The sequence below is a fragment of the Sphingobacterium multivorum genome (genome assembly GCF_900457465.1).
In the GTDB taxonomy this organism is placed as follows: domain Bacteria; phylum Bacteroidota; class Bacteroidia; order Sphingobacteriales; family Sphingobacteriaceae; genus Sphingobacterium; species Sphingobacterium multivorum.
The window spans coordinates 403,700-634,385 of record NZ_UAUU01000011.1; the positions used below are offsets into that span (position 1 = coordinate 403,700).

At 39.3% G+C, this 230,686-nt stretch carries 208 protein-coding genes, 5 tRNA genes, 3 rRNA genes and 12 pseudogenes (2 of these 228 cut by a window edge); 149 read left to right on the plus strand and 79 right to left on the minus strand.

Annotated features, from left to right (window positions below):
- Together DTA23_RS18720 and DTA23_RS18725 are read left to right on the plus strand one after the other, a co-directional pair.
- A protein-coding gene (locus DTA23_RS18720) for a hypothetical protein (protein WP_146753116.1) crosses the window boundary here: on the plus strand, positions 1-427 show its 3' portion. It extends 59 nt beyond the left edge of the window; the window shows 427 of its 486 coding nt (coding positions 60-486); the start codon falls outside the window, past its left edge; it ends in the stop codon at positions 425-427.
- 111 nt (positions 428-538) lie between these two features.
- Positions 539-1,042, plus strand: a complete 504-nt coding sequence (locus DTA23_RS18725) for a hypothetical protein (RefSeq protein ID WP_112375636.1) — start codon at positions 539-541, stop codon at positions 1,040-1,042.
- Positions 1,043-1,113: 71 nt separating this feature from the next.
- On the opposite strand, the gene DTA23_RS18730 is transcribed toward DTA23_RS18725, so the two are convergent.
- The 4 genes from DTA23_RS18730 to DTA23_RS18745 form a co-directional block, all read right to left on the minus strand.
- The gene (locus DTA23_RS18730; RefSeq protein WP_112375637.1) at positions 1,114-4,428 is read right to left on the minus strand and encodes a DEAD/DEAH box helicase; all 3,315 of its coding nucleotides are present in this window, start codon (positions 4,426-4,428) and stop codon (positions 1,114-1,116) included.
- Between the two features lie 9 nt (positions 4,429-4,437).
- Positions 4,438-6,507 (minus strand): TonB-dependent receptor, encoded by a 2,070-nt coding sequence (locus DTA23_RS18735; protein ID WP_112375638.1) that lies wholly within the window; start codon positions 6,505-6,507, stop codon positions 4,438-4,440.
- An 18-nt stretch (positions 6,508-6,525) separates the two neighbouring features.
- On the minus strand, positions 6,526-7,323 hold the full coding sequence (locus DTA23_RS18740; protein WP_112375639.1) for a hypothetical protein: 798 nt from the start codon (positions 7,321-7,323) through the stop codon (positions 6,526-6,528).
- A gap of 121 nt (positions 7,324-7,444) precedes the next feature.
- Positions 7,445-8,740 (minus strand): BamA/TamA family outer membrane protein, encoded by a 1,296-nt coding sequence (locus tag DTA23_RS18745; RefSeq protein WP_256604303.1) that lies wholly within the window; start codon positions 8,738-8,740, stop codon positions 7,445-7,447.
- A 196-nt stretch (positions 8,741-8,936) separates the two neighbouring features.
- Here DTA23_RS18745 and DTA23_RS18750 point away from each other — a divergent pair, with 196 nt between their 5' ends.
- Positions 8,937-10,817 carry a M1 family metallopeptidase gene (locus tag DTA23_RS18750; protein ID WP_172462457.1) on the plus strand — a complete coding sequence of 627 codons (1,881 nt, stop codon included), beginning with the start codon at positions 8,937-8,939 and terminating at the stop codon, positions 10,815-10,817.
- Between the two features lie 121 nt (positions 10,818-10,938).
- On the opposite strand, the gene DTA23_RS18755 is transcribed toward DTA23_RS18750, so the two are convergent.
- The 5 genes from DTA23_RS18755 to DTA23_RS18775 form a co-directional block, all read right to left on the minus strand.
- Complete coding sequence (locus DTA23_RS18755; RefSeq protein ID WP_112375640.1) at positions 10,939-11,550, minus strand: alpha-ketoglutarate-dependent dioxygenase AlkB family protein; 612 nt, start codon at positions 11,548-11,550, stop codon at positions 10,939-10,941.
- A 22-nt stretch (positions 11,551-11,572) separates the two neighbouring features.
- Entirely contained in the window at positions 11,573-12,409 is an 837-nt protein-coding gene (locus tag DTA23_RS18760; RefSeq protein ID WP_172462458.1) for a methylated-DNA--[protein]-cysteine S-methyltransferase, read from the minus strand.
- Positions 12,410-12,476: 67 nt separating this feature from the next.
- The gene (locus tag DTA23_RS18765) at positions 12,477-12,776 is read right to left on the minus strand and encodes an Rdx family protein (protein ID WP_112375641.1); all 300 of its coding nucleotides are present in this window, start codon (positions 12,774-12,776) and stop codon (positions 12,477-12,479) included.
- A 224-nt stretch (positions 12,777-13,000) separates the two neighbouring features.
- Positions 13,001-13,858: a 4,5-DOPA-extradiol-dioxygenase gene (ygiD, locus tag DTA23_RS18770; protein WP_204990827.1), complete on the minus strand. Its 858-nt coding sequence runs from the start codon at positions 13,856-13,858 to the stop codon at positions 13,001-13,003.
- A 115-nt stretch (positions 13,859-13,973) separates the two neighbouring features.
- Entirely contained in the window at positions 13,974-14,807 is an 834-nt protein-coding gene (locus tag DTA23_RS18775; RefSeq protein WP_112375643.1) for a helix-turn-helix transcriptional regulator, read from the minus strand.
- Between the two features lie 1,488 nt (positions 14,808-16,295).
- On the opposite strand from DTA23_RS18775, the gene DTA23_RS18785 reads away from it, so the two are divergent.
- The 7 genes from DTA23_RS18785 (at position 16,296) to DTA23_RS18815 (ending at position 27,386) form a co-directional block, all read left to right on the plus strand.
- Positions 16,296-17,825, plus strand: a 16S ribosomal RNA gene (locus tag DTA23_RS18785).
- Between the two features lie 123 nt (positions 17,826-17,948).
- A tRNA-Ile gene (locus DTA23_RS18790) sits at positions 17,949-18,022 on the plus strand.
- Positions 18,023-18,033: 11 nt separating this feature from the next.
- Positions 18,034-18,107 (plus strand) — tRNA-Ala (locus DTA23_RS18795).
- A 231-nt stretch (positions 18,108-18,338) separates the two neighbouring features.
- Positions 18,339-21,220, plus strand: a 23S ribosomal RNA gene (locus DTA23_RS18800).
- A 123-nt stretch (positions 21,221-21,343) separates the two neighbouring features.
- Positions 21,344-21,455, plus strand: a 5S ribosomal RNA gene (gene rrf / locus DTA23_RS18805).
- Together the 16S, 23S and 5S rRNA genes with 2 tRNA genes alongside form the textbook arrangement of a ribosomal RNA operon.
- 398 nt (positions 21,456-21,853) lie before the next feature.
- On the plus strand, positions 21,854-25,720 hold the full coding sequence (locus DTA23_RS18810) for a TIM-barrel domain-containing protein (protein WP_112375645.1): 3,867 nt from the start codon (positions 21,854-21,856) through the stop codon (positions 25,718-25,720).
- Positions 25,721-25,850: 130 nt separating this feature from the next.
- Positions 25,851-27,386, plus strand: a complete 1,536-nt coding sequence (locus DTA23_RS18815) for an IS1182 family transposase (RefSeq protein ID WP_112373764.1) — start codon at positions 25,851-25,853, stop codon at positions 27,384-27,386.
- Positions 27,387-27,545: 159 nt separating this feature from the next.
- Here the strand turns inward: DTA23_RS18815 and DTA23_RS18820 are convergent, their stop codons facing one another.
- From DTA23_RS18820 to DTA23_RS18830, 3 genes are all read right to left on the minus strand, one after another.
- Complete coding sequence (locus DTA23_RS18820) at positions 27,546-28,424, minus strand: pirin family protein (RefSeq protein ID WP_046672112.1); 879 nt, start codon at positions 28,422-28,424, stop codon at positions 27,546-27,548.
- Between the two features lie 130 nt (positions 28,425-28,554).
- Positions 28,555-28,869, minus strand: a complete 315-nt coding sequence (locus DTA23_RS18825; RefSeq protein WP_046672113.1) for a hypothetical protein — start codon at positions 28,867-28,869, stop codon at positions 28,555-28,557.
- A 118-nt stretch (positions 28,870-28,987) separates the two neighbouring features.
- Positions 28,988-29,410 (minus strand): OsmC family protein, encoded by a 423-nt coding sequence (locus DTA23_RS18830; protein WP_112375646.1) that lies wholly within the window; start codon positions 29,408-29,410, stop codon positions 28,988-28,990.
- A 260-nt stretch (positions 29,411-29,670) separates the two neighbouring features.
- Between DTA23_RS18830 and DTA23_RS18835 the strand changes: the two genes are divergently transcribed.
- Together DTA23_RS18835 and DTA23_RS18840 are read left to right on the plus strand one after the other, a co-directional pair.
- A complete protein-coding gene (locus DTA23_RS18835; protein ID WP_146753117.1) occupies positions 29,671-30,390 on the plus strand; it encodes an outer membrane beta-barrel protein in 720 nt (239 codons plus the stop codon).
- Entirely contained in the window at positions 30,383-30,961 is a 579-nt protein-coding gene (locus tag DTA23_RS18840) for a TMEM175 family protein (RefSeq protein ID WP_046672115.1), read from the plus strand. Before DTA23_RS18835 ends, DTA23_RS18840 begins: the two co-directional genes overlap by 8 nt.
- Here DTA23_RS18840 and DTA23_RS18845 read toward each other — a convergent pair.
- From DTA23_RS18845 to DTA23_RS18855, 4 genes and pseudogenes are all read right to left on the minus strand, one after another.
- The gene (locus DTA23_RS18845) at positions 30,955-31,515 is read right to left on the minus strand and encodes an AAA family ATPase (RefSeq protein ID WP_112375647.1); all 561 of its coding nucleotides are present in this window, start codon (positions 31,513-31,515) and stop codon (positions 30,955-30,957) included. The genes DTA23_RS18840 and DTA23_RS18845 overlap by 7 nt on opposite strands.
- A 97-nt stretch (positions 31,516-31,612) precedes the next feature.
- A complete protein-coding gene (locus DTA23_RS30910) occupies positions 31,613-31,990 on the minus strand; it encodes a DUF6688 family protein (protein WP_440591195.1) in 378 nt (125 codons plus the stop codon).
- Positions 31,991-32,692, minus strand: a pseudogene (locus tag DTA23_RS18850) (DUF6688 domain-containing protein); the annotation flags it as partial.
- A 223-nt stretch (positions 32,693-32,915) separates the two neighbouring features.
- Complete coding sequence (locus tag DTA23_RS18855; protein ID WP_112375649.1) at positions 32,916-33,734, minus strand: hypothetical protein; 819 nt, start codon at positions 33,732-33,734, stop codon at positions 32,916-32,918.
- Positions 33,735-33,934: 200 nt separating this feature from the next.
- On the opposite strand from DTA23_RS18855, the gene DTA23_RS18860 reads away from it, so the two are divergent.
- Positions 33,935-34,468, plus strand: coding sequence for a hypothetical protein (locus DTA23_RS18860; RefSeq protein WP_146753118.1), 534 nt, complete (start codon positions 33,935-33,937; stop codon positions 34,466-34,468).
- 4 nt (positions 34,469-34,472) lie between these two features.
- Positions 34,473-35,006: an STM3941 family protein gene (locus tag DTA23_RS18865; protein WP_112375651.1), complete on the plus strand. Its 534-nt coding sequence runs from the start codon at positions 34,473-34,475 to the stop codon at positions 35,004-35,006.
- Positions 35,007-35,014: 8 nt separating this feature from the next.
- Here the strand turns inward: DTA23_RS18865 and DTA23_RS18870 are convergent, their stop codons facing one another.
- From DTA23_RS18870 to DTA23_RS18880, 3 genes are read right to left on the minus strand one after another with little or no spacing between them, the layout of a single operon-like run.
- Positions 35,015-36,256 carry an RNA polymerase sigma factor gene (locus tag DTA23_RS18870; protein WP_112375652.1) on the minus strand — a complete coding sequence of 414 codons (1,242 nt, stop codon included), beginning with the start codon at positions 36,254-36,256 and terminating at the stop codon, positions 35,015-35,017.
- A gap of 51 nt (positions 36,257-36,307) precedes the next feature.
- Positions 36,308-36,646, minus strand: coding sequence for a YciI family protein (locus tag DTA23_RS18875; protein WP_046672122.1), 339 nt, complete (start codon positions 36,644-36,646; stop codon positions 36,308-36,310).
- A 40-nt stretch (positions 36,647-36,686) separates the two neighbouring features.
- Positions 36,687-37,163, minus strand: a complete 477-nt coding sequence (locus tag DTA23_RS18880) for a carboxymuconolactone decarboxylase family protein (protein WP_112375653.1) — start codon at positions 37,161-37,163, stop codon at positions 36,687-36,689.
- A 280-nt stretch (positions 37,164-37,443) separates the two neighbouring features.
- Here DTA23_RS18880 and DTA23_RS18885 point away from each other — a divergent pair, with 280 nt between their 5' ends.
- The 3 genes from DTA23_RS18885 to DTA23_RS18895 all read left to right on the plus strand — a co-directional run bounded on the left by DTA23_RS18885 (position 37,444) and on the right by DTA23_RS18895 (position 42,687).
- Entirely contained in the window at positions 37,444-38,091 is a 648-nt protein-coding gene (locus DTA23_RS18885) for an MgtC/SapB family protein (RefSeq protein ID WP_239468742.1), read from the plus strand.
- Between the two features lie 73 nt (positions 38,092-38,164).
- Positions 38,165-40,864 (plus strand): magnesium-translocating P-type ATPase, encoded by a 2,700-nt coding sequence (gene mgtA, locus DTA23_RS18890; protein WP_112376525.1) that lies wholly within the window; start codon positions 38,165-38,167, stop codon positions 40,862-40,864.
- 68 nt (positions 40,865-40,932) lie between these two features.
- Positions 40,933-42,687: a DUF885 domain-containing protein gene (locus DTA23_RS18895; protein WP_112376526.1), complete on the plus strand. Its 1,755-nt coding sequence runs from the start codon at positions 40,933-40,935 to the stop codon at positions 42,685-42,687.
- A gap of 62 nt (positions 42,688-42,749) precedes the next feature.
- On the opposite strand, the gene DTA23_RS18900 is transcribed toward DTA23_RS18895, so the two are convergent.
- A complete protein-coding gene (locus DTA23_RS18900) occupies positions 42,750-43,739 on the minus strand; it encodes a GlxA family transcriptional regulator (RefSeq protein WP_112375655.1) in 990 nt (329 codons plus the stop codon).
- Positions 43,740-43,874: 135 nt separating this feature from the next.
- Here DTA23_RS18900 and DTA23_RS18905 point away from each other — a divergent pair, with 135 nt between their 5' ends.
- The 13 genes from DTA23_RS18905 (at position 43,875) to DTA23_RS18965 (ending at position 58,501) form a co-directional block, all read left to right on the plus strand.
- The gene (locus DTA23_RS18905) at positions 43,875-44,297 is read left to right on the plus strand and encodes an SRPBCC domain-containing protein (RefSeq protein WP_112375656.1); all 423 of its coding nucleotides are present in this window, start codon (positions 43,875-43,877) and stop codon (positions 44,295-44,297) included.
- Positions 44,298-44,359: 62 nt separating this feature from the next.
- Positions 44,360-44,782 carry a DoxX family protein gene (locus DTA23_RS18910; RefSeq protein ID WP_112375657.1) on the plus strand — a complete coding sequence of 141 codons (423 nt, stop codon included), beginning with the start codon at positions 44,360-44,362 and terminating at the stop codon, positions 44,780-44,782.
- A gap of 94 nt (positions 44,783-44,876) precedes the next feature.
- Positions 44,877-45,326 carry an SRPBCC family protein gene (locus DTA23_RS18915; protein ID WP_046672128.1) on the plus strand — a complete coding sequence of 150 codons (450 nt, stop codon included), beginning with the start codon at positions 44,877-44,879 and terminating at the stop codon, positions 45,324-45,326.
- A gap of 12 nt (positions 45,327-45,338) precedes the next feature.
- Positions 45,339-45,737: a VOC family protein gene (locus tag DTA23_RS18920; RefSeq protein WP_112375658.1), complete on the plus strand. Its 399-nt coding sequence runs from the start codon at positions 45,339-45,341 to the stop codon at positions 45,735-45,737.
- 467 nt (positions 45,738-46,204) lie between these two features.
- The gene (locus tag DTA23_RS18925) at positions 46,205-47,089 is read left to right on the plus strand and encodes an ABC transporter ATP-binding protein (protein WP_046672130.1); all 885 of its coding nucleotides are present in this window, start codon (positions 46,205-46,207) and stop codon (positions 47,087-47,089) included.
- Complete coding sequence (locus DTA23_RS18930) at positions 47,082-50,726, plus strand: M1 family aminopeptidase (RefSeq protein ID WP_112375659.1); 3,645 nt, start codon at positions 47,082-47,084, stop codon at positions 50,724-50,726. Before DTA23_RS18925 ends, DTA23_RS18930 begins: the two co-directional genes overlap by 8 nt.
- A gap of 368 nt (positions 50,727-51,094) precedes the next feature.
- Positions 51,095-52,203, plus strand: a protein-coding gene (locus DTA23_RS18935) for an IS3 family transposase (RefSeq protein WP_204990826.1) whose coding sequence is annotated in 2 segments (ribosomal slippage) — positions 51,095-51,356 and positions 51,356-52,203 — 1,110 coding nt in all. Because the reading frame shifts where the segments join, the coding sequence is not laid out codon by codon here.
- A gap of 195 nt (positions 52,204-52,398) precedes the next feature.
- Positions 52,399-53,514: a TlpA disulfide reductase family protein gene (locus DTA23_RS18940; RefSeq protein ID WP_112375661.1), complete on the plus strand. Its 1,116-nt coding sequence runs from the start codon at positions 52,399-52,401 to the stop codon at positions 53,512-53,514.
- A 125-nt stretch (positions 53,515-53,639) separates the two neighbouring features.
- Positions 53,640-54,746, plus strand: coding sequence for a cysteine peptidase family C39 domain-containing protein (locus tag DTA23_RS29445; protein ID WP_256604315.1), 1,107 nt, complete (start codon positions 53,640-53,642; stop codon positions 54,744-54,746).
- A 49-nt stretch (positions 54,747-54,795) separates the two neighbouring features.
- Complete coding sequence (locus DTA23_RS29450; protein WP_256604317.1) at positions 54,796-55,791, plus strand: peptidase domain-containing ABC transporter; 996 nt, start codon at positions 54,796-54,798, stop codon at positions 55,789-55,791.
- An 8-nt stretch (positions 55,792-55,799) separates the two neighbouring features.
- Positions 55,800-56,756, plus strand: coding sequence for an HlyD family secretion protein (locus tag DTA23_RS18950; protein WP_112375662.1), 957 nt, complete (start codon positions 55,800-55,802; stop codon positions 56,754-56,756).
- Between the two features lie 415 nt (positions 56,757-57,171).
- A complete protein-coding gene (locus DTA23_RS18960; RefSeq protein ID WP_112375664.1) occupies positions 57,172-57,822 on the plus strand; it encodes a glycosyl transferase in 651 nt (216 codons plus the stop codon).
- 10 nt (positions 57,823-57,832) lie between these two features.
- Positions 57,833-58,501, plus strand: coding sequence for a glycosyltransferase family 25 protein (locus tag DTA23_RS18965; protein ID WP_112375665.1), 669 nt, complete (start codon positions 57,833-57,835; stop codon positions 58,499-58,501).
- A 764-nt stretch (positions 58,502-59,265) separates the two neighbouring features.
- Here the strand turns inward: DTA23_RS18965 and DTA23_RS18970 are convergent.
- The gene (locus tag DTA23_RS18970) at positions 59,266-60,654 is read right to left on the minus strand and encodes a hypothetical protein (RefSeq protein ID WP_112375666.1); all 1,389 of its coding nucleotides are present in this window, start codon (positions 60,652-60,654) and stop codon (positions 59,266-59,268) included.
- A complete protein-coding gene (locus tag DTA23_RS18975) occupies positions 60,617-61,327 on the minus strand; it encodes an acylneuraminate cytidylyltransferase family protein (protein ID WP_112375667.1) in 711 nt (236 codons plus the stop codon). The genes DTA23_RS18970 and DTA23_RS18975 overlap by 38 nt, the downstream gene beginning before the upstream one ends.
- Before the next feature lie 416 nt (positions 61,328-61,743).
- Here DTA23_RS18975 and DTA23_RS18980 point away from each other — a divergent pair, with 416 nt between their 5' ends.
- From DTA23_RS18980 to DTA23_RS19010, 9 genes are all read left to right on the plus strand, one after another.
- Entirely contained in the window at positions 61,744-63,393 is a 1,650-nt protein-coding gene (locus DTA23_RS18980) for a vitamin K epoxide reductase family protein (protein WP_112375668.1), read from the plus strand.
- 112 nt (positions 63,394-63,505) lie between these two features.
- Positions 63,506-63,760, plus strand: a complete 255-nt coding sequence (locus tag DTA23_RS18985; RefSeq protein ID WP_112375669.1) for a hypothetical protein — start codon at positions 63,506-63,508, stop codon at positions 63,758-63,760.
- 12 nt (positions 63,761-63,772) lie between these two features.
- On the plus strand, positions 63,773-64,012 hold the full coding sequence (locus DTA23_RS26950; protein WP_146753119.1) for a hypothetical protein: 240 nt from the start codon (positions 63,773-63,775) through the stop codon (positions 64,010-64,012).
- A 59-nt stretch (positions 64,013-64,071) separates the two neighbouring features.
- Positions 64,072-65,172, plus strand: coding sequence for a TlpA disulfide reductase family protein (locus tag DTA23_RS18990; RefSeq protein ID WP_112375670.1), 1,101 nt, complete (start codon positions 64,072-64,074; stop codon positions 65,170-65,172).
- Positions 65,173-65,271: 99 nt separating this feature from the next.
- Positions 65,272-65,940 (plus strand): glycosyltransferase family 25 protein, encoded by a 669-nt coding sequence (locus DTA23_RS18995; protein WP_112375671.1) that lies wholly within the window; start codon positions 65,272-65,274, stop codon positions 65,938-65,940.
- The gene (locus tag DTA23_RS19000; protein ID WP_112375672.1) at positions 65,930-66,595 is read left to right on the plus strand and encodes a glycosyltransferase family 25 protein; all 666 of its coding nucleotides are present in this window, start codon (positions 65,930-65,932) and stop codon (positions 66,593-66,595) included. The genes DTA23_RS18995 and DTA23_RS19000 overlap by 11 nt, the downstream gene beginning before the upstream one ends.
- Before the next feature lie 31 nt (positions 66,596-66,626).
- Positions 66,627-67,034, plus strand: a complete 408-nt coding sequence (locus tag DTA23_RS29455) for a cysteine peptidase family C39 domain-containing protein (protein WP_256604322.1) — start codon at positions 66,627-66,629, stop codon at positions 67,032-67,034.
- Between the two features lie 116 nt (positions 67,035-67,150).
- Positions 67,151-68,809 carry a peptidase domain-containing ABC transporter gene (locus DTA23_RS19005; protein WP_256604324.1) on the plus strand — a complete coding sequence of 553 codons (1,659 nt, stop codon included), beginning with the start codon at positions 67,151-67,153 and terminating at the stop codon, positions 68,807-68,809.
- Between the two features lie 3 nt (positions 68,810-68,812).
- Positions 68,813-70,090 carry an HlyD family secretion protein gene (locus DTA23_RS19010; RefSeq protein ID WP_112375673.1) on the plus strand — a complete coding sequence of 426 codons (1,278 nt, stop codon included), beginning with the start codon at positions 68,813-68,815 and terminating at the stop codon, positions 70,088-70,090.
- 735 nt (positions 70,091-70,825) lie between these two features.
- Here DTA23_RS19010 and DTA23_RS29460 read toward each other — a convergent pair.
- From DTA23_RS29460 to DTA23_RS19020, 3 genes are read right to left on the minus strand one after another with little or no spacing between them, the layout of a single operon-like run.
- Positions 70,826-71,602: a sulfatase-like hydrolase/transferase gene (locus DTA23_RS29460; RefSeq protein ID WP_256604326.1), complete on the minus strand. Its 777-nt coding sequence runs from the start codon at positions 71,600-71,602 to the stop codon at positions 70,826-70,828.
- Between the two features lie 34 nt (positions 71,603-71,636).
- Entirely contained in the window at positions 71,637-72,404 is a 768-nt protein-coding gene (locus DTA23_RS29465; RefSeq protein ID WP_256604328.1) for a sulfatase-like hydrolase/transferase, read from the minus strand.
- Positions 72,391-73,146: a hypothetical protein gene (locus DTA23_RS19020; protein WP_112375674.1), complete on the minus strand. Its 756-nt coding sequence runs from the start codon at positions 73,144-73,146 to the stop codon at positions 72,391-72,393. The genes DTA23_RS29465 and DTA23_RS19020 overlap by 14 nt, the downstream gene beginning before the upstream one ends.
- 709 nt (positions 73,147-73,855) lie before the next feature.
- Between DTA23_RS19020 and DTA23_RS19025 the strand changes: the two genes are divergently transcribed.
- Genes DTA23_RS19025 through DTA23_RS19035 form a run of 3 tightly spaced genes read left to right on the plus strand, consistent with a single transcriptional unit; the run spans position 73,856 to position 75,339 of the window.
- On the plus strand, positions 73,856-74,392 hold the full coding sequence (locus DTA23_RS19025) for an antirestriction protein ArdA (RefSeq protein WP_112375675.1): 537 nt from the start codon (positions 73,856-73,858) through the stop codon (positions 74,390-74,392).
- A 54-nt stretch (positions 74,393-74,446) separates the two neighbouring features.
- The gene (locus DTA23_RS19030; RefSeq protein WP_112375676.1) at positions 74,447-74,860 is read left to right on the plus strand and encodes a hypothetical protein; all 414 of its coding nucleotides are present in this window, start codon (positions 74,447-74,449) and stop codon (positions 74,858-74,860) included.
- 41 nt (positions 74,861-74,901) lie between these two features.
- Positions 74,902-75,339 (plus strand): hypothetical protein, encoded by a 438-nt coding sequence (locus DTA23_RS19035; RefSeq protein ID WP_112375677.1) that lies wholly within the window; start codon positions 74,902-74,904, stop codon positions 75,337-75,339.
- Between the two features lie 143 nt (positions 75,340-75,482).
- On the opposite strand, the gene DTA23_RS19040 is transcribed toward DTA23_RS19035, so the two are convergent.
- Complete coding sequence (locus tag DTA23_RS19040; protein ID WP_112375678.1) at positions 75,483-75,902, minus strand: helix-turn-helix domain-containing protein; 420 nt, start codon at positions 75,900-75,902, stop codon at positions 75,483-75,485.
- Between the two features lie 684 nt (positions 75,903-76,586).
- Between DTA23_RS19040 and DTA23_RS19045 the strand changes: the two genes are divergently transcribed.
- The 4 genes from DTA23_RS19045 to DTA23_RS19060 are packed head-to-tail and all read left to right on the plus strand — an operon-like array spanning position 76,587 to position 82,826.
- Complete coding sequence (locus DTA23_RS19045) at positions 76,587-76,955, plus strand: hypothetical protein (protein WP_146753120.1); 369 nt, start codon at positions 76,587-76,589, stop codon at positions 76,953-76,955.
- 4 nt (positions 76,956-76,959) lie between these two features.
- On the plus strand, positions 76,960-78,255 hold the full coding sequence (locus DTA23_RS19050; RefSeq protein WP_112375680.1) for a TlpA family protein disulfide reductase: 1,296 nt from the start codon (positions 76,960-76,962) through the stop codon (positions 78,253-78,255).
- Positions 78,252-81,404: a SusC/RagA family TonB-linked outer membrane protein gene (locus DTA23_RS19055; protein ID WP_112375681.1), complete on the plus strand. Its 3,153-nt coding sequence runs from the start codon at positions 78,252-78,254 to the stop codon at positions 81,402-81,404. The genes DTA23_RS19050 and DTA23_RS19055 overlap by 4 nt, the downstream gene beginning before the upstream one ends.
- Before the next feature lie 12 nt (positions 81,405-81,416).
- Positions 81,417-82,826, plus strand: a complete 1,410-nt coding sequence (locus DTA23_RS19060; RefSeq protein WP_112375682.1) for a RagB/SusD family nutrient uptake outer membrane protein — start codon at positions 81,417-81,419, stop codon at positions 82,824-82,826.
- Between the two features lie 59 nt (positions 82,827-82,885).
- Here DTA23_RS19060 and DTA23_RS19065 read toward each other — a convergent pair whose 3' ends face one another.
- The 3 genes from DTA23_RS19065 to DTA23_RS19075 form a co-directional block, all read right to left on the minus strand.
- Positions 82,886-83,191, minus strand: coding sequence for a hypothetical protein (locus tag DTA23_RS19065; protein WP_112375683.1), 306 nt, complete (start codon positions 83,189-83,191; stop codon positions 82,886-82,888).
- A 330-nt stretch (positions 83,192-83,521) separates the two neighbouring features.
- Positions 83,522-83,929: a MauE/DoxX family redox-associated membrane protein gene (locus DTA23_RS19070; RefSeq protein WP_112375684.1), complete on the minus strand. Its 408-nt coding sequence runs from the start codon at positions 83,927-83,929 to the stop codon at positions 83,522-83,524.
- Positions 83,930-84,041: 112 nt separating this feature from the next.
- A complete protein-coding gene (locus DTA23_RS19075) occupies positions 84,042-85,052 on the minus strand; it encodes a helix-turn-helix domain-containing protein (RefSeq protein WP_112375685.1) in 1,011 nt (336 codons plus the stop codon).
- Positions 85,053-85,143: 91 nt separating this feature from the next.
- Here DTA23_RS19075 and DTA23_RS19080 point away from each other — a divergent pair, with 91 nt between their 5' ends.
- The 5 genes from DTA23_RS19080 to DTA23_RS19100 all read left to right on the plus strand — a co-directional run bounded on the left by DTA23_RS19080 (position 85,144) and on the right by DTA23_RS19100 (position 89,765).
- A complete protein-coding gene (locus tag DTA23_RS19080) occupies positions 85,144-85,515 on the plus strand; it encodes a hypothetical protein (RefSeq protein WP_146753122.1) in 372 nt (123 codons plus the stop codon).
- Between the two features lie 54 nt (positions 85,516-85,569).
- Positions 85,570-86,544, plus strand: a complete 975-nt coding sequence (locus DTA23_RS19085) for a hypothetical protein (RefSeq protein ID WP_112375687.1) — start codon at positions 85,570-85,572, stop codon at positions 86,542-86,544.
- Positions 86,545-86,656: 112 nt separating this feature from the next.
- On the plus strand, positions 86,657-87,727 hold the full coding sequence (locus DTA23_RS19090) for a LytS family sensor histidine kinase (RefSeq protein ID WP_146753123.1): 1,071 nt from the start codon (positions 86,657-86,659) through the stop codon (positions 87,725-87,727).
- Complete coding sequence (locus DTA23_RS19095) at positions 87,690-88,535, plus strand: LytR/AlgR family response regulator transcription factor (protein WP_112375689.1); 846 nt, start codon at positions 87,690-87,692, stop codon at positions 88,533-88,535. Before DTA23_RS19090 ends, DTA23_RS19095 begins: the two co-directional genes overlap by 38 nt.
- Positions 88,536-88,619: 84 nt before the next feature.
- On the plus strand, positions 88,620-89,765 hold the full coding sequence (locus DTA23_RS19100) for a hypothetical protein (protein ID WP_146753124.1): 1,146 nt from the start codon (positions 88,620-88,622) through the stop codon (positions 89,763-89,765).
- On the opposite strand, the gene DTA23_RS19105 is transcribed toward DTA23_RS19100, so the two are convergent.
- The gene (locus DTA23_RS19105) at positions 89,760-89,978 is read right to left on the minus strand and encodes a hypothetical protein (RefSeq protein WP_112375691.1); all 219 of its coding nucleotides are present in this window, start codon (positions 89,976-89,978) and stop codon (positions 89,760-89,762) included. The genes DTA23_RS19100 and DTA23_RS19105 overlap by 6 nt on opposite strands.
- A 284-nt stretch (positions 89,979-90,262) precedes the next feature.
- Between DTA23_RS19105 and DTA23_RS19110 the strand changes: the two genes are divergently transcribed.
- From DTA23_RS19110 to DTA23_RS19275, 36 genes and pseudogenes are all read left to right on the plus strand, one after another.
- Positions 90,263-90,535: a hypothetical protein gene (locus tag DTA23_RS19110; protein WP_146753125.1), complete on the plus strand. Its 273-nt coding sequence runs from the start codon at positions 90,263-90,265 to the stop codon at positions 90,533-90,535.
- Between the two features lie 249 nt (positions 90,536-90,784).
- Positions 90,785-91,060 (plus strand): hypothetical protein, encoded by a 276-nt coding sequence (locus tag DTA23_RS19115; protein WP_112375693.1) that lies wholly within the window; start codon positions 90,785-90,787, stop codon positions 91,058-91,060.
- 14 nt (positions 91,061-91,074) lie between these two features.
- Positions 91,075-91,938: a DUF8464 domain-containing protein gene (locus tag DTA23_RS19120; protein ID WP_112375694.1), complete on the plus strand. Its 864-nt coding sequence runs from the start codon at positions 91,075-91,077 to the stop codon at positions 91,936-91,938.
- A gap of 13 nt (positions 91,939-91,951) precedes the next feature.
- A complete protein-coding gene (locus DTA23_RS19125) occupies positions 91,952-92,887 on the plus strand; it encodes a toprim domain-containing protein (protein ID WP_112375695.1) in 936 nt (311 codons plus the stop codon).
- Between the two features lie 740 nt (positions 92,888-93,627).
- Entirely contained in the window at positions 93,628-94,038 is a 411-nt protein-coding gene (locus DTA23_RS29470; RefSeq protein ID WP_112375697.1) for a plasmid mobilization protein, read from the plus strand.
- Positions 94,035-94,430: a relaxase/mobilization nuclease domain-containing protein gene (locus DTA23_RS19140; protein WP_112375698.1), complete on the plus strand. Its 396-nt coding sequence runs from the start codon at positions 94,035-94,037 to the stop codon at positions 94,428-94,430. Before DTA23_RS29470 ends, DTA23_RS19140 begins: the two co-directional genes overlap by 4 nt.
- A 68-nt stretch (positions 94,431-94,498) precedes the next feature.
- Positions 94,499-95,209, plus strand: coding sequence for a hypothetical protein (locus tag DTA23_RS19145; RefSeq protein WP_146753127.1), 711 nt, complete (start codon positions 94,499-94,501; stop codon positions 95,207-95,209).
- A gap of 30 nt (positions 95,210-95,239) precedes the next feature.
- Complete coding sequence (locus DTA23_RS19150; protein ID WP_112375700.1) at positions 95,240-95,866, plus strand: ParA family protein; 627 nt, start codon at positions 95,240-95,242, stop codon at positions 95,864-95,866.
- 5 nt (positions 95,867-95,871) lie between these two features.
- Positions 95,872-96,201 carry a hypothetical protein gene (locus tag DTA23_RS19155; RefSeq protein WP_146753128.1) on the plus strand — a complete coding sequence of 110 codons (330 nt, stop codon included), beginning with the start codon at positions 95,872-95,874 and terminating at the stop codon, positions 96,199-96,201.
- On the plus strand, positions 96,198-96,518 hold the full coding sequence (locus DTA23_RS19160) for a hypothetical protein (RefSeq protein ID WP_112375702.1): 321 nt from the start codon (positions 96,198-96,200) through the stop codon (positions 96,516-96,518). Before DTA23_RS19155 ends, DTA23_RS19160 begins: the two co-directional genes overlap by 4 nt.
- Positions 96,519-96,524: 6 nt before the next feature.
- On the plus strand, positions 96,525-96,833 hold the full coding sequence (locus tag DTA23_RS19165) for a DUF4134 family protein (protein ID WP_112375703.1): 309 nt from the start codon (positions 96,525-96,527) through the stop codon (positions 96,831-96,833).
- A gap of 44 nt (positions 96,834-96,877) precedes the next feature.
- Positions 96,878-97,183, plus strand: coding sequence for a DUF4134 domain-containing protein (locus tag DTA23_RS19170; RefSeq protein WP_112375704.1), 306 nt, complete (start codon positions 96,878-96,880; stop codon positions 97,181-97,183).
- A complete protein-coding gene (locus tag DTA23_RS19175; RefSeq protein ID WP_112375705.1) occupies positions 97,180-97,479 on the plus strand; it encodes a DUF4133 domain-containing protein in 300 nt (99 codons plus the stop codon). Before DTA23_RS19170 ends, DTA23_RS19175 begins: the two co-directional genes overlap by 4 nt.
- Positions 97,463-99,475, plus strand: a complete 2,013-nt coding sequence (locus DTA23_RS19180; protein ID WP_256604339.1) for a TraG family conjugative transposon ATPase — start codon at positions 97,463-97,465, stop codon at positions 99,473-99,475. The genes DTA23_RS19175 and DTA23_RS19180 overlap by 17 nt, the downstream gene beginning before the upstream one ends.
- 34 nt (positions 99,476-99,509) lie before the next feature.
- Positions 99,510-99,950: a TraG/VirB4 family ATPase gene (locus DTA23_RS29475; RefSeq protein ID WP_256604340.1), complete on the plus strand. Its 441-nt coding sequence runs from the start codon at positions 99,510-99,512 to the stop codon at positions 99,948-99,950.
- A complete protein-coding gene (locus DTA23_RS19185) occupies positions 99,943-100,605 on the plus strand; it encodes a hypothetical protein (protein ID WP_112375706.1) in 663 nt (220 codons plus the stop codon). The genes DTA23_RS29475 and DTA23_RS19185 overlap by 8 nt, the downstream gene beginning before the upstream one ends.
- Positions 100,606-100,609: 4 nt before the next feature.
- Positions 100,610-101,266: a hypothetical protein gene (locus DTA23_RS19190; RefSeq protein WP_146753129.1), complete on the plus strand. Its 657-nt coding sequence runs from the start codon at positions 100,610-100,612 to the stop codon at positions 101,264-101,266.
- Positions 101,263-101,934: a hypothetical protein gene (locus tag DTA23_RS19195; protein ID WP_112375708.1), complete on the plus strand. Its 672-nt coding sequence runs from the start codon at positions 101,263-101,265 to the stop codon at positions 101,932-101,934. Before DTA23_RS19190 ends, DTA23_RS19195 begins: the two co-directional genes overlap by 4 nt.
- Before the next feature lie 3 nt (positions 101,935-101,937).
- Positions 101,938-102,717, plus strand: a complete 780-nt coding sequence (locus DTA23_RS19200) for a hypothetical protein (RefSeq protein ID WP_112375709.1) — start codon at positions 101,938-101,940, stop codon at positions 102,715-102,717.
- 14 nt (positions 102,718-102,731) lie between these two features.
- Positions 102,732-103,850 (plus strand): TraJ family protein, encoded by a 1,119-nt coding sequence (locus DTA23_RS19205; protein WP_172462460.1) that lies wholly within the window; start codon positions 102,732-102,734, stop codon positions 103,848-103,850.
- A gap of 15 nt (positions 103,851-103,865) precedes the next feature.
- On the plus strand, positions 103,866-104,480 hold the full coding sequence (gene traK / locus DTA23_RS19210; protein WP_112375710.1) for a conjugative transposon protein TraK: 615 nt from the start codon (positions 103,866-103,868) through the stop codon (positions 104,478-104,480).
- Between the two features lie 184 nt (positions 104,481-104,664).
- Positions 104,665-104,889, plus strand: a complete 225-nt coding sequence (locus tag DTA23_RS26955; RefSeq protein WP_146753130.1) for a hypothetical protein — start codon at positions 104,665-104,667, stop codon at positions 104,887-104,889.
- Between the two features lie 58 nt (positions 104,890-104,947).
- On the plus strand, positions 104,948-106,111 hold the full coding sequence (locus DTA23_RS19220) for a conjugative transposon protein TraM (protein WP_112375712.1): 1,164 nt from the start codon (positions 104,948-104,950) through the stop codon (positions 106,109-106,111).
- Between the two features lie 19 nt (positions 106,112-106,130).
- A complete protein-coding gene (gene traN / locus DTA23_RS19225; RefSeq protein WP_112375713.1) occupies positions 106,131-106,976 on the plus strand; it encodes a conjugative transposon protein TraN in 846 nt (281 codons plus the stop codon).
- Between the two features lie 10 nt (positions 106,977-106,986).
- Positions 106,987-109,026 carry a type IV secretion system DNA-binding domain-containing protein gene (locus DTA23_RS19230; protein WP_112375714.1) on the plus strand — a complete coding sequence of 680 codons (2,040 nt, stop codon included), beginning with the start codon at positions 106,987-106,989 and terminating at the stop codon, positions 109,024-109,026.
- Between the two features lie 144 nt (positions 109,027-109,170).
- The gene (locus DTA23_RS19235; protein WP_172462461.1) at positions 109,171-109,575 is read left to right on the plus strand and encodes a M23 family metallopeptidase; all 405 of its coding nucleotides are present in this window, start codon (positions 109,171-109,173) and stop codon (positions 109,573-109,575) included.
- Entirely contained in the window at positions 109,568-109,732 is a 165-nt protein-coding gene (locus DTA23_RS27215; protein ID WP_172462462.1) for a hypothetical protein, read from the plus strand. The genes DTA23_RS19235 and DTA23_RS27215 overlap by 8 nt, the downstream gene beginning before the upstream one ends.
- A complete protein-coding gene (locus DTA23_RS19240) occupies positions 109,722-110,909 on the plus strand; it encodes an ArdC family protein (protein WP_239468739.1) in 1,188 nt (395 codons plus the stop codon). Before DTA23_RS27215 ends, DTA23_RS19240 begins: the two co-directional genes overlap by 11 nt.
- A gap of 20 nt (positions 110,910-110,929) precedes the next feature.
- Positions 110,930-111,736: a DUF4099 domain-containing protein gene (locus DTA23_RS19245; protein WP_112375717.1), complete on the plus strand. Its 807-nt coding sequence runs from the start codon at positions 110,930-110,932 to the stop codon at positions 111,734-111,736.
- Positions 111,736-112,350 carry a hypothetical protein gene (locus DTA23_RS19250; RefSeq protein WP_112375718.1) on the plus strand — a complete coding sequence of 205 codons (615 nt, stop codon included), beginning with the start codon at positions 111,736-111,738 and terminating at the stop codon, positions 112,348-112,350. Before DTA23_RS19245 ends, DTA23_RS19250 begins: the two co-directional genes overlap by 1 nt.
- Positions 112,351-112,426: 76 nt before the next feature.
- Positions 112,427-113,044 (plus strand): hypothetical protein, encoded by a 618-nt coding sequence (locus DTA23_RS19255; RefSeq protein ID WP_112375719.1) that lies wholly within the window; start codon positions 112,427-112,429, stop codon positions 113,042-113,044.
- A 152-nt stretch (positions 113,045-113,196) separates the two neighbouring features.
- Positions 113,197-114,258 carry a hypothetical protein gene (locus DTA23_RS19260; protein WP_112375720.1) on the plus strand — a complete coding sequence of 354 codons (1,062 nt, stop codon included), beginning with the start codon at positions 113,197-113,199 and terminating at the stop codon, positions 114,256-114,258.
- A 673-nt stretch (positions 114,259-114,931) separates the two neighbouring features.
- Positions 114,932-115,366 carry a conjugal transfer protein MobA gene (gene mobA / locus DTA23_RS19265; RefSeq protein WP_112375721.1) on the plus strand — a complete coding sequence of 145 codons (435 nt, stop codon included), beginning with the start codon at positions 114,932-114,934 and terminating at the stop codon, positions 115,364-115,366.
- A gap of 8 nt (positions 115,367-115,374) precedes the next feature.
- Complete coding sequence (locus DTA23_RS30915) at positions 115,375-115,845, plus strand: relaxase/mobilization nuclease domain-containing protein (protein ID WP_440591182.1); 471 nt, start codon at positions 115,375-115,377, stop codon at positions 115,843-115,845.
- 33 nt (positions 115,846-115,878) lie between these two features.
- A complete protein-coding gene (locus DTA23_RS30920; protein WP_440591183.1) occupies positions 115,879-116,433 on the plus strand; it encodes a hypothetical protein in 555 nt (184 codons plus the stop codon).
- 118 nt (positions 116,434-116,551) lie between these two features.
- Positions 116,552-117,522, plus strand: a pseudogene (locus tag DTA23_RS19275) (IS481 family transposase).
- 68 nt (positions 117,523-117,590) lie between these two features.
- Here DTA23_RS19275 and DTA23_RS19280 read toward each other — a convergent pair.
- The 5 genes from DTA23_RS19280 to DTA23_RS27865 all read right to left on the minus strand — a co-directional run bounded on the left by DTA23_RS19280 (position 117,591) and on the right by DTA23_RS27865 (position 123,369).
- Positions 117,591-118,283, minus strand: a complete 693-nt coding sequence (locus DTA23_RS19280) for a M48 family metallopeptidase (RefSeq protein ID WP_112375723.1) — start codon at positions 118,281-118,283, stop codon at positions 117,591-117,593.
- Complete coding sequence (locus tag DTA23_RS19285) at positions 118,283-121,444, minus strand: type I restriction endonuclease subunit R (protein ID WP_112375724.1); 3,162 nt, start codon at positions 121,442-121,444, stop codon at positions 118,283-118,285. The genes DTA23_RS19280 and DTA23_RS19285 overlap by 1 nt, the downstream gene beginning before the upstream one ends.
- A 23-nt stretch (positions 121,445-121,467) precedes the next feature.
- The gene (locus DTA23_RS19290; protein ID WP_112375725.1) at positions 121,468-122,352 is read right to left on the minus strand and encodes a restriction endonuclease; all 885 of its coding nucleotides are present in this window, start codon (positions 122,350-122,352) and stop codon (positions 121,468-121,470) included.
- A gap of 94 nt (positions 122,353-122,446) precedes the next feature.
- Complete coding sequence (locus DTA23_RS27860) at positions 122,447-123,016, minus strand: site-specific integrase (protein ID WP_218565409.1); 570 nt, start codon at positions 123,014-123,016, stop codon at positions 122,447-122,449.
- Positions 123,016-123,369 carry a tyrosine-type recombinase/integrase gene (locus DTA23_RS27865; RefSeq protein WP_218565410.1) on the minus strand — a complete coding sequence of 118 codons (354 nt, stop codon included), beginning with the start codon at positions 123,367-123,369 and terminating at the stop codon, positions 123,016-123,018. Before DTA23_RS27865 ends, DTA23_RS27860 begins: the two co-directional genes overlap by 1 nt.
- Before the next feature lie 85 nt (positions 123,370-123,454).
- Here DTA23_RS27865 and DTA23_RS19300 point away from each other — a divergent pair, with 85 nt between their 5' ends.
- Positions 123,455-124,567: a restriction endonuclease subunit S gene (locus tag DTA23_RS19300; RefSeq protein ID WP_112375726.1), complete on the plus strand. Its 1,113-nt coding sequence runs from the start codon at positions 123,455-123,457 to the stop codon at positions 124,565-124,567.
- Here the strand turns inward: DTA23_RS19300 and DTA23_RS19305 are convergent.
- A complete protein-coding gene (locus DTA23_RS19305; RefSeq protein ID WP_204990819.1) occupies positions 124,560-125,198 on the minus strand; it encodes a restriction endonuclease subunit S in 639 nt (212 codons plus the stop codon). The two genes, DTA23_RS19300 and DTA23_RS19305, sit on opposite strands and share 8 nt — an antisense overlap.
- 60 nt (positions 125,199-125,258) lie before the next feature.
- On the opposite strand from DTA23_RS19305, the gene DTA23_RS19310 reads away from it, so the two are divergent.
- The gene (locus tag DTA23_RS19310; protein ID WP_112373422.1) at positions 125,259-126,152 is read left to right on the plus strand and encodes a Fic family protein; all 894 of its coding nucleotides are present in this window, start codon (positions 125,259-125,261) and stop codon (positions 126,150-126,152) included.
- A gap of 72 nt (positions 126,153-126,224) precedes the next feature.
- Entirely contained in the window at positions 126,225-126,731 is a 507-nt protein-coding gene (locus tag DTA23_RS19315; RefSeq protein ID WP_256604692.1) for a restriction endonuclease subunit S, read from the plus strand.
- Here the strand turns inward: DTA23_RS19315 and DTA23_RS19320 are convergent.
- From DTA23_RS19320 to DTA23_RS19345, 6 genes are all read right to left on the minus strand, one after another.
- A complete protein-coding gene (locus tag DTA23_RS19320) occupies positions 126,724-127,962 on the minus strand; it encodes a restriction endonuclease subunit S (protein WP_112375728.1) in 1,239 nt (412 codons plus the stop codon). The genes DTA23_RS19315 and DTA23_RS19320 overlap by 8 nt on opposite strands.
- Before the next feature lie 401 nt (positions 127,963-128,363).
- Positions 128,364-129,539: a type I restriction-modification system subunit M gene (locus DTA23_RS19325; RefSeq protein WP_256604352.1), complete on the minus strand. Its 1,176-nt coding sequence runs from the start codon at positions 129,537-129,539 to the stop codon at positions 128,364-128,366.
- Positions 129,529-130,125, minus strand: coding sequence for a restriction endonuclease subunit S (locus DTA23_RS19330; RefSeq protein ID WP_112375729.1), 597 nt, complete (start codon positions 130,123-130,125; stop codon positions 129,529-129,531). The genes DTA23_RS19325 and DTA23_RS19330 overlap by 11 nt, the downstream gene beginning before the upstream one ends.
- Positions 130,126-130,186: 61 nt before the next feature.
- Positions 130,187-130,621 carry a type II CBASS E2 protein gene (locus DTA23_RS19335; RefSeq protein WP_146753132.1) on the minus strand — a complete coding sequence of 145 codons (435 nt, stop codon included), beginning with the start codon at positions 130,619-130,621 and terminating at the stop codon, positions 130,187-130,189.
- Positions 130,590-131,792: a nucleotidyltransferase domain-containing protein gene (locus DTA23_RS19340; protein ID WP_112375731.1), complete on the minus strand. Its 1,203-nt coding sequence runs from the start codon at positions 131,790-131,792 to the stop codon at positions 130,590-130,592. The genes DTA23_RS19335 and DTA23_RS19340 overlap by 32 nt, the downstream gene beginning before the upstream one ends.
- On the minus strand, positions 131,782-132,552 hold the full coding sequence (locus DTA23_RS19345; RefSeq protein WP_112375732.1) for an SMODS-associated NUDIX domain-containing protein: 771 nt from the start codon (positions 132,550-132,552) through the stop codon (positions 131,782-131,784). Before DTA23_RS19345 ends, DTA23_RS19340 begins: the two co-directional genes overlap by 11 nt.
- Before the next feature lie 682 nt (positions 132,553-133,234).
- Here DTA23_RS19345 and DTA23_RS19355 point away from each other — a divergent pair.
- Together DTA23_RS19355 and DTA23_RS19360 are read left to right on the plus strand one after the other, a co-directional pair.
- Positions 133,235-134,992, plus strand: a complete 1,758-nt coding sequence (locus tag DTA23_RS19355) for a hypothetical protein (RefSeq protein WP_112375734.1) — start codon at positions 133,235-133,237, stop codon at positions 134,990-134,992.
- 50 nt (positions 134,993-135,042) lie between these two features.
- Positions 135,043-135,870: a restriction endonuclease gene (locus DTA23_RS19360; protein WP_112375735.1), complete on the plus strand. Its 828-nt coding sequence runs from the start codon at positions 135,043-135,045 to the stop codon at positions 135,868-135,870.
- Between the two features lie 294 nt (positions 135,871-136,164).
- Here the strand turns inward: DTA23_RS19360 and DTA23_RS19365 are convergent.
- Positions 136,165-136,494: pseudogene (locus tag DTA23_RS19365) on the minus strand (transposase); the annotation flags it as partial.
- Between the two features lie 64 nt (positions 136,495-136,558).
- Between DTA23_RS19365 and tnpA the strand changes: the two are divergent.
- The 5 genes and pseudogenes from tnpA to tnpC all read left to right on the plus strand — a co-directional run.
- Positions 136,559-136,837 (plus strand): IS66 family insertion sequence element accessory protein TnpA, encoded by a 279-nt coding sequence (tnpA, locus tag DTA23_RS19370; RefSeq protein ID WP_440591196.1) that lies wholly within the window; start codon positions 136,559-136,561, stop codon positions 136,835-136,837.
- A complete protein-coding gene (tnpB, locus tag DTA23_RS19375; protein ID WP_112375736.1) occupies positions 136,837-137,175 on the plus strand; it encodes an IS66 family insertion sequence element accessory protein TnpB in 339 nt (112 codons plus the stop codon). Before tnpA ends, tnpB begins: the two co-directional genes overlap by 1 nt.
- A gap of 48 nt (positions 137,176-137,223) precedes the next feature.
- Positions 137,224-137,754, plus strand: a pseudogene (locus DTA23_RS19380) (transposase); the annotation flags it as partial.
- 541 nt (positions 137,755-138,295) lie between these two features.
- Positions 138,296-139,546, plus strand: a complete 1,251-nt coding sequence (gene ltrA, locus DTA23_RS19390) for a group II intron reverse transcriptase/maturase (RefSeq protein WP_112375738.1) — start codon at positions 138,296-138,298, stop codon at positions 139,544-139,546.
- An 89-nt stretch (positions 139,547-139,635) separates the two neighbouring features.
- Positions 139,636-140,577, plus strand: a pseudogene (gene tnpC / locus DTA23_RS19395) (IS66 family transposase); the annotation flags it as partial.
- Here the strand turns inward: tnpC and DTA23_RS19405 are convergent.
- From DTA23_RS19405 to DTA23_RS30525, 6 genes and pseudogenes are all read right to left on the minus strand, one after another.
- Positions 140,578-141,518, minus strand: a pseudogene (locus DTA23_RS19405) (IS256 family transposase).
- Positions 141,519-141,645: 127 nt separating this feature from the next.
- Positions 141,646-147,495, minus strand: a complete 5,850-nt coding sequence (locus DTA23_RS19410) for an ATP-binding protein (RefSeq protein WP_112375741.1) — start codon at positions 147,493-147,495, stop codon at positions 141,646-141,648.
- A 477-nt stretch (positions 147,496-147,972) separates the two neighbouring features.
- Positions 147,973-148,716, minus strand: a complete 744-nt coding sequence (locus tag DTA23_RS19420; protein WP_112375743.1) for a hypothetical protein — start codon at positions 148,714-148,716, stop codon at positions 147,973-147,975.
- 21 nt (positions 148,717-148,737) lie between these two features.
- The gene (locus DTA23_RS19425) at positions 148,738-149,208 is read right to left on the minus strand and encodes a Panacea domain-containing protein (RefSeq protein ID WP_112375744.1); all 471 of its coding nucleotides are present in this window, start codon (positions 149,206-149,208) and stop codon (positions 148,738-148,740) included.
- Positions 149,209-149,996: 788 nt separating this feature from the next.
- On the minus strand, positions 149,997-150,650 hold the full coding sequence (locus DTA23_RS19435) for a DUF559 domain-containing protein (RefSeq protein ID WP_172462465.1): 654 nt from the start codon (positions 150,648-150,650) through the stop codon (positions 149,997-149,999).
- A gap of 324 nt (positions 150,651-150,974) precedes the next feature.
- Positions 150,975-151,307: a protein NO VEIN domain-containing protein gene (locus DTA23_RS30525; RefSeq protein WP_112375747.1), complete on the minus strand. Its 333-nt coding sequence runs from the start codon at positions 151,305-151,307 to the stop codon at positions 150,975-150,977.
- A 557-nt stretch (positions 151,308-151,864) separates the two neighbouring features.
- Between DTA23_RS30525 and ltrA (DTA23_RS19450) the strand changes: the two genes are divergently transcribed.
- Positions 151,865-153,115 carry a group II intron reverse transcriptase/maturase gene (ltrA, locus tag DTA23_RS19450; RefSeq protein WP_112375738.1) on the plus strand — a complete coding sequence of 417 codons (1,251 nt, stop codon included), beginning with the start codon at positions 151,865-151,867 and terminating at the stop codon, positions 153,113-153,115.
- Between the two features lie 37 nt (positions 153,116-153,152).
- Here ltrA (DTA23_RS19450) and DTA23_RS19455 read toward each other — a convergent pair whose 3' ends face one another.
- The 4 genes from DTA23_RS19455 to DTA23_RS19470 all read right to left on the minus strand — a co-directional run bounded on the left by DTA23_RS19455 (position 153,153) and on the right by DTA23_RS19470 (position 158,889).
- Entirely contained in the window at positions 153,153-155,864 is a 2,712-nt protein-coding gene (locus tag DTA23_RS19455) for a hypothetical protein (RefSeq protein WP_112375748.1), read from the minus strand.
- Between the two features lie 104 nt (positions 155,865-155,968).
- The gene (locus tag DTA23_RS19460) at positions 155,969-156,685 is read right to left on the minus strand and encodes a sacsin N-terminal ATP-binding-like domain-containing protein (protein ID WP_112375749.1); all 717 of its coding nucleotides are present in this window, start codon (positions 156,683-156,685) and stop codon (positions 155,969-155,971) included.
- 632 nt (positions 156,686-157,317) lie between these two features.
- Positions 157,318-158,625, minus strand: coding sequence for a site-specific integrase (locus DTA23_RS19465; protein ID WP_112375750.1), 1,308 nt, complete (start codon positions 158,623-158,625; stop codon positions 157,318-157,320).
- Positions 158,626-158,815: 190 nt separating this feature from the next.
- Positions 158,816-158,889: transfer RNA gene (locus DTA23_RS19470), tRNA-Ile, on the minus strand.
- A gap of 90 nt (positions 158,890-158,979) precedes the next feature.
- Between DTA23_RS19470 and DTA23_RS19475 the strand changes: the two genes are divergently transcribed.
- From DTA23_RS19475 to DTA23_RS29485, 12 genes are all read left to right on the plus strand, one after another.
- A complete protein-coding gene (locus tag DTA23_RS19475) occupies positions 158,980-159,612 on the plus strand; it encodes an HAD family hydrolase (RefSeq protein WP_172462466.1) in 633 nt (210 codons plus the stop codon).
- A 91-nt stretch (positions 159,613-159,703) separates the two neighbouring features.
- Positions 159,704-159,898 (plus strand): 30S ribosomal protein S21, encoded by a 195-nt coding sequence (gene rpsU, locus DTA23_RS19480; protein ID WP_046672133.1) that lies wholly within the window; start codon positions 159,704-159,706, stop codon positions 159,896-159,898.
- 101 nt (positions 159,899-159,999) lie between these two features.
- Complete coding sequence (locus DTA23_RS30925; protein WP_440591184.1) at positions 160,000-160,500, plus strand: site-specific integrase; 501 nt, start codon at positions 160,000-160,002, stop codon at positions 160,498-160,500.
- A gap of 20 nt (positions 160,501-160,520) precedes the next feature.
- Positions 160,521-160,880: a tyrosine-type recombinase/integrase gene (locus tag DTA23_RS30930; RefSeq protein WP_440591185.1), complete on the plus strand. Its 360-nt coding sequence runs from the start codon at positions 160,521-160,523 to the stop codon at positions 160,878-160,880.
- A 14-nt stretch (positions 160,881-160,894) separates the two neighbouring features.
- Positions 160,895-161,254, plus strand: a complete 360-nt coding sequence (hpf, locus tag DTA23_RS19490) for a ribosome hibernation-promoting factor, HPF/YfiA family (protein WP_070563758.1) — start codon at positions 160,895-160,897, stop codon at positions 161,252-161,254.
- Positions 161,255-161,515: 261 nt separating this feature from the next.
- Positions 161,516-161,890, plus strand: coding sequence for a DUF6686 family protein (locus tag DTA23_RS19495; protein ID WP_070563755.1), 375 nt, complete (start codon positions 161,516-161,518; stop codon positions 161,888-161,890).
- A gap of 131 nt (positions 161,891-162,021) precedes the next feature.
- Entirely contained in the window at positions 162,022-163,557 is a 1,536-nt protein-coding gene (locus DTA23_RS19500) for an IS1182 family transposase (protein WP_112373761.1), read from the plus strand.
- Between the two features lie 447 nt (positions 163,558-164,004).
- On the plus strand, positions 164,005-164,532 hold the full coding sequence (locus DTA23_RS19505) for a ferritin (protein WP_070563752.1): 528 nt from the start codon (positions 164,005-164,007) through the stop codon (positions 164,530-164,532).
- A gap of 224 nt (positions 164,533-164,756) precedes the next feature.
- Entirely contained in the window at positions 164,757-165,308 is a 552-nt protein-coding gene (locus DTA23_RS29480; protein ID WP_256604367.1) for a carboxypeptidase-like regulatory domain-containing protein, read from the plus strand.
- Positions 165,305-167,437, plus strand: coding sequence for an outer membrane beta-barrel protein (locus DTA23_RS19510; protein ID WP_256604369.1), 2,133 nt, complete (start codon positions 165,305-165,307; stop codon positions 167,435-167,437). Before DTA23_RS29480 ends, DTA23_RS19510 begins: the two co-directional genes overlap by 4 nt.
- Positions 167,434-168,141, plus strand: coding sequence for an NAD(P)H-quinone oxidoreductase (locus DTA23_RS19515; protein ID WP_256604371.1), 708 nt, complete (start codon positions 167,434-167,436; stop codon positions 168,139-168,141). The genes DTA23_RS19510 and DTA23_RS19515 overlap by 4 nt, the downstream gene beginning before the upstream one ends.
- Positions 168,142-168,145: 4 nt before the next feature.
- Complete coding sequence (locus tag DTA23_RS29485; protein WP_256604372.1) at positions 168,146-168,406, plus strand: zinc-binding dehydrogenase; 261 nt, start codon at positions 168,146-168,148, stop codon at positions 168,404-168,406.
- On the opposite strand, the gene DTA23_RS19520 is transcribed toward DTA23_RS29485, so the two are convergent.
- Entirely contained in the window at positions 168,395-169,258 is an 864-nt protein-coding gene (locus DTA23_RS19520; RefSeq protein ID WP_070563746.1) for an AraC family transcriptional regulator, read from the minus strand. The genes DTA23_RS29485 and DTA23_RS19520 overlap by 12 nt on opposite strands.
- A 144-nt stretch (positions 169,259-169,402) precedes the next feature.
- Between DTA23_RS19520 and fucP the strand changes: the two are divergent.
- The 8 genes and pseudogenes from fucP (at position 169,403) to DTA23_RS19560 (ending at position 177,527) form a co-directional block, all read left to right on the plus strand.
- Positions 169,403-170,668: pseudogene (gene fucP, locus DTA23_RS19525) on the plus strand (L-fucose:H+ symporter permease).
- 10 nt (positions 170,669-170,678) lie between these two features.
- The gene (locus tag DTA23_RS19530) at positions 170,679-171,011 is read left to right on the plus strand and encodes an L-rhamnose mutarotase (protein ID WP_046672141.1); all 333 of its coding nucleotides are present in this window, start codon (positions 170,679-170,681) and stop codon (positions 171,009-171,011) included.
- Between the two features lie 2 nt (positions 171,012-171,013).
- A complete protein-coding gene (locus DTA23_RS19535; protein ID WP_112375752.1) occupies positions 171,014-172,672 on the plus strand; it encodes a UxaA family hydrolase in 1,659 nt (552 codons plus the stop codon).
- A gap of 49 nt (positions 172,673-172,721) precedes the next feature.
- Positions 172,722-174,035 carry an alpha-L-fucosidase gene (locus DTA23_RS19540; protein ID WP_112376529.1) on the plus strand — a complete coding sequence of 438 codons (1,314 nt, stop codon included), beginning with the start codon at positions 172,722-172,724 and terminating at the stop codon, positions 174,033-174,035.
- A gap of 2 nt (positions 174,036-174,037) precedes the next feature.
- Positions 174,038-174,804, plus strand: a pseudogene (locus DTA23_RS19545) (SDR family NAD(P)-dependent oxidoreductase).
- A gap of 41 nt (positions 174,805-174,845) precedes the next feature.
- Positions 174,846-175,704 (plus strand): annotated as a pseudogene (locus DTA23_RS19550) (fumarylacetoacetate hydrolase family protein).
- A 25-nt stretch (positions 175,705-175,729) separates the two neighbouring features.
- On the plus strand, positions 175,730-176,557 hold the full coding sequence (locus DTA23_RS19555; RefSeq protein ID WP_070563734.1) for an amidohydrolase family protein: 828 nt from the start codon (positions 175,730-175,732) through the stop codon (positions 176,555-176,557).
- Between the two features lie 179 nt (positions 176,558-176,736).
- Positions 176,737-177,527: pseudogene (locus DTA23_RS19560) on the plus strand (L-fucose dehydrogenase).
- A 248-nt stretch (positions 177,528-177,775) separates the two neighbouring features.
- Here DTA23_RS19560 and DTA23_RS19565 read toward each other — a convergent pair.
- Both DTA23_RS19565 and DTA23_RS19570 read right to left on the minus strand, forming a co-directional pair.
- A tRNA-Phe gene (locus DTA23_RS19565) sits at positions 177,776-177,848 on the minus strand.
- Positions 177,849-177,890: 42 nt separating this feature from the next.
- Positions 177,891-177,963: transfer RNA gene (locus DTA23_RS19570), tRNA-Phe, on the minus strand.
- 189 nt (positions 177,964-178,152) lie between these two features.
- Here DTA23_RS19570 and mnmA point away from each other — a divergent pair.
- From mnmA to DTA23_RS19585, 3 genes are all read left to right on the plus strand, one after another.
- Positions 178,153-179,244, plus strand: coding sequence for a tRNA 2-thiouridine(34) synthase MnmA (gene mnmA / locus DTA23_RS19575; RefSeq protein ID WP_046672147.1), 1,092 nt, complete (start codon positions 178,153-178,155; stop codon positions 179,242-179,244).
- Positions 179,245-179,431: 187 nt separating this feature from the next.
- Entirely contained in the window at positions 179,432-180,496 is a 1,065-nt protein-coding gene (locus tag DTA23_RS19580) for a PA0069 family radical SAM protein (protein ID WP_112375753.1), read from the plus strand.
- A gap of 52 nt (positions 180,497-180,548) precedes the next feature.
- Positions 180,549-181,091, plus strand: coding sequence for a GNAT family N-acetyltransferase (locus tag DTA23_RS19585; RefSeq protein ID WP_112375754.1), 543 nt, complete (start codon positions 180,549-180,551; stop codon positions 181,089-181,091).
- 70 nt (positions 181,092-181,161) lie between these two features.
- On the opposite strand, the gene DTA23_RS19590 is transcribed toward DTA23_RS19585, so the two are convergent.
- From DTA23_RS19590 to DTA23_RS19605, 4 genes are all read right to left on the minus strand, one after another.
- Positions 181,162-182,580 carry an amino acid permease gene (locus DTA23_RS19590; protein ID WP_046672150.1) on the minus strand — a complete coding sequence of 473 codons (1,419 nt, stop codon included), beginning with the start codon at positions 182,578-182,580 and terminating at the stop codon, positions 181,162-181,164.
- 387 nt (positions 182,581-182,967) lie between these two features.
- Positions 182,968-183,129 carry a FeoB-associated Cys-rich membrane protein gene (locus DTA23_RS19595; RefSeq protein ID WP_083295845.1) on the minus strand — a complete coding sequence of 54 codons (162 nt, stop codon included), beginning with the start codon at positions 183,127-183,129 and terminating at the stop codon, positions 182,968-182,970.
- Positions 183,130-183,135: 6 nt separating this feature from the next.
- Positions 183,136-185,238: a ferrous iron transport protein B gene (gene feoB / locus DTA23_RS19600; protein ID WP_112375755.1), complete on the minus strand. Its 2,103-nt coding sequence runs from the start codon at positions 185,236-185,238 to the stop codon at positions 183,136-183,138.
- Entirely contained in the window at positions 185,238-185,477 is a 240-nt protein-coding gene (locus DTA23_RS19605; protein WP_046672175.1) for a FeoA family protein, read from the minus strand. Before DTA23_RS19605 ends, feoB begins: the two co-directional genes overlap by 1 nt.
- Positions 185,478-185,605: 128 nt before the next feature.
- Here DTA23_RS19605 and DTA23_RS19610 point away from each other — a divergent pair, with 128 nt between their 5' ends.
- Positions 185,606-186,055, plus strand: coding sequence for a MarR family winged helix-turn-helix transcriptional regulator (locus DTA23_RS19610; protein ID WP_070563722.1), 450 nt, complete (start codon positions 185,606-185,608; stop codon positions 186,053-186,055).
- Between the two features lie 5 nt (positions 186,056-186,060).
- On the opposite strand, the gene DTA23_RS19615 is transcribed toward DTA23_RS19610, so the two are convergent.
- Together DTA23_RS19615 and DTA23_RS19620 are read right to left on the minus strand one after the other, a co-directional pair.
- Positions 186,061-186,870, minus strand: coding sequence for a ZIP family metal transporter (locus DTA23_RS19615; protein ID WP_070563719.1), 810 nt, complete (start codon positions 186,868-186,870; stop codon positions 186,061-186,063).
- The gene (locus DTA23_RS19620; RefSeq protein ID WP_070563716.1) at positions 186,870-187,451 is read right to left on the minus strand and encodes a phosphatase PAP2 family protein; all 582 of its coding nucleotides are present in this window, start codon (positions 187,449-187,451) and stop codon (positions 186,870-186,872) included. The genes DTA23_RS19615 and DTA23_RS19620 overlap by 1 nt, the downstream gene beginning before the upstream one ends.
- Before the next feature lie 200 nt (positions 187,452-187,651).
- Here DTA23_RS19620 and glmM point away from each other — a divergent pair, with 200 nt between their 5' ends.
- The 4 genes from glmM to DTA23_RS29500 all read left to right on the plus strand — a co-directional run bounded on the left by glmM (position 187,652) and on the right by DTA23_RS29500 (position 191,193).
- Positions 187,652-189,034 carry a phosphoglucosamine mutase gene (gene glmM, locus DTA23_RS19625; RefSeq protein WP_112375756.1) on the plus strand — a complete coding sequence of 461 codons (1,383 nt, stop codon included), beginning with the start codon at positions 187,652-187,654 and terminating at the stop codon, positions 189,032-189,034.
- Positions 189,035-189,122: 88 nt separating this feature from the next.
- A complete protein-coding gene (locus tag DTA23_RS19630; protein WP_256604384.1) occupies positions 189,123-189,746 on the plus strand; it encodes a nuclear transport factor 2 family protein in 624 nt (207 codons plus the stop codon).
- Between the two features lie 70 nt (positions 189,747-189,816).
- Entirely contained in the window at positions 189,817-190,251 is a 435-nt protein-coding gene (locus DTA23_RS29495; RefSeq protein WP_256604386.1) for a cation:proton antiporter domain-containing protein, read from the plus strand.
- 141 nt (positions 190,252-190,392) lie between these two features.
- Entirely contained in the window at positions 190,393-191,193 is an 801-nt protein-coding gene (locus tag DTA23_RS29500) for a cation:proton antiporter domain-containing protein (protein WP_256604388.1), read from the plus strand.
- A 100-nt stretch (positions 191,194-191,293) separates the two neighbouring features.
- On the opposite strand, the gene DTA23_RS19640 is transcribed toward DTA23_RS29500, so the two are convergent.
- The 4 genes from DTA23_RS19640 to DTA23_RS19655 form a co-directional block, all read right to left on the minus strand.
- Positions 191,294-192,316: a WD40/YVTN/BNR-like repeat-containing protein gene (locus tag DTA23_RS19640; protein ID WP_112375758.1), complete on the minus strand. Its 1,023-nt coding sequence runs from the start codon at positions 192,314-192,316 to the stop codon at positions 191,294-191,296.
- A gap of 13 nt (positions 192,317-192,329) precedes the next feature.
- A complete protein-coding gene (locus tag DTA23_RS19645; RefSeq protein ID WP_070563707.1) occupies positions 192,330-192,803 on the minus strand; it encodes a hypothetical protein in 474 nt (157 codons plus the stop codon).
- A gap of 1 nt (position 192,804) precedes the next feature.
- A complete protein-coding gene (locus tag DTA23_RS19650) occupies positions 192,805-193,293 on the minus strand; it encodes a hypothetical protein (RefSeq protein WP_239468737.1) in 489 nt (162 codons plus the stop codon).
- Positions 193,294-193,389: 96 nt separating this feature from the next.
- Entirely contained in the window at positions 193,390-194,412 is a 1,023-nt protein-coding gene (locus DTA23_RS19655; protein WP_070563701.1) for a LacI family DNA-binding transcriptional regulator, read from the minus strand.
- A 123-nt stretch (positions 194,413-194,535) separates the two neighbouring features.
- Here DTA23_RS19655 and DTA23_RS19660 point away from each other — a divergent pair, with 123 nt between their 5' ends.
- The 12 genes from DTA23_RS19660 (at position 194,536) to dctA (ending at position 206,556) form a co-directional block, all read left to right on the plus strand.
- Positions 194,536-196,020: a xylulokinase gene (locus DTA23_RS19660; protein ID WP_112375761.1), complete on the plus strand. Its 1,485-nt coding sequence runs from the start codon at positions 194,536-194,538 to the stop codon at positions 196,018-196,020.
- A gap of 1 nt (position 196,021) precedes the next feature.
- Positions 196,022-197,350 (plus strand): xylose isomerase, encoded by a 1,329-nt coding sequence (xylA, locus tag DTA23_RS19665; RefSeq protein ID WP_112375762.1) that lies wholly within the window; start codon positions 196,022-196,024, stop codon positions 197,348-197,350.
- A gap of 51 nt (positions 197,351-197,401) precedes the next feature.
- Positions 197,402-197,818, plus strand: a complete 417-nt coding sequence (locus DTA23_RS30530) for a sodium:solute symporter family transporter (RefSeq protein ID WP_370445117.1) — start codon at positions 197,402-197,404, stop codon at positions 197,816-197,818.
- 1 nt (position 197,819) lies between these two features.
- The gene (locus DTA23_RS30535) at positions 197,820-198,008 is read left to right on the plus strand and encodes a hypothetical protein (RefSeq protein WP_370445118.1); all 189 of its coding nucleotides are present in this window, start codon (positions 197,820-197,822) and stop codon (positions 198,006-198,008) included.
- Positions 198,009-198,010: 2 nt separating this feature from the next.
- The gene (locus DTA23_RS30540; RefSeq protein ID WP_370445119.1) at positions 198,011-198,145 is read left to right on the plus strand and encodes a hypothetical protein; all 135 of its coding nucleotides are present in this window, start codon (positions 198,011-198,013) and stop codon (positions 198,143-198,145) included.
- 18 nt (positions 198,146-198,163) lie between these two features.
- Positions 198,164-198,556 (plus strand): sodium:solute symporter family transporter, encoded by a 393-nt coding sequence (locus tag DTA23_RS30545; protein WP_370445120.1) that lies wholly within the window; start codon positions 198,164-198,166, stop codon positions 198,554-198,556.
- Between the two features lie 199 nt (positions 198,557-198,755).
- Entirely contained in the window at positions 198,756-198,992 is a 237-nt protein-coding gene (locus tag DTA23_RS30550) for a hypothetical protein (protein WP_370445121.1), read from the plus strand.
- A gap of 213 nt (positions 198,993-199,205) precedes the next feature.
- Positions 199,206-200,474, plus strand: a complete 1,269-nt coding sequence (locus DTA23_RS19675) for a gamma-glutamyltransferase (RefSeq protein ID WP_112375763.1) — start codon at positions 199,206-199,208, stop codon at positions 200,472-200,474.
- A gap of 145 nt (positions 200,475-200,619) precedes the next feature.
- A complete protein-coding gene (locus DTA23_RS19680) occupies positions 200,620-201,000 on the plus strand; it encodes a hypothetical protein (protein WP_112375764.1) in 381 nt (126 codons plus the stop codon).
- 247 nt (positions 201,001-201,247) lie between these two features.
- Complete coding sequence (locus DTA23_RS19685) at positions 201,248-203,125, plus strand: Nramp family divalent metal transporter (RefSeq protein WP_112375766.1); 1,878 nt, start codon at positions 201,248-201,250, stop codon at positions 203,123-203,125.
- A gap of 120 nt (positions 203,126-203,245) precedes the next feature.
- Positions 203,246-205,156, plus strand: a complete 1,911-nt coding sequence (locus DTA23_RS19690) for an amidophosphoribosyltransferase (RefSeq protein ID WP_112375767.1) — start codon at positions 203,246-203,248, stop codon at positions 205,154-205,156.
- A 134-nt stretch (positions 205,157-205,290) separates the two neighbouring features.
- Positions 205,291-206,556: a C4-dicarboxylate transporter DctA gene (dctA, locus tag DTA23_RS19695; protein WP_112375768.1), complete on the plus strand. Its 1,266-nt coding sequence runs from the start codon at positions 205,291-205,293 to the stop codon at positions 206,554-206,556.
- Between the two features lie 90 nt (positions 206,557-206,646).
- On the opposite strand, the gene lon is transcribed toward dctA, so the two are convergent.
- Positions 206,647-209,124, minus strand: coding sequence for an endopeptidase La (gene lon, locus DTA23_RS19700; protein WP_112375769.1), 2,478 nt, complete (start codon positions 209,122-209,124; stop codon positions 206,647-206,649).
- A gap of 342 nt (positions 209,125-209,466) precedes the next feature.
- Here lon and DTA23_RS19710 point away from each other — a divergent pair, with 342 nt between their 5' ends.
- Entirely contained in the window at positions 209,467-210,123 is a 657-nt protein-coding gene (locus tag DTA23_RS19710) for a tetratricopeptide repeat protein (protein ID WP_112375771.1), read from the plus strand.
- 280 nt (positions 210,124-210,403) lie between these two features.
- Positions 210,404-210,958 carry a ferritin gene (locus tag DTA23_RS19715; RefSeq protein WP_112376530.1) on the plus strand — a complete coding sequence of 185 codons (555 nt, stop codon included), beginning with the start codon at positions 210,404-210,406 and terminating at the stop codon, positions 210,956-210,958.
- Between the two features lie 135 nt (positions 210,959-211,093).
- Here DTA23_RS19715 and DTA23_RS19720 read toward each other — a convergent pair whose 3' ends face one another.
- From DTA23_RS19720 to gpmI, 4 genes are all read right to left on the minus strand, one after another.
- Positions 211,094-213,346, minus strand: a complete 2,253-nt coding sequence (locus DTA23_RS19720; RefSeq protein ID WP_370445122.1) for a TonB-dependent receptor — start codon at positions 213,344-213,346, stop codon at positions 211,094-211,096.
- A gap of 161 nt (positions 213,347-213,507) precedes the next feature.
- Entirely contained in the window at positions 213,508-213,807 is a 300-nt protein-coding gene (locus tag DTA23_RS26960) for a hypothetical protein (RefSeq protein WP_146753134.1), read from the minus strand.
- Between the two features lie 227 nt (positions 213,808-214,034).
- Complete coding sequence (locus DTA23_RS19725; RefSeq protein WP_112375773.1) at positions 214,035-214,622, minus strand: hypothetical protein; 588 nt, start codon at positions 214,620-214,622, stop codon at positions 214,035-214,037.
- A complete protein-coding gene (gene gpmI, locus DTA23_RS19730; protein WP_112375774.1) occupies positions 214,603-216,135 on the minus strand; it encodes a 2,3-bisphosphoglycerate-independent phosphoglycerate mutase in 1,533 nt (510 codons plus the stop codon). Before gpmI ends, DTA23_RS19725 begins: the two co-directional genes overlap by 20 nt.
- 173 nt (positions 216,136-216,308) lie before the next feature.
- Here gpmI and DTA23_RS19735 point away from each other — a divergent pair, with 173 nt between their 5' ends.
- From DTA23_RS19735 to DTA23_RS19750, 4 genes are all read left to right on the plus strand, one after another.
- Positions 216,309-216,767, plus strand: coding sequence for a DUF4783 domain-containing protein (locus DTA23_RS19735; RefSeq protein WP_172462467.1), 459 nt, complete (start codon positions 216,309-216,311; stop codon positions 216,765-216,767).
- Between the two features lie 77 nt (positions 216,768-216,844).
- The gene (gene nadC, locus DTA23_RS19740) at positions 216,845-217,702 is read left to right on the plus strand and encodes a carboxylating nicotinate-nucleotide diphosphorylase (RefSeq protein ID WP_112375776.1); all 858 of its coding nucleotides are present in this window, start codon (positions 216,845-216,847) and stop codon (positions 217,700-217,702) included.
- Positions 217,703-217,717: 15 nt separating this feature from the next.
- Complete coding sequence (gene plsY / locus DTA23_RS19745; protein WP_075993893.1) at positions 217,718-218,368, plus strand: glycerol-3-phosphate 1-O-acyltransferase PlsY; 651 nt, start codon at positions 217,718-217,720, stop codon at positions 218,366-218,368.
- A 125-nt stretch (positions 218,369-218,493) separates the two neighbouring features.
- Positions 218,494-219,306: a M48 family metallopeptidase gene (locus DTA23_RS19750; protein ID WP_112375777.1), complete on the plus strand. Its 813-nt coding sequence runs from the start codon at positions 218,494-218,496 to the stop codon at positions 219,304-219,306.
- Between the two features lie 74 nt (positions 219,307-219,380).
- Here the strand turns inward: DTA23_RS19750 and DTA23_RS19755 are convergent, their stop codons facing one another.
- Positions 219,381-219,857, minus strand: a complete 477-nt coding sequence (locus DTA23_RS19755; protein ID WP_070563649.1) for a hypothetical protein — start codon at positions 219,855-219,857, stop codon at positions 219,381-219,383.
- A gap of 465 nt (positions 219,858-220,322) precedes the next feature.
- Here DTA23_RS19755 and DTA23_RS19760 point away from each other — a divergent pair, with 465 nt between their 5' ends.
- Entirely contained in the window at positions 220,323-223,631 is a 3,309-nt protein-coding gene (locus DTA23_RS19760; protein WP_112375778.1) for a TonB-dependent receptor, read from the plus strand.
- A 211-nt stretch (positions 223,632-223,842) separates the two neighbouring features.
- Complete coding sequence (locus tag DTA23_RS19765) at positions 223,843-224,904, plus strand: ATP-binding protein (RefSeq protein ID WP_112375779.1); 1,062 nt, start codon at positions 223,843-223,845, stop codon at positions 224,902-224,904.
- 46 nt (positions 224,905-224,950) lie between these two features.
- Here DTA23_RS19765 and DTA23_RS29510 read toward each other — a convergent pair.
- From DTA23_RS29510 to DTA23_RS31110, 3 genes and pseudogenes are all read right to left on the minus strand, one after another.
- A pseudogene (locus DTA23_RS29510) lies at positions 224,951-225,070 on the minus strand (helix-turn-helix domain-containing protein); the annotation flags it as partial.
- A gap of 183 nt (positions 225,071-225,253) precedes the next feature.
- A pseudogene (locus DTA23_RS31105) lies at positions 225,254-225,421 on the minus strand (DUF8370 family protein); the annotation flags it as partial.
- Positions 225,422-225,531: 110 nt separating this feature from the next.
- Complete coding sequence (locus tag DTA23_RS31110) at positions 225,532-225,804, minus strand: DUF8370 family protein (protein ID WP_502263828.1); 273 nt, start codon at positions 225,802-225,804, stop codon at positions 225,532-225,534.
- A gap of 190 nt (positions 225,805-225,994) precedes the next feature.
- On the opposite strand from DTA23_RS31110, the gene istB reads away from it, so the two are divergent.
- Positions 225,995-227,212 carry an IS21-like element helper ATPase IstB gene (istB, locus tag DTA23_RS19775; RefSeq protein WP_112375781.1) on the plus strand — a complete coding sequence of 406 codons (1,218 nt, stop codon included), beginning with the start codon at positions 225,995-225,997 and terminating at the stop codon, positions 227,210-227,212.
- A 128-nt stretch (positions 227,213-227,340) separates the two neighbouring features.
- Here the strand turns inward: istB and DTA23_RS19780 are convergent, their stop codons facing one another.
- Positions 227,341-227,808: a helix-turn-helix domain-containing protein gene (locus DTA23_RS19780; protein ID WP_070569990.1), complete on the minus strand. Its 468-nt coding sequence runs from the start codon at positions 227,806-227,808 to the stop codon at positions 227,341-227,343.
- A 69-nt stretch (positions 227,809-227,877) separates the two neighbouring features.
- Between DTA23_RS19780 and DTA23_RS31115 the strand changes: the two genes are divergently transcribed.
- Positions 227,878-228,546: a transposase family protein gene (locus tag DTA23_RS31115; protein WP_112375782.1), complete on the plus strand. Its 669-nt coding sequence runs from the start codon at positions 227,878-227,880 to the stop codon at positions 228,544-228,546.
- A 34-nt stretch (positions 228,547-228,580) separates the two neighbouring features.
- Positions 228,581-229,498, plus strand: coding sequence for a transposase (locus DTA23_RS19790; RefSeq protein ID WP_112375783.1), 918 nt, complete (start codon positions 228,581-228,583; stop codon positions 229,496-229,498).
- A gap of 238 nt (positions 229,499-229,736) precedes the next feature.
- On the opposite strand, the gene DTA23_RS30560 is transcribed toward DTA23_RS19790, so the two are convergent.
- The 3 genes in view from DTA23_RS30560 to DTA23_RS19800 are tightly spaced (each overlapping or abutting the next) and all read right to left on the minus strand, a layout consistent with a single transcriptional unit that may run on beyond the window.
- On the minus strand, positions 229,737-229,967 hold the full coding sequence (locus DTA23_RS30560; protein ID WP_370445123.1) for an integrase core domain-containing protein: 231 nt from the start codon (positions 229,965-229,967) through the stop codon (positions 229,737-229,739).
- Positions 229,909-230,574, minus strand: a complete 666-nt coding sequence (locus DTA23_RS30565) for a DDE-type integrase/transposase/recombinase (RefSeq protein ID WP_370445124.1) — start codon at positions 230,572-230,574, stop codon at positions 229,909-229,911. The genes DTA23_RS30560 and DTA23_RS30565 overlap by 59 nt, the downstream gene beginning before the upstream one ends.
- Positions 230,571-230,686, minus strand: the 3' portion of a protein-coding gene (locus DTA23_RS19800; RefSeq protein ID WP_112375785.1) for a transposase. The gene runs 283 nt beyond the window's last position; 116 of the gene's 399 nt are visible here — the last part of the coding sequence; the start codon falls outside the window, past its right edge — the gene reads right to left on this strand; its stop codon occupies positions 230,571-230,573. Before DTA23_RS19800 ends, DTA23_RS30565 begins: the two co-directional genes overlap by 4 nt.

Consider the following 230,686-nt stretch of genomic DNA (forward strand, 5'->3'; position numbering starts at 1 on the left):
AGGTGGGATAAGTGTTGTAAGGGCACAGCAAATGCATGCTTTTAATAACTTAGAAACCGATTATCATTTTGTATATCGCTGGGTAGATCTATTCTTCCCTTTAAGCGCTCAGATAGATGTGATGAGCTTAGACGTTGCGCCGATCGATAAAGAGCCCGAGCAGCAGGAGAAAATAAAAACGTCAACGGGAAAACAGCGTTTTACGGGCAGGGTGAGTGAGCGCGTATATGAAGGTTCGGAAGTAATTGTGAGCCCTGGAGAATCGGTTGGCAATATAACCTATAGCTCCACTAGCTCCCCCACCCGGTATCGTGTTGCCATTGATCGACGCAGTAATGAGCACTACCATGGAAAGCCTGTATTTATAGATGCGAAGGGGGTAAAATATATAATTGATTCGAAATTTAGAAAACAAGTTGTCGAATAATCCCTTAGCTAAGTTAAAAGTATGTTAAAAATCTTTTGTTCAAGAAATTAGATCGAAATATGGCATTTGTATTGTACTTTTATTTACAATTATTTTAATAACAATTGCGTTATGAAAGCAATAGATCGTTTCAAAAAGATCACAGCTGCATTAGCTTTGATCGCTGCATTCGGATTGGGACAATCCCATGCACAAACGGCTCCTAAAAAAATGGAAAAAGACGCCAAAAAGTCTGAACAAAAAGCAAAAGATGTAAAGATTAAAGCCAACGAGGCCGAAACGAAAACAGCGCCTGTGAAAGCTACAGCAAAGAAGGAAGCCGCAGTCAAAGAGAAGAAGGAAGCTGCAGTGAAGGAAAAGTCAACGCAGGCGAAAAAGATGGCTGATACAAAGGCAGTGCCAGCAGCACCAGCGGAAGCGAAGGAAAAAGCCGTGAAAAAAGAAAGTGCTAAAGCTGAAAAACAAGCCGCTGCTGTTAAAAAGGATGCCGTAGCGACAGCTGATAAAGCAACAAGTGAAAAATACAACGGCCATACAGTTTATCTTGGTCCAAAAGGAGGAAGATACTATATCAACGGAAATGGTAATAAAACATACATTTCTGACAATAAGTAAAGCGCAGCTAAAAACGAATTATGGTAGAAAAGGGGATATCGATTGATGTCCCCTTTTTTAATTTCAATAGTTTACCGTAGCAAATTCATTAAATAGCTTTTGTCCAGATAAAAGGCATCTATACTTCCACCATCATCCAGGATACTGTTGCTAATCTCCTTTTTATGTTGCTGTAATATTTGAATTTTATCTTCGACTGTGTTAGGGCTGATTAATCGAACAGCGGTAACTGTCTTTTGTTGCCCCATGCGATAGATCCTGTCGATCGCCTGTTGTTCAACAGCAGGGTTCCACCAGGGGTCTACCAGGTACACAACATCCGCTGCGGTAAGATTAAGTCCGGTACCACCGGCTTTCAGACTGATCAGAAAAACGGGGATATTCTTGTCGGATTGAAAGTCACTCACCAATTTACCTCGATCTTTGGACTGGCCAGTGAGCATCAGCGAACAAATACCTTGTTTGTCCAAAGCCTCTTTAATCAGGTTGAGCATACTAACAAACTGGGAAAACACGATCATTTTGTGCTGGTCTTTTTTATGTTGAATCTGCTCAATAAGCATTTCGATTTTGGCAGAATCCGCAGCGCTAGTCAGATCTTCATTTTGGAGAAGTTTGCTTGAATTACATATCTGACGCAATTTTGTTAGCCCCTTTAGTACATGCATGGGGCTTTTCTTGATTTCATCACCATCTTTGGCAGAGATAAAATCCCGAAACTCTTTTTCATAAAGATCATAAATTCGCCGCTGGGCAGTTTTCATTTCACAGTAAAGGACCAGCTCATTTTTTGCAGGAAGATCACGCAACACATCCTGCTTTGTTCTCCGAAGAATAAAAGGTTTTATTTTCTCTTTCAGCACTTTTTTTCTCTTGCGGTCGTGGAAAGCATCTATAGGAGTCGTATAGACATCTTTGAAATATTTTTTGCTTCCAAGTAGACCTGGCACAATAAAGGAAAGCTGTGCATAAAGATCCATCGTATTATTCTCGATAGGAGTTCCCGTTAAGATGATGCGATTTCTTGATTTTAACAAATTTACTGTCTTGTAGCGCTGGGAATCCGGGTTTTTGATTTGCTGCGATTCATCCAATATGACATAATTGAAGGTTGTTTTTTTTAGGATATTGATATCCGTCAGCAGGTTGTGATAAGAAATTAAAACCAGGTCGTATTGTTCAAACTGCATCCCTTTTTCTATTCTATTTGGACCATCTAAGACGAGCGTTTGGAACGATGGAAGAAATTGTTGGATTTCATGCCGCCAATTAAAAATTAAGGTCGTGGGAAGTACCAGTAACGTTGGTGCAGATTGTCCCTTTGCTTTTTGAGTAGCCAGAAAGGCTAATATTTGGATTGTTTTGCCAAGTCCCATGTCATCGGCAAGACAGGCGCCAAAGTTAAGCCCCTCTAAAAAATGTAGCCATTGTAAGCCCTGCTGCTGATAAGGACGTAAGTTTCCGATAAAAATGGTCGGTACCTGGACCTCGGATAGCGAGGGGAAATTGGCGAGCTGCTTTCTCAAGGTGCTGAGCTCTGCCAACAAGACGGGGGCAAGCTCCGCCTGATCAAATAATTGATCGATCTCATTGAATTTGTATTTTGGAATTTCAATGAAATCATCAGCTATCGATTCGGCAGCATTAAAATAGGCCTCAAATTTATCGAGCCACTGTTCCGGTAAAATCCCATGGGTGCCATCATCCAATGTAATGAATTGCGAGCGGTTCCGTACAGCCTTTTCAAGTTTTTTTAGCGAGACACTTTTGGGGCCAAATGACACCTTTATATTGGCATTGAACCAATTTTGTCCACTGAGGACTTCCACATGTATTTTCCCTTTAAAGCGACTTAATTTATTTCCACGTAGCGCATTAAATCCGATGATCTGTATCCCTTGATGCTGCCACTCCTCAAAAGCATCCAGAAACCAGTTGCTGTCCAGAAAGTATTTGCGGTGCAGATAAAAATGCTGAAAGCTTCCCTCATCCATTTGCTCCTGAAAATACGGATGCTGTTTCAGTAACAGTGAAATAACTTTTGTTTCAGCCTCACGTTTCCGATCGACCAAAAATTGCGTACCCTTGCTGTCGGTGCCAAATATATTCCGCTTACTTAAAATAGGAATTTCCACCTCACCATAACGCATGACAGGGATAAGATTAACAAAATCTTCCGATTCCTCCAAAAACAAAAGGGACTGCATGTCCTGATAATACAGGTTTTCCTTCAACTGTGGCTTGCTTGCTTTTGGAATATCTTTAAAATTCAACTCCACAGAATGTGCGATCTGTTCCAAAAACAACCTGTTGAACTCTTCGAACTTACGTTGATGGACCAACAGTTGTTCCCCCTTGTTGCCAAACAAACGAATCAACTTAAGGTGATGTTTATTCTCAATCAGAAAAAGTTGATTTTTGATAAGAATAAAATGGTCCAGAAGAACATTTAAATCCTGTAAACTGTAGGTGATGGTATGGATATGAATTTCTCCCTGAATGGCATAAAATGCACCTTTTTTTGTAATAAAAAGCTTAATATCACCTTTGTTTAGGCTTAATTGTACCGGCGATAAAGTGGAGGCTGTAATATTTTCGGATTTCTCATAGTCATGCAGGTAAAAATCGAGATGTAAGGGGTTTTTTGCAATCGCCTTGAGGGTTGAGCTGATTTCGATATTCTGTTGCACAGCTTGAGAAAATTGGTAAACAGCGGTGTAAAATTGCATTTCCTCAATCGAGCTGCTTTGCCAGATATGAGACTGGCTCTCACTGGAAGAAACCGGGTTTTTTGGTACGCCGGATTTCGTCATGGGGGATTGACACAGGAGTATTTGTAGATTTTTGTAATACCGGTTGCGCGTTAACACCACAAAATGATGTTGCTGTTCGACTGTCGTCTTGGCCTTTGGGGCAAGAGATTCCTCTACGAGATCAAAGTCATCAATGGAGGTTAGCTGTTTGTCTTTTAATAGAAACTCCAGCTTCCCTGCTTTGATCTGGGCTGAAAAATAGTTTTCTAAAGACGATTCCTTTTCCAGTCCATATTGTGCCGCAACCTTCTTGAGTAGATGCTGATAGCGGTTGTGATCAAAAAATGCCAGCCAATTCTCCTGTGTAAATAATTTACTTAAAGCCGCCTTTTGATGACGACAGAATCCACTTTGTGGACAATTGCAAAAGACGGCTGTTGTGGGTGCCGTATAAATGATCATCACTTCAAAATCGGTGTAATTCTCCAGTACCTGAAAAGTTGCCTGATTGACCTCCATCTCCATCGCATTGATCTGTAAATGAGCCAGTGTCAGGTCCATCCAAGGAAAATAAGAATAGCGGCTCACCTTGGTGAAATCGATATCGGTCAATGTATACTGATGGAATTCCATGATCCTTGGTTAAAAATTAAAACTCATTCCGCCATAATAATTACGTAATGGGGCAGGATTAAAATACCGTCCTCCAAAAGCATTGATATCGTTTCCAAGACTATATTTTTGATTGAGTAGATTGTCGGCCCCTACAAAAAATCTGATTTTATATTGTGAACAGACAGCTTTGCTCCAGGATAATTTGCCTTGCAAAAGATGATACCGTTTGGCATAAACAGTGTTTGCATCGTCCAGTGGTATTGCGGCTGTTAAATTGGAAAGAAGATCCAATTGGCATTCATTCGGGAAGAGTATATTCAACGAATTTACCCATACCGTTTTAGGAACCGCAGGGAGTTTATTGTCCTTATAGTTTTTGTCACCTATCTGGTAGGTTTTGAAACTGTAGTCGTTGAGGGAAAAATTACTGGTCAGTTGTAGGCTACGGACCATACCGGTCGCTTGAGGCCTGATCAAATAGACGAATAGCGATGCTTCCAGTCCCTTTTGGTTTATTTTACCCGCATTTTGAAAATATTCAGCACCATTGTCCCGTACCTGCCGGATAATGGCATTGTTCATTTGATAGGTGTAGGCCGCTGCATCTAAAATAATCCGGCGATTCCACAAATGCCAACGCAGTCCCAGTTCGTGGTTTGTACCTGTTTCTGGCTTCAACATCGTATTAATTGTATTGTCTGACGAGCGGACCTCAGCAACAGTTGGTGCAGAGAAACCTTTAGAAATCGAAGCCCTAAGTGCGAACATTGGTGTGATCAAATACGATAGAGCAGCTCTTGGCATCCATGTACTTCCGAAATCAATGTTTTCTTTGTTCTCCTGTGGAACAGGGTAACGTTGCTGGTAGCCAATTTTATTCTCATTTAATCCGAGTGACAGCTCTACCTGAAGACGCTCCAGCCACTCCAGCTGGGTGCGTGCAAAAAATGATTGCTGACTGTTTTTCAATTTGTCCTTGGCCTGAGGATCGGTAGCGACACCTTGGGCGTTGTCATAATTGTCAATAGCATACCAACCCTTTTGTGCTTCCAGGCCCAGTTGGACTTCATATTTTAAATCTCTGCTCAACAGATCGGCATACGATAAATACAGGCGCGTTCCTATGTTCTTTTCATCTCTTTTCTCGTAATTGGTGATGAAGGGATTTTTGATCTGATTGGATGAACCAAATACACTCGCGAATAAGGTCATCTTAGAACTGAGATGCGTCTGGTTGCTCAGTCCACCAAAGAATGTCTTATCGTAGATTGCTGCTTTTTGTTCAGCAGCACCAGGGTTTGGTCCGCCCTTTGGCCGGGCTTGCCTGCGGTCGCTTTCCATTTGTGCTGCGGTGAGCCCTCCCGGAGTTTGGTAACCGAGATCCGAATAGAGCCCCGTGAATTTTAATTCGGATGTTTTTGCATATTGCCAATTGTAATTGAGCTGGATATTCTTTTTGTTTAAGGCTGAATTTTGGCGATAACCGTCACTTCTCGTCCAACTCTGATTGACGGCAAGTTGTTGCGTCTTGCTGACGGGTAATATTGCATTGAGCTGCTCCTGGAAAAGACCATAGGAGCCTCCCGTTAATTGGAGATTGACTTCAGGTTTTGCAGATTGATCAAATCCTTTACTATATAAGGAGAGTATACCGCCTGAATTGGCCCCGTAGATCGACCCGTCCGGACCTTTCAAGATATTGATTTGCTCGATTGCATAGGGATCGAGCAAGTTAAGATAGGTGTTCCCGCCGGCGTCAGTAAGCGGAAAGTCGTCCAGATAGATTTTAACATTGCGAACACCAAAAGGTGAACGGATCATACTCCCGCGGAGTGCAAGCCGGTAACTTCCAGGAGAACGTTCTTCCATCCGTAAACCCGGTACCCTGTTCATTGCCGAAACAAAAGAGGGCGACTGCTGGGATTGGATCATTTGGCTGCTTAACACAGCCGCAGAAGATGTCAATCGCAATAGCGGTTGTTTATTGAAGTAGGCTTTAACTTCGACTTGTTCTAGCCGATTAGTTGTAGTATCCACTTCTTGCGCATATAATTTGCTACATAAACCAAGGGTAGCAAGTAGGTAATATCTTTTCATTGTTCGGGTTAGTTCGGCTTAGTCTGCAAATTCCTGACTGAAATAAATTTCAAAAATCTGCTTTTTCTTATTGTATTTTAAGCATTGAAAATTCGCGTATACGGAGCTGGTCGGTACACAAAGACTGTTGGCCATGGCATCTTTTGCGATGTTTTTGTTCAGACAGCCCTGCTGCAAATCGAAGTTTTTGTTCGTAGAAATATCGGTCACCTCAAAGGAGTTGTCGTCAATCAGGTAATTTGAATTGTTTAGGCGAATATAATCCTCTTGGTAAATCAGTTCGGAAGCAACAAGATAATCGAGCGATCCAAAGCTGGATGAACAATCCGAATTTTGAAGGGTATTGACAACTTTTAATTCTTTATACAGTGTGTTGAATGTATTGTTCTTACGATCCAATAGGATGATTTCGATGCGATGATTATCTTTATTGTACACAATATACCCAAGGTCATCGGCACCATTTTCAAAGATATTCCCTTTGGTGATCGCTAAAACAGCTAAGGTAGGATGCCTAAGAAAATAATCCTTCTGGTCCGCCGGTAGTGTTGTCGTTAACTTCTGATGAAGTTTATCGAAGAGGCCGGCATCATTCATTTCCATTAACTGCTGCGCTTGTTCTTTTACCCTGCCTTCAAAACGCGGGCTATCGTAGCTCGACGTATCCGATGGGAGCGACGCGGAGGCAGGAAGGGCTACTTGTTCTTTCTTTTGGTCTTCACTTTTCGTTGATGTTGGTGTTGGCGTCTTTGCCTGATGACAGGAAACGAGACCTAAACATAATGGAATGTATAGAAAAAAGGTTTTTAAATTCATGATGAAGTATCGTCAATGCTTATGCAGTCACTCTTCATGCAGCGAAAGAGCAATAACATCGGCTAATTTAGTTATTTTATGGCAAAGAAAGCTGCCGCAGCCTGGAATTAGAAAGCTTCATTCAGCCCCAAAAGAAACCACGGGAACCATATTTTCCAAAGGCATAGTCCAGACATAGATTTGTGCGTGTTGATTTGTTAAAGAGAACTCGCAACCCGGCACCACCCCCAGGTTGCCACCTTTCAAAAAGTTTGGTGCCCAGTTCGTCGCTGGCAGTCTGTAGGTTAAAAAAAGCAGCTCCGCTCAAAAAGCGATTCTTTAAAATTGGGAAGCGGTATTCTGTTTCGGCATAACCGAAAGAAATTCCTTTGAAATAACCGATGGTATAACCGCGGCCGCTTCTGACGGCTACGTCCCTTCCTGTTCCTGGAAGATCAAAATAGGGCAGAGTACCACCAAGTTTATAGGAACCCCAATACCAGAAGGCGAGTACATGAGCTGGGTCGGACTGGGATAGACTAAAGTATTTGCGAAAGTCGGTGGTAAGCTGTACTGCACTTTTGCTGCTACCCAGCAGCGTTGTGTTCCATCGCACACCGATATCTGAATATATACCCTTGTAAGGCCTGTTGGGATTGTCTCTGGTCATATATTGCATATTGAGCAATAGGCCGTTGGAATTGTAACTGTCGGGCTCGAAGCCATGTTTTTCGGTGTAGATGGTGTTGGGCGTAACGTTGCCATTCGGGCCGCTGCTGGTTATTTTCCGTCGTAAGTCAAACGCCAGTCCGGCCCCAACAAATAGCCCGTCGGCGATGCGTTTATAGACTTTTTCATTAAATGTAAATGCATTATATTTTGCGCCGTATTTCTTATGGTCGGGGTTGGCAAGAATCTCTTCATCGGCATTGTTCCATTTTCCATGGGGAGTCATGCCCAGCCCTGCGTCTAAAGCCACCATTTTGACAAGTGCAAAAGCACCCTGAAAATTTAGTTTATTGTTCGGAGTAAATACATTGTGGCTGATATAGAAGACCATAATATTTTTCGTGGTGATCGAGGCGGATGTCGCTGCGATCGACATGGTGGTTGTTTTGGGATCACCTAGTACTTTCCCGGCGACAGCCTTGATTCCGATCTGACCACCTATGGTTGGGTTGTAGGCAATGTTGGGCATTAAGGTGATGGGAGAACGTTTACTTGCATGTTCCTTTTTTCGTTTGGGATGTATTATTCTTCCGATGAGATCCGATATATCGTATTGACTAGCCAAGGCAGAGTCACGCTGCTGTTTGTACTGTGCAACAGAGTCTGCTTTCACATCATTTTGAGCTGCAAGGAGTGTAGGGATTGAAATTAAAAGTATTCCTAAAAAAGCGTATCGGAAGAAATCGTTATAACGTAAAAGTTGATGCATACATTCGAGCTTATCTTAAAACTAAACGTAAAAGAAAATAAAATGTTTTCTCCGGCACTTGGAGCCTGTCTTTTTGATGGTTGAACAAATGCGAATAGGGTATTGTGTTGGAGAAGTTTATTTTTCTTGCGAAGCTGGAGAATTAAACTTGCAAATCACAGCAAATTTATCTTAGTTTGATTATTTAAACTAGGATATGATAGGAGGCACTATATTGAATTACGGATTGACGTTGCTTTTATTGACAGGGGCTGCTCATGCACAAGAACTGTATACCCCAAGGAATATTCAGCAAGCGATCGCAAAGGGGACCCGTACTACAACGGGCATACCGGGAAAAAACTATTGGCAGAATTTTGGAAAGTATGATGTGCGGGTGCAATTGGATCCGGCTACAAAGATGGTGAGTGGAACAGAGACTATTCTGTACACAAACCATAGTCCTGATACATTGAATCGCTTGGCTATCCGATTTGTAAACAATGTGCACAAACCCAATGCGGTACGTGCGGCATACGCTTCGGACGATTACCTGACTTCGGGTCTAAAGATAAAGTCGTTTAAACTAAATGGTCAAGTTTACGACGTAAACAGCAAGGACTGGGGGACGGTGAAGTTGGGCGATTTTGGACAGAAAATCCTTCCGGGAAGTACTGCAACGTTGGACATTAGCTGGGAATACCCTTTATCTGTCGAAAGCGACCGTGAAGGACTGCTGAATGCGTCTACCTTTTATTGTGCTTACGCCTATCCGCGTGTGTCTGTATACGACGATTACAATGGCTGGGATCTTTTGGAACATAATGGCCGGCAAGAATTCTACAATGGTTTCAACGATTATCAATTTGAGATATCCGTTCCGAAGAACTTTGTTGTCTGGGCGACAGGTGAATTGACCAATGCGGCTGAGGTACTGCAGAAACCTATTCTGGACCGTTTCGAAAAATCAAAAGTCAGCGATACCCCAATACATATCGCGACTGATGCCGAAATGAAATCGGGGAAGGTGACAGCGCAAGAAGCTTGGAATACGTGGAACTTCAAAGCAAGCTATGTACCTGATTTTTGTTTCAGTGTGAGTGACAATTATATCTGGGATGGCGGGAGTGTAGATTTGGGAAGCAAACGCGTCAGTGTGCAATCCAGCTATGTCGCCGGAACGCCAGATTTTGAACAATATATTGGCTGGCAACAATACTGCATTAACTGGTTTTCTAAAAATTGGCCTGGTGTCACCTATCCATACCCAACAATGACAGCCGTTCAGGGATTTGCAGATATGGAATATCCGATGATGATCAACGATTCGAGTGTTCCAGATAATCTTGTGGATGCACGGCAAACAGCAGACCATGAAATTGCACATACTTATTTTCCTTTTTACATGGGTATCAATGAGACGCGATACGGTTATATGGATGAAGGTTGGGCTACTGCATTGGAATTCTGGATCGGAAATGCGGAGATTGGTGTCGAAAAAAACAAAGAGCTTTTTAAGGATGCTCGCGTAAAGCGCTATATTTTTGACCCTTCTACAGAAGAAGATCAACCCCTGATTACGATGACCTCTCAGTTAAGTGGTTTAGGGTATGGTAATAATGCTTACATCAAGGCCGCGTTGTCTTATATTGCATTACGGGATTATTTGGGCGATGAGCTGTTTAAAAAAGCATTACATCATTATATGGAGTTATGGCATGGAAAGCATCCGACGCCTTGGGACTTTTTTTACAGCATCAACGCCGGAGCTGGGCAAAATTTAAATTGGTATTGGAAAAATTGGTATTTTACCAATAATTACATCGACCTTAAAGTGGATAGCTTTAAGCAACTCGGCGGTAAAAATACACTTACAATTACCAATGTAGGAGGATTTGCAATTCCGTTTGATGTGTTGATTACCTATGCAGATGGATCGGTGGAGACAAAACATCAAACTCCAGCAATTTGGCAACACAATGAAAAACAGGCAAGCATGACTTGGAGTTCGACCAAAAAGGTGAAAAATATTACCTTGGACGGTGGTATTTTTATGGATTACACAGCTAAAGACAACAGCTGGAACGTTATAAAGTAATCCGATTGATCGTGTCAGCCTTTATGTTCTGAAAAGGTTGACACGATTGTTTACTGAATCCTGTTTTAGTCTGCGGAAAAATAGCTGTTCGTTGGTGTCAGCCTTGCCCCGCTACGAACAACTACAGCTGATCGATGCTTCGAAATGTCAGATTAATTCGTGCGCTGAATGCCTTCTTTGTCGGTGGAAGCCGATGCAGCCAATACGTTTGTGTAAGACCTTTCATCACCAATAAGCTTCCATGCCCCAAGATAATGTCTATTTTTTCTTTGCTCGTTTTGTGTTTAAAAGCAAACTTTCGTTCAGCACCAAAGCTTAAAGAAGCAATTGCTCCATTTTTTTTGAGGTCTTTTTCACCGTCACTGTGCCAGGCCATTCCCTCGTCGCCATTGTGGTACAGATTCAACAGGCAGGAATTATAGGTTTCCTGTGTTTGCTCTTCGGCAATTTTTTTCAGCTCAAGAAGTTCCTGTGTCCAGGGAAGCGCCCTTTTAGTGGTGTTGGAATAACTATATTCGAAAGCCTGATCGCCATACCAAGCCACCTTTCGCTTGGTGACGATTTCATTTCCAAAAATAATGGCGCGATCATTTACCCATTCGATCGAGTCCATGAGTTTATCAAAATAGTGGTTTGCTTCCTGCGGAGACAGTATTTTGCCATAATAATTGACAGTCCCATCGTAAGGGAGTAGATTTCTATTGCCATCGAAGAGATTGTCGAAAAGTTCCATGTTATCGTATTGTGTGTGTTTACTAAATAGCGGTATGTAAAGTCTCCCATCCGATCATCGCTGTTTTCCGCATCGGATTCCATCGGTAGCCGCCAAATATTCCGCTGTTTTGTATCACTCGATGACAAGGGATAAGGTAAGCGATCGGATTGCTTCCGATAGCTGTACCGACAGCACGGGAGGCCTTGGGGTTTCCGATTTGAGAAGCGATGGCACCGTAGGTACTTAAGTTACCCATAGGGATTTTTAATAAAGCTTCCCAGACTTTCAATTGAAAATCAGTGCCTTTTAAATGCAATTTTACCTGACGGATGTCTTTGTCTTGTGGATTTAATGCTTTGAGTGCATTCTCGTGCATGCTATTTCCCTGTTGTCGATATGTTGCATTCGGAAAGCGTTGTTGAAGGGTGTCAAAAGCTATTAAGTTGTCATCGGCATAAGCAATATGACAAATACCTTTAGAAGTGGATGCAATGAGCATTGTGCCGAATAAGCTCTGATAATAGGCGTAGGAAATCAATAGATTGGAACCTTCATTTTTATATTCAGCGGGAGTCATCCCCTCAATATTGATGAATAGCTCATGAAGTCTACTGCTGCTGGAAAGGCCAAGCTGGAATGTTGTTTCAGCAATGTTATTTTCCTTGAGCAATGATTTTGCATGATTTATACTCACATATTGTAAGAATTTCTTGGGACTTGTACCTGCCCATGCGGTAAACATGCGTTGAAAATGAGCTTCACTCATGTAAACATGAGAAGCGATCTGACCCAATGTAGGCTGTGTCTTAAAGTTTTCCTGTAAGAAATGTATGGCCTTGGCGATACGTTGAAAATCTACTTCTTGTTGAATAGTCATGATTGTTCATTTAATTTATACAAAGTTGCTAATAAGAAGAAGTCTTTAAAATCCGATTTATGCTAAATTAAATGTTGGATGAAGGAGATTTGTCCGAATGACCTAAGGATTTATCTGGTGCAACTAGATCGCGGATCAGTTGTTTGAGTTCTTTTATTTCGGGGAATCGACCCGCTCTTTTTCGATCGAAAATCTCCTGATCCGCTACCCGTACGGTATAACGGCCTGCAATTTCGCTGGGGACCAGCATAACGCCATGGATTTCATCCGTGAACGAACTCAGCACCTCCTGCGCCATATAGGCGGCACGCAGCATCCAATTGCATTTTGGACAATATTCAATTTCAATAACAGGTTTTGTTGCCATGAGTTAAGTTAAAGTGCGTTGTTTTGTTTTAAACAAATTTATCGATCCTAGCGCTGCAATCAAAGCGCTTTTTGTCATGGAAATTTCGAGATTATTTCCAACTCGTTGGAGTATAGTGTAAAACCCGTCCATTTCATATAAAGGCCGCCTATTCCAAGGGTCTTTTACTCGGTCAATGGAATGGGCGGCTCGTTTTGGATACACCCGATAGGTGTGCTGGAGGCTTACCCGATTTTCAAAGAAGTCATGGTCAGCGATCCAGCCACTGAATTGTCGTTGAAGAGAAACAGCTCGTCATTTTTCTCCTGTAAACCCAAGGTATAGATTAAAGGGAGGTAATGTTCAGGCGTCGGAATTGCCAAGTCAAACTCTTTGCCCTGTTTTCTGAAATCGATGAGCGCCTGATGATTGCCGTTCTGGATGAATTGCTTCATTTTTTCGTTGGCTATCGTGGCCCACTCATACGCATAGCCTGCCGTATCGAGTTTGTCCCAGGCGACCATCCGTAAGTTGTGCACCATATTGCCACTCCCTATAATGAGCACCCCTTTTTTTCTTAGCGCGTTTAATTGCTGTGCAATCTCGTAATGGTATGCTGCAGGCTGTGTGTAATCGATGCTCATTTGAATAATTGGAACGTCTGCATCAGGATATAGATGTTTGACGACTGACCAGGAACCATGGTCCAATCCCCATTTGTCGTCGAGGTGAACATCCGCTTTGCTGACGACACGTTGCGTTTCCAAAGCGAGTGCTGGGCTTCCTGGAGCTGGATATTGGACATCAAAGAGTGCCTGAGGAAAGCCGCCAAAATCATGAATTGTGGCGGGGTGCTCCATCGCTGTGACAAATGTTCCACGTGTTTCCCAGTGTGCGGAAACAACAAGAATCGCCTTCGGTTTCTCGAAAGTTTGACCTATTTTTTTGAAGCCCTGCACAAATTCGTTGTCCTCTATGGCGTTCATGGGACTTCCATGTCCTAAAAATAAGACCGGAAATTTATCCGTTGCCTCTAGTTCCTCGGAAAATTTATAGAGCGAGTTTGCTTTATGTGCTACTCCAGCTAATGGTAATGTTGTCATAATTTTAATAAAATCCTTTCTACGCATTTGATATGATGTGACTGCGTTAATTTTTACTACAAATGTAGGGGATGGGCTTGGCTAGGCGGTATAACAATCTTGTCAATCTGTTGTACTATTCGGAAATAAGTTTTTGAATTTCATTTCTAAATTCCGAAGGCGTCATGCCGGCTTTCTTTTTGAAGACATTGGTAAAGTAAGCTTTGTCTTGGTAGCCGAGCTCAAAGCCGATTTCCGAGATCGTTTTAGTCGTTGTCAACAAGAGGTTTTTTGCTTCAATAAGTTTCCGTGTTTCGATGATCTCAGAAACGCTTTGTTGCAATATGCTCTGACAAATTAAATTTAGGTTTCTTGCGGACATAAAAAGCTTCTCCGCGTAAAAATTAACGCCTTCGGGACGGCGGTAGTTCTCTTCCAGTATAGATAGAAAGCTTGTGAACGTTGTACTCTGATTTCTTAATTGCTGTTGGCTGTCTGGAAATTGCCTTTTCCGTTCAGATTCAATCATGGTAAAGATAGTGCTCAATAGCTGCTTGATAACCGCATAGTCTACGCTATGTTGTAAGCATTCCTGTTGCATTAGCTCACACAAGACTATCAATCTCCCGAAGCAGTTGTGGCTGGCGAAGGTCAATGTCGCATGCTCATGAAAGTGGGCGTAGAGCTGGAAAGTCGTTTCGGGGATAAATTCACTTTTAAATTGAATGACCCAAAATTCAATGTTATTATTATGCAGAAGAGGTTTGACGCGGTGGGTTTTGCCCTGAGTGACAAAACTTATAAAAGGAGCGGTGTAGGTTGTTGTTTTAAAATCGATAAAATGCTCGAGCTTTCCTGCCACACCAATAATCAATTCCTCGAAATCATGTTGATGTATTTCGTTTTTGGATTGCTGTATGCGCAATGCCTCGTCGGTATCAACTTTATAAATTTTGAAAAGTCCGTTCAAAATAAGGAAGATTTTAATTTGCTATTTACGAATATACGGTTTCGTTTGCATATTGGCTATTCGCAGTGTTCTACCGGCAGTTTGCAGTTATTGACTTTTGAATCTATGTTATTTTCCAATGCTGTGCCCAAATGAGACTTTGATGTTTGGCGGTACATTTTTTATGTTGGCTAGTTTATAGTATAAATCCTTATATGTGTATCCGTTTCTAAGCTAGTTTGTCATCTGAGTTGGTATTCATTTGCCCGTGTCGGCAGCGGGGTGAGGGCTTAGACTCGGACTCAACACGGACTCAACACGGACTCAACACTGACTCAACACGGTTGCAGGGCAAATCTGCCCCGACCATGGTACGAAGCCGGGGGGAAGGAAGCTGGGAGGTTCCCGCAGAGCTTGGGCAGCAGCCGGAGTCCTATCCCCAACCGGAACCCTAGTTGCCCTAAATGAGCCATGCTTCCCCAGTAAATAAAGAAAAGTTGAGGGCTTCTTATTCCTTAGGTTAGCTTTTGTTTATATTTAGCTTAGCAATAAGTTAGGTTTTGTTTAGCTCTAACCTATACTATACCTAAACAAAACCTAACTAAAACCTAAACTAAACCTAAGTAAACAGGTAGGAAAGTATAGCTGCAAAAGAAGGTATTCCGGAGCGCTGAGTTCTGCGATCTTTTACGCTTGTTCCCGTCCATCTGCTGCGCCTGTGCGCACCGTCTTCAATTGGGCATTGAGGCGAGCGGGCTACCATAGTGATCCCGAGCTTAAGCAGATCGATCAATACACTGTCCATCCATGTTTCCGCTGCAGAGCCTGTATCAAGTCCCGGTTCCGCGGATGTCCGTGGTGCGATCCAATTTTCAGGATCATCCATGTTTCCCCCGCAATGTCCAGGTTAGATCCCGGTTCCCGTCCCTATCCTGTGCCGGATCCGGCGTTCCCAGCCTTCCGCCCACCTGTTTTACAAAAAGAATCTCGCACCGTTACAGGTAGTTAAGGGGAAAATGAAATAAATAAGAACAAAAGGCTTGGAAGTTTGTTTATAAACTCCCTATCTTTGCACCACTCCGCAAGGGAGGGACGGTTACTTCGAAAGAAGGAACCCTGAAAAAAAGAAGGGTTTAAGGGAGTTTGGCAGGATTTAAAATCCCGCTGATTTTATTTTAAACGCGGAAATCGGAAAAAGAGAAAAGAAAAAAAACGTCAGAAAGTTTTTGGAAGTTCAAAAAAGATTTCTACCTTTGCAGTCCCAACGGAAACGAAGGGAAAAACAAAAAAGATAAAGAGGGGCGCAATGCCCTCGGAATATAGCGGATACGGAAGTTGAAGCGAGAAAAGTTCTTTAAGAAAACACAATCATGTAAGCGTGACGAGTAGACAGACGAAAGTCGAAAGTCATGAACAAATTCAAGTAATTCGTTCAATTCGATCCAAGATCAGAGATATAAAAAAAGAATTCTGATTATTATAAATAGTTGGAATCAAAAACTTCATTTTACAATGGAGAGTTTGATCCTGGCTCAGGATGAACGCTAGCGGCAGGCCTAATACATGCAAGTCGGACGGGATCCATCGGAGAGCTTGCTCGAAGATGGTGAGAGTGGCGCACGGGTGCGTAACGCGTGAGCAACCTACCTCTATCAGGGGGATAGCCTCTCGAAAGAGAGATTAACACCGCATAATATCAACAGTTCGCATGTTCGGTTGATTAAATATTTATAGGATAGAGATGGGCTCGCGTGACATTAGCTAGTTGGTAGGGTAACGGCTTACCAAGGCGACGATGTCTAGGGGCTCTGAGAGGAGAATCCCCCACACTGGTACTGAGACACGGACCAGACTCCTACGGGAGGCAGCAGTAAGGAATATTGGTCAATGGGCGGAAGCCTGAACCAGCCATGCCGCGTGCAGGATGACTGCCCTATGGGTTGTAAACTGCTTTTGTCCAGGAATAAACCTAAATACGTGTATTTAGCTGAATGTACTGGAAGAATAAGGATCGGCTAACTCCGTGCCAGCAGCCGCGGTAATACGGAGGATCCGAGCGTTATCCGGATTTATTGGGTTTAAAGGGTGCGTAGGCGGCCTATTAAGTCAGGGGTGAAATACGGTGGCTCAACCATCGCAGTGCCTTTGATACTGATGGGCTTGAATCCATTTGAAGTGGGCGGAATAAGACAAGTAGCGGTGAAATGCATAGATATGTCTTAGAACTCCGATTGCGAAGGCAGCTCACTAAGCTGGTATTGACGCTGATGCACGAAAGCGTGGGGATCGAACAGGATTAGATACCCTGGTAGTCCACGCCCTAAACGATGATAACTCGATGTTGGCGATAGACAGCCAGCGTCCCAGCGAAAGCGTTAAGTTATCCACCTGGGGAGTACGCCCGCAAGGGTGAAACTCAAAGGAATTGACGGGGGCCCGCACAAGCGGAGGAGCATGTGGTTTAATTCGATGATACGCGAGGAACCTTACCCGGGCTTGAAAGTTAGTGAAGAGTGCAGAGACGCACTCGTCCTTCGGGACACGAAACTAGGTGCTGCATGGCTGTCGTCAGCTCGTGCCGTGAGGTGTTGGGTTAAGTCCCGCAACGAGCGCAACCCCTATGTTTAGTTGCCAGCATGTCATGGTGGGGACTCTAAACAGACTGCCTGTGCAAACAGAGAGGAAGGTGGGGACGACGTCAAGTCATCATGGCCCTTACGTCCGGGGCTACACACGTGCTACAATGGATGGTACAGCGGGCAGCTACATAGCAATATGATGCTAATCTCTAAAAGCCATTCACAGTTCGGATTGGGGTCTGCAACTCGACCCCATGAAGTTGGATTCGCTAGTAATCGCGTATCAGCAATGACGCGGTGAATACGTTCCCGGGCCTTGTACACACCGCCCGTCAAGCCATGAAAGTTGGGGGTACCTAAAGCATGTTACCGCAAGGAGCGTGTTAGGGTAAAACCGATAATTGGGGCTAAGTCGTAACAAGGTAGCCGTACCGGAAGGTGCGGCTGGAATACCTCCTTTCTAGAGTATCGAAGATCGGTGCTCGTCACGTTACATATGATTGCAAAAGAAGAAAAACATCAGAAGAAAGTGCCCGCCCCTAAGGGAGCAGGACCGAGAGAGACAGATGAACAGGAAATAGCTAGTCCCGTAGCTCAGTTGGTTAGAGCACTACACTGATAATGTAGGGGTCAGCAGTTCAAATCTGCTCGGGACTACGAAATAATAAGGGGAATTAGCTCAGCTGGCTAGAGCACCTGCCTTGCACGCAGGGGGTCAACGGTTCGAATCCGTTATTCTCCACATCTCCGGGAGGAACATCGACAGATGCTCCGAAGAAACAAACCGGAAAAAGAGTTCTTTGACATATTGAAAGAGAAAAAAAATTACAAGAGAAGACAACAGTATAGAGACAATACGTGTATGTGTTTGATGTAGAGAGGAGACCCTCGGTGAATGCCGAACGAATCTCTGCGTAGCATATGGGTATATATATCAAAAGCAGCCGCATAGTAGCAAAAGGCTATGCCGGTGAAGAAAGTAAATAAGGGCACACGGGGGATGCCTAGGCTCTCAGAGGCGAAGAAGGACGTGATAAGCTGCGATAAGCTACGGGGATTGGCAAATGCGAACTGATCCGTAGATTTCCGAATGGGGCAACCTGACTATTTGAAGAATAGTCGTATAAAACGCGAACGCGCTGAACTGAAACATCTAAGTAGGCGTAGGAGAAGAAAATAACAATGATTTCCCAAGTAGTGGCGAGCGAACGGGAAAGAGCCCAAACCGTTTATGTTACGGCATAGACGGGGTTGTAGGACCACGACATTGTACAGCGCTATGAACTGGAAGCAGGTGGGAAACTGCGCGACAAGGGTGAGAGCCCCGTACAGGTAAAGAATGTTGACATAGTGGTATCCTGAGTACCGCGGGACCGGAGAAATCCTGTGGGAATCCACCAGCACCATCTGGTAAGGCTAAATACTCCTGAGAGACCGATAGTGAACCAGTACCGTGAGGGAAAGGTGAAAAGAACCCCGAACAGGGGAGTGAAAAGAACCTGAAACCGTGTGCTTACAAGCGGTTGGAGCAGGCAGGTCCTGTGACAGCGTGCCTTTTGCATAATGAGCCTACGAGTTACTCTTGTCTGGCAAGGTTAAGTCCTTCAGGGACGCAGCCGAAGCGAAAGCGAGTCTTAATAGGGCGCATAGTCAGATGAGGTAGACGCGAAACCTTGTGATCTACCCTTGGGCAGGTTGAAGTTGCAGTAACATGTAATGGAGGACCGAACCGATAAACGTTGAAAAGTTTCCGGATGACCTGAGGGTAGGGGTGAAAGGCCAATCAAACTGGGAAATAGCTCGTACTCCCCGAAATGTTTTTAGGAACAGCGTCGGCGTAGAGTTTGATAGAGGTAGAGCTACCGATTGGGTGCGGGGGAGTCAAATCCTACCAAATCCAGACGAACTCCGAATGCTATCAAATATAGCCGGCAGTGAGGCTTTGGGTGCTAAGGTCCAAGGCCGAGAGGGAAAGAACCCAGACCATCAGCTAAGGTCCCCAAATTCGTTCTAAGTTGAACTAACGAGGTCCGGTTGCCCAGACAGCTAGGATGTTGGCTTGGAAGCAGCCATTCATTTAAAGAGTGCGTAACAGCTCACTAGTCGAGCGGCCGGGCGTGGATAATAAACGGGCATCAAGAACGGTACCGAAGCTATGGATTTGCATTGAAAGATATGCATCTGGTAGGGGAGCATTCCATCGCCGGGGAAGCACAGTGGTAATGCTGTGTGGAGGTTATGGAAAAGCAAATGTAGGCATAAGTAACGATAAGGCGGGTGAGAAACCCGCCCACCGAAAGACCAAGGTTTCCTGATCAACGTTAATCGGATCAGGGTCAGTCGGGACCTAAGGCGCACCCGAAGGGGGCAAGCCGATGGACAACTGGTTAATATTCCAGTACTCTTCATAACTGCGATGTGGTGACGGAGTAGTGACACTGCCGCGAACTGACGGAATAGTTCGTTGAAAGACGTAGGTATAGGGACGGTAGGCAAATCCGCCGACCCTGCTGAAACCCAATAGTACAGCAAAGCTCCGGTGGCGCTGATAGAGCAGGTAAACAGACTTCCAAGAAAACCCGCTAAGCTTCAGGTTATGAAGACCCGTACCGCAAACCGACACAGGTGGTCGAGGAGAGAATCCTAAGGTGCTCGAGTGAGTCATGGCTAAGGAACTCGGCAAAATGGCCCTGTAACTTCGGGAGAAGGGGCGCTGTCTCGAAAGAGCAGCCGCAGTGAAAAGGCCCAGGCGACTGTTTAACAAAAACATATGGCTTTGCAAAATCGCAAGATGAAGTATAAGGCCTGACACCTGCCCGGTGCTGGAAGGTTAAGAGGGGATGTCATCGCAAGAGAAGCATTGAATCGAAGCCCCAGTAAACGGCGGCCGTAACTATAACGGTCCTAAGGTAGCGAAATTCCTTGTCGGGTAAGTTCCGACCTGCACGAATGGTGTAACGATCTGGGCGCTGTCTCAGCCATGAGCTCGGTGAAATTGTGGTATCGGTGAAGACGCCGATTACCCGCAACGGGACGGAAAGACCCCATGCACCTTCACTATAGCTTAACATTGAGATTGGGTACAGGATGTGTAGGATAGGCGGGAGATGTTGAAGTGGCTTCGCCAGGAGTCATGGAATCAACCTTGAAATACCGCCCTTTCTGTATTCGGTTTCTAACTCGGCGATGTCGAGGACATTGTTTGGTGGGTAGTTTGACTGGGGTGGTCGCCTCCAAAAAGGTAACGGAGGCTTTCAAAGGTAAGCTCAGTACGCTTGGTAACCGTACGTGGAGTGCAATGGCATAAGCTTGCTTGACTGTGAGACCGACAAGTCGAACAGGGTCGAAAGACGGACATAGTGATCCGGTGGTTCTGTATGGAAGGGCCATCGCTCAAAGGATAAAAGGTACGCTGGGGATAACAGGCTGATCTCCCCCAAGAGCTCATATCGACGGGGAGGTTTGGCACCTCGATGTCGGCTCGTCACATCCTGGGGCTGGAGAAGGTCCCAAGGGTTGGGCTGTTCGCCCATTAAAGTGGCACGCGAGCTGGGTTCAGAACGTCGCGAGACAGTTCGGTCCCTATCTGTTGTGGGCGTTGGAAGTTTGAGTGGATCTGACCTTAGTACGAGAGGACCGGGTTGGACAGACCTCTGGTGAACCTGTTATGCCGCCAGGTGTACGGCAGGGTAGCTACGTCTGGAATAGATAAGCGCTGAAAGCATCTAAGTGCGAAACTAGCCACGAGATGAGACTTCCTTATAGGGTCGTAGAAGATGACTACGTTGATAGGCCATAGGTGTAAAGGTTGAGAGACCAAAGCCAAGTGGTACTAATAGCCCGAAGCTTTCTCAAGCAGATAACACTGTTGTCTTCCTCTTTAATTTTTAGAAAAGAATAACAAAAAGAAACAAAGCTCTTTCAATAGCTATGTCAGTTGGCCTGATGCTCCTAAAAGGAACCAGACCAATAAAGATTTTAGGTGCCTATATCGGCGGTGTCTACCTCTTCCCATTCCGAACAGAGCAGTCAAGCCCGCCAGAGCCGATGGTATTGCCGTAACAGGTGGGAGAGTAGGTCGGTGCCTTTTTTTACACGGAAGCCCTTGCTGGAAACAGTCAAGGGCTTCTTTCGTTTAGATACCTGCCTGTACTTCCCCGTACAATGCTATTGCATATCTTCCGTACTTCTCTGCACATGCTATCGCATTTCTTCAATATTTTTTGGTGATCGCAGTACGTTGCTTGAATTTACTTTCCTGCAGCGCCCCTGTAACAGTCCCTCCAGTTTTATGTGGCATTTATCATCATGGTCATTTCATAAGCCACATGGAAGTAAACATTCGATATTTGGTGAATAGCCTATAATAGCTCGGTTAGCCTGCAACATTATTATTGGACAATCGTTTGCATTCCTGAAACTCTTTTTTTACTTCAATTTACTATTGTATTATTGTTAAGTTAATTTAATGCATTATAAATCATACTCATGAAGGTATCTTTTTGGAGTACAAAAGCACAAGTCAGTTTACTGATGGGATTGGCTTCTCCTTTTATTTTTCAACCCACTCGAGTCGATGCTAAAGTAAGTACGATCAATTATTACAATACAATAGGTCGCGATCAAGCTAATCGTATTATCGCGATTCAAAAAATTAATCCGACTACAGTTGAGATTGTATACGATAATGGCCAACGTCTGACTTTAGATTTCTACGGTAATCATATTTTTAGAATGTTTCAGGATGTTCATGGTGGAATTATTCGTGACCCTGAAGCTAAACCCGACGCAAAAATATTGGTAGAGCAACCTCGGAAAACTGTCGCTGAGCTCGAAGTAAAGGATGAGGGTAATAAGGTCAGCATCTCCACCAACGATATTCTTTTTTCAATGGATAAACAGACTTCACAGTTTAGTATCCTTAATCGTAAAACCAATAAGATTGTAGTTGAAAGCTTAAAGCCGGTCGTTTTTGAGGACAAACAAGTAAGCCTTGAATTAAAGGAAAATGCGGATGAGTACTTTTTTGGTGGTGGCGTTCAAAATGGACGTTTTTCACATAAGGGAAAAGTAATTGCTATCGAAAATCAGAACAGCTGGACCGATGGCGGTGTTGCCTCTCCAACCCCTTATTACTGGTCAACCAAAGGGTATGGTTTTATGTGGCATACTTTTAAGAAGGGAAGTTACGCCTTTGGAGCCAAAACCGCTGGCACAGTCAAATTGGCCCACGATACGGATTATCTGGATGTCTTTTTTATGGTTGGTGACGGTATTGTGCCTTTGCTCAACGATTTCTACCAATTGACGGGTAACCCAATTCTTCTACCAAAATTTGGTTTGTACGAAGGACATCTTAATGCTTATAACCGCGATTTTTGGAAAGAAGATGAAAAGGGAATTCTTTTTGAAGATGGCAAACGCTATAAAAAAAGCCAAAAGGACAATGGCGGAATCAAAGAATCGCTGAATGGCGAGAAAAACAATTATCAATTTTCGGCTCGCGCAGTCATAGACCGTTATAAAGCCCATGACATGCCTTTGGGTTGGATTCTTCCCAATGATGGTTACGGTGCTGGATATGGTCAAACGGCATCTTTAGATGGAAATATCCAAAACCTGAAAGAGTTCGGCGATTATGCACGTAAGAATGGTGTGGAAATCGGTTTATGGACACAGTCTGATCTCCATCCCAAAGACAGCATCAGTGCATTACTGCAACGTGATATAGTAAAAGAGGTACGGGATGCAGGTGTGAGAGTCCTAAAGACGGATGTGGCCTGGGTTGGTCCAGGATACTCCTTTGGTCTCAACGGGGTAGCTGATGTAGGGCATACCATGCCTTACTATGGCAACGACGCTCGTCCATTTATTATTTCATTGGATGGTTGGGCAGGCACACAGCGCTATGCCGGTATCTGGTCGGGTGACCAAACTGGAGGTGTATGGGAGTATATTCGATTCCACATACCAACATATATAGGCTCGGGACTTTCGGGCCAGCCCAACATTACCTCTGACATGGACGGGATCTTTGGTGGTAAAAACTTCAAGGTCAATATCCGTGATTTTCAATGGAAGACTTGGACACCCATGGAACTCAATATGGATGGCTGGGGCTCGAACGAGAAATACCCTCATGCTTTGGGCGAGCCAGCTACTTCGATCAATCGTCTGTATCTGAAATTGAAATCTCAATTGGTTCCCTACAGCTATAGTGTGGCAAAACAAGCGGTAGATGGTCTGCCCATCATTCGCGCGATGTTTTTAGAGCAAGCAAATGCTTATACACTTGGAAAGGCAACGCAATACCAGTACCTCTATGGTCCAAATTTCCTGGTGGCACCGATTTATCAGGAAACACGTGTGGATGAGAAGGGAAATGATATACGCAATGGTATCTACCTGCCGGATGGTGAATGGATTGATTATTTTACGGGTGAAAAATACCAGGGTGGCCGTATCATCAATAACTTTAATGTGCCTATTTGGAAGCTGCCTGTTTTTGTGAAAAATGGAGCTATTATTCCGGTAACCAACCCGAATAATAATGTGCTGGAAATCAAAAAGGATCAACGTATTTATGAGGTGTATCCTTATGGGAATTCCAATTTCCTGGAATATGATGATGATGGAAAAACCGAGGCTTATCGGTATGGTAAGGGAGTAACTACATCCCTAACTTCGCAGTTAAACAATAATAAAGTTGTTTTTACGATTGCTCCAACACAGGGCGAATTTGACGGATTTGAAAAAATGAAGTCTACCGAAATTCGTTTCAACGTTACCAAAGCACCTAAGAAATTGACCGTAAAGGTCAATGGAAAAAATAATAAACTTAAAGAAGTGAACAGCTTAGATGCGTTCAATACTTCTGAAAATGTATATTTCTACGACGCACAACCAAACCTGAATCATTTTGCAACCAAGGGATCTGAATTTGAAAAAGTACCTTTGGTGAAAAATCCGATGTTGCTGGTACGACTAGCGAAACAGGATGTCTCATCGACTGCAATAGAAGTACAATTGGAGGGTTTCGAATATGCTCCTGTTGACAACTATCTGGCTCAGACCGGTGCTTTGACTTCGCCCAAAGCTGTTATCACAGATCAACATACACAAGCATATACCTTAACCCCAACCTGGGAAAAGGTTGCAAATGCTGATTATTATGAAATTGAATTCAATAATCTGATCTATTCGACCATCAAAGACAGTCAGTTGCTATTCGAAGGATTGGCCGCGGAAACTGATTACCAGTTTAAAATTAGAGCTGTCAATAAATCTGGTGTTTCAGATTGGAGTACATTTGCCGCAAAAACAAAGGCAAATCCATTGGAATTTGCCATCGAAGGAATCAAAGCAGAGACTTCTGTGGATAACCAAGGCGGAAATGGTATCAATAAATTGTTCAATTATGATGAGGGAGATATGTGGCATACAAAATGGGGACAGACAGCTGTTCCGTTTGATATGACTTTAGATCTAAAATCTGTTAATCAATTGGATAAGTTTGAATATCTTCCAAGAACCGATGGCGGAAATGGTATCCTTTTAAAAGGAAAGGTATTCTATAGCAATGATAAGGATACCTGGACGGAAGCTGGAAGTTTTGATTGGAAACGTGATGGCGAAATGAAACGTTTTGATTTTGGAACCCATCCAGTAGCCCGATTTATCAAAATTTCAGTTTCTGAAGCTGTGGGAGGTTTTGGCTCCGGAAGAGAATTATATGTGTTTAAAGTGCCCGGATCTTCGAGCTACCTACCAGGGGATATTAATAATGACCGATTGATCGATCATAATGATTTGACATCCTATATTAACTATACGGGATTGCGATTGGGTGATGGAGATTTTGAAGGTTATGTCAGCAATGGTGATGTCAATAAGAATAATTTGATTGACGCTTATGATATTTCCAATGTCGCTGTTGTTATCGAAGGTGGTGCAAAACCAGCAAAAGAAGAAAAAGTAGCTGGTAAACTAAAATTGGTTCCCTCAAAAACAAGCTTGAAGTCGGGAGAAACCGTAGAGATCAGTATTAGCGGAGAGAATCTCAAAGCTGTCAATGCACTTAGTTTCGCTCTTCCGTACAATCAGGGCGATTTTGAATATGTCGGTATTGAACCTGTACAGCTGAAAGAGATGAACAATTATAGTAACGATCGTCTTCACACCAGTGGAGGTAAAGCGCTGTATGCTACTTTTGTTAATCTTGGCAATAAGGAGACCTTGAATGGGTCTGAAGTTTTATTTAAGATTAAATTGAAAGCAAAACGCAATGTCAACTTCAATCTGAAAGCGATAGATGGTATTTTGGTTGATAAAAAGCTGAATTCCGTTACTTTCTAAAAATAATAAATAGCCTTAACAAAAAGAGGCTGTCTCAAAAAGGCAGTCTCTTTTTTTGCATTATCTAAGGTTTATTATTTGTTTTAACGGTTTGATTTTCATATATTTATAGTGTAAACAAAAAGGATATATGCCATCTCAAAGAGCTACTTTTAAGCCTTACTATCAGGACCAGATCATGGCCATTCCTCCAACTTTGGACGAACTGGTGTCCAAAGGTCATCCGGTACGTATCGTTAACGATGTAATCAACCGGATCAACATCCAGTCCCTATTGGACGCTTATAAGATAAAAGGCTGCTCCAGTTATCATCCGCAGATGTTGTTGAAAGTTTTGGTGTTTGGCTACGTAAGCAATGTCTACAGCAGTCGCAAATTGGAAACGGCGTGCCGGGAGAACATCAATTTCATGTGGCTGAGCGGCATGAGCTATCCCGACCACAATACCATCAACAGATTTCGAGGCGTTCGTTTGAAAGAAGCACTTCGTAGTGTATTTGAAGAAGTTGTCAAACTCCTATCCGAAGAAGGTCTGCTGAGTATAGAAGATGTTTACACCGATGGCACCAAGATTGAAGCCAATGCTAACAAATACACCTTTGTCTGGAAAAAAGCTATCCAGACCAATAAGGAGAAGATGAAAGCTGCCTTAAAAGATATTTGGGAATACGCCCAAAGTATCGCCAAAGCAGAGGACAACCTTCCGGAACCTCCCGATCTGACAACAATTGACCGCGAAAAAGTTCAGGCTACGGTCGATAACCTGAACCGGGTCTTGTCCGATAAACCTTCGGTAAGCAAGAAGATGAGGGCAAAGTTGCGCTATGCGACTAAAAACTACCCGGCCAAGATTGTTCAATATGAAGAGCAGGAAGTAACGCTTGGAGATAGAAATAGTTATAGCAAGACAGATCCCGATGCTACTTTTATGCGCATGAAAGAGGATCATATGAAAAATGGCCAGCTCAAACCAGGTTATAACATTCAGATATCTACTTCCAATCAATACATCGTCAATTACACCATACATCCCAACCCCACAGATACCACAACGCTACCCGGTCATCTGGCACAACATGAGGCGAGCTTTGGGGAAATACTGAAAACCATTACCGCAGATGCTGGCTATGGCAGCCAGGAGAACTATGCGTTACTAGAAGGGAAAAACATTGGGGCCTATGTGAAATATGGTATGTTTGACAAGGAGCAGAAAAAGAGTTATTCGGGCAAGAAGCCATTCTCCGTTGATAAACTACATTATAACCCTGCAAAAGATTGCTATATCTGTCCAATGGGACAGGAAATGAACTGCATAGGTCTATTTACACAAAAGACCTCCACAGGTTTCGAGCAAAAAATAAAAAGATATCAGGCAAAAAACTGCACAAACTGCCCATTGAACGGTGCTTGCCACAAATCACAGGGCAATAGAATCATCCAGATAAATGAACAGCTTGAGGCTTATAAAGATAGAGCATACGGATTGCTTAACAGCGATGTCGGTATAGCCAAAAGAAAACAGCGATGTCACGATGTCGAACCAGTCTTTGGAAACATAAAACAGAACCACGGGTTCCGAAGATTTATGCTCCGCGGTAAGGAAAAAGTGTCCATAGAATGGGGTTTATTGGCTATAGCGCAAAATCTAAGGAAAAAAGCAGCTTAAAAAGCTACTTTTTGTTCTTTTTCTTCCCAAATGAACAGTTCTGTGAAATAATCAACAAACAACTCACAAATCTATCGCATAGCCATATTTAATAAAAAAAGCTGCCTCAATAAATTTGAGACAGCTTCTTTTTGTTAATTGACGTCTAAGTGTACGAAATTAGTCCAATATCATACTGAGGTCCATCAGTAGGATTTCAGTATCTGCTGAGGTTACTTTCAGGTTAATTTCAGCGACATCCCAGATTCCAAAGCCATCTCTGCTCTCCAATTCTTGTCCTTCGACGGTAACACTGCCTTTTATTACAAAAACATATACACCGTTTCCGGCCTTTTTGATCTGGTATTTTGTCTGGACGTCCTTGTCAAAATGCCCCATAGAAAACCAGGCATCCTGATGGATCCATACACCTTCGTCTTCTGGATTGGGCGAAAGAATTTGTTGGAATTTATTCTGTCTTTGTGCGATATCTAATGTAATTTGATCGTAGCGCGGGCTGACATTCCGTTGATTAGGGTACACCCAAATCTGAAGAAACTTCACCACCTGATCGGTGTTTTTATTATATTCACTGTGTATGATGCCCGTTCCGGCACTCATGACCTGAATATCTCCTTTCCGGATAATGGCTTTGTTACCCATGCTGTCTTCGTGTTGCAAATCACCTTCCAAAGGAATACTGATGATTTCCATATTATCGTGCGGGTGTTTGCCAAAACCTCTTCCTTCAGCCACCATATCATCATTTAGTACCCGCAATACACCAAAGTGCATACGTTCGGGGTCGTGATAATTGGCGAAGCTAAACGTATGATTGCTTTCTAACCAGCCATGATTTGCATGACCGCGTGTAGCTGCTTTATGGAGGACGCTATGGTTTTCCAATTTGTCTGAATTATAATTTACATCTTCGGCATCCAGCGTTTCAAGCGGTTCTATCTCGTCAATATCATTCTTCAAGATATCAGCTGAAGATACTGTTGATGCAAATATTCCGGAACCCAAAAGGCCTTTTTTTATAAAGTTCTGTTTGTTCATGATCTTATTATTTAGTATCCAAAATTAGCCTATTAGCCATTGATTTCTATTGATCTAGTTCAATAAAGAAAGGATTTTAGCGGATTTTAGTTGTTTCTCTAAGAAGCTGTTGCTTGTGGTCTAGCCATTATTAAACGGAACGTAAGTCTGGAAAAAGACTGTAGACTTCATTTTTTAGAAGTCCACTTCCACCGCCATAATGTTTGATCAGGCCAATCGGATAGGTGAGCCGCGAAAGGTGATCTGTTATTTCATGCTCTTCCTGAGGAGAGAGTCCCGAACTCAATAATAAAACATCTACAGGATTGTCTATCAGATGTTTCTTACAAGTACCCAAATCCTGTTGTATCGTTGCATTCCAGCTGGGTGTGCTTTCAATGATTCTCTTGAGCGTGAGGAGAATTTCTTCATTTTTACCCAATAGGAGAAAGTTTATGGTTTTCATGATGAATGCTATTTTTAAGTGTATGATTAGTATAATGATACACAAATTCGTTACACGCTAATGTTGATGAGTTGAAGCGCAACTTTTGTTTATCATTCGCTATCGTGATGCTTCCTTCTTAAGGATTTGTACGAATTACTGTATTAACAATGGCATTACCCTTTAAAATTTTTGAAATGGGACATTCTTCGGCAATTTGTTGAAGTCGTTCTCGGGTATCTTCCATTAAGATTTGTCCAAAAGCGATCTCGCGATCAAAATACGTAACCACCTGTCCTTTTTCAATCTTGAGATACATATTTGAACTGACAGAAATTTCTGGAATATCAAGTCCTTTTTTATCGATGTACATGCGTAGCGTAGCTAATGTACAAGATACAAGCGATGAAATCAGAAGGGTGTAAGGGTCAGGCCCAAGATCTCTTCCGCCAAGTTTTTCAGGTTCATCCGTAATAAATTCACCATTCCTCCAGTGGATGCTGGTCTTATATTTCTGCTCGGCAATATGACCGATGACAGGGTTTTCCAATATATATTTCATACGGATAATTCTTTTGTTTGTAATACAACAAAAATAAGCCTGAATTGATTCATTTTCATTGATGTAGTTCAATAAATATAGTCATTCTGTCTTATGATGTTTTTTTTATAGCCGATCAAGCGGATGGATTTCCGCTGATGGATAAACATTACCGTTTCAGAAAAAATAAGGATTGGAGTAAGTTGAATCACATAAATTTTCTTACTTTTAACAATCGAACACGCTCATTTTTTTAAGGATTTTAATTTAATATTTCGGTTATGATGAAGAGATTTTTACTTGTCGGACTTTTTGCTGGTATAACCCATTTTATGGCTTTCTCGCAATCGCACGAACTACGAGTGGGTATTACTTCCGGTGTGTCCAACTTTACGGGATCGGGAGCCGAAGCGAAGAGTATGTTGAATGGATCTACGCAGCAGGACTATTATACCAATAATCCTTATGGAAAAAAATATGGAATCAATATCGGTGGTGCTTTAAACTACAGGTATGTTTTTGCCAACAACCTGATATTAGGATTGGAAGGCGCCTATGAACGATTGCAGACAAAGATTGATTTGGAAGGCAACGAGTTTATGAATGGAAGCCGTGGTCAAACCCGTCTCAATCAACAATTTATCAATTTTAATCCTTTTGTTGGCTATCGTGTCTTTTTTGAACCGATGACAATGGATATACAGCTGGGTATGGATATTGCCAAAACGTTAAGCATTAAAGAAAATGGTAGCATTGAAGATAAGCAGGGTAATAAAACAAGTTTTGATCGTGACCGCGGCAAGATTATAGATTTGGATCTACGCCCTCGATTGCAGTTTAATGTAAATTATGACCGTTATACGGTGTTTGCTGGATATTCATGGGGACTGAAGGATTACAACAGCGGGATGCTTGGCGCTGATCCCGGTACCGCACGATTAAATGTATTCCGATTGGGTTTACAATATCAGTTATTAACCCCACTATTTAAAAATGACTAAGGGTCGAATAGAAGCATTCAGTGATGGCGTTCTAGCCATCATTATAACGATTATGGTACTTGAATTAAAAGTACCTGAAGGGGTTACTTTTGCAAGCCTCAAGCCTTTATTGCCCAAAATCATCTCTTATATCGTAAGTTTTATGTATGTGGGACTCTATTGGAACAACCACCATCACCTCTTTCAAATCGTTCGCAAAGTAAACGGCAAAGTACTTTGGAGCAATCTCCATTTATTGTTTTGGCTATCCTTAATGCCGGTTACCACCAATTGGATAGGTGAATCCCATTTTGGTCGAGATCCGATTATCGCTTACGGTGTTGTGTTGATTATGTGTTCTATTGCCTACCATATCGTGGAGTATTTTGTGATCCAGATTGAGGGCGAAGATTCTGCATTGAAAAAAGCGGTCAAATCGAAAACAAAAGAAAATATTTCTACCGCACTGTATTTTCTGGGAATAGGTCTGTCTTTTATCAATCCGTATATCAGTTTAGTGCTATACGGAACGGTTGCTATTATGTGGATTATTCCCGACCGCCGTATTGAGAAAGAAATGCGGAATCAATAGTTTTGCTGATCCAGGACTTTCAGGATGAACTGCGCGCGATCAAATACGGTTGTTTTTGGAACCTCAATGGTTTCATAACCCAGTTTTGTATAGGTCTCTTTCATTATCTTGAAGGTATTTTCGGCCTCCTGCCAAGTTTGTTTCCGCTCGTTGTCATTCGCATAGATCTCTGCCCAAGGTGGTAAGATGAATACCTTTTTATGATAACGCTTCAATCTTGCTTCTCGCAGGCAATCTTCCCCGATTGCAAGACCTTCCATGGCAATATATGCTAATGTATCTGGAATCCCGCGGTCAAAAAACACATAGCGGGTTTGATCTTTGCGCAACTGTTCCGAATAACCGCTGCAAGACGCCGCTAGCATGAGCTCGGCATAATGACGCTTATTCTTCCAGGGGAGGCCGTCGCCATTCATTTCCATTTGTTCTCGGATAATCCGCCGGGCATCCTCCGGTACAACACTAAATCCCAGTTGTTGTAATTCCTTTAATAGCGTTGTTTTACCGACACCAGGTCCTCCTGTCAGGACAATAAATTGAGCTGTTTGATCCATAATGTTTAAAAGGTAATAAGTTAGCAGATCATAAGTCCCAAGTTAGTCCAAACTTGGTTTCTCTGCCGAAAAAGGGCATCGCTGTTTTCAGAAAAGATCAGCTGTATTGCTTGGCAATTTTTTTTTCGGGTTCCACGTAGCACATATACAGGGAAAAAAGAAAAAAATATTCAAGGGGTTTCATCAGGACATAGGTCATATTTGATGCCCTAACAGAATTTATTTTGATCGAGATATTAAACCCATATTTATCATAGCAATATCTAACATAGCAATATCTAACATAGCGGTGTAATACTGGCGATAGATCGCTTAATATTTCTTCGAATGCATTGGCAATTTGGAGTTGTCTATTGACGATAATGGTGTTACCATGTCTTTTGCCTAATCTCAATGGTTTTACAAGGACGGGATCTCCTTTAGCTGCAACTGTACAGAGGTAATGTCCCTGATGATCCAAGATGGGAGGGTGCATTTTTTGTGAAAAAGCCCAAGTGGTTGTTTCTGTGAAAACTTTTACCATTGAATCCCGATCCTGCCCCAAAAGGATGAGGATAATTGTTAGTAAGAGAAAGACCGGAACAAGTAAAATAAGCGCCCATGTGGGGTATTTTAGCTTTGCCGAAAGTAGGTTATTGATCTTGTTGAGCGTGGCGTTGGCATAGCTTCTCGTCGAGGCGTAACCCTGTTCTTCAACGATGATTTTACGGATTAATCCTATACCCATGATCAAGCAGCATAATGGTGTGAAAATAAAGTATAAGGTTCCCTCGTTGCCAACATACATGTCCAATGTGGACGTATCGTGGTGACTGACCTGAACGAGTACAAACACACTGATCATACTGCCTATCATTAACATAATCAGCATTAGAACAAGAGGAATAGAGGGGATTTTTCGTCCTTTGAGCCAAATCGCTATTGCTGAAATATTAAATGTTAGGAAATAAAACACAAGCGATAAAATGTGTTTTCCACCGAAGGGAATATAGCAATCACCATCTACAGGATCTACGGCTTGATTATATTGACTTGAGTGGAATAATAGCCCTACACCGGTTATCATTAACGAAATCAGGTAACCGATGATGATCGCATACTCAACAATTGTTATTTTTTCGCTGTTGTTTTTTGACAACAGAACGAAGCAGATATAAAATTCCGAAAAGCGTAAGAATAATAAGAAGAAAAATGAAGATCATAATGGGATGAGCAGTTATAATGCTAAGACGAATATCGTCAAATCATTTGTTTAATTCAGATGCAAAGCAGTCTTTTTTTTGCAGTCTATGTGTATAGTTGCTTGAAACCAATATTATTGAAGTGTTTAATAGGTTGGAATTCAAGATTTCTTCAACAGTATATCGTTATAGGGCCGAATGTCTAGCAATTATCAGTGTTTAATCTTTGCCGAATAACCGGCTCCAAAAGCTCTTTTTTTTACTGCTTTGCGAACTATCTGTTGTGTCAAAATGTTTAGGGTTGGCATGGATTGTTTCTGTTTTGACATTTGGTAAGATCTCATTTTCAGGAATTCCATGACGATGTTCTATTTCCTGGATCTGTTTTAATGCCGTTGTCTGATATAAAAGTGGGCCTTCTTTGTCGCAGTTAAAGAGGTTGGAGTAACTTTTTGATTCATTCAGATCAAAAGGTTGTGGTTCGACAACTTCTGTTGCTTCCAAAAGACCAAGGTTACGATCTTTGGCATATTGCAGAGCATTGAGGAAAACAGCAATACGGTTATCAGAAAATAGCGTATCTAGTTCAGCCTTGATCGTTGGATTATTATGGTAGTCTACCAACAATTGCGCAACTTTTTCTGCTGGGATAAAGACACCCGAACAATAGTTTTCTACAAGCCTATTTTCGATATTATTGGTCAGAAATTCATGTTGTACAAATTCATTCCACTGTTTGTAATAGCCGGATAAATGGTCATTTTTGGAGAAGGATAGGGCTCCACCGCGCACATAGAAGTATTTTTCGAAAAAACCCTGGACAACAGCAATGAAAAATCCATGGGTTTTGTCAAAATAATCATTTTTGTCGGTTTCCCGACCCGCATTTAAGGTGTCTTGGTACTTGGTTTTATAGAAGTCTTCTAGTTGGTGAACAGCAGAAACTTCCTCAATCTTTTCAGGATTTTTGAGCAAGTCAAAATACCAAGTTTCTATCTGCTGTTCTGAGATGGGGTGGTAACTAATATCATAGCCCATAATGACTGTTTTTAATCGCTTATGTTGTAATTGCTAATATATTAAAAATTAACATTTTGTGCAATATGAATCGCTCGGCTATCGTGCTTTTTTCACCTAAACAGACTGGTCGATGACAATTTTATACAGCGATATGATGGGACAACATGTTTGCCTATTTCATGATAATTAATTACTTTGGTCACAAACAGAATTTTTATATGAAGCACTTACTAGTTGTTATTTTTATGTCGGCGAGCTTATTTTTTACAGCCTGTCAATCCCCAAGTCCAGAGACTTTTTTCGGAAAAGTTGTTTTAAACACAAATCTTGTAGCAGATTTTGCCCCTGAACGCTACGGCAAACAGCTCGAGCAGGAGACCGTAGAATTTGCGGATATGCCCTCCAGTAAGAAAGTAGGCGACGAAGCTCAAAAATCTGTTGGAATCAAAATTCAGGTGGTCGAAAAGGCTTTAAAGGATATTAAAGAACTGAATGTTTCCGATGCCGATGCAAAAGCGTTGAAAGAGCAGTCTATTGCATTATTTGAAAAAGTGTTGCCTGTTTATAAAAACGAATATACCGCTTATGCAAAGTTATGTGATGGTAAAGGTTCAGCTGAAGAAAAGCAGGCTTTACTCCAGAAGATCGAAAAAAACGATATGCCTTCCATTAACAGTGTGTTTGACAACGTATATGCTTTAGGAAAAGCTTATGCCGAAAAACATAACTTGAACGTTAACTGGGGGAATTAAGCCGATGGAGGAAACAAGCTTATACAGAAATAAACGGAAAACAATTCAGCTATTGTCAATTTCGGGAGCTCTATGTTTGTTGCTTTTGGTCGTTTTATTGTTCAGTATCGGTTTATTTGATGGAGTATTTAAGGTAAAGCCGACAGTTTTCTCTGCCGGAGCACTGCTGGTACTCTTAATTTTATTGTTTTCCAGCCTACTGAGTCTTCGGGATAAAACGGCGCAAATTGTTTTGAACGATCGCTATTTTCTTGGAAAGACAACACCAGTATCAAAAGCTTTTGGCCGAGGCGACTGGCAGGATGTTAAAAGCATTGACTTACAAAAAGTCGGTGGTGATACCCTGGTCGTTGTAACACTGGGTCATCCTTCTAAATATAAAGAGCGGCTTTCGTCGCTGTTATGGAAAATGGCTTATCAAGAATCCACGCAAGAATTGTGTATTATGTATTCGTCCTCAACGATTGATTTGGAGCCCTCCGAGCTGTATCAGCTTTTTGTTTCTTATTGGAAAAGGGTAAAAGTAATCGATGTCTAGCAAACAAATTAGGTCATTGCAGACTTTATAGCATCAATCTTCTGTTGAATAATCTCTTTTTCCAATGTTATTTTGGCGAGGTTTTTTGCTTTATTGAAGTTTGCAATGGCTTTGTTTTTATCTAGATCCTGATAAAGTTCCCCGAGGAGGACAAAATAAAAGTGGTTGTCTTTTAGTTGTAAGGTTTTTACTTCGGCCAATGCAGCTTTAGCGCCTTTTACTTTATATAGGGCAAATATTCTATTTAATGCAGCTGCGGGGGAATAATTGACGACTAATAAACGGTCATACCACTGCAGGATTTCGGTCCATTTTTCTGGACTGTCTTCCTTTATACAATGGCATTGCGCAATTTTCGCCTCCAGATGATAAGATGTGAGTTCGTCGCCCGATGCGGCATTCTTCAGAAAATAAAGCCCCTGATGGATGAGTTCTTGATTCCAGCGTTCCTCATCCTGTTGCTCATACAAAATGAAATCACCTTCATTGGTCAGCCTTGCCTCGAAGCGGGAAGAATGGAAACAAATCAGCGCAATGAGCGCATTGGTCTTGGGTGTATTGGTTTTTTCATAAGATGAAAGCATGAGCGCAAGGCGTAACGCTTCAATACAGAGCTCCTTTCGTAAAATTTGATTTTGGGTTTTAGAATAATACCCTTCATTAAATAAGAGGTAAATAATATGGAGTACATTATCGAGGCGTTTCATAATTTCTGTTTCGGAAGGCAGCTCAAGTTCGATTTTTTCTGAACGTAGTTTTTCCTTTGCTCTGAATAGGCGCTTATTGATGGTTTCTTTGTTGGAAAGAAATGCTTCGGCAATTTCTTCTATCCCAAAACCACAGAGGATTCTAAGGGCAAGACCAATTTGTGCCTCACTGGCAATTGCTGGCGTGCAGATGGCAAACAGCATTTTTAATTGGCTGTCTTTAATATTTTCCTGCGAGAAACTAAACTCGTCAAAGCTCTCCGCTTCTGGCTCCCGCTGCCGTACTGCCGGGATGATTTTATCAGTAAATATTTTATTTCTTCTAAACTGGGCCAAGGTCTTTTGTTTTGCAACCGTGTACAGCCAAGCTGTAGGATTTGCAGGAACGCCTTTGGTCTGCCAGGATTCTGTGGCAACTAAGAACGTTTCGCTGACGATATCTTCCGCTATTTCGATGTACTGGAGGCCAAAACTCTTACTGATGACAGCGACTATTTTGGTAAATTCTTGCTGGAAAAGCTGTTTTAGAAAATCTGGATCCATAAGTTTAAAATAGGATCGGCTATGTCGGTGTACAGCCGATCCTGTATATGATTAGTTGAGTAGTGCACGTATCTCTACACTTCCGTTAAATTCGAGAATAGGACAGCCATGGGCCAAGGTTGTGGCTTCGTCAAGATCCTCTGCTGCGACGACAATAAAACCGCCCAGTCTCTCCCGAATTTCCACAAAAGGTCCATCCGTAACGATACCGCCAGGCTTTAATACCTTTCCGGCAGGCTCAAGACGGGAGCCATGATCCTTCAGTTTACCTTGCGTATCGATGTCATGGATCCAGTCGAACCACCTTTTGTTCACAGCTTTTGCTTCTTCTTCTGTCAGTTGACTTTGCTCATTGGCCCCCTGACGAAATAATAAGATGAAATCTTTCATTTTTATGGTTTAATTTATCGTATAAATATACGTTTCGTATTTATGAGGTTGGCTGTACTTTGTGCTGCCCAACTTTGTAGCTTCCTGCTTGTGTGCGGAAGGAAATATTGATCCTATTGTAGGAATTGATTGCTGTAATGGCCAAGGTCAGGTCAATAAGTTCTTCTTCCGAAAATATTGCAGTTGCTTTAGCATAAACCTCGTCCGATACATCGCCATGTGTAATTTTCGTCACGGCTTCGGCCCATTCCAGCCCAGCACGTTCACGTTCGCTATACAGCGGGGCTTCCCGCCAGGCATCCAATAAGAACAATCGTTGTGGTTGATCTCCGGTCGCCAGTAGATCTTTTGAATGCATGTCAAGACAATACGCACAGCCATTGATTTGTGATACACGGAAATAAATAAGATGCAAAAGCTCTTGTTCTATCGAACACTTGCTCAGATATGTACCTATTCCATACATTGATTTCATGGCGTTTTGCCCTTTTGCGAAAAAATTGATGCGTTGTTTCATTTTTTTATTGTTTTTAGTGTAACTGATTTACACCACAACAATGCTTGAAGTTAAAGAAATTGGACAGCTTGATCTGTAAATTTTAGACTTAAATTATAAGTAGCTGTATTACAGTTTTTTAATTTGATTATTTCTCTAATAAAATTCTAATAATTTTCTAAAAGATCTCTAACGGATCATGGAGGTAGGAATGCGCACCTTTGCAGGCAAAGGAGGACAAAGAGATGAGTGTTTTTGAATTTGCCATACGATTATTTGTAGCATTGCTTTTGGCGCTGCCGTGGGAGTAGAGCGCCAATGGCGCCAGAAAAATGCGGGGCTTCGGACAAATACTTTAGTTTCGTTGGGAGCAGCAGCTTTTGTGCTGCTTTCCATAGAAATTGGCGGTGATGCTACCGGACGGATTGCTTCTTATGTGGTCAGCGGAATTGGTTTTCTTGGCGCTGGTGTGATTATGAAGGACGGTTTGAATGTGCATGGTCTAAACACGGCGGCGACGATTTGGTGTTCGGCTGCAGTAGGTGCACTCTCCGGTTTAGGTTTGCATGCCCAAGCATTTGTCGTTGCGCTGGCTATTATTTTTACACACCTAATCTTTCGTCCAATCGGGCAGAAACTGACCTTCTTGACTTTTAATAAATCTGCAGCATCACAAACCGAATATCTACTGACCATAGGCTGTGGGATAGACATCGAAAATCATATTCGTGTTTTATTGATGCAGATGCTGAGCAGTAACGAAAAACTGTTGTTGTCTTCGCTTTCGAGTGACGATACCCTCGCTACAAACGGCGTTGTCATTAGGGCCATCGTTAGAGCCATCGGTCAGCAAGATAGTCTTATCGAACGGATGGCTAGTCGATTGACCATCGAGGAAAGAGTAACAAAAATAAGCTGGGAAATTATAGGTACCGAGTCGGACCTGTAATAAGAATCGGATCTATAATAAGAACGGGATTTACGGAAATTAACATGAAACGGGCTATAGGGTTATGATTAAAATGAACAATAAAACAACAAGGAATCCATTGCACAATATGATCAGTTCCAATGGAATGAATGTAGGGACTGTGACCAAATTGCAGGGGGTGGCCAGTCAGGATGAAAAACTTGCCTGCGCGATGTTAGAAACGAGCAGAGAAGGGATTACAGATGAAATGGCTGCGGAGCGTCAACAGAAATTTGGTTTAAATGAGGTGAAACATCAAAAGGCCCCAAAGTGGTATGTGCAGCTATTGAAATCTTTTGCTAACCCCTTTATATATATTCTGTTATTGATTGCCACTGTTTCCTTTATTATCGATGTTGGGCTTCCGGAGGTTGGCGAACGGGATTATAAAACAGTTGTTGTGGTGTCCATTATGATTTTGGTCAGTGCACTGCTTCGTTTTGTACAGGAGTATCGAAGTAATGCCGCCGCAGAAAAATTAAAAAGTATGGTGAAAACTACGGCGACAGTATTGCGGAAATTTAAAGGGAAAAGAGAGATTCCTATTGTTGAGCTGGTGCCGGGAGATGTTGTATACCTTTCCGCAGGGGATATGATTCCTGCAGATTGCCGTATTATTCAGAGTAAGGATCTTTTTGTGAGTGAAAGTATGCTGACCGGAGAGGCGCTTCCTGTAGAGAAGAATTATTTGCCGATCCGGGATGCAGCGAATAAATCACCTATTGAACTTTGTAATATTTGTTTTATGGGGACCAATGTCGTTAGCGGATCGGCGACAGCCCTGATTGTAACGACAGGAAGCTATACCTATTTTGGAAGTATCAGCAAATCGATTACTGGCGAACGTCCCGAAACAAGTTTTGATAAGGGGATAAATAAGGTGAGTTTTTTATTGATCCGTTTTATGCTGGTCATGGTTCCGCTGATCTTCTTGATCAATGGGTTGATGAAAGGGAACTGGACGGAAGCGCTACTGTTTGCCATTGCTGTTGCTGTAGGTTTAACCCCCGAAATGCTGCCCATGATTGTCACCGCTAACCTGGCAAAGGGTGCTGTCAATATGAGCAAACGTAAAGTCATCGTCAAGCGGCTAAATTCCATCCAAAATATAGGTGCCATGGATATTCTGTGCACGGATAAAACAGGAACATTGACATTGGACAAGATCGTCATGGAAAAACATCTGAACGTCTACGGTGTCGAAGATGACGAGGTACTCAAATGGGCCTATCTCAATAGTTTTCATCAGACTGGCCTGAAGAACCTGATGGATAAGGCTGTGCTGGAACATGTCGAATTGCACGATTACTTGAAAGTGGAGGATCGATATTTGAAAATTGACGAGATCCCATTTGATTTTCAGCGGCGACGGATGTCTGTGGTTCTCAAACAGCATAATGGCAAACACCTATTGATCTGTAAAGGGGCCGTAGAGGAAATGCTTGAGTTATGTACACATGCTTTTGATCCGGGAGATGACCGTAGCCTGCATGTCGAAAATGACCGTACAGTACCGATGGACGATACGATGCGTAAAATTGTATTGAAAACATCAAGAAAGATGAACGAGGAGGGATTACGTGTTTTATTGGTTGCTATCCGAGAATTTGAAGGTAGTCACCCGTTGACCTATGCTGTTGCGGATGAAGCGAAAATGACGTTGACCGGATTTATTGGCTTTTTGGATCCGGCCAAACCATCGTCACAGCCTGCGATTGAAGCCTTGCTGAAATTGGGGATTGCGATTAAAGTACTGACTGGAGACAATGAGATTATTACACGTAAAATCTGTCTGGATGTCGGCATTCCGGTGGATCGGATCGTCAATGGAAATGAATTAGATAGCATCACGGACAGCGAGCTAAATCAATGTGTTGATCGGGTGTCGGTATTTGCGAAATTAAGTCCGCTCCAAAAAGTTCGTGTTGTGAAGGCATTAAGGGAAAAAGGGCATACGGTTGGGTTTATGGGCGATGGCATCAATGACGCAGCAGCACTTAAGGAGGCTGATGTCGGTATCAGCGTGGATACGGCTGTCGATATCACTAAGGAAAGCGCAGATATCATTCTGTTGGAAAAGGACCTTATGGTGCTGCGAAAAGGGGTTATTTACGGGCGTCGAACTTTTGGCAATATCATTAAATATATCAAGATGACGGCGAGCAGCAATTTCGGCAATATGTTCAGTATGCTTGGTGCTAGCGCTTTTCTTCCATTTCTTCCAATGCTGCCCGTGCATCTGCTTATTCAGAATCTACTCTATGATATACCGCAGGTAGCTATTCCCTGGGACAGTATGGATGAGGAATTTATTGTCGAGCCAAAGAAATGGGACGCTGGCAGTGTCTCTAAGTTTATGTTATTTATTGGTCCCATAAGTTCACTATTTGATTTTGCCACTTTTGCAGTATTGTTTTTCGTGTTCAAGGCCAATACCGTATCGGATCAAACACTCTTTCAGACTGGTTGGTTTGTGGAGGGATTGCTTTCACAAACATTGATTATCCATATGATAAGAACCAAGAAAATACCCTTTATTCAAAGCTGGGCTGCAGCACCGGTTGTGGCGTTGACGAGTTTGATGATGATTATCGGTGTTGTTTTGCCGTTTACATCATTTGCTGCTGCTTTAAAAATGGAGGCACTGCCCCTAACTTATTTTCCATGGCTTATCGGCATTTTGATCTGCTATTGTTTATTGACGCAGTGGGTGAAAAATTGGTTTATTCGGAAATTTCATACCTGGTTATAGTTGTAAATTATTGGAGTAAAATGCTGAAATTCATCAACAATAATGTTAATTTTAGACAAAATACTCCAATGAAACTTATAACATATACCCTTGCTATCTTTGGATTGGGCCTAATGGCTTCCTGTGGATCGGGAACTCAGGACCGACAATCTACTGTTGATACTGTTGCGAATGAAAAGTTTAAATCGTATGAGGACCGCTTTATTCTACAGCTTTGGAAGGAAAATCCGGAATGGGCTACCCAGGTCGGATTCCATCAGTATGATTCCTTGTTGACCATACCTGATGCTGATGCGCAAAAACTACGACTGGAGTTTTCGAAAAGACATTTGGACAGCCTTAAAAATTTTGATCTGAGTACCTTGAATCTTTCTCAGCAAACAGATTATCATCTGATTCAAAACTATCTTGAATCCAATATTTGGGCGATTGAAAAAGAGCGCGCGTATGAGTGGAATCCTTCTTCGTACAATGTTGGCGGGACGATCGCTTTTATGCTTGCCGAGAATTATGCGCCTTTATCGACCAGACTTAAAGCGATATATCATCGGTTGACGAAGATTCCGGCCTACTATGAGGCGGCGAAAGGACAGCTTAAAAATCCGGCCACGGTCTTGACCGATTTGGCCATTCAGCAGAATTTGGGTGGTTTATCTGTGTTTGAAAACGATTTGCGGGATTCACTTAAAAAATCCGATCTGCCGACTTCAGAAAAGGATGCCATCCAGAAGGCTTCACAACAAGCTATTGCGGCGATCAACGGATATGTTCAATTTTTAAAAGTGACACCTAACCCTTCTCCACGAAGTTTTAGACTAGGAAAAGAGCTTTACGACAAGAAATTTGATTTTGATATCCAATCGGGTTCAACGGCAGAACAGATTTATCAGGCTGCTCTAGCAAGAAAAAGCTATTTACACGGAGAGATGTATAAAATTAGCAAAGAGCTGTGGCCTAAATATTTTGGGAAATCGTCCTTGCCGTCAGATAGTTTGATTGTCATCCGAAAAATGATCGACACCCTGTCTGTCAACCATGTTAAAGCAGAAGAGTTTCAATCAGCTATCGAAGCACAGATACCGAAGCTGGTTGCGTTTGTCAAACAAAAGGATTTATTGTACCTCGATGATAGCAAGCCGCTCGTGGTGCGTAAAGAGCCTGCTTATATGGCTGGTGTTGCGGGAGCTTCAATCAGTGCGCCAGGTCCATACGATAAAGGTGGGAATACCTATTACAATGTGGGCAGTCTGACCGGTTGGACGAAAGAGGCAACGGAAAGTTACCTTCGGGAGTATAACCATTACATTTTACAGATACTCAATATCCACGAGGCTATTCCAGGCCATTATACCCAATTGGTGTATGCCAACCAATCGCTGAGTCTCATCAAGAGTATTTTAGGAAATGGTGCAATGATTGAGGGCTGGGCTGTCTATACCGAACAAATGATGCTCGAAAATGGTTACGGAGACAATGCTCCAGAAATGTGGTTAATGTGGTACAAATGGCATCTGCGTACTGTTTGCAATGCGATACTCGATTATAGCGTCCATGTGAAAAATATGAGTGAAAAAGACGCCATGCATTTGTTGGTTGATGAAGCGTTTCAACAGCAGGCTGAAGCAGCCGGAAAATGGAAACGTGTGTCGGTGAGCAGCGTGCAGTTGACATCTTACTTTACGGGATATAAAGAAATTTATGATCTTAGGGAAGCTGTGAAGCAAAAAGAAGGAAAACAGTTTAATTTGAAGGCGTTCAATGAAAAATTCCTGAGCTTTGGCAATTCACCGGTGAAGTATATCCGGGAAATGATGTTAAAATAAAAGTAAGAAATCCGATCAATGATAAAGCCACTCCCCTGAGTGGCTTTATTGTTTATCAAAGCTTATTGCTCGATGGCAACATCGGCGGTCACCTTGGCAAATTTGTTTCGATAATCTATTGGTGTAAGGCCAGTAATTTTTCGGAAAATATCTCGAAAGGCTTTTGTATCTGTATAACCTACATCATACATGACCTCAGAGACGTTTTTTCGTGATGCTTCGAAGAACTTTTTTGCAGCTTCGATGCGTACGCGTTGCAGGTATTCAACAGGCGTGTTGTTGGTTGCTTCTTTGAATCTCCGTTCAAATGTTCGCCGCCCAATATTGACATGATTGGCCAGTTCTTCGACTGTAATTTTCTCCTCGTACTTCTTCTCGATATAGTCTTGAGCTTGTTGGATATCCAGATCAGCATGATTACGTTGGCCTCTGAATATGGCGAATTGCGATTGATTATCCCGGCTGATATCCAGTGCAAAATATTTGGCTATGAGTACGGCTGTTTCCCTATCGGCATACTTTTCCACTAAATAGAGGATCAGATTCCATAAACTGCTCGCGCCACCACTGCTGTAGATATTTTCATGTTCAGTGATCACGGCACCATCTTCAATTTCAATGTGGGGGTATTTTTCCTTGAACTCTTCGATATGTGCCCAGTGTGTCGAACATTTTTTCCCATCTAAAAGACCGGTCTCAGCGAGCAGGAAAGCACCCACACATAGACTGGCAAGACTAGCCCCTTTGTGGTACAGTTTTGTGATATAAGGGATCGCTTCGGCATTATCACGTATTCCTTTTTCTATGTTGCCAAAAATAGGCGGTATAATAAGCAGATCTGTTTTCTGAACGTCCTGTAGTAGTCGGTTTGTCTTGATGGTATACTCCCCGCTATTGGCCGGGACGTAAGTCGTTAAACCTACATATTCGACTTCAAAAATAGGCTGTTTTCCAAAGGCCGTTAGAAATTCATTGGCCGTATGAAAGGTTCTGAACGCAGGGGTAATACCTTCGATAGTACCGTATTCGGGAACAAAAACAGAGATTTGCATATCATTTTTGGTTTATGATATAAAGGTACAAATAGTTTTTGTCGTAATCTACCCCTAAAGTTGTCGTCTTTGCAACAGCCGCAATGTTGTGATCCTTTGCATCTTTGTTATATCAATATAAACAATAGAAAAACAATGGAAAGACAGACAAAAATTACAGTTGAAGCCGCGATTAACGCTCCTGTAGAAAAAGTATGGAAACTTTGGAACAATCCTGTGGATATCATGCAATGGAATACGGCAGATCCGAGCTGGCACTGCCCAAGTAGTGAAAATGACCTTCGTGTAGATGGAACTTTTAAAAATAGAATGGAGGCGAAAGACGGAAGCTTTGGGTTTGACTTCGAAGGAACCTACCATACGGTAAATCTATATCGGGAAATTGCTTATACCATGGCTGATGGAAGAACTGTAAACACGTTTTTCTCGGAAACGGAAGGGCAAACTAACGTAACTACAGTATTTGAAGCGGAACAGGAAAATGATCCTGAACTGCAAAAATCGGGTTGGGAGGCTATTCTGAATAACTTCGTAAACTACGTAGAATCTGCGAATTAATATTTCCTGACTTCAAGGTGAATCAGAACTGAAATTATACACTTACACAAACGACTTATACAATGAAAAAGAACAAAATTGCTTTTTGGATAGCAACGGTATTTATAGTTCTCTGGGAAGGACTAATGCCACTTGGAACACTATTATTTGCTCCTCAATATATCAATGCGGGCACAAAATCGTTGGGATACCCCGACTATTTTGCCTATGCATTAATCATCTGTAAGGTGTTGGGCGTTATTGCAATTGCTGTACCACAGGTTCCAGGTAAATTAAAAGAATGGGCTTATGCTGGATTGACATTTAACTTAATATTTGCTTTTATCAGTCATGCCTGTGTTGACAAAAATGCTGCATTTATGGCTATGCCTATTGTGATATTGGCGGTACTCGCTGTTTCTTACGTCTATCAGGGTAGAATAGCCCGCTTGAGCAGCAAAGATATGAGCAACACAGGAACGTATCATCAGACCTCAGTTGTTTAAGGCCTTATTAGATTGGATTGTCCTAAAATAATGCCTAATAGAAAAAGTAAAACAAAAAACCAGCAGTAGTAATTTATTTATAAACGATATAGCTATGAAAACGAATCATGTTTCTTTACATCGAATTATTCAGGCGAGCCCTGAAAAAGTGTTCCGTGCTTTTGCAGACCCGATAGCACATGCCAGCTGGCTTCCTCCTTACGGTTTTCTATGTACCGTACAACACATGGAATTTAAAGTCGGGGGAAGTTTCAAAATGACTTTCACCAATTTTAGTACAGGTCATAGTCATTCCTTCGGTGGTGAGTATCTAGAGATTGAACCAAATGGTTTTATCAAGTACGTGGACCGCTTTGATGACCCTAATTTACCAGGTGAAATGACTACGACTGTTTCTTTGCGTAAAGTGATCTGTGGCACTGAACTTCAGATTGAACAGACGGGAATTCCCGAGATTATTCCCGCGGAGATGTGTTATCTTGGGTGGCAAGAATCTTTGGAAAAAATGAAAAAGCTTGTGGAACCTGAAATACCGGACGCTTAATCAATTTAAATTATGCTAGTTGAGCAGATGGAACGCTTGCAAAGCGGAATATTCATTACATTCTCAGGAAACTGTAGGGCAGCACTTACCTTTTACCAGACTTGTTTCGGGGGCACTTTACATTTCGAGATGTTCGAAGAACCCCTTCAAGGCTATGTTGAAACTCCTGTGGTGAGTGCCGCTCTTATTTCCGAACGCATTGTCATCTATGGCTCCGATCTCGTACACAATGAAGGTCGGAAAGTGGGAAACTATGTAGCTGTATTTGTTCCCTGTCAGGACAATGCTGATCGCGAGGAATTAATCGGAAAACTTACATCCCAAAGGATCAAAAATAAATCTGGTGATACAGCACATAAATTTATTGAGGTAACTGATTTGTTCAATGTACGCTGGGTTTTGGGAATTTAGTTTCCTCTTTCAAATAGTTGCTTTTTCTATTAAAAAAAGCAAATTGTACTAAAATCAGTGTTATGATCTTTGTAGAAAATGAGTTTGTGCCATTAATCCGGAGGTCTATTTGACAGATCCTATTTTTGCCTACTTAGGGGACAAACTCTCAGCACTGGGGATGCAGGTTGAATACGTTGATTTTCAGGTCAGCCGTAGCTTTGGTGGGTCTTTTCGTTGTAGTACCCAGCCATTATTGCGGAGTTTCCAGTAGACTTCTTCATTCTTTCTGATCCCTATCCAGATTTTTTGGTCCTGCTGGAGACGCACTTTTTCCAATGGATAGTTAACTAGTAAAATGCTGTTGCTTTGTCCATAGTCCTGTCTACAACGAGTCTTTTATTTCGTTTTTTTTTAACTTTTACTATATTGATGTAACATATCATTGTTTCGGTATACTAACATATTATTAACAGTTAAAATAAATTATGAATTTATCAATAGAGACCCTTAGTAAGACCTATTCTAATGGGGTAAAAGCTTTAGATGGCGTAAACTTAGAAATCAAGCCTGGGATGTTTGGTCTACTGGGGCCAAATGGTGCAGGCAAATCTTCTTTAATGCGGACGATTGCGACGCTTCAGAAACCCGACAGTGGGCGTATTACTTTTGGTGATATTGATGTACTCAAAAATCAGCTTGATTTGCGGAAAGTTTTGGGTTATTTACCACAGGAATTTGGTGTTTATCCCAATCTGTCGGCATCAGACCTGCTGCAATATTTTGCAAAATTGAAAGGAATTAAATCTAAAGCGGATCGGGATGCCATTATCAATCGTGTTCTTGAGGTAACCAATCTTTGGGACGTGCGCAATAAAAGTGTAAGTGGTTATTCGGGCGGTATGAAGCAACGTTTTGGTATAGCGCAATTGTTGCTGAATGATCCTAAGTTAATCATTGTTGATGAACCGACCGCAGGGCTTGACCCAGCGGAAAGACATCGTTTTTTAAATGTGCTACGCGAGATAGGTACCGATCATACCGTTATTTTTTCCACGCATATCGTGGATGATGTGCGTGAACTCTGCCATGAGTTGGCCATTCTGAATGGAGGAAAGATCCTTTTGAGGGGCACTCCAAAAGAATCTATTGATCAATTGGAAGGTAAAATCTGGGTGCGTATCATCAGTCGGGATCAATTGGATGAGTATACACAAAAATATAACGTTATTTCAACCAATTACAATCAGGACAACACGCTCAATATTCGGGTGTACAGCGATGCGCGTCCTGATGAATCATTTGTGAACGCTCAAGGCCAATTGGAGGATGTCTATTTTGTAGCGCTAAAAAATGATCAACGCCATGTTTAGAGCCATTTTTAATTTTGAGTTTGCGCGTTGGTTTAAGAGTTCGGCCGTCTACATCTATATGGCACTCTTCTTTGCGCTTTCGTTGTTCATTATGCTGTCTTCACTCGGTATTTTTGACGGTATAACGGCAACGACTTCGTCCAATACCATGATGAATTCTCCTTGGGCAATTAACGGCATGGTCAACGGTATGTCGACTATTATCTATTTTTTGATACCGTCCATCGTTGGAGCCTGCGTCTACCGGGATTTTCAATATCAGGTGCATACGATACTTTTCAGTTACCCTTTCTCAAAAACGGATTATCTACTCGGTAAATTCTTTGGATCGGTGGCTGTTGTATTGGTTATTGTATTTGCTTCAACCCTGGGGATTATCGTTGCACAATTTGTACCAGGCATCAATCAATCCCTTTTGGGGCCAATTCAGGTTGGGGCTTATTTACAAACCTATCTTGTGCAGGTTATCCCTAATCTCATTATTTTTAGTGCAATTATCTTTGTGCTGGTAACATTGACACGAAACGTATACGTTGGTTTTGTTGCGGTGCTGATTCTTATTATTCTTCAGGTGCTGGTTCAGAATCTGGCAAACAACATGGACAACCGTTTCGTTGGGGCATTGATCGATCCTTTTGGGGATAGTGCCATCTCGTATTATACACAATACTGGTCTCCTGAAGAGAAGAATGTAAACAACCTGCCATTTACTGGAGCTGTTATTTATAACCGGTTAATATGGCTTGCGGTCGCAGCCCTATTCATTGGCGGGTTTTATGTGTTGTTTTCTTTTTCACAACATTCGATTTCCTTTAAATCGTCGAAAAAAGGAGCCCGTTTAACCAAAAATAACTTTGATAGTGTCTTCAAAATCAATCTACCTAAAGTAAATTATGATTTTTCGACATTTCATTATTTAAGAACAATGTGGATGATGGCACGGTATGACTACCGATATATTGTCAAAAATCCGGTGTTTTTAATATTGACTTTGGTAGGAGTATTGTTCATTATCTTAATGGCAAGTACCATTGGTTCGATATTCGGAACGTCGACCTATCCCGTGACCTGGAAAATGCTGATGATCCCGGGGACTACATTTAAATTTTTCCTGCTGATCCTCACTTTTCTTTTTACGGGACTTCTTGTGCATCGTGGAAGTATTACTCGGATGGGGGGACTACTGGATACCACAGCGGTACCCAACTGGGCTTTTATGGGATCGAAGGTTCTCGCAATTCTTTTGATGCAATTAACCTTGCTGGCCGTTGTGATTGTGACCTGCATGGGCTTCCAAATATACTATCGTTATTATAATTTTGAAATCGGACAATATGTGATGCACCTGATGGTATACGGTATGCTGTCAAACTTGGTGTGGCTCTTCATTTCACTTTTTGTACATACGCTTTTCAAGAATTACCTGGCTGGATTTTTTGTGTTACTGACCCTCTTTATTGGATTACCTTTTTTATCCATGGTCGGTGTAGAACAGGAAATCTATCAGTTTAACCAGGGACCGGATCTCGATTACTCGGATATGGATGGATTTGGTTACGTTCTACCGTTTTTAACCTATCGGGTTTATTGGCTACTTTTTGCGGTGTTCTTTGCTGTTATAGCCCTGTTGTTGTGGCGGAGAGGTAGTTTTTCAGGAATTAGCGAGCGTTGGCGTATTTTTAAGGCGAACTTGGGGCCGGTAACCACGGCGATACTCATTTTTGCCTTTGCGGGCTTTATCGGCATCGGTGCTGCAATCTATTACGAAAATCATGTTAAAAATCCCTATTATACCAGTTTAGATCATGAAAAACAGGCTGTGGAATGGGAGAAGAAATATAAAAAGTACCAATACAGGCCGCAGCCCCGTGTTGTGGATGTCAAGTTTAATTTAGATATTTTTCCCGATAAGCGTAGTTTTAAAGCGAATGCGGCCTATGTGCTAAAAAACAAGACGAATACGCCTATAGATTCCATTTTCGTCAATTATAATGATTACGATTATACCTTTTCTTTAAGTGTGCCGAATAAATTGATATCGGCCGACGATAAATATAATTTCAATATTTATAAACTCGCAAAGCCTATGGCTCCGGGCGATTCTATTGTATTGAAATTTAGCACGGCTAGTCCGGCCAACACCTGGATAAATGAAAAGTCTCCTGTGAAGGGCAATGGCACTTTTATCAACAATATGCTTTTTCCGAATATAGGCTATCTTGACCGTGGCGAGCTGGTAGATAATGATATTCGAAAGAAATACGGACTGCCACACCGGGATAGAATGGCTCCACAGACTGACAAAAGGGCCCTTCAGAATAACTATATATCTAATGATGCCGATTGGATCCGTTTTGAAGCTACGGTTAGCACAGCCAAAAATCAGTTGGCTATTGCTCCAGGCTATCTCACAAAAGAATGGGAAAAAGATGGTCGTAAGTACTATCAGTATAAGATGGATTCGGAAATCCTGAACTTTTTTGCTTTTAATTCTGCCGAATATGAAGTCAAAAAAGATAAGTGGAACGGGGTTAATTTAGAGATCTATTACCATAAGGGGCATACCTATAACCTGGATCGCATGATGGCTTCCAGTAAAGCTTCTTTGGCTTACTATACGAAAGAATATAGTGCTTACCCGCATCGACAATTACGTATTATTGAATTTCCGCGCACAGCAGGAACTTTCGCACAGTCCTTTGCCAATACTATTCCTTTTTCCGAAGCGATCGGCTTTATTGCTGATGTCAATGAGAAAAAGGAAGATGCAGTCGATTATCCCTACGCGGTAACAGCCCATGAAATTGCACATCAGTGGTGGGCACATCAAGTGGTAGGAGCCAATGTGCAGGGAGCGACATTGATGTCCGAAAGTATGTCGGAATATTCATCGCTAAAGGTTTTGGAAAGAAGATATGGGAAAGGGCAGATGCGTAAGTTTCTCAAAGATGCGCTCGATGGCTATTTACAAGGGCGAAGTGCCGAAAAACTCGGTGAAAAGCCGTTGATGTATAATGAAAATCAAATGTATATTCATTACCAAAAGGGATCCTTGGTACTGTATGCCTTGAGCGATTATCTGGGCGAGGATCTTTTTAACCGGACAGCTCAATCTTATTTACAACGTACAGCGTTTCAAAACCCACCGTATACAACGTCGTCGGAGTTTGTGGATAGTTTTAGACAGGCGACTCCAGATTCCTTACGTTACCTGATTAAAGATATGTTTGAAACGATCACCCTATATAACAACAAAATAGAAAAAGTAAGTTCTAAGAAACTTAAAAATGGTAAATATCAGGTTGATATCCAATTTGAAGTTTCTAAATACCGCGTAGATGGCAATGGGAAAAAGAGTTACAATGACGAAGGTGGACAGCCACTGTCCTTTAAGAAATCAGATCGTGTGACCCTGAAATCATTGCCATTGGCAGACTATATTGAGGTAGGTGTTTTCTCGGATAAGAAAAGCAAAGACGGTAATAAACGTCAGGAGCTTTATCTAAAAAAGCATAAAATCGATCGAATCAACAATACGATGACGCTAATTGTTGATCAAAAACCCGAACAGGTCGGCATAGACCCTTACAATAAATTGATCGATATTGAATCGGACGATAATCGAAAGGAAATATAAAAAGGGTAGTTATAAAAAAATCCTCATCGCATGATGAGGATTTTTTGTGCTCCCACCTGGGCTCGAACCAGGGACCAAAAGATTATGAGTCTAATAGTCGGTACCTCATTACCTGACGCAAAAACGTTGTTTCTAGCTTGCTAAGGCAATATATTGAATATTTTTTACTTATCAAAATTTGGTACTGTTACACTATCGTTACATAATTTGCAGTGAAAACGATAAATTAAATAAGTTTAGATACCCTTAAGATGTTGCTCGGAAACAAAACATTAATAAAATCCTCATAATTAACTAAGGTTCTGTAAGTGTCCCAAAAAATCCAACAGCTTAAAACTGGACATAAATGTTTAGATTTAAGTAATAAGATGAAAAAGACACGTTTTACAGAAACCCAGATTGTGCGAGCACTCAAAGAGGGAGAAGAAGGTCGAAAGACCGAAGATATCTGCCGAGAGCTTGAGATCAGCAAATCCACCTTTTATAATTGGAAAAGCCGTTACGGTGGCATGGAAGCATCAGATGTCAAGCGCCTGAAGGAACTTGAAGAAGAAAATGCACGCTTAAAAAAGATGTTTGCCGAACTGAGTATGAACCATGATATCCTAAAAGAAGTTATCACAAAAAAAGGTTGGGGCTCCGGCAACAAAAACAGTTGATCCAGGAGATTATCCTAGATCACGGTTTGAGTGTCACCGGAGCCTGTAAATTGACAGGTATGTGCCGTTCACAATATTACTATGTTAGTAAGAAAGATGATAGTGCTTTTATAGCAGCATTAGATCAACTGTCTTCCAAACATCCTGTATATGGATTTCGAACACTATATGCCTACCTGCGCAGAGAAGGTAAGCCATGGAACCATAAAAAAGTATACAGAGTATATAAGCTACTTAATATGAACAAGAAGCGGCGTGGGAAACGTCGGCTACCTACTCGGGAGAAACAACGTTTGGAACAACAGAGCAGTATTAATCAAAAATGGAGCATGGACTTTATGAGCGATAGCTTGGCCAGCGGAAACAGGTTTAGAACTTTTAATGTGATGGATGACTGTTCCCGTGAGATATTATGTATCGAAATAGTTACTTCAATTTCTTCTTTGCGGGTAACTCGGACACTTGAACAAATTATAGAATGGTGGGGCAAACCGCTCTGTCTACGCGTAGATAATGGTCCTGAATTCACCAGTCATCATTTTGAGCTCTGGTGTAAAGACCAGGGAATCGGTATTCAATTTATCCAGCCCGGTAAGCCTATGCAGAACGGTTACATCGAACGGTTCAACCGAAGTTATCGCAAAGAAATTTTGGATGCTTATTTATTTTTCAACTTGTCAGAAGTAAGAGAACATACCCAGCTATGGATGGATGAATACAATAACAACAGACCCCATGAAGGTCTTGGGAATCTTACACCAACGGAATTATCAAAAAATATTAGACACAAACAACAAATAAATCAATTAGTAACGTAAATTAGAAAAGTCCAATCCCAGCTGTCGGAAAAATGGGGTACTTATACAAGCTCAATCCCCAGATGTTATTGTGATGCTGGACTAGGAGAGGTCCATTTGACTTCCAATAGTGGTATTAGTAGATGCTATAAAGATTGGTAGTAATTAAATCAAGTGTTCATTCTTTATGAATGAACACTTCTAATTTTTATTTATATGAGGCTAATTTATTTAAATTTATTGCTTTTTATTGCGAGTTGTGGCCCTACAACTGCTCCAAAAGACTCGGTATATATCATGGGTAATATTAAAAATCTTTCTGCGGGTACCGTGTACTTATTAAATTCTGAAAGAAAAGCGATTGATTCAGTTTATGCCAAAGATGGGAAATTTTCCTTTTCATTACAGAGAGATCCAGAAAATGATTTTTACACCTTAAGCCATATAGATGATAATGGCATGAAATCCATTTTTCAGTTTCCGACGGATAGAACATTTAGAGGAGGTCCGCTACAGGTAGATTTTTTTATGGCCGATGACACGGTGAAATTGGGGGGAAGCTTAAAGGTTTTTCATTCAAGACAGATTAAAATGGCCGACAACATACAATTAGTATATCCGGATGAACCCCTGAGTGCTGGAAAACAGACCCGGGCTATGTATAGCGTCAACTGGGATCTAAATAAACGTATCACAGATTCCGAATTTGTTAATGTACAGCAACAGGTCAAAGAGTATCCCTATTCTATCTATTTGCTAAAACAAATTTCGGAAAATCGGGCAAATTTCAGTGTCCGACAATTGCAACTTCTTCTGTCACTTTTTAATGATGATATGAAGCAGAGGAAGGAGACTGTCGCAATAAAAGAGTCCATATCGAATCGGCAAGTTTCTTCAGGGAAAATTGTTTCGCTTGAACTGAAGTTTGTTGATGGTGGGGTAAAACGGATTATTGATCGAAATAGTAAAGTTAATATATTGGTGTTTTGGGCTAGTTGGTGTGGACCATGTTTGCAGGAAATCCCCGCTTTGAAGGAGCTATACAAAAAATACAAGAATGAAGATAACGTCCATTGGGTATCTGTGTCATTGGATCGAAATGAGCTTGCATGGAAGAAGAGTCTGGAAGAGAACAATATGCCTTGGGAGCAGTTTATCGTACCATCTGAAAAAATAAATTTCTTGTATGATATATTGGAGCTAGATGGAAGTATCCCGGCGGTTCTATTTGTCAATAATCAAGGTAAAATCATTAACAAACTCATAGGTTATGACAAGGAAAATATAAAAAACTATGACAAAATTATTACTGAAAATCTAGCTAAAAACTAATTAAGAGAATTGAAGTTTCACCGCCATATTTTGATGAATGATTTTAAAAAATATTTGTAGTTACATGAGCAAAATAATTCTATAAAAAAGTAACAAAGCGTTTTCCTTATTATAAACAGATGGACATGATGGATAGTGGGGCTACTTGCCTTCTCATGATCTTCAAGTACTATGGACAAACTATTTCTATTCATAAGATTCGTAGATTGTGCCAGACAACAGGTAGAGGTGTCAATTTACTAGGAATTATTGAGGCGGCAGAAAAGCTGGGTTTTCGTACATATGGTGTACGTCTTACTCTTGAACAGCTTGGGGAAGTTGACCTTCCATGTATCTTACACTGGAATCCGAACCATTTTGTGGTGGTCTATAAGGTGAAGAAGGAAACTTATTATGTGGCAGATCCTTCTGTAGAGTTAATAAAATATCATAGTAAAGAGTTTGCAAAGAACTGGTATTCGTCAAAGGAATTGCATTTGGGTCTTTCTCTCATACTAAGCCCTGGCCCAGAACTTTATAAGCTAGACGAGGAGAAGGATAATCTTTCACTAAAATGGATGAAGTTGTTACTTTATTTTTATAAATATAAAAGGTTGTTTATCCAATTGGCTTTAGGGTTTTTCCTGGGAACTATTTTACAGCTCATTGGTCCATTTCTTACTCAATCCGTAGTGGAAATTGGTATTAGTACAAAAAACATAAGCTTTATCAATCTTATCCTTATCGCCCAGCTTATGCTTTTTATTGGTGGTACAGCCGTTTCATTTATACGTTCTTGGATTCTCCTGCATATTAGTACGCGGGTGAATATCTCCATCCTAACTGATCTATTGATAAAGATCATGAAATTGCCTATGGAATTTTTCGATGTTAAGACGCATGGCGATCTTATGCAGCGTATGTCAGATCAACAACGTATAGAAGCGTTCGTTACTGGGGACACTCTGAACATTCTATTTTCTTTAATCAATATGTTGATTTTTGGGACGCTATTGATAATCTATAATAAAGTGATCTTTTTTGTGTTTTTTATCTCAACCTTGTTTTATACAGGTTGGATATTATTATTTATGAAATATAGAAGAGATCTGGATAACAGGAAATTTAAGATAGCTTCCGAAAATCAAACATATACCGTGGAGATGATTCAGAGCATTAAGGATATCAAGTTAAATAATGCTCAGAAGCAGAAACGATGGGATGGGAAGCGCTTCAGGCCCGTTTTTTTTTAAATTTAAGGTAAAAAGCCTTGCATTATCACAATTTCAGTCTTTGGGTTCTATGGCAATCAATCAGACGAAAGGTATTCTCATTACTTATTTGAGTGCAAAAGCTGTGATTGATGGTGATATGACTCTAGGTGGGATGATGGCAGTCCAATATATTGCGGGCATGGTGAGTAGCCCTGTAGAGTCATTACTGGGATTTATGCACGCATATCAGGATGCGAAAATTAGTATGGAACGTCTCAATGAAATTTACGAAGCGGATGGTGAGGAAGATATGCAGCGAGATTATCTGATCAATTTACCAGAACGAAAGGATATAGAAATTCGTAATTTGACTTTTCGATACTACGGGGCTGGAAATGAGCCTATATTTACGAAGTTAAACCTGCATTTTCCCGCCGGTAAAACAACAGCTATAGTTGGAACTAGTGGCAGTGGAAAAACAACAATACTCAAACTTCTCTTACGTTTTTATAATTCTGAGGAAGGTGAAATATTTGTTGGTGGAAAGCGGCTGGAGCAGATTGACTTTGCCCTATGGCGAGGGGCATGTGGGGCTGTTCTCCAGGATAATTATGTGTATGCTGATACTATCGAAAGAAATATAGCTGTTAATGATGAGTTTCCAGACATTCAGCGGTTGCAGAAAGCAATTGAAATAGCGAACCTAACGGAATTCATTAGTGAACAACCTTTCGGATTAGCAACCAAGATCGGAACTGCTGGAAAAGGGGTGAGCCAGGGCCAACGCCAGCGTTTTATGATAGCGAGGGCTGTATATAAGGAACCTGAGTTTATATTTTTGGATGAGGCGACCAATGCGTTGGATGCAAATAATGAGAAAGCGATCATTGAGAACTTAAACTCATTTTTTAAGAATAGAACAGTGATTGTGATCGCCCATCGACTGAGCACAGTCAAGAATGCAGACAATATTGTCGTTGTAGAGAAAGGAGAAATTGTTGAACAAGGTTCACATCATCATTTAGTGCAGATGAGAGGGAAGTATTTTGAACAGGTAAGAAATCAATTGGAACTGGGAAGTTAGAACACTTTATGGAAGAGCAAATAATCATCGAATCAGAATCCAATTCTGAAGATCTTCAAGAAATTATAACTAAGCCTCCATCGTGGCTGTTACGATGGGGAATAAGCTGTATTTTGTTTATGGTTGTGGCATTATTGGGTATATCTTGCTTTATTCGTTATCCGGAAATGATAAACGTACCAGTTAAATTTAATACTGAAGAGTCTCCGAAGTTCGTATCGGCCAAAGTATCAGGTAATTTGGTGAAATTGCTCCTTAAAGATGGAAACTGGGTGACACCGGGCACGCCATTAGCGTATTTGGAAAGTACGGCAGACCACGATCAAGTTTTAAGCCTATTGGGACATTTGTACGAATTACAAAAAAATTATGAAAGCCCCTATGATCTCAAAGAAAGAATTATGGCTAGAAATCTTAATCTAGGCGAGCTTCAAGAGAGCTATCATACCTTTTATCTTGCATATTTGAACTATCTCTCATCCCGAAATAATGGTATTTTTCAAAAACGAAGGATAGTGATCAATAAAGAGGTCGCGAATGTAAATAAGCAATATGAAAAAAGCAATCAATCATTTCAATTGCAAAAGCAACAATTGAAACTTGCTGAGCAAGATTATGAAAAATATAAACTTCTTGCCGAAAAGAAAGTTATCAGCCCTGCCGAACTGCAGGAAAAAGAAACTCTGTTACTCTCCAAAAGGCAGATAATCCCTCAGATGGAAAATAATTTGATTTCCTACGAAGGCAATATCATATCCAAACATAGGGAACTCGCAGATATTGAAAACCAGATTACGGAAGAGCAGAAGAAATTTATTCAATCACTGAACAGTTTTATTAGTGATGCAGAAAACTGGAAAAAACAATATGTGATTGTAAGTTTTTCCGAGGGGAAACTAATATATAGCGAATTCCTGCAAGTTAACCAATCTGTTTTCTGTGGGCCAAAAGCTTTTCTATATTAACCCAAAAAATGAACAATACTACGGTGAATTGACAATATCTCAGGACATTTCGGCGAAGGTAAAGCTTGGTCAACAGGCTCTTATAAAAGTTCGGAGCTACCCGTATGGGGAATATGGATATCTTCGTGGCAGAGTATCGTATATTTCAGAAATACCCATAGGGGACAGTACTTTTTTTGTTAAGCTCGATCTCCTACGTAGTGGTAAAGATTCCTTGATTCAGCTTAAGCCTGGAATTCTAGGCAATGCAGAGATTATAACAGAAGACAAATCTATATTCAAAAGAGTATGGTATAATCTCACCAAAAATCTTGAATATCAACGAACAGGTAAAGGTTAGATCGTATTTAATTGATATATAGAAAAATAATAATGTTTCATAGGTAGAATTTTACAAAAAAATAAAAATTGTAATATGAAAGTGAAAGAAAAAATTCCAGTTGTTTCAATTAATCTGGGTAGAAGAATTGATAGAAAGAATCACATTATCGGTCAATTCCGTGACAGAGCGGAATTTGAACTTCGTGTTGTTCGAGCCATTGAGCACACAATTGGCGCAATAGGGTTGTGGCAGACTTTGCATAAGATAGTTATGGACGCGGAGAGAGAGCAGCTAAACTACGTCATTATATGCGAGGATGCTCATTGTTTCACCTCTAATTACAATGAGGATAATCTGAGGAACCTTATAAAAAAAGCAGATCAAAAGCAAGCTGATATTTTACTCGGTGGAGTGAGTCACTTTGAAGATGCAGTACAGGTAGGCCAAGATCTCTTTTGGATCAATTATTTTTCAGGATTTCAATTTGCATTGATTTTTAACCGTTTTTTTAAACGAATTCTGAATCTCGACTTTAAGGAATATGATAATATTGATATGAAAATGAGTGAAATAAGTCAGAACATGTATTGTATGTATCCTTTTATTTCTATCCAAAAAGAGTTTGGCTATTCAGATGTGACTAAAAAAAATGAACAAAAGGGAAGGGTGGATGAATACTTCAAAAAAACAGAGCAACGTCTTGAGACGTTATTGTCTTTACGCGCTCAGTTAGAAAACCTTTAAATTAAAGATCATGGTAAGCGAAATTAGTATATCTACCTATGTTATAAATATCCCAAAAAGAAAGGATAGATTGAAGCACATTTTATCCCAGTATGAGGGGCGAAAAGAATTTGACGTAAAAGTAGTCGATGCTTCTGTCCACGTGAACGGAGCGATTGGGCTTTGGATGAGTATATGCCGTATTATAAAGATGGCTCTTGAAAATGATGAAGACGTTATCATAATTTGTGAGGATGATCATGAGTTTACCTCAGATTATAACACTGAAAACTTTCTGTCAGCTATTTACGAAGCAAACCGATTGGGAGCAAATTTCTTACTTGGTGGAATTCTTGGTGGATATACGAATATCCTGCCGCTTCCATCGGGATTGACATGGATTGATGCCTTTTGGGGAACTCAATTTGTTGTTGTTTATCGTTCGTTTTTTGAAGCAATTTTAGCAGAACCATTTTCAGAGAAGGACGTTGCCGATGGTAAGTTTTCGGAAATGACGAGCAACAAATTTGTTATGTATCCTATGATTTCCATTCAGAAAGAATTCGGTTATTCCGATATCACATCGATAAATGGTGTAGAAGGACATTTGGAAGCTATTATCCAGTATACAATGTTAAGGATGCATAAAATTCATGAGGTGTATTGGAGTAATGTTTTAACAATAGGAGAGAGAACCTAAATGATTATGATGTTATACGGATTTAAGCTCTGGCAAATATCTTGACAAAAAGCTTTTTCGTTGCATCTTGGGTTGTCGTTCTCAATTACTATGAGAAAACCTATTTTTGCTTGGATAATCGTTTGGAATATTGGCATCAAAGCCTTAGATTAGTTCTATAAAGCGCTTGCAGCTAAAACGTATTTCAAACCAGTGAGTAATTCGATGAGTAAGAAAAAATAAGGTTTGTAATTTACTGATAAATAGATTAATGCAATTAGGGTTCGATTCCCCTACGGACTTTTTGCAGATGTTATGAAGGATTCGGGAGGATAATTTTATGAGTCTAATAGTCGGTACCTCATTACCTGACACAAAAACGTTGTTTCTAGCTTGCTAAGGCAATATATTGAATATTTTTTACTTATCAAAATTTGGTACTGTTACACTATCGTTACATAATTTGCAGTGAAAACGATAAATTAAATAAGTTTAGATACCCTTAAGATGTTGCTCGGAAAAAAAACATTAATAAAATCCTCATAATTAATTAAGGTTCTAAAGATGCAAATCAATAGAAATGGTTAACCTGCGAGATAAAATTTCCGGCTATATATATTTTGGGGTTTTGGTGCATATTTACAACAGAACGTTCGATTGATCTTTCCCTGTTGAGATTAATTGTAATATTTTTCTGAGGTTACAGTTTGACCCATTTATGTATAGGTTGACTATCCTGTTTAAATATCACATTTAACCATTTAATGAGTTTCTAGACCAAGTTTTTAGTTGAATTTTTTAAAGAAATCCAGTCCATTGTTTATAGCAATGTCTCCTGTAGCGAAAAAATAATCCTGCTTTTCTTTACGAATTATATTAAAATTTTCTTTGTAAACAGATTGGTTGTCGATGATAGAACACATATCTACCTTTGCTTGTTCGATTGTTTTGGCTATATATCCTAGCTTCTTTCCTTTTATATCTTGCGGGTAATAAGGAACAGAAGATAGCTCCAAAACAATAGGGATGACGTTATGAACCAAACCTTCCATAAGTGTTGAAGAAAATGTGGAGACGCCGATTTTCGTTAGTGAAAATATACTACTTAGATCTCCACTGCTTTTTATTTCTATATTTGGAAATTGGCTGAATTTACTAACCCAGCTTTGTTCAATAGTAAACTCGGGATGCTCACGAACCCATACTTTATATTTTGGAAAGCTCTCTGCACACCATAATGCAAATTCTAAAATATTTTCGAAGTATTGCTCATTTAAAATAATAATCGGAGCTTGTAGAAAAAAGGTAATTATATTTTCTTTTGCCAATTTTGGAACTTTATAGCAATATCCTATTGATACAAATTCTGGGTCTGAGTTATATTTCTTCCAGAGCCCATTGAATATATTTCCCCAGGTAAGAAAGTAGTCGTATGTCATATTACGGAATCTAGAATGCATTACTGAAGGCCAACCTTGTTGTAGACATAGAGTCTGAATTTGAATCTGTTTTCCAATTATAGCCAGTGCTTCCATTTCTGAATGGCAGCCCTCCAAAAGAACTATACATTTTGGTTTTAATGCAGAGAGGTATCCCATAAAATTATTAGTAAACCAAAACAAATAGGGAAAGTTTCTCTGCAAAAATGATTGATAAAAACACTTGAAATCGCTTCTCAAACAAAATTCAATAAAAATAATATTTTGATTTTCAGTACTAAAATTTCCTAAATCAAAATTATAGAAAATAACTGTTTTTTCCTGAATCCTTTCTAGTATTGGAAGAAAATAGTAAAGCTGTCTTATGTTATAACAATAGAAACATACAGCTCCGTTATATTCCTCAAGATAATCCATATCTGTAATAGCTTTACAGGGGACTGTTTCTATATAACCTATTTCGTTTGAATTCGGAAGCAACGGTTTCAGATCATTGTTCCAGATAAGTCTTTTGAGATTTTTTTTTGTATTTCTCTTTAATCGTTCATTATTATATTCATCTCTATAAAAGAAAAAGATATGTGTCCATAATGTATTGATTATTGTCTTGGAAAAATCTAGCCTTTCTAAATTAATAGCTGCTTTATTAATATGCTGACATCTGTTGATAAATAGGAGTAACAGTTCCTCTACCGTTTCAATAAACTCGAGGTAATAATCTTTTTTTTTCTTCATTTTGCAAATATTTAACATATGTTTCTGCTATTTCCCAATCGATCGGTTCATCAATTTCGATAGCGAATGGGCTGGTTATTTCGACTGTACCGACTGTTCCAGAAATCAGTTGTTTACTTTGTAATATGGCCTGAATGGTGCTTCCATATATTGCACCAGATTCAATTAAATAGCCTTTATAATCCTGTCTCCTAGGTTTATTTTCCCAATTATAATCCAAAGAATCGCCATCTTCCGTCCACCTAAAATGTTTTAATCTAAGACATGATAAAACTGAATCGTATTGATTATCAATTATTTTGGCAATAACTGCCTGTATGTCATATACGGAAGTTTGGGGCGATGTTGCCTGTAACAATATGAGTTTATCATTTTGGAGGTAAGTGTGTTCATTTAAAAATTCAAGAACTACGTCTGTAGTTGGCGAATTATCATCAGCATTTTTATTGCTTCGGTGAAACAAAAGTACTTTATTCGGATATACTTCAACGAGAATTTTTTTTATAATATCATCGTTTGTAGCCACCCATATTTCATCGAATTTATGAGTTTTTAAGGCAGTGTCTAAAATCCATTGAAACAGTGGTTTACCGTTAAAATATTTATGGTTCTTTCCAATGATACCTTTACTACCTTTTCTGAGAGGTATAAATGCAATAAGCTTATTTGTCATACATAATCTTTTTTGTCGTTTTAATGGGTTATTCTTTGGAGAATATTCATTTAATATATGTGACTTATATTTATAATTATATTTTATATTGTTGATTTTTGATTGTGAAAATGCTGTAATTGAAATTTATGAAATTTATTTTTTTATTTAACTTATTTATGTATATTCGTTTTATGTAGAACATAATCCAAATAATTACCTAAAGTTAACAAAATATTATATGAATTCTATTTTGGTTTAAAATAAATATTGAGTAAATATTTTTCTTTTCTGAACTTATTTTAGTTTATAAATTTTTATGTGATTTACAGGAGAGTATTATGCAGTATTATTTTATTGTCAAGTGGTAATTGTAAAGGGGGGATCAATAAATTATGAAAAAGTTACAATAAATAACCTTAATATTTTAATTAAGAATGTTACGCAATTTTATTAATACAAATGTTTATGAAAATAATCTGACATTAGTTTGTCAGCATATCTTAAATCATTACGGAATTAAAAATACATTTTCTGGAGTTAGTACTCTGATAGATGAACACACTGAATATCCCTCATTATTGTCAATTATAGATACCTTGTCAGAATATGGCATTGAGAGTGCTGCCATCCGAAAAGGAGACTATAATTATAATGATTTTGAACTACCATTTATTTGTTCAATCCAACAGCCATATTGGCCTCAAGCTTGTTTCACAGTTGTGACTAAAATTGATGGCGATGAGATTAATTATTTAGATCCTGTTCAGAAAATCGAAGTATCTGCTTCGGTTAATGATTTTAGTAATATTGATAAGGATATCGTTTTGTTGGTTGATGCTTCCACTTCAAAGGATGAATTGTATTATCAGAAAAACAGACAGATTGAAAAACGCACTTTTTTTAAGAAGTTTGTGTTCCTTTTAATATTGGTGATAGCATGGTCTTTTAACATTGGATATGCTGTGTTAAGTGATGTTCTGTCAGTAAGTGTATTTTTTGTCCTATTTTTTCTACTAAATACGATAGGAAGCATAGTGGGTTTTTTGCTTATATGGCATGATATAGATGCTCATAATCCATTTTTGAAACAAGTCTGCGGCGGACAGGCCGGTAGTTTTAATTGTGATGCCGTTCTGAAATCAAAAGGCGCTTCTTTTATTGGATTAAGTTGGTCTGTAATTGGATTTAGTTATTTCACTACGATGATATTGTCGCAGTTACTTTTTGGTCTTACAAATATTCTTTATTTATCCTATTGGGCATTATTTTCCTTATTGGCCGTCCCTTATACACTCTATTCTGTCTACTATCAGTGGAAGACAGTTAAGCAATGGTGTCCCCTATGCTTGATGGTACAAGGAGTCTTATTTCTTTCTGCAATTAACTCTGCTGTTTTCATTTACTTCAATGGTTTAAATTCGTTAACGATTTTTCCCCTTATGACCTTATTAATCATTGGAGGGGGTATGCTGAGTTTAAGCTCTAGTTTGGTTCCAGTTTTCAAGGGGAGTAAAGAAAATCAAGAACACAAAAGAAAATGGCATCAGTTACGGTATAGTACAGATATTTTTCAAATATTGCTACAAAAGCAACCCAACATTACCTTGCCAGTGGAAGGTCTCGGAGTACAGATTGGTAATCTAAATGCGGATCATGAGATCATCAAAGTCTGTAACCCATACTGCGGACCTTGTGCTAAAGCCCACCCTGAACTCGAGGAGCTTATCAGATCGAATAATAATATTAAAGTTAGGATTATTTTTACGGCAACAGGGGAAGAGAATGATATTAAAACTGCACCCGTTCGCCATCTATTGGCAATACAGGAACGGGATGGTGACAATAAGGTCTCCGAGGCATTGGATGATTGGTACCATTCAGAAATTAAGGATTATACATCCTTCGCAGAGAGATATCCAATGAACGGTGAGCTGGAAAGGCAGAAACATAAAATTGAGGCTATGCGTGTATGGTGTGATAACATGAAAATAAGGGTAACACCTACTTTCTATATCAATGGCCACGAGCTTCCTGATTCTTACAGGATTAATGATTTAAAACATATACTCAAAAATACTACGTAGTTGATGTTCGGTATTGATTGCAACAATCCGAACAACAGAAGGCTCCCTGTAAAAGGCCCTCCATTTTGATGCCCAGGAGCTAATGGACATTATAAACTTAAATATTAAATGAATGAAGAAAATCAATTTAAAGTCAATTAAGGCAGATGAACTTCTTTCCAGAGATCAATTAAAACAGATAATGGGAGGATTTACTGGGAGCGGTGGAAGTGGTACTGGTGTTGTATGTTCAGCAACAGCATCATGTGGCGATGGCCGTACACTTTCATGCAACGGCTATGCAAATGGATGCGCTGGTGTTGATGGCCCGAATGGATACGTGGCTTGTGAAACCCAGGATGGTACAATGAAAACTACAAGATGTTAAAAAGTAAAAGTTATGAAAAAGATCAGTTTAAAAACTATTGATAATCAGGAAATTCTTTCAAGGGAAGAATTGAAAAACATTATGGGCGGTTTCACTGGAAGTGGTGATTCAGGGTTCTCATCCTGTACATTGACGTGTGATGATGCGAAGAAAACTAAACTCTCTAAAGATTGTGGTTATGGAGTTTCATGTTCTACAGATAAGAGCAATATATATTGCGGAGGAGAAAAAGCTGAAACTTGTCCCAGTTAGTTGTTGATTAACGAGGGGTCGTCGTAACAACTGACGATCCCTTATTTAAATATAAAATTATGAAAGGTTTTTCGATTTTAGGCCTTATTTTTCTTATTGCAGGAGAGCTTTTCGCACAGCAACCGGGGTATTCAATCAAAGGTACTTTAAAAGGCTTAGGAAATCAGATGGTCTATCTAAGCAATAAAGCAGGGGGATACAGCAATGCCACAAAACTTAATGTTGTAGATTCTTGCTACAGCAAAAATGATGCTTTCTTATTCGAGGGGATTATCGCTGAACCGGATTTTTATTCCATAGAAATTCCATTGTTAAATATTGGTTGGCAAACTTTTATTTTAGAGAATACGGAGTATACTATCATCGGCCAAATAGACTCTTTAAATCGAGCTGAAGTTAGGGGAGGTGCTCAACAATCAGCTTATCTTGATTATAAAATTAGGGTTGAAAAACCTTTTAATAAAAAATATTTTTTTTATCGGAAAAAGATTGAAGAAAATAAGAATGTCGAACTGTATAAAGATTCTTTAAATAATCTATTGAGAATATTTAACCATGATTTTTTAAGCTGGATAAAAACAAACTCAGATATGTTTATTGGTCTTGATGAACTTTATTCGTATGCGGGTATGAAAATGCTTACCGATTCAACCCAAAGAGCCGCTTTTAATTTATTGAGTCCCGAATTAAAAAGAAGAGGAATAGAAAAAGGGCTTGATGTTCGTATAAGGGGCGGTCTCAAGGTGGGAGATTATTTACCCGATTTTACAATGGAAGATATAAGCGGGCAAAAAGTTACATTATCGGCCAGTTATAGAAAATATGTGCTGGTTGATTTTTGGGCAAGCTGGTGCGCCCCATGTATTGAAGAACTGAATAAAATAGGGAAATGGTATAATAAAGAAAACTCTTTAGACTTTGAGATCATTGGTGTTTCTGTGGACGTGGATAGGTCCAACTGGATCTCGGCATTGGAAAAATATAAATATCCCTGGATTCAGGTATCGGATTTAATGGGATCGAGCAGTGATTTTTTTAATAGATGTGGTATTAGGTCTATCCCACATAATTTTTTAGTTGACCAAAATGGCCAAATCGTCCGTGTTAATATAAATTCTGAACAATTACACCAATTCCTGAAAGAGAAACATTGTTATTGATCGTTTCTATTCTGAAGCATAATATGATGGTGCTGTTGATACAGGTTTATTAGATGAAAGCATCATTAACACTTTGTTATAATTTTAAGGGATTTTAATATGAAAGAAAACATACCAGTTTTTGCGATTAACCTGGAGGATAGGATTGATCGGAGGGATCATATCCTTAAGCAATTCGCCGGAAAATCTGAATTTGAATTTACACTTTTTAAAGCTGTTAGACATAAAATAGGTGCAGTAGGTCTATGGAGGACAGTATATAATATTGTAAAAGAAGCAGGAGCTAAACAATTACCTTATATTATAGTGTGCGAAGACGACCATTGTTTTACACCCCATTACAACGTTGCTGAATTAAGAAATACAATAGCGAAAGCAGAGCATTTGTGCAGTGATATTTTATTGGGCGGGGTGAGCCATTTTGAAGATGCTGTACAGGTGGAACAGGAACTTTTTTGGCTCAATCATTTTACAGGTTTTCAATTTGCGATCATTTATAAAAGATTTTTTCAAAGAATTCTAGCACTGAGATTTAATGATGATGATGATATTGATCTGAAAATAAGTGAAATAAGTGGTGGAATACATTGTATATATCCCTTTATTTCTATTCAGGAAGAGTTCGGCTATTCAGACGTAACAATCAAAAACGCAGAACCTGGGATCGTGGAAGAGTATTTTGTTAAATCTCAAAAGAGACTGGAAACACTGTCATTTTTGCGGGGCCATTTCGATAATCTCCATAATAATAAGGAAAATGGAAAATAACATTACTATACCTACTTATATTATTAATATTCCCGAAAGAAAGGATAGGCTAAAGCATATTTTAGCCCAATTTGATGGTAGAAATGAATTTGATGTACAAGTAGTGGAGGCTTCCGTGCATACTAATGGCGCCATAGGTCTATGGATGAGTATCTGTAGGGTTATACAAATGGCGATTGAAAGTGATGAGGATGTCATTATTCTTTGTGAGGACGACCATCAGTTTACACCGTATTATGAAACTGAAAAATTTCTGTCCGCTATTTACGAAGCACATCGTTTAGGTGCTAATTTTTTGCTTGGTGGAATTATTGGAGGGTACAGTAATATGCTTCCTCTTCAGTCGGGAATAACATGGATTGACACTTTTTGGGGAACGCAGTTTGTCGTAGTTTTCAGGTCTTTTTTTGAAACTATTTTGGCCGAGCCTTTTTCGGAAGAGGATGTGGCGGACGGCAAGTTTTCAGAAATGACCAGCAATAAGTTTGTTATGTATCCAATGATTTCCATTCAAAAAGAATTCGGGTACTCGGACATCACGGCTTTATATAACGTAAATGGACACCTACAGCATGTTATCCAATCTGCTATCATTAGAATGGATAAAATTCATGAGGTATATCATAGCCATCCGTTTGATAGTGTAAAACAGTAAATTTATTGTATAAACCATATAAAACTCCTAAGTGATAAAACGTTTTCCATATTATAAACAGATGGACATGATGGATTGTGGGGCTACCTGTCTGCGTATGATATTTAAATATTATGGTCAGTCTGTCTCCATACACAAAATACGAAAGCTCTGTCAAACCACCAATACGGGAGTCAATCTGCTGGGGATCAGTGAAGCGGCTGAAAAGCTTGGGTTCCGTACCTATGGTGTAAGGTTTAGCCTTGAACAGCTTAAAGAAGTGGAACTCCCCTGTATTCTACATTGGAATCAGAATCATTTTGTGATTCTTCACAGGATCAGGAAGGAAGGTACTTTGTTGCTGATCCGGCAATTGGGCTCGTTGCCTACGGGGAAAGCGAATTTGCCAAAAGCTGGTATTCCACCAAGGAGCTACATTCCGGATTATCACTTCTGTTAAGTCCGGGGCCTAATTTTTATCAGCTAGATGATGAGACTGAACTGACGTTGGGGTGGGGGAAGATGTTTACCTATTTCTATAGGTATAAAAAGCTTTTCCTACAACTGTTTCTTGGGATGATTTTGGGCACAATTCTACAGTTGGTCACACCCTTCCTGACCCAATCGGTCGTTGACATTGGAATCAATAGTAAGAATATCAGTTTTATCAACTTGATCCTGACTGCTCAGCTCATGCTCTTTGTTGGGAGCACCTCGGTTTCTTTTATGCGTTCATGGATCATGCTGCATATCAGTACACGGGTAAATATTTCCATTTTGACGGACCTGCTTATCAAGATCATGAAACTTCCCATGTCTTTTTTTGATTTGAAAACTCATGGTGATCTGATGCAGCGGATGTCTGATCAACAGCGTATTGAGTCTTTTCTTACAGGAAATACATTAAATACCCTATTTTCCTTAGTCAATATGCTGATCTTTGGGGGCTTGCTGGCTATCTACAATACAACAATTTTTATTATATTTTTTGCTGCCACTGTATTATATACGCTATGGATTCTGTTTTTTATGAATTACAGACGCGAACTGGATCAAAAAAGATTCAAAATTTCATCGGAGAACCAAACCTATATGGTTGAAATGATCCAAAGTATCAAAGATATTAAATTAAATAATGCTCAGAAACAAAAACGCTGGGGCTGGGAGGCACTACAGGCCAAGCTATTCCAGTTCAGAGTAAAAAGTCTGGCACTGTCGCAATATCAATCACTCGGGTCAATGGCAATCAACCAGACGAAGGGAATCCTGATCACGTATATCAGTGCCAAAGCAGTCATTGATGGTAATATAACGTTAGGGGGAATGATGGCAATACAATATATTGTCGGTATGGTTAACAGTCCTGTCGAGTCCTTATTGAGTTTCATGCAATCCTATCAGGATGCCAAAATTAGTATGGAACGTCTGAATGAGATATACGAGACTGATGAAGAAGAAAATCTTCATAAAGATTATCTTTCAAAATTACCGGTGCGGAAAGATATTGAGATCCGTAACCTGACCTTCCGTTACTATGGAGCGGGTAATGAACCTATATTTCATAAACTCAACCTGTCCTTTCCTGCGGGTAAAACAACGGCAATAGTAGGAGCGAGCGGTAGTGGTAAAACAACCATATTAAAGCTGTTATTGAGATTTTATGATTATGAAAAAGGCGAGATTCTTGTAGGAGGTAGACGCCTCGAGCAGTTGGATTTTTCTTTATGGCGTGAGAGTTGTGGCGCCGTGTTACAGGACAACTATATTTATGCTGATACTATCGAGCGCAATATTGCAATCAATGACGAGTTTCCAAATGAACAACGTTTACAGCATGCGATCGAAACTGCCAATCTGAATGATTTTATAGCAGAGCAGCCTTTTGGGATATCAACTAGGATAGGTATCGGCGGTAAGGGTATAAGTCAGGGGCAAAGACAACGGCTCATGATAGCTCGCGCCGTATATAAGGAGCCGGAATTTATTTTCTTGGACGAGGCTACGAATTCACTTGATGCCAATAATGAGAAGCTCATCATTGAGAATCTGGATCGTTTTTTCCAGAGACGAACAGTAGTTGTTGTTGCTCACCGTCTAAGTACAGTAAAAAACGCAGACAATATTGTTGTGATCGAAAAGGGAACAATTGTCGAGCAGGGGACGCACATAGAGCTAACCCGATTAAAAGGACGATATTTTGAATTGGTAAAAAATCAGTTGGAACTAGGGAATTAAGGTATGAAAAAATCGATTATGATTAATGAGAATCTTCATTCGGAAGATTTACAGGAAATTATCGCCAAACCACCTTCCTGGCTGTTGAAACGGGGTATCTCTTTGATACTAGGGATAGTACTGTTGATGTTGGGATTATCCATATTTATACGTTTTCCAGAAATTGTTGCAAGTGCTGTGAAATTCAATAGTATCAATGCGCCGAAGGCTATCATGAGTCGAAATAATGGTACTCTTGTTAAAATATTGGTCGGGGACGGAGAATGGGTAAAGCCAGGTACTGAACTCGCTTATCTGGAAAGTACCGCAGATCACGGCCAGGTGACAACTCTGCTGGAACGCTTACAAAATCTGAAAAAAGTAAAAAACGAGAGTTATAATCTAGAAAGTCTAATTGACCCGGCTAAACTTAACTTAGGAGAATTGCAGGCAGGATATCAGAATTTTTATTTAGCTTATCTGAATTATAGAGCAGCAAGCGAGGATGGGATTTACCAAAAGAGAAAAGGAGCTTTAGTAAAGGAATTGACTAATCTGGCGAGACAGTATGAAAAAGGAACGCAATCATTTAAGCTACAGCAGCAGCAGCTGAAACTTGCAGAAGAAGAGTTCGAAAAGTACGAATTGCTCGCTCAAAAGAAAATTATTAGTCCTTCTGAACTACGTGAGAAGGAAGCATTGCTACTGGCAAAGAGGCAAACTATTCCTCAGATAGAAAATAATTTAATTGGTTATGAAGGAAATATGCTCGCTAAAAATAGAGAATTAACAGACCTTAGCAACCAGATCGATGAAGAGCGTAAAAAATTTGTACAGGCACTGAATAGCTTTATAAGTGAGGCCGAAACCTGGAAACGGCAGTTTATATTAACGAGCCCAGTAAACGGTAAACTTATCTATGGCTCCTTTTTGCAAGAAAACCAACAGGTTAAGATGGATCAGCCCCTTTTTTACGTCAATCCAAATAATGAACAGTATTACGGGGAACTCCTTCTACCACAAGTGGTATCTGCAAAAGTTAAAAAAGAACAAAAAGTATTGATAAAAGTTCGAAGTTATCCATATCAGGATTATGGCTACTTGAATGGAAAAATAGATTATATATCAGATATTCCAATGCAGGACAGTGTCTTTTTCGCCAAAGTTTCGCTTATTCGTTCTGTTACTGATTCATTGATTATTTTGAAGCCCGGAATATTTGGTGATGCAGAGATCATTACGGAAGATAAATCAATTTTTAATAGAATATGGGATAATCTAACAAAGAATCTGAAGTTTTAGCTTAGACATTACAAATATCAAAGAAATATGAATGGATTGAAAACCCGACTTCTTTTTATACGCATAGCCGTGTTCTACGTAAGCTATTTCAGGTGTCGAAATATTGGAGTCCTTATTCGTGTTCCTGGAATGGTTTTGTTAATTATATTATTACATATCGAGATCCAGGTTCAGCTACAGGAGGGGGTGTATTTACTGTACAAAGTGACCTCTCCCCAAATTTAGGAGTGTTCTAAAGTAGAAAATTCTGCTGTTTTGACCTGTGTTTCGATAAACATTTCAGGAGCCATATACCCTAAACAGCTGTGGAGTCTGAAGGTGAGTACTCTTCCACCTATCGACATCTTTGGAAATAAACTCGATCCGTTATCCTGATGGATTTTCCTGAGTATTGGCTGCCGGCATAACATGAGTTCTTCTGAACCAAACTTTCCATAAGTGTTGACGATAATGTGGAGAGGCTGGTTTTTGTTAGCAAAAATTTTTTACTTAAATCTTCACTGCTTTTATTTTGATATTAATAAATCGTTGAATTCATTAATCCAGCTTTGGTCGATAGCCGACTTGAGATACCCACTAATCCAGACGTTATATTCTGGAAGGCGCTCTAAATACTATATTGCAAATTTTAGAGTTTTTTCGAAGTATTGAAATTTAGAAAGAAGGAAGAGGAGAAAACTTCCTTCTTTTCTAAATTTCAATACTTTTAAAATAAGATTTTTACATCTAGGTTTCTTAATCTATTTGATCTGGAAAGGGAATTTGCTGTCCTGTAGCCTTATAAGTAGGCAACTGTGCTTTCCAGGTCCGGAGCTGATCTGAAAGCAATTTGCTGAGTTCCTTGGTTTTTCCTTTCATTTTTGGGGCTAGGTTATTCAGCTCTCCAATATCGTTCCGGAGATTGTAGAGTTCCAATTTCCCATTTTTCATATCGTAAAGCAGCTTATAGTCTCCCTGTCGTACAGCGGAAAAGAAATTGATCCCCGGGCCATCAGGTACAGTCCATTTATTGGGAATATTCCATACCAAAGGGCGGCTATTCCAATTGTCGGATTTATTTCCTTCTAGAAGCGGCAATAGGTTTTTTCCGTCGGATTTATCTTGGACCAGCTGATAGTTGTCTATTTTGGCCAAGCTGAGTATTGTCGGAAAGAGATCTTCGACCATCACAGGGGTAGCATCCGTATTGGCAGGATGCTGTTTGGCCTGTTTGATTAATAAGGGGATTCGGATACCGCCTTCGTAAACGGAGCCTTTGCCAGCTTTTAAGGGTAGATTTTGGGTATGGCTCGGTCCAGACCGCATCGGGCTGAGGCTAAGTCCGCCATTGTCGCTCAGGAAAATAATAACAGTATTATCGTACAGGTTCTTGTCTTTGAGAAATTGTACGATATCGCCCATGCTCTTGTCATAGCCTTCGACTAAGGAAGCATAAGCCGCTTCAGTGGAATCTAAGCCACGGTCGAGGTATTTTTGTACAAAGCGTGGATCGGGTTGGATCGGGACATGCACCGCATAGTTGGAAAAATTAAGGAAAAAAGGTTCCTTACGGCGTATAGGTTCCTCCAGTGCCTTTTAGGGCCTCCCGGGTTAACGCTTCCGTTAGAAATGTGGGTGTACTGTGATATTCCATGAGATCGGGAACTGCCTGGTAACCTGCTTTTCCAGGAAGGTTACCATAATTTTGCTCGCCATAATAGTTTTGTGGATGTCCGGCGGAGTGCCCTGCAATATTGACCATAAAGCCCAAATTCAAAGGACTTGCACCTGGTGTTCCGGCAGACCCCCAGTGTGCTTTGCCCACATGAATGGTATAGTAACCATTGGCCTTGAGGATGCTTGGAAATGGAGTGGCATATATCGTATGTGGAACATTGGGCACAGGACTCAATCCGTTGATATTCCAATCCGGTGGATTCAACAATTCATCTTTGCTATCTGTCGGCGTGTCAGCCTTGGGATGGGTCCAATTGGTGACACGATGATGAGCAGCATTTAAACCGGTCAGAAAGCTCACCCGGGAAGGTGTGCACACCGGTGTTGCATACGCATTGGTAAATTTAATGGATTCTTTGGCCAATGTTTCGAGATAGGGGGTATGAAACTTTTCGTTGATTGGCGTTTTGACCTTGTAAAATGGTTCGGACATGTCCTGCCAACCTAGGTCGTCCACAAAAAACACGACAATATTGGGGCGTTCTGTTGTGGGACCAAGTTGTGCCTTGCGTTGGCTCTGCGCCTGCAGCAATAACCCCATATTTGTAAATAGGGTCACTAATAGGATAAATTTGCTATTTTTCTTAAAAAGTATCATAAGCATTAAAAGTATGAATAATAGGTTGGCCAATGGCCTTATCTATTGTTAGTTTAATTTGTGTACAGCGAATGGGGCCTTTCAATTGAATGATACATTTATTACCAATGGACGAACCCGTAAATAGTGTTTGCCATCCCCGCTTCGTTTTCGCAGTAATGTGGAAAGCACGTACGCGTTGTCCTTGATCAATGCTTTCTTCAATCATTAACTGGGTAACAGCTTCCGCTTTTTTAAAACGAATAAGCTCTTCTTTTGCATCTAGATCCTTTATTGGGGTACTATATTGGCGTTTGATCTCATTTCCAAGTTCTTCTAATCTTCGTTGATCTATTTGCGGTACAAGCCCTAGTGTATCGGGTGTAACTCCCAAGATCAAAGTCGCATTTCTGCCAACAGATTTTTGATACATATCCATCAGGTGGTTAAGAGAAAATACTGAATTTTCATCATTCGGTTCCCAAAACCATTCGTGGCGACCGTTTGCTCCGCGGAGCGGGGCATCAGCCATTGCAGGCATAAAATAGTTCCCATCGGGATCACCGGTTTTTAATAATAAGAAGTCGTTTGTGGAAATTGCCTTTGGACAACTCTCTCCTGCGCCGGTATAAGGAAAAGGAAACATAGACCAGCACGGATAATGTACTGTTCCAGACTCGGAACCACCCCATCTTGCCTCTGCCAGTTCGTCGTTATGATAGAAAAGGCAATTGGGCTGATATTTTTTTACAATTGGGAGCACATTTGGTGCACCTTTTTCGGGGCTACTGGCTTATAATCATAAATATCAAATTGTTTCCCCATCCAATGCGGAAACAAAACTATTAGCAATATGTGATCATTCGTAGTTGCCAAATAACTTGACTTTGTTTTCCGTAAGTGAAGATAGAGTTTCTTACCCTTTTAGGGCAGATCTTAGTTACTTAAATACATTTTAAAACACCTCCGATTGAATCGATTTTCTCAATTCTCAAGAGTCCCACTTCTTACATAAACTAAATAACTTTAAAGGGCATATCGCCCAGATCCTAATCACTTCAAATTGGGATAATAAGTATTAGTCTTTTTTTATTTCTGTTCCAACGCAATTCCCATTTACTTCCACTAACACCATCGAGGTCCGGTATGCTTTCTTTGATTCGTTTCAAGAACGAAGGTAAGACGTGTTACGGATCCTAAAGGTCAAAGCGAGTTTTGAAAAAATAATCTCCAGCCCTTTGGGTAGTATTTTTTTTTCAAAAACCTTTTATCCTCCTAGCCACTAACCTTCTTCTCTTCATGAAAACGAAGCAAAAGCATACTCCGGCTCTTTAGACGAATAAAAAAAATGTCAGCTATGGGAATTAAAAAGCATTGGAAACAGAATAAAAAGGAAAACGAAAACAAGCACCTCCTCTCATCGCCGAATAAATCAAAAAAATCTATTCATCAACCATTAAAGCATTAAAGACATGCTACATCAATTAGATATCACAGAAGCTCGGGTTTATGTTGGAACTTTTCATAAGTATAGTACAGGATCACTGTATGGCAAATGGCTTGAATTGTCAGATTATTATGATATAGAGGAGTTTTACGAGGCATGTAAGGAACTTCACGCAGATGAAGAATATCCAGAATTCATGTATCAGGATTATGAGAACATTCCCGAAGACCTTATTAATGAATACTGTATCAGTGCAAATATTTTTGAAGTTCTTGACGCAGTAGACCGAATGGATCAAGATCATAAAGAGCCGTTCTTGATTTGGTGCGATAACCTTAATAGGAACTTAGCCAAAGAAGAAATTTATGACCTAATATCTCGCTTTGAAGAAGACTATCAAGGTGAATATGATGATGAGGAGGATTTTGCAAGGGAGATAGTGGGAGAGCTGTATGACCTCCCCTCAATTGCCAAACAATATTTTGACTACGAGGCATTTGCAAGGGATCTTTTCATGACTGACTACTGGTTCGACGATGGCTTTGTCTTCCGTAAATCATAACTAAATTTTTCAACCAGGCGATCCGATCTTGGGTCGCCTAAATAATTCAAAAAGATGAAAACAACGAATAAAAATAATATAGGCGTACTAACATATAAAAAATTCGATGAGAATGTTCTGTCGAATTCCAGTTTCGATATTAAACAGCTATTCAAAATAATCCTTCATGATAAAGACTTTATTCGGTTCGAGATTTTCGACAAAAACAAAAACTTACTACTTACAACAAATCCATGTGATGACGCATCGAATGTAGTGATTATTCACTCAGCGAAGGTATACCGTGATGAAGAGATTAAGTGGACAAATTTCAATGCATATCGTACGCCCATGTATATCTATGGTAAAAAGATAAAATGGAAAGTGAACCATAGGGTATTTAAAACGAAGAAATCAGCCGTAGATTTTGCTGGATTTACGAATAGAAATATTGCGGCGATCATAGAAAAATTCATTGATCGAGACTAACTGCAAAAGATCCTAAAAACAAATTTATAAATAAGAAAATCATGAGTAGTCAAAATTTTTCAATAGAAAGTGTTCTATTTGGGATTGAAAATATCAAAGGCCCAATAGAGTTGGTTCAATTTTCAAATCGCTTAGCATCACATGAAGGTATTATGTCTTTTAACAGAATGGCTATAGTAAAATTCTCAAACCCCCAAATAAATAAAGCCCTTCCAAATGGCGTACCTACAGATGAGACTTTGTTAATAGCGAATGAAATAGGCCCGTATTTGGATATTTATCTGTGTATTAGAAGTGGGAAAAGTTGCTGCAGGATAGCAACAGCACATTTCCCTGGTGGTGAATTGTATATACATGACGAGTATCGACATACTATACTTCTAAATAAACTTAGCGATAAGCAAATCAAAGATCTATTCAACGTCGTTCGTGAAGATCTTTCCATTATTCAGCCAAAGGCAATTTTTACAGAATTCTAGGCATTTAAAAAAGTGAGAATTATAGTATTTTATAATTCTCCCTTTTCAATCAAAGAAAAGGCCCCTGCACTTTCGTACAGAGACCAGGTTCTCAAGTTTTTATTTATTTTTTTGATAAAAATCCTATATAAATCTGTAAAAATTTAGGCTTCTTTAATGCTTCTCACATTTGAATTTTCACTGTCTTCATTCGAAGATGATTTAAGATTTAAAAGTTCAGCGCGAAGCTTAGCAATTTCGTCGTCTTTTGACGAGAGAATACCCTTAAAAACATTGACAATTTCTTCAACGGGATGAATATTATAGTTATTAACTTGATCATTCAGTATATTGTTGTTAATAATTGCATTTTCATCAAAACCTTTAATGGCTTCAACACTGGCTTGCAATACTTCAGAAACTTTCTTTAATTGTTCCTCACTTATTTCTTTTTTATTCTCCATTTTAGATACATTTTGTTGGGCAATTCCTAATTCCTTAGCAAAAGTTTCCTGTTTCATTCCTCTCAATAAACGAATTTTTCGGATATTTTGACCTATATGTTTTTTAGCAATATTGTACATAACAAAGGAAAAATTGTATTACGAATATACTAAAAATTTAAGATAACATAATTCATTATTTTATCTTGTAAGGTGTATTTTACATCTTCGTTAACCCTACTAATTATTAACTCTTTAATTATCTTTGATCAATATTCCTAACGGAAAAAATGGAATATTATAGAAAAATAGACTAAATTTAAGCACTTAATTATAAAATAATAGGTGCTTATACGAGCCTCGCACAACAAATCTGACAAATTTCCCAGCGAGTGTGAGTAGTGTTACCTGACCCTATATTTCAATAGGGTCGGTACCTGCTTATGTTCTAATGGGGAGCCCTTCCTTGGAAGGGTTGGCTTTGTCAGAGCCAGTTGCATTAGACTTTGTAGGACCGGCCCTATTGTTTTTTGTAGCAAGAATAATTTTGTTTAAGAGGCTCACTAAACTAGTGAGCAAATGAAAAAACAATTATTTAAGAATATTATAAGATCTCCTGAATAATCTTTCCGAGTAGCCGGCAATGTTTGGCTTAATAGCTATTGGGTGCAAATTACCAATAATAAACACCTTATGAATTCCACTTCAACGCCCTCTAGCTTTCAAATCAATAAATTTTATTAAATGCAGGTTTGGCTTAAAAAATAACTGATGCATTCAGAATGGCATAGCTATGCCCCAAACATGCGGTTAATTATCTGAGAAATGATGCCTAAATATAACTATTTGATCCAATTTGATTTGGAACTCTATGATATTTACCGAAAAGGATATAATCCAATTGAGAACGTGAAAAGCTTTTGGGAGCAGTATTCCTTAAGTAAAGTTTACGAAAGTATTGCAGCATTACAATCTGACATTCGTAATGAGGCAAAGATGAAATATAATCCACTGTTGACTGAATTTTCTATCCATCTACTCCGGGTCTTGATAGCATATCTTATGATCCATATATCTGAAATGGATTTGAGTAAAGTCTCAATTTCAGTAGATACAAATAAGGAAGAGTTGGAGATATTTAAAAGGATCTATGATTTCTTCCAACGTGTAACCCCTTCTAATCCCAATTCCTAGAATTATGAAAAAAACTAATCTTAGCCTACTGCTACATATCCAAATGCTTAAGATCATGATGATTGTGGTTTTATATGCTTTATTAGGCACTGTAAAGGTATCCAGTCAATCTTTGTCGCTGTCAATTGATGTCAAGAAAGATACGAGCATTCATCCGTTAAATATAGGCGATCCTATTCCTGATAAACTTTGGAATACGGTATTGCCAGTTATGCATGATCCGCAGCAAAAGGAGCATATACAGCTCAAAGATTTTCAGTCAAAAAAACTCATGATCATTGACTTTTGGGCGACTTGGTGTGCACCTTGTATTGCGTCAATCAAAAAACTTCAAATTATTGAAAAGAAGTATGCCGACAGGTTTGCCCTTATACCGGTTACCTATGAGAAGCTTGATCTGCTACAGCGACAAATGGCAAAGCTCAGCTTTCATCCGTTTAGCGTGTATTCGGATCCGCAATTGCTCCAGTATTTTCCACATCGAAGTATTCCGCATCAGGTATGGATCATGGACAATAAGGTTGTCCATATCGGCGCAGCTGTAGATGCAAATGAAAAAAATATTGCACTTGCACTCGATGGGCATCTTCCTCAAATGGAAGTCAAAGCCGAATTTATGGACTTTAGCCTGACGAAACCATTGGATGAATTTGCCAAGCTTATTAATACTCCTATCTATAAGAAATCTGTGATGACGGGTTATATAAAGGGTATAGGCGGTAATAATGGGATAATGCAGGCCAATGGTCAGAAGCTGTTGTATTATAATAACGCATGGGTATTGAGTATGCTAGCATACTCGACTGGTATGCCGCTCAATAGAATATGGATAGACACGGTAAAACGGTCTAATACCAATTTCATAAGCCAGCAGGGCTGCTACCAGCTGATTGCTCCTGAAGCAACACCCGATGATCAGATGAAAGCTTGGTTTCTAGCGGATTTAAAAGCTTCCTTTAACTGTGATGTGGGTAAGCAATGGCGGAATATGATGGTGATGAAGATCCTGAAGAAAGAAAATTGCGCAGTACAGAAGCTTGAAAAATTAAAGCACCATACAGATCTGCGATCCTTACTCGCGTTGTTAAATACCAACTTCAAATGGAAAGTAGATCTGCCGATCTATACAACAGATCTGTCCTTAGAAACGGTCTTATATACCAATGAACCCATTCCTACGCTCGCCAAGGATGAAGCGCTATTGGCTGAATTCTTAAAGCTGAATGGCCTGATACTGAGTCATACCGTTGAATCTTTGGAAATAATTGTTGTTGATCCTAAAAATGAACCTGCACGATGAAAATATTAGTTTACATTATAATCGCAATGCTTGGTCTGGTTTCCCAGGTCTATGCGCAGAAAATCTTAAATGGACGTGTGACCAATATTAAGGGGCAAGCTCTGCTCCACACGACGGTCAGAAATCTAACTTCCAATAGCGCGACGTCTACAGATAGTGATGGAAAGTTTTCCATCGAAGCAAATCCGAAAGACTCTATTCGTATCATGATCTTGGGCTATGAACCTCAAACAATGGCTACAAAGGATTGGCCTGCGGACGGAATAATCCGCTTGGCGAGCAAGATCGTCATGCTCGAAGATGTGGAGGTGGTACATACGGGGTTTCAGCGCCTACGCAAGGATCAGATCACGGGATCAGTGGATGTGATCTCTGAAAAGATGCTCAATAGGACGACTGGAACAAATATTCTGTCGCGTATTGAGGGGCTTTCGCCAGGTATTCAATTCAATAAAGGAGATGCTGCCGAGACTGATGCATTTTTGATCCGGGGACGCAGTACGATTTCAGCAGAGGCTAAACCGCTCATTGTGGTAGATGATTTTCCCTACGAGGGGGATATCAGTCAGATCAATCCCAGTGACGTGGCCTCGGTGTCTATTTTGAAGGATGCAGCGTCGGCAAGTATCTGGGGCGCTCGGGCAGGAAATGGTGTGATCGTCATCAAAACCAAACAGGGACTGAGCTATAAATTGAAGATTGATTTCAAGTCTGACTTTGCCCTGCAGAATAGGCCTGATCTGAACAATTTAAACTGGATTAGGTCAGCGGATATGATCGAGTTTGAAAAGCTGCGGTTTGCGCAAAGTGCCTACGACAACTTATTGAATGGACCTTACTACCTCACGCCGATCACACCTGTGGTAGAGCTGTTATTTCAAAAAAGGAATAATCCCAATGACGCGACGATAGATGCCCAGATTGAACAAATGAAAAGTAATGATGTGCGGAAGGACATGGCGCAGTATCTATACCGACCACGCTTTCGGCAGCAATATCATGTGGCGATTTCAGGCAGGACGAAGCAGGTTTCTCATATGACTTCGGTGGGTTATTTTAAGGAACTTTCCAATTTTCGTGGTACAGCGGATGATAGGCTGACGATAAGGACCAACAATACATTTCGACTTTCACCCATAATCGAGCTTTCGCACAATCTGCAGTATACGCATGCAAGACAACAGGCTAATGCGAATCCGGGCTATCTGATCATGGACAATCGTGAAATCTATCCGTATGCCTCACTTGTCGGTGCGGATGGTAGCCCAAAAAATGTTTATCTGAACCACCCCAAAGCTTACTTGGATACAGTGGGAGCAGGGCATTTAAAGGATTGGTCTTTTAATCCGGTACGCGACCTCAATACTGTAGATAACAAGGTCGCTGGTTATAATCTGACAAATAATATTGCACTTGCCATCAAGCCAATCGCGAATCTATCGGTCAGCCTGCGGTATCAATATCAGATCGGCTCTGATGGTAACGACAATCACTACAAAAGCGATTCATACCTTGTCAGAAGACTTTCCAATCAGTATGCCTACAAAAAGAATGGAAACTGGACGAGTGCTATTCCCAAAGGCGGGATATTGGACTTCAATGAAAGTACGCTACAGTCGCATCAGGGACGTTTACAGCTTGATTACAACAAAAGAATCAATGCGGATATGCGCCTGGATGCTATTACCGGATACGAAATCCGGGCGAAAATCGAACAGGGCAAATATGGTCGCTACTATGGCTATGTCGATGACCGTATGTCTGTAGTGAGGGACGTGGATTATATAACGAATTTCACTTTGCTGAGCAATGGGGCATTAGCTAAAGTTCCCGCTGTATCGGGGGTAAATAAGCGGACAGATAACTTCTTGTCTTGGTTTGGAAATGCAGTAGTCTCTTATAAGGATCAGATTTTTATTTCGGGTAGTGTGCGCAAAGACGAGGCAAATCTATTTGGTGTGGAGACGAATGCCAAGGGGACACCTTTCTGGTCTGCAGGACTGCGCTATGAGACGGGACTGTTGGATCGGTTGGCGCTAAGGGCTTCTTATGGTGTCAATGGGAATATATCGCGAATGGCTACCGCAATGACGACCATACAATATATTTCCTATACGATTTCGGGACTACCTGCTGCCAGGCTCAACTCACCGCCAAACAAAAGCCTGCGCTGGGAAAAGATCAATACAGCTAATTTTGGTGCCGACTTCTCGGTTTTTAAAAACCGCTTATCGGGCTCATTGGATTACTACCTAAAAAATGGCCGTGACCTGCTCTCACAGTCTCCTATGGACCCTACATTGGGAATAACTTCTTTCTTCGGAAATGTCGCTTCAATGGATGGTCACGGATGGGATTTAACGCTTCAGTCGCGAAATATGGAATCTGCTGTGACATGGAATACATTCCTCAATCTGAGTTATACAAACAGTAAGGTGAAAAAGTATCTGATGCCCAAAAGTGCATCACCCTTACCATATCTAGGCAGCTCAGGAATCAGTCCACTGGAAGGGAAACCGCTATATGCTGTTTTCAGCTATCCTTGGAAAGGGCTCGATCCCAATAATGGCAATCCGCAGGGGATAATCAGTGGTGAAATTTCGGAAGATTATAAAACTATATTGAACAATACGCGCATAGAGGATATGGTCTATAATGGTCCGATGCAATCACCTTGGTACGGCTCTTTGCGTAATGAATGGACTTATAAAAATGTAGGTCTTTCGGTCAATCTCAGTTTCAAATTTGGCGGTTATTTTCGTACTTCTTCTTTTTTTAGTTCAGCTTTATTGGCTGGATTTAATGCACATGGAGATTATGCGAAAAGATGGCAAGTGGCAGGGGACGAACAAAATACGAATGTCCCATCGCTTGATTTAACAGGAAACTCAGATCGCGATCAGTTTTATAAATATTCTTCGGTATTGGTCCAAAAATCGGACAATATTCGGGTTGAAGATATATTACTCTATTATTCTTTGCTGCCTGAAACTACGCGCGGATGGGGTATTCAAAATGCTCGTTTTTTTGCGCAGGTGCAGAGTCCTAATTGGGCCTGGATAGGCAATAATATGGGTATTGATCCCTATTTCAATAATATGCCAAAGTCTCGGCCTACTTATGTTTTCGGTATAAGTTTTACATTTTAAGTTGCAGTGATTATGAAAAATTTAATACTTATTTTTTTATTGTTTATGGGGCTGTTTTATGGCTGTTCCAAAACAGAATTTTTGGATGCGAAGCCTGATCAGAGCTTGGTGGTGCCATCTTCACTGGAAGATTTTCAGGCTATACTGGATAATGATTTTGATATGAACGGTGTGCCGAATGGATTGGGTTTGGTGCCCGAACTCGGGGAGATTGGATCGGATGATTACTATCTGACAACCGACCTGTATCAAAATCGCCTGACAAGTCTCTATCGCGACTTTTATACCTGGTCAAAAGATGCGAATTCGGGCGATAACCTCAACGATTGGGATAGAGGCTACAATTGTGTTTTTATGGCCAATATTGTGTTGGACGGTCTATCACAGATGAAAGCTGGGAACTATGATTTGGCCCGGTGGAAGGAGATACGGGCTGCGGCATTATTCTACCGCGCGCATGCCTTTTTTCAGCTTGCGCAGGTTTTTGCTTATCCTTTTGGTTTGGCTGATATGGAGCCATACGGTATTCCGCTTCGGTTGAATGCCGATGTCTCCGAAAAGATAAAACGTAGCACAGTACCCGAAACTTATGCGCAGATTACCAAAGATCTGGAGGATGCTGTTGAGGCGCTGCCGCCAACTTCTTCTTACAAAGAAAGGCCGTCAAAGACTGCTTGCTATGCACTGTTGGCGAGAGTGTATCTTTCTATGCGCGATTATGATAAGGCTTTGGCTGCGGCAGATGCCAGCCTGAATATCGTGGATGGGCTATTGGATTACAATAAGCTCTCGGCCTCGGCCAACTATCCTTTTCAGGGATCAGCTATTATGGATACGGAAGTGCTGTTTAAAAGTACCTTCGTGACCCGATCTGGAATCACAAGTCCGCTGAGTATTTTCATTGCCAAAATTGATTCCAACTTATATCAAAGCTATGTGAAGGAAGATCTGCGGAAAGGGGTATTTTTTAGAACGGCAACGCCTAGTGGTTTTCGGTACAAAGGAAGTTTTTATGCCAGCACAGCTTTTTTTGTAGGACTGGCCACAGATGAGGTTTATCTGATAAAAGCCGAATGTCAGGCAAAACTCGGAAGGACGCAAGATGCTGTTGAGACGATTGAGAAACTAAGAAAAAATCGATTCGCGGCGAATTCAGATCTGTATAAAGTACCTGCGTCTATTGCCTTAGATCAGCAATCATTGCTGAAATTTGTGCGCGATGAACGCAGACGGGAGTTGATTTTTAGAGGTTTGAGGTGGACGGATCTCAGGAGATATAACATGGAAGGAGAGTCGTTGACCATCCATCGTGTTTTGGGAGATGAAAGGTACACACTCAATCCTAATGATAAAAGATATGCTTTTCTCATACCAAGTCTGATCATAGGCTATAATCCCGATATGGCTCAAAATCCAAGATAGATAAATGCAAAAGGCTCCAAAATAAAGATTGGAGCCTTCTGTTTTGTACCGCTTGTTAATTAATTGTTCAGCGGTTCGCGTTCAATAGTCTGAACTGCTGACGTACCATCATTAACAGTAGAAGCACTTGGATTGGTATTAAGTCCTTTCATACAGATTTCAGTGTCTGTAACTGGAGCTTGACAATCTGGGCTCGATGGCTGCGTCGGACTTTGACCGATAAAGCTGTAACTTCCTGCAGCATCTCGATGATACCAATACAGATTATCGGCTTTTTTAAAGCTGTTAAAGCCGACAAAGGATGCCATTGCAACGGCCACAGCTACTGCGGCTTTTGCATTAATTTTGAATTTTCTCATATGCATAGCATATCGATTTTTTGGTTTAATAAAATGTATTAGTTTTCTCTTTCTGACCCATCATTAACACTGATCAAGGACGAGAAACCTTTGGTCTTTTGGCAGACGAGCCCTTCTGCCGAGCCAGCCTTGGGCTCAGCTTCCGATGTTGTAGCTGTTGCTAATTTTTTATGAACCTAACCTCATCATCAATTTCCTCTGATGCGAAGCTTTATCTTTCTATCAAGCAATAAACCTGTAATACATGTAATCGTGATCAGGCCATTGACCCAGAGATGGGCTTTCCAGCTAATGGGAAATTCAAGGATGCAATCACAGGGAAGACTTCCCCAAGTATCACGCAAGGCAAGGAGGACGTAGCCTGAAAAAAACAAGCATCAACAGGAGTGTCAGCCAAAAACCGAATCTTTTTGTCGCTTCAAAAATAAAGAGGATACCGTTGGCCAATTCCACGGCTGGTAGGATATACGACAGCATAATGCCATACTGATCTTCAAAGGGTTGTCTGATCATCGAAGCACGGAATTCGACGTAGGTAAATACCTTTTTCGAGCCGACATAAATCCACAGGCTGAGCAGGGCAAAAGTCAATACCTGCAAGACAAATTCCTGTGGATGCTCTTTGATGTATGAAGCCAAATAAATGAATTTACGTCTTAACCAACTAGGTGTATTCATTATTTGAACTTCTTCTGAAGTTGCAGTTCCACTATTCTGAATATATTTTCCGCGTTGCTCCATCATCTGTTTTTATCCTTTATTAAGTTTGATAATGCTAAATTACAGTAATATGAACTAGACCGTTAGGTAGAAAGGGATGTGCAAGAAGGTAGAAAAGTATATTTGATATCTCAGTCTATTTGATTGGATATAAAACTTTAGTCATTGGTGATTTTTTTTTATGAAACTGCTTAAAGTTTAAGGAAGTTAACCCCGTTTGGTTTTTAATAAAAGCATTCAGTTCCGTTGTACTACTAAAACCGCATTCTTCTGCAGTGGCTAAAAGTTTATCTTCACTGACAATTATAGACGCAATATGGTCTAATAAAACCTGATGACGGTAACTTATAAATTTACATCCGTAGTGTTTTTTGTGCTCGTCATTGAGATGATGCCTAGTTACTAAAAGAACCTCAGCAATATCACATAATCTAGCCTTTGCCCCCTGATGCAGAATCATAAGTTGTAGTAAATTGCGAGCTCGGTCAATCAGCATCTCATGTTCATCATCACGTAATTTAAATCGACTTAGTTGAATTAGAAAGATGATATTTTTTAAGATGAAATGCTCATTGTCCAGTATATTGGGGTTAATCTTGCTAAATAGCAATTTTAATTGACCTTTAGTGATTTCACCGACCCGAAAAGTAACACTAGTAATCGACCGCTTTGATTGCCCCTTTTTTGCATTTATCAAATCTTGCAAAAAGCTGAAGTGCCGGTTGGCAGGTGGTCGGAATAGTCCGGCATCTAAAATAAAGCCGACCATAATATGATGCCCTTTGGGTATTTTCAATTTATACTCTCCTTTAGCCAGATAAAGATAAGCACCTCGTCCTTCTTCAAAATCCATCATGAAATCTTGAGTGCTATGAATTTGCCTTAGTGGGGAATTGCTCAATAAAGGATAGACAAGATGAAGATCACCCATAGATGTACACACTGGGATATTTTCTTCGCGTTCTATCCAGAATTCGTAGTAATAAAGATATCCATATCGCCCATCGAAGGTAAGCTCACTTATGCTGTTCTTCTGATTCGTCCAATGTCGTTCATGCGCATTACGAATTGGATAGGTAACAGATTGTCTTGGCTGATCAACAGCTCGATATTCTTGTGATAAGGTGAAATCATAACTTCTTTCCATAAACTCCTCTCTGTTAATGTTGGAATAGGTTTAATAGCTTGATTAACCGTTATTTAATAGTTAAGATGTTATTTTACTAAAATTTTAATGAGTGACCAAAGATAAATGTAGAAAGGTTTTGGGAGCCTGTGAAGAGATGTTTAGATACTGTGAATTTTTATGTATATGGAAATTTTTGATTCACAGGCTCACAGAACCTGTGTGTTCAAAAATGAATCTTTTGTCTTGTTTTTCTACCAAATTAGGCCTTGTGATCACAACGCTTTCATGGCCTGAAAGCAAAGTGACCAAACTGGGCAAGTTTGGTACTGAGCGAAAACAAAAGATGATAAAGATAATGGAACAGCTTTTTAATGAAATGCAACAATTAGCTGATCAAGCACTTTATACATTTTCCAATTTGGAAACAATAAAGTTCATGATCGAATCTGCAGAAGAAAAATGTAGTCTATACTACTTATAAAATCTAATTGGTGATCCGGACACCTTATTTTTTAGCAATTTAAACAGATAGAACATGAATTTCATTAACCAAAATAATAATCAAAACCCTTCGTCAACACATAACAAGCTATTTTTTAGTTCTGAAAGATGGATTAGAGGGCTAAAATGCGCCTCTCTTTTTTATCATTGGGAGCTTGTTAAAAGCTACGAATCAGTTTTCAATTTATTAAAAATGTATCAGCATTGGTCTAGTCAGGAACGTCATCAGGTTAATGATTTGTTATTAAAACATCTTATTGATATTTGGCCATTTACTGATAGAACCATTCGAATATGGAGCTGTATGCATATCGGACCATATGGAATGATTGCTAGGGTCCTAATTGTACTTGGGTTCAAAGTGGCTGTGTTGCTTCGCTCAGATGTCTATGAGGAGCAAGTAGCTATATATAGAAAACAATTTAAACTTTCATTTGGAAAGGATGCTACAGAAAGTGATTTATTATTTATAAGATCGGACGTTGGAAATCCTTTATTAAGGTTAAAGGATGCCATTAGTAAGGGGTTTCAAGTGGTTATATTTATCGACGGACAGCTTAGTAAAAATGAGCATGGAAAGGGTTGGGCTAAAGTAAATCTTTATAATTCAGATATAAATCTAAGGGAAGGTATTCTAGGATTGAGTTACTGGACCCAGATTCCGATTACGAGTCTATTTTTAACAATAGTTGATGAGAAAATCAAATTGCGGTATGTTCAAGATATCGCTGTTAAAAATAAATTAGATTATCATAACGTTCTTCAAAGTATTTTCAAACCTATCCATCACCTTAAAATTGAAGAGCTTATTCAGTGGGAATTTTTGCCAATTATATTTGATCATACTACCATACAAGACGGATATAAAAATATCAGATCTAGTTTATGGTTACCATTGTATATGCAAAATAAAGAAATGCTTTTTGATATTACAACTGGTCGCTCAGTGTGGGTTGCTCAAAATGAATTTAAGATCATATCTGGTAAGTTTAGGGCGTTTTTTAAGTAATTAACTCTCTTTTATAAGAAACAAGTAGTATTTTCTTTAAACTGTAAAATATTTTTTTTACTAATTTTATAGTTGTTGAGATTAATATTTGTTCTACACACCTAAACTTATAATGATAAAACAAAGTCTTCTTAAACCATTATCAAGACGTGTTCATTTCGCATTTTGGACAATTTATTTCATTTGGATCTCCGCAGTAAATATTTACAAATATGGTTGGGGGCATACGTATGTTTTATTTGTTTTGTGTCCTATAATGTTGTCAATCAGTTATTTAAACAGAGGGTGGCTGCGTCAGTTACTGTTTAGAAAAATTGAAGTTCTACAAGTAAGTAAATTGTTAAGTTATTTTTTAGTCACTGCTTTTTGTGTTTATCTGGCATTATATGAGTTCCCAACAGAGCTCAGTAGAAAGATTTTAAAAAATCCTCAATTTTTCAAGCTTGCAGATTTTGCTATAGATATCATAACGTTTTATTTAACCTTTGCGCTAAAAGGTGGATTAATATTGATCATGGAAATTTTATATAATGTTACGGTTAGCATATTCATTTATTTAGGGTTGGTTCGTTCAAACTTTAGGGAAGCCACAAAAGTAAAGGTCTTTCGTAATTGGATTACACATTTCATGGGTAATTTGACACAGAGTTTTGCGCGATCGGTTAGAAAGAATCCGTCAAACTTTACACATGTAGACTCTTTGCTTAAAATCGAAGGTTATGCTTTGCGACAGTTGAATTTTCGGAATGACATCTTGGGAAATTTGCAAGATGAAATAAAATATCTAAGGTTGCTGATGGTTTTATATGATGAAAAAAATATTAAACTACAATTAGATATTGAGAATATTAACAGACGTATAATTCCGATGATGTTGATGAGCTTATATAAAAATATGGTAAAGCATGGAGATTTTAGCCAAAGTAATATACTAGCCATTATTTCAGTGTCAACCTTTGAGGATAAACTTGAAATTAAATGTAAAAATAAAATTTCGGAAAAGTCTGCATGGATTTATGGCGAAGGGGGCACGGGATTGAAGCAACTTCAAACGTTGCTACGTCTCGAATATGGTAAGGCCTTTACTTTGTTGGAAAAAATAAACGAGGGAATGTATTATCTAAATATTGAGATAGATTTTAATTATGAAAACGATAAAGAGGGTGTTAAAGCAGGAGAATAGACGTAAAAAAATAAGAGTCGGAATTTTGGATGATGATCCTGAGATGGTAGAAGAACTGAAAGAATGTGTTGATCTTACAGTCAATTTTGAATGCGTATTTTCATCGACTAATCCAAAAGAAACATTATTGGCACTAAGAACGCTCAAACTTGACGTGTTGTTTTTAGATATAGAAATGCCTGTAATCGGAGGCTTGGATATTTTACCTCAGCTTGAGGATCTAAAGGTGAGTAATCCTGGAATTGCTAATATGCAGGTTGTAGTATGCAGTACCAATGAGGCTGTAGGTGATAAAATGTTCCTCTATGGAGTAACTGATTACTTTTTAAAACCTTTTGAAAGGGATCGTTATTGGAAAGCTATTAAAAATGTGAAAACGAAACTTATGGGATTAGGGTTAAATGATCTTGATGAAAAAAATAATTGTTTTTTTTACGGCAGACGTGGAAAAGAAAGGCGGCGGTTAGAATATGACGATATACTTTGTATTGAAGCTAAAAATGAGCAGAGTTGGATATGGTTAGATGACAAAACCTTTATTGAGGTTAATGAATCTTTTGGAGATATTCTTACACGATTACCAAAATCAAAGTTTGCGCAAATTCATCGCAGTTTCGCTGTCTCTCTTGACCAAGTAACTGGTATTACATCAACACATGTGTATTTATCTGAAATTGAACTTAATAGAGGGGAAAAAGGTAAGTACAAATATTTTGATAAATGGATCGAAGACAATATTATAACGGGCATACTAAATAAATCTGGGGAAATACGACTGAAAGCCAGAAATCATCACGTTAGTGATTAAGAAATTTTATAATTGATTGAGACTTTTTTTAAGTGAGTTGTTTTGAACAAGACAGTGTATTCTAATTGGTCCACAAGTAAATGGTTGTACAAAATTGAAGAGGTATTTTGTACAACGCAAATTTCAAATCATTTAAGTATAACTTTGACAGAGTTTTTAGGGTTTCTAAAAGCCAATATGGTTTATTTTCTTTCCAGCTTTACAGAAATAATTGGGGATTCCGCTAAAAAGGCAAAGATAGCCCTTTCACAGTTAATTTTAACCGCAAATAAGATATATGGAAATCTAAAAAATATTACCAAAACGAATGTCCCTATAGAAAGATATAGTTATATAAGAAAGATTTATATCGAAATGCTGTCAATTATAGATTCATTATTAAATGACTGTGAGCGCTTAAATGAAAAATTGCTTAGAGAGCTACCCTTAACTAAATACTCTTCCTTTGTAGGAAAGGATCTGTTTAAAAAGGACCTCGCAATATTGAAATCCAAAATACATAGCTCATGTATCAATCATGATCTTTCCAAACTTGTTTTAGGAACACTTCGAAATGTAATAGAAAAGAAGGAAATAAAGAGAGGAGAACTCAAATATGCAATGCTGATCTTACAGGAACTTTTAAATTTGGAGAACCTTGAGACAGAAAAAATTGAAAATATTCTTATCCAATATGATTTTAATTCACCGAAGTTTTTTAATTACTGCGCTAAGAATTGCCTTCTTCAGGCAACCGAAAACATAAGTCTACATACGCAGATGGAGGTACTGATCTCTTTGGAAGAACGATTGAATATTATTCCTCAAAAGCGTTTTTTGAAGCTTACAATGGAGGATGAGTCTATTCGTCGACAATTAAAGAATTTTTATAAAGAAAAAAAGGAAAGCTTGAAGGAAAGAATGGAATTGCGGAGAAATGAAATATTAGATTCAAAACTATGGCAGGATAATGAAAAAGCTTTGATAAATCTTTCGGTTCCACAAATGGGGCTTATTATAAGATTATTTATGGAACAGGGGATTATTCCACGTGAGGATGTCGGAAAGACTTTTAGTTATTATGCTAAACATTTCAGGACTCCTCACGCTAGTTTTATTTCTGCCGAAAGCCTACAAAAGAAGTCGACAGACGTAGAATTTGCAACGGCGAAAAAAATGAAAAGTCAGTTAATCGGTATGGTAAACTGGTTGAACGAGCATTATAATACTTCCAACTACAAAGATTCATAATTTCCTTTTTTCAAATTCATCCAATAAACCTGCTCTTTCCAATAGCAAAAGAAGATCAGAATACCATATGTAATTGAAGTTCTTGTCTTTTCGTAATTCTGGTAGATTAACATTCATGATATCTTCTAAGGTATTCATACCTAAAATATTTGATCGGTCGAGAAAATCCTGTTCAATATTTAGAGAAGATAGGTCAATTTTTGGCGTATTCATAGTTCAAAATTAAAGCAAAATTAGCCATTGCTAACTAATATTGATATCCATCATAAATATAAAAAATCTATGTATATCCCTATTCATTATTGATTAAATTTCCTCATTCTCATATTTTTCATATGAATATCTAAATAATGAAAATTATGAAAATATGCATTTAATGCCACTCAAGCATTTTTTTTGAAAGGGGGTGAAAGGGTTCTTTTCACCCCCCTTCACTGTTTATGCCTACTTCATTTTTCTTGCTTTGCAACCAATGGGACAATAAACCCATGGGAATTATGAAAACAAGGGAACTGTTTTTTTTAATGAGGCAAGCAACAGAGGAAGGTGTATCTAGAGCATTATCAATTACTGGCTCTATGCCTAAATCAATTAACAAATCTCAAGCTTATAGGCAGTACGGCCGTAGCAACATTGATAGATGGATCCTTGAAGGTATCCTAGTCCCCTTATCGCATCAATCTTCTCAAATTTTATTTGACCCAGAAGAATTGAAATCTATTTCTGATTCAAGCAATCGCATTACCTATCTGCAAGTGGCAGAAAGATAACTCAGCTTGCCGTGAGGCAGCAATTCTTGTTCTTTGACATTTGGGGATGAAGCATTATCCTGATAAAAAAGGAAATTATGTGAAGAGAGAGTTTTTTCATTTGGAAAAAGTCTCTCGAGAGCACATAGGCAGGCAATAGCCCGATCTGTACAGATTGACGTGAGTAGTCCCGACCATTTAAAACATTAAATTTTGATTGGATAAATACCTTAAGTATTAACAATTTTTATTACACTATTCATTACCTAAATGAATATTACCCTTACACCTTTTCAATTACAGAAACTACTATCTGATGCTTCGGAACTTGGCGCTCTCAAAGCATTAGCAAAAGTTGGAACGATTAAGCCCTTTCTGAAAAAATCAGAAGCTTTTCGGCGTTTTGGACGCAATAACGTAGAACAATGGATCAGTCAGGGATTGATTACTCCACGAAAAGATGGAAATCACTCAGCGGCCTGGCGAATAGACAGAATTGAAATAGAAATCATCTACAAGGCTAAATCCTCGATGAGTTTCTTTTAAAATATAAACATATTATGACAACAAATAGAATACTATCTGATGAATCATCTTCAAAGGAAGAATTTATCTCCATCAAATCATTATTATACCATCTGGGATTTAAACCAATTGTTTCAAATGAGAAGGAGAGTTTCTACTCAAATATTTTTACTTCAAATAATTTAAAACCAAACAGTTTTAGGTTAGACCATACATTAGATGTATGGTTTGATAAATCAATAGGAAAGGGAGGAGGTATTATTGATTTTGGTAAATATTACTGGCCTAATCTCAACCTCGATGAAGTACGAGAAAGATTAAATTCGTTTTCAACCAGCAAAGAATATCATTTCATGTTCCCAATAAATGATAAGAAAAAGAGGAAAAGAAAGCCTATTAAATTGCCTTACTACCAGGTGGCAGGTATACGGAAGCTTGGTCTGACTAATGAAGTGTCCACATTTCTTCAGGATGCCGGATTATGGGAAATTGCAGATTCAAATTTGGTCGAAGTTCATTATTATGTTAAGGACGAAAAAGGTAAACGCAGAGATTTTTGTGCAGCGGGATGGCCGAATGAGAATGGAGGCTGGGAAGTATACGCCAAAAATTTCAAGTCCTGTATCGGATCTAAGGGGATGACATTTTTTGAAGCCTCTACGAGAAATATTGCCATCTTCCAGCAGTTTACCGACTACCTAAAACATAGAGATCAATTGTATTCACTTTACTCTTCGATTTTAGTACTTAACTCTCCTCAATTTGTTTCTGCCGCCATTAAAAGGGCTAGCAAATACGATAACGTTAAATTTTATTTTGATGGGAACCGGGAAGGTTATAAAGAGGCTAAAATAGAAGTACAGGGTAGCTTGCCTAATTGTATTTTTCTTCCGCTATAAATCAATATTTTTGATGACACAATATATCGATCGAAAAAATGTCGAAGGGTTATCTATTGTGGATTTCCTTGGCCGATTGGGGTACTTCCCTGTCAAAAAATCTGGCAGGGAATTTTTTTACCATAGTATGCTCCGAGAAACCGGTAAAAATACACCATCTCTAACAGTATGGGACGAAGGAGGGAAATGGATGGATCATGGTGGCGCCAATCATACTGGAATTCATGGCGGCGGAATCGTCCAGCTTGCGATGGCTTATTGGCCGAAACATTCTTATTTTGAAATTTTACAAAAAATCCAATATACTTTTGACCATTTTGAAAAAGCCGAAATTCCAGTCTTTGAGTCAAGTAAGGCTCCCGATAGGGAGATAGAAAATATCCTAGAATTTTCACACAGTCAGAAATTGGGTAGAAATTATTCTCTCTCTAGGTACATACAGGAAAGAGGAGTTGATTCTGTGGCAAACGGATTGTTATGGGAACTTTATTACCGCAATAAACTCTTTTCCGATCCAGCGAGATTATTTTATGCGATAGGTTGGAAAAATGAAAAAGATAATTGGGAGATATCTAGCCCAAAGGGATTTAAAGCCAGTATCGGAAACAAAGATATTTCAGTTATACGGGGCAGAACGGATCATCTAGCCATATTTGAAGGCTTTTTTGATTATTTAAGCTGGCTGAGATTAGGTAAAACTGAGTTTCCACCTACCGTTATCGTGCTTAACTCGGTTTCTTTAGTCAAACGTGCTATGGAGCGTATGTGTGAATTCAATAAGATAGATCTTTATCTGGATAATGATGAAGTTGGGAAACAATGTACTTCAACGATAAAAGATTTTTACCCTTACGCGAATGACCGAGCGAATGTTTATTCCGGTTATAAGGATTACAACGAAATGTTAATGGACTCGTTGAAGAACATACATATCCATAAAAATAGATAACTATCGGTATTTACAAATATTCAGATTTCTATATATCCGATTATCTGGATGTCTATCTATACAGCTATATCGCAGTATAAATAACTATGTGGACATATCAATATAGGAAAATCTATTCCATTACATAAATTAATAGATGGATATATTGGAATAGGTTAATCTTCATTACCCTATATATACATTATCATATATATACATAAACAGATATTCGTTTATTTGAATATATAGATCTATTTATATGAAGAAATTAACTGATACAATATCGAAATTGTACGGGTAATAGGAACCTGCCAAGTTCGGCACTTATTCCGGTCAAATTCCTAAAGCCCTGATTAGAATTTGATCAGCTTGATCTTTTAAAAGGCTTTCATCGTCGATAAAACACCTCCACCCTTCCTTGTTTTGTAATGGGCAAGTTGTGTCTTTGTACGTACAGATTTCGCTTTGCTGATCTTGTACCAACAAAAACGAACTTGCCCTGAAACTTATCAGCCTTTTAGGTTGACAAGTATCAGGGAAGGAAAAATGTCGCAACTCCATTTTTCTACTTTCTAAATCTTTGCCCCTTGTTCCTGGGGCATTTTTCCTACATCTAATTTCAACAGCATGTTAAAAAAACACGGCAGCCTATTCACGGGTATAGGAAAGCAGTAGGAGCTACGGAAATGCTATAGTTCCCTAGGTTGCCTATGAGATTTTCAGGACCATTCAGGCAGTTGATAGTTAAAAAGAACCGATATATGGGAAGAAACAAACCACTCAAAACTGAAACGCAAAAAAATAATAGAGTCTTCCGGTTTGAACTGCGCTTAACGGAAAACGAGAAGGCACAGTTCCTTGCCCTTGAAAAATCGCTTGGTATAAACCGGTCAGAAATTGTAAGGAATAGGGTTTTAAATCATTCATCCAGGATGTTGGTTGATTCTAAAACCATACTCCAAATGCTCGATACGCTGGGCTCGGAGCTGGGAAGATCAGGGAATAATATCAACCAGCTCGCCCGCCACATCAATACATTGAAGCTACAGGGTAAACTGGAACCCGGCAAACTATCCCGATTTCCATCTCTCATAGCTGATTATAATAAATATCAGCGACAGATTGAACAGGAATTCAGAAATCTAATGCGGTTAATCAAAGGGCAGCGATGATTGTTAAAATATTATCCTCCGCTAAAAGTTTTGGCGGTGTTCGCTATAATACAGACAAGATTCAGCAGGATAAAGGTGAACTGGTAAAAGCAGCCAATTTCGGTGCGCTTGGAGCCATGACCAGCTTGCGCCCATCTGATTATATCAACTATCTGGAACTACAGACCAGTGCGAGCAAAAAAATAAAGAACCCACAATTTCATGTTGCGATTTCATGTAAAGGCCGCAGCCATAGTAAAGAAGAATTAACAGAAATTGCGGAGAAGTGGTTAAAAGGAATGGGATATGAAAATCAACCCTATTTGCTGATATTTCACAAGGATACAAAAAATAATCATATTCATATCGTCTCAACACGTGTCGGCAGGGACGGGGAAAAAAATCAGCGATAGCTATGAGAAACTTCGTTCCTATGAGGTCCTTAACCGGGTGATGGGAAACGACGAAAAAAATAGAAGCTTTGAAATCCATACAAAATACCCTCCAATACAGCTTTTCCACACGGGCACAGTTTATGATGATTTTGGAAAATCAGGGCTACAGCATTACGCTTAACGCTGGAAAGTACCAGGTTTCCAAATTCGGTAAGAATGTTGGTGAAGTATCGCTGGATGTCATTGACAGTAAAATCGGGCAGTTTCAGAAAGACCTTGATAGATTATCCCAAATACGAGCAATTTTCCACCGCTATAAATTGGCACATGATCCATCCGTGAGAAATTTGTATCGGGAAAACCCGGGTGGAGAAAGAACTATTGATGTTGGTTACACTTCCGATCTGGCAGAACTGTTCAAATCAAAATTCGGCATCCAGATCCTTTTTCATGGAAAACCGGGAAAACCTCCTTATGGTTATACTGTAATTGACCATGCGTGTAGGAACATCTATAAAGGTGGCGACCTGATGCCACTTTCAGAATTTATCTCCGCAAATAATAGCGATAAAACGTTGGAACCTGCCAGGTCTGAAGATTCCGCACGATATGGGTTTAATCCGCCAGCTAATAAATCATCTAGTACTGAAAATTCAATCGTTCTCGATGACATACCGGAAAATGGCAGTTTTCCGGTACCTGATTTCCAGATCGACATTCGGGATGACGTCGATGATGAAGCCATTCATGGCAGAAACCGGAGACGTAAAAGAAAATCCCACACCAATACGCGTTAGCAAAAACATTATTGACCAAACTCTAACATTATGCTTGTACTTATTGGAAACCAGAAGGGGGGCTGCGGTAAAAGTACCCTTGTGCTTCTGCTTGCCAATTTTTTGGCAATTGAGAAACGCCAGGCCCTGACCATTCTTGATATGGATTATCAACAATCCCTATTTGCAAAATCGCAGAAAGCTAAAATTTTGGAAAATGACCCGTTTTATGAAATTATTCCCGCCGCACTTGATGACTTCCCATTAATGAAGAAGAGACTTCTAAAATCTCCAAAGGACATCATTTTAATCGATCTTCCCGGAAAAATGGATGATGATGGTCTTCTTCCGATCTTCACTTCCGCCGATCTCATTATCTGCCCATTTGCGTATGACGAATTTTCAGTCGATTCAACAGTGCTATTTTCAATGGTCGTCAAAAAACTGAACAGACGTGCAGAGGTTCTTTTTATCCCCAACAGGATTAAGACAAATGTAAAATACGAAACCAAGGAACAGGTACAGAATGTTCTGCGGAATTTTGGAACAGTCCTTTCGGAAATTTCGGACAGGATAGATTTTCAAAGAGTCTCAACAGTACATACACCCGAAACGATCCGTTCGGTATCTTATCCGGTGCTTTCCCATATCTATGACCATTTTCTTAAAAGTGACTAATGCCCATGAATATTAAAACACTAGCGGATGAACTGAGGGAAACCATTCGGAAAGATAATAATGAAGGGACAGGCAAAACAGTCCCTAAAAAGAAATCTGACCCCAAAAACGCATTAGATCCTATCATCGAGGAAATACGTACCCACAGGCTGATCGGAAAAGAAAAGCTGCTGATCAGGCTCGACGATAAAACCATATTTCTTCTCAAACAGCTCAAGGTTACCCAGGGAATTGACATGAACAAGATCATTTCCTATTCCCTTCAATACTTCCTCCAAAAACATCCCCAAATTTCAAATCATATCAAAGAAACCCTAAAAAATCTCGAACTATGAACTGGATTCAATTTACACTCTATCTCTCTACGCTTTACCTTGGATACTATGGACTGAACCTCATGTATGATTTTTATCGCAATAATAAGCCGGGTAATGAACCTAAAAACGTCCGAAATGGTGAAATCTCATTTCCTGAATTTCATTCCTCCACGAAGGTGGACCTACTGGAGGAAGATATTCCGGACGACAGCTTCGAAAATGCAGGTGCAATCACAAGTGGCCCGATAGAAAGTTCTGGTGGCGTATCCATCAAAGAATTGTTCTCCCTTGCTCAAAATGACCTGATCGAATTCACAAAGGCAATTGCTTATTAATCAATAATGAACAAAAAGAAAACGATATGGACGGCAATTGCCGTCTTTTTTTTTGTCCACAACCTAATCGCCCAGCCGGGCCTGTCCGAATTCAGGCAGGTCAGCTCGGAGATCAGGGGCTGGTATTTTAATTTTTCCGACTTCGCCCTGGTCCTTGGAGCTATCTGTGGCCTGATAGGAGGGGTTCGGATCTTCTACAACTGGCAGAGCGGAAAAGACCATCATATTGATGCCCAGGTCATGGCCTGGTTCTTCTCCTGTCTTTTTCTTTCCCTGCTGAGTGCATCCCTAAAAGCACTCTATGGAATCAGCTAAAACGCCAATCTTTTTTCCATTCACTTTTTTAATTCCTATTTCTTATGAGAGTAAAAGCAAGCAAGTTACTTGTTTTGGCCGCAATCTGTCTTTTTGCGGAACGTTCCTTCGCCCAAGGAGGAACAGTTGGTATTGACGCCGCCACATCGTCGTTAAATACCTATGTCGATCCCATATCGACATTGATACTGAGTATCGGGGCTGTCGTCGGGCTGATAGGGGGAATCAGGGTCTATATCAAATGGAACAGCGGAGACCAGGATATCTCGAAAGAACTGATGTCGTGGGGCGGTTCCTGTCTATTTCTCATTCTGGTCAGTGTAGTCATCAAGGCATTTTTTGGCGTATGATTCAGAAAAACTATCAATTTTATAAGGGGCTCCAAAAGCCCCTTATTTACCGAGGTTTTAAAGGGAAATTTATTTATTACGCTGTCATTTCCATCATGGGTGGCATGCTCTGCGGAGGTCTTATCGGCGCATTTACCAACATGATACTTGGCTGTCTGGGCATCCTCGTGTTCATGACCCTAGGAATGGTGTATACGATCAGTAAGCAGAAAAAGGGGCTATTCGACAAAACCCGTCACAACGAAATTATTATCCATCCTTCCAAAACACTGTTCAGAAATGAAAAAGCAAAGTAAGCATGCCTTTAATCTACCTTTTGTGGGCATTGATGAATTTATGGGCTTCCCGATCCTCTTTGGGGATAAGGGGGACTATTCAATTATCCTTGGTATTAATAATCCGGTCATCCAGTATGATGCCGATGAAACCAAGTATTCCGCCTATCACCATGCACTCTCCAGTGTGGTCAAACTTTTTGGGGAAGGACATATAATCCAAAAACAGGACGTATTTATCCGTAGAAAGTATCGGCCAGTTCCATCGGAAATGTTTTTGGAACAAAAATATCAGGAACATTTTAACGGTCGGGAATTTACCGAAATCAGAAGCTACATCACCTTTACCAAACAGGTCAAGAAAGGAACATTCTATACTTACGATGAGAAGGTGCTCCATAAGTTTATAAGGGATCTTGGTAAAGTAACTGAGGTATTAAGTGGTGCAGGTCTTCATCCAAGGGTTCTTGGAAAAGCAGAAATCAATCGTCTTTTTTACAGGATACTATCATTTGATTTTGAGGGTACGGAAACTGTATTGGATAATTATCAGTGTCGGGACAATCAGATAAATCTGGGGAAAAGATCTATCAGATGCATTAGTCTGATAGATACGGATATTGTTGAACTGCCGGATACGATCAGTGCGTATGCGATACGGAATGAAACAAACGGCTTGATGGATTTTCCCGTTGACAATTTATTTTTTCTGCACAGGGTGCCAGAGTATAAAGTCATGATCTATAATCAGGTGATTGAAATTCCAGCTCAGCAGTTTACACTGAACAAACTGGAACTTAAAAGGAAAAGGCATTCCAATATGCCCGATCCGGCCAATCAGCTCTATGTTGAAGATATTGATAATTTATTGGCCGATGTGGCGAAAGACAATCAGTTGCTCGTAAATACACACTTTTCGATTTTGATCGGCTGCGATTCTGAACTGCTGGAAAGGGCATCGAATTTTATTGAATCGTCCCTATTTCAGCAGGGGATTATTCCCAGCAGAAATGCTTACAACCAGTTCGAATTATTCAGATCTTCATTACCCGGCAATGCCGTGGAACTACAGGTTTATGACTGGTTTCTGACTCCGGTAGATGCGGCCCTCTGTTATTTCTTTAAGGAATCACTGCCCTGCGATGAAAAAACGGATTTTCTGATCCGGTTTACAGACCGACAGGGTATACCACTTGCATTTGATCCTGCTGACCTGAGTACCAACCGTATTTCCAACCGTTCGAAATTTGCGCTGGGGCCTAGTGGTACCGGAAAATCTTTCTTCATGAATGCGCTTCTGGAACAGTATTATAGGTATAACATGGATATTGTCATCGTCGATACCGGCGATTCCTATCAGGGCCTCTGTACTTTTCTGGGCGGAACTTACCTGACCTATACTGAGGTAAACCCGATATCCATGAATCCTTTTGCCCTGACTCAGGAAGAGTTTAACTTAGAGAAAAAGGATTTCTTAAAAACTCTGGTAGCGCTGCTCTGGAAGGGAGCCGACGGAAAATTGTCACAGGTAGAGGATACACTTTTATCAAACGTTATATCCTCCTATTATTATGAATATTTTTACATCGATCCCGGTCCGCAAATCCCCCATCGTCCCAACGAATTAAATTTCGACTCTTTTTATGTGTATTCCGTTGACAAGATCAGGGATATAATGGAAGATGAATCTTTAAAGTTTGATCTGGATGAATACAGATATGTTTTGAAGAAATTCTTTACCGGACAGGAATTTGGAACCGTGCTCAATAAAAGCGCTGATTCCTCCCTATTTGAAGAGAGGTTTGTGGTGTTCGAAATCGACAATCTTAAGGAGAACAAGACCCTTTTTCCTATCGTTACGCTGGTTATTATGGATTTATTCCTACAGAAAATGAGACATCGGACATTCCAGCGTAAAGCCTTGGTGATCGAAGAAGCATGGAAAGCCATTGCAAGCCCATTAATGGCTGGTTACATAGTTTACCTATATAAAACGGTAAGAAAATTTTTATGGTGAAATCGTTGTCGTTACGCAAGAATTAGGCGATATTTTGGGCAATCCAATAGTTAAGGACAGCATTCTGGCAAATTCGGATACAATATGTTTACTTGACCAGTCAAAATTTCGGTCCAATTATGATGAAATAGCAAAACTGCTGTCCATTACCGATGTAGAAAGACGCAAGATCTTTACCATAAATAAATTACAGAATAAAGAATACAGGTCCCGTTTTAAGGAAGTCTACATCCGAAGGGGGACGGTGGGCGAAGTTTATGGCGTGGAAGTATCCTTATTTCAGTATCTCGCATTTACCACCGAAAAACCCGAAAAAAGTGCCGTAAAAATCTATGCGGACCATTTTGGAAATTACAAAGATGGCCTTACCGCATTCGTCAAAGATCTGGAATATTCTGGGAAAGCCCTGAACGATTTTGTTGGGGAAGTTAACAGAAAGGGAATTCAAAATTTAAATCTTATGGCCAATGAATAGACTAATTATGATTTTGCTGATCTTATTGCCAAGCTTGTCTGTAAAGGCACAGATCTATACCGATCCGGCAGTTGCAGCGGCAACTGGGGCGCATGCCTCTGTCATAAACAGACAATTGGATCATGTTAACGATAATCTGACCCTGATCCAGCGGGGCCAGCTTGCTGTTACCGGCCAGTTGCAGATCGTCAACGATCTACATGATAAAATTTTTAAAGGACTCTCCGAGGTCTCTTCTGTGGTCAGATCACTGCTGAGCATAAAAGAGATTGCTGGAATTACCGTCGATATTATTGAGGATGTCGAAAAAGCAATGGTACTTGCAAAGGGGAACCCTGTGCTTTTACTTTTTGCCGAAGCCGGTGCAAGGGAATTTAAGAACAGGGCGACAAACCTTGCCACGGAGGTAGGAGCATTTGTACTCAAAGATGGGAAGGATAATCTGATGGATTCCGGTGAACGGGCAAAATTACTCAACCGTATACAGACGGAAATGACCATTCTCAGAGGTGTTGCGTATGGAATGCACCGTAATATGTATTGGGCAAAACAACGGGGAATCATCAATTCCTTAAATCCCTATGCTAGATTTATCAATATAGATAAACAGATCGCGGATGATGTTATCAGAAATTCTAGACTCGTAAAGAAGTAATGCAATGAAATGGAGAATTATCTTTTGTTTCTGTATTCTTTGCTTATCCAAAACTGCAAGTTGCCAGTTGAATGTGCAGCTGTTGCACCAGCTGGTAGGTCACAGCAAGGATGAGTATGAACGGCAGAAAGATGCCCGTGACCGCCAGGGAGTGGCTACGGCAAATGAGCAGGTAAATACTTCGGGTACCACGAAGCTCAAAAAGCGGTACCGGGAGATACAGAACAGGTTCAGTATCCTGCATATGGCATTACAGGGACTGAGTATGGGAATCGAATCCAGACCGATCATTGAACGGATTATTGCCCATCAGGACAGAATAATAAGTATCGCATCTGACCATCCTGAATTTATTCCACTGGCCTTAAATAGCGAAAAGGAAATCGTAGATAGGTCAGTTCAATTGGGAAGATATATTGCTGGCCTGTTTTTGACAATCGGGGATCTCAACCAGATGAAAGCCAGTGATCGCCGTTTGCTTTATGCGCATATACTGACTGAACTCCGACAGATCGAAGGAGTATCCAGGGCACTGGCAGCTACTCTTTATTACTCCACAAGGAAGAAAATTCTGGATGGTCTTAATCCCTTTAAGGAATATATAAACACCGACAGGAGAATTGTAGAAAATATATTAAGACAATTAGAAAAGAAACCATGAAGTATTATCTCATAACACTGATTATTTTCTGTTTTGATTTTTTGTATGGGCAAGGTTATGTGACAATAATTTCAGATACCAAACATCTGGCAATCGTAAATGAAAACGGTGCGGTCAGGCTGGCCTCCGAATCGGCGCATAACAGTATGCTAAAGCAGATCAATCAAAATGTTGAAGACATCAATCTTAACCTGTCTTCCCTGGTAATCGTTCAGCAGGTGATCCATAGGTCCTTAACGGAGGTAAACAATGCTTTGAAATCCGGCAGATCCGTGTTACAGGTTTCTTCCCTGATCGCTGAAATTGTTAAACAGTCCAATAGCCTTATCGAGATTTCAAAAGAAGAACCCTGGCTGCTTTTAGTGGCGGAAGGAACAGCTAGACATCTAAAAGAAAGGGGGATAATTCTTGCTACGGAAGTTTTTGATTTTGTTCTCAGGGAAGGCAAAAATGTCTTAATGGATTATGAAAAACGGGATTTTCTTTTGCGGAAGATCATCATCGAACTAAAGGTGATGCGCGCGCTACTTTTCAGTATGGAACGTTCGGTTTATTGGACAAAAATAAATGGATTATTAAAAACGCTGAATCCTTTTAAAAATTTCGTCAATAAGGACATCCAAAAAGCAAACGAGATATTAAGGAACTATGGCGCTGTAAAACATTGAATTATGTGGAGAATATTAGCTATTGTTATTTTTCTGTTTGGATCTAAACCTGTCATTGGCCAGCGGATCAAGCGTCAGACCGATAAACATATTGTCAATCAGCAGGAGCGTATGGTGCATAAACAGTGGGACCGAAAGAAATTTACCCCGACTTCTGGCTTTCTTGGACTGAATTATCAGTATTGGCTCACCTGGGGACTTCATCCCAATTATCCCAAACTGGACAGGCGCCCCCTTTCAGGCTCCGGGCCCCAGACCTTGCGGATGGGTCTGGTGATGGCTATGCAGCAGACTAATGATTCCTATAAAAAGCAGTCCGATACCATCCGAAATACTGCAATCAAGGAACTGGCCCACTATTCAGGGGCTGTAAGTTCCGTAGATCCACTTTGGATGCTATACTATAAACATGAGTTCGCTCCCCTTGAAAAAGATGAATCTCTAATCCTTCAGGGGCTAAGTTCAGAGGTAAGAGAATATCTGATAAATAAAGGTACTTATGAATGGTATACCAGTGAAAGATCGGGCCTCATAGAACGTCTGGAAATCCTTAAAACAGCAGACCTTGAAAGAGGCAGCAGGATCTTGGGCTATCATCGCCTATTGTCGGAATATAGGGTTCTTGAATTGGGGTGGGGATCCAAGAAAAGCAATGCCCTGAAATTTCTGTCCCTATCAAGTGACCTGTCTTCCATTAAGGAGGTAGATCCGGTCATGCCGCTCCCACATACTGGAAAATCTGATATTGAAATTGCGGACAAAATCCTAAATAAGAGCAGATGATAAATTAATTTTATATGACATACACATTTTTTTTACAGGCATCTCCAGTGGGGGTGCCTGATTCATTTAAGGATACTTTCACTTTCCTGCAGGGAAATGGAGTATACGAGGAAGGAGTAATGCACTTCCTGAAAGGGATGAAAGATACGATATGGACCCATTATGATACTTTTATTACGGACGCACAGGCGCTAGCGGCAATTTTTATGCTCATATTTTTTGCCATAAAAAGCTATGAAATGATGTCCGGTGATAAAAAAATGGAGATTATGCCCCTGCTCAGACCATTTGGACTGGTCATGGTCATTATCTGGTGGGGAGCTTTCACAAGGGTGATCGCTTATCCTACGGATATTGTCGCTGCCAAAACGGAAAGCCTCTTTGATAGCGGACAGACCGAAGTCAATAGCTTAAGGCTCCAACGGGCAAAACTCATGTATGATATATCCAATTCCCTGACCCAGATCCAGGCGGAAACCGAAGTTGCAAAAAATGAGGCGGATACATGGTACGGAAAGGCTTGGGATGCGGTCACCTCAACCGTGAAAGATGGATTTACTTCCGTCTGGAACAATGTTGTGGAGCTAAGAAACAGAATGCAGATCAATTTGCAATTGTGGGCAACCTATACACTGGAAACCTTGGCAGTCTGGGTCCTTCGGATCTGTGTTTATATCATATTCATGATCCAGATACTCTATTCGACCATTCTGATCATTTTAGGACCATTCTCTGTTGCGGTAAGTATTCTTCCCGCTTTCAGGGATTCTTTCGGAACCTGGATCGCGCGGTTCGTGTCGGTCAATCTCTACTCTGGGATTGCCTATCTGGTAATGCATATAGCCAGTCTTTTTCAGCAGTATGCCCTGGAAGCTGAGATCACCCGTTATCAGGAATTATTATCGACTTCCGGTGATAGGCTCGAAAAACTTGGCTGGCTTGCCGGAAATGGAATAATGTCATTTGGGATCGTCATAGTAACCTTCCTGATCGGCGGGCTTACCATGCTCACAGTGCCAAGTATCAGTACATGGATCGTCTCCACTTCTGGAATCACTTCAGCCGCGGGTACAATGGGCCGTGGGGCATCCGGTATGGCAAGAACAGCTAGGAGGGTGATCGCTAAATTCTAAACTTAAATAAAGAACATGATTATCAAAAATATAGAATCAAAGATTCGTCTGGCAACCCTTATTGCCGTCGGGAGTTTAATAACGGCCTTTCTGCTGGTGTCCATAGTTTCTTTCTTTGCCTTTAAACAGGTGGAAAGTGCAAGAAAGTCAGTATATGTACTGGATATAAATAATGTGCCATTGGCCGCGCAGCAGACCAATGTTGAAATGAACCGTTCAGCCGAGTACCGAACGCATATAAATTTATTCCATAGTCTTTTTTTTACGCTGACACCGGACGAGAAGTTTATAGAATACCAGATGAAGCGGGCGATGTATCTGATTGATGAATCAGGTGCTTTACAATACAATAACCTCCGTGAGAAAGGATTTTTTAATTCCATCTTGTCTTCCAGTGCGGTACTTACGGTCCAGACGGATTCAATCCACCTTGAAGGAAACTATTTTCGCTTTTATGGTAAACAGACCATAGACCGACGGAGCTCAACCGTCGTTCGTAGTCTCATTACAGAAGGATATTTAAGGGACCTTAAGATCAGGACAGACAACAACGCGCACGCTGTACTGATAACGAGATGGAAAACATTGGAAAATAAAGACCTCAGTTATGTTCAAAAAAACAACCTCTAATAAATCCGAAAGTAGTGTCTGGAAAGAGATCGGCAGTGAATTTTCCAGGTATACAGTCCATCTTAGAAAATGTGTAATGTCAAAATTGGGTACATATCCCAAACAGGTTTTCATGTTCATGGTGTTATGTATCCTAATTTCAATCTGCTGTTTTTTTATGCTGCCAAGGCAAAAGGAAGTAAAAATGGTGAAAAATCCGAAACTCTCTGCACCTATTGCGGATGGAATGGGAAATATATTTGGTTCAATCTCCGATCTAAAAGAAGTACTTGAACTCCAGGCTGTCCTAGAAGGGCTTTCAAAAAAAGATAACCTGGATAAACAGGATAGTATGATCCTTATCCAGATAAAGGATAGGCTTTTGTCGCTGGGAAACTATAATGCGAAGGATTCGATAGCCAAAGATTGATCCAGCATTTTTTTCCTAAACCCGCTTAGTATTTCTCAATTCTAAATCAAATTATATTATGAAATTAGACCTAAAAAGGCCCAAATATATCATACCGCTTATCGCCCTGCCTTTTATCTGTATTTTCTTTTACGTTTACCAATCCGCATTTTCAAAAGAGAGTGCTGTAAAAGATAATGGGCCACAGCTAAAAGAACATATTTCGGAAGTCTCCCCAGAGGTGAAAAATAAAGCTTTAACAGACAAGCTTAATGCTTACCGGGAAATGTACCGTCGAGGAGACGGCTATACCGCGGTGAATCAATTGCAGGAAGACAAAGTAGATGGATTCCGTTTTGATGAAATGTACAATGATAAAGAAAAACGCAAGTTGGATTCCATTAGGGATAAGCTTAAACAGGAATCACTAATTTCAGTTGATGCACCCAGGGCTGTGCATGGAAATGAAGACCTGGACCGTGTCCTGAGTTCCCTTGTTCCTAAATCCAATCCAGAATCCAGAAAAGAACCAAAAAGGACAGAAGAAGATCCGATGCTTCTATTCCGCCGTCAGATGGAATTTGCCGATAGTCTGGCAAAGGCCAATGACCCGGAAGAAAGGGCAGCAAGAGAGGAGAGGCAGCGGATCGAAATAGCGAAAAAAGCAGAAGCGGATCTGCCATTGCTTAAAGTCAGAAAGGCCGACGATACCGAATCCGTTTTCAATACGGTAAGAGACAATCCGAACGATTCTTTTATTCAGGCCATAATTGACGAAAATATGACCGGATATGTGGATTCCAGGTTGCGGATCAGGCTCATGGATGATTTATTGGTGGGAAGCAATCTGATCCACAAAGGCACCTATTTATACGCAAAAATTAGTGGATTTACCGGACAGCGTGTCCTTTTGAGCATTAGCTCAATTATGCAGGGAGGTAAGATCCTGCCCGTAAAACTTGATCTGTATGATAATGATGGTCTTCAGGGCCTTTATGTGCCCGCATCCGCTTTCAGGGAATTCAGCAAAGAGCTTGGCGCAAATTCTTCTCAGGGAATTTCAATACAGGGGGGAGAAAACCAGAACCAGATCATTATGGGCGTGATCCAGAGGATGTTTCAGTCGACTACTACAGCAGTTTCCAGGTATATCAGAAAAAACAGGGCGAATATCAAATATAATACGCTGGTCTATCTGATAGACCCACAAGCACTTCGTGAAAATCAAAAACAATACAACTAATCATTCATCATTTTCAATTATGAGAAATCTATTTCTGTTTTTATCGGCGATATTTCTGCTCGCCGCAACCCCGACAATGGCACAGACAGGTGGAGACCATTTACTTAGCGACCTTAAATCTATCAGGATTTCCAAGGGAAATACAGTTCACATCCTTTCACCGGAACCGATCAAATATGTGGATATATCTTCCAAAAGAGTAGTGGCAGATTTGCCTATAGATAATTTGCTCCGGCTTAAAATTGCTCCGGACAGTATGAATCTAGATGATTCAGGAACAGAACTCGGCAGCATTACAGTGGTCGGAGAAAATTTCATGACACAGTTCCGGGCCTTTAAAACTGGTCAGGATATTGAAGCACAGTCGCCGGTTCTTTATGAAATAAATCCTTTATCTACGGTTCCGCTGGAGCCTTCGGAAAACAACCTAAGCAGGAGCCAGATGAGGTCCTTATCCTATACTCTTTTAACCCAATCCGGTAACCGTCCAAAGAGGAAGGAAGAGAAGTTTGGAATAGGGATCTATCTGAACGGTATCAGAACGATCGGTGATTTCATTTTTCTGGATCTTTCATTTGTCAATAAAACGAACCTTTCATTTAGGCCAGATCAGCTACGTTTTTTTGTGGAAGATAAAAGAATCACCAAGGCAACAAATGTCCAGTCGGTTGAGATAGAACCCCTCTGGCAATTTCAGCCATTCGACCTCCTAAAGAAAAAGAACCGGAATATTTATGTTCTTAAAAAAGTAACTTTTCCAGGCAGTAAAATATTGCGGATAAGTCTCACTGAAAAACAGCTATCGGGCAGGGCAATTGACCTGAAAATCAAATACCAGGATATCCTGAATGCCGATTCTCTATAACCAATAAAAAATGGAAGAAACAAAAGAGCAACAGGGCCTTTATAGATTCTTCCAGTTCACCATTTATCTTTCCATTTTTCTGGAGTTCTATCTCTTTCTTTATGTTGAGAAATCCCTTGAATATGGGATTCTAATCAAAACAAATTTACTTTTTGCAACCAAGCTGGCAAGGATGCCTTTTTATTCGGGACTGCTGGCCAGTAAGCTATTTACTGTTTTTTTGGTCATACTGGTTTCTATCGGTACCCTGAGTAAAAAGAAGAAAGATCTAAACCCCAAGAACCATATTGTTTATCCCCTCACGCTTGGATTCTTAATAATTGCGCTCGCGGTATGGCTGCACGGTCATGAGGGGGAACCAGTTCTATATGGGCTGAATTATTATGATCTTGGTTATGTATTCAGCTCTTTTCTGGGGATTGTCCTGATCCATGTTGCATTAGACAACATTTCAAAGATTATCAGCTCTAGGTTAGGGAAAGATAAATGGAATATCGAGGAAGAATCCTTTATGCAGCCCACCCAAGTGAAAATTACGCCTTATTCTGTCAATATCCCTATGTTGTTTTATTATAAGGGAAAGGTAAATCAAGGCTATATTCCACTTGAAAACTTATTCAGGGGCTGTTTGGTCTGCGGAGTTCCGGGAAGCGGAAAAAGTTTTGGGGTCATTATGCCTATTCTGCGTCAAATGATAGCAAATTCTTTTACCATGTGTATATATGATCTAAAGTACCCTGATCTTGGAAAGATTGCCTACTATCATTACCTACTGGCAAAACAGGAAGGGAAAATGCTGGATTATGAATTCCATGTCATTAACCTGAATGACCCATCCAGAAGCCGCCGGGCAAATCCATTTAAACCGGAATATTTGCAGACCCTCGCTGATGCAAACGAAACTGCCGAAGCATTGGTAGAGGCTCTAAAAAAGGGTGATAAGAGTGGAGGAAGCGACCAGTTTTTTACCCAATCTGCCGTGAATTTCTTGACGGCCTGTATCTACTTCTTTAGCAAGTATGAAAATGGAAGTTATTCCACTTTGCCGCATGTTCTGGCATTTCTAAACCTATCCTATGAAGATATTTTTGACTCACTTTTTAGCAATGAAGAGCTTAATTCACTTCTTTCTCCATTTCAGACAGCTTATAAAGCACGTGCATTTGAACAGCTGGAGGGGCAGGTTGGCACATTAAAGATCTTTATCAGCAGGCTGGCGACAAAAGAAACGTTCTGGGTTTTTGGCGGAGATGACTTTGAACTTCAGGTTAGTAATCCCAAACATCCCGGAATACTGATCTTGGCTAATGATCCCGCTACCCAGAGCATCAATTCCGCATGTTTATCGGTTGTCGTGAACCGTGTAACAAAGCTGGTAAATTCCAAAGGAAACCTTCCTGTTGGAATAGTCGTTGATGAGGCTCCGAGTTTATATTTATACCGTATAGAACAGGTCCTTAGTCAGGCCCGAAGTAATCTTGTTGCGACGGTTTTGGGTATCCAGAGTTTACAGCAATTTCAGCAACAGTATGGTAAAGAAACTTCCGCAACGATTACTTCGGTAGTGGGAAATGTTCTATCAGGAAGCGTACAGAACAAAGATACGCTTGAGTGGTTGGAAAGGATCTTTGGAAAAGTAAAACAGCAGAGCGAAAGCCTTAGTATCGACAGGAATAAAACTTCTATCTCCCTGTCAGAAAAACTCGAACCCCTTATCCCCGCAGGTAAAATCGCAGCACTGCCTGCTGGTCAGATGGTAGGACTTATCGCTTCTGATGCCGTAGAGAAATTTACCGGAAAATTCAGGACCTCAGCCGTTAACTGCCGGATAAATATTAATGTTGGAGCGATAAAACAGGAAGAGCAGCATTATAGAGAATTGCCCATATTCTATGATTTTGGAGAGAAAAAAGAACAGATACTGCTGGCAAATTTTAAAAAGATCAAAGAGGAAGTTAATTCAGTTGTTGAAGCAGTTACCGGATTTCGGTATACCGAGCCTACCGAAAAAAAATCCTTAGCGGATAAGTACAAAAATTCATCGGAATAATTTTCAGAACACTGATTTAATTTCATTATGTATAATATTCGTTGCCCTGTTTATTGTAGTCCAATAATCTGGGTATTTCTATTGCTTTTTATTTCCTTAAATACTGTTGGGCAATCCCTAGATTTTAGTCTCCCTCTTGAAAAAATGAGGGTAACGTCGCCCTACGGTTTTAGGGTACATCCGATAAAATTAAAACCTTTTCATCATAACGGTGTAGATCTTGCCGCCAGAGATTCACCCATCTTTAATATAATTTCAGGAAATGTGGTGAATGCCGGGGAAAGTCCTACGCTGGGTAAATTTCTGGTAATAGAATCAGGTGATGATATCCAGGTTATATACGGACATCTATCTCGACTATTGGTCCAAAAAGGCGAATGTTTACCGCCCGGTCATCTACTTGGTGTAAGCGGTAGAACAGGTCTGGCGACCGGAGAGCATCTCCATCTCTCAGTCAAAATCCGGGGTCAATTTATTGACCCCATTCTTTTTCTTAAAAAACTCAATGAATTCAGCTTAAATCCTTTAAACGAGCAAAAAAATGAATAAATCTTTTGAAAGCCTTAATGAGAAACTTAGAATTCTGAAAGAAGGCGAGGATATTGGGCTAACGCCCGAAGAGGCAGTGATATACGGTATATCTTATGGTGACGAATTTCCTTTCGAGGAGGAAAATAACGAGGAAGGAGAGGAGGATGAACAATAAGGTAAAGTCACTGCACGAACAGGTTGCCGCCGCCCTTATCGAAAAATTAGAGAAAGGAACAGCTCCCTGGCAGAAACCTTGGAATTCTGCGTCAACCGATTTTAATCTGCCTTATAACGCAATTACCGGAAATAGATATAAAGGAATCAATATCTTTTCACTGCTGAATTCAGGCAGGGAAGACCCCCGATGGCTGACTTTCAAGCAAGCGGATTCCAAAGGCTGGCAAATAAACAAGGGTGAAAAGGGTACGCTGGTTCAATTTGTCAAAACCCATGATCTTATCCCAAAATTAGATGAAAACGGGAAAAAAGTCCTTGATGAAAATGGTAAAAACATAAAAGTACGGATGCCTTTGGAACGCGCCATTGTCACAGCGGCTTGGGTCTTTAACGCTGAACAGGTAAGTGGAATTCCTAAATTAGAATTAAAGCCCCAATTGAAATCTGATTGGGACCCAATAGTCCGTGCGGAAGATCTGGTTCTCCTTTCCGGTGCGGTGGTCAATCACAGAAAAGGAGATGAGGCGTATTATAGCCTCCGTTCTGACAGTATAACGATGCCGTTAAAAGAACAGTTTACCACTCCTGACCGCTATTATGCTACCCTTCTCCATGAGCTTGGGCATTGGACTGGACATCAGGACAGGCTCAACAGGTCCCTATTTAACAGGTTTGGAAGTGAAGGCTATGCACGGGAAGAATTAAGGGCGGAGATTGCCTCTATGCTGATCGGTGATGAGTTTAAGATAGGTCATGATCCAGGCCAGCATGCTGCTTATGTAAAAGGGTGGATCGAAATGTTAAAAAATAATCCATATGAAATCCATGCGGCGGCAACGGATGCGGAAAGGATATTTTCTTATCTACTGGATTTTGAGCGTAAACGTGAACTTAACCAGCAAACCACTAATAAAAGCCAGCAAAAAAATGAATCCAAACTCTTTATTGGCGATATCATTCCGTACAAGGATTCGATTTATAAAGTAACCAGTCAACTGAAAAGAGGAAGATTTCAGATGGAAGTAGAGGACACCGGGAAGAAATTTGTACTCTCAAAAAATGACAGGCTCTACCAATCGTTGCTAGATGTCAAAAACGGCAATGATATAAAAGCTCCAGCAATTTCTAATAGTAACGAAGAAGTCCAAAAAGCTTCTTATGGTTTAAAACGTTAATCCCATCACTCGATAATAATATGAATCAATTTAAAGACAACGAACTTCCCCTTGGTGAACTTGAAAAATTGGGACTCTATATTCAGGGACGGATACTTCTCTCCAGGGAGAATATCAATGCACTTCTTACAGGTAGAAGAACCGAAATGACAAATTTTAAGGACCTTAAATTTGATGGGCTTTCTATTCCCGAACTCGATGCGAAACTATCTTTAAAGAAAAATGATGACGGAAGTGTGAGCCTGAATGTGCATCCAATATACAAGGTAGCAAAAGCACATGAGTTATTGGATGAAAATGAAAGCCAGAAACTTCAAAATGGTGAGATTGATAATATTGCAAAAGAGCAAGAAGTACAAAAGGGTAAGGTCAGAAAAATAATCATCGAATACGATGAAAAGACCAAAGAGTTTATTTCCTATGATCCTGAAAAGGTAAATGCTCCATTAACGGTAAATTCAGAGACGCTAACAGAAGAACAAAAGAAAAAATTTAAAAATGGACAGATTGTGGAATTATCTGATGGCACTAGGTTTCAGCATACAGCGCTTAACCCTCAGGGATTAAAATCTGACAATAAAAGACTCGCCCTTTCGATCCTGTTTGATGCAGGTATCTCTTACTTGGTATATAGGGGGATTCAGGCCCTGAAAAACCGTGCTGCCAAATTCCAATCCGAAGGTTATACAAATGGGTATAATCAGGCCATTGCTGATATGAAACAAAAAGGAAATGTAGTGGATTCTAATGTTACCATCCAGCAATTAATAAATAAGCATATCCCAAATCAGGAATCTAGGGGATATGGACGCTCATCGGCCCGCTAATGAATGCGGATAATTTGGATCAGGATGTGATCCGATTCTTCGAACCATTTTTTGAAAGATCCCCTACGGGTTTTGAGTTCAGCTATAAATACCTTTCAGATCAGCAGAAGGAAATTTGGGTTAATAACGGATATGTTAACGAGGTCGCTAGTGGTATCTGGAAAGCCTATCATCAAATACCGATTTCAGTAACCAATTTGTTTATTGCTTCGTCTTGTACGGATATTTTGTGTTTTGCACATCTTTTTCAACAGTATGTTGATAATGCACTATCTATTGCTTTTGCTTCGATAGGCTATCTTCCAAGCAGAGAAAATTTTAGGGAACTCATTTGTGAGTTCCCTAATGCGAAAATCCATCTCATAGCTGAAAATAGCTTGATTGGGAAAATCTTTGACTGCAAGATTGCACTTTGGAGTCGTAGTATTGACTCAAAATTTCGTGTCAATAATGAGCTAATAGAAATAAAATTTGGCTCGCAAAGTCTCGTATTACCGATTGAGAAGTTTTCCCTAAACTACTTTGAGGTGATTTCTGGTAAACGGTTCGCCGTTCGAACTCATAAACCGGTTAAGGGATTCCTGAATTTCCACAAATTATTTACCGCCCTATAGTATTTAGTTCCCGAAAAGGTTAATTATTAACCGCCTTCCAACTTATGGATTTATTCACCATTTAAAATTCAATTTTATGAATATTGAGCTTAAAAATATTAAACATTTTCCTTCTTTAAGTCAGGAGACAGAGGCATTTACGGCCTCTTTATATATCAATGGTAAACATGCCGGATATGCTGAAAATACAGGGCATGGTGGCGAAACGAATTATTACGATAAAGATGCCAAAGGAAAAGAGCTTATAAAACAAGCCGAAGAATATGTGAGATCCTTTAAAAAACCAGATGATCGTTTTATCAATTTGGCTTTGGAGGAAAAAATTAATGATCTACTTTACGATCATTTACAGAAAAAGGACCTCGAAAAATTCAATAAGAAACTTGCTAAAATAACCGATAATGGAATTGCTTATGGTATTCCAAATGATTCGTATTCTTATTTTACTTTCAATCACTCAATGGAAAAATTCCTAAGTAATATTAAAGGGATCGAACATATCAAGAATTTGATAAGGGATAAAATTATTCCAAAGCTAGGGTCCGATAAAATTATTTTAAATACAAATATTCCTGAAAAACTCCTTTTGGAATCTGGTCTCAAAAAAGGACAGTATGTCCAACCTAAAGCCAATATAATATGGATAGAGAATTTAGGTCCAAATAATGAGCAACAAACTAAACGAGGGTGGTAGTTTGTAAGAATAGGGGAGGGTATTTCCCTATTTTATATCAGTTTTCATCATTAAGGTTGTTTTATATATAAAATCATAATTATTAATTTCTATTGTATTGAATAAGCAATTGTTTTTTGGTAAATTAATGTTACCATTTTAACCTTAAAACAATGAAAAAGACATTAATGACAACAATAGTGTTGGCGACCTGTATGGGCGCGAATGCTCAAGAAACGGACCAAAAGTCTGATAAAAGACGTGCAGATGACCTAAAAAATTTTATGACTAAAGTATTAGGGACTAAAACGGACGTTCCAAAAGGCGGTTTTATATTTGATATTTCAAAAAGCCCTGAGTTGTTGTTAAATGTTCCTGTAATTCCAGGAGTGTTTAATCAATTATATTTTGATGGAAAAGTTGCTTCATCAAACGATTTTACTCCTTTAGTTAAAAACGGGGCGTGGTTGCCTGATCTTGGAGTCAATTTAAATTTTAACCAATTCTTTCTTACTACCACTAAATTTTATGTCGATTCTATCAAATTCAATCATGGTGGAAATGTTGAAGAAGCATCAATTAATGAAGCATCTCAGATAGTTTGGCTTTGGTTAAATACCAAAGCCGGATATAATTATGCTACTTTGGAAACTTATAATAATGATCTTACATTATTGAATAAGGATAAATTTAGTAAGGAGAATTTAAATAGTTTTGTTGCGAAAACTGATCTAAATTTATATTTTTTTCCATCTAGACGATATTTAAAGTTTTTCTCTATTATGGGTAAGGCTGGGTTTGAGTATAAAACAAATGATCATAATTATTCTTCCCTCAAATCTGTAAATATTAAAAATTTTGAAACTATTACAGATGGCAGCGGAAAATCAATGGAGGTATCTTCTGACACAAAAAGGGTTAAGGAAGGAAAACTAATTGTGAAAAATTCAGCCAGTATAAATTATAACCTAATGACTTTGTTTTCTATCTCCAAAACCTTCTATATTGGATTAAGTACTTATGGAAAACAGACATTAACTAAAGATCTGAAATCTTTAGATGCAGGTTTTGGAGTTACAGTTCCTGTTACTAAAAATGAAAAAGATATCGCAAGTTTAACATTGAAATATGAAATTCCTGATATTAAGGATAACATAAGTAACATTCCAGTAAAGGATAAAGGAATCTTGGGATTTTCCATCGGGGTTCCTATTAATCCTTTTGGAAGACATTAAGAAAAGTTAAATAACGAGGACTATTCCCTCGTTATTTAACTTTATAAATATGGATTCTTTGGTATCTCAATTAATTTGCAACCATCCTTCTTTAAAGATTCCAGTAATTCGATTTCAGGTAGAGTTTTAAATATAATAATACTTGGAGACTGACTTGGTATTATACCAAAATTTGATAAAAAAACTCTAATACCTTTTTTGAAGAGAATTTTTCTAAATTCCTATGCACCTGCATACCCTTAATTAGCTGTTTCGTTAGCTGAAAAGTGTGTAATTCGTCTGCATTCAATCACGCAGATTTGCTGTCGGGATTTATGCCGATTGGCTACATAGTTAAGGTTATAACCAATCATCCAGTTAACCTGTTACAAAGGAAATAAAAGCAATTCCAACCCCATAAGGGTGGCAGTATTTGGCGTTTATTGGCTTTGTTTGGCGTGATTGTAAGTCGTTGTTATTCAAATGGTCTTATCGAACTTTGTAACGAAAGCGATTAGCTTTTTCAGCTAACTCCAATCCGTTTGCAAAACGGATTTTTCTGAACTCCTGTTCAGAGCAAGTTATCTCTTGAGGTCCTCGAAATAAATTTCCGCACCTCAAGAGCACTTGCCCTTGCAGGGGGCTGGAAACGGCTCCGAAGTCGCTCGTTTGTTTAATATTAAAATGGATTATTATGGAAGAGAAAAACAGAAAACAGATTAGGAAAACAGGACGAAAACCAAAGATTGACCCTGCCGTCAATCGGTATTCCATCAACCTGAATGCAGAGGACAATGCCAAATTTCTTGCACTCTTTGACCAATCAAAAATGAAAGTCATTGCTCATTTTATTACCGCCTGCATCTTTCAAAAGACGGTAAAAACCGTCAAAATTGATATGGATGCTATCGAATATCACGAAAAGCTGACCCGATTTTTTAGCCAGTTCCGAGCAATCGGAACGAATTACAATCAGATTGTTAAGATATTATACCGCAATTTTTCCGGGAAAAAAGCAGGAACATATCTTTTTAGATTGGAAAAAGAAACGATAGAATTGGTAAAAGTCACTAAAGAGGTTATCCGTTTAACACAGGAATTTGAAGAAAAATATCTGAAAAAAGAGTAAAGTTATGATTGCAAAAATTGGGAAGGGAAGCAATATGTACGGAGCGATTTTGTACAATCAGCAGAAAGTGGACAGGGAAAATGGAGCGTATGGGTTACGGCAATCAGCCGTATATTGTTTTCAAACATACGGATATTGACCGAACACATATCCACATCGTTTCAACCTCCGTAGGCATTGACGGAAAGAAAATCCCCGATGATTACGACCATCCACGCTCAATGGCAATCTGTCGGGATTTAGAACAGAAATATAATCTGCAGAAAGCCACTGAACAAGAGCAGAAACAAGCCAACAAGGTTTTCAAACCTATGGATTACCACAAAGGCGATGTCAAAAGTCAGATTGCTTCGGTAGTAAGGCATCTGCCAAAGTATTATAGCTTTTCAACTATGGGTAGCTACAATGCGTTACTTTATCTTTTCAACATCACAGCGGAGGAAGTCAAAGGTGAACTGAACGGACAGACCGTAAGCTGATTAGTGTATTTCGCATTGGATAAAAACGGCAACATGGTTAGCAATCCGTTCAAAGCATCACTTTTCGGAAAAGATGCAGGTGTAACACAACTGCAAAAACACTTTGAACAATCAAACGAGAAAATGAAAACCAACCCCGCGAGGTCTGTCCTAAAGAATACAATTGAATTGGCTATACATACGACAAACAACGAAAAGGAATTTAAAAAGCAACTTGTAGGGCAAGGTATCAATACGATTGTCCGTAAAAATGAAAGCGGACGGATTTACGGTATGACCTTTATAGACCACGGAAGTCGTAGCGTTTGGAACGGCTCACAATTAGACAGAAACTTGTCGGCAAACATATTCAATGATTGGTGGAACAATGGAAACAAACCCGAACTGAAAACACAGGACAGCCTTGTCTCTAAAGCAAATGAAATAGACCACCAACCAACAAAAGACCTTTTTGAGTTTATCACGCAGGAACATTCGCAAAGCTCTGATTTGGGATTATTCAGTTTGCTACCTGATGCACAGGGCGTGGATTACGAAGAAGAGCAGTTTGCTAAACAAATGAAGAAAAAGAAGAATCGGCGAATCTAATATTGCTCCTTCATATTTCTATAAAGTGTGGGATTCATATAGATCCTTTCAATAACTTTATGTTAAAATGATGGTAGAACTACCAACTTTACCATCATTTTAACATAAGTCAGCAGTAATGAAAAATGAGGTAAAAAAGCGCTTTGAATGGGTAATGCTTTATGAGGCCATTGGTAATGCAGGTGTTGTATGTTTAAAGTGTGGCATAACTAGGCCGACACTGAGAAAATGGGTTAAACGATTTAAAGAGTCTGGTATTGATGGTCTAAGTGAACTTAGTAGGAGACCACATAAAATCCACCATAGAATAACAAAAGAGGACGAACAGCGAATTCTTGAGTTAAGAACAAACCGCAATTTAGGGCATCGTAGTATTGCTAGTGAGATGAAACGTTTATATGGGGTCTCAATCTCAACGGCAACTGTTCATAAGATTCTTAAAAAGAATAATAAACCGTATTTAAAACTTAAGCGATACTACCGTAAAAGACAAACTCGCTATAACCGACCAATACCGGGTGATCGCGTACAAATGGACGTCTGTAAAATAGCGCCGGGCATTTATCAATACACAGCGATAGATGATTGTAGCAGATTTAAAGTACTTCAATTATTTCCAAGGCGTACTGCCACCAACACCCTGAAATTTCTTGATACAGTGCTGGAACAAATGCCATTTGCGATACAGCGCATTCAAACTGATAGAGGAAAAGAGTTTTTTGCTTATTCCGTTCAAGACAGATTAATGGAGTGGGGTATTAAATTTCGGCCTATTAAACCAGGCTCTCCACATCTCAATGGAAAGGTAGAAAGAACACAGCGAACCGATCTTGATGAATTTTATTCCACAGTTGATATCAAAGATCCAGACCTACCAAACCTACTATCACAATGGCAATTTTATTATAATTGGCTTAGATCCCACAGTTCTCTAACGGGCCGTACCCCAATTCAAGTAATTAATGCTTTATCAAATAAAACTCCATTATGGGAGGAAGTCGATGAGATGTACGACCCAAGCAGAGAGCGAATTAGAGATCAAAATTATTGGATTGACTGTCAGTTAAATAAGTGAAACGATGTATGTAAATCCCACATATAAAGTAAGGTTTGTTATTCATATTATGTATAAACAACAGTAGGCAGAATCTTTGGAATCAAGCAAATGAATCTAATTTTTCCTTTCTTTTCTCCCAATCAGGCATCATGAAAGTGAGTAAATCAAAAAAATCCTGATTATGGTGTTTGTGAACCGTATGACACAATTCATGCATAATGACATATTCGATACACCTTTTAGGTGTGTGAATTAATTTAGGATTGAAGATCAATTTATTTTTAATGGTACAACTTCCCCATCGGGTGGGCATATCCTGAAAATAAATGTGATTAGGAGCCTTGAAGCGTTCTGAAAATTTTTTAATGATAGGTTTTGCTATTTCGCTTATTTTACTGTGAGCTCGTTGTTTTAACCACTCATCGAAAAGCATTTGTGCTTTTTCCTTATTTTTTACTGTAATTAAAAACAGATTTCCTTTATAGGTAACTTCTTCCTTGTCAGATTTTTCAACAACTAATTTATACTGCCTTCCTAAATATAAAATAGAATATCCCGATTTTATTTCATAGGAGATTTGCGTTGCATCAAAATTCAAGAAATAAGACTGTTGTTTACATATCCAGCGGGCTTTTTTTAAAAGTGATTCTTTAATTTTTTCCAACGATATTTCTAATGGAGCTACTACAAAGACAGAAGTGTCTGGCAATATTTTTACACCAATCGTTTTGCGATTAGCGTATTGCAATTCAAATTCGATCTCTTGTTTTCCGTATTGAATGCTTTCTTTCATTATCTGTTTGCGATGGCAATATCAATTAATTTTTTTGTCAATTCATCTGCTTTCGAAACAGAAAGATGAAACACATCCATTAAATAATCTCCAAAATCTAATTCGATTTTATTGATAATATCAGTGCGTTTATGCCAGTCTACAACTTCAAATTTTGAAACAATTTCATCAAACATTTTTGTAATTTCTACTTCTTTATTGATTAAATCACTTTCTTGTTTTAGCAACTGAAAAACTGCGATGTTTCTACTTTTATCTTTAATATCTTCAGGAATATCATCAGAAAAACCTTTTGTAGCTTGTTCTTTATAGTCGGTCAACCTTCTTAATGCTTCAATTTCAGACAGGCGATTAGCACGCATTTCTGCAATCGTTTCGCTGATTAGTTCAGATAGTTTTTTGAATAACGCAGGATTAGCATCAATATTGATAGATAAATATTTTGAAGTTGCCGCTGCAATTTTTTCAGCTTTAGCTCTTGGTCCTACCAATTTTTCAACTTCCTCAGCAAAGGCTTCAGTATCTAAAATATCCAAAGGTTCTACTAAACGAATGATTTCCTCCGTAATGACATGTTGATCGAGCAATTTCTGCAATTGCTTTTCGTATTGTGTAAAACTGATTTTATCGAGATAAATCGAATTTGCTGCGACACGAATACCTGCAAATTTTTTAAGATCGTCTTTATACTGCTTAATTTCTTGCTCCGATGTTTGGTTATGAAAGTCAATAGAAGATAATGCTACCTTTAGCATTCTGGCAAAAATATTAAATTTAGTATAGAAATCATCTCTTATAGACTGGTCAGATAAAAAGACGATATATTCATCAATATTCTGCTTATTGCTAATGGTTTTGAAAATATTCAACAAATCAGTATGAGCACGGGGTAATTTATTTATTTCTTCAGAAATATCTGTTAAAGAACCTGCCAGATCTTTTGGATCAAAAGAATTATCATCTCCAGAATAATTCTCCAAAGCTTCCTGAAGTTCTTGCATTATTCCAGCATAATCAATTATGTATCCATAATCCTTTCCGGGGAAAACTCTATTTACTCGGGCAATAGCTTGAAGTAATGTATGTTCTCGTAACTTACGGCATAAATACATCACAATCGTCTGAGGTACATCAAACCCTGTAAGAAGCTTATCAATAACAATCAGTAATTCGATATTTTCTCCTTTTTCGTATTGTTGTATGATATCTTCATCGATCCGCTGACCGTATTTGGTTTTTAATAACTCATAATATTGAGTGACTTCGGGCGATTCAGAGCTGTGTACATCTTCATTATTTTCTCGTGTATCTGGAGCCGACATGACTACTTCCGTTTTTACTTTCCCGATAAGGTCAAATGCTTTCTTGTATTTAACGGCAGTTAATTTATCTGGACACACCACCATACCTCTGAATCCTGAGTGTATTCCTGTTGTTTTATTTCCATCTCCCCAATTTGAGTAAAAATGCTGACTAATATTCCTCGCAATTTCGTGAATATTTTGTTCCGTTTTGGTAATCAAGCCTGCCCGGCTCATTTTCTTTTTCAGATCGGCACGTTGATATTCTTCCAGATCTTCCATCACCATATCCACATTTTTATCGAGCACCTTTCGATTTACGTCCTGTACTGCCAATCTTCCTTCATATAAAATAGGTACGATAGCCCCATCTTCAACCGCCTCTGAGATGGGATACGTATCTATTATACCTCCAAATTTATTCGCTGTATTTTTTTGTTTTTTCATCAACGGCGTTCCTGTAAATACGATAAAGCAAGCGTTAGGCAATACTTTTTCCATATTCACATTAAAAATACCATGTTGTGTTCGGTGAGCTTCGTCAATTAACACAAAAATATTGTGACTGGTTAATTGATTATCTGACAAACTTTTGACTGCTGCATCAAACTTGTTGATAATAGTAGTTGTTACAAAATCACCATTGCCCTTCAGTAAGCTCACTAGTTGTTTACCAGATACGGCATTGATGACATCTACTTCTACTTTTTGTAATGTAGACGTAATTTGTCGGTCTAAATCAATTCTATCTGTCACTAAAATAATCTGAGGATTATTTATAGTGTCTTGAATTTTACGAGCCAGCATTGCCATTGTCAAAGATTTCCCACTGCCTTGTGTATGCCAGATAACACCTCCCTTTCTTTTACCGTTACGAACGGGTTTTATCCGTTCAATGATTTTGTTGATGGAAAAGAACTGCTGAAAGCGGGCAATTTTTTTGACAACACCAGCTTCAAACAGAATAAAGTCCTTAACAATAGCTAATAAACGCTCAGGACTTAACAAACTTTGGATAAAAATATCCTGTTGGGTAGGTGCTACGTATTGTTGATACTTTTCTTGGTATGCAATATGGTCTGATTTAGTTCTAATATCCGGATTCGAGAAAAGTTTTGCTTCTATATCCTTTGATAAAGCGGTATTTACTAAATCATCTAAACCGTCAATAAACTGTACCTCCTTCTCTTTCCAGATTGCCCAAAACTCTTCTTTAGTATTGGTGGTGGCATATTTAGTTTCTAACAAAGAGGTTGCTAATAATACCTGACTATATACATATAAATTACGAATACCATTTTCTTGTTGGTTTCTGATATGTTGAGAAATTGCTTCGTGAATAGGCGTTTTGATTGTTGGACTTTTACATTCTATAATAGCTAACGGAATACCATTGACAAATAAAGAAATATCTGGTCGGTACGTATCTTTTCGTCCTGTACGTAATACCGAAAATTCTTCCGATACGTGAAAATAGTTGTTAGTAGGATTTTCCCAATCAATATATTGAATTGTATGACTTTTTTTGTCACCATCAATAGATTGTTCTAAAGCATGTCCAAATACCAACAAATTGTAAATTTGATTACAAGCTTGTACCAATCCCTCAGAAAGTGGTATATCCTGAAGTTTCTGGATTGCTTTTTCAATATTTGTTGATTCAAACTTCGTTTTTTTACTTCCGATTTTAATATCATTGATATGCATCAAACGCTCTCTGAGAATATCAGTTAAAATAACATTACTTTCTCTATTTTCACGAAGTTGTAAGGCTTCGCTGGGGGATAAGTAATCATACCCCAGATTAATAAGTAGTTTGAGCGCAGGAATTTGTGATATATTATCTTCGGTGAATGCCATGGTATGGATTTATGGATGCTATTTTACTGTTCTACAAAGAAATCTTCGTCTAAATGTTTTACTTCATAAGTTGCTTTTATTTGTACACCAACATTATATTCGTGCATTAAATCAACCAATTTATTACCATCTATCAAAATTATTTTGTGATGTGCGTTTTTAGCCTTTTCCTCTGCTCCTTTATCAAATAAAGAGGTTGTCACAAAAACACCTTTGTTAGTGTCACCACTCATTGCCCCAATGAAATTTCTGATGTCTTTTTCACGGACTTTATTTTCTGTAAATCTTTTTGCCTGAATATAAATCTTATCCAAGCCGAGTTTATCTTCATTTATAACTCCGTCAATTCCTCCGTCAGAAGATTTTGTAGTTTCAATAAAATCTCCATACCCCATCTTCTTTAACAAAATCAAAATAACTTTTTCAAAATAATAGGGATCTATTTCTTTCAACTTTTCAAGAAGTTCGTTCTTGGTTTCCTTCTCAATTTGATTAAAGCCTTCATCAATTAAATCCTGGGGAGAAGCATTCGATATTTTCTTTATTTCTGTTGATTTTTTATCATTTTCTGTTTGATAAAAATCCATTAAAGAACTTTCCTGCTCTAAGCTATTTAAACTTAAATGTGTTTTCTGAGCAATTCCTTTTTCCGTAATTTGTACATTTCCTCTTGAAGGATAATGAATATACCCGCCTTTTTTAAGATAAGATTTTCCCCAAGCAATTCTATTATTGATTAAGTTCTCTCCAGATTTTGTCGTTTCTTCAAGAAGTTCTTTGGGTAAATGAGCGTAATACTTTTCAATCACCCTCTTTTGCATCACCCTTGTATGAATTACTTCTCCGTTTGATAAAATCTCCAGAATCGGATTAAAGGTTTCATGGAATTTAGGCAGTTCTTGATGCATTTATAAATTAGAAATTATGAGTTATGATACTAACTTTCGTACTGAACAAATATAGCAAAAAATGCACTCATAACTCATAATTAGCAACTCTTAACTACCTTAATGTCTTAAACATTTGCTCAATAGCTTTCTTCTTTTGCTCCATATTAGGATGAACATAGAGATTTAAAGTGGTGCTGATGTTAGAATGCCCTAAAAGTACACTTACAGTCTTGTAATCACAATTACTTTCGATACATCTTGTGGCGAAGCTATGCCTTAGACCGTGAAATTTTAGTTCCGGCATATTGAGCTCCTTCATTAAGTTTTTATAATAACTACGGTATGTTCGGGGTTCTGTAGGTTTAGCATCGTTTGTCAAAACAAAAAATGATGGATTGACAATTTTTTTAAATGGCTTCAATATCTTCAATAAATCCTTACTGATTGGAACTTCCCGAATGGAGTTTTTGGTTTTTGGCGTATCTAAAATCAGTTCCGTTCTACGGTTTCCTTCTTCAATCACATAAATACGTTGAATCGTACGATTAACACTGATAACACCGTTATCTGTATCTATATCCTGCCATGTTAATGCACACACTTCTCCAATACGCATACCTGCACTCAAGCAGATATAAACTCCTAAATTTCTGAATGTAAAATGTTCCTGTATATAGCTCATTATTTTTTCTGATCTGCCCGGCTTAATACTTCAATATTGTGTTTTTCACGCTCTGTAGGAAACTGTATGTCAAAAGGCGTATAATCCAACCATTTATGTTTTGCACCAAATTTGAGAATCATCTTCAGCACAATCAGTATATCTTTAATTGTCTTATGGCTCAAACCTGATTCCAATTTCTGGAACACAAAACTTTGTACATCAGCCTCTTCAATAACAAATTGATCACCAAAAACAGGTTGTAAATGATTTTCAATCAGAAGTGTATAAGCTGAAAAGCTTGATTTCTTGACATACTGCTTCTTGTCTACTTTCCAAAGTGTGATCACTTCTGAAATTCGTTTTTTATTCATTTTGCTTAAATTTTAAATTAATATCAAAGGAAAGCAATTAAGGTTTTTTAAACCTTGAGGATATAAGTTAGTCAATGTTCCCCCTTTGAGATTTCCGGGCTTTGAAGGGGAATGGGAAACAAAGAAGTTGGGGGAGATTGCAACGTTTTCCAAGGGAAAAGGCATTTCTAAAAGCGATATTGCCGAAAACGGACTTACTGAATGTATTAGATATGGAGAACTATACACATATTACGGAGAAGTAATCAATGATATAAAATCCAAGACTAATGTTGATACATCTAATTTAGTCTTAAGTGAGGTTAATGATGTTATCATTCCTGCATCGGGAGAAACAACAATTGATATTGCAACAGCTTCATGTGTATTGAAGTCTGGCATTGCATTAGGAGGTGATTTGAATATTATCAAAACCGAGAATAATGGAGTGTTTCTATCTTATTATTTGAATAATAAAAAGAAAATGGAGATAGCCAATTTGGCACAAGGAATTTCAGTAGTACATCTTTACTCAAGCCAATTAGCTACTCTGACTTTAAGTTTTCCAAAGTTGAAGGAGCAAAATAGAATTTCTACATTTTTAGCTTTATTTGACGAAAGAATCCAAACCCAAAACAAAATAATTGAGGAGTTGAAGTTATTAAAGAATACGATTCGCTATCAACTCTATGAACAAATTCTTAATCAAGAAAATGAATTGGTTCAAGTTAAGGATGCTTTAAACTATGAACAGCCAACTAAATATTTGGTGACAAATACAGATTATTCATCTGATATTTCCTTGATTCCAGTTCTAACCGCGAATAAAGCTTTTGTATTGGGATATACCGATGAAGAATATGGTATTTATGATAAGGGGCAATGTATTATTTTCGATGATTTTACAATGGATGTAAAGTTTGTGGATTTTCTATTCAAAGTAAAATCATCAGCAATTAAAATTTTGACAGCTAAACCAAATGTGAATCTAAAATTTATATTTGAATATTTGTCATTTTTAAATCTATCGTCAAATGAACACAAACGCCATTACATTTCCGAAATTGAACCTATGGAAATACAATTGCCAAATTATATTCAACAGAAACATGTTGCAAATTTTTTATCAAGTATTGATGATAAAGTAAAAACTGAGTTTGAAATTCATATGCTATTGATTAAACAGAAACAATATCTTTTAGCCAATTTATTTATATAAACAAATTGGCTAAAAAGTATGTCTTTTGTCTCTCTAATTGCTGTAAAATACTGGTTTCAATTTCAATTTTCGCATCGATAGATAATAAAAAGTCAGCTATTTTATGTTGTTCCTCCAAAGATGGAAATGGAATTTTTATTTTAGCCATAATTCCATTCATTAATTTGGGGTTTCCAACATAAGAAACATATTTTTTTGATACAGAGTTTATTAATTCAGAAATACAGACATTTGCATAACCATCTTTACTTAATAAAACTCCGCAAACATTTGTACAATAGAATTTTCCGATACGATAGTTTACATCACCTGCATTAGCACCATCGGTTGTCCAAGTAATAGCATTCTCAAATAAAAAATCACTATGATAACCTGCCAGTCCTTTGTTTTTTGTTTGTGAAGAATAAACAGGAAAAGGTTTTTCTTTATTCCTTTCATTTGACAATAGATTCATGGCTAAGACATTTCCTCTTGTTATTTTAAAAATTTCACCTACTTCTTTTGAGTCCCACTTAGGGAAAACATACCCATTTTCATTTTTAAAGCTCAATTGAGCAGAGAATATTTTCTTACTAATCGTATTCACATAGGAAATTAAATCCTTAATCATGCCGTTATCGGCAGAAATCAATCAATATATAGTTGTTATTTGTTGTATATTTGCCGATAACGGCATCTATAATCAAAAGCTATGAATTATATTTCAGTAAGTGAGTTTGCAAAAAAGTGGAATGTTCCGGAAAGAACCGTCCGGAATTACTGTGCAACAGGAAGGATTAAGGGGGCTTTCTTAACTGGTAAAACATGGAATATTCCCGATGATGCGATATTGCCTGAGAAAGCAAATAAGAAGAAATTTAGTGATAATCCATTACTCAATCATTTCAAAGAGCAAAAAGAAATGAAGCTCAAAGGTGGTATTTATCACCGTACGCAAATCGATCTGACCTATAACTCAAACCGCATAGAAGGAAGCAAGTTAACCCATGATCAAACTCGATATATTTTTGAAACGAATACTATCGGAGCTTCCAAAGAAAGCGTTAATGTAGATGACATCATAGAAACGACCAATCACTTTCGATGTATTGATTTAATCATTGATAAAGCAAAATCTAAATTATCAGAATCATTTATAAAGGAATTACATTTTCTCCTGAAATCAGGAACATCTGATAGTCGAAAAGACTGGTTTAATGTTGGCGAATACAAAAAACTCCCTAACGAAGTAGGTGGCAATGAAACTTGCCCACCTAAAGAGGTGACGGCAAAAATGAAAGATTTACTTTCTGGTTACCACAGCATTGAAAAGAAAACTTTTGAAGATATTATAGACTTTCACTACCAGTTTGAAATCATTCACCCTTTTCAGGACGGAAACGGTCGTGTTGGTCGGCTAATCATGTTTAAGGAATGTCTTGCCAATAATATAGTGCCCTTCATTATTGATGAAGACATTAAACTGTTTTACTACAGAGGTTTACAGGAGTGGAATCATATTCGAGAATACTTGTTAGATACCTGTCTTACAGCTCAGGATAATTACAAAGCTATTCTTCAATATTTTCTAATAGAGTTTGATTAGATTTGAGATATTATTTCCCATAGTAAAGGGCTTTATCAAAAAATATTTGAACTCAATCGATTTCAGTTTTCTATTCTTCCTTTAAAATCACTCTGCACTATAAAAAAAGGAGAGCAAATAAATGCCTCCAAATTATCTGAAACAGGAATTTATTATGTAATGAATGGCGGAATATTACCATCTGGTTACCATTCTGAATACAATTCAGATGCAGAAATTATTTCTATAAGTGAAGGTGGAAATTCTTGTGGATATGTTCAATATAACCATACTAAATTTTGGAGCGGAGGACATTGTTATACACTAAACAATATCGATAAAATCATTAAAAACAAATATCTATACTATTATTTGAAAGCCAACGAAAATAAAATTATGGCACTTCGTGTAGGTTCTGGGTTACCCAATATTCAAAAATCTACTTTGGAAAAATTTGAAGTGAAAATTACTAACCTTTATGAACAAGAAAAAGTTGTATTAGCTTTGGGGAGCTTATCAACCAAAATAGCTGTAGAAAGTAAACTACTTGAGCAATATGAGATACAGAAAAAGCATTTGTTACAGAACCTGTTTATATAAACAGGTTCTGTAACAAATATTGTTTTTGAGAATGGTATTTATCTAAAATATTTTTCTCGGTTTCTATCTTTGTATCAATGGAAGAAAGAAATTGCACTATAGTATTTTGTTCTTTTGATGTCGGGAGATAAATTTCAAAACTTTTTACCGTTTCTGCATTTAGATTTCCTTGTGTTCCCGTTGTAATATACTTATCAACATATTTCTGAAAATAGACCAAGTAATAATATAGATATTCTCGATTAATTTCATTTTTTGGAATTAAATTCAGTACAGCTTGAGAAGTTGCCAACTCGATTTTATTTATACTGACAAAACCAACCGAAGCATACATTGAGTATATTATAGAATTTATTGGAACTATCCAACTTGCCGAGCTCTTTAATCCTAATTCAGAGATATTTCTTTCAGTTGAAAATAAATACTTCCCTTGTATTGTCATATCACTGATTGAAAGAAATGGAATATTACCCTCATAATATTCTTTTATGGTCGATTTTGGTGTGCCTCCACTTTTTGTTTTCTCACAAATTTCTCCCAAACTCTTCAATGTCCATCCATCCTTAAATTCCCTAAATCTAATTTTTCGAGAAAATATCTTTTCACTTAGCCCTTTAATTAAGGTTTCTAATTGTTTAATTATTTTGCTTTGGGTTTGGATTCTTTCGTCAATGAGTGATAAAAAAGATGCGATTTTTAGTTGTTCATCCAAGATAGGTGTAAATAATTTTATACCCTTGATGCTTTCAAAATTTAGACCTTCACGACCGCTCCCCGTTTGTAAATTATTGAAAATAATTTGACCTTTATTTGATGAAAATATAGGTTGAATAAATCTTGGATTATATTGTTGACTTAATCTTATAATGCAGACATGTTGATTAACATTTCCAATTTTAAAATCATTAGACACAACACAGCTTCGCCCCAATGAAGCACCTGTTATATTAAGAAGTATATCATTGGGGTTAACAATGCTGTTTTTCATTTGGTTATTTACAGATTCTGGAATAAATACAGAATTATCTAATTCTAACCTGTCGTTGTTTACATTTTGACTCCGTATAAAAAGTATACCTTCCTTTGTGTAAACGGCTTCACCTCCTAAAGGAGTCTTTCCACTATTGACTTTATCAGCAATCTCTCCCAACCTCTTCGTTTGCCATTCCTCTTCAAATCCCGGAAATCTCAAAGGGGGAACGTTACCTACTTTTAATTTTTTATTTTCCATCTCGATGACTCAATTTTCGTTAGTAAAAACATTAAGGATTTAAAAAATTAAAAATCAATTCCCAATTCTTTCAAATACATATTAATCTCCTTATCCAACTCATCTCGTTTTGCTTCCAAAGATTTGATTTCCTGCATCACTGCCTGAATGTCGATTTCGGGTTCTGGTTCAAAAGTATCAACATAACGAGGATGTTGAGGTTGAAATCATTCTCCTTTACCTCTTCAAAACTGGCTATATAAAGCGAATCTTTCTTCAACAATTCCTGTTTCCATTGCCTGATCATGAAACTGCGTGAAAATATCTGTAATATGCTGAATGTGTTTTTCCCCTAAGGAATTTTTGATTTTTTCCCGGTACAAAATCTTTGCTGGCATCAATAAACAGTACTTTCTCTTTGTTTACTTTTGCTTGTTGAAAATAAGAATAGCAGCTGGAATACTTGTGCCAAAAAACAAATTGGAAGGTAAGCCTATCACTGCTTCAATCAAATCTTCTTCAATCGTTTTAGTGCGAATTTTTCCTTCAGCAGCTCCTCTAAATAATACACCATGTGGTACAACCACACCTGCTTTACCAGTATTATTCAATGATTCTATCATATGTGAAATGAAAGCCCAATCTCCTTTAGATTTTGGTGGCAAACCTCTCCAGAAACGATTGTAAGAGTCACTTGCCAAATCATCTGCTCCCCATTTATCCAATGAAAAAGGAGGGTTGGCTAATACCGTATCGAATAACATTAAAGCATCTCCTTCCTTGTGCTTTGGGTTTCTCAACGTATCTCCCCAACGTATCACAGCACTATCATAGCCATGCAGATACATATTCATTACAGCCAATGCCCAAGTACTACCATTTGCTTCTTGACCATATAGCGAAAAGTTATTATCACCCACCTGGCGTCCTGCTTTGATTAAAAGAGAGCCTGAACCACAAGTAGGATCATAAATACGTGAACCTGGTTTAGATTTGGTCAGCTTAGCCAATAATGTAGAAACCTCCGCCGGAGTAAAAAATTCTCCTGCTTTTTTCCCTGAATCAGATGCAAAATTAGCTATCAAAAATTCGTATGCTCCTCCAATGACATCGTTATTTTCTAAATGAGAAGAAGAAAGGTTTAAAGAATAAAAATCGTTCAACAAATTACGTAATCTGGTTATTTTGCCTTTTGCATCTCCCAAATTAGAGCTGTTAAAATCAATATTTCTAAAAATATTAGATCCATCATGACCGCCTAATTTTTCTCTGTTTGCTTCCTCCAATTCCGCTAAAGCATGATTGATCATTTCCCCAATCTTTGGATTGTTACGGTTTTCATATAAAAAATAAAAGCTTGATTCTTCAGGAACTATAAAACGCTCTCGCTCCAATGCTCTTTTTACACGTTCTTCGTTGCCTTCATATTTTTTTGCATATTCTTCTTTTTTCTCATTATACACATCGGTTACATACTTTAGAAATAACATGGTGAGTATGTAATCTTTATATTGAGAAGGATCGATTGTACCACGAAATGTGTCACAAGCTTTCCATACTGTATTGTTTATATCTTTTTGACTTACTTTAGTACTCATTTTGTAGTTTTTTATAAGTTACTGTATTGATTAAATTTTCTTTAAGAGTGATTAACTCCTTTTGAATAACAACTTGTTCTTTTTTTAAGAAATCTAATTTTATGATCTGCTTTTGCGTCTCTAAATTAGGAATAATAATTTCCAAGTCTCCTAATTCTTGTTTTGTGATCGAGGGTATATTTTGGGTCGTCATTTTAGAAGCAAATACTTTTAATGTTTCAGGATGATTCAGATACCAAACCAAGAATTCAGGTAAAATAAGATTATTTTGAATAGTTAAAACCAGAAAAGAAGCACTGGCAATAGTAAAGGAATATTCATTGCGGAATAAGGCAGCGAAAAAACGTCTTCCCTTGGCATTGAATAAAACCTCGTTATATTGTAAGAAATTTTTTTCAATAGCCGGCTTTATCAAAACGTTAGCTTCAAGATCGTTTCTTAAATTTCCATCATCATCATAATCAGAAGTTCCAACCATTCTAACATAGGCATCGGTCAGTTGCTTCTCATCATTGTTAACGGTTTTAGGAACCACCATTCCCGACCTTATATTAACAATATCTGATAATTTAAACTTTTTGTTCATTTCTTTATTTTTAAACAAGCTCTCCGTTCTGTATAAAGAACAGAGAACTTGCAAATTAACATCAATTATGAGGATATTCGGGACCTAACCAAACTTTATATTCCAAATACTTGTCATAATAATATATCCATTCAGATATCCACGGAATGACTTCTACTAAATCAAGATAAGGTCTACCTTTTAAATCAAAAACTGGATGATACAAACAAAGTGAACCATCACCGTTAAAATGTGTATCTGCACATTTTATAAGATTTTTAGTTTCTACCATTACTCTTTCAAATCTATTGGGGAAAAATGGAGAACATAGCACTTTCAAATGATATTTTCTGTTATTCAATTCCAACGTACCTTTTCCTTCAAGTAATTTTACTTTCACTTCAAAAGATAACCATTTGAATTCTTTTTCACATTCAATCAGCGTTTTATATAAAAATCCCATCCAGTATTTTTGAGCTCGTTCTTTAGGATTCAGCATAAAATCCATGACTTCCATTTTTTACACCTGATGAGGTATTAATTTGACCACTTGAGTCTGTGTAAGCTGTTCCAGAAAGCAATGCGGCTAATTGAGGATTCCCTTTATAACTTTCTTCCAACTTAACCAAAGTTTGGATGTTTTGTTTGTAATATCCATTTCCAAATAAATCTTTATAATTTGACTCATTCGTTGAATTACCAATGAACGCATTTAATTTTTTCTCAAAGTCTTCTACGAAGCCTACAAAACTGTTATAATGTTTATCCTCCCACGAATCGGTAAAATTCTCTCTTTTACTTTTGTCCTCGTGATTATCAACCGGATTATAAACAGTAAATTTTATTTTGTGATATTTGTAATCATCCGCTAATTTCTTTAATTTTTGGACGGCATTTTTTAAAGCTTCCTGAATAGAAGGATTATCAGCATGGCTTTGTGCTAATAATGTGGTCAACACAATACTTGAAATGCATGGAGTTTTCGCTGTATCCTTATCAAAATAATATAAATCTCGATATCTCTTGACAATTTGAACTGTACGTTGCAATGGCGTTTTCAAATAGACATCTAAAGGTAAATCTTCAGTTTCTATCTCAGCTTTTAACATAATATTATATCTTTCCTGAAGAAGAAAGTTTGATTTGTTTCTTTCCGAAATATTTGTGAACCATTCAGCATATCCTTTTGGGTTTGTTCTTGACCAAGACGTCCTATATTTGTTCTCAGGAATCATCAATCTTGTATTGCTTGTAGTAATCATGCATCCTGGTAAAATATCCATATGGAAATCGCTATTATAGTTAATACGGATACAACGATTCTTTTTCTGCAAGAGCGGTTGATAGGTGCTGTGATTATTTAAAACACGATACAGTTCATCATAAATTTCTGAAGGTGTATGATTTAGATAAGAATCCTCAATGTGTAAAACAATATCTAAATCAAATTCTTTTCCAGAAAGTGGTTTGATAGTTGTGCCTATTAACAAAGAGCCTTGTGCATATACATTTATTGTATAATCTTTAAAAAAATCTTCGTCTCTTGACAAAACGTCATTTACAGCTCGGTAAGCAGATTCCATTTGGCTTTTACGTGTTTCATCAAGCTCTAAATTTGAAGCTATTATTGCTAAGAGTTCATCTTTTTTGAATTCTTGGTCTGTATATTTATGTAAATTATTTTTCATTGATTAAATATTTTGTGTGTTCTCCAATTTTAGCAATTTGTTCTTCATGCTCAATTACCAATAATCTTTCAATTTCGCTGATGTCTACTACCATGAAATCACTGCCTAATTTGCGAGGATTTTTTAGAAGTTTTTTCAGCACTACTTCTTGTTCCAGAGTTGGAAGAAACTCAACAATGTCATAAATCAAAACTTCATAACATTGATGAAAAGTACTGTAACCAAATACTTTCATCGTTTTTTGCACCTCTCTGAATGATTTGGAGTAAAAAATATCTTTATCAAATCCATGGTCTTCAATAAGCTCTTCGTTGAATTCACGGTCATAGGTTGTTTCACGGTCTTTTCTGGATTCAAACCATTTAATAACATCTAAAGCATATTTACCTTTCACTCGAAAACGTAAATCGTCTTTGCTAATATCATCCGATTTCATTCCCTTCGCTCCGCAATCTTCCTTATATCCCCATTTTTCAAATTCTGAAAAACCGTTAAGTTTTTTGTAAACACCACCTACAGGTTGTAGTTGGTCTTTAATACGGTGACCACGAACTAACAAAAATTTAGAAGTGCCGGGAATTTTAATTCTGATTAAATAACTGATAGAAAATCGAACATCCTCATTCTTTAATTTAGTAAAATTGGACTGTAAATAGGTATAAATTTGATTTTTGTTATCTAGCAACGATTCTGTTGCTTTTTTTATGATAACCTTACCAGCAGCCATACCTAAAGCTGCTAAAACTGTGTTTGCTGCCATTAGCTTAGATTTAAATATTTATAAAAATTGCTTAATAGAGCATTATAACCAATGAAAACTTGTGTATATACATATAAATACATAGTTTTGCAAAAACGAAACAGACTATAATACTCTAAACCATAATGAGGTGACTAGCCTCAGGAGATGTATTGTTAAGCGCAATACGGGGATTTTATAAGTCAAACATCAAAAATATCTTAAAACCAAATCTATGTGCAGTAGAATTTGGTTTTTTTGTTTTAGTAATTCTTGTACAAAGATAAAAAAACATTTTGAATACACAAATAAAAATGCAAGTACAAGGATTACAAAATGTAAATAGCCATCTCAAAGATGTCTATTTGGTTTAATATTTATTGATATTTTAAGAAAATATAATTGATTGGGACGGATTTCTGAAAAATATGTATATTTGCTACGAACGAACGGAAATGTATTGAAAAACAAAGCAATAAGCACCGTTACCAAATCGTTACCTGACTTTTTTGATAATCTTTATAAAAGCTTAGTATTCAATCGATACAGCTTTTTCCTGAAAACTTTAAAATATAAAAACAGTCAAATAGAATTATGTGTAGCATTTGCCTAAACAAAAACCAGATATAAAGATCAGTATGACCTATTTATTGGGTATAACTAATGTATTTAACCTATAATATAACGGAGAGATTAACAGCAAATGGAGTTTATAATAAATATCGAAAACTATAAGCAATTTATTCGTGAGGACAAATATTTGATTATTGATACCGAGTTCATAGAAAAAAATTCTTTAGAGACATGTAGAAGACTGACAATAAATGGTATACAAGACAAAGAATTGCTATTATATGTCTCAAATATCAATGTAGAAAATACTAGAATAGAAATAAATGACTGCTCATTTACGGCTGTTTCAATTGAAAATTCCACGATTGATGAAGTTATTTTTAACACGGTGGAAGTAAGTGAGGAAAAGAACGGAAAGTTTGCCCTTTTTAAAACATTTATTGACACATCAAAGTTGAAATACTTATGGTTCTATTACTGCAAATTATATAATGGGTTAATTGTGAGAAAAGAGTCAGAGATAGAGTCATTATCAATTAATGAAACGGTAATAGACAGAAGTTTCACCTTCATTAATTCTAAATGTAAAACAATAACTGTCGAATCTTCAAATGTTTCTGAAATCAGCATAGATAGAAATGACTATCCCAAAAAAAATGGAAGGACAGAGGTTGATTCAATAAATATTTTCAGAACAGAAGGGTTGAAGAATATTAAAGTATGGGAAGTAAATTTTAAAAATTTTCACATTCACAAAGTGGTTCTAAACAAAAGTGCTAAACTGTCAGAACATAATAACGAAATCTATGTAAAAACACCAGATAAGTATAAAGAAATAGAGGAAATTAAAATCTCTGAATCAACAATCTCATCAAATATAATTTTCGTGTTCGACAATGCAAAACACCTAAAAATATTTGAGTCCAATTTAGGTGATGTGATCCTAAATTATTGGCAAATAGGTGATTTGTTGTTTTCTGATTCTAATTTTAGTGAGTCAATATATTTCGGTAGTTCAAATCAAATTAAAACGATAGACAAATTACTCATCGAAAACTGCACATTTGACGACGTATTTAACATGAGTAGCATTTGGTTTAAAGAAGAAGCATTTTTTCTAGGTTTGGTTTTCAACAAATACCCCTCATTCTTTTATCATAACGCATTTAAGGAAAACTGCAAAACAGACTTTAAGTATTCTAATCTGCAGAACTTAGTTTTTCAAAAAATTGATTTTAGTTTTTTTTCCTTTAAACAGTTTGATATTACAAATGTTGAATTTCGAGATTGCCATTGGCTTTCGGAAAGAAAATTCTTTGTGAGTCGAAATATAGTTTTTGATGACAAAACAGATATAGATGAAGTTGACGAGTGGATAAAAATTAAGGATATCTATTCAAAGTTAAAAACTAGTTCGGAAAAAAGCTCTGACTTTATAAATCTTGAAAAGTTTTACATATCGGAACAGGAGACAAAAAGAAAGATTCACCGAAGGAAATCTGACTGGATTGAGTTTTTGCTAATGGGCTTTCACAAAGCTATCAGTAGCTATGGCGTAAACTTCAAAAAACCATTATTCTTTATATTATGTTCAATAGTTTGTTTTGCAATAGTATTTATTTTTACAGGGTTCTATGTAGGTGACACCTTAGTTAAGTATGAGTTTTCATTTGATGCTTCAAATACAATAATTACATTTAGGGATTTAGGCTATTCACTAATTTATAGCTTAAAAAATATCTTACCATTTCAAGTAGGCTTAAATTTCTTCCTTCATTCAGACAAATCACTCGAAATATCACAAACACTTGAACTTATCCATAAAATTATAAACTTAATTCTGGCAACAAGCTTTACTGGAGCTTTCGTCAGATATTTACGAAAATAGAAAGCAATACGGATAACCTGGCATTGGCATAAATTAAAAAAACTAACATAATGAACGACAATAAACAATATGAAATTTTCACGCAAGAAATTTATCAATCGTTAATCAATGCGCAAGGAATTGACACAATTAAAGTCGAACATGATTTAAAAATTGAAGGTCGGTCAGGACAAAAACATCAAATTGATGTTTATTGGGAGTATGAAATTGCAGGAATTAATCATAAAGTAGCAATAGAGTGTAAAAATTACAACAATGTAGTTTCAGTTGGAAAGGTTAGAGATTTTTATGGTGTACTTTCAGATATTGGAAACATTAACGGAATTATGGTAACAAAGGAAGGTTATCAGAAAGGGAGTAAAGAATTCGCAACACATTACGGCATAAATTTAAAAGAACTTCGAAAACCCAAAGAAGAGGACTGGAAAGGCAGAATAAAGAGCATTGTTGTAAATATGGTAATGGTTATTCCAAATATTAAAAAAAGATTTATTGTTATTGATGAGGAGTGGGTTAAAGCAAATATTAAACTCCCTGAAAATGGAGATTTTAATTATTCAATTAGTGGAATGGCGGACGATATTTGGATACTTGATGAAAATGGAGGGAAATTAAAAAACTTTCACCAACTTGACCAAGAACTCCCACAAAACTGGAAAGAAGAAAAGGATTTGGAACATACTTATAATTTCGAAAATGGCTATATTGAAGTTGAACAATTTGGAAGAATAAAGATTAAATCAATCAAATATCTGTATGAAGTGAATACAGGTTCTAACGAAATAATAATAGATGGTGGAAGAACAGCCAAAGCAATTTTGAAAGACGCGTTGGACGGAGAAATTAAATTCTTTGATAAAGACGGCACTATTAAATAAAAAATTCTACAAATCATTCTGATTCGGGTAAGCTGACCAAATACAATAGCGATGAATTATTTAGGAAAAAGATTACCATTAATAACTCGATGTCGATATTAGCTAGCATTCGAATTCATGTAAATTTAAACTTCATTTCACTTGGCTCTTCAAGTCACAGATTAAAATATTATGAGGCCTTCGGTTTGTATCTTTTTACATGGAGCAAATTTTACATTTACACTTTACAAAAGCAATTATACCAACATTTTTGGAGTGTAAACTGAACTGTGTCATTGGATAATTAACCACAATCTAAAAGCCTCTATCAAGTTTGAGCCTATCCCCAAATTTAATGTAAAGTTGGGATATGGTCAATCCCCAGTTATGCACTGGCATTGTCCACTTTTTAGAGATGTCCTTTATTATCAGAAACATCAGCTTCATTAGAGCCTGCTCAGAACTGAATGCACCTTTAGACTTCGTTATTTTTCGGATCTGACGGTGCATTCCTTCAATAGGATTAGTGGTATAGATAGTCTTACGCACCTGCTCATCATACTCAAAAAAAGTAGAGAGGTTTATCCAGTTATCGAGCCATGACTTAGCGGCTATGGGGTATTTCTTGCCCCATTTCTCTTCAAAGACGTATCCATCCTATCAAGTACATATTTTATAATCGGGATCTAGTATCGAGCTTTGTGTCATGATGATACAAGAAAAACGAGAATATATGTTATCGATGATAGCAGGCTGGCAGCATAGCGGAAAGAGCAAGAAGGCGTACTGTGCTGAAAACGGGATCAATGAGGCCAAGTTTTATTATTGGATTGCCCGAACCAAAGAAAGCGATAAGTCTTCTACTGGCTTTTTAAGCATCGATAAAGCGAGTAAAAACAATGATATTGAAATTATCTACCCCAACGGAGTACGTATCAAGGTTGCGAATGATCTTGGACTTCTTTCTCAACTTATTCGCTTGTACTGATGTTTGCTCTAGGCTCATCACACCGGTTCTATCTTTATGACGGCTTCTGTGACATGCGTAAATCATTTGACGGACTCTGCGGATTAATCGCTTCGGCTATGCAGCGGCAGGCTACCAGTGGTGAAGTATTTGTTTTCCTGAATCGTAGCCGTACGCACGTTAAGCTGCTGCATTGGGAGAAGGGTGGCTTTGTGCTGTATTACAAACGCTTGGAAACCGGAACTTTTCTGCCGCCAGATCTAAAAAACAATGAGTTGTCCTGGAGTGATCTTGTACTGATGGTTGAAGGTATACAGGTTGTGAAAAGTATTCAGAAAAGACGTTTCTCTTTACCTTAAAAGTGGTTTTTAATAGGATAAAAGCCGCTTTTTCTGTATATTTACCCTATGGAAAATGCACTGGAAAATCTCTCAAAAGAAGACCTTATCAAGGTCATTTCCAGTCGTGATGAAAAGATAGATTATCTGGAATCCCAACTGGCCATGTATAAGCGCATGCAGTTCGGCCAGAAGCGTGAGCGCTTTGAAGGCGACCCCAATCAGACCATGCTTCCTTTTAAGGCAGAGCCTGCGGAAGTAGAGCAGCAACAAGAAGAAGTTAAGCAAAAAATCGAATACATCCGCAAGCGCCCCAACCATAAAGGGCGTGCTAAATTACCTGCCCACCTCCCTGTGGAAGAGATTGAAATCCACCCAGAAGGTGATCTGTCTGAAATGGTGTGCATTGGTAAAGAAATTACCGAAGAACTGGAGTGCGAGCCAGCCAAATTCTATATCAAACGTTACATCCGTTATAAATATGCAGCCAAAAACGGAGATGGCGTATCCATTGCCCAGCTTCCTGAACGAGTTATTGACAAAGGGATTGCAGGCCCGAGCCTACTAGCGATGATATTGGTGGGTAAATTTCAGGACCATCGTGTGCCACGAAAGTGTGCTTAATTATATAAAAACAGCAACTATGCTGTACCCAAGATGAGGGATGGCCCCTCGGTATCGGTTTGCAGGAGCTGGTACCAAACTACCTTATGCTGCAATTGTCAAAAGCCTTTGTAGTGAGCGATAAGGAAAAGGCTCTATTAAAAGAGTCATGTGTCACTGTTGGAGACGACCTTAAGGAACCGTTGAAGAAATGTCGCAATTTTAAAGATGATGTCAAAACCGGGGGGAGATGGTTACTCCGGGATAAGTCAGGGGTGCACCTGTTTACTGCCCTGACGGCATCCGGCACAAAGACGGCGTGAACTACAGTGAGGCTTTAGTACGGAACGTGGGAACCTATGTGCGCAGTGCTAAGGGAAAGGCACAAGCAGAGATCCTGTAAGGCTGAGAGTACCGATACGCCACATAGGGGCGGATTGACTGGTAGTAGTGATGAAGCATCTGTAATCGATGTGAAGCGAAGCGGTCAACTTATTCAGCTAATTGAATTAATCAACCAGAACACTGGGAGGAATTTATGCAAGAAGCAAAGTCATTTATTATTTCAAAACATCTGGTGATGGAAGCGTGGAAACGAATCCACACCAACGGTGGCAGTGCAGGTGTCGACAAACAGTCGTTAATGGATTTTGAGAAGGATCTGAAAGGTAACCTATATCGGATTTGGAACCGTATGTCCTCGGGGAGCTATTTTCCTTCACCCGTGAAACTTGTGGAAATACCCAAGAACGGAGGAGGGTCAAGACCTTTAGGCATACCTACGATATCCGATCGTGTGGCCCAGATGGTAGTGGTTCTACTTATAGAACCGAATCTTGAGCCAATCTTCCATCGGGATTCTTACGGTTATCGACCAAAGCGTTCGGCACATGATGCCTTGGCTGTAGCACGAAAGCGATGCTGGCAATATGATTGGGTCATTGATATGGACATTAAAGGTTTCTTTGATAATATCAACCACGATCTATTGCAAAAAGCATTGGTTCGGCATACGTCTGAAAAATGGATACTGCTTTACATCGACAGATGGTTAAAGGTTCCGTATGAATGTGCAAAGGGAGAACGGATTGAACGAACCAAGGGAGTTCCACAAGGATCTGTTATTGGTCCTGTACTTGCGAATCTTTTTCTACATTATGCTTTTGATGAATGGATCACACGGCAATATCCTGAAATTCCTTTTGAACGCTATGCAGATGATACAATCTGCCATTGCAGGACAAAGGAGCAAGCAGTTTCCATAAAGGTTGCTATCCAGAATAGACTAATGTCTTGTGGGCTTGAACTGAACGAATCCAAGACTAAAATTGTCTACTGTAAGGATTCGAATAGGAAAGGAAGTCATGAAGATATTAAGTTTGATTTTCTAGGGTACACCTTTCAGCCGCGTAAAGCAGTAAACGCTAAGAAGCAATATTTTCTTAGCTTTCTACCTGCGATAAGCAATAAGGCCAAGAAAAAGATCGGAGAGGTTATGCGGTCATGGTGGAAAACAAGCCGTACAGATAAAAGTATTATAGAGCTTTCGGAATGGTATAATCCGATCATCCAAGGTTGGATCAATTATTACGGGAAGTTTTACAAGACTGGTATTTATGGTTTGCTTGAACGCCTTAATATGCGACTTGTCATTTGGGTAACAAAGAAATACAAAGGTTTTCGTGGTCGAAGAACCAGGGCAAGACAATGGTTGGGCAGGTTTGCAAAAGCCAACGCCAATCTGTTTGCCCACTGGCGATTTGGTATAATGCCACTAAAGACACTTTGAGTTGACTGAATAAGAAAAGCCGTATGAAGTGAGAGCTTCACGTACGGTTTTGTGAGAGATTTGGGGTGAAATTCCCCTTATCTACTCGACTTCCGCTATACCGACAGAAGCAGATCTTCGCAAGGGAAAATATACAGATCCCATCATCAACTATTGAAGGATGGACCAGGCAGGCACTGGAAAAACTCGAACCATTGTATGAACAGCTCCTCTTCGATACTAAATCACAGGGATATCTACAAGTAGACGAAACAGTAATAAAAGTATTGGACAGCGATAAAAAAGGGGCTGCCCATCAGGGGTACTTTTGGGTCTACCACTCGCCTTTGGATAAGACGGTGCTGTTCGATTATAACCCTTCCCGTGGTGGCCATGTACCTAAATCCATACTGGATAACTTTAAAGGATATCTACAGACGGATGGATATGCCGCCTACGAAAAGTTTGGTAAAAAGAAAGATATCACCCATCTGGCCTGCTGGGCACACGCACGCCGAGAGTTTGAGAAAGCGCTGGATAACGATAAAGCAAGAGCCGAAAAGGCCCTACTATTGATACAGGATCTTTACAAAGTTGAGCGAAAAGCCAAAGAAGAAAAGTTATCACCTGATCAGGTCAAGGAGCTGCGGCTAAAAGAGTCGCTGCCGGTTATCAACGAACTGGGGAAATGGATATTCCAGGAGATAAAAAACGTATTGCCCAAAAGCCAGATAGGAAAGGCTATGGCCTATGCATACGCCCGTTGGGACATGCTGTCGGAATATTTGCGTGATGGAAATCTGCAGATTGACAATAACCTTATCGAGAATGCCATTCGTCCGGTTGCCCTGGGACGTAAAAACTGGCTGTTCGCAGGAAGTCATGAGGCAGCACAGCGATCGGCAATGATCTACTCTTTCTTCGCTATATGCAAAAAGCATGAGGTAAACCCTTTTCAATGGTTAAAATACGTATTGCTGAATATAGCAACCATAAATCATAAAAATATAAAGGATCTGTATCCGCAGAACTATAAAAATATTATTCAGTAATCAAATACGTACTTCGTAGGGCGGATACTCAAAGACCAGTAGTTTTTCATATCCCATTTCTTCGTTTACAGCTTTATAAATGGGCTTTAAATCTTCAATAACAGCCTTTTTGTCCTTTTCTGTAACGTAGCGCATGCTTGATCTAATCTGATGGACAATGCATAACTGAACTTTTGTTTTTGGAAAAATAGCTTCTATAGCTTCAGGAAAGACCTTCAGTCCATCAATACAGGCTATCAGGATGTCCTCTACACCGCGTTGCTTTAGATCGGTGAGTACGGATAACCAGAATTTAGCTCCTTCGTTTTCCGAACTATAAACCCTATCAGGTCTTTGCGACCATCCATTCCTATGCCCAAGATATTATAAATGGCCCGGGACTCGACCGTACCGTTCTGACGGACTTTATAATGCATGCAGTCTAGGAAAACAAAGGGATAGACGGCTTCTAGCGGACGACTTCGCCACTCGTTAACAGCAGGCATGACGCTTTCTGTAATACGGGATATTTCAGTTGCAGAAATCTCCATAGCATACATCTCGCGGATAAAATCACTTATTGCACGTGTGCTCATACCTTTGGCATACATGCTCAGCACATGACCTTCCAGCTGTTCTGTTATAATAAGCTGACGTTTGGGAACTACCTTGGGCTCAAATGTACCAGATCTATCCCGTCCAGATTCAAGTTCAAATGTACCGGTATTAAGGCCTCGAACAGTTTTTTTGGTCTTGCCATTCCGACGATTGGAGTTCCCGGAAGCTTTATCTTCCTGAAGGTGACTTTCCAGCTCGCTATCCATCATCGACTCCAGTAAGTGCTTCATTAAGGGCGATAGAAACGCCATCATTGGGAGATAAACTCTTTCCGTTATAAAGACCTTGCATAGCTTCCTCTTTGAAGCGTTCAAGTCAAATGGGGTCTTTTCTTTCATGACCATGTCGTTTGAATAATTAAATATAAAAAAACCTTATTGAATTATTCCGTTGACACAGTTCACGTTACAGTCTCACATTTTTTTATTTATGTATTTGTTACGGTTCTCTAGTATTATTTGTTAATAGTATTTACGTATTTAAGATTATTCGATGGTTCACATATGGCATTGGCCATTCATCTCTATAAGAATCAGCTTTATAATAGAATTCTTCCCTTACAATATACGCGAATTGCATATTATTTTTCTGCAATATATTTTTAAAAAAAGCTGTATCGATGACCAAATAGTTTGAATGAGGGATCAAATGTAAGTGATGGTTAAATGTTTCTCGCAATCCTGACATAAAATCTGCAGCTTTGGCAATGAGCTGTTCCTTAGAAAAATAGGATATACCATCAGTTTTAGGTTCTAATCTTAATCCTGAACCCAATAGAGGATGTAGTAACACAAAAGGGTTGAAGATGCGATAATATTCCCATATATGATGAGTCGGAATATTAAGTTGAGCCGTTAGAGGTTGTAAACCTGAGATTACAGGTTTTCGATTCCTTGCAGAATATCCTAAATCATTATCCAAAGAACCAAATTCGTTGAGGTTACGAATTTTTGGATACAAAAATCCATTGGCATGAATTTGATCATAGATTTGGTCTGCATTTCCAATTAATGTCTGATTTAATGGGTACGCAAAGGCAATTGTTTTTTGTACGTAATAGGTCTCAGCCGAATAAAAGTCTTCACCATGATGAAATACAGCGTTCATCGATAAAATAGTGTTATCTCCCGACGCAATAAATGCTTGGTTTAATTCTTCAGACAAATCCGGATGCGCATTTCCTGATTTTATTAAAGACACATGATACTCTGGCCACCATTCCGGTTTACGTTGCGGGGAGACCTCCCATATAGAATAGTCTATCGGCAAAACTTTTAATGTCAGACGGAAAAACGTCCCTATGTCAAGTAGCCCCATATCATAAAGGCTATCGATAATTTTAAAGAATGTCGATTTTAAGATTTCAGCAAAAATAGTATTCCTACCAATCATTACTGTAGTTCCCCTATTTTCATATTCTTCATCCTCAGACTGGTACACCAATCCCATTTCCTCACAACGCTCTTTATACATACACAGCCACGCTCTCCAGACTGAAAATGGACTACGGTCTTCAATATCATCCAAAAAATCGAGATAAGAAAGTGTCAGGTTTCTACCAATCAATTTTTTGAAATGATCGAGATCAATTTTGGGAGGTGCGGAATTAATGGCGACAATAAGCGGCCTATCGATATATAATGGAACTTTCAATATCTCAGCAATACGCTCAAGTAATAAATCTGTCGCCATACATCGAATTTTCAGTAATGTCCCCAATCGTAATTGCCCTAGATGTTTAAACGTTAATGAATTCGGATTCTGTATTGAGCGTATAATTACAAACAGTCCATAACATGCAATAGATTCAAGCTTACAGGATTCTAGCCAAGTATAGAACATCGAATGAATCTCTCCAGCTTTATCATTACGCAGAAGTTCTGATATTTTTTCTGCTGCAGTAGATTTTACTAATGGGCTCATCCATTCCAAACGACGTAAGAGTATATCAAAAGGTTTAATTTCTTTTGGTTTAGTCCAAAATTCAGGAACTGGTAGAGTCACATTAGGAAAAATGCTCGTAAGGGTATCTAAATAGAATTTTACACACTCTTCAGCACGCTCTATCTGCCCTGTATCAACAAAGAACTGTATACTTTTTGGAATTGGTATTGAATAATTCTTTTCGTCAGCATATTGTAATCCTGAGTGAGTCACAGTCCATTGATAAAACTCTTCTCTTCTGTGTGGAAAACTTTGGTTAACCTCGCGCCAAACAGTGCGAGCGTTTTCCATACGAACCATATAATTAGTATTCCATCCCCCAATATCGATCATTTGCCAGCACAAACACTCAAATGCCAGCGGCTTGTCAACTTTCAATGCGTAGGGATATAATACGTTTAACGTTTCTTTTCCGATATTCCAAGGTTTTTCACCCAACACACTTTTAATTTCTTTTAAAAGTTCTAAAGTTGAATTCGGCAATTTTCGTAACCAGAATTTTGCCCAAAGATTAATAAAATGTCTTTCGTCAAATCTTGTAAAGTCTTCGTCTTTCTTTCTGTTTGACAGGGTCTTAGCTAAACTACCTGGTGCTACGGACGCATAGGATTTGTCATTTGAATTCCCTTGTTTGTATGACGGGGAATGACTTTCTTTCTTCGAATAATTGAGCTTTCCGAATTTTGAGTGAATGTCTGCTATCACTTCGGTCGTTTTGGGGTTAACGTTTTCACTTGAAAGAGTAGAGAACCCAGAGTGGTCTATTGCGGTACATGATAATGCAAATGAGACAGGATCATTTAAGTCCAGCGTTTTAAGCACACTAGTCCAGAGAATGTCACTGTCAAGGTACTCTCTGGTATCTAATCGATGAAAATAAAAATTATACAACAACTGAATATCATAACGAGCCACTAGTAAGTAAAAAGCGGAGATAAAATGCCTTGTTTCATCGCCATCTGTGAGTTCTTCTATATAATAAACATATGGCATTAATCTATTTAAAAATTCACCTGCTTCAGATGACCCTGAATCAATAAGAACCTCTATGCTCTCTATGATATCATGCATGAACATATCTTTATGGTAGCCATAGGCCAAAATATTTTCCGCAGCCAGATAGAGAAGTTTGGGCAAGTGCAAGCCATTCTGGAAGTCTTTATATAGCAAAGTTAGGCCTACTAGGTTTTCCGCTTTGTCTTTGAATGGTATCAGCTCTTGTTGAATCCTGTCTAGTTGTTGTTCCAGGAAAAAATCCAAAGCTTCGTCGGAAATTGATACCCGCTTGCATTGTACCAGGTCAATTAACTTATTTTGGTAATACCATTTATGGTGAAATAAGAGGTCGAGCTCTGCTTTGGTCAATTCAGGCTGATTTCCGTTTCGGATGTTCGTAATCTGTGTTAACCATACTGTTTCTTCTATAATATAGGGAACAACTACTCTTCTAAGTTCATAGATTTTAAAATCATATGAGAAGTCTAATTCTGGAAGCTCTTCAAGATGCTGGAGTACATCATGAAGTTTTATTCTTTTTTTCTCTGAAAAAGAACTCCCCAAAGTTGAAGCGATTCTAACCACAATTTTAGCCAGTTTTACGGGCCAACGTTCCGAAGCGTTTTTTAAAAATTTATTGATTGTTGTTTTGTTATCAGCTAGAGAGTTAAAAAAGCCAGCGTCGAAAGTGCGTTCAAACAATTTTATTATTTCTATACTTTCTGAGGAACTATAGTATTCATATTCGTCAGGGAATTCCTCTTGACTAGGAAAATCATATAATTTCGCTGATCGAAGTCCTGAATAAACAGAATAAAAATTCATCATTCGATGAGCTTTTGGATTTGTTCTGCTTATGATTTCTATCCATTGATAAGAGCCACTCAACATATCCCGCTGCATGAAAACCTCCAAAAGTGCTACACGCTCTGATGGTTTTAGTCTCAGTCTTAGAAATGCATCTATACGTTCTCTATTATTAGCTTCGTCTGCCAGCAGGCAATTTAAGTAAGCTGAAAAGTATGTGGAGGCTTCGCTTGATTTACGGAATTGTTTGAGAAAACTGAAGACCTTCTTTGTCGGAATATCCGGAAAAGCGACCAATACTTCTATCCAGTTTAGAGTCAGTTCTCTTTGATCAGAATTGCGGTCTTTGTAAAGTTCGTTCATCCGTTCCATTGCCTCCAAAGGAATATCGTTTACAATCCCCCTATTTTTAAGACTTATCAATATCTCTTTAACTTGGTAATGGGTCAACTTTGAGAAGTCTGGATATGGTATTGCAAGATTGGGCTTAGACCGAAAAGATGTAATCCAAAGCGTATTAAGGCACTCAGCCATGTTAAATGTACGATTTGAAAAGTAACTGGAGACAACAGAAAAGTAAATTATCTTGTCAGCAAGTTTATTTTCGAAAGCTGCTTTAGTCGCAAGGTCCAATAGCTTTTGAATCTGAAACTCATCCCGACAATCAAGATAACTGTTTATGATCCAATCGTGGCTTAAGGATAAAAGAGGGGCAGGATTATTCAAATAATATTCAATTTTTACTGATTCTGCCCATCTCAAAGATTCTTGCGCCGGATTTTGTAACCATTCCCTTATGACCCTGTAAAGTGCTGTCTGCTGTTCTTTTAATTCTGGCTGACCATTCATAAAGACCTGAAAACTGTTGTGATAAACTGAGATTCCAGACAACTCTATACGTATCAAATGAGATACATCCTTAAATGCTAAACTTACATCGGCTGGATATTTGGTCAAGTGAGCAGCAAGGGAAAAAAGTTGTTCCTTGTGCAACTTAAAATCTAATGCAGTTATTGCATAGCAAAGACTCTGTGCAAGCTCCGAAAGAGAATTCCACAGAGCAGCATAATAGTTTGAAATATCATTACCATATGCCTTTATTCCCCTAAGATCATAACTTGAGAGATTTCTGCCATTATTGCTAATCTCCGTAATTACGTATCTTAGGTGCAAAGGGTTTCCAGCCGTTAATTCATAAAGTGCGTCCGTACTCTCTCGAAAATACTCCTTATGTTGTCTCGCAACGTCAGGAAATGCCTTTCTTGCAATCTTTGCAACCTGTATCCTGTTGAGACCTTTAATTTCGGTCCAATCAGACTTGGGAGCATATTGTTCAACAATTCTCGGAAAACAAGGAGTTGCCATCTCCTGTGTTCCGAATATTACCCAAAAGCCTTCCTGCGGAAATATAATATCATTTAAGAATGTTACTAAAGCTTCTCGGTTTTTACCTTCTCTAATAACATGATCAAGTCCATCTATGATAAGGACAAATGCGGTTCCTTGATTACGGTGATATTCCGCAATTCGATCTATAAATTCCTTAATAGCGGTATATTCTGTATTTATTTCACCGAGTTCCCTAATCACTGAGTTCTTTTGCTTTTTAAACTCAGCTTTAAGTGCTTCCTTGACCCGATCCGAGTTAAGTCGTTCTGCAAAGGAGGAGTCCTTAGGGTTTAGGTGGTAATGGTGCCTAAAGACCATGATTCCGTTTTTCTTCAGCGTAGAAAATAACTTTGACAAATAAGTACTCTTACCGCAACCCGGTTTACCAGTAACGACCTTTATACCTCCTTTGACATCTTTGAGCTCGAACAGTAATTTCTCATGAAATCCTCTGTCAAAGAATTCAAAATCGTCAGGTATTTCAAAATTTTGATTCAACGGCCTTGGGTTGTCCCATGAAAGACAGCCGCGTATTTCTTCAAGCGTGAAGGTTTTAGGAAACATAGAGCGTCCCTGGGAGGCAATATAAAGTAACAGGCTGTCGACACCCGCTTTGGTCACTTTCAGCTCTTTATACAAAACTTCTCTTAGCGTTGATTCAAGTTCTTGGATGCCTGGCTGATTGAACTTAAAGTGAAAGTTCATGAAGAAACTTTCCAAATCTTCTTCAGAAAACTTATCTGTCAGCTCTTTATAAAAATCCGGATCGATGTTTGACACCTTTCTTTTGTCCAGTTTAAAGTCAGATAGGCATTGAGCCACATCTACTGCGATATTTCCATTGCTTTCTAGAGTGGATTTTGTTGGTTCTAGGTGGATAAGTGCTAAATATGAGCTAATCCACTTGAATAGTCCCTTTGCTTTAAGTTCTCGAAAATCCCATAAATCCCTATCCGGATGTTGGCGATGCTTGAGCTGAAAATATTCGGTCGTACCTTCAGTTCTAGTAACCATGACGTCATCGATTGCGAAATATTTTTCCTTTACCAGATCCGGCGTAAATTGGATTCGTATCTGAGTGTATGCTCTAGGATTTAGAAGCCATTCCACACAATGCTTTAGCACGTGCAGGTCCTCATAGGTATAGCCGGATCTAATGGAACTGTTAGGATTAATTTTGCTCATATCTATTGACTAAAATAGTGAAATTCTGTGACTCATTTTGAAGAATAAGTTTAGAAAATTGATGAAATAGGAGATTTTGATACAATGGATTATTCAGATTCGAAAGTGAATGACCTGGCAATACGGACAATTTTGACCACTCAAATATTCAGCTGGGTAGCCTGAAATTTATTTTTTATTGCTATGTCCAAGGTGGTCAATCCGCCTCGGAATTGCCTGGTCTCAATATCCGAATTTTCTATCGCACAAGCATACTGTAACCTAGCATAAGGACCAGTCGGAGTCCAATCATAAGCAAAGTAGTGAGAATGTTGAAAAGCAAGTTGCCGTAAGCTAGGAACATAAACAAAAGGAAACTGCAAGTAAGGAGGAAGTCATTAAGGATCGATTTAAATTTGGCTGTCTTAGAAAAGATTGCTTTTTGTTACTGGTTTAATTTGGTTTTTTAATTAACTAAAAATAGATAAACAGTTTTTGCTATTGATCATTGAGAATCCATAATTCGATTAATTCCCCCATACTTTTATTTTTAGTTTTAGATTTAAATTCTTGGTAATAATCATCGTCTAATTGAAAGTATACAAAATTACCTACTGATGTCCTTTCCTGTATGATATGCAATTCGCTTCTGACTTTACAGTCATCATCTCCACATCTTACAGATTTTAAACGATCAATTTCATTTAGTAAACTTGTATATTGACATGGCACTGAGAAAGTTTTATCAACTCTGAATCCATATTTTCCACCAGCAGGTTGAATATTGTGTTTAGGATCTAACAATACTATATAAAATACATCCTGATTTAGTCCCCAGAATCCTACAACTCTTCCATTTCCTTTACTTATGTGAAATTGATAAAATGGGAAATCAACCTCATTTGAAATTATATCTTTATTAACCCATGTTAAATCACTTCTTTTTATTGGTATATTTTTAGACTTCCAATTTATTTCGTGATATCTATAAGCTTCTTTGAGAGAATTATTAGAGGAGAATTCTTCAGGGCTGTGCTTACAAATATCTTGAAGTCGCTCAAATAAAGAAATAAACCAATTATTTTTTTCGCCGCCTAATCCGAAAAATTCATGTTGCTGGAAATACATAAAAGAAAAAAACCATTCTTTAGGTTTATGTCGATTATGAATATTTACCGGAATTTGATGAGACGGTGTATTATTACCTAATACAGGTCTGACAGAAAAGTTATCAATAGGCATTTTGAAATACTACTTAAAAGATTAATTAAGTCTTTTTTTGTAATATTCTCTCATAGACTGCTTGGGAATAACTTTTTCGCATATTTGGTAGGGATTAAAACCAATTCGAGCATTTATCCATGGATCCTCATTATGAGTCATTTCCTCTAGTTCTGATCCTGAAAATTTAGCATAAACATCTAAAATAGAATTTATATGATTATTTATAGGGGGATCCAATTGAGTGTAAAAATTGGTATCCTTCACATCATAGATTTCTAATTCGCTATAAATGGAGTGGGTATCTTTATATGAATTATAGATCGACCTATTTACTGGCCCATGTACCCACGCTTCAAATTCTTCATTAAAAGCAGGTCTATCATAAAAAGCCAAATGCCATGCTTGAACGTAGTATAATAACTTTTGATGCTTCAATATATTTAATGCAGTATTTCCCTGCAGCTTGCAAGCATTTATAATATAATCTGAAATAGCATTAACTGAATACATAATTAACTTTTTGCTTTGTGTGTTACTTCTCTTTAATTGACACGATTGACTACAATATGGTTTAATAATAGTGCCAAATAATAAATATGTTAGAGAACTTGGTGTTATTGAAGGTGCTCTAAAGCTTACTCACGAAACAAGTTTAATGTATAATTTTGAAATAAGCAAGTTTAATGCTGTTGCACTTGTTAGAGACAATGCTATTGTAAATATAGTTCTTGTAGTTACATATAGATACAAAACGATACACGTTTTAAGCCCTTAGGGAAGTTTTTATAAAATTGGCGATTGCAAAACATGTCCAAATAAAATGAATAATCTGACAGCGTTAAATGAAGTGAAGTAAATACTTCCGAATGAAAAAAAAATTGTCACTTTTTTGTGATATTGTATATATGTAACATTAATTCACTGTTTATTTCTTCTCCTCGAAAACAACTTCCGTTAAAAATGTCTAATGAATAATACTAGCTAATCTAAGGTAAGCTAGCTTTTTTTATTAGAACCCCATTCCCTTCGACTATTTTCAATTGAGGTAATGAAAAATTTATGCATCATAACAAGAAACGATTTGCTCCCGAATAATTGTGAATATTCAAATACTGAATGGAGATTTTGATACCTTTAACATTTAGATTCGAAGACCGATGATCATTCGATTCGTATGATTTTGACCATTTGAATATTACAATTAAAAGTCTCGGATCCATTTTTTTTAGTTTTATGGATTTATTCAAAGGGGGCAAGTCGCCTCGGAATCACATGGTCTCACTAGCCGTAATCTCAAATTACAGGAAGTAATATAGGCCATTGTGTTCATATGCAATCCTTTCATGGGATTCTACCTGCCGTACAAATTTTTCTTTGCAGTGCTTGCAGGTATGTTTCTTCCGGTTGAGTACAGCAATTTGCCTATGGCCACAGTTGGTACACTGAATATATCCCCAACGGTACCCCGTAAGAAGCGACCTTACTTCAGGCCTAGCATAATTGTTTCCTGTGACTAGGTCGAGTTTTTGCCGGATAACGTTCTCAATACTGATCAAGAAGTCAGATACATGGTTATCATGTTCAGAAAATTTGATAATTTCTTCGTGGACTTCCTTGGACGTAAACCGCATTACTAGCCAGCCGGCAGCCTGAAGATTGACATCTTTTCTCCTATCCTTACGCACATGCTTTTGTCCATGTGACCGCTGTCCATCTATTTCCACTGCTACCTTGACTGGATCTTTTACCGAACCTCCATAAATTGCAAAATCGATCTCATATTCAATTCCTGGAGTACCCATATCGTAAACATCTTCTAGTAGAATCATTTCATTTGGAATAATTATATAATCGCTATTATCCTCGGGAAATTGGTTCAACACTAGAAAAAATGCCTTTTCAAGATCGCTTGTCACTTCACTACTCAAATAGTCATCAATATTTTTAATCATAATGTCTTTCAAGCCGAATTCGTCACTTCTTAGGCTGTATTCGATTTGATTCCTAAGCTTATGTATGTAGGGTTTTAAATCCATATCTTGGTTTCAATATATTGCTTTTGTGTTATATTTTCTATATAATAAAGGACTAAGGTTGCTTACATCGTTGATATTAAATATGGCCTTTTATATCATCGGAGAATATTGTAAAATCTATGATTCTAGTGAAATATTAATCTAAACCTATTATTCCTGTATTATGTAATTTGATATTATCAGTAAGAAATAGGTTAATATCTGAAAACTGAGTTTTTTTTGATTTTATAGACCTCCTGATTATATGATTAATTGAATTGGCGATGGCAAAATTAGACCATTTTCAATAAAAACTCGAAGATTATCCATACGCTCGAACCTATAATCTTCAGTACCTGCACCAAAAACTCTAAATAATATGTAATTCGATCCTTGATCAAACAATGTCTTCCATTCATTAGGTGACATGTAAATAATCTCTTTCGTGAAAGAGGATGTTCCTTTTACTTCAACGAGCCGTTTAACCCCATTTTCTGTAACTTCAAAATCGTATGGCAAATAGCTTTCTACATCCTTATTAAGCCAGTTAATCTCGGTAAACGTGCCTGTGTTCTCTTTAAAATATTCATAAATAAAGTTCTCAGACCATTGTGTGCCACGAAAGTGTGCTTAATTATATAAAAACAGCAACTATGCTGTACCCAAGATGAGGGATGGCCCCTCGGTATCGGTTTGCAGGAGCTGGTACCAAACTACCTTATGCTGCAATTGTCAAAAGCCTTTGTAGTGAGCGATAAGGAAAAGGCTCTATTAAAAGAGTCATGTGTCACTGTTGGAGACGACCTTAAGGAACCGTTGAAGAAATGTCGCAATTTTAAAGATGATGTCAAAACCGGGGGGAGATGGTTACTCCGGGATAAGTCAGGGGTGCACCTGTTTACTGCCCTGACGGCATCCGGCACAAAGACGGCGTGAACTACAGTGAGGCTTTGGTACGGAACGTGGGAACCTATGTGCGCAGTGCTAAGGGAAAGGCACAAGCAGAGATCCTGTAAGGCTGAGAGTACCGATACGCCACATAGGGGCGGATTGACTGGTAGTAGTGATGAAGCATCTGTAATCGATGTGAAGCGAAGCGGTCAACTTATTCAGCTAATTGAATTAATCAACCAGAACACTGGGAGGAATTTATGCAAGAAGCAAAGTCATTTATTATTTCAAAACATCTGGTGATGGAAGCGTGGAAACGAATCCACACCAACGGTGGCAGTGCAGGTGTCGACAAACAGTCGTTAATGGATTTTGAGAAGGATCTGAAAGGTAACCTATATCGGATTTGGAACCGTATGTCCTCGGGGAGCTATTTTCCTTCACCCGTGAAACTTGTGGAAATACCCAAGAACGGAGGAGGGTCAAGACCTTTAGGCATACCTACGATATCCGATCGTGTGGCCCAGATGGTAGTGGTTCTACTTATAGAACCGAATCTTGAGCCAATCTTCCATCGGGATTCTTACGGTTATCGACCAAAGCGTTCGGCACATGATGCCTTGGCTGTAGCACGAAAGCGATGCTGGCAATATGATTGGGTCATTGATATGGACATTAAAGGTTTCTTTGATAATATCAACCACGATCTATTGCAAAAAGCATTGGTTCGGCATACGTCTGAAAAATGGATACTGCTTTACATCGACAGATGGTTAAAGGTTCCGTATGAATGTGCAAAGGGAGAACGGATTGAACGAACCAAGGGAGTTCCACAAGGATCTGTTATTGGTCCTGTACTTGCGAATCTTTTTCTACATTATGCTTTTGATGAATGGATCACACGGCAATATCCTGAAATTCCTTTTGAACGCTATGCAGATGATACAATCTGCCATTGCAGGACAAAGGAGCAAGCAGTTTCCATAAAGGTTGCTATCCAGAATAGACTAATGTCTTGTGGGCTTGAACTGAACGAATCCAAGACTAAAATTGTCTACTGTAAGGATTCGAATAGGAAAGGAAGTCATGAAGATATTAAGTTTGATTTTCTAGGGTACACCTTTCAGCCGCGTAAAGCAGTAAACGCTAAGAAGCAATATTTTCTTAGCTTTCTACCTGCGATAAGCAATAAGGCCAAGAAAAAGATCGGAGAGGTTATGCGGTCATGGTGGAAAACAAGCCGTACAGATAAAAGTATTATAGAGCTTTCGGAATGGTATAATCCGATCATCCAAGGTTGGATCAATTATTACGGGAAGTTTTACAAGACTGGTATTTATGGTTTGCTTGAACGCCTTAATATGCGACTTGTCATTTGGGTAACAAAGAAATACAAAGGTTTTCGTGGTCGAAGAACCAGGGCAAGACAATGGTTGGGCAGGTTTGCAAAAGCCAACGCCAATCTGTTTGCCCACTGGCGATTTGGTATAATGCCACTAAAGACACTTTGAGTTGACTGAATAAGAAAAGCCGTATGAAGTGAGAGCTTCACGTACGGTTTTGTGAGAGATTTGGGGTGAAATTCCCCTTATCTACTCGACTTCCAACGTCAATCATGACTTTTTTAGAGGTCAGCTGTGTATATTCTTTTGTTGAAGCTGCCACAGGATTCGGATATACCTTTATTTCAGGCTCAATGTTGCTAAAATCAATATCGGAAACTTTGACCTTTTCCTCGAAAGATTCTTCAAACTCAATGGTAATATCTTTAGATGGGTCAATGTCTTGTATATCAATTGGCTCCTCAATATATTCATCAAAGATTTCTTGCTGCGACTCTATTTCTGTGAACTCGCTTCCTATATATCCCTTTTGCTCGAGCCATTCAAATATATCATGCTCGGTGCTTTGCATTATTACATGAAACTCACGTTCCATGTCCTTAAAATTAAGCAAGGCACATATAGTGCTGCTCAGTGTATAGAGCGTTATTGCGGAATTCCACCTTCCCCTAAAATAAAGTTTTGACATCTCAAACCATGAATCAATTGGAGAATTGAAAATGACTTCGCCAGCTATTGTCTCATAAACCAGGCTTAGCCCTGCCGCAGAATAGAACTGTGTGACGCTGATCGTATAGCGAAGCCGGGAAAGCACATCGGGAAAAGATTCACTAGAGTTATGTGAATAAATAAGGGCTAAGAATTTCGAACGTTCAAGAATTGCTTTGGGTAGGTCCAGTTCATCCTGAACACCTTCCGATACAAATTTCAATTTTTCAGAGGTTATGATTTCGATCTGTAAAAGATCGCATAAAGCCTCTACTTCATTGAAGGTGATTTTAGCGGGTGTCTTTATGAATCGTTCAGAAGTTGGAGGAACCTCTGCGCCGATAACACTAAAGCTGTAAAGATCGGTAACGTTCTGAAAAGTATTATTTGTCGTCAATAGTAGGGCTGTTTTACGCCATTCGGCGATCGTTGTTTTTAAGCTTGCAGACCTCTCAGCGGATAAACTGATGAGTTGTTCGTAAATGGCAAAGATCTGTTTTCGGCTTTCGACGGATATTGCTTGTCCTGACAAGTAATTTAACAATTCAAGGCATTCGGGGATAGATATGCTTCTTTTAAATCCAAAGAAATCCGCTTGCTCTTTAGTAATTGACGCAGGCAAATCGGCAACCGGGTAGAAGCTGCCAACAATATTTTTTAAAGCGGGAGAAAATATCTCTATTGCCTTATAGCAATGTCCGTCAGTACAGGGAATAGAGTTGAAATTACGGATGTAATACTGCACAAAACTTGGAACCTTCTCGCTTCCACCTTTGTAATAATACAATGTTTTGGAACATTTCTCTAGGAACTCGTCCCAACCAATTAGCATCTTTGACCAGAAGAATTTGGAAAAGTCAGGTAATGCTAGATGCTGTCTGAAATCTATCGCCGTAAAATTTTGCACCGAGTGCTGACCTGAATATTTCCAGGGATGATAGATCTTAGGATAATATAAATTGTGCTCAAGCCATTCAAAATAATCCTTGGATTCAATGTACTGCTTTTCAAATTTGCTTCGCTCAAACTTTTCTTCTTTAATATCTATCGTTATAGATTCCCGAACCCCAATCTTTTTAAAGAATATTTTCCATTCCGAAGCCGCTTGAACGGTTTCGGCATAGTTATCAACTAGGAAGTCAGCATTAGGGATTACAGCAGATAAACTTTTTTCTGGGTTGTAAAAATCGGATAAATACGCCCGTCCTGGAAGCCGAAGGCCGTTAACTGTAAGAACTTTCAATGATTTTAATGCTTCATAGTCGGCCTCGGAAAGCACTTTAGACGTAGATACTCTGAAAACAAACCTGGTAATGCTAATGGCGTTATCATCAATGATTTTATTACCCATTATAAACGGAACAATTGCTTTACGAAAAATTTCAAGGTTCGTGGGTTCTTTCACGCCGAGTTGTTGCAGCCATTTCATGACGTTTGGACTTTTTGAAAAATGATCTAAGACCTTGGGATGAATGAAACTAAGGTTATCAAATTCGGTATCGGTATCTTCCTCCTTCCAAGGAAAGAAAATTTCCTTCGGAGTTTTGATGTTTCCTGAATTATCAAGAATAAATGCTGCATCAGCCAATATTGGTAACCAATTTTGGTTATTCCCGTTTAAGGTTCTGTTGAAAAAAAATACAATTAGATTTATCCCCTGAGAAGAATTGTTGATGATGCCGGTGGTAATGAGTTGCAGTACATTATCGAAAGTGAATTGCCTAGTACCGAGACCCGATGTATTGGCCTGGTCCCTGACAACAATGTCTATCACACCATGATTGTTATCAAGCTTAAAGAAGTTCCTGACAAGCTCGGGATCGAAATATTCAGTAAATCTGGTTTGATCAATTATTCCGTTAGCTATTGAGACGTAAAAATCACTTTTCTGTTTAGGAATAAAGTCAACCGTCCTGGAGGCAATCTCCAAACTTTCATTATAAGCTTTTTGAATATCAGTAAGGTTGTATGCTGGAAACTTGCCTTTTAGCAACGTAAGTACGTCATGGCAGAAGTCAGTTTTCTGGAGTTCCAAAAACCAATCTATTTGTTTTAGAGCGATTTCAGATAGTAAAAATTCGTTCCATGGGTTAGCCATCAAATCCGTGCGCTCAGCATTGGTGAGGAAATCACCATTCATCAGGAAAGGAAAACCTAGATCAGCCTTGGTAGGAAGGTAGGAGTAAAGCACAGCACTTTTTAAAGGCAAAAACTGTCTGTCTTTAACACTTGCCGCAAATGTGATTTTTGTCGAGGTTGCTTCTTTTAGTTTTTTAGGACATTCGGTATCGGATAAAGCATTAAGCTTGATGCTCAGTTCCTCTTGGTGTTATTATAAAGATTGATAACACCGTCTTCTTCCAGACCTTTTGATAACTGTGTAATAATATTCTCGTGATCGTAAAAAGTAATTGTTCCAATACGTCTTAGAAACAGCATGATCTGGCAATCCTTCAATACTTTTTCTATCTCTGTCAGTATTATATCTCTGTTGCTAACTGCAATAATTGTATTAACGCGAATTGGGTCGCAATAAGTTGTTACTTCATCAACTGGATTGTTTGTCCAAATTGGAATTACCTGCCAGGGATACTCCTCATAGTTTTTATAACCTTCGTATCTTTTATCAAAGCGAAACGAGTAATCACCTGATATGATATGTGCATAGTCTGAAGAGCCGAAAACAGATTTGAATCCTATGCCCTTATACCCCGTTTTTTCAACGCTTTTGTCTTTTTCACTTGCCTTATTTCCAATTCCCGAGATGCCTCTTACATCGCTCTCAGTGAAGTGTGCTCCACTATGAGAAAACACAAGGTAGTTTTCTAGCAATCGAAACGATACATCTATTTGCTTGTCACTTCCTGTCGAAGCGTCGTCTGCATTTTGAAGCAATTCAAATACAAACCTATTTATGTGCCCGAAAACGGTTTTGGACAAAGTATTAATCAATCGCGCTAAATCACGCGAATTGCTGTCATTTTTAGCTTTTTCTTCAAATATTTGCTCAACGAGATCTTTTGCATTCATAATGGGGACGGTTTGTGGTTGGACTGGTGTAAATATATTCCAGCTTAGGCGATCAAGATAATAAAAATAGTGATTAATCCGTAATTTGCTCCTTTAACTCAGTGCATTTTGAATCTAGGTAAAATGTTCCCTAGGGAAAAATCACATCCAAAATTAGGGAGATCAGTTCTTAAAATGAACCCTGCTGATTGATTAAGAATCTGTTGCAGCGCTATAACTGATTTATCGCTATTTATTGAGTTTCCGTATACTTTTGGGAAATAATAGAATGCCATGGCTTTTTTTTATTCAACTTAGATACCATAAATATAACAATATCAAGAAATCTAAAATAAAGTTCGAATAACTTCGTATAGATTTCTTAGATACTCTGCTTAATTTGCTTACTTTTTGAAAACCTCTTATTTGTAAGTATTCTATTTGTCAATATTTATCTGGTTTTGTTGTGATCCAAATAAATATAAGCCATGTAAAAAATACCAATGAAAATCCAATCCAAGGATTTTTCATACCGAGAGCAGCAAAAAGCCCAATCGTGGATAGAATACACAAGAATAAAAATAATAATAAGGTCTTCATTATTTAGAAAGGATGAAATTATACTGCAACGATTTTCGTTGCAGTATATCAGATTAAGCTGCTTGTTTGTTTTTATGTTTCTTTTTCTTCGATTTTTTTGAATTATCTTTTTTCGAGTCGATTTTTCTTAGAATTCTCATTACCTTCTTTTGAACATCGTCAACAATCTTCCAGTCTTTCTCAATATAAATATCGGTTACTCTATTTCCCTCATCGACATGATTCAAAGCTAAGGAGACATCATCTTTATTTAGGCGACATCTATTTCTAGCAGTACTCGCAAAAGTATGTCTCGCCCAATATAGGGTGAGATTTTTAATGCCGGTTAGGTTACGAAGGTGAAGCATTCCCTTTGATAATGCGTAATTAAGGTAATTCGGATTTCTATATCGGTTTCGTAGTTTTTCGATATATTTTTCGAGAAGTGGTTTCGCCTCGTCAATTATTCTAATGCTAATAAATGCATTGTCTTTTCTTAAATCTTTTGTCTTTTTCCGATTGTAATCAATTCTACCATTTCGGATATCTGATCTATTTAAGTAATAAAGATCTACAGCATTTATTCCGCATAGATAGAATGATAGCATATACAATTCTTTGGCTAACTCAGCTCGACTGTTAGGTACAGTAGGCCAATCTCTTAATTTTAAAACATCATCTATTTCATTGTTTCTATTTTTTGTTAGAGGAGGAGAACCTACCTTATACTTTGAGAAAGGATAATGTTTAATTCGATAGATCCCTAAATCTTCGTTATTGTATTTTTTCCTTGCCTCATTAAAGAGTGTCCTTAGATCTCGCATGTGATTATGTAGTCCACTGTCTGATAAACCCTTTTCGGTTGTAACGACTGAATTTCCAAATTGATTAATCCTAGTCATGGTTCTATCGGACTTCAGGAATCGTTCATACATAAACAACATGTTTGAATTTATTTCCTTTATGGAGACAGTATGTCTTTTAAAATAATCAACAAGGCTATTGCATATAGCTGTATGGTTTTTGGCTGTTCCGCTTCTTCCATCAGATTTTAATCGTTCGATATGGTCCCTACAAAACGAGATGAATTCAACATCTTCATCCATATCTTTCAGGTAATCTTTTAATGCTTCCGCTGTAAAATATTCGAGCCTTCCATCAAGCTCACTGATCGCTTTACGGTATTCCTTAAGTTGATCATTTAACTTGTCAAGAACAAAGGTGTCTTTGATCTTTTTTTCTTTGGTGAGCTGTTTCTGAACAACGTAGTGATTAGTATCCAAAAACTTTCTTTCTCCCTTGTGATAGACACAGATTTTTACATTGTAGGTGCCATCGGATTTCTTGTGGTGTTCATAAACTTTTGCGCTTACGGTTGCCATAATCTTTTTTCTTTAGCACGTAAAAATTCCCGTTACATATTTGTTACATTTTTACGTGAAGTTCAACAAAAAACTATGCAAAACTGGCCAAATAGGGTAGTTGTCCCATGGCCATTCCATCAATGAAATTTGATGGAAAGAAACGAAAAAAAGCGGCTTTTCTGCATAGAAAAGCCGCTTTTTTGCTTTGTGCTCCCACCTGGGCTCGAACCAGGGACCAAAAGATTATGAGTCTTCTACTCTAACCGACTGAGCTATAGGAGCAGGTCGTTTTGTTTTGTCAATTTAAACAGCTGTTGTGCCGTTTTGACGATGCAATTATCGATATTTGTATCGATATTTCAAAATAATTCAATGGAAAAAATTAAAAATATTGTTCTTGATTATGGGAATGTGATCTTCATGATCGACTTTGTAAAATTGAAAGATGCTTTTACTCAGTTAGGTATAGAAAATGTGGATGCCGTATTTGGACATCATGGTCAAAGTGCACTTTTTGATAATTTTGATAAAGGAAAAATTGATTCTACGCAATTCCGTGAGGGGATAAGAGCATTAACCCAAAATCCAGCCCTGACGGACGAACAGATTGATACGGCCTGGAACAGTTTGCTGCTTGGTGTACCACAAGGTAACCATGAGATTCTAGTTCAGTTGAAAGATCGATACCGAACATTTTTGTTAAGTAACAATAATGCAATTCATTATGCCTATTGTATGAATGATATTCATCAAAAATATGGTGTTGCCGACAATGAAGGTTTTTTTGAAAAGACCTATTATTCCCATTTAGTGGGGATGCGCAAACCAGATGCGGAAATATTTGAATTGGTCATGCAAGAACAACAATTGGATCCGGCGGAGACTTTATTTATTGATGATAGTCCGCAACATCTGGCGACAGCAAAACAATTGGGTTGGCATACAGCATTGTGTACTAGGGAGAAACCCTTAAAAGTTTTGTTGGAAGAATACGGATTGTTATAAAAAAATAATTTTGTTTTCCTTTTTAAAAAGAAATAGCTTACCTTTGTCCCACTTTAAATTTAAAAGCGGCGAAAGGAGGTATATATAACGCATGATTATCGTAAATGTAAAAGAAGGAGAATCTTTAGATAGAGCATTGAAACGTTTCAAAAAGAAATTCGAAAAAACTGGAGTTTTAAGAGAATTACGTTCACGTCAAGCTTACGAAAAGAGATCTGTAACTCGTCGCATTCAAGTGAAAAAAGCGATTTACAAACAATCTTTGAATCAAGATGTAGCTAACTAATTGATTCGCTGAGAATTTTAAAATATAAAGGGAAAAGCCTAGCTTTTCCCTTTTTTTTGTGCTTTTAAGTTTGTAATTTAAGCTATATAGCGAGGGAAAATATGTTGGAAAAGGAGTTTATTCGGTTTTTGCAGATTGAAAAAAGGTATTCAGAACATACGGTTATTGCCTATAAGCATGAGTTGGAGATGTTCCAGTCTTTTTTGGATCGTGAGGGACTGACTGTGCAGGATATCGTATACCGTGATTTACGTCATTATTTCGCGCAAATGGTAGAGTCCGGAAAAAATGCAAGTTCAGTCAACCGGAGTATGTCCTCCATGCGAACTTATTTTAAATTTTTGCAAAGAGAAGAGTGTATTGCGAAAAATCCCATGACGCTTATTAAAGCGTTAAAAACTGCTAAAAAATTACCGGTTGTTGTTGAAAAGGAAAAGCTGGTCCGTTTGTTGGATCAGATGGGGCAGGAGCAGGATGGGTTTGAATCCTGCCGCGATTATATGGTTATGGAATTGTTGTTCGGTACCGGGATTCGGTTGGCAGAATTGTTGAAAATTAAGGAGCAGGATATAGATTTTTTAATAAAAATATTCTTATATTAGGTAAAAGGAACAAAGAACGCTTGGTTCCGATCAATAATCTTTTATTGAAAGAATTGAAAAACTATTTGCAACAAAAGGCGACGCAATTTGTTGATACTAATAACAGCTTACTAATCGTTACGAAAGAAGGAAAGCCAGCATATGCCAAGCTGATCTATGCTATTGTACATCGGCAATTGACGCTGATTTCTACTCAAGGTAAGAGAAGTCCTCATATTTTGAGACATACTTTCGCAACGGCCCTGTTGGACAACGGGGCGGATTTAAATGCAATTAAAGAGCTGCTGGGGCATGCAGGGCTTGCGGCAACACAAGTGTATACGCATAACTCAGCAGAACGATTGAAGTCAATTTATAAACAAGCTCATCCAAAAGCTTAAAAAAAGGAGGAAAAATGAACATTACTGTGCAATCCATTCGATTTACTGCTGATCAAAAGCTAATCGAGTTTATCAAAAAGAAAACAGGAAAATTGGAGCAGTTTTTGGATTCCATTATTGGTGGCGAATGCTACCTGCGATTGGAAAATGTCGATGATGAGGCAAATAAAATTTCAGAAATTAAATTAAATATCCCGGGAAGCCAGCTTTTTGCGAAAGGGCAAGCGAAGAGCTTTGAGGAGGCGACAGATATTGCTGTCGAATCCTTGCGTAGACAGATTAATAAACATAAAACAAAGACAAAAAATACAGTTATCAATGGACGTAATGAAGTTCTTACCCTAGAGGAAGAAGAAGAGGAAGAATACGATTAATAACTATTAAAATATAGATGTAAATGTAGGAGGTCAGTTATAGAAACTGGCCTCTTTTTTTGTACCGCTCTATTGTAATTGGTCCGTAAGAACCTAACGTGGATTTTCGGGGCTGTTGATCCATGTGAAATTAGGAAGGATTTATTTCCATTACTCGCTGAAAGGCTTATTTATATTAAATCAAAATAATCTTCTGTTTTACTTGGATTGATTATAAATAATATTTATTTTTGATCGATTTAAATGATAAGGGAAATAGAAATGTCAAAATTGGTTTGTCCGTTAGCACATGTTGAGGAAGTGTTTTCAACTATAGTAGGTACAGTTTATCAATGTAGCCGCAAAAATTGTTTCTGGTTGGAATATAATAATGAAACAACGTCTTTCTCGGTATCGGATTTTTTGAAATTTAAGAAACGTATCGATGGGATTGATGTTGAGCATATGCTTCATGATACAACACGCTCATCTGATTTTGAAATCATTATGCCTTTTCGTACAGAAAGATGTTTCATCTTAACTGTAGCGGATGTGCTCCAGTTGCGCGAATTATTAGATGGCGCTAAATTTATGATGGAATTGAATAGCGTTGTCAGAACTTGTTTGCAGGTTTCGCCATTTGCGGTTTTCGCTTAGGTAGTATATATAAACGAATTTAAAAAGAGGCTGTCTCAAAAAGGCAGTCTCTTTTTTTTCATTATCTAAGGTTTATTATTTGTTTTAACGGTTTGATTTTCATATATTTATAGTGTAAACAAAAAGGATATATGCCATCTCAAAGACCTACTTTTAAGCCTTACTATCAGGACCAGATCATGGCCATTCCTCCAACTTTGGACGAACTGGTGGCCAAAGGTCATCCGGTACGTATCGTTAACGATGTAATCAACCGGATCAACATCCAGTCCCTATTGGACGCTTATAAGATAAAAGGCTGCTCCAGTTATCATCCGCAGATGTTGTTGAAAGTTTTGGTGTTTGGCTACGTAAGCAATGTCTACAGCAGTCGCAAATTGGAAACGGCGTGCCGGGAGAACATCAATTTCATGTGGCTGAGCGGCATGAGCTATCCCGACCACAATACCATCAACAGATTTCGAGGCGTTCGTTTGAAAGAAGCACTTCGTAGTGTATTTGAAGAAGTTGTCAAACTCCTGTCCGAAGAAGGTCTGCTGAGTATAGAAGATGTTTACACCGATGGCACCAAGATTGAAGCCAATGCTAACAAATACACCTTTGTCTGGAAAAAAGCTATCCAGACCAATAAGGAGAAGATGAAAGCTGCCTTAAAAGATATTTGGGAATACGCCCAAAGTATCGCCAAAGCAGAGGACAACCTTCCGGAACCTCCCGATCTGACAACAATTGACCGCGAAAAAGTTCAGGCTACGGTCGATAACCTGAACCGGGTCTTGTCCGATAAACCTTCGGTAAGCAAGAAGATGAGGGCAAAGTTGCGCTATGCGACTAAAAACTACCCGGCCAAGATTGTTCAATATGAAGAGCAGGAAGTAACGCTTGGAGATAGAAATAGTTATAGCAAGACAGATCCCGATGCTACTTTTATGCGCATGAAAGAGGATCATATGAAAAATGGCCAGCTCAAACCAGGTTATAACATTCAGATATCTACTTCCAATCAATACATCGTCAATTACACCATACATCCCAACCCCACAGATACCACAACGCTACCCGGTCATCTGGCACAACATGAGGCGAGCTTTGGGGAAATACTGAAAACCATTACCGCAGATGCTGGCTATGGCAGCCAGGAGAACTATGCGTTACTAGAAGGGAAAAACATTGGGGCCTATGTGAAATATGGTATGTTTGACAAGGAGCAGAAAAAGAGTTATTCGGGCAAGAAGCCATTCTCCGTTGATAAACTACATTATAACCCTGCAAAAGATTGCTATATCTGTCCAATGGGACAGGAAATGAACTGCATAGGTCTATTTACACAAAAGACCTCCACAGGTTTCGAGCAAAAAATAAAAAGATATCAGGCAAAAAACTGCACAAACTGCCCATTGAACGGTGCTTGCCACAAATCACAGGGCAATAGAATCATCCAGATAAATGAACAGCTTGAGGCTTATAAAGATAGAGCATACGGATTGCTTAACAGCGATGTCGGTATAGCCAAAAGAAAACAGCGATGTCACGATGTCGAACCAGTCTTTGGAAACATAAAACAGAACCACGGGTTCCGAAGATTTATGCTCCGCGGTAAGGAAAAAGTGTCCATAGAATGGGGGTTATTGGCTATAGCGCAAAATCTAAGGAAAAAAGCAGCTTAAAAAGCTACTTTTTGTTCTTTTTCTTCCCAAATGAACAGTTCTGTGAAATAATCAACAAACAACTCACAAATCTATCGCATAGCCATATTTAATAAAAAAGCTGCCTCAATAAATTTGAGACAGCTTCTTTTTGTTTTGTGGTGACCTTATTTAATTTTAATTTAAATAAGTCTCAATGGACTACCTTTTGTTTTTTGGTTGGCATTCCTGATTTTAAGTCCTTTCTGCAACTTATTGTTTTATTTGATGGCTTATTGAAAGTATCAATATTACGTATTTGTAATTGTATTGATTCTAAACAAGTTGTGGTTTGTTTGTCTAATTTAGACTGAATTTGTATTACATATTCTTGATACACATTTTGAATATCTGCTGTATCTTTGTGATGTAGTCAGGTGATCATGTGTTTCACTTGTTCATGTTTTAGAAATTAAACTTAAGGTAAATATGAAAGATTTATTGAAATTAAAATCTTCTTTGAAAGAAGAGATCGAAAATATATTGAATGCACAGATTAAAGTTGAAGCTCATTCTTCAGCATTATATTTGGCAATGTCTTCATGGTGTGATGATCAGGGTTTGGAAAATGCTTCCGAGTTTTTTGCGAAACAATCCAACGAAGAACGCGAGCACATGTTGAAGCTTTTCAATTATATTAACAACCGCGGTGGTCGTGCAATTTCTCCGGAAGTTACAGGTATTCCTCAAGATTTTGAATCATTCCGTGGTGTATTTGAGCAAACATTGGAACAAGAGATGTTTGTTACTGAACAATTCAATAATATTGCGGATAGATGTGCGAAGGAAAAAGACTACGTAACTTTTAACTTTGTTCAATGGTTCTTGGAAGAGCAAGTGGAGGAGGAGTTTGTTGCAAGACGTATTCTTGAATTATTCGATGTAATCGGTGAAGATGGTACTGGCCGTTGGGAAATTGATAAGCACCTCGTTAAGGTTACCTTTGCGGGTGAATAATAAATTGTAAAAAATAGTGTAAGAAACGAGCTGTTGAGAAAACAGCTCGTTTTTTTATATACAAAATCACAACTTTTTACGTTAATAGCTTAAGAATTCTTATATTGAATTGTATTATTGCAAAGTCTATTTGATGGAACTAAAGGACGGGAATATTATCCGGTTAGTACTTTTTTTAGCTATAACGAACTTGTTTTTTTTTACCCAAAACCACTTTAGGGCAGGTGTCAAAAAAAGAGGTTTATGGCATTGTTGTCGATACAGCTGGAAGGCCCCTAAATGGTGTAAGTGTTCACCTGACGAGTTCCCGCGATACCTTGTTCTCATCAACTTCCGCAACAGGTTATTTTCATTTTAATCGTGTACTGGGTAATGATATTCGTATTAGCTGTAGCCAGCTGGGCCTTAGTATCTTGGAACGTAGTTATCCCTTGTACAATAGCACGACAGCTAAATTGGATGTTGGAAAATTGACCATGTTTCCCCATGTATCCCTTTTAAAAGAAGTTGTTGTACTAAAATATAAACCCATTGTCTATAAGCAGGATACTGTTCAATTTAATCTGGATGCTTTTCAATTTGATCGTCGGGCACTCTTAGAAGAGGCTCTTAAGGCATTACCCAATATTCAGGTCTCGCGGGATGGTTCTGTCTACGCCTTCGGTAAGCCCATATCCTCTGTTAAGGTGGATGGTAAAAAATTCTTTGGTGGCGATGTGCTCACCGCCACACGCAATCTTCCTGCAGATTTTGTGAAAAAGCGTTCAAGTTATTGATTTTTTATGGTGACGAGGCGACGGCAAAAGGAATTAAAAGTGCTGAATCCGAAAAAGTTCTGAATATTGTGCTCAAAGATGATAAGAAGAAAATTACTTTTGGTCAAGCTACGCTTGGCGGTGGTTCGGTAGATCGTTACTTGGGGAGTGCTGGACTGAATCGTTTCAATGACGGTAAAGAGTACTCTGTTATTGCCTCGGTCAATAATACCAATACCAACCTTTTTTCTTTCGGTTCTCCCAATGGCGGGGAACGGGAGCGGGAAATGGGTGAGCTAGCGGATTTTGCGGACCCGACAGACGGCGTCAATAAAATCGGCTCTGTAGGTGGTAGTTTCTCTAGTCCGCTTTCTAAAACGGTAACAGCAAGCGGAAAATATAGCTTTACGCAACGTAATAATTATATCCAGGGAAATTCCTTATTACAATCGATATATGGGTATGGCAAAGCCGCGAATAATCTGATTAGTAATTTTGAAGATTACAAAATAAAATCAATCGATCGTATCCATAAAATGGACTGGGATTTTGATATGAAGCTGTCGCCCAAAGATCAGCTTAAAATATCGCCCAAACTATCTTGGACCAATTCGACCAGCAATACGTTAAAAGATAGAAGGATCCAAAATAATCGGTTAAGTAGTACGGGGAACTACGGCGCGGCCAATAGTACAGAAAGCCCTGCTGCGGCTTTAGATCTTTTTTACGTGCGAAGTTTTACTAAACCGGGGCGGAAAGTACTTTATACTTTGCATACGGATTTTAATTCCTTGGATAAAGATGAGGAAGTGCGCGATTTTAATAGAGCGATCGACAGCAGCTTGAACGTGCCAAAAATAACGGAAACTTACCTGAATCAAATGGTCCGTTCCAGCAATGAGAATAAAAATATCCAAAGTCGCTTGTCGTTGGTGGAGCCCGTTGATTTAGGTGGTACCTTGGAGATCAATTACGATTTCGATTATACCAAAATTGATGCCCGTCGCTCTACTTTTGACAATAACAATAATTTTAACAACGGGCCCATACTGGTGGATTCACTTAGTTTGAAGTACGACTATTCTTTCGCAAGCAATAAAGTCGGCATGATTTACCGCCAAGACTTAAGCGAAAAAGTAAAGGTAAACTTCGGTTTTGCAGTTCAGCCGTCCGAATTAACGGGAAGTTCAACAGATAAACTGATAAAAACCTCCTATTCAAATGTTAATCTCGTGCCCTCTGCTGGATTGAAATGGAAGTTTACCAAAGAAGAGGATCTTTCTATGGACTATTATGGACGTAATAACCAGCCTAGTTTCTATCAGATACAGCCGGTGGTTGACAATACCAACACACAGAATATTGTGATCGGAAATAAGGATTTGAAATCTGAATTTGCACATAGTATTGTTTCAAAGTATCGCAAATCCATCACGCGGAGGGGACAATATCTGGAAGCCAGTCTTGCTTTTAACTTAGTAAATGATAAGATTGTAGCCAACCGGACAATTGAACCTAATTCAACGATACAGAAAACGACTTATCGCAATACAGAAGGCTACTATGATATTAAGAGCTATTATTTGTTTACAGCTTCTTTATTGTCGGATAATTTGCAGATGAGCTTAAATGGCAATGCAGATTATTACAACAATATTTCGTACGTCAATGATAAAAAGAGCTTTGGTGGACACTTTTTGTTTACACAAGCCCTTCAATTCCGCTATACCTGGAGTGATATTTTTGAAGCGGAATTAAATGGCAACTATTCGTTGAACAGGGCCACATTTGACTGGCCTGTACAAGATAATATCACGGCGCATTCCGGAATCGTTGGTTTGGGATCTAAAGCTTATTTGGGCAAACATTTTACCATGGGACTTGAACTTTCTCAAAAATTTAATGCGGGTTATTCGAGCTCATGGAACAATATTAATCCAACGATAATCAACGCCTATATGGAATATACTTTTGGAAGGAATAACTTGGGTATGTTGAGATTTCAGGGATTCGATCTAATGAATCAGAATACTGGAATTTCACGTGCCGTGGTGGGAAATGATATTTTAGACGTTCGAAACAATCGTTTGGCTCGTTATTTTATGCTTTCGCTCAATATAAGATTACAGAAATATCCCAAAAAATCATGATGAAAGCTGTCATTATTACTGAACCGGGTGGACCCGAAGTTTTGGAAGTCCGCGATGTGGAGATGCCGCAGATCGGTGAACTGGAAGTTTTAGTAGAAGCAAAGGCTGCAGGTGTAAATAGACCTGATGTTTTTCAGCGTAAAGGGAACTATCCGGCACCTGCCGGGGTGGATGCGCGGATACCTGGATTAGAAATAGCAGGGGTTATTGTCGCAAAGGGAACCGGGGTCGCTGACTGGAACATTGGTGATCGTGTATGTGCACTCGTAGCGGGTGGAGGTTATGCAAACTATGCTAAGGTCTATCAGGGACATTGTTTGCCTATTCCCGATCATTTAGATTTCGCGGAAGCAGCCTCGCTGCCTGAGACCGTATTTACAGTATGGGACAATGTCTTTCGAAGAGGGAATTTGCAGACCGGCGATCATTTTTTGGTACACGGTGGTGCTGGTGGGATTGGCAGTACGGCAATTCAGTTAGCGGCCTTGTTTGGTGCAGCAGTATATACGACAGTCAGCTCATCTGAAAAGGCTAGCTTTTGTAAATCATTGGGAGCAACCAAAACAATAAATTATAAAACGGAGGATTTTCTGGAGGCGCTGAAGCCTTTGGGGGTTGATGTTATTTTAGACAGTATTGGTGGTTCATATTTTGAGAAAAATATCAACCTTTTTGAACCCCGATGGTCGTTTAGTATATATTAATGCGATGGAAAGCGTAATAGTCGAGTTAAACTTGCTCAAATTAATGCAGAAACGGATTGTTTTAACGGGAAGTACATTACGGGCGAGAGACCGTGAATTTAAGCAAGTGCTACGGGATGATATCTGGTCTCAGGTATGGCCGAAACTTAGCGCTGGCGATTTCAAACCGACCTTATACCGGGTGCTTCCTTTTGCCGAGGCTGCTGAAGCCCATCGATTGATGGAAGATTCAAGCTTATTGGGTAAAATCGTCTTAAGTTTTTGATCGCTGAAAGCTGAGCGGCGTGGTGCCGGTTACATTTTTGAAGTATTTATGGAAGCTTGAAAAGTTTTGAAAACCTGATTCAAAGCAGATCTGCTTCACCGTCTGTTTGTTTTCTATTAATAAATTGCAAGCGGTTTTCACGCGCATTTCGATCAGAAATTGAAAGAGCGTTTTTCCTATCTGTGATTTGAAATAACGGCAGAAGGAATTTGGGGTCATTCCCGTGAGAGAGGCAAGTTCTTGCAGGCGTATCTGGTCGCGATAATTTTCACCGATATATTGCATGGCAATCTGCATACGGTTGGCATCCTGATCTTGCAGCTGGATGGTAAAAGTGGGGCTCGTTAACAGATCATGTTGTTCTTCGGCCGAAATATACTGTAATATTTCTAATAAATGAATAATACGTGGGGTACCTGTTGCTGCCAAGATAGCGTCAATTAATTGCGCAGTTTTTAGTCGGCTGCACTCCAATAATGAAATGCCTCTTTTGGAGACGCGAATAAGGTCTTTGATGGATTTATTTTCAGGTAAATTAATAAAATCATTTCCCCAAAAGTTCTCTTTAAAATGAAGCACACGAATATCTGCGCTTTCTGCTTCTTCCTCTTGAAGATAAATTTCGTCAAATAACCAATAATGAGGTAGGTTTGAACCCACAAGGGTGATATCGCCCGATTCAAAGCGCCGGACACTATCGCCAATAAATTGGGTGCCTGAGCCTTTGGCGAAATAAATTAATTCCAGTTCTTCGTGGTAATGCCAAAGATTATGGTACTGAGGTGTATTGTCTCTACGCGCGTTGAACGAATGCTCAAGATTGCTATTTAAATGAAGCAGCTGTGCTTTCATAATTATGAAATATATGCAGTAAAGTTACATAATTCAGTTTATCTATGGTAATATAGCTTAATAATTTGATAATATACTTGAATATTGTCTAGCATTTTTAAGCTTATTTTACATTAAATAACTACTTATAACCATTTGAAAAATATGACGAATAAAAAGAGTTACGCATTTGCCTTGATTTTGGTGACATCCTTGTTCTTTTTCTGGGGATTTATTCATAACCTTGATCCGATCTTAATTCCGCATTTGAGGAATGCCTTTAGTTTATCCCATTTCCAGGCTTCCTTAGTCGATTCGGCTGTATTTATCGCTTATTTTGTGATGGCGATTCCTGCTGGAATTATCATGAAAAAATATGGCTATAAAGCGGGTATTTTGATTGGATTGATCTTTTTTGCCATTGGCTGTTTTCTTTTTGTACCTGCGGCCAATACGATAAGTTATGTTTTCTTTTTGGGGGCATTGTTCGTTGTAGCCTGTGGTCTTACCATTCTGGAAACCGCTGCAAATCCGTATGTAGCGATTTTGGGAGATCCAGCTTCTTCGGCGCAACGGCTTAATTTTGCGCAGTCCTTTAATGGACTAGCAGCCTTTGTTGCTCCGATTTTTGGTGGAAAATTTATTTTATCCCATGAACCCAAATAACAGGAAGAACTGGCGCAAATGGCTGAGCAGGCAAAGATGGCGTATATTCAGTCGGAAACAGCTGCTGTGAAATTGCCTTATGTAGTATTGGGAATATTGATTTTATTGATCGCTGCCTTGTTTTTCTTTACCAAATTACCTGATATCAAAGATGCCGAGGAAGAAGGTAGAGCTGGTTTTTTCCACGCGTTGCGTCATAAAAATGTGCGTTGGGCCGTGGTGGCTCAATTTTTCTATGTGGGAGCGCAAGTCTGTATTTTAAGCTTCCTGGTATTGTATGCAACAGAAGCTGCGGGCATATCGGGTAAGGATGGGGCCGATTATGCTGGGTTTGCGGGATTGGCTTTTATGTTGGGCCGGTTTATCGGTACATTTTTTATGCGTTTTGTATCAGCATCCCAGCTTCTGATCATCTATTCCGCTATAGCGATCGTTCTATCCCTATTTGTCATCTTCGGATCAGGTATTCAGACCTTGTATGCATTGATCGGTATTGCATTCTTTATGTCTATTATGTTTCCGACGATATTCGCGTTTGGTGTACAAGGTATCGGTGCCGATACCAAATCTGCTTCCAGTTTGATCGTCATGTCTATTGTTGGTGGTGCTTTGTTACCTCCAATTTTGGGCTTTATCTCGGATAAAACAGGACATTTCCAGTATGGCTATTTTGTGCCATTGGTTTGTTTTATTGTTGTCTTATTGTTTGCTTTCCAAAATAGAAATATCAGTATTGCGGAAACCGAAAATCTTAAATCACATTAATTAGTTAGTAATGAAAAGATATGTCATGGCTTTAGATCTTGTGGACGATCCACAATTGATCAAGGAATATGAGGATTACCACCGTGAGGTTTGGCCGGAAATAAAACGTTCGATTCTGGATGCAGGTATTCTGCAGATGGAGATCTATCGTTTTGAAAATAGATTGTTTATGAACATGGAGGTGGGTGAAGACTTTTCATTTGAGAAAAAATCGGCTATGGATGCTGCCAATGAAAAAGTACAGGAATGGGAACAGCTGATGTGGAAATACCAGGCGGCCATTCCGGGGGCAAAGCCGGGAGAGAAATGGGTAATGATGACAAAAATATTTGAATTAGTATAATTATGGCTATACAGCGCTATTTACAGATCCATCCAATGGATAATGTCCTTGTTGCATTACAGGACTTGGCTGCGGGAACAACGATTGTTTTTGAAGGTAAGGAATTTACATTAAAGCAAGCTGTTGCTGCCAAACATAAATTCACCATCCAGCCAATGGAACAAGATACGGAGATATTGATGTATGGTGTTCTGGTAGGAAAATTGAATACTCCCCTAGCTGAAGGGGAACTCATTACCACTGAAAACTTGCGCCATGCGTCGGAAGATTTTAAAATGGGCAATCGCAAGACAGCCTGGACAAAACCTGATGTTTCTGCATTTAAAGATAAAACGTTCAATGGATTCCACCGTTCAAATGGGACTGTTGGAACGGCCAATTACTGGTTGGTTATTCCATTGGTTTTTTGCGAAAATAGAAATGTATTGACCCTGAAGGCTGCTTTTGAAGAAAAGTTGGGCTATAAAGTAAAAGCCAATAATTACGTGTCTGAGGTAGAAGATCTCATTAGCTTATATAAGTCTGGTGCTGATGTAAATGCGATTCTTAGTCAGGATCTACTTGCTAATTCGACTTCCAGTGAGCAGGAACGCCTGTTCAAAAATGTCGATGGAATCAAGTTTTTAAACCATGAAATGGGCTGCGGCGGAACCCGCATGGATTCGGATGCCTTATGTGGCCTTTTGGCTGGTTATATCACCCATCCGAATGTGGCGGGGGCAACGGTATTGAGTTTAGGATGTCAGCATGCGCAGGCTTCCATTCTGAAAGCTGAAATTGAAAAGCGAAGTCCAGGTTTTGATCGACCACTGTATATTTTCGAACAACAGAAAGAAGGAACTGAAAAAGAGCTTATGCAAAAGGCGATTAAAGCAACTTTTGCAGGGATGATGCAAGCGGATAAAAATGAGCGCAAACCAGCCTCATTGGACAAATTGTGTATAGGTCTGGAATGTGGTGGTTCAGACGGATTTTCGGGCATCTCGGCCAATCCGGCGCTCGGATTTGTATCAGATATTTTGGTGACTTTAGGCGGATCGGTGATTCTGGCGGAGTTTCCTGAATTATGCGGCGTGGAACAGGAGTTGAGTGATCGTTGTATCGATGAGCCAACGGCGGAGCGTTTTATGTCGCTGATGCGTACTTACAACGCAAAAGCTGAAGCTGATGGTTCGGGATTCTATATGAATCCTTCTCCGGGCAATATTCGTGATGGTTTAATTACTGACGCAATTAAGTCTGCTGGGGCTGCCAAAAAAGGAGGAACATCACCTGTTGCAGCAGTGATTGATTATCCTGAATTGGCCAACGGTCCGGGGTTAAACTTATTATGTACGCCTGGTAATGATGTGGAAAGTACAACTGCAGAAGTGGCAGCAGGTGCTAATATTGTCTTGTTTACTACGGGGCTGGGTACCCCTACAGGTAACCCGATTGCACCTGTTGTGAAACTATCAACAAATACCAAGACTTTTGAGAAAATGCCCGATATCCTGGATTTGAACTGTGGTACCATTATCGAAGGTACAGAGACTATTGAGGAAGCCGCACACCGTATTTGGGATTATGTAATAGAGGTTGCTTCTGGTGAAGTGAAACCGAAGGCGGTGTTGTTGGGGCAAGACGATTTCATACCATGGCGTAGAGGTGTTTCTTTGTAGTTGGGTATAATGAGTTTATTGAAAATCCATGACAACTAATCATTTACATATGAAACTTAAACATGTAATCTGTGGTTTAGCCTTGCTGATGGGATCAGTATCCGCGAGCTATAGCCAGCAACATTATCAACCGAGTCCCGAAAATCTGAAAAATAGGGAGTGGTTTGAACAATCTCGGTTTGGTGTTTTTATCCATTGGGGGGTATATAGTGTGCTGGGGGATGGTGAGTGGGTCATGAACAACCAGAATATCAGTTTGGATGAATATGCATTGCTGCCTAAATTTTTCAATCCAATTTCCTTTAATGCGAAAGAATGGGCGAAGTTATTTAAACAGGCAGGGGCAAAGTATATCACCTTTACGACCAGACATCATGATGGATTTTCGATGTGGAACAGCCAGGTTTCGGACTATAATGTGGTGAAGAAATCTCCCTTCAAACGCGATATTGTGAAAGAGTTGGTGGAAGCTTGCCGTGCCGAAGGGATAAAAGTGATGTTCTACTATTCGCTTTTAGACTGGCACCGGGATGATTATCTGCCTGTTGGTAAAACGGGTGGTGGCATTGCGGGGCGCGATTCAACGAAAGGGGATTGGAATCATTATGTCCAGTTTATGAAAAGCCAATTAACGGAGCTGTTGAGCAACTACGGTGAGATCGATGGGATCTGGTTTGATGGTCATTGGGACAAGCCCAATGAAGATTGGCATTTCAAAGAAATCTATGAATTGATTCATACCTTACAGCCACAGTGCTTGGTGGGTAACAACCACCATCTGGCGCCATTTGAAGGGGAAGATTTTCAGATGTTCGAACGTGATTTACCTGGAGAGAATACTACTGGGTTCGGCACGAAAGCGCATGATGTTGGGAAACTACCGAAGGAAGTATGTGGAACAATTGCAGGATCTTGGGGATTTGAGCTGAAAGATCGGACACGAAAATCCTTTCAGGAAGTGCTGAAATACCTGGTCAAGGCAGCTAGTCATGGTTCCAATTTATTGCTCAATGTTGGCCCGATGCCAAACGGTGAGATTCAGGACTATCAACAGGAGCGCTTGAAAGAACTTGGAAAATGGCTATCGGTGTATGGTGAAACAATCTATGGAACAGCGGGTGGGGCGGTGTCACCAACAGACGATTATGCGTTGACAAAAAAAGGAAACCAAGTGTATCTACATGTGTTTAAAACGGATAAAAAGGAATTGTTGATTAATAACCTTCCTTATCAGGTGAAAAAAGTAAGCACATTTATCGGAAAGAAAGAGATTAAGTTTAGTTATAAGAACAATAGTCTACGCTTGGATTTGCCAACATCGACAGATGAAGCAGATTTGGTATTGACATTAACAATTAAATAACAATGGGAAAATTAGAAACAAAAGTAGCTGTAATTACCGGTGGTGGTAGTGGGATAGGCCGTGCGATCAGTCTGCAATTTGCTGCAGAAGGAGCAAAAGTTCATATTCTGGATTTGAATGAAGATGGCGGTAAGGCTGTAGTTGATGAGATCTTGGCTTTGGGTGGTCAGGCTGCATTTAATCGTTGTAATGTAACTGATCAACAAGAAATTACTGCTATAGCACAAAATATCGGAAAAATTGATATTTTAGTAAATAATGCTGGTATCGCTCATGTTGGTAATTTGGAAAATTGTCAATCAGAAGATTTTGAGCGTGTTTTTAATGTGAATGTTAAGGGAGCTTATAATGCATTGCATGCTATTGTGCCGATGATGAAGGCGCAGGGTTCGGGAGCAATCCTTAATTTAGCATCCATAGCTGCATGGGTTGGTATCACGGATCGTTTTGCGTATTCGATGAGCAAGGGGGCTATTTACGCGATGTCAATGTCTGTAGCACGGGATTACATGGCCTATGGTATTCGTTGCAATAGCATTCGCCTGCACGTGTACATACCCCATTTTGTGGATGGATTTATCGCAAAAAAACTATCCTGGAAAAGAGGAAGAAATGTTTTGAAAAACTATCAGCAAGCCAACCAATAGGCCGCATGGCGCAACCGGAAGAAATTGCCAAATTAGCACTTTTCTTGTGTAGTGACGATGCTGGATTTATTACTGGAAATGACTACCCTATTGACGGTGGTTTTATTAAATTGAATAATTAAAAAGCTAAAAATAAAATATCTTTTATCTCAATACTATAAAAATGAAATTAATACGTTTTGGAGCTCAAGGCAAGGAGAAAATAGGTGTTCAGATCGATGGTGTAAATTACGATGTAAGCGCATTTGGTGGTGATTACAATGAACAATTCTTTGCAGAGAATGGTGTAGCCCGTTTAGAAGAATTTGTGAAGGCAAATGAAGGTAAGTTGATTGGAAGTTCCTCAAGGCGAACGTATCGGAGCACCTTTTGCCCGCCCATCCAAAATTGTTTGTATTGGATTGAACTATTTAGACCATGCCAAGGAAACAAATGCACCAATTCCTGCTGAACCGATCATCTTTATGAAATCGACCACTTCGTTGGTAGGTCCATACGATAATGTGATGATTCCGAAAGATTCTGTAAAAACAGATTGGGAGGTGGAATTCTGTATTGTGATCGGTAAAAAAGCTTCTTATATAGAAGAGCATGAAGCCTTAGATTATGTGGTCGGTTATGTATTGCACAACGATGTTTCCGAACGTGAGTATCAGCTGGAACGTGGCGGTACTTGGGATAAAGGAAAAGGATGTGATACGTTTGCACCGATGGGACCTTTCATGGCGACAAAAGAAGAAATCAAAGATATCAACAATGTGCGTCTATGGTTGAAGGTAAACGGAAAAACCTACCAAGATGGTAATACCAAGGATTTAATCTTTTCGGTGGCGCATGTAGTATCCTATGTGTCTAAATTTATGACTTTGTTGCCTGGCGACGTTATTTCAACAGGTACACCTGCAGGTGTTGGGTTAGGATTTAATCCACCGATTTATTTGAAGCCTGGCGATGTGATCGAGTTAGGAGCAGATGGTCTTGGAGAGTCCCGTCAGACTGTGGTAGCGTATTCAAAAAATTAATTGCTCATTAGGTTTTCTTTTCATTATGCGTATAGATACCCATCAGCATTTCTGGAAATTCGATCCAATTAGAGATAGTTGGATTACCGAAGAAATGCAAGTCATCAGACGTGATTTCACCCCTTTGGATATTCAATTTGTGCTTGAACGAAATGGATTTGGAGGGAGTGTTGCTGTTCAGGCGGATCAATCCAACGAAGAGACTGCTTATTTGGTTCAGCTGGCTAGTGATTATCCTTTTATTAAAGGCGTAGTGGGCTGGATTGATCTTCAAGCAGCGGATATTCGACAACAGTTGGATGGCTATCAATCAGCTACGGTCATCAAAGGATTTCGTCATATTGTTGAAGGAGAAGCTGACCCTGATTTTCTCATTCGCCCTGCGGTATTAAACGGGCTGAAGGCCTTAGCAGATTATGGTTATACGTATGATCTGCTCATCCGTCCACGACATTATGCGGCAACGTTGGATTGTGTGCAGCAAAATCCAAATCTTCAATTTGTATTGGATCATATTGCCAAACCGCCGATCAAGTCGAAAGCATTTGATGAGTGGGCGGCGTTTATCGATGCGCTATCTGCCTTTCCAAATGTCGTATGTAAAGTTTCGGGACTTGCAACAGAGGCCGATTGGGAAGGATGGAAACTTGATGATTTTAAGCAATATCTGGAGCATATCTTTGCGCGTTTTGGAAAGGAGCGCATTATGTACGGGTCAGATTGGCCGGTATGTCTATTGGCGGCATCCTACGAAGAAAGTATTGCCATCGTTGAGGATAAATTAGGGCAATTTACGGCTGAAGAGAAGAACGCATTTTGGGCAGAGAACGCAATACGCGTGTATAATCTTTAAAAGGAAAAACTTCAGCATGCTATGAAAGGGAAAAATAGCATGCTGAAGCTTTTTATTGGTCATGAAGCTGGATAATGGGCTTAATGACGTCAATATAAATTATTCAATAACCAGAGAACGAATTCATTGTTGCGAATGTTAACCACAATCAATGAAACAAACCATTCAATAAAAGTATTATGGATCTTCATTTAAAAGATAAAGTTGTTATTGTTACCGGCGGAGCAAAAGGAATCGGGCGGGCTGTAGTCCACGCGTTGGCTAAAGAACAGGCTATTCCTGTCATTGTTGGCCGTAAACAAGCTGATAATGAAAAAGTCAAAGAAGAAATAAAGCAATTTGGTGTGGATGCACTCTGTATTGAAGCAGAATTATCTAAACCCGAAGATTGTGAAAGAGCCGTTCAAAAGACATTGGAAGTGTACGGGCGGATCGATGGTTTGGTGAATAATGCCGGACAAAATGATGGTGTTGGATTGGCATCGGGCAACTATGAAAGATTTGTTGCTTCGCTACATAAGAACTTAATTCACTACTATCTGATGGCACATCACGCTTTGGATGCGTTGAAAGCATCTAAGGGCAGTATCGTGAATATTTCGTCCAAAACTGGTGAAACAGGGCAGGGCAATACCTCGGCTTATGCGGCATCCAATGGTGGACGTAATGCACTTACGCGAGAGTGGGCTGTAGAATTGTTGCCTTACTCGATTCGTGTCAATGCCATTATTGTGGCAGAATGTGCAACTCCCAATACGATACCTGGATTCAAACCTTATCAAATCCGGAGGAGACATTGAAAAAAATTACGGACCGCATTCCATTGGAGCATCGCATGACCACAGCAGCGGAAATCGCCGATACAACAGTCTTTTTGCTGTCTAACAAATCAAGTCATACAACTGGTCAATTGATTCATGTGGACGGTGGCTATGTGCATCTTGATCGGTCGATTATTGCTGAATCGTAGCAGAAAAGCGATTGGGTTTTGGAAATTAAACTTGAGTGGATTTTAAAAAGACAACGCCGGTTCATTTCCAAAATCCATGATCTTTTTTTTGATAATATCCCTCAATTAATCAATGAAAATAACACCCATTGAATTCAGGCAGTAGGAGTATGATGAATTTTCTATACGGCGGAGATGTGGGGGGGATGTTATATAAAATGCAGTTAGCTAAAACAAAAAAAGCTTGTTCATTGAACAAGCTTTTTTTGTGGTGCCACCTGGGTTCGAACCAGGGACACAAGGATTTTCAGTCCTTTGCTCTACCAGCTGAGCTATGGCACCAGTTGACCTTTTATTTAAATCTGTGATCATCAGATTGAAGCGTGGTGCCACCTGGGTTCGAACCAGGGACACAAGGATTTTCAGTCCTTTGCTCTACCAGCTGAGCTATGGCACCGCTTTTTTGCTATGGGTTTGTTCCCCTATTGCGATGCAAATATAGTCCGATAATTTGAATTCTAAAACTTTTATGCAGATTATTTTCGTACTTTTTTTCGAACGTGTTGATTTTGATCGAGATAAAATTACAAGAAACTAACATATAGGAAAAGGAATAAGCTGTATCTTTGCATTTCAATAATTAGAGATGAGTAAAAGAGGAAGAGTTTTAGTTGCAATGAGTGGAGGGGTAGATAGCTCCGTTGCTTCTGTCATGCTCCACGAACAAGGATATGAGGTTATCGGTATCACGATGAAGACATGGGATTATGCATCCGCAGGTGGCTCGTCGAAAGAAACCGGATGTTGTAGCCTTGATAGTATCAATGACGCTCGTACATTAGCCGTAAACTATGGTTTCCCTCATTATATATTAGATATACGTGATGAGTTTGGAGATTTTGTGATTGACAATTTTGTAGAAGAATATATTGCTGGGCGCACGCCTAACCCATGCGTGTTGTGTAATACCCACATTAAGTGGGAGGCTTTGATGAAACGCGCTGACAAATTGGACTGTGAGTTTATCGCTACCGGGCACTATGCTAATATCCGTATGCACGACAATGGTCGTTATGTGATATCAAAAGGTAAGGATGAAAACAAAGATCAATCTTACGTTTTATGGGGCGTATCACAAGAAAATCTTGCCCGGACACAGTTTCCGTTAGGATCTTTCACGAAAAAGGAGATTCGTCAGATGGCTTTGGATATGGGACAGAAGGAATTGGCCAATAAGTCGGAGAGTTATGAAATCTGTTTCGTTCCTGACAACGACTACCGTGCGTTTTTGAGACATAAGGTGCCAACGTTGGATCAACAAATTGGTCCCGGTAACTTTATTCTTTCCGATGGTACCGTTGTAGGTAAACATATTGGTTACCCTTATTTCACCATCGGTCAGCGTAAAGGCTTAGGTATTGCCTTGGGTAAACCGATGTTTGTGATTGAGATCCTTCCGGAAAGTAATACGGTCGTATTGGGTGAAGAACATGAACTTGAAAAGTCACATGCTTACGTTCGTAATGTGAACTTTGTGAAATATGCAGGACTAGATCAACCGATGGAAGCAATTTCAAAGGTACGTTACAAAGACTCTGGTGCTTTGTCGACCATATCCCAAGAAGGCGATAAAGTGCGTATAGATTTTGTGCACAATGTGAAAGGTATTGCTCCAGGGCAATCGGCCGTTTTTTATGAAGGCAATGATTTACTCGGTGGTGGTTTCTTAATGAAATAAATAGAAGCTGGACTGAGATCTAAAATAAGAATTTTAATCCCTATACTGCCGCTGCGGTATAGGGATTTTTATTTGGTTTAAAATACGCTTTATTGGGACTTCAAACTAGAAGATATTCGCTTTCCCGCTTTGTGAAAAATTGGAAATTTTAATTTGTTTTTGCTAATAAAATTAGTAATTTTAACCTATGAATTCATCGGAATATTTGAAGGGCAGAGGGGCGCAGATCAATCCCAATAACAAATTTTTTTCTAATCAATACGTGCTGGAACATGTGGAGGGGCTGGATGAAGAATTTTTGGGTGCCGAGAAAACACAATTTATTCCGACACATCCAAAATCCATTATATCCAAATCAAATAGCCCGGATCTACGTTTTGAACGATCCATTAATCCCTATCAGGGCTGTGAGCATGGTTGTATTTATTGTTACGCGCGCAATTCGCATGAGTACTGGGGCTTTAGTGCTGGGTTGGATTTTGAACGTAAGATCCTAGTAAAACATAATGCGGCTCAGCTTCTCGAACAGGAGTTTAGAAAATCGAGCTATCAACCCGATTTGATTATGCTTTCAGGCAATACGGACTGTTATCAACCGATTGAACGGAAGCTGGGCATCACACGCTCGCTTTTAGAATTGATGGTCAAATACCAACATCCGGTCTCTATCATCAGCAAAAATGTACTGATGCGACGGGATTTTGATCTTTTGCGCGAGCTTGCAGCACACAATCTGGTTTCCGTTGCTGTGACCATCAATTCGCTGCGCGAGGAGGTACGTCAGAAAATGGAACCTCGGACTGCTACAGCGTCGGCCCGTTTGAAACTGATCGAGGGATTGACAGGGATTGGTGTACCCGTCATGTTAATGATGGCCCCCATCGTTCCGGGGATCAATAGTGATGAGATTTCAGATTTGATTCGTTCGGGAGCAGATGCGGGAGCCATTACGGCCTCTTATACCATCGTGAGGCTCAATGGACAGATCGGTGGTATCTTTAAAGATTGGCTCTATCAAAACTATCCTGATCGTGCTGAAAAGGTATTACACTGGATCGAAGCCTGTCATGGTGGAAAAATTAACGATACCGATTTTGGACGGAGGATAAAAGGGGATGGCCATATGGCTGAGAGTTTACAGCATTTATTCAAGCTTTCCGTCAAGAAATTTATGAATAATGGGACGCTTCCCTCCTTGAGAAGAGATCTTTTCCGCTTGCCCGATGCAGGAACGCAGCTGGGCTTATTTTAGTTATTGTTGTCAAATGGTAGCATTAAATTAAGCCATTTGTGTAATTTTAAACATGGAAATTAGAACAGAACGGCTCAAGCTTAGATCCGTAGAGAAAATAGATTTGGAAAAGATCCATTCCCTATTAATGTATCCTGAATCTGCATTATTTAATCCGAGTGGATTTCCGAATGGAATAGCCCATACAGAGCAAATGGTGGAAGCTTGGTCGGCGCAAATCAATGAATTGGATGCCAGAAAGGATTATACCTTTTATATAGAAACCCTTGAAGGGAAAGAGTTTATTGGTCTAATTAATATCAGTGTTGTCAAGCTGCGCTATCGAAATTCAGAAGTATGGTTTAAGCTTGTTCCGACAATGTGGAATAAGGGCTATGCAACAGAGGCATTGAACCGAATCCTGACATTTGGTTTCAAGGAACTTAATTTTCATAGAATTGAGGGCGGTTGTGCTGTTGGAAATATCGCCTCCGCTAAAGTAATGGAGAAAGTCGGCATGGTCAAAGAGGCGCGCAGACGGAAAATTTTGCCGTTAAAAGATGGTTGGAGCGACAATTATGAATTTGCTATTCTCGAGGAGGAATACCCGCATTAAATTTTAGCAAGAAAGCCTGATTCATGCAATGAATCAGGCTTTTTTATGGACAAGATCAAGGTTCTGTGAACTAAGATTTCTTTCTTTTGATCAAAACATAACTCACATAGAGTAATATAAGCCAAGCAGGGATCAATTCTACCGGAAGTTTCATCCCTGTTATCCACATGATGCCAAGTACAGCGATCAAAAAGATCAGACAGATATAATTACTTAAAGGATACAGAAAGGATGGAAACTTGGTGCGTAAGTGGGCATCGAGTTTATTCTTTCTGAAATACAAGTGTGTAATGGAAATCATGACCCAGTTTATAATCAGTGAAGATACCACCAGCGACATCAGGATCTCCAAGGCATTTTTAGGTGCTACATAGTTGATAAATACACAAATCGCCGCGAACAGTGCCGAAACTAAAATCGCGTTAATAGGCGCATGATTCTTGTTGAGTTTCGAAAGAAAACGGGGTGCATTTCCCTGCTCTGCCAATCCATATAACATTCTGCTATTGCTGTACACGCTGCTATTATAAACAGATAATGCAGCGGTAAGGACAATAAGATTTAGCGCATTTGCGATAATTTTTGTGAAATAGAAGGTCTTTCCAAAGATCGTAAATTCAAACCCATTGAGTTTGTCAAACACCAGCACAAAGGGACTTGTATCGGCGGTGATATTTGTCCACGGTGTCAAAGAGAAAAGAATAATCAATGCACCTACGTAAAAGATTAAGATTCGATAGATAACCTGGTTGGTCGCTTTGGGGATGTTCTTTTCGGGATGCTCGGCCTCGGCAGCAGTGATACCAACCAACTCCAGGCCACCGAAAGAAAACATGATCAATGCTATGGCGGAAAGAAGGCCTTCAAAACTTCCATCCGCTGTTTGGCTAAACCAACCTTTTGGGAAAAAACCACCATGTGAAGTCAGGTTGCTGAGACTTGCCTGCTCCCCTCCAGTACCGCTTACCAATAAATATGCACCAAAAACAATCATGGCAATGATTGCAACAACCTTGATAATGGAAAACCAAAATTCCGTCTCGCCATAAATTTTGACTGAGGCAAGATTAAGGGCGTTGATTGCAAAGAAGAAAAATAAACTTGATGCCCATAAAGGTATTTCCGGCCACCAGAATTGTACATAAACGCCTATCGCTGTGAGTTCGGCCATGCTGACTAAGATATACAGCACCCAATAGTTCCAGCCCGAAGCATAACCCGCAAAAGAACCCCAGTATTTATTGGCGAAGTAGCTAAAACTTCCTGAAACAGGTTCCTCAACAACCATCTCACCCAACTGGCGCATAATAAAAAAAGCAATAATTCCGGCGAAAGCATAGCCGAGGATAACAGCTGGCCCAGCCAATGTGGCAGCCTTCCCAATACCTAGAAATAAGCCCGTTCCGATTGCACCACCCAGGGCAATTAATTGAATATGTCTGTTTTGAAGTCCTCTTTTTAACTCCTCCTTATTGTTCTGTTTCTCCATGTGTATGGTTAATACGGTTACTAGTCTGTTTTAATCTGGTCCTTAGATACGGAAAAACCCATGAGGCTATTTGCTCCCGCCAAGGATCGTTTGAGCAAAATCAATGACGCCAGAAGAATTACCTGTTTATCGTAAAGCTTCCCAGCGAACGATTTGCCCTAAGCGCATAAAGTTAATAAAACACTTAGGTATTTGTGCACATTCTGTTGTGGTTTTAATGTATTTCGTTGTTTTTTTATAAACAATAGCGAGGGGCCTGTTTGACTCAGAAATAGAAAGCGCCGTAATTTGGAAATACGGCGCTTTATGAATTAGCAGCTAGTGTGATTTTTGGCCACTCTAACTAATAACGAAATCTTATTTGTAAATGCTACTCAAAAAGATAAATTAATTTGCTTTTTGTGTTTTTTCTACGCCGCAGTCGCATCCGCAGCCTTTCGAGCAGCTCGACTTGCCCTTTAGTGATTTTCGGACATTTTTAACGACATACCACACAGCCGCCAAAACGAGCATTCCTACGATGAGATATTGTACTGTTAAATTATCCATAGCTTTTTATTTTAAAAGTTGATAAGCAATCAAGGCACTGAAATACGCCAAGCCTGTCATAAAACCAAGCTGTATCAAAGTCCATTTCCACGAGCCTGTTTCCCTCTTTACTGCTGCAATTGTACTCATACATTGCATAGCAAAAGCATAGAAAAGTAATAAGGATACACCAGAAGCTAAATTATAAGCCGGTAAACCGGTATTCCTGTTAATTTCGCTTTTCATTTTGCCTAATACCGTTGTTTTAGATGCTTCATCTTCGATATCCACTTCGTCACCAAGGCTATATACTGTGGCCATTGTGCCTACAAAAACTTCACGGGCAGCAAACGAAGAAATAAGACCTATGCCCATCTTCCAGTCGTAGCCTAATGGTTCAACAACAGGTTCAATAGCCATGCCAAGATAGCCAAGGAAAGAGTGTTCCAGACGGTAAGATGAAACTTCATGGTCCAAATCGGCTTCGGACAGGTTGGGGTTATTTTTTGTCACATATTCCTCCGCCCGGCTAAATTTATCGTTCGGACCAAAACTACCCAATGCCCATAGGATAACGGAAATGGCTAAAATGATTTTACCTGCGCCGAAAACAAAGCTTGATGCTTTTTCCCATACATTTAAGGCTACGTTTTTCCAATCTGGAGTCTTATAGGTGGGGAGTTCAAAGATTAGAAATGATTTGTGTTTTGATTTGATGACTTTGGTCAGGATAATCGCCGATAGCAAAGCTGCGAATATTCCAAGTAGGTACATCACAAACAATACAATACCTTGTATTTGAAAGCCCCCTAATTTCGTGTCCGGTATCACCAGTCCGATCAGAACGATATAAATAGGTAGACGTGCTGAGCAGGTCATAAAAGGCGTTACCAGAATAGTGACCAGTCTTTCTTTGCTATTTTCGATGTTACGTGCCGACATAACCGCAGGAACAGCACAGGCTACGCCCGAAATCAATGGAATCACTGATTTTCCATTCAGCCCGAAAGGGCGAAGCCAGCGGTCCATCAGGAAAACAACACGGCTCATATAGCCCGTTTCTTCCATGATCGAGATAAAGATGTATAAAATAACGATCTGTGGAATGAAGATCACAATTCCGCCAATACCTTTGATAATACCATTGCTGAGCAAGTCGGTCAATGGCCCTGCCGGCAATGCTGTTTGTATATAGGCTGCAAGATCACCAAATAAACCATCGATAAAATCCATGGCTGGTCCAGACCAGGTATAAATTGCCTGGAAGATTAAAAAGAGGATTCCAAAGAAGATGACATAGCCAAAGATGGGATGAAGCAGGATGCTATCAATCGTATTGGTTTTGTTTTTATTGGAGGATTCATCCTTTGCATAGATTTCAGCAAGGCTGCTATCCAGGGACTTACTACGCAAAATGGCTTCGTCTTTTTGCAGTCTCTCGGCGCGTAATTGGTGTTTTTCACGGATTTGTTGAATCGCCTGATTTTTTTCTTTCGATAAAAAGGATACCTCGCCTTTGGCCAGGTATTGCCAGGTATGGTATTCCGTATCTAATGGAAAAAGACGTTTGGTTTCTTCTAATGCGGCATCAGCTTCTTTGGGTAGGCTAAATTTGCTGATATACATGGGCGGAACAGCATCAAAGTTTTTGATCAGCTGATCGATACCTTGTCCCGTACGTGCATTGGTTTCGTAGACTTTTGTATTTAATAGCTGCTCAAGCTTCTGAACATCTATTGTAATTCCTTTTTCTTTGGCTTCATCTATCATATTGATGACAAAGATGGCCGGCAGACCGAGCTCCCGGGCCTGCTGATAAAGAATAATAGACCGCTTTAAGTTCGTAGGTTCAGCGACGACAACGACAAGGTTAGGTCTGAAACTACTTTCTTTATTGACTAAAGTGTTGAAAACAACTTCTTCGTCCAGCGAAGTTGGGAACAGGGTATATGTTCCCGGTAAATCAATAATACGATAAATTTTGTTGTTGGCTTTTACTTGCCCCTCACGTTTTTCGACCGTAATACCGGGATAATTTCCTACTTTCTGATTTAATTTTGTAATCCGGTTAAATAGAGATGTTTTACCCACATTTGGATTACCCAAAAGTGCAATAATCGGGTTATTCATTATTTCTGATCAATAAGGATGACTTTAGCTTCTGATTTGCGGATAGCAATTAAGGCGTTATTAGCACTAATATTTAGACATATGGGACCGTCCAAAGGTGCGATATGTTTCACTTCTACTTCAGTACCAGGTATAAACCCCAATTCGAAAAATTTAGCTGGAATTTCGTGTGAATCAAAATCAATAATTACCGCTTTTTCCCCTTTTTTTAGCTTATCTAAGCTAGTTCTATTACGCATCTGCCTGTTTTTTTGAATTCTTCAAATATACAGAATTTCTACCATTTAGAATGATTCTAATGTCATAGTTATGTATTTAGTAAAAAACAGCTATCTTTACTATTCAGAACGATTAATTATCAACCAGAATGAAGATTGAGGACGAAATCAAAGTAAGTAAATTCAGCAATGAATGGCATCGTTGTACGGTAAATATTCTATATACGTACAATTGGATTAACAATGAGCTTGAACAGCGAGCTGCCAAAGAAGGGATCACTTTGAAACAGTTTAATGTCTTGCGCATATTGAGGGGCCAATATCCTAAGCCTGCAACCAATAATCTGATTAAATCAAGAATGTTGAGTACCACCCCTGACATCTCGCGTATGATTGATCGCATGGTTTCCAAAGAATTGGTTTCACGTTGTCAATCGGGTGGAGATAAAAGGGCTGTGGATTTGGTTATCACCGAGAAGGGCTTGGAGATTCTTAAGAATCTAGATGAGGAAATGCTGATGAAGGATCTTTTACCCAATCGAATTAGTGAAGAAGAGGCAATGACGTTAAGTACACTGTTGGATAAACTTCGCGGCTAAAGAAATTAATGCGCATGGTCATGATGTTCATGATCATGCGGTTGTTGGTGTTGATCGTGCCCATGATCATGTTCTCCGACAAATAAGAAACTTCCGAGTGCAATCGCAACACCTGCAATCACAGCGATCATTTTCTTTTTATTGAATTTATGATGGTCAATGGAGCCCGATTCAAAAAGTATCGTCGTCGATATGTGTAAGAAGATACCAATAACGACGGCCATGATTTTATCAAAATATTGCTGGATATTCCCTACTTCACCTGCACTGATGGCTTTGCTCAGCAAAAAGCCAAAAGGGGTCATTGCCGCAAATAAAGCCAGTGTAATGAGGATGGTATTTTTCTTTAAATGTGTGCTTATTAGAATACTTCCCAACGCAAATGCGGCCGGAATGTGGTGGATGGATATGCCTAGTGCAAGTTCTGTCTGATGTGTAGCCGCAAGTGGCATTCCCTCGAGGAAAGCATGAAGACATAGGCTGAACATAATACCGATTGGAAAACGATGGCTATGGTGGTCATGATCATTTTCGGTATGGATATGGCCATGTTCGATCCCTTGGGAGAACTGTTCAAGAAATAGCTGGAAAAGAAATCCAGCAAGTACATAAATACCCAATACTTCAGGTGAAGTATTGTTGGACTGATAGACATGCGGAATGAGGTGAAGCACAGTAATAGAGAATAAATAGGCTCCACTAAAAGAAAGGATGAGTTTAAGGAAGCTGGTTCCTTTCTTTTGTACAAAAAATACAGCAATTCCACTTGCAAATGCAGGTATGAATAAAATTAAAATCAATAAAATTGAATTCATTATACGTGTTCAGTTTTAAAAAAGCTAGGCACAAACCGTTTAAATAAGTAGCCTGTTGCCAATCCAACCAGAATACCTAAGGCTGAACCACACAGGACATCAAACGGGTAATGGACACCAACATAAATTTGAGAGGCTGAGATTAGGGTTGCCCAGGTAATACAAAGCCAAAGCGCATGTTTCCATCTTCTCCGGAAAAGTACAATCCAGAAAAAAGCTAGGGAAAAATGATTGGCCGCGTGAGAGGATGTAAAGCTGAAGCCCGAACCGCATCGCACTCGGATGTTGACATTTTCTTTAAACTCCACGTCGTTACATGGTCTAATCCTTTTTACAGTCTTTTTGATCAAATGAGAGGATATACCATCGGAAATTCCGAAAGTAACCAAGGTCATGGCAACAATTAGGATACCTGTTTTTCCATAGGTCTTAATGAAAAATATGATCAGAAATAAATACAAAGGTGCCCAAGTGTATGGATTGCGTAATATCGGCAATAACCAATCAAATACGGGGTTACTCAAGCCTTGATTAATGGCCAGAAAAATCTCTTGATCGATGTGTACTAATTGTTGAATCATAAATGTTGCTGATGACAATGAAATTCCCAAACTTTAAAAACTCACTTTTCAAAAGTAAAAATAATTTCATTGCAAACGGTTGTTTCTTTTAAAAACAACTTTGTTGCAACAAATATACGTTAAATATTCATTAATTATAATTTTAATTCGATATTTTATTGCCATTGTGCTAAATTTACACGTTAATCAATTCAAAAGAAATGACTTTAATTAAATCAATATCAGGAATACGAGGTACGATCGGCGGACGTGCTGGAGAGGCACTTACCCCAATAGATATCGTTAAGTTTACAGCTGCTTATGGCAAAATAATTGTTAAGCAGAGTGGTATCAAAAAAATTGTTGTCGGAAGAGATGCGCGTGTTTCTGGTGAGATGGTAAGTAATTTGGTGATTGGAACCCTACAAAGCATCGGTGTTGATGTGGTTGACCTGGGTCTTTCAACAACGCCAACGGTAGAGATTGCCGTACCGATGGAAAAAGCAGCGGGTGGTATTATTTTTACTGCTTCACACAACCCCGGTCAATGGAACGCACTAAAGTTATTAAATGCAAAGGGTGAATTCATTTCAGATGCTGAAGGGCAAGAAGTATTGGCCCTTGGTGAATCCTTAGACTTTGATTTTTCCGAAGTGGAAGAACTGGGACAAGTTCATAAAGATTATTCATACTTACAGAAACATGTAGACGCTGTGTTGGCACTGGAATATGTGGATAAAGAAGCCATCAAAGCGGCTAATTTTAAAGTTGCTTTGGATGCAGTCAACAGTACCGGTGGTACATTTATTCCAGCGTTATTGGATGCACTTGGTGTACAGACAATCTTTAAAATCCATTGTGAGCCAAATGGTCAATTCCCGCATAATCCAGAACCATTGAAAGAGAATTTGACGGATCTATCGGCTGCGGTTATTGAACACAAAGCTGATTTAGGGATTGCCGTAGATCCGGATGTAGATCGATTGGTCTTTATGATGGAGGATGGCGAGCTATTTGGTGAAGAATATACCCTAGTTGCCGTAGCGGACTATTTATTGCAGCATAAAAAAGGAAATACCGTTTCCAATTTATCTTCTACACGCGCACTACGTGATGTGACTAAAGCACATGGTGGCGAGTACTATGCGGCGGCTGTGGGCGAAGTCAACGTGGTTACAAAGATGAAAGAAGTCGATGCTGTCATTGGCGGAGAAGGAAACGGTGGTGTTATCTACCCGGCATCTCATTATGGCCGTGATGCGCTGGTAGGCGTGGCCATCTTCTTGACACATTTGGCTAAGCTTGGTAAAAAAGCCTCCGAATATCGTGCTTCTTTACCGCAATACTTTATGTCAAAAAACAAGATCACGCTGACTCCGGAATTGGACATTGACAACCTATTGGCCAAAATGGAGGAAAAATATAAGCATGAAGACCATTCGACAATCGATGGCTTGAAAATAGACTTTGAAAATGAATGGGTGCATTTGCGTAAATCGAATACCGAACCGATTATTCGGATTTACTCGGAGGGACCTACGCCTGAAGCTGCTGAGCAGATCGCGCAGCGGATTATCAGCGAAATTGAAGAAATAATTAAATAAAAAAAAAAAGCTGCATACGCAGCTTTTTTTTTTAAGAGTGATCTCAGCGAAAGCGTATTGTCTGAGCGATTACGAAGTTTTATAATGTATGATTAGAAAGATCATTTTAGGTACGTATTGTTTTCTTAGTTTAATCTTATTTGTCTTTCCGACAAATGCCCAGCAGCCAATGGACGAAATCAATGGGCTGTTAGACCGTTGGCACAAAACCTCGGGCGAGGTAAAGTATGGCCCGTTTTTGAATGTTATTGCTTCAGATGGCGTTATTTTGGGTACTGATCATGATGAAAGGTGGGATAAAGCACATGCAGAGAAGTTCACCGATCAATATTTCAATCCAAAAAATGCCTGGACCTACACCTATGACAAGCGGCATATCAGCTTTAATGCCGATAGCACGACGGCCTGGTTTGATGAAACGTTTAAGATCAATACCAAGTCCTTTCGTGGCGTGGGCGTATTAAGTAAGCAGGACAATGAATGGAAGCTTCGTCAATACAGCATGTCCATGTCGGCACCTTATGCGGATGTGAAAGCGGCCGTAGGTGGAAAGGCAGGTCAGAAAATTCACAGTAACCTGTTATTGGTGATGGTGCTGTTTTTCTTTATGGCTATGTTATTTGTGCTGAGCCAACGCCTCAAGATCTCTTACCCCATTCTGTTGGTTATTGGCGGACTTGTGATCTCGTTGATCCCAGGGCACCTGTCATAAGTGTTGATCCCGATATCGTGTTTATGGTATTTTTGCCACCCTTGCTTTTTGAAGCGGCCTGGTATACCAATTGGGGAATTTTCTAAAGTGGCGACGGTCTATTTTTATCATGGGCTTTGGTTTGGTCTTCTTCACATCGCTGGCGATTGCCTACTTTTCGGTCAGTATTATTCCGGGATTTACCTTGGCGCTGGGCTTTTTACTGGGTGGGATTATCTCTCCTCCAGATGCCGTGGCTGCTAGTTCTGTCCTGAAAGGGGTAAGTATTCCGAAACGTGGAATTGCGATATTGGAAGGGGAAAGCCTAGTGAATGATGCAGCCTCATTGACGGTATTTAGATTTGCATCCATTGCGATTCTTACTGGCCAGTTTGTGATGAGCAATGCGACGACGCAGTTTCTGATGTTATCGGTCATGGGGTTGTCGTTGGTCTGGTCATCGGTCACATCCTCTATATATTCCTACGTTATGTTGCTAAGTCGTCGAGTATTTCAACACCCATAACCCTTATTGCACCTTACCTGATGTATATTGTTGCGGAGCATTTTGAGTAGTCGGGGTCTTGGCCGTGGTTAGTGGCGGATTGTTTCTTTCCTTCCGGGCAGGGATTACCTCAACTATCATACACGGATCCAAACCAAAGAAGTGTGGGCGACAGTGGGTTTTCTCTTAAATGGATTTGTCTTTATCCTCATTGGACTTGAACTCCCGGTGATCATCAATGGTTTGGGGGAATACTCCATGGAGGAAGCTATTGATTATGCATTGGCGATTTGTGTAATTGTTATAGTTTTGCGATTAATCGCCGTTTATCTTTCGGCTTTTGTTCCCAGGATATTGTTCAAACGGGTCCGCATCAAGGAAAAGAGTCCAGGATGGAAATTGCCCCTGGTCGTTGGCTGGGCCGGTATGCCCGGAGTGGTTTCTTTGGCATCAGCATTAGCAATACCATTGACGTTATATGATGGAACGGCCTTCCCACACCGAAATCTGATTTTGTTCATTACCTTTGTGGTTATTTTAGTGACGCTTGTTTTTCAGGGGCTTACATTGCCTTTGTTGATTAAATTGATAAAAATTGAAGAGGTCGATGAGCAAGCTTCGATGGAAGAACAGATCGATGAGATTCGGGTACGTCTTGGCAAAGAATCTATTGCATATCTGGATAAACATTACGCAAAGGAAATGCTGGAGCATGAGACAATCGCCCGTGTTAAAGAGCAGATTATCCGGAGCGTAAATGCATCGGAACGAGCAAAAGAGGAGGATACCCGTGCGCAGCTTTCTGCAGTAAGGGGGCTCTATAATAAAATTATGTTGGAACTTTTAGCGCTACGTCGTGACGGTCTGTACAAGATCAAGGAAAGCAAGGCTTTTGACAGCGATGTCATTAAAGAGATCGAGTATTCCCTGGATTTGGAGGAATCGCGTTTGTCGCGTAAGTAGTTATTTATAAGTGCGTAAATCTCGGTTTTGGACGACAAAACCTAGCGGCACAGTGCTGCAAAAAATAGTGTGTAGTGTTGCAGGAAATAGCGAATTTAGCTTATAATGCTAAATTCGCTATTTTGCCTTTATCGCCCACTAAAAATATCGCTCGACCTTTTTTTGCCTTTTGGACGGCATTGAAACTTTCCTTTCCAATAGGCGTCCAGTTTTTTCCGCCGTCATTCGATAGGTCTGTACCCGAAGTGCCCGTGCTGATCAGCTGTTTTTTTGAAAGATAAATAACGGCCGACTTAAAGCCAGCGGGTGCTGTCTGTGGTGCAGACCATGTTTTGCCGCCATCGTTGGTTAGCAGGCTATTTTTGTCTTTGTTTTTATCCGCCTTATAATCGCCACCGACGACAATACCCGTTTTTGATGTGTTAAATGCGACAGAAAAAGGGCCGGTGCTATTTGTGCCCTGAATGATGGGGCAGCTGTAACGTTGCCATGTGTTACCCTGATCCTTGCTGCTGTAGATATTGGAAACTGTCCCACCTGTGGCAATCCAATATGTTCCGCTGTTATCGCAATATATTGATGTTCCACTGGCTGCAAAACCGGCCTCGCCATCGGTAATGGTAAAGTGCATATTCGGGGATATATCTTTCCAGGACCTTCCGAAATCGGTGCTTTTCAATAGCGGCATTTTTCCCTGAATGGCGTCGCCAAAGGCAATGCCGACCCCTTTTGATGTAAAAGCAAAACCGTCATAAAATATTTCGGGCCGCTTGTCATTGAATACTTCTTTCCAGCTTCGACCACCATCCTGTGTGCTTAAGATAATGGCAGGGGAACCGGCCGATATAATTAAGGCTTCATGCTCATCAAATGCTTCGATATCCCTAAAATCTGTTTTTTCGTAGCCAATTGGATTGACCCACTGCCAGTTTTTTCCAGCATCGGTGCTGAGCCCAACTGTCCCATTGCTTCCGCTTACCCATAGAGTTGTATCATCAACTACACTTAAACCTCTGTAGCTGCTATTTCGTTCTTGATTTACGATGTTAATTTTTGCTTGTTGAGCACTCAAATGGCTCAGGAGAAAGATTTGGATAATAAGGGCAAGAAATAAAGGTTTCATGTGGTTATGATTTTTATTTAAACAAATCTACTCGTCTTTTTGAAACTTTCCCCTGTTTTTTTAAGATTGTTTTGCGGAGCTGGAGAAATCCAACGGTCATTTTCCGTGGTGATTTAAAATAAGGGATACTCAATACGACCAACAGTGCGATGCAGGCCGAAGTTCCAAGTGCTCCACCGTAGCCGGTGAAAAATTTACTTGTATTAAGCAGAATCGTTGTAAAGATAATGCCGGCAAGGGCTAAACCAAAATAAGTTGATAACTGACTTTTTGATACCATACCTATAAATGATGCACCGATAAAAATCGGCGGAATATATTGTGCAAGATAGGGCGAAACACTTTGTGGGAAGAAATGAAGAAAACCTGCGACAAATAATGTCAGCAATGCTGATGAACGCACTGCTCCTTGGTGAAATTTGGTATTGACATAGTAGGTCGCTGTGCTCCCTATAACTCCAACGAGGTATAAAATGAATGTTTCCATATTACTTAAAAATGTATAACAGGAGGTAGGTCAGTGAAACACCCAGGAAGGCCAATGTTCCTAGTTTACCGCCGACACCATTTAATAAACTTTTCGATACGATCAGAAAGATCGCTGTAAAAATACTGGCTGCTAAAATAAAAGAGAACCCATGCGCCACCTGCGCATTGGACATCCCTACAAATGCACCGCAATAAATTGCTGCCGGAAGGTGGGGTAGATAGCTTGAATTTTTGTTGATATTGGGAATGAACGAGGCGATGGTACCTGTCAGCGCTGCGCCCAACACAGGGCCCAAACCGAAAATCTGATTGAAATAGTAGGATGCAATCGCTCCTACAGGTACCCAAATAGCAATTTTAATCGATTCATATTCATGCCTGTGATGATGAATGGGCGACTTGAGGTAACTGTATAAGATCAGTAAGGACAGTAGGCCGATAAAAGCCAATACAATATAAGAATGTGTGTTTTCTACAAAGATGGCCACTAAAAAAAGGGCCTGAATGACAAATAATAAACAGATGCTTATTATCCTAAATTTCTGCCGGGCTTGCATTTAAATAAATTTAGGCAAAGGTACTGATTATTTGTCTATTCTATTGGTAGATTTTCTTTTTATCAATATAGGGTCAAGAACAATCTGTTCGATTGCTTCGTATGGACTTTTTTGTTTGACCATTTTCAGAAAGAGCTTAGCACATTCTTCGCCCATTTTGTTGGCCTGCTGGTCGATACTTGACAGTGTGGGCGTGATAAAAGAAGAAAAGGTCTGGTTTGCAAAACCGATCACACCAGTTGTTGGAATAGCAATATTTGCAGTTTTTAATGCTTGTATTATCCCGACAGCTGTAAAGTCATCGCCACCAATAAAGGCGTCAGGTTGGATTGCAGATTTTAGAATCTGTTCGGTTCCTTTGATACCGGCTTCAATGGATAAGTCGCCGCGAATAATAAAGTCCTTCTGCGGGGAAATCTGCGCGTCTTTTAGGGCGGCTTCGAAACCATGGAAACGATCCTGAAAAATCGCTATTTCTTTATCCGTTGTGATAAAGGCAATATTTTTGTAGCCCTGTTCAAGTAAATGCTGTGTTGCGAGGTAGCCTGCTTTAAAATCATCAAGTTTGACCACGGGAGCAGGAATATTTTTATGCGTACGGTCAAAAATAACCAAACATTTGCGCTGATTGATCACTTCCTGAAAATGCTGGGTTTCCTGCGTTTCTAGCGACAACGAAGCAATAATGCCGTCCACCTGGGCTTCCAGTAAAGTCTTCACGCCATTAACTTCATCCTCAAAAGATTCATTCGATTGATAAAGCAATAGACTATAATTGTGTTTTTTTAACTCTTTTTCAATACTATGTACCGCCTCTGCAAAAAAATGAATTTGCATGGTCGGTACGATGACTCCAATTGTATTGGACTTGCCCGAGGAAAGGGAGGACGCTAGCTTATTGACACTATAATTTAATTCCTTTGCTTTATCAAGCACAAGCTTGCGTGTCGCCTCGCTGATCGTAGGCACATTATTCAATGCGCGCGATACGGTAGAGACTGTCACTCCAAGCGCACGGGCAATATCGTAAATTGTCGTTTTTTTATTCACGCTCCAAAGTAAATAATTTTATTTAATATTTTGATAATTCAGAAACATATCCTACTTTTATGCAACCGGTTGCAATGTTTGTTTCCGCCTTTGTTTTAAAATAACCAGTTTCAATTAATTACCATGTATTTATTAGGTATAGACGTAGGTACTTCTTCCGTAAAGGTTTCGATTGTTGAGGCATCTTCGCAACGCAAGGTTTGCTCGGTGCAATATCCGGACGTAGAAGCTCCCATTATAACGGTGGAGCCCAATTGGGCTGAACAAAACCCGCTCGATTGGTGGGACTACTTTAAACAGGCTTTATTGAAGGCAAATGCGTTAGGGTTATACGATCCCAAAGCGATTTCCGCCATTGGTATTGCCTATCAGATGCACGGCTTAGTTATCGTCGATAAAGATCAGAACGTGTTGCGAAATGCAATTATCTGGTGCGATAGCAGGGCTGTAGAAATAGGGAATGCTGCTTTCGATGAAATCGGAAGATCTTTTAATCTGAGCCATCACTTGAATTCTCCGGGGAATTTTACGGCGTCTAAGCTGGCTTGGGTGAAGGCTAATGAACCGGCGATCTATGAAAAAATAGATAAGATCATGCTGCCGGGCGATTTTATCGCCATGAAACTTTCGGGACAGGTGACAACTTCCATATCAGCCTTGTCTGAGGGAATATTTTGGGATTTCAAAAACAATAAGCTGTCGGATACCATCATGGATTATTATGGCTTTGAGGATCATCTTATTCCTGAGATCTTACCCGTGTTTTCGACCCATGGACAGATTAAAACAGCTGTTGCCGAGGAGCTTGGCCTCTCTGGCACAGTGACTATCAATAATAAAGCTGGTGATCAGCCCAATAACGCACTTTCCCTCAATGTCCTTCAACCCGGGGAAGTTGCCGCGACCGCGGGCACTTCAGGGGTTATCTATGGGGTGAGCGACCAGTTGATTGCAGACCGTGAATCGCGCGTCAATACATTTGCACACGTCAATTATCGCGAGGATGATATCCGTACAGGGGTATTGCTCTGTATCAATGGGACCGGTATTATGAATAGTTGGGGCAGAAGGTTACTGGGGCGTGATTTATCCTATGAACAGATTAATGCACTAGCCGGCGCATCACCTATTGGTAGCAAAGGATTACAGGTTGTCCCATTCGGCAATGGCGCCGAACGCATGCTCAATAACCAAACAGTGGGGGCATCAATTACAGCGATAGATTTGAACAGACATGAGACAAGCGATATTTTACGCGCTATACAGGAAGGGATTGCCTATGCCTTCCGCTATGGCCTGGATATCATGCGTGAAAACAATTTGTATCCAAATATGATTCGTGCGGGGTATGCAAATTTATTCTTGAGCTCCGTTTTTAGGGAGTCATTTGTGGGGGCAACAAACGTTCCTGTGGAGATCTTCAATCACGACGGGAGTATTGGAGCCGCTCTTGGAGCAGGTATAGGAAGTGGGTATTATGCCGATTTTACAGAAGCTTTTCGTTCTTTGAAACCTGTTTATACAGTGGAACCTCAATTTGTAGTGCAATATGAGGAGCACTATCAGCAATGGAAGGAATTATTAAACAAACAAATAAATAACAAATAAGATGAATATTATTAAAGGGAAAAAGGAATTTTTCAAAGGCGTTGGCCAAATTCAATTCGAAGGAAAAGACAGCACAAATCCATTGGCTTTCCGTTATTATAATCCAAAACAAATTGTTGGTGGCAAGACCATGGAAGAGTATTTTAAATTTGCCTGTTCATACTGGCATTCTTTCAACGGTAACGGATCTGATCCATTTGGCGGACCGACACATCAATTTCCATGGGATGAAAGCAACGACGTAATCACGAGGGCAAAAGATAAAATGGATGCAGCATTTGAATTTATTAGTAAAATAAATATCCCCTATTATTGCTTTCATGATGTGGACTTAATTGATTACTCGGATAATGTGGTTGAAAATGAAAAACGTCTGTCAACTATCGTTGATTATGCGAAGGAAAAACAAAAGGAAAGCGGTATAAAATTGCTTTGGGGAACAGCCAACCTTTTTAGCCATAAACGCTATATGAATGGAGCTGCAACTAACCCTGATTTTCATGTTCTTGCACATGGTGGAGCACAGGTCAAGGCAGCTTTGGACGCAACGATTGCTCTTGGTGGTGAAAATTATGTTTTCTGGGGTGGAAGAGAGGGGTATATGAGCCTTTTAAATACCAATATGAAGCGTGAGCAGGAACATCTTGCACAGTTTTTACATATGGCCAAGGATTATGCCCGCAAAAATGGTTTTAAAGGAACTTTCTTTATCGAGCCGAAACCATGTGAGCCTACAAAACATCAATACGATTATGATGCGGCTACTGTGCTGGGCTTCCTGCGTCAGTATAATCTTTTGGAAGATTTTAAATTAAATTTAGAGGTAAACCATGCGACATTGGCCGGACATACGTTTCAGCATGAGCTACAGGTTGCTGTAGATGCAGGTAAATTGGGCTCCATTGATGCTAACCGCGGTGATTATCAAAATGGATGGGATACGGATCAATTTCCGAATGACATCAATGAATTGACCGAAGCCATGTTGATTATTTTAGAAGGTGGTGGTTTCCAAGGGGGCGGTGTGAACTTTGATGCCAAAATCCGCCGGAATTCCACAGATCCTGAAGATCTGTTTTATGCACATATTGGTGGGATGGATCTTTTTGCACGCGCTCTAATTACGGCAGATCGTATCCTGCAGGACTCGGACTACAAAAAAATTCGGACAGACCGTTATGCTTCGTTTGACGCAGGTCATGGCGCATCGTTTGAAGATCGTAAATTAACTTTGGAAAACTTAAGGGATTTAGCAGTGGAATTGGGTGAGCCTAAAACCATCAGTGGTAAACAGGAGTATTTAGAAAATTTGGTCAATAGATATATATAGTTCTAAAAATATTTCTATATTAGGCGATCAAATTAAACCAATTACCAATACATGAATAATTATTTAAGCACAAAAGATTACATCGTTTTCCTGATCTACTTTGTTATTGTAGCAGGTTACGGATTATGGGTGTATTATCGCAAGAAATCTGAATCTGTAGGTTCCAAAGACTATTTTTTGGCTGAGGGGTCATTGACGTGGTGGGCTATCGGAGCCTCACTTATTGCATCCAATATTTCGGCCGAGCAATTTATCGGTATGAGCGGTTCCGGATTTAAGATGGGATTGGCGATTTCAACTTACGAGTGGATGGCTGCCATTACACTGATTGTCGTTGCGGTATTTTTTATCCCGGTATACTTAAAGAACAAGATCTTTACGATGCCACAGTTTCTCCATAAACGATATAATGGAACTGTTGCGATGATCATGGCCGTTTTTCTGGTTATTGCTGTATGTTGTCGTTAATTTGACATCCATCCTCTATTTGGGAGCCATTGCGGTAAGTAGTATTTCCGGTATCAGTCTGGAGGCCTGCATGTATGCCATTGCGATTTTTGCTGTGATCATTACATTGGGAGGAATGAAAGTAATCGGTTATACGGATATTATTCAGGTTTTCTTTTGGTATTGGGTGGTTTGGCGACCACTTACCTAGCCTTGAACCTCGTTTCAGAGCACTATGGTGGATCAGGAGTATTGGAAGGCTATCACTTGATGACCGAAAAAGCTTCCGACCACTTTCATATGATTCTGGATCGTAAGAATGAGAACTATCTCGATTACCGGGGCTAACCGTATTGGATTGGCGGTATGTGGATCGTTAATTTGAACTACTGGGGATGTAATCAATACATCACGCAACGCGCGCTTGGAGCAGATTTGAAAACCGCGAGAAACGGTATCTTGTTTGCAGCATTTCTGAAGTTATTAATGCCTATCATTGTTGTGTTGCCGGGTATTGCAGCCTATGTCATGTGGAAAGATGGCTTGTTCCAAAATGAAATGATGCAACATGGTGAGGTAAACCCTGACCACGCTTATCCAGTTTTGTTGAATTTATTGCCAGCAGGTTTAAAAGGCTTGTCTTTTGCGGCATTAACAGCTGCAGTGGTCGCTTCTTTGGCAGGTAAAGCAAACAGTATCGCGACAATCTTCTCCTTGGATATTTATAAAAAAGTATTCAATACAGAAGCATCGGGATAAGAAATTGGTCAATATCGGGCAAGCTGACTGTTGTGGTTGCCATGATCTTGGGTGTGCTGATTGCTCCACATTTGGGGTATTGATAAAAAAGGTGGATTCCAATATATTCAAGAATATACGGGTTTTGTATCTCCAGGTATTTTTGCGATGTTCATTTTAGGATTCTTCTGGAAGAAAGCAACTTCAAATGCGGCTTTGTTTGCAACAATTGGAGGTTTTAATTTTCTCCATCATCTTCAAAAAATTGCCAGATTGGGTCGATCTGTCATTCTTGTCATCGACAGGTTTCTCTGTTCCAAATCCAACAACAGGAGTCTACGAAATTCCATTTTTGGATAGAATGGGATTCGTCTTCGTGATCTGTATTATCGGTATGATTCTCATCAGTATTGTCGACAATAAGCGTGGGTGTCGTGCCAGCTGGATTGGAAGTTGATACCACGATGTTTAAACCACACCGGGCGTTTTTGGTCATTGCATTGATCGTAGCGCTATTGGTTACAGCATTATATTCTATTTATTGGTAATCCAATAGCAAATAAGATTTTAAAAACTCCTATCAATCTCGGTTGATAGGAGTTTTTTTGTTGTTTTAAAAATACCTATCTTGGTTTAAACTAAAACCATTGCTTAACGAAAGATTGCTGCTATGAAAAGAAGAAGTACCCTGCTACTGACGACGATATTTGGATTACTTACTACCGGTATGCCGATGCTGAGTTCAGCTCAGCGCACACAGAAACCACCTTTACATGGAAAACATTGGATGGCTATTACGGGTAAGCCCTTGGCGGCAACAGCGGGTGCCCAACTATTCCAACAAGGCGGAAATGCGGTGGACGCTGCTTGTGCCATGCTCGCAGCAACCTGTACGATGTGGGATGTTTTGAGTTGGGGCGGAGAGACGCAGGCCTTAATTTATCATCCGAAATTAAAGAAGGTTATTGCCATAAATGCCTTGGGGGTAGCACCCAGTGGAGCGACAGTTGATTTTTTTAGGTCAAAGGGCTATGAATTTCCACCTGAATATGGCCCCCTTGCTGCGGTTACTCCGGGTACGCCCGGCGGATTGTGCTATATGTTGGCTCATTATGGAACGAAAAGTCTTGCAGAGGTATTGGCTCCTGCTCTTGAAATGGCTGCGGGTTATCCCATTGATGCACAAACAGCAACGAGTATAGAGCGGGGTAAAGACCGCATTAAAGAATGGCCCTACAGTAAAAAGGTGTTTTTAGTACATGAAGGGAAATCCTGGGAAGCTCCCGAGGCGGGAGAGGTTTTTGTACAGCAGGATCTGCATAAGACCCTGTCCAAATTGGTAGAAGCCGAAAAGAAGGCCCTAGCAGCGGGAAAAGACAGGAAAGCCGCAATCATGGCTGCTTACGACCGGTTTTATACCGGCGATATTGCCGGGAATACTGGGGTGGGCATGAGTCAGCGCCTACAGAGTTTTGTCTTAGATTCGTTGATTAACCCGTTCAATGTGGTCGAGCCAGGCAAAAGACCGCGTGTAACGCTCACCCCTTCGATGGCTTTGAAAAACGGAAAACCTTACCTTTCTTTTGCCGTGCAGGGCGGAGATACTCAGGATCAGAATTTACTGCAATTTTTCTTGAATATGGTCGAGTTTGGTATGACGCCACAACAAGCCAGCGAGGCGGCCAATATCAACAGTAATCAGCTTTGGCTATCGCTGGGAGGAACAAAGACCGATGATCGAAAACCGCGCTCAGGTAGCCTGCTATTGGACAAAAATACCGCTCCAGCAATTATTGAACAATTGAAGAAAATGGGGTATAGCATTCAGCTCGGCGATCGTACCAGTGGACCTATCAATGCGATTTATTTCGATCAGCAGCACCGTACACTTTGGGGCGGCAGTAGCAACAATGGGGAGGATTACGGCATCGGGTGGTAGTATTTCATTGGCTTTGCTTAGGTTTCGGTTTTGTTATCTCCACTGTATTTATTATCTTACCTACTGATCGGAAACTGATTTTTGTTATGGAGGTAGTGTCAATAAATATTCGTTTGTTTTTCAGCCTGATGAAGCTGGTATTGTCTTGGTAGATGGCTTGAAGCGGCGATTACGTGCATCGTTAGCCGAACTGCTTCCCGACAAAAACAAAGGCTGGTATCCCAGTTGCAATTCCAAAGCTCATGTAACGATATGTGCTTTTGAAGCAGATGCGTGTAAACTGACAATGGCTATTGAGGCTTTGCAGGAGACTTTGGTCTATGAGCGTAGTCAGTATGTTTATTTCGATCATTTTTCATCATTTGCGGGTGGTGCTTTCTATATTGCACCAACTGTGCACGCCCGGAGTTATCTCAAGGACCGGGCGCGGAAGGTTGTTCAAACATTGACGGAGTTTGATTTGATCGAGATTAGCGACGAACCCCATATTTTCGATTGGGCGACGTCTGGAGCCAGAGCAGCTTGAAATCGCAAAAGAACAGTTGCGGTCTGTCGATCTGAGCTTTATGTGCAAGGGCGTTCATGTGCGGCAGTATAAGCCTGATTTAGGTCAGTACGAGATCATCGATTTTATCCAATTTGGCAACCAATCGAAGGAAAATTCTGGCCAGCTGGCATTTAAATTCTAATAATATCGCGGTTTAATTGCCTAATAATGTAAAGCTTTTTATCTTTAAGGCTGACAATACACGATATTGCACTTATAGTACTTTATGCATTACGACGAATCTCATCATAAATCCCTATCTGATATCCATGAAAGTGTCGATGTCAATCAAGGGAAATCCAAATTTAAGAAGATACTTAGTTTCTTTGGTCCAGCTTATCTCATTAGCGTGGGGTATATGGATCCAGGCAACTGGGCTACCGATCTTGCTGGAGGAAGCCAATTTGGCTATACCCTGATTTGGGTGCTGTTGATGAGTAATATCATGGCACTGGTGTTACAGAATCTATGCGCGCGCCTAGGTATTGTACGCGGTAAAGACCTTGCGCAGTGTAACAGAGAGACCTATCCTAAACGGATGAATTTTGTGCTCTATGTGCTTGCTGAAATTGCAATAGCAGCCTGTGATCTGGCGGAGGTTTTGGGAATGGCAATCGGTCTTAACCTCCTTTTTGGAATCGATTTGCTTTGGGGAGTAATGATCAGTTTTGCAGATACCTTCTTGCTGCTCTATCTGCAGAAGCTGGGGATGCGAAAAATGGAACTCTTTATCATTGGACTTATCGCGCTTATTGGCATGTGTTTCATGGTAGAAATGTTTTTGGCGAAACCTGATTTTGCAGAGGTAGCCACCGGATTTATCCCCAGTATCCCGAATAGCGCTGCATTATATATTGCCATAGGAATTATAGGTGCAACCGTCATGCCGCATAACCTGTATCTGCATTCGGCCCTGGTGCAAACGCGAAAAATTGACAGGAATGAGGTTTCTATCCGAAAATCGCTCAAGTATAACTTTTGGGATAGTGCCATCGCCTTGAACCTGGCCTTTTTGGTGAATGCGGCAATATTGATTCTTGCAGCCTCTGTTTTTCACAAGAACGGTATGCATGACGTGGCCGAGCTTGAAGATGCTTATCACCTATTGGGCAACCTTCTTGGAACGGAATGGGCCTCAAAATTGTTTGCTGTTGCCTTGATTCTTGCCGGACAGAGCTCAACGGTGACGGGAACCCTAGCTGGACAGATTGTGATGGAGGGATACCTTCGCTTGCGGATTAGTCCGACCTTGCGGAGGATTATAACGCGGCTTTTGGCTATTATCCCGGCTGTATTGGTGATACTCATTTCGGGTGAAGGTCGCGTTGGTCAGCTGCTGATCTTTAGTCAGGTGATCTTGAGTATGCAGCTCGCTTTTGCCGTCATCCCGTTGATCCATTTTGTGAGCGATAAAGTCAAGATGGGCACTTTTGCCATTAAACCGTTAACGAAAGTAGCGGCCTGGCTGATCGCGGCCATTATCGCTGTTTTGAATTTTAAATTAGTATACGACGAAGTGGTCGGCTGGATTGGTGAGGCCAACAATATTGTAGTAACCGTATTATTGATCTTGGGCGCAGTGGGCTTGTTTGCCTTATTGATGATGACCGTATTATACCCTATTTTACTTAAATCAAAACCAACGGAGCTGGAGGTGCACCCACCATTTGAGGCTTTGCATTTTGAGCATAAGGGCTCTTTTAAGAAAGTAGTGATTGCATTGGATTTCTCAAATTCAGATCAGAAAGTAATCCAATATGCTTTACAGCTTTCGCACGAGGATACTTCTTTTGTGGTTGTACATATTGTTGAGAGTGCATCGGTAAAGTATACCGGAGATTCGACAGATGATTTTGAATCGCGTCAGGATTTGGAACGACTGAAATTGTATGCAGACTTTCTCTTGTCCAAAGGACATCAGACGGAATATGAATTAGGTTACAATAACCGGATCAAGTGCATTGCTGAAATTTGTGAAAACTATAAAGCTGATCTGTTAGTTGTAGGCAGTCATGGACATAATGGGCTGAAGGATTTTGTTTTTGGTGAGACAGTTAACAAGCTGCGGCATGCAGTGAAAGTACCTGTTTTTATTGCTCAATAGGTTCTCAGTGACTATCTCAAAGAGTCTCTGTCTATTCACTGTAATTTTATTGCGGAAAAAGTGAGCGGGGCGATCGCTAAGTGCTAAATAATTCTTATTTTTGCGACATCAAATCAAGATATGAGCGACGCTATTAAACACGAGTGCGGAATCGCACTAATTCGCCTGTTAAAACCCTTATCTTATTATCAGGAAAAATATGGTACGCCATTTTATGGCATCAACAAATTGTACCTATTAATGGAAAAACAGCACAACCGTGGACAAGACGGGGCTGGAATTGCAACCATTAAATTTGATGTAAAACCTGGAAATCGTTACATTTCGCGTTATAGAGCTATGGGCTCAACTGCTGTGGCAGACATATTCGAATATGTACAGAAAAAATTTGCTTCTGTTCAGAAAGCATTTCCAGAGGAGTCAAAAGATACGCAATGGTTAAAAGATAACGTAAGTTTTACGGGGGAAGTACTTTTAGGACATTTGCGCTATGGAACGCATGGAAAGAACAGTATCGAAAGCTGTCACCCATTTTTGAGACAAAACAATTGGATGTCTCGTAATTTGGTGGTAGCGGGTAACTTCAACATGACCAATGTGGACGAATTGTTGCAACAGTTATACGAGTTGGGACAACATCCAAAAGAAAAAGCGGATACCGTAACCGTTTTGGAAAAAATTGGCCATTTCTTGGATGATGAGAACCAAGATCTGTTCGATCAATTCAAAAAAGAAGGTCATTCTAATATTGAGATCAGCTCGCTGATTGCTAAAAATATTGATGTTACCAAAATATTGAAGCGTTCGGCCAAAACGTGGGATGGCGGTTACACCATCGCAGGTATCTTTGGTCATGGTGATGCTTTTGTGATGCGCGACCCAGCGGGTATCCGTCCTGCGTTTTATTATCAGGATGAGGAGATCTTGGTGGTAGCATCGGAAAGACCGGTCATCCAAACTGCATTCAATATTCCTATTGGTGCTGTAAAGGAAATTAAACCAGGTCATGCCCTGATCGCTAAAAAAGATGGTACTGTATCCCAAGAGATGTTTAGACAACCCGTAGAACAACGTTCTTGCTCTTTCGAACGGATCTACTTCTCGCGTGGATCAGATGCTGATATCTATCAAGAACGTAAAGAATTAGGAAGATTACTGGTGCCTCAGGTATTGGAATCTGTCAAAAATAACATCAAAAATACCGTATTCTCGTTTATTCCAAATACAGCCGAAGTATCTTACTATGGCCTAATGGATGGTATCAATGCCTACGTTCGGGATTTTCAAAAAGAGACGCTATTAAATCGTTCAGAAAAGATTTCTGATGAGGAGTTAGATGAAATCTTGAGTATCAAACCTCGTTTTGAAAAACTCAACGTAAAGGATGCTAAACTGCGTACCTTCATTACACAAGATGCGGACCGTACCGATATGGTACAACATGTATACGATACGACTTACGGTATTGTAAAAGATCATGAAGATACCATCGTTGCCATTGACGATTCGATCGTTAGAGGAACAACGTTGAAACAAAGTATCTTGACGATCCTGGATCGTTTGAATCCGAAAAAAATTGTGATTGTTTCTTCTGCCCCGCAAATTCGTTACCCAGATTGTTACGGTATTGATATGTCACGTATGGGTGAGTTTGTCGCATTCGAAGCGGCAATTAATCTCCTCAAACAACGTGGTATGGCACATATTATTGATGAAGTTTATCAAAAATGTGTGTTGTCAATGACCCAAGATGTTCATGAGATCGAGAATTATGTTAAAGCGATCTACGCACCGTTTACGGATGAAGAGATCTCAGAAGAAATTGCTCGTATTGTAAGACCTCACCACCTAAAGGCAGAGCTTGAAGTAGTTTACCAAACATTGGATAATTTACACAAAGCTTGTCCGGACCATAAAGGTGATTGGTACTTCTCGGGTGATTATCCAACACCTGGTGGAAACAAGGTTGTTAACAAAGCGTATATGAACTGGATTGAAGGAAAGAATGTAAGAGCATATTTCAGCAGCTAAGTTCAAAATTATATTAAAGAGGGATGCATTTATGCGTCCCTTTTTTTTTATATATTCGTACCAATTAGTGTCAATATCCTAAATTAAAAAACCAATTAAAGCAAGGGAAATTGCTGTCCGTAAATAAACCGATCATGAAGCATATTTTTAAGAGTCTCTATTTTCAAGTCATCGTTGGGATACTTGTGGGGATCATCTGTGGTATCTATTACCCTGACTTCGCTGTCAAGCTAAAACCATTGGGAGACGCTTTTATTAAACTGATCAAGATGGTTATTGCGCCATTGATTTTTAGTTCCATTGTGATCGGTATAGCTGGAATGCAGGATACGAAAAAAGTGGGAAAAATCGGCTTGACTTCCATTATCTATTTCGAGATCATGACCACGATTGCCCTGATTATCGGTCTGGTCTTTGTTAATTGGATACAGCCGGGGACCGGGATGAACGCCGATCCAGCGAGCCTTGATGTATCTTCGATATCCCATTACATCTCAGAATCCAAGAAACCACATGGTTTTATGGATTTTATCATCGGGATCATTCCAGATAATGTGATTGCTGCGGTAGCTTCGGACAACATGTTGCAGGTACTCGTTTTTGCCGTACTATTTGGGATCGGTATGACAAAAATCGGGCAGAAAGCTTCCGAGCCGGTCCTCCATGTATTGCAATCTTTTCTGAAGGTGCTCTTCTCCATTATCAAAATGATCATGTACCTGGCGCCAATCGGTGCAATGGGAGCAATGGGTTTTACGATCGGTAAGTTTGGGATCCAGGCCTTATCCAAACTCGGTATGTTGATGTTGAGCTTCTACCTAACCTGTTTTATTTTCGTGGTCATCGTGATTGGAGCGGTATTGTATTTTTATCTCAAGGTGAATGTTTTTAAGTTTTTAAAATACATCAAGGAAGAAATTCTGATTGTATTGGGGACTTCCTCTTCAGAGTCCGCATTGCCTGGAATTATGCAGAAAATGGAAGATGCGGGTTGTGCCAAGCCTGTTGTGGGTTTAGTTATCCCCACGGGCTATTCTTTCAATCTGGATGGGACAAGTATCTATCTGACCATGGCAGCGGTTTTTATTTCGCAGGCCCTCAATATGCATCTCAGCCTGGAGCAGGAAATTACCTTATTGCTGGTGTTGTTATTGACCTCTAAAGGTGCTGCAGGTGTAACAGGAAGTGGTTTCGTTACCCTCGCTGCGACCTTGCCTGTTGTTGGCCATGTACCGGTGGAATCAGTCGCTTTGATCTTTGGTGTGGATCGTTTTATGAGTGAAGCAAGGGCGATAACCAATTTGATCGGAAATTCAGCCGCAACGCTGGTCATTTCAAAATATGAAAATAGTTTGGACGAGGAACTTTTGCATGAAAAGCTGGGATCTAAACGCGTATAATCGGTGAGCGGAATAGGTATAGATTGTATAACAAAGGTGCTATCCAAATTCTTTGGATAGCACCTTTAATTCAAAACCCTTCGGTATGTGTTAATTCTCTTTTTTGGTATTTTCTATATCTTGAGCCAGATCGATGGCACCCATTACTTTTTCTTCCAATAGCGCGAGCTTGATCACCTGCGACATTTCAGTCACATAGTGGAACTGCATATCTTTGATATAATCTTCCTTGATCTCCAGGATGTCTTTTTCATTGGATTTACAGAGAATAATATCTTTGATGTTCGCGCGTTTTGCAGCAAGAATTTTCTCCTTTATACCGCCAACAGGCAATACTTTTCCGCGTAACGTAATTTCACCTGTCATGGCTAGTTTTTCCTTCACTTTACGTTGGGTAAACAGCGATGTCAGTGCGGTGAGCATCGTTATACCAGCTGAAGGGCCATCTTTTGGAATAGCACCTGCTGGAACGTGAATATGGATATCCCAATGGTCGAAAACACGATAGTTAATGCCGAAATCCGAAGCGTGGGCTTTCAGGTAGGCTAGTGCAATCGACGCAGATTCTTTCATGACATCACCCAAATTACCGGTCAGGCTCAAACGTCCTTTTCCTGGGCTCAGTGAAGATTCTATAAATAAGATATCACCACCTACGGAAGTCCAGGCCAAGCCTGTTACGACACCGGCGACATTGTTATTTTCGTAGATGTCCTTATCAAATATTGGGGCACCTAGGATATCAAGTAGATCTTGTTCGTTTATACTTGGACTGTAATCCTTTTCCATGACAATACGTGTTGCAATACCACGTACGACAGAGCCGATCTTTTTTTCTAATCCGCGGACGCCAGATTCACGTGTGTAATCCTCAATAATCTGTTCGATGATCTTCGCTTTTAACGAGACATCTTTGGATGCCATTCCATGCATTTCGCGTTGTTTTGGCAAAAGGTGTTTTTTCGCGATTTCGATTTTTTCCTCGATGGTATAGCCATTCACTTCGATAATTTCCATCCGATCCAATAGCGCAGGTTGAATAGAACTCAAAGAATTGGCTGTCGCGATAAACATCACTTTGGAAAGGTCAAACTCCATTTCCACATAATGGTCATAGAAATGTGTGTTTTGTTCTGGATCCAATACCTCCAATAAGGCCGACGAAGGATCTCCTTTGAAATCTGCGCTCATTTTATCGATTTCGTCCAGAATAAAAACCGGATTTGCTGCCCCTGCTTTTTTCAAGGACTGAATGATACGGCCCGGCATTGCGCCGATATAGGTTTTGCGGTGTCCTCTGATTTCTGCTTCATCGCGTACACCACCCAAAGCCATACGGGTATATTTGCGTCCTAAAGCTTTGGCAATGGATCTTCCCAAGGAGGTTTTACCCACTCCCGGAGGGCCTACCAAACAAAGAATAGGTGCTTTCATATCATTTTTTAATTTCAATACCGCAAGGTATTCAATGATACGTTTTTTTACTTTCTCGAGTCCGTAATGATCTTTGTCGAGCACTTTTTGTGCTTTGTTTAGATCAAAATTGTCTTTTGTTGTTTCATTCCAAGGTAGATCTAGCAAAAGCTCAAGGTAATTGAGCTGTACCGAATAATCTGCAGCAGCAGGATTGATCCGCGATAGCTTTTCGAGTTCCTTTGTGAAATGTTTTTCGACATCAACACTCCATTTCTTTTTCTTACCCCGTTTTTTAAGCTCTTCCAGCTCAAGATCGGGCGTATTGCCACCCAGCTCTTCCTGAATTGTTTTGAGCTGTTGGTTCAGGAAATAGTCACGTTGTTGTTTGTCAAGGTCGACACGTACTTTATTCTGAATCTGGTGCTTTAGTTCCAACATCTGGATTTCTGTCGTCAGCAGTTCCAATAAAAGTTTGGCACGGTTCTCCACTTTGGGTATCTGAAGCAGTTCCTGTTTTCTGATCATTTCGACATTGATATTCGACGAAATGAAGTTGATCAGAAACGAGGGACTTTCAATATTTTTGATGGCTATACCAGCTTCACTAGGTAAGTTTGGCGAAAGTTGGATGATCTGCAGCGCCATTTCTTTTAAAGTAGAAATTGTCGCTTTAAAGTGCTTGGTCATCTTCGGTTTCGCTTCGTTGAATTTCTCCACACGCGCCTTTAAATAAGGTTCGGTTTCGACAATTTCCAACAAGTTGAACCGTTGTTTTCCCTGGATAATGACGGTGGTATTACCATCAGGCATTTGGAGTACTTTAATGATATGAGCTACAGTGCCCACTTTATTTAGTTCTTCAAATCCTGGGTCCTCTACAGTCATATCCTTCTGAGAAACAACACCAATAGTTTTGCTGCCTTTATAAGCTTCTTTGACTAATTTGATGGATTTATCTCGACCTACGGTAATCGGAATGACAACACCGGGAAATAATACGGTATTACGTAAAGGCAAAATAGACAATGCTTCTGGAATTTCAGCATTCGCCATATTATCTTCATCCTCTTGTGTAAGTAAAGGGAAGAATTCGGTATCCTCTGCAACGATTGGAATTGCTTGACTGAAATCAAAAGTTTCGAATTTGCTCATAGTATTTATTTTGTGTATTTGGCAGTCGCTGACATGTTGACGGCTGACTTTCAAATTTTAAGCTTCTATTATTGTTTCCCCTATATTGCAAGGGAAGTGCCAATTGCTAAAAGTGAGCAAAATTACAAATCTATTTTCTAGAATAGGAAAAAAAGGCAGGTTAAATAAAATTTATCTGCCATTTGTTGGAGAAATAGGCATAATAATTGTAATATTGGAATGTGAAAGGGCACCGATGGCAGTTCTTGCGTTTAAAGAAATCAATCGGCGGTTTTTTCAAAAATGTAGAAACGATCACACGTGATCATTAAAGAGTGAATATAAAAACGTAACTAGTTAGATATGAATTTAAAATCATTTAAATTGGGTTTGTTTACTGGGGTTTTTGCCTTAGTTGCTTTTAGCGCGAATGCACAACAACCAAAACAGGCTGAGCATAGCAACGCTAATGTGAGAATGGGGCAGAAAGCTCTTTTGGATGGTGATTTCAAGAATGCAGAGTCATACTTGACTAAAGCCCTCCCTCAGGAAGGGAAAGATCCGGACGTATTATATATGTTGGGATATTCTCAATTTCAAAATGGTGATTATAAAAAATCAGCGGAGACTTTTGGAAAAGTAGTTGCATTGAACGGTAAAAATGCAAATGCTTTATATTTCAAAGCGAAAGCAACAAACAACCTCGCTACTCAATCCACAAATAAGACATCTGTTGCCAACAAAGAGCAGTTGTTGAAAGTTGCTATTGAGGATTATTCAAAAGCAATTGCCATTACGCCTACTGATTCGAAATTCTATCAAAATAGAGCGATTGCGAATCGTGATTTAGGTATCTTGATCGGAACAGCGGGTACGCCGAATTACAATAAGGCAATGGCAACTGACGCTTATAACAATGCAATCAAGGATTATGAAAAAGTGTTGAGCTTTGATGCATCGAAAAAAGATATTCAAACAGAAATCAAAAAAGCGAAAGTATATAGAGATAACTTGAAATAGTATCGCTATAAAAGCATAGAAAAAGGGAATGCCAATGGTATTCCCTTTTTTTTGTGCTTATTAATTTTGTACCTATTGATTTTGTACCTATTGATTTTGTACCTATTGATTTTGTAACTATTGATTTGTGCCGGTTGAAATGTACTTATAGGAATGTAACGGTTGGTCACAAATGAGATCCAGTTTCATTTAGAGGGGTGAGTTTCGGCAGTTTTTACTCGATAAATTTCAAACGAAATAAGCACTGAAACTGTTCTTTTCCTAAATCAAAATGAATATTATGGAAACGAATCGATTGTCAAAGGAAATGCAGGAAATTTTAATCAGTCAGATGACAAAAGAGGCTGAGGCTGCACAGATTTATTTGGCGTTGGGGGTATGGGCAGATGATCAGGGTTATGGCGGAATCGCCAATTTTCTGTATAGACATGCCCAGGAAGAGCGAAATCACATGACTAAAATTATGGGTTATATTCTGGAAAGAGGTGGACGCCCCAGAATACAGGCTATTGCAGCGCCCCCAGCTGACCCGCAATCGCTGACCGAATGCTTTAATCGCGTTTTTAAACATGAAGTAGATAATACCGAAGCGATCTATAACATTGTCAATTTAGCGTTGGCGGAGAAGGACTGGGCAACATGGAACTTTGCACAGTGGTTTGTTAAGGAACAGATCGAGGAAGAGAAGTTAGCATTGGAATTGATTGATAAGTTGAAAATCGCTGGTGGTGACCGAGCTTCAGATGAATCCTTGTTTGCGTTGGATTCCTCCCTTGAAGCCATGCCCGACGAAGTAGCCTTGGCAAGGGAAGCGACAGCAGATGATCCCAAATAATTGTAAAATAGAAAAAGGCGGGATCGTAGATCCCGCCTTTTTCTATTTTACTGTGTACTAATCTTAATCGACTCGTTTGTGCTAAGCTAAATTTACTTTATGCGCAATGGCATATATACACCGAAGGTGATGTTTCTACCCATATTGTAGACACCAAAGCTCGTGTCTTCCTGTGAAAGACGTCCTGGGCGCAATCGGCTCAACGCATCGTAATAACGTTTGTTGGTCAAGTTTGAAGCTGCTGCAAATACTTTCAGTTGCTGCGATCCGAGATGTAATGTCGTACCGATTCCTGCGTTTAATAAAGTATACGAGTTTTGCTGGCGTTTCGAAGGTTTCATCAATGCGGTTCTGTTTGAAATAATTGTCCAGCCCCACAGAAACGTAGAAAGCATTCAATCCGCTAATCTTGGGCTCAAGACGCAGTGTATTGTGTACAACGCCAGCTGGAATCAATGCCAAGGGTCTGTTAAAGGTATTGTTCTGTGCATGGGTATAGCTAAATGTATTATCCAGGTGTATCCAATTTAACAGGTGAAAATTCAGGCTTCCTTCGACACCGTAAAGATTGGCGTTTACCTGGCCATAGCGATATACGTCGTAGGTATGCGAATCGCCATCTTCACCCACAACGGTTTTCGTGTCGCCTTTTGTTGTTGAGGCATAGATAAAATTGTGGATATAGTTTTCGTAGATTCCGACACTTCCTGTAACGATGCTATGCCCAAACTCGAGGGTTGCATCCGCTTGGTAACTTCGTTCAGGTTTCAGGTTTTCATTACCAACTTCATAGCGGTACGTTCCTTCGTGTACCCCGTTGGAACCTAATTCTGCTGGATTAGGCGCTCTAAAAGCCGAACCGGCATTCGCTTTGAAATTGAGGTCTTCGCTGAAAATATGGGTATATCCAAGCGCTCCACTCACATTGCTGAAACTATTTTTAAAACCAGCGAACTGCTCTTCATCTTCAATAAAGAGCTGCTTGCCTTTGTTTTTGACGTAGTCATAGCGTAATCCAACGTTAAAGGTATTTTCGCCCCAGGTTTTCTTTGCATAGCCAAAAGCGCCCAATTCCAACTGATCATAGGCCGGAATTAAGAATTCAACGCCTTTATTTAAACTGTGTTCCTGGCTAGCACTAATGCCAAATACATGTTGCCAGCCATTTTTTTCACTTAAAGAATATTTTGCGTCAAGTGAATACGTATTCAGGTCAAAGAATAAGGAAGGTGTTGCTTCTTCAAGCTCCCGACGTTGATTTTTTTGATAGCCCAGATCAAGTTTTAAACTACCGGAACCGATGATAAAGTTATTGTTGAGGGCCAGTTTGTAATGGCGGATGTCCTGCTTGGGGAAATCTAAGGTCCGGCTTTTTGAGTTTATGTAAAGTGGGTCACCAGGTTCGGCGTCGTAAAAGCCGATATTATTTTTCAGGTATGAAAAATTCAGATGAGAGTAGCCCCATTGCTTGTTTAGCCCGAGCATACCGCTGAAATTACTGGTATTAAAACCACTATTGCCATAGCGGCCTGCGGGCGTGTTATAAGAATAGGCGTTTTGATAAGAACCACGCCCACGCCATACGAAGCCATTTTCATTACCGGTAAGCATAACCGAACTATTGGTTAGTCCGTTGTTGGTGGAGTAGCTGCTCAATACTTCACCTTTAAATTGCCCAGCTGTAGGAACATTTGGTTCAAGCACATTGATTACACCGCCAATAGCATCAGATCCGTACATCAAAGAGGCTGCACCACGCAGGACCTCCACACGATCCGGTTGATTTTGGTCGATTTCAATGCCATGTTCGTCGCCCCATTGCTGTCCCATCTGTTTGACACCATCGCTCACCGTGACGACACGATTATAACCGAGTCCCCGTATAACAGGTTTTGAAATGCCTTGTCCCGTTGTGATCTGGCTTAGTCCGGGAACTTGTCGGGCAAGAGCATCAATAAGATTCGTAGCATTTCCCTGCAATTCATCTTTGGAGATTACAGCAACCGAGGTACTGTTGCGACGGCTCTGTGAGGTGACCAATGTACCCGTAACGACGACTTCATTGGTTTCAATAATACTTTCGGTTAGGGCGAAATCGAGGGAAAGATTTTCCGAAGTTAGATCGACGGTCTTGACAACGGACTGATAACCCAAGAAACGGACCTCAACCAAGTAGCGTCCACTTGAAGGAAGTGATTTAAAGCTATAATGACCTTGTTGGTCTGATGCGGTGCTCGAACGAAGCTGTTGCAGTGATATTGTTGCACCAGCAATGGGAAGATTAGTTTTTGCATCCGTTACTTTACCGCTGATTGTTGCGGCGAGAGCTGGAAATATGGAGAAATAAGTGGCAAGCATAAAAATGCAGCCTATAATTTTAAGTTTCATCTGTACGAATAATTTTTACGTATATAACATCAAGCAAGACAGCAGCTCAATAACTCATCGTATGAATTCTTGAGACTGTCGAGTTCTAAAAACTTGTATGAAGTCGTTTGTCGCAATAATGAGAAGAGTATATGAATGACATTATTGGACTTATGTAAAAATTAAGCGATGGGGGGACCACGATTGCCAGAAAGCAGTGATCGAATAACTTGATCTCCGGTGATAAACAGTCCATATTCAATCTGCTGGGTCGGAAGTATTAATTCATGCAGCGTAAAATGGAAAAGAATTTGTGGGTGTGAGTTTTGATCACAAATGGAGCACTTGGGATGATCCGTGTGGTGTTTTTTTGCAGGACTGTCTACGATACTGAGTGTAGTTTGCGTATGCGCATGGGTATACACAATGAACTGACCAATTAAGAAGGTCAATAAGAGCATTAATGCTGCGAATTTGTTCAATGAGATACCTTTCACGCTAAAACCACTACGTTTAAACCCACGTTTTCTCTTGAGTTATTTTGTTAATCAGATCAAAGGTAAGGAAAATATAATACAAAGCAATTGTGTTGCATTTATTATTTTGAACCGATTATCGAAAAGATGTGATAGGGGATACCCGTCGGAACAAAAAAAAAGTGTCTATCCAAAGATTAGATAGACACTTTGCATATGATCGATAAGGTTGTTTATTTTTTGGAAGGAATAAACTTGCCTTTAATTTCATATTGATTGGCATCCAAGCCTTGGACATCTTGAAATTTGACAATGCGATAAAGCGAGTCCGTATAATAGTCTAATTTTTCTTGACTATCGTATAAGGTATTTGTTATCTTTTTATCGATATGGATGTGTTTTACCTTTTCGTTGTTATCAAACTCGATGCGTAACTTTTGTATTTGTAGTTCTTTCTTTTTAGCTGTAAATTCTGTTACACAGTCTACAGCTTTAACTTCATACAGTGATGGATCGAAGTTTTTGCTGATGTCGGCAGCTTGAAAGGCGGAAAGTTCATTTTTCCAGTTGCTAATTTTCAGTTCCTTTTGTTCTTTTTCTCCATCTTTGTTGACAGATTTTAGAACCGAGGGGTTGAGTTGCTGCAGGCGATTGACCTCGGCAGTAAAGAATGAATCAACAGAAAATATGTCTGAAGATTTTTGAGGACCTTTTGTCGCGGATGGAGATCCACAGCTCCAAAAAAGCAGCGCACTGCCCATAACAAGGGAAAGTGCTCTGCCACTATTTATAAGTAAATTATTATTCTGATACCAATACATTTCCTGTCATTTCAACGGGGATATTGACGCCTAAAAGCTGTAAGACGGTTGGGGCAATATCACCTAATTTACCATCTGCTATTTTCTTATACTGATCGTCAATCAAGATACATGGAACCAAATTGGTTGTATGTGCCGTATTTGGCGATCCATCTTCATTGACCATAAACTCGGAGTTACCGTGGTCGGCCAAAATAATAAAGGAGTAACCATTTTTAAGGCCTGTCTCAACAACCGTTTTTGTACATTGATCAACAGTTTCCACTGCTTTTATAACAGCCTCAAAAACACCCGTGTGACCTACCATGTCAGGATTCGCAAAATTCAGGCAGATAAAATCAGGTTGAAGTGTTTCCATATCGTTGACGATAGCTTCAGTAATTCCTTGAGCAGACATCTCCGGTTGAAGATCGTAGGTCGCTACTTTTGGAGATGGAACCAACAGGCGGTTTTCACCTTCAAATTGCTGTTCACGACCTCCTGAAAAGAAAAATGTCACGTGCGGATATTTCTCTGTTTCGGCGATGCGCGTTTGCGTTTTATGATTTGCTTCCAACACTTCACCCAGGGTATTGGTCAAGTTATCTTTTTGGAAGACCACCCTGACATTTTGGAATGTTTCATCGTAAGATGTCATAGTCACATAATATAGATCCAAGGGTTGTAGATCATATTCTGGAAAAGCCTTTTGTGTTAAAGCGATGGTAATCTCGCGGCCACGATCTGTTCTGAAGTTATAACAGAAGACCACATCACCTTCTTGGATTGTTGCTACCGGAGTACCGTTGGCGTCAACCAATGCGATTGGTTTCACAAACTCATCGGTTACACCTTCGTCGTATGATTTTTGGATCGATGCAACAAGGTCATTGGATTTTTCACCTTCCGCTTTTACTAAAAGATCGTATGCTAATTTCACACGTTCCCATCTGTTGTCGCGGTCCATGGCATAATATCGACCGATTGCAGAGGCAAAAGTGCCCGTTGTCGTTTTTAAATAGTCTTGTAGATCCCTGACATAGCCAATACCAGAGTTTGGATCTGTATCACGGCCATCTAAAAATGCATGTACAAATACCTGGTCACTTGTCAAGCCAGCATGTTTTGCAGCATCACATAAGCCTTTTAAGTGCTTTGTATGTGCGTGTACACCACCATCGGAAAGTAATCCGATTAAATGTACCTTTTTGTTATTTTCCAATGCATATTTAAATGCGTCTTGAATAATAGGATCCGTATTGAATACGCCATCGTTGACAGCTTTGTGAATACGACCCAATTCTTGATAGACGATTCTTCCGGCGCCAAGATTCATGTGACCAACCTCCGAGTTACCCATCTGTCCTGCAGGCAGTCCAACAGCTTCACCAGAAGCCTCTAAGCTCGAGTTTGGATAAGCTTCTAATAAATGATCTAAAAATGGGGTGTTTGCAGCTTCAACTGCATTTGATTTATCATGTTTTCCATATCCTAGTCCGTCTAGGATCATGAGTGCAACTTTTTTCTTATTCATCGTATAACAAAGATAATCTTAATTTTAGAATCTATCAACGCATCTTAAAAAGTTCCCTTGTTAATCCCTAATAATTTTATAGGTTTGTGGCATAGTTTATGTTCGGTTAAAAAACGGAGCTACCTAATGATTGATATGGATGATAGAAGCTGTTCTATAATATGTTGAGCTATATGAAATTTTTAAGCTATTGCGTATTTATACTTATTACTAGTCTTTTTGTACACACTGCGGCCTTCGGGCATTATTTAAGAGAAGTAAATACAGTGGTAAAGGTAGCTTTGCCAGGTGATGATGATTCTTTAGGAAGTATTTCAGAGGAACTGAAATCGTATTTGAAAGAAGGTAATGCAAAAAATATGGCCAAGTATTTCGGCTCAAACTTAACCTTATCTATTTTGGGGGAGAATGGCGTATACACAAAGTATCAGTCAGAAATCATGTTGGCGGCATTTTTTAATCAGCATAAACCCAAGACTGTTAAATTGACGCAAGCCAGCAATGCGAACAATGGCTATCAATATTTTACATTTACATTAGCTACAGAACAAACAAACTATCGTGTCTTTATTAAGATCGGCGTAGGAAATAATAACCATTCGATTGAAGAGCTAAGAATCGGCAAAAATTAAAGCTAGCGATGCTTTTTTTATAAATCTATTTTTCGATTAAAAAATTATTCCACATCTTAGCCCAATAAATAGTATTTATGGAGAAGGAAATCAAGGACTATCTGGCCCATTTTGTAAAACAGGCTGTCGCGGAGGATTTGGGCGATGGAGATCATACCTCACTTTCTACGATTGAAACTGGCGCACAAGGTGAAGCCAAATTGATTGTTAAGGATAACGGTATTTTAGCAGGGGTCGAAGTGGCGCAGGCGATTATTGCCTATATTGACGATACGTTGACCTGCGAGGTGTTTATCCACGATGGAAGTCAGGTTAAAGTAGGTGATATTGCTTTTTATGTGAGGGGAAATATCCAAAGTATTTTGCTGGCAGAGCGTTTGGTGCTGAATGTCATGCAGCGTATGAGTGGCATTGCGACAACTACCCGAAAATACGTAGACCTTCTCAAAGGTACAGGTACGAAAGTTTTGGATACCCGGAAAACCACACCCTTATTGCGTGTATTGGAGAAAGAAGCCGTCCGCATAGGAGGTGGGACCAATCATCGTTTTGGTCTTTTTGATATGATTTTAATTAAGGACAATCATGTGGACTATAGTGGCGGTATTGTACCGGCTCTAAAGCGCGCAAATGATTACAGAAAGAACCTAAATAAACCAATAGAAATAGAAATTGAAGTCCGAAATTTTGCGGAGCTTGATGAAGTTCTTAACTTTGGCGAAGTGGACCGAATCATGTTAGATAATTTTTCGCCGCAGGATGTAGCCAAAGCTGTTCAGCTAATTGACCATCGATTCAAGACAGAGGCCTCTGGGGGAATAACTTTCGACACGATCCGATCGTATGCGGAGGCTGGGGTAGATTATATTTCAGTAGGTGCTTTGACACACAGTGTAAGGAGCCTGGATCTTAGTCTGAAGGCCAAATTAATATAAGAACTGATTTAATTAATGATATCGATTTATTTAGTAACTGCAGTATTACTAGCTTATTTGTTTGGTTCCATACCTACAGCAGTTTGGTTGGGACAGGCATTTTATGGGGTAGATGTTCGTGAGTACGGTAGCGGTAATGCTGGGGCGACTAACACCTTTCGCGTCTTGGGCCCTAAAGCGGGATCGATCGTGATGTTTGTAGATATATTTAAAGGCTGGACAGCAACAAACCTGGCTTATTTAATAGAACTGGGGCAAAATACCAGCGATGTCCAATTTGTCAACTTTCAGTTGGCACTTGGCGTTATTGCGGTATTAGGACATTTGTTTCCTGTATTTGCAGGGTTTAGAGGTGGAAAAGGGGTGGCAACCCTGTGTGGTATGATCCTCGCTATACATACACCTGCCGCTTTGGTCTGTGTTTCAGTGTTTATCATCATCCTGCTGACAACTCATTATGTTTCGCTCGGTTCCATTTCTGCAGGTTTTGCATTTCCTTTTAGTTTGGCCTTTATTTTTAAAACAACGATACCTTCTGTGCTGCTTTACGGAATAGCCATCTGTATTCTGTTGTTAATTACCCACCAAAAGAATATAGAGCGTTTGTTAAAGGGGCATGAATCCAAGATTTACCTCTTTAAGAAAAAGCCGAAGGAAAAAGAATAGGCACAATAATTGCATTCGCTACGATGGATTAATAAATTATTGTAAAATATCCATGTTGGATGCGCTGAAAAGCGATTATCTTTCGCTTCGAAACTCCATATGGCCCTTGAAATAAAATTTAAACTATGAACGGAATGTTTAAGTATTCAGCTATGGTATTAGCATGTGTAACACTGGCATCGGGGTTGTCGGGTTGTGCAACTTCTGCTGTTACCGGGAAAAAATATTTGAAATTGGTCAGTGCTGATCAAGTGAACCAACAAGCTGCATTGGCTTATAAAGATTTTTTATCGAAAAATAGCGCGAAAGTAGTAACCGGAACTGCAGATGCGGCGATGGTAAAACGTGTTGGTAACAAGCTTGCAACGGCGGTAAATCAGTATTTGCAGAGTACAGGTCGCGCAAATCAATTTAACTTCAATTGGGAGTTTAATCTGGTGAAGAGTGATGACGTGAATGCATGGTGTATGCCTGGGGGTAAAGTTGCGGTATATACCGGAATATTACCAGTAACACGTACAGAAGCGGGATTGGCAACAGTAATGGGACACGAGATAGCACACGCTATTGAAGAACACTCTGTGGCTCAGGCTTCGAATCAGATCGCTTTACAGCTGGGTGGACAAATTTTAGGTTCAGCTGCAGGCGTATCTGGAAACAGTACGCTTGGTGTTTTTAACAATCTTTATGGATTAGGAGGCAACTTGGCGCAACTGAAATTTTCGAGAAGCGACGAATCGGATGCGGATGCAGCGGGTTTGATTATTATGGCTTTGGCGGGTTACAATCCCAATGAAGCTGTAGATTTCTGGAAGCGTATGGCATCGGGTAGTCAAAAAGGGCAGCCTGAGTTTTTGAGTACCCACCCGAGTGATGAGCGACGGATTGCGGATATTCAGAAATTGATTCCAAACGCAATGAAATATTATAAAAAATAAACGATTGATAGGATACGAAAAGAGGAATTTGCGTGAGCAGATCCCTCTTTTTTTTGCATTATATTTTGATCAAGTTACACCCCGGCTAGCGCATCGCTAACGCCGAGCACTACACCGATAACCAATCCCATAAAATTAAAGGCTATGGTAATGATGACCATGATGCCAATAAATTTGTAATGTTTTTTTAACGCATCCAAGCAGAGCTCCAGCTGAATGGTGTCGCGGTTTTCAATAGCTTTTTTCGCTTTGGATCCGAAATTATAAAGGAAATAGATGGGAAGGCAGAAAAAAGCAAGAAATAAAAGATAAAGTACACCGAATGTGGATAAGGCCCCTGCTGTGACATATTCGTCGGCCCCGAGTGATAATGCACTGGCTCCGAAGATTAGGCTGACCATGGTTATGGCAGAAATGCCGATGAAAATAAAACAGACAATGGCCAAAAAATTGGCCCATTTGGCCGCTGAAGCCAAGAAGGAGAGTCCTGCCGGAGACAATTTAATGTCTGCAGGTTCTTGAAAAGAAGAATTTTGAATACCGTCTTCCATGAAGCATAAATTATTAGGTGTGCGAATTTCTGAAAAGTTCTTGGCTTTTGAAACATTTTTTATATAAACCATCAGGCCTATAGAATCGTTTAGATTTTTTTGGTCAGAATAAGTTACAGTGGCTCAAATTCGACAAGAAACTGAGTTGTTTAATAAAAGTCTCGATTGACAGGAAATTAGTTAAAAATTTTCAAAAAGTTAAATTCCGATTGGAAGAATGTTGTTACAAAAAAAAAATCCAGAATTGATGTGGAAAACTATTTTTGATCCGATAATTAGAATGTAAATGCTGGTTTAAAACATCTTACAACGTTTTTTGTCGTGATAAATTATAGGTTGATGTCTGATTTTTGGTGTGGATTTCATGAAATGGGTGTGGTTTAGTGTGTTAAGTTTATATTAAGTCCTTTGTAATTTGAAATCTCTTAGTAATTTTGCTTAACATTTTTTAACAAATCACATTATATGAAAAGATCTTTACTCTTTTTCGCTCTTGTTATGGCTAGTTATGGTGCTGTACAAGCTCAGGTTACGACAAGTAGCGTTACAGGTATTGTAAAAGAGTCAAACGGACAGTTCACATCGGGAGCAACAATTAAAGCTACGCATGTCCCATCAGGAACAGTTTATTCAAGCTCGGCTAATGCTGCAGGCAGGTTTAACCTTGCCAATATGCGTGTTGGTGGACCTTACAGAATTGAAGTAACCTATGTAGGACAACAACCTATCGTGTATGAAGATGTTTATTTGCAATTAGGTGAACCATTCGTAGTAAATCCTGTTTTCGGCGATTCAGCGACTAATCTTGAAGAAGTAGTTGTTACAAGAGCTGGAGTTTTAAAAGGAGAGCGAAATGGAGCATCTACCATTGTTGGGCGTCGTCAGATCGAAAATTTGCCTACAATTACTAGAAGTGTAAATGATTTAACCCGTTTAACTCCCCAATCTAACGGTACTGCTATTGGTGGGGGAAATTACCGTGCCAATAATTTCACTGTTGACGGAGCGAATTTCAATAACCAATTTGGTATTGGCCAAAATATTCCAGCAAATGGATCTCCAATTTCTATTGACGCGATAGAGCAGATCTCAGTGAATGTAACTCCTTTTGATGTTCGCCAATCAGGTTTTACAGGAGCGTCTATTAATGCTGTAACACGTTCTGGTCGTAACGATTTCTTTGGCTCAGCTTTTTATAGTGGTCGTTCTGATAAACAACAAGGAACTCGTGTAAATGATGTGGTGTTTACACCTAATGATCTAAGTGTAAAACAGTATGGTGTAAGTTTAGGTGGTCCAATTATTAAAAACAAGTTATTCTTCTTTGTGAATGTTGAACAATTGAAGCAAACTGAACCAGGGCCGACCAAAGTTGCTTCTGTAAAAGAATCTGACTATGGAACTACAAGTTATTTTGCAAGACCTACAGTTGCTTTTATGGATGAAGTGAGCAATTATTTGAAAAATACTTATGGTTATGATCCTGGTGCTTACCAAGGATATTCTTCGAAAAGTAATAATGATAAGATCTTTGCTCGTATCGATTGGAACATTGCTGATAATCACAAAATTAATTTTAGATACAACCAAGTTAAAGGGAAATCTCCTTCTAATTTGAGCTCATCGTTTAGTGGTTCTAATATTGATACAAAAGTGTATCCAATGAGTAGAACTGGAAATAATGCTTTAAGTTTTCAAAACTCGAATTATTTCCAAGAAACAAATTTATATTCTGCGACAGCCGAATATAACGGAAAGGTTGGTAATTTGAATCATTCTGCTCGTCTCTCTTATGTGAACCAAGATGAGCCTAGAAGTGTCTCGGGAAGTGTATTTCCTTTAGTAGATATACGTGATGGTATTGCTGGTACTGGTGGTAATATACTTACCTCTTTTGGAACAGATCCGTTTACGTACGGAAATCTTCGCTCGGTCAAAACTTGGACTGCAAATTATGACGCTAACTATACCTTGAACGATCATTACTTTACTGGAGGTCTTCAGTTTGAGACATCGCGTACAGTAAATGGATTCCAACGTTTTGGAGCCGGGTATTATATGTATAACTCTTGGCAAGACTTTATAGGTGGTAAACCTGCTGTAAACTATGCATTGACTTATCCGTTGACCGCAGATGGTTCTCAGGCTATGCCAAGCTTCAAGTTTAACCAATGGTCACTTTATCTGCAAGATCAGTTTACCGTAAATGAAAAACTGAAATTAACGGGGGGAGTGCGTTTAGAACTTCCAACGTATCCTGATGTTTCAGAAATGAAAACTCACCCACTGTTGCAGAGCTTAGAATTTGCTAACGGACTTCATCTAAATACAGGTGCGATGCCTAAAACAAGAGTAATGGTATCTCCGCGTTTTGGATTTAATTATGATGTTAATGGTGATCGTTCATTTATTGTTCGTGGAGGTACAGGAGTATTTACTGGTCGAATTCCTTTTGTTTGGATCGTTGCTCAATCAGGAGATTCTGGTATGCTTCAATATACAAAGACTTATGCTGCTGGCGATGCAAATATGCCATCATTTAGCCCAGATATTAAAGCGAATTACCCAGCTAAACCTGATGCTGCTGGTACTTCATTGCCTGGTAACATGTCAGCGATGGATGTTAACCTTAAATTTCCTTCAACCTGGAAATCAAGTGTCGCAGTTGATTACAAACTACCTTGGGGAGTAGTGGGTACAGTAGAGGCTATCTATAATAAAGATATTAATGCTGTAGTTGCAAAAAATGTAAACTTGGTTGATCCGACGGCAATGAATATCGCTGGATATGGAGATACTAGATTTATTTTCCCGAATGCAAATGCGGATAAATACCTATATACAATTGACTCAAAAGGACAACCGGTAAAAGGATCTACGGGGCAATTTATTCCAACGTACATGACCAATGCGAAAGGTGGACATTATTATTCGGTAACTGCTCAATTGCAAAAAGGCTTCGATAAAGGATTTTCCGGAATGGTTGCATACACTTATAGTGGAGCTAAAAATTACGGTGACGGCGCTGGTGATCAGATTCAAAACCTATGGTCTATTCCTCTTCAAGCAAACGGTAACTCCAATAATCCCGAACTGGGATATACTACCAATATTGTTCCTCATCGTTTAATGGGATCTGTGACTTACACCAACAATTGGATTGGTAAATTGAACACTTCGATGACATTATTCTATAGTGGAAGCTCAATGGGTAGATTCTCTTACTATTATGGTTCTGATTTTAATCGTGATGGTCAAAATAATGACTTAATCTACATCCCGAAAGATGCTTCAGAATTGAAATTTATTGATATAGCGGCTGGTAACAGTAACTATGGTAAGAAAGCCTACACTGCGCAGGAGCAATCCGACATATTTTGGAGCTTAGTGGATGGCGATAAGTACCTTAGCGAGCACAAAGGAAAGTATGTTGAACGTAATGGCGCTGTTGCACCATGGAGACACCAGTTTGACTTCCATTTGTCACAAGAAGTATTTAGAGGAATTGGCGGCGGAAATAATTCGTTAGAATTCTTTTGGGATGTGATGAATATTGGTAACTTGTTTAATTCTTCTTGGGGTACTTATAAAATTAATAACAATATTTTATTGACTCCAAAAAATATTGATAAAGTAGCAGCAAATGGCACTACAGTTCCAACATTTAACTTGGGCTATGCAAATGGCGATGTCATAAAAGAGTTGAATCGACCGAACGAATCGATCTCTTCAACTTATTATATGCAGTTTGGTGTTAAATTTAAATTTAACTAGGAATACTATATAGTAAATTGATTTACGACACCCCAAAAGCTTGATAAAAGCTTTTGGGGTGTTTTTGTTATAAAACAGTTGATAATGAAGTAGATTTTTTTTCAACACTATCCACTAGTAAACGATAATCCCTCTGTTTACGTAATTATTATCGGGTGCTATCTATGTAAGACAAGGTCCTAATACGCAGAAAATAACTTCTGTGGAAGGCATGCGGGCATTATTTCAGCAAAGCGATCGCATTTACTTTGACGAAGGCTTGTGTCCGGACTTTGATATTGCGAACGATTTGGATACCGTCTATTTTGAAGAGTTTAGAGCGGCTTCGAAATTATCTGGTGCGGTTAGAGCCAAGCAAATCATTGCGAATTTAAAGCTTACCGATACGAAAGGTGTCTTTAAAAATGGTAGCGTTTTGTTTTTTGCTAAAGCTCCGGAAGCTTTTTTTGAAAAAGCGGTTATTCGTTGTGTAGCTTTTAAGGGCATGACCAAAACACAGATTATAGATGACAAAGTGTATGGTGGTCCGTTAATGCAACAGTATGAACAGGCGATGCACTGGTTAAACAGCAAACTGGATGTGCGCTATGTAATTGAGGGTTCGGGACCAAGACAAGAATTATGGGAAATTCCGGAAATTGCGTTTAAAGAAGCCCTTATCAATGCTTTGGCACATCGGGATTATTATGATAAGGGTGCAAGAATAACCATTGAACTTTTTGATGATCGTGTAGAAGTGTCTAACCCCGGCGGATTGGTTGGCGCCATTGATCCAGCGGAGTTCGGTTTTAAAAGCCATAGTCGAAATCCACTTATTTTTGGGCTGTTCGAACGTATCCAAATGGTCGAGCAGATTGGCTCAGGTATTTCAAGAATTCGTGAGGCGATGGAAAAGGCTGGTTTACCAAACCCCTTGTTTAAAACAGAAGGCATGTTTACCCTTGTTTTAAAAAGACCAATCCATTCGAAACACGGGAGTGTTTCCGAAGATACTAGGGTGGAAATTGAAAATACTAGGGTAGAAAAAGCAAATCCTAGGGTAGAAAATGAAACTACTAGGGTAGAAACCAAGTCTACAAGAGATAAAATTATTGAACTCATTAGAGAAGATAAGCGCATTACAACAGCCGAGTTAGCCGATAAATTAGAGATTACAGTGAAAGTTCTTTTTCATAATAGTCAAGACGACTTTTTAGGTACTCAAACTTGTCTGCCTTGTAAGCAGGATTCCCTGCATGGAACGACTTTTCCAACAGGGGATCCTCCTGTTTAAGAAGTTCTTCCGTATTGAAACCGCCGTCGGCCATCTTTTTGAGATAGGACTTCACCGTATTCTTGCTCATTCCAAGGATGCGGGCGATTGTTTTTATCCCGCTACCGCTCTGGTACAATCTGATTAATTGCTTTATCTGACTCATTCGTTTTGGTTTTCCAGCCATCAGTGATCCGAATTGTTTGATCACTAAGTAACAAAAACTACTTGCTAAGGGGTCAGCATGCTCCAGCGCAATGAACTAAAAAATGAATTAGGGGGTCAACATCAGCCAGTGTGGCAGTGGAATAACAGCTTTAAACGCAACATGCATCCCTAATTCTAATTCAATTTTGAGGGGTCAGCTTGTTCAAGTATATCCACATTGCATTGAAGACGAACTCCAATAAAAACCACTAGCAACATTATCAGTTAGTGGGATGCTGTGTAATTCACATTGATGTTGAGTATATTCTATCAGGCTTTTTCTGATAATATTTGTCGTCATGTCTGACAGCATATCTTTTCCAAACCCTCGATAAACAAGATGTTGTCTTGAAGATCTTCAATTAAGCCTGTGGAACTAGCAGTACTTTTTAAGATATTCTCAAAAATTTCATCAGAAAACACCCTTCCAACACCTCTACCTCACGGTTTGCCTCTAGAAACACCAAGGCATGGTGAATTAGGTTCTTCTAGATGATCAAAAAGATTTCTTGCTTGATCGATATCATTATTGTTAATTAAATCCAGTGCTCTTTGGAAAAAACTCTTGATTGTCCTGTCAGCTTCCAATGACCATTTATCATTTCGGATGCTAATGAAAAAAGGATCTAAAAATAATGGGGTGTCCTTGGTTGTATCAATATCAATTAAATCGAGCTCTAATTGACTTTTACCGCGTTTAAAATGTTGGCTAATTGTCTATAACGGAGGTCAACGGGCCATTCAATTCGGCTATAATACCCAATTATTTCGGAAGTCACTGGGCCAAAAAAATCTCCTTAATTTCGGAGGTCGTCGGGCCATTTCTCTGTTGAAAACGGAGGTCATTGGGCCACTTTCCTTTTAAACTGCCTAAGTTGCTGCTGTATAAACTTATCACAGCAGTATGGCAGGACAACGGAAAGATAAAATGGAACTTAGAACACTTATCCTTCTTAAGGAAAAAGGACTCAGCAACCGTAAGGTTGCCGAAATGATGAACATCAACCGTAAAACGGTAGACAGTTACATGCGACGTTTTAATGGACTAGAAGTGGAGTACCGTGAGCTTTTGTCGATGGAAGACGCTAAGCTTCACGATCTTTTTACCGAAGAAGACCAAACTGAAAAAGAACGTTATGAAGCCTTATCTTCGCAGTTCAGTAACATTCAGAAAGAGCTGAAACGTCCAGGTGCCACCCTGCATACTATCTGGCAAAATTACCTGCTGGAGTATCCGAATGGCTACCGTTATACGCAGTTTACAACACATTACAGGCATTGGACACACTACATGAAGAACCTCAGGCGATCTTCAGCATCCCTATGCACGAAAACTTGCGGGATGCATCAATCTATAAATAATACCAAAACACATAAAAGTAATATGAACGAAAACACAACAATCGAAAAGATGCGCAAAATGCGAATGACGACAATGGCTGAGCTCTATAGATCCAGCGTGAATGAAAACCTTTATCGTGAGATGAGCGTGGATGACTTTATAGCGACGATAATTGATGCTGAATGGGAAGCCAGGCAGAATAAGAACATTGATAATCTTATTCAAAAAGCCGGTTTCAAGGAAAAGGCAGCAGCTACAGACATTGATTACACACCTTCCAGAGGATTGGATCGCAATATGTTCGAAAGATTGCTTTCACTGGGCTTTATAAATCGTCGGGAGAATGTTATTCTGACGGGGCCTGCTGGGTCAGGAAAAAGCTTCCTCGCTCAGTGTATAGGTGTTAAAGCCTGTCAGATGCTTTTCAAAACACTTTACCTGAACACAGGGAGGTTCTTTGATATGGTGAAAATAGCGCGATTGGACGGTACCTATCACAAGTTGCTCAAAAGAATTGAAAGAGCAGAATTGCTCATACTAGATGACTTTGGTCTCACCCCGATAGATCAGCAGGCAAGAACAGCTTTATTGGATATTATAGAAGATCGCTACAACAGCGCTTCACTGATCATGGCTACACAGATACCTGTAGAAAAATGCCATGGGCTCATTGGCGAAAGCACGATCGCTGATGCTATCCTAGATCGGGTCACTTTCTCTTCACATAGAGTGCTGCTGGAAGGCGAATCTTACAGAAGAAAAAAGAAATTGGAATCATAATCGTAATTGTATATTATTGTAATCGGAAAGTGGCCCAATGACTAGCGAAATAATTGGCCCAATATCACCGAAATCACTGGCCCAGTATCACGGTTCTTCGTCAATTTTGGTGAAAGTACGTTAAATAATTACACTTTATAAACTAAACCTTTTTTCTTTTCAAACACAATTCCAACCTTTTCGAGCAAGTTATAGACTTGTGCCTTTTGATATGCTAAGCCATATTCTTTATCAATCCATTGAGCCAAAAGAGGGCCTGTCCACTTTACTGATTGATATCCATGATCCGAGGGTTTTTCGTTTATGACCAAGTTTTTGATTCTTTCGAGTTGTTCGTTTGATAAATTGCTCCGTCTACCGCGCCCTTTCTTATCTTTTAATCCTTCAATACCTTCTTTTTCAAATCTATGAACCCAATTTGTTATCTGCTTGAAGCTGATATTATGTAGTTCAGACAACCGTCTGCTCGAATAGCCTAATGCAACAAGATATACCATGTATAGCCTTATACCAACGGTATAAGCATCATTTGTATTTAATAATTTCTTTATCTCTGTTGCGTCTGATCGCTGAATTTGTAAGACTGATTTTCCCACTGTAATTTATTTTTTCTAAACAACAAATATATAAATTATTATGTGTAATTTAATATTATACTTTTAGTTATGATTCCAGAATTTGTACTTCCTCCCAATTTACAGTTAAAAGCTGAAACAACGTACACCTCTCTAGGAGAGCTTTATATTAGTACGTACGCTTATCAAAAACACTCAACATGCCCTATTTGTGGCATTACGAGTGATAGGGTTCATAGTAGATATTTCCGAACTCTTTTAGACCTTCCTGTTTCCGGATATTTAGTAAAAATCAAGCTCAGGGCTAGGAAGTATTTTTGTGATAATTCAGTCTGTCATCGAAAGGTTTTTACTGAACGCTTCGATTGTGAAATCAGGCCATATTATAGAAGAATGATTCGTTCAAATGAACTTCTTTTTAAAATGGGGCTTGAATTGGGAGGAAATAGAGGTTCAGCAATTAGTCGCTATGTTGGACTGCCGGTTAGCTCCTCCACTATGTTAAGAGTGATTCAGGGAGTAGATATACAACCTAAGGCTTTGACATCTGGGGTAATTGGCGTAGATGATTGGGCATTCAAAAAAGGAAGTACCTACGGAACCGTTATTGTGGATTTAGAACGGAAAGAAGTGATAGATTTACTTCCGGATCGTGAATCGGATACGCTGGCAGAGTGGCTGAAGAATCATCCAGAAATAAAAGTAGTATCCAGAGATCGCTATGGCCCATATGCTTTGGGTATAAAAACAGGGCCCTGATGCCATTCAGGTAGCCGACCGCTTTCACCTAATTATGAACTTAGGGGAAGCAGCTAAAAAAGTCTTACAATCAAAAGCAAAAGAATTGAAGGAAATATTTAAGCTTTATAATGATCCCAAAAGAAAAGAACCTACATTAACGGAAGTTACCGGGCCTGTTGAAGCAAATTTAGAAGTTCTAGCAACGATTTCTACAGCAAACATTGGTGCACATAAACAATATCTATTCGACAAGGTTAAAGAGCTATATGCCAATGGTATTACGCTGAGACAAATTGCCAGAATTACAAACCTGGATCGAAAAACAGTCGCAAGGTATGTATCCGTGGAAAAACTTGAGAAAAGACAGTCCAGAAACTCCACCAACCTGGAATCCTTCATTAATTATCTTTTGAGCGAAGAGAACCACGGAAAAACATATAGAGAACTACATAACACTATTGTTCAGATGGGATTCAATGGTAAGTATACCCAGTTTTGCCACAAGATGAATGAAGTTTATAATATGCCGGGGCTTAGTAGAATGAAATATAAGGCGCAGGTGGTGGTAGCAAAAACTTGGTCGCCAACCAAATTATCCTTAATGCTCTATAGGGAGTCAAAACACCTTAAGGAAGATGATAAAGAATTTTTAGAATTATTATTTGAAAAGCTTCCTCAAATAAAACAACTGGAGCAGTTGATAAAGGACTTTAAACAATTGTTTCTTATCAAGAAAGAAGGAATGTTACAAAAATGGATTCAGGAGGCATCAACATCAGAGTGCGGGCTTAAAAATTTCGCTAAAAACCTTTTAAGGGACTATGAAGCAGTGAATAATGCAGTAGTAAGAACAGTAAGTAACGGCCAGGTTGAGGGACAAGTGAATCGAATAAAAAATATAAAAAGAAAAATGTACGGAAGGGCAGGATTTCAGCTATTGAGGAAAATGATACTTGCAAAATCAGCATAATTCACCAAAATTGACGAAGAACCAGTATCACCGAAATAGATAGGCTAATGTCTCGTCCTAAAAAAACTTTACAGATTTAACCATTAGTCCTAGAAAGATCTTACAGGTGTTATTGGTAATCCTGAAAATCCTTTACAAGTATACAAACTCCTTCTTCATCTAAAATATCTTTTCAAATTACTTTTTCAGTAGACGTTAACTTCTTGGATAACGCTTCCATCGCTTTTTGATTTCGCCGTTATGAAAATGCGCTCCTTCCGGCGTTCGGAAATCCAAGCTGCATGCGGACGTTGACTGTTATATATCCTGATGATCTTGTCAATATTCTTAGAAGCATCTTTATGATTCTGGTAAACCCGTTGGGATAGAATTCGTTTTTCAGGATCCCGTTTACCCGTTCGGCCAGAGCGTTATCGTAGGGACTGCCGTTTTGGGTCATGCTTATAGCGACTCCATAACGTTGAAGCATTTCGGTATACTCGTTGCAGCAGTACTGGATCCCACGGTCCGAATGATGGATGAGTAGAAGGGAGACACATGCTTCCAGTTAGATATCGCCATCTCCATGCCCTTAAACAGCCCGTCGCCTCAAGAGTGGGATGTAATGCATATCCAACAATCTTTCGGGAGTACGCGTCGGTGATGAGGCTGAGATAACTGAAGCCCTGTACCGTCCTGATGTAAGTAATGTCGCTTACCCAGAGCTGTTCAGGTCCCGTGATGATAAGTTCTTTTATCAGGTTAGGGTATCTCTTAAAGATATGGTTGGAATCTGTGGTGCGGACTATGCGCTTGCGCCGCCTGATCAACAGGCCATGGAACCGAAGTAAATTGAACAGCTGATCGCGCCCCATTTTTATACCGTGTTCGATCAGCCGTGGTTCGAGAACGTGAAGCAGCTTCCTTGTCCATAACAATGGCATCTGTATCCGAATTTCCTTTACCAGAGTCAGGACGACCATTTTTGCTATCGTTGTTTTTTCCGCATAGCGGATAGCGTCGTAATAAGCCTGTCTAGTGACGCCAAACAGTGCACAGAGATCTCCCAGACTTATGTGGGGATGGCTCTGCCTCATTCTTTTGACCGTTTGGCACCAAGCTTTTTTCTGATCTTGATCTTGAGTTCCTCTTCACTAACCTGGATCATGGTCTGCAGTCCTTCAATCTTTAGGTTGGCTTTTTCCAAAG

What these genes read in the sequence shown, in the direction of transcription:
- DTA23_RS19260 (WP_112375720.1), top strand. Translation starts at nt 113,197, where the DNA reads ATGAAAAAGACATTAATGACAACAATAGTGTTGGCGACCTGTATGGGC.
- DTA23_RS19720 (WP_370445122.1), bottom strand. Translation starts at nt 213,346, where the DNA reads ATGAAACTTAAAATTATAGGCTGCATTTTTATGCTTGCCACTTATTTC.
- DTA23_RS29485 (WP_256604372.1), top strand. Translation starts at nt 168,146, where the DNA reads ATGGAAAGCGTAATAGTCGAGTTAAACTTGCTCAAATTAATGCAGAAA.
- DTA23_RS19095 (WP_112375689.1), top strand. Translation starts at nt 87,690, where the DNA reads ATGAAAACGATAAAGAGGGTGTTAAAGCAGGAGAATAGACGTAAAAAA.
- DTA23_RS19685 (WP_112375766.1), top strand. Translation starts at nt 201,248, where the DNA reads ATGCATTACGACGAATCTCATCATAAATCCCTATCTGATATCCATGAA.
- tnpA (WP_440591196.1), top strand. Translation starts at nt 136,559, where the DNA reads ATGATACAAGAAAAACGAGAATATATGTTATCGATGATAGCAGGCTGG.
- DTA23_RS18960 (WP_112375664.1), top strand. Translation starts at nt 57,172, where the DNA reads ATGAAAGTGAAAGAAAAAATTCCAGTTGTTTCAATTAATCTGGGTAGA.
- DTA23_RS18845 (WP_112375647.1), bottom strand. Translation starts at nt 31,515, where the DNA reads ATGGATCAAACAGCTCAATTTATTGTCCTGACAGGAGGACCTGGTGTC.
- DTA23_RS19520 (WP_070563746.1), bottom strand. Translation starts at nt 169,258, where the DNA reads ATGAAAGCACAGCTGCTTCATTTAAATAGCAATCTTGAGCATTCGTTC.
- DTA23_RS18755 (WP_112375640.1), bottom strand. Translation starts at nt 11,550, where the DNA reads ATGGAACTTTTCGACAATCTCTTCGATGGCAATAGAAATCTACTCCCT.
- DTA23_RS19075 (WP_112375685.1), bottom strand. Translation starts at nt 85,052, where the DNA reads ATGGAAAGAAGTTATGATTTCACCTTATCACAAGAATATCGAGCTGTT.
- DTA23_RS19045 (WP_146753120.1), top strand. Translation starts at nt 76,587, where the DNA reads ATGATGCCTAAATATAACTATTTGATCCAATTTGATTTGGAACTCTAT.
- DTA23_RS29470 (WP_112375697.1), top strand. Translation starts at nt 93,628, where the DNA reads ATGGGAAGAAACAAACCACTCAAAACTGAAACGCAAAAAAATAATAGA.
- DTA23_RS19160 (WP_112375702.1), top strand. Translation starts at nt 96,198, where the DNA reads ATGAACTGGATTCAATTTACACTCTATCTCTCTACGCTTTACCTTGGA.
- DTA23_RS29450 (WP_256604317.1), top strand. Translation starts at nt 54,796, where the DNA reads ATGGCAATCAATCAGACGAAAGGTATTCTCATTACTTATTTGAGTGCA.
- DTA23_RS19760 (WP_112375778.1), top strand. Translation starts at nt 220,323, where the DNA reads ATGAAAAGATCTTTACTCTTTTTCGCTCTTGTTATGGCTAGTTATGGT.
- lon (WP_112375769.1), bottom strand. Translation starts at nt 209,124, where the DNA reads ATGAGCAAATTCGAAACTTTTGATTTCAGTCAAGCAATTCCAATCGTT.
- DTA23_RS19790 (WP_112375783.1), top strand. Translation starts at nt 228,581, where the DNA reads ATGAACTTAGGGGAAGCAGCTAAAAAAGTCTTACAATCAAAAGCAAAA.
- DTA23_RS19220 (WP_112375712.1), top strand. Translation starts at nt 104,948, where the DNA reads ATGAAATTAGACCTAAAAAGGCCCAAATATATCATACCGCTTATCGCC.
- nadC (WP_112375776.1), top strand. Translation starts at nt 216,845, where the DNA reads ATGGAGAAGGAAATCAAGGACTATCTGGCCCATTTTGTAAAACAGGCT.
- DTA23_RS19140 (WP_112375698.1), top strand. Translation starts at nt 94,035, where the DNA reads ATGATTGTTAAAATATTATCCTCCGCTAAAAGTTTTGGCGGTGTTCGC.
- DTA23_RS19070 (WP_112375684.1), bottom strand. Translation starts at nt 83,929, where the DNA reads ATGATGGAGCAACGCGGAAAATATATTCAGAATAGTGGAACTGCAACT.
- DTA23_RS19115 (WP_112375693.1), top strand. Translation starts at nt 90,785, where the DNA reads ATGAATATTACCCTTACACCTTTTCAATTACAGAAACTACTATCTGAT.
- ygiD (WP_204990827.1), bottom strand. Translation starts at nt 13,858, where the DNA reads ATGACAACATTACCATTAGCTGGAGTAGCACATAAAGCAAACTCGCTC.
- DTA23_RS19660 (WP_112375761.1), top strand. Translation starts at nt 194,536, where the DNA reads ATGTATTTATTAGGTATAGACGTAGGTACTTCTTCCGTAAAGGTTTCG.
- DTA23_RS19595 (WP_083295845.1), bottom strand. Translation starts at nt 183,129, where the DNA reads ATGGATAATTTAACAGTACAATATCTCATCGTAGGAATGCTCGTTTTG.
- DTA23_RS19190 (WP_146753129.1), top strand. Translation starts at nt 100,610, where the DNA reads ATGAAATGGAGAATTATCTTTTGTTTCTGTATTCTTTGCTTATCCAAA.
- DTA23_RS19240 (WP_239468739.1), top strand. Translation starts at nt 109,722, where the DNA reads ATGAACAATAAGGTAAAGTCACTGCACGAACAGGTTGCCGCCGCCCTT.
- DTA23_RS19055 (WP_112375681.1), top strand. Translation starts at nt 78,252, where the DNA reads ATGAAAATATTAGTTTACATTATAATCGCAATGCTTGGTCTGGTTTCC.
- DTA23_RS18840 (WP_046672115.1), top strand. Translation starts at nt 30,383, where the DNA reads ATGACTAAGGGTCGAATAGAAGCATTCAGTGATGGCGTTCTAGCCATC.
- DTA23_RS19175 (WP_112375705.1), top strand. Translation starts at nt 97,180, where the DNA reads ATGATTCAGAAAAACTATCAATTTTATAAGGGGCTCCAAAAGCCCCTT.
- DTA23_RS19165 (WP_112375703.1), top strand. Translation starts at nt 96,525, where the DNA reads ATGAACAAAAAGAAAACGATATGGACGGCAATTGCCGTCTTTTTTTTT.
- DTA23_RS19620 (WP_070563716.1), bottom strand. Translation starts at nt 187,451, where the DNA reads ATGATTCAACAATTAGTACACATCGATCAAGAGATTTTTCTGGCCATT.
- DTA23_RS19555 (WP_070563734.1), top strand. Translation starts at nt 175,730, where the DNA reads ATGCGTATAGATACCCATCAGCATTTCTGGAAATTCGATCCAATTAGA.
- DTA23_RS18745 (WP_256604303.1), bottom strand. Translation starts at nt 8,740, where the DNA reads ATGCATCAACTTTTACGTTATAACGATTTCTTCCGATACGCTTTTTTA.
- DTA23_RS18895 (WP_112376526.1), top strand. Translation starts at nt 40,933, where the DNA reads ATGAAACTTATAACATATACCCTTGCTATCTTTGGATTGGGCCTAATG.
- DTA23_RS19725 (WP_112375773.1), bottom strand. Translation starts at nt 214,622, where the DNA reads ATGTATTGGTATCAGAATAATAATTTACTTATAAATAGTGGCAGAGCA.
- DTA23_RS19610 (WP_070563722.1), top strand. Translation starts at nt 185,606, where the DNA reads ATGAAGATTGAGGACGAAATCAAAGTAAGTAAATTCAGCAATGAATGG.
- DTA23_RS18860 (WP_146753118.1), top strand. Translation starts at nt 33,935, where the DNA reads ATGAAGCACTTACTAGTTGTTATTTTTATGTCGGCGAGCTTATTTTTT.
- mgtA (WP_112376525.1), top strand. Translation starts at nt 38,165, where the DNA reads ATGAACAATAAAACAACAAGGAATCCATTGCACAATATGATCAGTTCC.
- DTA23_RS19710 (WP_112375771.1), top strand. Translation starts at nt 209,467, where the DNA reads ATGAATTTAAAATCATTTAAATTGGGTTTGTTTACTGGGGTTTTTGCC.
- DTA23_RS19025 (WP_112375675.1), top strand. Translation starts at nt 73,856, where the DNA reads ATGCTACATCAATTAGATATCACAGAAGCTCGGGTTTATGTTGGAACT.
- hpf (WP_070563758.1), top strand. Translation starts at nt 160,895, where the DNA reads ATGAACATTACTGTGCAATCCATTCGATTTACTGCTGATCAAAAGCTA.
- DTA23_RS19505 (WP_070563752.1), top strand. Translation starts at nt 164,005, where the DNA reads ATGAAAGATTTATTGAAATTAAAATCTTCTTTGAAAGAAGAGATCGAA.
- DTA23_RS30545 (WP_370445120.1), top strand. Translation starts at nt 198,164, where the DNA reads ATGTGGATCGTTAATTTGAACTACTGGGGATGTAATCAATACATCACG.
- DTA23_RS19335 (WP_146753132.1), bottom strand. Translation starts at nt 130,621, where the DNA reads ATGGAAGTCATGGATTTTATGCTGAATCCTAAAGAACGAGCTCAAAAA.
- DTA23_RS31115 (WP_112375782.1), top strand. Translation starts at nt 227,878, where the DNA reads ATGATTCCAGAATTTGTACTTCCTCCCAATTTACAGTTAAAAGCTGAA.
- DTA23_RS18855 (WP_112375649.1), bottom strand. Translation starts at nt 33,734, where the DNA reads ATGGGCTATGATATTAGTTACCACCCCATCTCAGAACAGCAGATAGAA.
- DTA23_RS30560 (WP_370445123.1), bottom strand. Translation starts at nt 229,967, where the DNA reads ATGCTTCAACGTTATGGAGTCGCTATAAGCATGACCCAAAACGGCAGT.
- DTA23_RS18740 (WP_112375639.1), bottom strand. Translation starts at nt 7,323, where the DNA reads ATGAATTTAAAAACCTTTTTTCTATACATTCCATTATGTTTAGGTCTC.
- DTA23_RS18925 (WP_046672130.1), top strand. Translation starts at nt 46,205, where the DNA reads ATGAATTTATCAATAGAGACCCTTAGTAAGACCTATTCTAATGGGGTA.
- DTA23_RS18730 (WP_112375637.1), bottom strand. Translation starts at nt 4,428, where the DNA reads ATGGAATTCCATCAGTATACATTGACCGATATCGATTTCACCAAGGTG.
- DTA23_RS27860 (WP_218565409.1), bottom strand. Translation starts at nt 123,016, where the DNA reads ATGAGCTATATACAGGAACATTTTACATTCAGAAATTTAGGAGTTTAT.
- DTA23_RS19630 (WP_256604384.1), top strand. Translation starts at nt 189,123, where the DNA reads ATGATTAGAAAGATCATTTTAGGTACGTATTGTTTTCTTAGTTTAATC.
- DTA23_RS18810 (WP_112375645.1), top strand. Translation starts at nt 21,854, where the DNA reads ATGAAGGTATCTTTTTGGAGTACAAAAGCACAAGTCAGTTTACTGATG.
- DTA23_RS19205 (WP_172462460.1), top strand. Translation starts at nt 102,732, where the DNA reads ATGACATACACATTTTTTTTACAGGCATCTCCAGTGGGGGTGCCTGAT.
- DTA23_RS18725 (WP_112375636.1), top strand. Translation starts at nt 539, where the DNA reads ATGAAAGCAATAGATCGTTTCAAAAAGATCACAGCTGCATTAGCTTTG.
- DTA23_RS19465 (WP_112375750.1), bottom strand. Translation starts at nt 158,625, where the DNA reads ATGGCAACCGTAAGCGCAAAAGTTTATGAACACCACAAGAAATCCGAT.
- DTA23_RS19285 (WP_112375724.1), bottom strand. Translation starts at nt 121,444, where the DNA reads ATGGCATTCACCGAAGATAATATATCACAAATTCCTGCGCTCAAACTA.
- DTA23_RS18980 (WP_112375668.1), top strand. Translation starts at nt 61,744, where the DNA reads ATGTTACGCAATTTTATTAATACAAATGTTTATGAAAATAATCTGACA.
- DTA23_RS19050 (WP_112375680.1), top strand. Translation starts at nt 76,960, where the DNA reads ATGAAAAAAACTAATCTTAGCCTACTGCTACATATCCAAATGCTTAAG.
- DTA23_RS19515 (WP_256604371.1), top strand. Translation starts at nt 167,434, where the DNA reads ATGATGAAAGCTGTCATTATTACTGAACCGGGTGGACCCGAAGTTTTG.
- ltrA (WP_112375738.1), top strand. Translation starts at nt 151,865, where the DNA reads ATGCAAGAAGCAAAGTCATTTATTATTTCAAAACATCTGGTGATGGAA.
- DTA23_RS19580 (WP_112375753.1), top strand. Translation starts at nt 179,432, where the DNA reads ATGAATTCATCGGAATATTTGAAGGGCAGAGGGGCGCAGATCAATCCC.
- DTA23_RS19105 (WP_112375691.1), bottom strand. Translation starts at nt 89,978, where the DNA reads ATGAATACGCCAAAAATTGACCTATCTTCTCTAAATATTGAACAGGAT.
- DTA23_RS19615 (WP_070563719.1), bottom strand. Translation starts at nt 186,870, where the DNA reads ATGAATTCAATTTTATTGATTTTAATTTTATTCATACCTGCATTTGCA.
- DTA23_RS29445 (WP_256604315.1), top strand. Translation starts at nt 53,640, where the DNA reads ATGATGGATAGTGGGGCTACTTGCCTTCTCATGATCTTCAAGTACTAT.
- DTA23_RS19320 (WP_112375728.1), bottom strand. Translation starts at nt 127,962, where the DNA reads ATGGAAAATAAAAAATTAAAAGTAGGTAACGTTCCCCCTTTGAGATTT.
- DTA23_RS19345 (WP_112375732.1), bottom strand. Translation starts at nt 132,552, where the DNA reads ATGGCAGCAAACACAGTTTTAGCAGCTTTAGGTATGGCTGCTGGTAAG.
- DTA23_RS19245 (WP_112375717.1), top strand. Translation starts at nt 110,930, where the DNA reads ATGAATCAATTTAAAGACAACGAACTTCCCCTTGGTGAACTTGAAAAA.
- DTA23_RS18975 (WP_112375667.1), bottom strand. Translation starts at nt 61,327, where the DNA reads ATGACAAATAAGCTTATTGCATTTATACCTCTCAGAAAAGGTAGTAAA.
- DTA23_RS18865 (WP_112375651.1), top strand. Translation starts at nt 34,473, where the DNA reads ATGGAGGAAACAAGCTTATACAGAAATAAACGGAAAACAATTCAGCTA.
- DTA23_RS19535 (WP_112375752.1), top strand. Translation starts at nt 171,014, where the DNA reads ATGGCTATACAGCGCTATTTACAGATCCATCCAATGGATAATGTCCTT.
- plsY (WP_075993893.1), top strand. Translation starts at nt 217,718, where the DNA reads ATGATATCGATTTATTTAGTAACTGCAGTATTACTAGCTTATTTGTTT.
- DTA23_RS19340 (WP_112375731.1), bottom strand. Translation starts at nt 131,792, where the DNA reads ATGAAAAATAATTTACATAAATATACAGACCAAGAATTCAAAAAAGAT.
- DTA23_RS18950 (WP_112375662.1), top strand. Translation starts at nt 55,800, where the DNA reads ATGGAAGAGCAAATAATCATCGAATCAGAATCCAATTCTGAAGATCTT.
- dctA (WP_112375768.1), top strand. Translation starts at nt 205,291, where the DNA reads ATGAAGCATATTTTTAAGAGTCTCTATTTTCAAGTCATCGTTGGGATA.
- DTA23_RS19185 (WP_112375706.1), top strand. Translation starts at nt 99,943, where the DNA reads ATGAATAGACTAATTATGATTTTGCTGATCTTATTGCCAAGCTTGTCT.
- xylA (WP_112375762.1), top strand. Translation starts at nt 196,022, where the DNA reads ATGAATATTATTAAAGGGAAAAAGGAATTTTTCAAAGGCGTTGGCCAA.
- DTA23_RS19125 (WP_112375695.1), top strand. Translation starts at nt 91,952, where the DNA reads ATGACACAATATATCGATCGAAAAAATGTCGAAGGGTTATCTATTGTG.
- tnpB (WP_112375736.1), top strand. Translation starts at nt 136,837, where the DNA reads ATGTTTGCTCTAGGCTCATCACACCGGTTCTATCTTTATGACGGCTTC.
- DTA23_RS19645 (WP_070563707.1), bottom strand. Translation starts at nt 192,803, where the DNA reads ATGGAAACATTCATTTTATACCTCGTTGGAGTTATAGGGAGCACAGCG.
- DTA23_RS19030 (WP_112375676.1), top strand. Translation starts at nt 74,447, where the DNA reads ATGAAAACAACGAATAAAAATAATATAGGCGTACTAACATATAAAAAA.
- DTA23_RS19495 (WP_070563755.1), top strand. Translation starts at nt 161,516, where the DNA reads ATGTCAAAATTGGTTTGTCCGTTAGCACATGTTGAGGAAGTGTTTTCA.
- DTA23_RS19000 (WP_112375672.1), top strand. Translation starts at nt 65,930, where the DNA reads ATGGAAAATAACATTACTATACCTACTTATATTATTAATATTCCCGAA.
- DTA23_RS19090 (WP_146753123.1), top strand. Translation starts at nt 86,657, where the DNA reads ATGATAAAACAAAGTCTTCTTAAACCATTATCAAGACGTGTTCATTTC.
- DTA23_RS19195 (WP_112375708.1), top strand. Translation starts at nt 101,263, where the DNA reads ATGAAGTATTATCTCATAACACTGATTATTTTCTGTTTTGATTTTTTG.
- DTA23_RS18915 (WP_046672128.1), top strand. Translation starts at nt 44,877, where the DNA reads ATGAAAACGAATCATGTTTCTTTACATCGAATTATTCAGGCGAGCCCT.
- DTA23_RS19735 (WP_172462467.1), top strand. Translation starts at nt 216,309, where the DNA reads ATGAAATTTTTAAGCTATTGCGTATTTATACTTATTACTAGTCTTTTT.
- DTA23_RS18815 (WP_112373764.1), top strand. Translation starts at nt 25,851, where the DNA reads ATGCCATCTCAAAGAGCTACTTTTAAGCCTTACTATCAGGACCAGATC.
- DTA23_RS19235 (WP_172462461.1), top strand. Translation starts at nt 109,171, where the DNA reads ATGAGGGTAACGTCGCCCTACGGTTTTAGGGTACATCCGATAAAATTA.
- DTA23_RS30530 (WP_370445117.1), top strand. Translation starts at nt 197,402, where the DNA reads ATGAATAATTATTTAAGCACAAAAGATTACATCGTTTTCCTGATCTAC.
- DTA23_RS19675 (WP_112375763.1), top strand. Translation starts at nt 199,206, where the DNA reads ATGAAAAGAAGAAGTACCCTGCTACTGACGACGATATTTGGATTACTT.
- DTA23_RS26955 (WP_146753130.1), top strand. Translation starts at nt 104,665, where the DNA reads ATGGTGAAAAATCCGAAACTCTCTGCACCTATTGCGGATGGAATGGGA.
- traK (WP_112375710.1), top strand. Translation starts at nt 103,866, where the DNA reads ATGATTATCAAAAATATAGAATCAAAGATTCGTCTGGCAACCCTTATT.
- DTA23_RS19060 (WP_112375682.1), top strand. Translation starts at nt 81,417, where the DNA reads ATGAAAAATTTAATACTTATTTTTTTATTGTTTATGGGGCTGTTTTAT.
- DTA23_RS19475 (WP_172462466.1), top strand. Translation starts at nt 158,980, where the DNA reads ATGGAAAAAATTAAAAATATTGTTCTTGATTATGGGAATGTGATCTTC.
- DTA23_RS19255 (WP_112375719.1), top strand. Translation starts at nt 112,427, where the DNA reads ATGAATATTGAGCTTAAAAATATTAAACATTTTCCTTCTTTAAGTCAG.
- DTA23_RS18825 (WP_046672113.1), bottom strand. Translation starts at nt 28,869, where the DNA reads ATGAAAACCATAAACTTTCTCCTATTGGGTAAAAATGAAGAAATTCTC.
- traN (WP_112375713.1), top strand. Translation starts at nt 106,131, where the DNA reads ATGAGAAATCTATTTCTGTTTTTATCGGCGATATTTCTGCTCGCCGCA.
- DTA23_RS19290 (WP_112375725.1), bottom strand. Translation starts at nt 122,352, where the DNA reads ATGCATCAAGAACTGCCTAAATTCCATGAAACCTTTAATCCGATTCTG.
- DTA23_RS18760 (WP_172462458.1), bottom strand. Translation starts at nt 12,409, where the DNA reads ATGACTATTCAACAAGAAGTAGATTTTCAACGTATCGCCAAGGCCATA.
- DTA23_RS29465 (WP_256604328.1), bottom strand. Translation starts at nt 72,404, where the DNA reads ATGATACTTTTTAAGAAAAATAGCAAATTTATCCTATTAGTGACCCTA.
- DTA23_RS19435 (WP_172462465.1), bottom strand. Translation starts at nt 150,650, where the DNA reads ATGATTAAAAATATTGATGACTATTTGAGTAGTGAAGTGACAAGCGAT.
- DTA23_RS19325 (WP_256604352.1), bottom strand. Translation starts at nt 129,539, where the DNA reads ATGAGTACTAAAGTAAGTCAAAAAGATATAAACAATACAGTATGGAAA.
- DTA23_RS19410 (WP_112375741.1), bottom strand. Translation starts at nt 147,495, where the DNA reads ATGAGCAAAATTAATCCTAACAGTTCCATTAGATCCGGCTATACCTAT.
- DTA23_RS19500 (WP_112373761.1), top strand. Translation starts at nt 162,022, where the DNA reads ATGCCATCTCAAAGACCTACTTTTAAGCCTTACTATCAGGACCAGATC.
- DTA23_RS19690 (WP_112375767.1), top strand. Translation starts at nt 203,246, where the DNA reads ATGAGCGACGCTATTAAACACGAGTGCGGAATCGCACTAATTCGCCTG.
- DTA23_RS19585 (WP_112375754.1), top strand. Translation starts at nt 180,549, where the DNA reads ATGGAAATTAGAACAGAACGGCTCAAGCTTAGATCCGTAGAGAAAATA.
- DTA23_RS19330 (WP_112375729.1), bottom strand. Translation starts at nt 130,125, where the DNA reads ATGAACAAAAAGTTTAAATTATCAGATATTGTTAATATAAGGTCGGGA.
- DTA23_RS19085 (WP_112375687.1), top strand. Translation starts at nt 85,570, where the DNA reads ATGAATTTCATTAACCAAAATAATAATCAAAACCCTTCGTCAACACAT.
- DTA23_RS19155 (WP_146753128.1), top strand. Translation starts at nt 95,872, where the DNA reads ATGAATATTAAAACACTAGCGGATGAACTGAGGGAAACCATTCGGAAA.
- DTA23_RS19590 (WP_046672150.1), bottom strand. Translation starts at nt 182,580, where the DNA reads ATGGAGAAACAGAACAATAAGGAGGAGTTAAAAAGAGGACTTCAAAAC.
- DTA23_RS19765 (WP_112375779.1), top strand. Translation starts at nt 223,843, where the DNA reads ATGCGGGCATTATTTCAGCAAAGCGATCGCATTTACTTTGACGAAGGC.
- DTA23_RS19310 (WP_112373422.1), top strand. Translation starts at nt 125,259, where the DNA reads ATGAATTATATTTCAGTAAGTGAGTTTGCAAAAAAGTGGAATGTTCCG.
- ltrA (WP_112375738.1), top strand. Translation starts at nt 138,296, where the DNA reads ATGCAAGAAGCAAAGTCATTTATTATTTCAAAACATCTGGTGATGGAA.
- rpsU (WP_046672133.1), top strand. Translation starts at nt 159,704, where the DNA reads ATGATTATCGTAAATGTAAAAGAAGGAGAATCTTTAGATAGAGCATTG.
- DTA23_RS18905 (WP_112375656.1), top strand. Translation starts at nt 43,875, where the DNA reads ATGGAAAGACAGACAAAAATTACAGTTGAAGCCGCGATTAACGCTCCT.
- DTA23_RS18965 (WP_112375665.1), top strand. Translation starts at nt 57,833, where the DNA reads ATGGTAAGCGAAATTAGTATATCTACCTATGTTATAAATATCCCAAAA.
- DTA23_RS19360 (WP_112375735.1), top strand. Translation starts at nt 135,043, where the DNA reads ATGAACGACAATAAACAATATGAAATTTTCACGCAAGAAATTTATCAA.
- DTA23_RS19230 (WP_112375714.1), top strand. Translation starts at nt 106,987, where the DNA reads ATGGAAGAAACAAAAGAGCAACAGGGCCTTTATAGATTCTTCCAGTTC.
- DTA23_RS18765 (WP_112375641.1), bottom strand. Translation starts at nt 12,776, where the DNA reads ATGGCAACAAAACCTGTTATTGAAATTGAATATTGTCCAAAATGCAAT.
- DTA23_RS18870 (WP_112375652.1), bottom strand. Translation starts at nt 36,256, where the DNA reads ATGGATCCAGATTTTCTAAAACAGCTTTTCCAGCAAGAATTTACCAAA.
- DTA23_RS30910 (WP_440591195.1), bottom strand. Translation starts at nt 31,990, where the DNA reads ATGCACCCTCCCATCTTGGATCATCAGGGACATTACCTCTGTACAGTT.
- DTA23_RS27865 (WP_218565410.1), bottom strand. Translation starts at nt 123,369, where the DNA reads ATGAATAAAAAACGAATTTCAGAAGTGATCACACTTTGGAAAGTAGAC.
- gpmI (WP_112375774.1), bottom strand. Translation starts at nt 216,135, where the DNA reads ATGAATAAGAAAAAAGTTGCACTCATGATCCTAGACGGACTAGGATAT.
- DTA23_RS19530 (WP_046672141.1), top strand. Translation starts at nt 170,679, where the DNA reads ATGAAAAGATATGTCATGGCTTTAGATCTTGTGGACGATCCACAATTG.
- DTA23_RS27215 (WP_172462462.1), top strand. Translation starts at nt 109,568, where the DNA reads ATGAATAAATCTTTTGAAAGCCTTAATGAGAAACTTAGAATTCTGAAA.
- istB (WP_112375781.1), top strand. Translation starts at nt 225,995, where the DNA reads ATGGCAGGACAACGGAAAGATAAAATGGAACTTAGAACACTTATCCTT.
- DTA23_RS19005 (WP_256604324.1), top strand. Translation starts at nt 67,151, where the DNA reads ATGATTTTGGGCACAATTCTACAGTTGGTCACACCCTTCCTGACCCAA.
- DTA23_RS30920 (WP_440591183.1), top strand. Translation starts at nt 115,879, where the DNA reads ATGGTTAGCAATCCGTTCAAAGCATCACTTTTCGGAAAAGATGCAGGT.
- DTA23_RS18910 (WP_112375657.1), top strand. Translation starts at nt 44,360, where the DNA reads ATGAAAAAGAACAAAATTGCTTTTTGGATAGCAACGGTATTTATAGTT.
- DTA23_RS19170 (WP_112375704.1), top strand. Translation starts at nt 96,878, where the DNA reads ATGAGAGTAAAAGCAAGCAAGTTACTTGTTTTGGCCGCAATCTGTCTT.
- DTA23_RS18830 (WP_112375646.1), bottom strand. Translation starts at nt 29,410, where the DNA reads ATGAAATATATATTGGAAAACCCTGTCATCGGTCATATTGCCGAGCAG.
- DTA23_RS30925 (WP_440591184.1), top strand. Translation starts at nt 160,000, where the DNA reads ATGTTGGAAAAGGAGTTTATTCGGTTTTTGCAGATTGAAAAAAGGTAT.
- DTA23_RS18875 (WP_046672122.1), bottom strand. Translation starts at nt 36,646, where the DNA reads ATGAAAGATTTCATCTTATTATTTCGTCAGGGGGCCAATGAGCAAAGT.
- DTA23_RS19460 (WP_112375749.1), bottom strand. Translation starts at nt 156,685, where the DNA reads ATGAATGCAAAAGATCTCGTTGAGCAAATATTTGAAGAAAAAGCTAAA.
- DTA23_RS19120 (WP_112375694.1), top strand. Translation starts at nt 91,075, where the DNA reads ATGACAACAAATAGAATACTATCTGATGAATCATCTTCAAAGGAAGAA.
- DTA23_RS19065 (WP_112375683.1), bottom strand. Translation starts at nt 83,191, where the DNA reads ATGCATATGAGAAAATTCAAAATTAATGCAAAAGCCGCAGTAGCTGTG.
- mobA (WP_112375721.1), top strand. Translation starts at nt 114,932, where the DNA reads ATGGAAGAGAAAAACAGAAAACAGATTAGGAAAACAGGACGAAAACCA.
- DTA23_RS19035 (WP_112375677.1), top strand. Translation starts at nt 74,902, where the DNA reads ATGAGTAGTCAAAATTTTTCAATAGAAAGTGTTCTATTTGGGATTGAA.
- feoB (WP_112375755.1), bottom strand. Translation starts at nt 185,238, where the DNA reads ATGAATAACCCGATTATTGCACTTTTGGGTAATCCAAATGTGGGTAAA.
- DTA23_RS18995 (WP_112375671.1), top strand. Translation starts at nt 65,272, where the DNA reads ATGAAAGAAAACATACCAGTTTTTGCGATTAACCTGGAGGATAGGATT.
- DTA23_RS19250 (WP_112375718.1), top strand. Translation starts at nt 111,736, where the DNA reads ATGAATGCGGATAATTTGGATCAGGATGTGATCCGATTCTTCGAACCA.
- DTA23_RS18750 (WP_172462457.1), top strand. Translation starts at nt 8,937, where the DNA reads ATGATAGGAGGCACTATATTGAATTACGGATTGACGTTGCTTTTATTG.
- glmM (WP_112375756.1), top strand. Translation starts at nt 187,652, where the DNA reads ATGACTTTAATTAAATCAATATCAGGAATACGAGGTACGATCGGCGGA.
- DTA23_RS18940 (WP_112375661.1), top strand. Translation starts at nt 52,399, where the DNA reads ATGAGGCTAATTTATTTAAATTTATTGCTTTTTATTGCGAGTTGTGGC.
- DTA23_RS19280 (WP_112375723.1), bottom strand. Translation starts at nt 118,283, where the DNA reads ATGAAAGAAAGCATTCAATACGGAAAACAAGAGATCGAATTTGAATTG.
- DTA23_RS19640 (WP_112375758.1), bottom strand. Translation starts at nt 192,316, where the DNA reads ATGAAACCTTTATTTCTTGCCCTTATTATCCAAATCTTTCTCCTGAGC.
- DTA23_RS19540 (WP_112376529.1), top strand. Translation starts at nt 172,722, where the DNA reads ATGAAACTTAAACATGTAATCTGTGGTTTAGCCTTGCTGATGGGATCA.
- DTA23_RS18985 (WP_112375669.1), top strand. Translation starts at nt 63,506, where the DNA reads ATGAAGAAAATCAATTTAAAGTCAATTAAGGCAGATGAACTTCTTTCC.
- DTA23_RS19750 (WP_112375777.1), top strand. Translation starts at nt 218,494, where the DNA reads ATGAACGGAATGTTTAAGTATTCAGCTATGGTATTAGCATGTGTAACA.
- DTA23_RS26950 (WP_146753119.1), top strand. Translation starts at nt 63,773, where the DNA reads ATGAAAAAGATCAGTTTAAAAACTATTGATAATCAGGAAATTCTTTCA.
- DTA23_RS18990 (WP_112375670.1), top strand. Translation starts at nt 64,072, where the DNA reads ATGAAAGGTTTTTCGATTTTAGGCCTTATTTTTCTTATTGCAGGAGAG.
- DTA23_RS18900 (WP_112375655.1), bottom strand. Translation starts at nt 43,739, where the DNA reads ATGCAAATCTCTGTTTTTGTTCCCGAATACGGTACTATCGAAGGTATT.
- DTA23_RS19180 (WP_256604339.1), top strand. Translation starts at nt 97,463, where the DNA reads ATGAAAAAGCAAAGTAAGCATGCCTTTAATCTACCTTTTGTGGGCATT.
- mnmA (WP_046672147.1), top strand. Translation starts at nt 178,153, where the DNA reads ATGAGTAAAAGAGGAAGAGTTTTAGTTGCAATGAGTGGAGGGGTAGAT.
- DTA23_RS18920 (WP_112375658.1), top strand. Translation starts at nt 45,339, where the DNA reads ATGCTAGTTGAGCAGATGGAACGCTTGCAAAGCGGAATATTCATTACA.
- DTA23_RS19200 (WP_112375709.1), top strand. Translation starts at nt 101,938, where the DNA reads ATGTGGAGAATATTAGCTATTGTTATTTTTCTGTTTGGATCTAAACCT.
- DTA23_RS30565 (WP_370445124.1), bottom strand. Translation starts at nt 230,574, where the DNA reads ATGAGGCAGAGCCATCCCCACATAAGTCTGGGAGATCTCTGTGCACTG.
- DTA23_RS18930 (WP_112375659.1), top strand. Translation starts at nt 47,082, where the DNA reads ATGTTTAGAGCCATTTTTAATTTTGAGTTTGCGCGTTGGTTTAAGAGT.
- DTA23_RS19425 (WP_112375744.1), bottom strand. Translation starts at nt 149,208, where the DNA reads ATGTATTCAGTTAATGCTATTTCAGATTATATTATAAATGCTTGCAAG.
- DTA23_RS19040 (WP_112375678.1), bottom strand. Translation starts at nt 75,902, where the DNA reads ATGTACAATATTGCTAAAAAACATATAGGTCAAAATATCCGAAAAATT.
- DTA23_RS19755 (WP_070563649.1), bottom strand. Translation starts at nt 219,857, where the DNA reads ATGGAAGACGGTATTCAAAATTCTTCTTTTCAAGAACCTGCAGACATT.
- DTA23_RS18735 (WP_112375638.1), bottom strand. Translation starts at nt 6,507, where the DNA reads ATGAAAAGATATTACCTACTTGCTACCCTTGGTTTATGTAGCAAATTA.
- DTA23_RS19150 (WP_112375700.1), top strand. Translation starts at nt 95,240, where the DNA reads ATGCTTGTACTTATTGGAAACCAGAAGGGGGGCTGCGGTAAAAGTACC.
- DTA23_RS18835 (WP_146753117.1), top strand. Translation starts at nt 29,671, where the DNA reads ATGATGAAGAGATTTTTACTTGTCGGACTTTTTGCTGGTATAACCCAT.
- DTA23_RS18820 (WP_046672112.1), bottom strand. Translation starts at nt 28,424, where the DNA reads ATGAACAAACAGAACTTTATAAAAAAAGGCCTTTTGGGTTCCGGAATA.
- DTA23_RS19715 (WP_112376530.1), top strand. Translation starts at nt 210,404, where the DNA reads ATGGAAACGAATCGATTGTCAAAGGAAATGCAGGAAATTTTAATCAGT.
- DTA23_RS18970 (WP_112375666.1), bottom strand. Translation starts at nt 60,654, where the DNA reads ATGAAGAAAAAAAAAGATTATTACCTCGAGTTTATTGAAACGGTAGAG.
- DTA23_RS18880 (WP_112375653.1), bottom strand. Translation starts at nt 37,163, where the DNA reads ATGAAACAACGCATCAATTTTTTCGCAAAAGGGCAAAACGCCATGAAA.
- DTA23_RS19355 (WP_112375734.1), top strand. Translation starts at nt 133,235, where the DNA reads ATGGAGTTTATAATAAATATCGAAAACTATAAGCAATTTATTCGTGAG.
- DTA23_RS19010 (WP_112375673.1), top strand. Translation starts at nt 68,813, where the DNA reads ATGAAAAAATCGATTATGATTAATGAGAATCTTCATTCGGAAGATTTA.
- DTA23_RS19110 (WP_146753125.1), top strand. Translation starts at nt 90,263, where the DNA reads ATGAAAACAAGGGAACTGTTTTTTTTAATGAGGCAAGCAACAGAGGAA.
- DTA23_RS19605 (WP_046672175.1), bottom strand. Translation starts at nt 185,477, where the DNA reads ATGCGTAATAGAACTAGCTTAGATAAGCTAAAAAAAGGGGAAAAAGCG.
- DTA23_RS19420 (WP_112375743.1), bottom strand. Translation starts at nt 148,716, where the DNA reads ATGCCTATTGATAACTTTTCTGTCAGACCTGTATTAGGTAATAATACA.